This is a genomic window from Streptomyces sp. NPDC038213 (genome assembly GCF_055600495.1).
Map to the genome: position 1 here is coordinate 1 of NZ_JBVJYM010000013.1, position 178,619 is coordinate 178,619.

A 178,619-nucleotide genomic window follows, 5' to 3' on the forward strand; every position below is an offset into this window, starting at 1 on the left:
GGGCGGAAAGACAACCGACACAAGCGACAAGCCGCGGCGGATCGCTACACAGCCGAGGCAGGCCAAGCGGCAGCCGCACCGGCCGGGGCCGGGCATAGGCCGCCGCCGATCGCTACGCGCCTCGGCCGTCCCGGCGGGTGCGGGGCCGCCTGGGGCCGGGACGCGGCAGACCGCCTTCACGGCAAGGGGGAGGCCAAGCGGCCCGTAGGCCGTCGTGGGCCGGGCGCGCGGCGGACCGGGCCCCGGCGGAGGCCATCCCGGCGAAAGTCGGGCCATCCCGTGCCCCGCGACCCGCCCAGCGGTACCCAGAGCACGGCATCCCGCACCCACCCGCCGCGCCGCAGGTCCCAAGTCCGCCTCCCGTGCTCTGCGATCCGCTGGGCGGTACTCAGAGCACGCCAGGGCGGCCCCTGCCGCGCAGCGGCAGGGGCGCAGGCTGCTGCCGCGCTCTGCGATCCGCCCAGCGGATCGCAGAGCACGGCAGATCAGGCGCGGCCGGTGGTGAGGTGGAGGAGTAGCGGGCGGGGGGAGTTGAGCAGAGGTGGCGGTGGCAGCGAGGGGAGCGCTGACGGGGCCTCTGGGCTCTTGGATGATGGGGGGATGAACACGGAAACATGCGATCCGGCCGAACTGGCTGCCCTCCGGGAGGTTTTCGGTTCGCGGCCCGGAGCGGCTGCGGCTGCCGGGTGGGAAGCGGTGCGGGAGTTCGAGGCGGAGCACGGGGTCACGCTCCCGGAGCCTTACCGCACGTTCGTGGCGGAGGTCTGCGACGGCCTGCCGGACGGACCACCTCACTACGGGCTGCTCCCCCTGGCCGAAACCCCCGTGGACTGGGGCTCGGACCGTCCCGAGCGCAGGCTCGCCGAGCCGTTTCCGCTCACGGCTGCCTGGCTGTGGGAGGAGGATGAGGAAGACCTGTCGGTGGAGGAGTTCGAGCAGCGGACGAACCCCGTATTCGACCACGGGTCGCTGCTGCTGGGAACCGACGGCTGCGGCATGTACTGGCACCTGGTCGTCACCGGCCCGCACCGCGGGCACGTCTGGCAGATCGCGGGCGAAGGCGCCATGCCGTTCGGCCCCCAATCCCCCGACGCCGTGATGCCCGGCGTCCCCGGCTTCGCCGGCTGGGCAACCCACTGGGCCGAGGGCCGCTCCTGGTTCCCCGACGCGTAGCCCTGCCTGCTCCCACCCGTCCGCGCAGGCTGGAGGAGGGGGTGGGCCGGCCCGGTCTCCTGAAGGCCACCGGCCGGATCGCAGGGCACGGCAACCGGCCTCGGCAGGAGCAGCCGCGCCAGAGCGCGACCCGCTGGGCGGGACTCAGGACACGGCAAGCCAGCCGCGACCGCGAGGCGGCAGAGCCGCAGACCGCCTCCCGTGCCCTGAGGACCGCCAGGCGGATCGCAGGGCACGGGAACCAGCCCCGGCCCCCGCCCCAGCAGCCGCGGGACGGTCCGCGGGCCGCCGTACAGACACCTGCCGCTGGGCGGGGCGAGGCACGGTCAGTCACCTACTGCCGCGAGGCGGCAGGGCCGCGGGTGGCTTCCTGTGTCCTGAAGATCGTCAGGCGGATCAGAGGGCACGGCGACGACCGGCGCGCTCGTCGTCAGCCGGAGCAGCCGCGCCCGGTCCGGCGGCCCGCAGGCCGCTGGACCGCCTGCGCCGCGTAGCGATCCGCGCGGCACCAGCTCCAGGCCGTCCGGCTGCCGCCGGGACGGCCGGAGCACGTTGTGAAGTGCCGCGGGCAGTCGGCCCAGGCCGCCGTCTGCAACCGCCAGGCAGCCCCCGCCACGTAGCGATTCGCTGCGCCACCGGCCCCGGCCGGTCCGGCTGCCGCCGAGACTGCCGAGGCGCGTAGCGAACTCCCGCGCCATCAGCCCCACACCTCCCGGCTGCCGCCGAGACGGCCGAAGCGCGTAGCGAACTGCCGCGTCACCAGCCCCATCCCTCCCGCAGGCCGCCGGGACGGCCGGAGCGCGTAGCGATCGGTGGCGGCCTATGCCCGGCCCCAGGCGGCCCGCAGGCCGCTCAGATGGCCGCGGCTGTGTAGCGATCCGCCGCGGCTTGTGGCTTGTGGTCGTTGGTCTTTCCGCCCGGAGGGCGGGGGTGCAGGGGGACGGGATTGGCTTGGCCGACGGTGACCGGCGGAGGCTCGGGTCCCCCTGGGCGTTTCCTTTCGGGGGGCGTCCCGACAGGCAGTCATGCCGTCCGGGGCGGGGTGGTCTGTCCAGGGTGGAGCGGAGCGGAATCGCGCAGCGACGCGACCGCAGGGAGCGCCCTTGACAGGGCGCCCCGCCCCGGAAACACCGTCACGCATGGCGGGATGCCCCCAACCGGCCACCTCCACGACACCGCCCGCAGCAACGGCTCAGCCCCGGCCCGCCACCGGCTCACGTCACCCCGCCCCCCACCACGTCCGGCGGTCGCGGGCCGTGGTGTGGAGGGAGTCGGTGTCGGTGGGTTTGAGGATGCCGGCCAGGGTGGAGAGGTGGGCCGTGGCGCCCTCGCGGAGGACGTGGACGTCGCGGAGGGTCGGGGCCACCGTCAGGCGGGCGGCGTCGACGACGGCCAGGGCCGGGGTGACGGGGAAGCCGAGGGCGTGGGTGGCGAGGTCGGCCGCGCGCCGGCACCAGCGGACCGCCGGGACCGGTTCCGCGCGCCCGACCTTCAGGAGGAGGTCCCCGACGGAGGCCCGCTGCCGCCGCCCCGCCGCGGTGTGTACGGCGTACAGCCCGCCGGGTCCGATGAGCAGGTGGTCGATGGCCGCGGCGGCCGGCAGGGGTACGTCGTGCAGTACCCGCCACCCGGCCCCTTCGAGGGTGTCCAGCTCGGTGCCGAACCTCTGCCGGGCCAGGAGTGCGGCGCGGCTGCGCAGCCGCGAGCGGGTGCCCGCGCCGCCGTGTTCGAGTTCGCCGAGGAGCCGTTCGCCGGGGCGGTTGGGGGCGAGGTCGTCGTCGGGGTGGAGGGCCAGCCGGCGGAGTTCGGCGCGGCCGGGCACGGGCGGCGGCCCGATCGTCCAGCTGCCGCTGAGGAACGGCCGCAGGGCGCTGAGCACGGCCTCCTCGTCCGCCGCGGAGAGCAGGCTGATGTGTCCGCTGCCGCGGTCGTACCAGGCCCTGGCGCGCCCGTCGGGCCCGCTCACGTACAACGTCCCCGGGCCGGTCCGGCCCGCCGGTACCACTCGCAGTCCGCCGCGCATCCGCAGTCCCCCGCCTCCCCGGTGCCCCCGACCATGGGAGCAGGAGCGGGCCGCGGCGGCAAGGGACCCGGCACGGCAGGACGCTGTGTAACGACTTCGCGGCCTCGGCTATGGCCGGCTGTTACACGGCAGCGGGGTGGCCGCAACGGCGCGGCCCTAGCGTGTTGCCCCCGCCAGCCGACCGCCGCCGCGAGCACCCGCCGACGCGGGACGCCCGACGCCCGCTGCCCGCACTCCGAGCCCGAGGAGTTCCCGTGAACCCGCTCAGCCGCCGCGCCACCACCCGTACCGCCGCAGTCTGCGCGGTCGCGGCCGCCGCCGTGCTGGCCCTGCCCGCCGCCTCCGCCCTCGCGGACGGAGGGCCCGCTTCCGCCCCCGGGCGGGCGCACGCGCTGCCCGAGGGCGCGGGCGGGTACAAGACCGCCCAGCGCACCGGTACGGGCCTCCCCACGGGTACGGCCGATGCGGCGTACGCGGCCGCCGCGGCCGGCACCGCCGGGGCGGACGCCACGGGCGGTACCGACGCCTCCGCGGCCCTGCGCCTCGACGCGCTCACGGAGCGGGCGGGCAGCGGGGTGGTGCTGCTCGGCGCGGGCGGCGGGATGGCGGCCGTGGGGGCGGCGGGGCTGGGCTTCGCGATGATGCGGCGCGGACGCACGGCCTGTTGAGGGCGGTACGGCGGCCGTACGCGTCCGGGGGCGGAGCCCCCACCCGTTCCGCCCTCACCGATTCCGAATAGGGTGAACCATCACAAGAGCCCCCAAATACGGAGTCGAGGAGGACGGACCCGCCCGTGAAGCCGCGCCGCACGGCCCGAGCCGCCGCCGCACCCCTGCCGCCCTCCGCCGCACCGGCCGCACCCGCCACACGCGCCACTCCCCCCGCACCCGCCGCGCTGGCCCTGTCCGCGCTGGCGGCCGTCTCGGTGCTGCTGCTCTCGGGGTGCAGCGACACCGGCGGGCCGGAGAGCGCGGGGCCGACCCCGGTCGCGAGCGGGCCGGTGCACCTGTGGCCGGGCCGCCAGGGCGCCTCCCCGCTGCCCTCGGAGCCGGGCGGCAGCCCGCCCGAGTACGTCAGGGGCATCCCACCGGTGACCGGGCAGAACGTACGGCAGGTCAACCCGCTCGCCCTCGTGAAGGCCGAGCAGCAGGCCAACCAGGGGGTGCAGACCGGGCCCGACTGGCTGCCCGACCAGGTGGTGCGGCAGATCGACGCGTGCGGGACGGCCGGGGAGCCGGGCTGCCCGGTGCTCGCCCCGTACTACCGCGACCTGACGGGCAACGGGCACGCCGAGCTGATCCTCGGCATCGAGCTCCCCGACCACCAGCTGGCCGTACGGGCCTACACGGCCGACGGGGACGGCCGGCTCAACCGGATCATGGGCACGATCGAGTCGGTGATCAGCGTCGAGCTGGCGGGCCGGGACGTGATCCTGCGCGTACCGGGCGGGAACCCCGGCTACGAGTGGAACATCGCCTGGTCCTGGGACCCCAAGCAGCGCACGATGATCGTGACCCGGGACCAGATCGTCCGGATGCCGCAGAACGGCGCGGAAAGCGGCGGACAGGGCGGCCGGGGCGGACGGAGCAGCAGTCAGGGCTCCGGGACGGGTACGGGCCCCGGCCCCGGCCCCGCCCCCGGTACGGACTCCGGCCCCGGCCCCGCCCCCGTACCCGGGGAGCCCGCGGAGCCGTCCGCCGCCGGGTCCCTCGTGGATCCGGCCGCACCCGGCGCGTCCGCCGACCCCGGCGCCCCCGCCGATCCGGACGATCCCGTGCCCGCCCGCCCGGCCTCCCCCGCGGGGTCCCCGTGAGGCCCCGCCTGCCCGCCTGGACGGCCACCCTCACCTGGAAGTCGGCCTGCTTCATCGTCGTGATGTGCTGCACGCTCGCGGCGGTGCTGGGGGCCCTGGTGCACGTGGAGGTGACCCGGCAGACCGTGCACACGGCCCGGGAGAAGGCGCTCACCCGGCTCACCGACGCCGCGCGCGCGTACGAGGCGGGCGATCCGCTCCCCCACGGCGCCTCGGTCGACCCGGCGCAGCTGCCGGACTCGCTGCGCCGGCTGGCGCTGGCCGGGGAGCGCGGTACGGCCGTCGCCGAGGCGGACGGCGGCCCGGTGATGTGGGCCGCGGGCCCGGCGGACGGCCGGGCCCTGGCCACGGCGCTCGACTACACGCAGAGCGCGCGCACGATCAGCGGGCTGGACAACGCGATCATCGGCTCCGCCGGGCTCGCCATCGGGCTCACGCTGCTGGTGGGGGCCTTCGCGGTCACCCGGATCACCCGGCGGCTGCACCTGACGGCCTCGGTGGCCCGCCGGATCAGCCAGGGCGACCTGGACGCCCGGGTGGACGACCCTCGGACCGCGGACCCGGACCGGCGGCACCGGCTGGACGAGGTGGCCACGGTCTCCGCGGCCCTGGACCGGATGGCCTCGACGCTCCAGGCCAAGCTGCTGAGCGAGCAGCGGTTCACCGCCGACGTGGCGCACGAGCTCCGCACCCCGCTGACCGGCCTGTCGGCGGCTGCGGAGCTGCTCCCGGAGGGCCGCCCCACCGAGATGGTGCGCGAACGCGTCCGCACGATGCGGCAGCTGACGGAGGACCTGCTGGAGATCTCGCGGCTGGACGCGGGCAGCGAGGGCCTGGAGACGGACCTGCACCGGCTGGCCCCGCTCGCGCAGCGGGTGGTGCGCGCCTCGGGGACGCCCACCGAGGTCGTCATCGTCCGGGACCACTACGTGGAGACGGACCGGCGGCGCCTGGAGCGCGTACTCGGCAACCTGGTCTCGAACGCGCACACGCACGGCCGCGCCCCGGTGGTGCTGACCGTGGACGGCCTGGTGGTCTCGGTCCGCGACCACGGCGACGGCTATCCGGACTACCTGGTGGCGCACGGCCCGCAGCGCTTCCGCACGGAGGCGGGCGCCGGGGGCAAGGGCCACGGGCTGGGGCTGACGATCGCGCGCGGCCAGGCCGGGGCGATCGGCGCGGAGCTGGTGTTCCGCAACGCGCCCGGGGGCGGCGCGCTCGCGGTGCTGACCCTGCCGGCCCCGCCCCCGGAACACCTCCCGCCGCTCCCGGCAGAGCCGGAGCCGGGGACCGGTCCGGAGCCGGGGACCGGGCCGGGTACGGGGACCGGGCCGGAGCCGGGTACGGACTCCCGCGACCGCGCCTGACGCCTCGTCACAGCCTGACATGACCGGTCATCACCAGACATGAGCAGACATAAAGGCACATAAGCTGCTACCGCTTGCTACGTTGCCGATATGACCGCACTGACGGCAACGGCGGCGGACGCCCCGCCGCTCGCCACCGGCCGCGCCAAGCGCAGGGGCGTGGAGCTGGCCCTGCTCGCGGGCGCCGTGCTGACCGTCCTCCTCGGCTACCTCTGCGCCGGGCTCGCGACCGGCGGCCGCATCCCCCCGGACACCTCCCGGTACGCCGCGGGCCTCGCCGCCGGGGCCCTGGCCGCGCATCTGGCGGTACGTTTCACCGCCCCGTACGCCGACCCCCTCCTGCTGCCCATCGCCGTGCTCCTCAACGGGCTCGGCCTGGTGCTGATCGCACGGCTGGACCTGGAGACCCCCGGGCAGGCCACGGCCCCCGCGCAGCTGGTCTGGTCGGCCCTGGGGCTCGGGCTGTTCGTCCTGGTCACCGCGGTGCTGCGGGATCACCGGGTGCTCCAGCGGTACGCGTACCTGTCGGCGGCCGCGGCGCTCTTCCTGATGCTGGCACCGGTGTTCTTCCCCGCGGTCAACGGGGCCCACATCTGGGTGCGGGTCGGCGGACTGTCCTTCCAGCCGGGCGAGTTCGCGAAGGTCCTCCTCGCCCTCTTCTTCGCGGCCTACCTCGCCGCGAACCGCACCGCCCTCGCCCTCACCGGCCGCCGGGTCGTCGGCCGCCTGCGGCTGCTCCCGGGCCGGGTCCTGGGGCCGATCCTGGGCATCTGGCTGCTCAGCGTGGGGGTGCTGGTCCTGGAGCGGGACCTCGGCACCTCCCTCCTCTTCTTCGGCCTGTTCGTGATCATGCTGTTCGTGGCCACCGGCCGGATCGGCTGGATCGCGGTCGGGCTGCTCCTCGCGGCCCTCGGCGCGTACGCCGTCGGCACCCTGGAGCCGCACGTCAACAGCCGGGTGCAGGACTGGCTGGACCCCTACGCCTCCATCGAGCGCGGGCAGGGCCCCGGCCAGCTGGCCCAGTCGCTCTTCGCCTTCGGCGCGGGCGAGGTGCTCGGCACCGGGCTGGGCCTCGGCAACTCGATCCTGATCGGCTTCGCCGCGAAGTCCGACTTCATCCTCGCCACCGCGGGCGAGGAGCTGGGCCTGGCGGGCCTGACCGCGATCCTCCTCCTGTACGGGCTGCTGGTCGCCCGCGGCTTCGGCGCGGGCCTCGCCCTGCGGGACCCGTTCGGACGGCTGCTGGCCACCGGGCTGGCCTCGATCGTGGCCCTCCAGGTGTTCGTGATCACGGGCGGGGTCACCGGGCTGATCCCGCTGACGGGCATGGCCATGCCCTTCCTCGCCCAGGGCGGCTCCTCCGTCGTCACCAACTGGATCATCGTCGCCCTGCTGGTCCGGCTCAGCCACTGCGCCCGCAGCCCGCAGCCGGACGGCCCCCACGCCCACGGGCCCGACGGGGGCGCCGGGGACGCCGAACCCCCCGGGGCCAGCGGAACCGACGCGACCACCCGACCACCCGGGACCGCCGGAGCCCCCGGGACCGCCCGGTGATCCGCCACATCCGCTGGTCGGCCGGGTTCTGTGCGCTGCTGCTCGCCGCGCTGCTGGCCAACGCCGTCCGCGTCCAGGTCGCCGAGGCGGGGGCGGCGGCCGCGAACCCCGCCAACAAGCGGGAGGGCATCGCGCGCTACGCCAAGCCGCGCGGGGACATCCTGGTCGACGGCCGGCCCGTGACCGGCTCCAAGGACAGCGGCCAGCTGCTGCGCTTCGAGCGCTCGTACGTCCACGGCCCGCTGTACGCCCCGGTCACCGGCTTCGCCTCGCAGACGTACGGCACGAGCTTCGTGGAGCGCGCCGAGGACGGCGTCCTGTCCGGCACCGACCCGGGGCTGTCCCTGATCCCGCTGTGGAACGACATCCTGCGCCGCCGCCCGCCCGGCGGGGACGCGGCCACCACGGTCAAGGCCCGGATGCAGCGGGCCGCGTACGCCGGACTGGCCGGGCGGCGCGGGGCCGTGGCCGCGCTGGAGCCCGCCACCGGCCGGATCCTCGCCCTGGTCAGCAGCCCCTCGTACGATCCGGAGGTGCTGTCCGGCACGGGTTCGGCGGTGGCCGGGGCCTGGCGGCGGCTGAACGCCGACCCGACGCGGCCGATGCTCAACCGGGCGCTGCGCGAGACCTATCCGCCGGGCTCGACCTTCAAGATCGTGACGGCCGCGGCGGCCCTGGACGCCGGGGTGGTCGCGGATCCGGACGCGCCCACGGACACCCCCGACCCGTACGTCCTGCCCGGCACCCGCACCCTGCTGCCGAACGCCGGCTCGGGCTGCCGGGACGCCTCGATGGCGGAGGCCGTCCGCTGGTCCTGCAACACGGTGATGGCGAAGATCGGCGTGGGCGTGGGCCTGCGCGGGATGGTCGAGGCGGCGGAACGATTCGGCTTCAACGACGGCGGGCTGCGGGTGCCCTCCTGGGTGTCCCGGTCGAACTTCGACACCGACATGAGCCGCGACCAGCTTGCCCTGTCCGCCATCGGGCAGTTCAACACCAAGGCCACCCCGCTCCAGATGGCGATGGTCGCGGCCGCCGTGGCCAACGGCGGCGAGCTGATGTACCCGTACCTGGTGGAGAAGACCACCGAGGACGACGGGGGCACCGTGCGCCACGCCGGCCGGCGCAGCCTGGGCCGGGCCATGAGCCCCGGCACCGCCCTGCGGCTCCAGGAGCTGATGGTGCAGGTGGTCGAGGACGGTACGGGGCGCAACGCGGCCGTGCCGGGGGCCGTGGTCGGCGGCAAGACGGGCACCGCGCAGCACGGGCTGGGCAACGCGGGCACCCCGTACGCCTGGTTCATCGCCTGGGCCAGGCCGGAGGGGGCGCCGCTGCCGACCGCGGCGGTGGCCGTGGTGGTCGAGGACGCGGAGGCCGACCGGGGGGACATCAGCGGCAACAGCAGCGCCGCCCCGATCGCCCGGGCGGTCCTCGAAGCGGCCCTGGCGGACAGCCCGGCGGCGGGCGCGTCGGCTCCACGGCGCCCCGCACCGCGCTGAACCGCCGGGGAGGGAGCCCCTATGCCCCCTCCTCCCCGTCCACCCGTCCCGTCTCCTCCGTCTCCCCCGCGCCCTCCGCCACCGCCCGGGCGACCTCCTCGACGCGCGCCGCCTCCTCCGCCGCGAAGCGTTCGCGGTCGAGGGCCTCGGCGACCTCCTCGTCCCGGGTCATCAGCAGGTCGAGGCTGGCGTCGCCGAGTTCGAGGACGCCCATGTCGACGTAGGCGCGCTGGAGGCGTTCGCCCCACAGCCCGATGTCCTTCACGCAGGGCACGATCCGGCTGAACAGCAGCTTGCGGAAGAGCCCCAGGAACTCCGAGCGCTCGGAGAGCTCCTCGGCCTCCTTCCTCGGCACGCCGAAGTTCTCCAGCACCTCCACCCCGCGCAGCCGGTCCCGCATCAGGTAGCAGCCCTCGATGACGAACTCCTCGCGCTCGCGCAGTTCGGCGTCGGTGAGCTGCCGGTAGTAGTCGCGCAGGGCCATCCGGCCGAAGGCCACGTGCCGGGCCTCGTCCTGCATGACGTACGCGAGGATCTGGCGGGGCAGCGGCTTGGGGGTGGTGTCGCGGATCATCCCGAAGGCGGCGAGGGCCAGGCCCTCGATGAGCACCTGCATCCCGAGGTACGGCATGTCCCAGCGGGAGTCGCGCAGGGTGTCGCCGAGCAGCCCCTGGAGGTTGTCGTCGACGGGGTAGAGCATCCCGATCTTCTCGTGGAGGAAGCGGGAGTAGATCTCGGCGTGCCGGGCCTCGTCCATGGTCTGGGTGGCGGAGTAGTACTTGGCGTCGAGGTCCGGTACGGACTCCACGATGCGGGCGGCGCAGACCATGGCGCCCTGCTCGCCGTGGAGGAACTGGCTGAACTGCCAGGAGGTGTAGTGCCGGCGCAGGTCGCCCCGGTCCTTCGCGGTGAGCTTGGGCCAGTACCGGGTGCCGTACAGGGTCATCATCTCGTCGGGGGTGCCGAGCGGGTCGTACGGGTCGACGTCGAGGTCCCAGTCGATGCGCCGGGCCCCGTCCCACTGCTTGTCCTTGCCCTTCTGGTAGAGGGCGAGGAGCCGCTCGCGGCCCTCGTCGTACTCCCAGGTGAACCGGGCCGCGCCGGTCGCCGGCACCTGCCACACCGGCGCTGCCGGCCGCTGGGTGTAGAGCTCGTGCGTCGCCACCGGTGCCTCCTTCGTCCGGCGGGTGCCGGAGGTGACGTGGGGTGAAGTGCCGTACGGGTCCGGCCCGTACGCGCCTGGCCTTCGGCAGCGTCACACGTTGTCAGACACCGGGTCAACAAGTCGTGCGCGAGGGATTGACGGCCTTGCTGACAAGCAGTCTCATAAGCAGTGACCGCCGGTAACCCCTTCTCCCGACGAGGTGCCCCCGCCATGACCACCGTGACGCCAGGGACCGAGCCCACCGCCCTGCGGGACGCCCTCGGCCTGCTCAAGGACCGCGAGCAGGTCGCCGAGCGGCTGCTCGACTCCTCAGCCAGGCACTCCTTCGACCCCGACAAGGAGCTCGACTGGGAGGCCCCGCCGGTCGAGGGCAAGTGGTTCTGGCCCCCGGAGCTCGTCTCGCTCTACGACACCCCGCTGTGGAAGCGGATGTCCGAGGAGCAGCGGATGGAGCTGGCCCGCCACGAGGCCGCCGCCCTGGCCTCCCTCGGCATCTGGTTCGAGGTGATCCTCATGCAGCTGCTGGTCCGGCACATCTACGACAAGCCGCTGACCAGCATGCACGTCCGGTACGCCCTCACGGAGATCGCCGACGAGTGCCGGCACTCGATGATGTTCGCCCGGATGATCCAGCGGCACGGCGCCCCCGCCTACCCGGTCACGCGGGCCAACCACAACCTCGGCCGGGTGCTGAAGACGATCTCCACCACCCCCGGCTCCTTCGCCTGCACCCTCCTCGGCGAGGAGGTGCTCGACTGGATGCAGCGGCTCACCTTCCCGGACGAGCGGGTGCAGCCCCTGGTCCGCGGGGTCACCAAGATCCACGTGATCGAGGAGGCCCGGCACGTCCGCTACGCCCGCGAGGAGCTGCGCCGCCAGATGGTCACCGCCCCCCGCTGGGAGCAGGAGCTGACCCGGATCAGCTGCGGCGAGGCCGCCCGCGTCTTCTCGGTGGCCTTCGTGAACCCGGCGGTCTACGACAACGTGGGCCTGGACCGGCGCGAGGCCCTGGCCCAGGCGAAGGCCAGCGGGCACCGGCGCGAGGTGATGCAGACGGGGGCCAAGCGGCTGACGGACTTCCTCGACGACATCGGCGTACTGCGCGGAGTGGGGCGCACGCTCTGGAAGAGGTCCGGACTCCTGGCCTGAGCGGGGCCGGGCGGGGTTACGCTGCGGGGCATGACCCGGACCCCCCAGCCCCGGCCCGTCCGGACCGCGGGCGCCCCCTCGTACCGCCGCCTGAGCGTCGAGGAGCGGCGGGTCCAGCTCCTGGAGTCGGCCCTGCAGCTGTTCGCGCACCGCGCGCCCGAGGACGTGTCGCTGGACGACGTGGCCGGGGCGGCGGGGGTCTCGCGCCCGCTCGTGTACCGGTACTTCCCCGGCGGGAAGCAGCAGTTGTACGAGGCGGCGCTGCGCTCGGCCGCCGAGGAGCTGACGGAGTGCTTCGCCGTACCGCAGACCGGTCCGCTGACGGGGCGGCTGTCCCGGGCCCTGGACCGGTACCTGGCCTTCGTGGACGGGCACGACGCCGGCTTCAGCGCGCTGCTCCAGGGCGGCAGCGTGGTGGAGACCTCGCGGACCACGGCGACGGTGGACGGGATCCGGCGGGCGGCCGCCGAGCAGATCCTCGTCCACCTGGCGGTGGCCGAACCGGGTCCGCGGCTGCGGATGACGGTGCGGACCTGGATCACGGCGGTGGAGGCCGCCTCGCTGATCTGGCTGGACGAGGGCAAGCAGCCGCCGCTGCCGGAGCTGCGGGACTGGCTGGTGGACCAGTTCGTCGCCCATCTGGCGGCCGCGGCGGCCACCGACCCGCAGACGGCCGCGGCGGCGCGGGCCGCCCTGGCCCTGGAGTCCGCCGACGGGCCGGTCGGGGTGCTGGCCCGCCGGGTGGTCCCGGTGGTCTCGGAGGCGGCGCACCTACTCTAGGGGGGTGAAGAGCCAGCACATCCACTTCCACGGCGGGCCGATGGACGGCCGTTCGCTGCCCGTCCTGCTCGGGCCGACGGGGCATCCGCCGAAGCAGTACACGATCCCCGTACCGGACGCGGCCGGCGGCCCCCCGACGGTCCTGGTCTACCGGCGGGTCCCCTCGGGCTACTCGAAGCGGCTGGGCCTGCTGAAGGGCTGGGCGTACGAGTTCGACCCGACGGGACGCGTGGACCGGCTGCGCTGGCCCTGGTCGAAGCCGGACCCCGCCGCTGCGGGGGGCGCGGGCGAGTCCGGCGGCGCAGGCGGCCCCGGGGACGCGGGCAGCCGGGACAGCCGGGGCGAGGGGCCGGGGCGCGGAACCGCTTAGGCCGGCTCCCCGCGCCCCGCGGGCGGCTGGTGCGCCGGACGGGTGGCCGCGCGGGGCCCCGGGGACCGGGTGGGCGATTCGTACTATTTCATGGTGATCTGCATGGCACGATCCCTCCTCGGAGGTGATCCCATGTCACGAGGACTGCTGCGGACGGCCTGTGTGGCCGCCGCGACCGCCGCCGCCCTGGTCACGGCGGCTCCCCCGGCCGCACTCGCCGATCCGGCCGGCCCGGCCCGGGAGCAGAGCGTCACCGAGCTGCTGACCCGGCTCCAGACCCTCTACCAGCGCGCCGAGGAGGCCTCGGAGGCCCACAACGCCACCGGCGCGGCCCTCGCCGCCCGCCGCGCCGAGGAGCGCCGGCTCAGCGCGGAGCTCGGCCGGGCCCGCACGGACCTCGGTACCCAGCTCTCCCTCGCCGGGGCCCTCGCCCGCCGCCAGTACCAGGGGGCCGACGGGCTGTCCCCGTACGCGCGGATGCTGCTGTCCGGCGATCCGCAGCAGGCCCTCGACCAGCGCCGGCTGGGCGCCCGCGAGGCCGCCGGGCGGGCCGCCCTGATCGCCCGGCTCACCGGCGCCGAACAGCGCGCGGGCTCCCTCGCCGCCGGGGCCCGCAGGGCCCTCGACGCCCAGCAGGAGCTGGCCGCCCGGCAGGAGGAGCAGCGCGCGGAGGTGGACCGGCAGCTCGACGAGGTGCAGCGGCTGCTGGCCGGGCTGACCGCCGAGCAGCTCGCCCGGCTGGCGGAGCGGGAGCAGGCGGACGAGGCCCGGGCCCAGCAGGAGCTGGTGGACTCGGGCGCCCTCGGCTCCCCCGGCGCCCCGGGCTCGCCGGGCAGCCCGCGGACCCCGACCGCCGCGGGTGGCGAGGCGGTCGCCTACGCGGCCCGGCAGATCGGCAAGCCGTACGTGTGGGGCGCCGAGGGCCCGCAGTCCTTCGACTGCTCGGGGCTGACCTCGCAGGCCTGGGCGCACGCCGGCCGGCCCATCCCGCGGACCAGCCAGGAGCAGTGGGCGCAGCTGCCGCGGGTCCCGCTGGACCAGCTGCGGCCGGGCGACCTGGTCGTCTACTTCCCGAAGGCCACGCACGTGGCCATCTACCTGGGCGACGGCAAGGTGGTGCAGGCCCCGCGGCCGGGGGCGAAGGTGAAGGTCTCGCCGCTGGCGGCGAACCCGCTGCTGGGGGCCGTGCGCCCGGACCCGGGCGGGGAGCCGCTGGCCGAGGGCGCGTACGCCCCGCCGCCGCTGCCCGGGGACGCGGCGGCGGGGGACGACACGGGCTACTCCGCGGCGGAGGCGCCCCCGTCGGCGGGCACTGCGGCGGGCTCTGCCGGGGACTCCGGCGCCGGTTCGGCGGCGGGGGCCGGGACCACCGGGGCGCCGGCCACGGCAGCGTCCGGCTCCGGCTCGGCGGAGACCGCGGCCGCGACCTCCGCGAGGTAGTCCGCCGCGTCCTGCGGGTCGTAGAAGAACCCGTCGAAGTCGGCCGGGTTGTCGAAGCCGTTGGCGAAGCGGTCCGCCACCGGCTGGAGCTGCCCGGCCGCCCCGATCAGGTTCAGCACGTGCTCCGGGGGGACCCCCAGCATGGCGTTGGTCCACTGCGTGACGGGCTTGCCGTTGGTGAACCAGTACGTGTCGAAGGTGGCCTTCATCCAGGCCTCGTCGAACGGCCGGTCGCCGTGCATGAGGATCGAGGAGAGGTACGAGGCCGCGCACTTGGACGCCGAGTTGGAGCCCTGCCCGGTGATCGGGTCGTTGGCGACCACCACGTCGGCCACGCCGAGGACCAGTCCGCCCCCGGGCAGCCGCCCGACGGGGTTGCGGACCACGGGCGCGTACCGGCCGGCCAGGGTGCCCCCCGCGTCGGTCAGTTCGACGTTGGTGGCCCGGGCGTACTCCCAGGGCGTGAACTTCTCCATCAGCTGGAGGGTGGTCGACAGGTGCTCGGCGGGGTCCTTGATCCCGCGGAACACGTCGAGCGGGCCGCCGGGCAGCCCCTCCCAGAACAGGATGTCGGCCCGCCCGGAGGTGGTGAGCGTCGGCATGACGAAGAGCTCGCCGACCCCGGGGACCAGGTTGCAGCGGACCGCCTCGGTCCCGGGGTGCTCGGGGCGCGGGCCGAGCCCGTGCACGTACGAGACGGCCAGGGCGCGCTGCGGGGTGTCGTACGGGGAGCGGGCGGCGTCCCGGGCGAAGAGGGAGACCAGTTCGCCCTTGCCGGCGGCGACCAGCACCAGGTCGTAGGTCTTCGAGAAGAAGTCCAGGTCGGAGACGGTGGCCCCGTGGATGACGAGCTGCCCTCCGCGCTGCGCGAAGGTGTCCAGCCAGCCGGCCATCTTCACCCGCTGGTCCACGGACTGCGCGAAGCCGCGCAGGCGGCCCAGCCAGTCCACGGCGCGGGAGGAGTCGGGGGCGGCGACGGAGACCCCGAGGCCCTCGATCTTCGGGGCCTGGCCCTCCCAGAAGGCGAGGCCGAGGTCGCGCTCGTGCCGGAGCGCGGTGTCGAACATGCACTGCGTGGACATCACTCGGCCGGTGCGGATCTCGTCGGCCGTGCGGTTGGACATGAGGGTGACCTCGTACCCGCGGGACTGGAGACCGAGGGCGAGCTGGAGTCCGGACTGGCCGGCTCCGACGACGAGTATCTTCCGCATGCGCTATCTCTCCGGCTGTTCGGGGGTGTTGTCGAGGGCGTGGCCCACGAGGGTGAGCAGCGAGTCGAGGACCGTGACCCGGCGGCGGGCGTCCATGATCACGACGGGGACGTGCGGGGGAACGCTGAGCGCCTCGCGGACGTCCTCGGGCTCGTAGGACCGGGTGCCCTCGAAGTGGTTGACGGCCACGACGTACGGCAGTCCGCAGCTCTCGAAGTAGTCGAGGGCGGGGAAGCTGTCGGGCAGCCGGCGGGTGTCGGCGAGCACGATCCCGCCGATGGCCCCGCGGACCAGGTCGTCCCACATGAACCAGAAGCGCTCCTGGCCGGGGGTGCCGTACACGTACAGGACGAGGTCCTCGTCGAGCGTGATGCGGCCGAAGTCCATCGCGACGGTGGTGGTGTTCTTCTCCGGGGTGGCGGAGAGGTCGTCGGTGGGGGTGCTGGCCTCGGTCATCAGCGCTTCGGTGCGCAGCGGGGTGATCTCGGAGACGGCGCCGACGAAGGTGGTCTTGCCGACTCCGAAGCCCCCCGCGACGACGACCTTGACGGCGATCGGGGCGCGGGAGCGGTCGTACTGCCAGGGCTGCACGCCCTCTTCGGCCTCTAGGGGGAGGCCGGCCGGGGGGTCAAAGACGGCGGAGCCCACTGAGCACCCTTTCGAGCAGTGCGCGGTCGGGCCGGGAGCTGCCGTGCCCCGTGCCGTAGACGCGGATCCTTCCCTGGTCGGCGAGGTCGCTGACGAGCACGCGGACCACGCCGAGCGGCAGCTTGAGCAGGGCCGATATCTCGGCCACCGTGCGCATCCGGCGGCAGACCTCGACGATGGCCCGCATCTCGGGCATCTTGACGGGCGCCTCGGCGAGCGCCCTGCCGTCGAGGGTGGCCACGAAGGTCTCGACGAGCAGGACGTGTCCGAAGCGGGTGCGCCCGCCCGTCAGGGAGTAGGGGCGGACGCGGGCGGGGCGGCGGTCGGCTCCGCGTATCGGAAGCCGGTCGCTCACGGCGTTCTCTCCATGGACTGCCGCAGCTCGCTGCGGACTTCGGGGGTCAGGACGTGGCCGGCGCGGCCGACGAACAGGGCCATGTGGTAGGCGACGACGCTCATGTCGCAGTCGGGGGTGGCGTGCACGCCGAGCAGCGAGCCGTCGCTGATCGCCATGACGAACACGCTGCCGTTCTCCATCGACACCATGGTCTGCTTGACGCCCCCGGCGTCCATGAGCTGGGCGGCCCCGTACGTGAGGCTGCCGAGCCCGGAGACGATGGTCGCGAGGTCGGCGGAGGCTCCGCGCGGCCCCTTCGTCTCCTTGCGGGGGGACTCGGCGAGCCCGGGGTCGGAGGACAGGAGCAGGAGCCCGTCCGAGGAGACCACGGCGACGGAGATCAGCCCTGGCACCTCCTCGACCAGGTCGGTCAGCAGCCACTGCAGATTGCGGGCCTGCGTGCTCAGTCCGTACGTACTGGGCGCGGTCACGTGCGTGCCTCCTCGACGGTGTCCCCCTCGTCCTTCGCCCGCTCGGCGAGCTCGGCGTCAACCACCCGCCGGCCGTCGCGGGCCCCCTGATAGAACCCCCCGAGACGGCGCCGCAGTTCCTCGGCGTCAATCCGTGGGGCGGTCTTTCGCTCGCTGGTGGGAGCGGACTCGACGATGCGGGGGGTGCGCTTGGGCAGCCCCTTGTCGGTGAGCCGGTACGGTTCCCCGTCCGCGTCGGCCGGTGCGGGGGCCTGCGGCTGGTCCTGCGGGATCCCCTGCGGGTGCTCGGCCGGGTGCTCCTGCGGGACCTCGGCGGGGCCGGCCTGGCGGGGCAGCGGGGCGGCGATGACCCAGCCGTCCGCGTCGGCGCCGGTGTCCGCGCCGGCAGCCGTGTCCGCGCCGGCTTCGGCGGCGGGCTCCGCGCCGGGCTCGGGCGCGGGGACGTGGAACACCTGCACGGACGGGGGGAGTTCTGCCTCTGCGGGCGGGTCCACCTCGAAGACCTGCCGGCGCGAGACCACGGGCTCGGGACCGGCGGGCGGGTGCTCCTGCGGGGCGGCGGGGTCGGCCGCCTCCGCGTCCGCGGGCGCCGCGGCGACGGGGTCGGCCGGGGCGGCGTAGCCGTGGGCGTGGCCGTGGCCGTACGCGTCGGTCTCCCCGGCGGCGTCCGTACCGGCGGCCGGGGCCTCCGCACGGAACACCTGGTCGGCCGGGGGCAGGGCGCCCCCGGACTCGGCGTACCCGTGGCCGTACGGCCCTTCGGGGGCCCCGGCGGCGGGGGCGGCCTGGGTGGCCTCGTCTGCCTCGATGGCTTCGATGTCGTGGAATGCCGGTCCGGCGGGCTCCTGCGGCCCCGCGGGGGCGTGGTCCGCAGCAGGGAGCGGTCCGGCGGCGAAGGCCTCGCCACCACCGGCCTGCGCCGGGACGCCGTACTCCGCACCGGCCTGCGCGGGGACCGTGTGCCCTGCACCGGACCCGTCCGCGGCGGTCTGCACCGGACCGGCCTCGTCCGCAGCGGGCGCATCCGGCTCGGAGGCGTCCGGCTCGGAGGCAGCCGCCTCGAACACATCCGCCTCGACGGCGTCCCCCGCGAACCCGTCCGCCGCGAAGCCGTCCGCCTCGAACCCGTCCGCAGCGGGCCCGTCCTTCGGGGCGGCGTCCGCCGCCTCCGGGGGGGCGGCTGCGAAGGCCTGTTCGGCCAGGGTGATGGCCGGGTCCGGGTGGCGGTGGCGGGACGGGAGCTCGTGGGAGTTGGCCTCCGCGACCGCGCCCGGCAGGTGCAGGGCGGGCGCGCCCGGTACGTCGGGCGTGTGCTCCGGGGCGACGGGCGCCTCGGGCAGCAGGGCGGAGGGGACGACGACCAGCGCCTCCGTGCCGCCGCCGCGGCGGGCCCGCAGCTCGGCGGTGACCCCGTGCCGGGCGGCGAGCCGGCCGGCCACGTACAGGCCGAGGCCCAGGCCGTGCTCGGACTCCTCGTCGTGCTCGTACGCGTCGGGGTCGGCCAGCCGCTCGTTCAGTGCGGTGAGCCGGTCCCCGGTGACGCCGATGCCCTCGTCCTGGACGGAGACGACGACCTCGCCGCCGTCCGTCAGCCACGCGGAGACCTTCACCTTGGCGTCGGGCGGGGAGAAGGTGGTGGCGTTCTCCAGCAGTTCGGCGACCACGTGCGAGACGTCGTCGGCGGCGTGCCCGGCGACCTGCGCGTACGGGGGCAGGCTCTGGAGCTCGACGCGCTCGTAGCGCTCGATCTCGCTGACGGCGGCGCGCATGACGTCGACGAGCGGGACCGGCCCGGCGTGCCCGTGGGCGTGCTCCTGTCCGGCGAGGACGAGCAGGTTCTCGTTGTGGCGGCGCATGACGGTCGCCAGGTGGTCGACCTTGAAGAGGGTGGCGAGCCGGTCGGGGTCCTGCTCCTTGGCCTCCATCTGCTCGATCACCGCGAGCTGCCGCTCGACGAGTCCGAGGGTGCGCAGCGAGAGGGAGACGGAGGTGGTGGACATGACCCGGCGGTACTCGGCCAGGTTGGCGCGGAGCTCGCCGAGCTCCTTGTCGAGGGCGGTCTTCGCGGCGCTCAGGGTGTCGTTGCGGTCGATGAGGCGGCGGCGGTCCGCGTCGAGGCCGGCGATCCGGGTGTGCAGGGAGGTCGACAGGGCCTCGTTGCGGGCCTGCATGGCGTTCAGGGAGCGCACCACGGCGGCGAACTCGTCGTTGCGGCCGATGAAGCGGACCGGGTCGGCGGTGCCCTCGGGGTCGGCCAGCCGCTCCGCGCCGCGCTTGAGCACGGACAGCGGGCGGGTCAGGGTGCGGGCCACGCCGGTGGAGACGCCGATGGCGGTGAGGAACAGCAGGCCGACGAGGGCGAGCAGCACCTCCAGCTCGGTGACGTCGTCGTCGCGCAGGGCGGCGAGGGCGGTGGCGCGCTCGGCGGCGAGGGTGGCCTCGACCGAGCGCATCCGGTCGATGCGGGCGGTGAGCGCGGCGGCGACGGCGGCGGGGTCGACCTTGCGGTCCTCGCCGGTACGGGCGGTCAGGCCGGCGCCGTCGGAGAGCTTGGCGAGGTAGCCGTCGGCGGCCTTGACCTCGGGGCCGGTGACGGTGGCGGCGAGGGTCTCGCGGACGTCGGAGCCGGCGGCGCGGGCGAAGTCGTCGAGGGCGGCCTGCTCGCGCACGCGGGCGCGGCGGGCCGCGGAGTCCAGTTCCTCGCGGGCCTTGTCCTCGGGGGTGGGCCCGGCTTCCTCGTACCGGCCGGTGTCCGGGTTGTAGACGCTCTCCGGCTCTTCGCCCGCGGGGACGGCCAGCGCGGCGAGGAGGAGTCCGCGGGTGGCGGAGGCCTGCTCGACGGCCTGGCCGAGGGGGTCGAGGGCGCGGGCGGTGGCCAGTGCCCCGGCGGCGCGGCGCGGGGTGCGCTCGGCGAGTTCGGCGGAGGGGGCGAGGAGTTCGCCGATGACCTCGGAGTAGGCCTGGTGGGCGGCGAGGGCGGTGCCCTTGCCCTCGAGGGCGGCGCTGCGGACGGCGGTGACGCGCACGAGGGCGCGGCGGAGGTCCTCGTCGGCCTCGGGGCGGGCCTCGGTGATGGCCTGCTCGACGCGGGCGACGCGGTCCTGCACGGTCTTCCTGCCGGCGTTCTCCCGGCCGTCTGCGACGAACTCCACGGCCGCGTCGCGCTCGTCGGAGAGCGCGTGGACGAGGCTGAGGGCCTGCCGGGTGTGCTCGGCGAGGTTGACCAGCCGCTGGGACTCGTTCAGCTCTGCCGAGGCGGAGACGGCGGCCGGGGCCCCCGCGCCGAGCACGGTGAGGCCGACCACGGCGACGCCGAGGACGAGGCGGGTGCGTACGCGGACGGCGCGGCCGTCGGCTCCGCCGCCCGCGGCACCTGCGGTGCGCTCGGGCCCTGCCGTGCCGCTGCCGTTCCTCCGAGACCGCTTGTTCTGCACCGGTGCTCGCAATCCTGTTTACGTGTTACTCGTCTGCTCTCCCCGCGGACCGCGTCCGGAGGCTACCTGGCCGAGGTGACGGCCGGTCAACAAGTAAACGCCCCTGCCCCCTCGTACCGCTTCAGACCATTCCAAGTGTGTTTGGGAGACAGGCGTGCATTGCCGGCCCGGCCACTCGAACGAGTGAACATCAGGTGCGAGTTGGCGATCAACTCGGGCCCGCTCCCGCGGGGGCCGCCCCGTGGACGGGTGGTTGAAACATCGATGCGGCCTTTGGCAGGATGCCCGCCCACAGGTGTGCGGACCCTCCGCTTCCGTACCGGCCGGTCGGCCGCACCGCCCGGAAGCCCGCCCTGACCTGCGGGAACGCCGAGCGCTCCACGGAGTTCACCCAGCCACCCGCCAGAACGGGACAACTCGGGCAGACTGTGGCCATGCGCATCGAGCTCGCCTCCGCCCCCGGCGATCCGCAACGCCCCAACGAGGACTGGGTGTCCGGGGTCGTCCCGGCCCCCGGCGGCGGTGGAGTGCTGGTCGCACTGGACGGGGTGACTCCGCCTCCGGACGGGGACGGCTGCCGGCACGGGGTCCCGTGGTTCACGGCCCGGCTCGGCGGCCGGCTGACCGAACTGTCCGGTTCGCGGCGGGACATGACGCTTGCGCAGGTCCTGGCCGCGTCCATCCTCGCGACCGCGGACGACCACCGCGGGAGCTGTGACCTTTCTCACGTCCGCACCCCGCAGGCGACGGTGGTCCTGGTGCGCTGGGACGGGGTCCGCGTGGAGCACCTGGTGCTGTCCGATGCGGTCCTGCTGCTGCGCTCCCCCGCGGGCGCGGTGCGGGCGGTGCTCGACGGGCGGCTGGACCGGGTGCCGCGGGAGGTCCTGCGCTCGCGGGCGGCGACGGACGCCCTGCGCAACTCCGGGGACCGGGCCGGGGCCTTCTTCACCGCGGCGGCGGATCCGGCGGTGGCGGCGCGCGCGGTGACGGGGACCAGCCCGCGCGGGGAGGTGGCGGCGGTGGCCGCCCTGACGGACGGGGCGAGCCGCTGGACGGACACGTTCCGCGCGGGTGGCTGGGCCGAGTGCATGGCCGTCCTGGCCGCGGAGGGCCCGCAGGGGCTGATCGACCGCGTACGGGCGCTGGAGTCCGGACCGGACGCCGTACGCGTACCCGGGCCCGTACCAGGCTCCGTACCGGGGCCCTGTCCGGCCCCGCGGCCGCGCGGCAAGCGGCACGACGACGCCTCCGCGGTCTACGCCGAACTCTGACGATGCCGCTGTGCGGCAGTTCCGGCCCGCTGCGGGGGCCGGGGTCGGGTCAGGACTCCCCGCCCTGGTTCAGCTGGTGCAGCAGCCTCGCCAGCTCGGCGACCTCCCCCCGGTCCCACCCGGCCAGCTTGCGCATGTACTTCTCGCGGCGCGCGGAGCGCACCTTCAGGAAGCGCTCGCGGCCCTCGGGGGTGAGGCCGACCAGGAAGGCCCGCCCGTCGGCGGGGTCCGGTTCGCGGGCGACGAGCCCGAGGTCCTCCAGGGCGTGCAGCTGCCGGCTCATGGTGGCCTTGCCGACGCCGAAGTACGCGGCGAGCTCGGTGGCCCGCTGCCGGCCCGCGTCCTCCAGGCGCACCAGCAGCCCGTAGGCGGCCGGTTCCAGTTCGGGGTGGAGCTCGCGCGCCATCTCGCCGGACGACGCCCGCGCGCGCCGGAGGAAGACGGACAGCTCCCGCTCCAGCGCGAGGAACTCCTGCTCTCCGCTGTCCTGCACGTCGGCTCCCCTCGTGGCCCCTCAGGGCGGCTCCGGCCACCCGGCCGGCACGGACAGTATTTCGCAGCGTGCCGCCCGCCTCCCCCGCAGCCGGGGGGAGGCGGGCGGCGCGCTGCCGTCGGGGGCGGCGGTACGGGCGGTCAGGCGGCGGCCGGCACCGCCGCCGGGGCCGCGGCCAGCGCGATCTCCAGCACCTGGCGCACGTCCGTCACCGGGTGCACCTCCAGCTTCTCCAGCACCTCGGCGGGTACGTCGTCCAGGTCGGCCTCGTTCCGCTTCGGGATCACCACGGTCCGGATCCCGGCCCGGTGCGCCGCCAGCAGCTTCTGCTTGACCCCGCCGATGGGCAGGACGCGCCCGGTCAGCGAGACCTCGCCGGTCATGGCCACGTCGGTGCGGACCTGCCGCCCGGACAGCAGCGAGGCGAGCGCGGTGGTCATGGTGATGCCCGCGCTGGGCCCGTCCTTGGGGACGGCGCCCGCCGGGAAGTGGATGTGCACGCCCCGGTCCTTGAGGTCGGCCACGGGCAGCTCCAGCTCCGCGCCGTGCGAGCGCAGGAAGCTGAGGGCGATCCGGGCGGACTCCTGCATCACGTCGCCCAGCTGCCCGGTGAGGGTCAGCCCGGTTCCCCCGGTCTCCGGGTCGGCGAGGGACGCCTCGACGAAGAGCACGTCGCCGCCCGCCCCGGTGACGGCCAGCCCGGTGGCCACGCCGGGTACGGCGGTCCGGCGCTCGGCGGGGTCCTGGGCGGACTCGGGCACGTGGTGCGGCCGCCCGATCAGGGCGCGCAGGCCGTCCGCGGCCACGGTCAGCGGCAGCTCCCGCTCGCCCAGCTCGTGCTGGGCGGCGACCTTGCGCAGCAGCCGGGCGAGGGACCGCTCCAGGGTGCGCACCCCCGCCTCGCGGGTGTACTCGCCGGCCAGGCTGCGCAGGGCGTCCTCGGTCAGGGCCACCTCCTCGGCCGCGAGCCCGGCCCGCTCCAGCTGGCGGGGCAGCAGGTGGTCGCGGGCGATGACCACCTTCTCGTCCTCGGTGTAGCCGTCCAGGCGGACCAGGTCCATCCGGTCGAGCAGGGGCTCGGGGATGGCCTCCAGGACGTTGGCGGTGGCGAGGAAGACCACGTCGCTGAGGTCGAGCTCCACCTCCAGGTAGTGGTCGCGGAAGGTGTGGTTCTGCGCCGGGTCCAGGACCTCCAGCAGGGCGGCGGCCGGGTCCCCGCGGAAGTCCGAGCCGACCTTGTCGATCTCGTCGAGGAGGACCACCGGGTTCATGGTCCCGGCCTCCTTGATCGCCCGGACGATGCGGCCGGGCAGCGCGCCGACGTACGTGCGCCGGTGGCCGCGGATCTCGGCCTCGTCCCGTACGCCGCCCAGGGATACCCGGACGAACGACCGGCCCATCGCGTGCGCCACGGACTCGCCCAGGGAGGTCTTGCCCACGCCGGGCGGGCCGACCAGGGCCAGCACGGCCCCGCCGCGCCGCCCGCCGACCAGGCCGAGCCCGCGCCCGGCCCGCCGCTTGCGGACGGCGAGGTACTCGGTGATGCGGTCCTTCACGTCGTCGAGGCCCGCGTGCTCGGCGTCGAGGACGGCGCGGGCGCCGCGGATGTCGTAGGCGTCCTCCGTCCGCTCGCTCCAGGGCAGTTCGAGGACGGTGTCCAGCCAGGTCCGGATCCAGGCGCCCTCGGGGTTCTGGTCGCTGGAGCGCTCCAGCTTGTCGACCTCCTTGAGGGCGGCCTCCCGCACCTTCTCCGGCAGGTCTGCGGCCTCGACGCGGGCCCGGTAGTCGTCGGAGTCCTCGCCCTCGGCCTCGCCGTTGAGCTCGCGCAGCTCCTTGCGTACGGCGTCCAGCTGGCGGCGCAGCAGGAACTCGCGCTGCTGCTTGTCCACCCCCTCCTGCACGTCCTTGGCGATGGACTCGGCCACGTCCTGCTCGGCCAGGTGCTCGCCGAGCTGCCGCACGGCCAGCCGGAGCCGGGCGACGGGGTCGGGGGTCTCCAGCAGCTCCACCTTCTGGGCGGTGGTCAGGAAGGGCGAGTAGCCGGAGTTGTCCGCGAGGGCGGAGACCCCCTCGATCTGCTGGACCCGGTCCACGACCTGCCAGGCGCCGCGCTTCTTGAGCCAGCTGGTGGCGAGCGCCTTGTACTCCTTGACCAGCTCGGTGACGGAGCCGGGCAGCGGATCGGGCACGTGCTCCGGGACCGTCTCGCCCTCCACCCACAGCGCGGCCCCCGGCCCGGTGGTCCCGGCACCGATGCGGACCCGGGAGCGGCCGCGGACCAGGGCCCCGGGGTCCCCGTCGGAGAGCCGCCCGACCTGTTCGACGGTGCCGAGGACGCCGGTCGCGGCGTACGTGCCGTCGATGCGCGGGACGAGCAGGACGCGGGGCTTGCCGGACCCGGCCGCGGCGTGGGCGGCCTGCGCGGCTTCAATGGCGGCCCGCACTTCCGCGTCGGAGAGGTCCAGCGGCACCACCATCCCGGGCAGCACGACCTCCTCGTCGAGCGGCAGCACGGGCAGGGTGAGCGGTGCGGGCATCGAAGCCATGATCTTCCCTCCGGCAGTCAACTTGAGCTATGCCGACTCAATGCTTCTGCGCGGCCTGGTGTTCCCCCACTCCCGTTCGCTGTGGGCGAACAGCTCCTGCCGACCGCCCGGCCGGCCCTCGGGGCCGCCCCTCCGGGCACCCGCCGGGGCGGGCGTACAGGGAGACCCGGGCGCCGTGCAGGACGGCCGCCGAGCAGAGCTCGAAGCGGCTCGCGAGGGCCTGCCGCTTGGCGGCCTCCCGCGGGTACGGGTCCTGCGGCTGGTCCGGCGGGTCGGAGAGGACCAGCACCCGCGGGGCCGCGAGCAGCGCCGCCCGGATCCCGGCCGGGGGCAGCTCGGTGCCCTGGAGGGTGCGCGAGGCGGCCGGGGACCGGGCGAGGGCGAGGTCGTCCAGCCCGGCGTACACCCCGGGGGCGGACAGCAGCCACTCGCGGCGGCGGGCGGGCAGGAAGAGCACCGGGTCCCCGGGCCGGGCCAGCTGGCGCACCGTCCGCGCCACCGCCGCCGCGTCGTCCTTGCGGCTGTCGGGCGTGCGCAGCCACCAGGACCAGGGCAGCAGGACGGCCAGCAGGGCGAGTGCGGCGGCGGCCCGCAGCGCCCGCCGGGGCGGGTACGGGGGCGCAGCCGCCCGGACGGACCCCGCCCGCGGCCTCACCCGCGCCCCGGCGAGCAGGGCGAGCCCGGCCAGGGAGTAGAGCACGTACCGGTCGACGTACCAGGGCCTGACCAGCGCGGACGCGGTGAGCAGCAGCCCGGGCGGGAGCAGGAGCAGCGGCAGGGCGAACCGTACGAGCGGCCGGTCCGCGCCCCGCGCCAGCAGCAGCCCGGCCGCGGCGGCCGCGGCGTACGCCGACCAGGCCGCCCAGGACGGCGGGCCGAGCCAGCCGAGCTGGGCGGCCGCCTGCCGGGAGCCGAGCGCGGCGAGCGGCGCGGCCAGGGCCAGGACGGCCGCCGCGGCCCGCCGCCAGCCGGGACGGCGCCAGGCGGTGCACGCGTGCGCGCACAGGAGCAGCGCCGCGAAGACGTGCAGCCAGCAGGCCAGGGCGAGCACGAGGGCGTACGCCGTCCAGCGGGCCCGCAGCAGCAGCGGGCCGGACCAGGCCGCGGCGGCGGCGACCAGGGCGTAGGAGCGGCCCTCCTGGGCGTAGGCCTGGACGGGCGGCAGGGCCGCGTACACCAGTCCGGCGGCGAGTCCGGCCCGGTCGCCGCTCAGGAGCCGCCCGGTGGCGGCCACCCCGGCGGCGGCGAGGGCGGTGGCGGCGGCGGAGGGCAGCCGCAGGGCGGTGAGGCCGCCGTCCCAGAGGCCGAAGACCCCGTGCATGAGCAGGTAGTACAGGCCGTGGACGGCGTCCACCTCGGACAGCAGCCCGGCCAGCGGCCCCAGGGGCCGGTGCGCGACCTGCACGGTGACGGACTCGTCCCGCCACAGCGAGCCGCCGCGGCGGATGCCCCAGAGGGCCAGCGCGAGGGCGGCCAGGGCGGGGACGAGGAGGACGGCGGCGGGGCGGAGGCGGCCCGGGCCGCCGTCCCCGGCCGGGGGGTGTTCGCTGCGGCGCATGGCTGCCTCCGGGGGACGGCTGGGCGGACGGGACGGGTGCCGGGGGGGCCGGCGGGGGCCTGCGGGGGCCGCACCGGCCCCGGCGGTGCGGCCGGATTCCGGCGGACGCGGGCCCGTACGGACCCGGCCCGCCGCGGCCGTGCGCGGCCGGCCCCGCCGGCCCCCGGATCCGCCGCGCCGGACCGGCTGACGGACCGGGGGCGCAGACCCATACTCAGAACTTCCGGACGGTCTCGGGGTTGCGGCGCGGAGGTGGGGGCGTGGACACACGGTCGGGAGCGCAGCCGGACGGGCGTGCGGGCAGGGGTACGGGCGCGGGCCGGGCCGTCCGGGCGGGCCGGGCCGCAGGGGCCGCGGCGGCGGCGTGCGCGCTGCTGGCGGCCTGCACCTTCTCGGCCGGGCCGGACGCCGGGCCCGGCACGGCCTCCCTGACCGTCGGCCCGGTGCCGACCGTCGCCTTCTCGACCCCCGCGCCGGGTTCCCCGTCCCCCGCGGACCCGGCGGACCCGTCCCCGGCGGCCCCGCCCGCCCGCGCCGGCCAGCGCCTGGTGGCGGTCACCCGCAGCGGCGGGCTCACGGGCGCCGAGCACAGGAGCGTGCTGGTCGCGGGCGACGGCTCGTACCGGCTGCTCGACCGCGGGAAGGAGACCGGCAGGGGCCGGATGGCGGCCGCCGCCCTGGCCCGGCTGCGCGCGGCGCTGGCGGCGGCGCGGTTCCCGGAGCTGCCCCGGGTGGCCTTCGACGAGCAGGTCCCGGACGCGTTCACGTACGCGTTCGTGCACGGCGGGTACGAGGTGGCCGCCCAGGACGGCTCGATGCCGCCGGAACTGTCCGCCGTCCTCGCCGCCCTCCCCCGCTTCTAGGCCGTCCCTTCCCGCCGAAGGGATGCGGAATGCCTGATTCAGCTGGGTACGGGCCCATGAGCGACCGCTTGCCCGGGCCGTCCTGACCTGGCACCACCCGCATGGCCCAGCCTGGGGGACTCCTTTACGCTGCTCACCATCACGCGGGATCTTTGGACGCGTAAGCGCAGTGGAGTACGGCGGAACAGGGGCGGGGCCATGGACCAGACGAACACCCACAACGCGGCGGCGGCGACCCCCGGCGCCCAGCGCCGGGTCCTGGTGGTCGAGGACGACCAGACCATCGCCGAGGCCATCGCCGCCCGACTGCGCGCCGAGGGCTTCCAGGTGCAGACCGCCGCGGACGGCCCGGCGGCCGTCGCGGCCACCGAGACCTGGCAGCCCGACCTGCTCGTGCTGGACGTGATGCTGCCCGGGTTCGACGGGCTGGAGGTCTGCCGCCGGGTCCAGGCCAGGCGGCCCGTACCCGTGCTGATGCTGACCGCCCGCGACGACGAGACGGACATGCTGGTCGGGCTCGGGGTCGGGGCGGACGACTACATGACGAAGCCGTTCTCCATGCGGGAGCTGGCCGCCCGGGTGCACGTGCTGCTGCGCCGGGTGGAGCGGGCCGCCATCGCGGCCACCGCCCCGCGGGCCGGCACCCTGCGCCTGGGGGACCTGGAGATCGACCACGCGCAGCGCCGGGTCCGGGTGCAGGCCGAGGACGTGCACCTGACCCCGACCGAGTTCGACCTGCTGGCCTGTCTGGCCGGCACCCCGCGCGCGGTGCTCTCCCGCGAGCAGCTGCTCGCGGAGGTCTGGGACTGGGCCGACGCCTCCGGGACCCGGACCGTCGACAGCCACATCAAGGCCCTGCGCCGGAAGATCGGCGCCGAGCGGATCCGCACCGTGCACGGCGTGGGGTACGCGCTGGAGACCCCGGCGCCGTGACGCACGGGCCCGGGGCGGGGCCGCGCCGGACCACGCTGCGGCCGTTCTCGATCAAGACGAAGCTCGGCACGCTGGTCGTGGTGTCGGTCTTCATCACCACGGGGCTGCTGATGGTGGCCCTGCGCACCGACACCGAGCTGCGGTTCATCACGGTGTTCTCGGTGATCGCCTCGATGCTGATCACCCAGTTCGTGGCGCACAGCATGACGGCGCCGCTGGACGAGATGACCATCGTGGCCCGCTCGATCTCCCGCGGGGACTTCACCCGGCGGGTGGTGGGCGCCGACCGTCGCGACGAGCTCGGCGAGCTCGCCGCGACCATCAATGTCATGGCGGACGACCTGGAGGCCGTGGACCGGCACCGCAAGGAGCTGGTCGCCAACGTCTCCCACGAGCTGCGCACGCCGATCGCGGCCCTGCGGGCGGTCCTGGAGAACGTGGTCGACGGGGTATCGGAACCCGACGGCGAGACCATGCGGACCATGCTCAAGCAGACCGAGCGGCTCGGCGGGCTGGTGGAGACCCTGCTGGACCTGTCGCGGGTGGACAACGGGGTCGTACCGCTGAAGGCCCGCCGCTTCGAGGTCTGGCCGTACCTGTCCGGGATCCTGAAGGAGGCCGGGCTCGCGGCCGCGGGCCGGCCGGGGCTGACCACCGGTTCGGGCAGCCACACCCGCAAGGACGTCCACCTGCACCTGGACGTCTTCCCGCCCGAGCTGACCGCCCACGCCGATGCGGAGCGCCTCCACCAGGTCGTGGCCAACCTGATCGACAACGCCGTCAAGCACAGCCCCCAGCACGGCCGCGTCACCGTCCGCGCCCGCCGCGGCCAGGACGCGGAGGCGCTGGTGCTGGAGGTGCAGGACGAGGGCCCCGGCATCCCGGAGGCCGAGCGGCACCGGGTCTTCGAGCGGTTCAACCGGGGCAGCTCCACCGGGGACGGCGGTACGGGGCTGGGGCTGGCCATCGCCCGCTGGGCCGTCGGCCTGCACGGCGGGGACATCGGCGTGGCCGAATCCCCCCGCGGGTGCCGGATCAGGGTCACTCTTCCGGGAGCACGGAAACCGGCGGGTTGACGTAGGGTTCGAGTCAGGAAGCTGAGATCTCGGCCACACGTGCAGGGGATCCGTCGCGGGGTGCGCGCCAGGTGGCCGCAACCTCGATGACGCGTACGCGAACCACGCTTGTTTCCCGCCATTTCGAACGGCGAAACCCGCCGTTCGATGTGACTTGCACGACGGATGTCCCGCCCGGTCTGCATCTGACGGCCGGGGAGGCGTAGCCTTTATTCCCGCTGTCCATCACCTTGTGAAGCGGAAGAGGGCGGTTGCCGCCGTGTCGCCACAGTCCCCCAGTAACCCGAGCACCACGACCGAACCAGGGGGCGGGAACAACCCCGCCTCAGGCTTCGGCGCCAACGAGTGGCTCGTCGACGAGATCTACCAGCAGTACCTCCAGGACCCGAATTCGGTCGACCGCGCCTGGTGGGACTTCTTCGCCGACTACAAGCCGGGCGGCCAGGCCGCTGCGGCCAAGGCGGAGGATCCCGTGACGGCCGCAGCGCCGGCGGCACCGGAGGGCGGGCCCGCACAGTCCGCTCCCGCGCCCACGGCCGTGCAGCCCCCCCGCACCGCAGAAACCGCCGCGCCCTCTCCGGCCACTGCTGCTGCTTCAGCTCCTGCCTCTGCTCCTGCTAAGCCCTCTGGTGCCCCTGCTGTGACTGTCACCTCCCAGACCCCGGCGGCCGCACCCGCCGCGCCGGTCACCCCTGCCCAGGCCACCGCCCCGGCCGCCGCACCCGCTGCCAAGGCTCCTGCCGCGCCCACCACTGGGGCCCCCGCGGGCCCCGAGCTGGTGACGCTCCGCGGCCCCGCCGCCGCCGTGGCGAAGAACATGAACGCCTCCCTGGAGGTGCCGACGGCCACGTCCGTCCGCGCCGTCCCGGTGAAGCTGCTGTTCGACAACCGCATCGTCATCAACAACCACCTCAAGCGGGCCCGGGGCGGGAAGATCTCCTTCACGCACCTCATCGGCTTCGCGATGGTGCAGGCCATCAAGGCCATGCCGGGCATGAACTACTCCTTCGCGGAGAAGGACGGCAAGCCCACGCTGGTCAAGCCGGAGCACGTGAACTTCGGCCTCGCCATCGACCTGGTCAAGCCGAACGGCGACCGCCAGCTCGTCGTCGCCGGCATCAAGAAGGCCGAGACCCTCGACTTCTTCGAGTTCTGGCAGGCGTACGAGGACATCGTCCGCCGCGCCCGCATCGGCAAGCTGACGATGGACGACTTCACCGGCGTCACCGTCTCGCTGACCAACCCCGGCGGCCTGGGCACCGTCCACTCCGTGCCCCGCCTGATGCCCGGACAGTCGGTCATCATGGGCGTCGGCTCCATGGACTACCCCGCCGAGTTCCAGGGCACCTCGCAGGACACCCTGAACAAGCTGGGCATCTCCAAGGTCATGACCCTGACCTCGACCTACGACCACCGGGTCATCCAGGGCGCGGCCTCCGGCGAGTTCCTGCGGATCGTCGCGAACCTGCTCCTCGGCGAGGACGGCTTCTACGACCGCGTCTTCGAGTCGCTGCGCATCCCGTACGAGCCGGTCCGCTGGCTGCGGGACATCGACGCCTCGCACGACGACGACGTCACGAAGGCCGCCCGCGTCTTCGAGCTGATCCACTCCTACCGGGTCCGCGGCCACGTCATGGCCGACACCGACCCGCTGGAGTACAAGCAGCGCAAGCACCCCGACCTCGACATCACCGAGCACGGGCTCACCCTGTGGGACCTGGAGCGCGAGTTCGCGGTCGGCGGGTTCTCCGGCAAGTCGATGATGAAGCTGCGCGACATCCTCGGCGTGCTGCGCGACTCGTACTGCCGCACCACCGGCGTCGAGTTCATGCACATCCAGGACCCGAAGCAGCGCAAGTGGATCCAGGACCGCATCGAGCGCCCGCACACCAAGCCGGAGCGCGAGGAGCAGCTGCGCATCCTGCGCCGCCTGAACGCCGCCGAGGCCTTCGAGACCTTCCTGCAGACGAAGTACGTCGGCCAGAAGCGCTTCTCCCTGGAGGGCGGCGAGTCCGTCATCCCGCTGCTCGACGCCGTCATCGACTCGGCCGCCGAGGCCCGCCTCGACGAGGTCGCCATCGGCATGGCCCACCGCGGCCGCCTGAACGTCCTGGCGAACATCGTCGGCAAGTCGTACGCGCAGATCTTCCGCGAGTTCGAGGGCAACCTCGACCCGAAGTCCATGCACGGCTCCGGCGACGTCAAGTACCACCTGGGCGCCGAGGGCACCTTCACGGGCCTCGACGGGGAGCAGATCAAGGTCTCGCTCGTCGCGAACCCCTCGCACCTGGAGGCGGTGGACCCGGTCCTGGAGGGCGTGGTCCGCGCCAAGCAGGACCTGATCAACAAGGGCGGCACGGACTTCACCGTCCTGCCGGTGGCCCTGCACGGCGACGCGGCCTTCGCGGGCCAGGGCGTGGTGGCAGAGACCCTGAACATGTCGCAGCTGCGGGGCTACCGCACCGGCGGCACGGTCCACATCGTCATCAACAACCAGGTCGGTTTCACCGCCGCCCCGACGTCCTCGCGCTCCTCGATGTACGCCACCGACGTGGCCCGCATGATCGAGGCGCCGATCTTCCACGTGAACGGCGACGACCCGGAGGCCGTGGTCCGCGTGGCGCGGCTGGCCTTCGAGTTCCGCCAGGCGTTCAACAAGGACGTCGTCATCGACCTCATCTGCTACCGCCGCCGCGGTCACAACGAGGCCGACAACCCGTCCTTCACGCAGCCGCTGATGTACGACCTGATCGACAAGAAGCGCTCGGTGCGCAAGCTGTACACCGAGTCCCTGATCGGCCGCGGCGACATCACGCTGGAAGAGGCCGAGCAGGCGCTGCAGGACTTCCAGGGGCAGCTGGAGAAGGTGTTCGCGGAGGTCCGCGAGGCCGCCGGCCAGCCGGCCGCCGCGGTCGTGGTCCCCGAGGCGACCCCGCAGTTCCCGGTGGCCGTGAACACGGCGATCTCCCAGGAGGTCGTCAAGCGGATCGCCGAGTCCCAGGTCAACATCCCCGAGCGGATCACCGTCCACCCGCGCCTGCTGCCGCAGATCCAGCGCCGTGCGGCGATGATCGACGACGGCACGATCGACTGGGCGATGGGCGAGACCCTGGCCTTCGGCTCGCTGCTGCTGGAGGGCACCCCGGTCCGGCTGTCCGGCCAGGACTCCCGCCGCGGCACCTTCGGCCAGCGGCACGCGGTCCTGGTGGACCGGGAGACCGGCGAGGACTACACCCCGCTGCTCTACCTGTCCGAGGACCAGGCGCGCTACAACGTCTACGACTCGCTGCTCTCCGAGTACGCGGCCATGGGCTTCGAGTACGGCTACTCGCTCGCCCGCCCGGACGCGCTCGTCCTGTGGGAGGCGCAGTTCGGCGACTTCGTCAACGGCGCGCAGACCGTCGTCGACGAGTTCATCTCCTCCGCCGAGCAGAAGTGGGGCCAGACCTCCGGCGTCACGCTGCTGCTGCCGCACGGCTACGAGGGCCAGGGCCCGGACCACTCGTCCGCCCGCCCGGAGCGCTTCCTCCAGATGTGCGCGCAGGACAACATGACGGTCGCGATGCCGACGCTGCCGTCGAACTACTTCCACCTGCTGCGCTGGCAGGTCCACAACCCGCACCACAAGCCGCTCGTCGTCTTCACCCCGAAGTCGATGCTGCGCCTGAAGGCGGCGGCGTCGAAGGCCGAGGAGTTCACCGCCGGCGCGTTCCGCCCGGTGATCGGCGACACGACGGTGGACCCGAACGCGGTCCGCAAGGTCGTGTTCTGCGCGGGCAAGGTCTACTACGACCTGGAGGCCGAGCGCGAGAAGCGCGGCATCACGGACACCGCGATCATCCGCATCGAGCGCCTGTACCCGCTGCCGGGTGCCGAGCTCCAGGCGGAGATCGCCAAGTTCCCGAACGCCGCGAAGTACATCTGGGCGCAGGAGGAGCCGGCGAACCAGGGTGCGTGGCCGTTCATCGCGCTGAACCTGATCGACCACCTGGACCTGGCCGTCGGTGCCGACATCCCCGCGGGCGAGCGCCTGCGCCGGATCTCGCGTCCGCACGGCTCGTCCCCGGCGGTCGGCAGCGCGAAGCGCCACCAGGCCGAGCAGGCGCAGCTGATCAACGAGGTCTTCGAGGCCTGATCCGCTGCGGCCCGCGGGCCGCTCCCGGTGTGCGGAAGGCCGGCTCCCCGTCCGGGGGGCCGGCCTTCCGGCGTGTCCGGGACCGGTCGGGGGATCGCCCGGGCCCGGGGCGGGGGCGCTTCAGGGACCGGCGAGGCCCGGGTGCTCCTCGCGCCAGGCGCGGTGCTCGCGGGCGAGGGTGCGGCGGGCGGCCTCGTAGTGCCCGCCGGGGGGCGGGAGTTCGTCCATGGCCCGTTCGGCGGCGGCCATGGCGGAGGTGAACTCCCTTCCGGCCGGGGTGAGTTCCGGGGAGGCCGCGAGGCCGGGCAGGACGGCGGCGACCCGGGTGCGGCAGCGGGCGTGGTGGGTCCAGGCGCCGCGGGCCCCGTAGAGCGCGGCGCGCTGCCAGTACCCGGCGAGGGCGAGGTGGGCGTACGTGCCGTGCAGGAGGGCGCCCAGGGGGCGGGGCTCCTCCTCCCAGGGGGCCCAGTGGCGCGGGGTGCGGTCGCCGGTGTGCAGGGCGAGGAGGGTGCCCAGGTCGGCGATCTTGGCGTACTGGACCTCGTGGACGAGGGTCGCGGCGAGGGCGGGCGGGGCCTGGCCGCGGGCGAGCACGGCGCCGGGGGCCCCGGGCAGGACGGCGCCGGCGGCGGGGGCGGCCCCGGAGAGCGGGACCACGCTGCGCAGCAGCCGGCCGGCCTCGTCCGCGCGCTCGGTGTCGTAGCGGCCCAGGAGGGTCAGGGCGCCGGTCCACTGGGTGTCCCAGCGCTTGTGGCCGCGGGGGGTGAGCCGGCGGGCGGCGCGGGACTCGGAGCTGCGGCCCCCGGCCGCGGCCCGGTAGGGGTCGAGGTCGTCGAGGGAGGTCCGGCCGCCGGGCAGGGCGTGCAGGGGCAGGGCGGCCGGGTCGTCGGGGTCCCAGGAGCCCTGGGTGAGGGTGTGGGGGCCCGGGCGGGGCGGACGGAGCGCCCCGAGGGTGGGCAGGGGGATGCGGCCCTGTACGGGCTTCACGACGGCGCTGAAGGCCAGGCCCGCGCGGAGGGCGGCGGCCGCCGCGAGGCAGCCGAGGTGGCCGAGGTCGGGCGGGGGCCCGCCGGGGGTGCGCAGCCTGCGCAGGGTCTCGGCGGCCCAGAGCCCGGTGGCGGGGTAGTGCAGGACGTCCCGGACGGGTTCGGGGGCGTACCGCTCGGCCTCTTCGAGGAGGGCCCGGTGCTCGGCGGAGGGGCCGGGCGGGGCGGCGTCGAGTACGGCGTCCAGCAGGCGCAGGCGCCTCGTGCGGCGGGCGTCCTGGATGAGCCGGGTGCCCTCGGGGGTGGGCTCGGTGCCGGCGAGGGCCCGCAGGACGGCGGTGGGCACGGTGCGGGGCGGGTCGCCCGTGGTGCCGGCGTGCCTCATGGTGCCCCTCCCGCTGCGGATCCCCCATCCCTGCCCGGCCCCGGGCACCCGCTAACGCCGGAATGCAGTCAACGGGCCTCGGCCACCGGGCCCGCCGCGGCGGCGCACTATCCTGGCGTGGGCGCGCCCCGGTGCGCCCCGTACGACCGACCACCCCTCTCATCCGGCACGGAGCCTGTTGTGTACTTCACCGATCGCGGCATCGAGGAACTGGAGAAGCGGCGCGGCGAGGAGGAGGTCACCTTCGAGTGGCTCGCCGAACAGCTCCGCACCTTCGTCGACCTGAACCCGGACTTCGAGGTCCCGGTGGAGCGCCTGGCCACCTGGCTGGCCCGCCTGGACGACGAGGACGAGGACGAGGAGTAGGCCGGAAACCCGGCGGTGCACCCCGGCCGCGGGGGAAAGCTGCCCCGGTAGGCGGAGCCGGCCGACCGGGGCGGTCTCAGTCCTCGCCGGGCACGGGAACGACGAACCCGCGCACGGGCTCCGTCTCCTCGGATTCCCGCATCGCCGCGACGAGGTCGGCGTACCTGGGGTCGATCCACTCGGTCATGGCCGCAGCCTAGTACCGCCGTTGGCCTTCGGCTTCGGGATGATGACGATCGGCCCGCCGTCGTCCGAGTGCTGGCATGACGCCGCCACCGGCACGGTCGGGTCCTGGGGCCCCTGCCACAGCTCGTGGTCGACCCGGTACCCGGCCGCCGCCATGGCCGCGGTCGTCCGCTCCAGGACGTCGGGATTGTAGCGGGCCGGGTCGGGGCGCTCGGGCACGTGGTGCAGGAACCCGCCACCGAGGCGGCCGCACAGGTCGTGGTAGAGGCCCGTGTGCAGGATGAGCGCGTGCCAGCCCTCGTCCACGACCCGGGAGGGGACCAGCGGGGCCGGGCTCGCGGCGGCCGCAGCCAGGAACGCCAACGCCTCCCGCAGGATCCTCGTCGCGTGCTCCTGGTCCATGCCCGGGTTGTTGCCCATCACGGTGTACAGCACGTCGGAGAAGGCCGCGTCGGACAGCAGCGCGCGCGGGTCGCGGACGGCGACGGCGGTGACTCCGCCGGCGGGCTTCACCGCGCACGGCGGCGGGGGCGGGGCGGGCTGGTGCCGGCAGGACGACATGGTTCCTCCTGTGGGTGGTGCGGGGTTCTCAGGCACTGGTGGCTCTTCTGTGCGGCAGGGGCAGTCGCAGCGGCGGGCCGGGATCGCGACCTCCCCGAAGCAGGTGCGGACCTCGCCGGGCCGGCAGTACTCGTGGCCGTCGGCCCGGCACTCGGGCTGGAGCAACCCGGCCGCGGGTCGGGCCGTCACCGGGTGATGCCCGTGACGAGCGCGGCGAGGACGCCGAGGGTGGCCAGGACGTACAGGAGCTGCCGCAGCCACTCGGGCGGCGGGCCGCTCACGCCGTCCGGTACCCGGCCGTGCACGGCCCCGGGGACGGCAGCGCCGCGTAGACCCGGCGCAGCGCTCGCCCCTCCTCTGCGTCTTCGAAGGCGCGGACCGCCCGGGCGAGGGCCCGGGCGTGGTTCCAGTTCCCGAGGGGCCCGTCCTGCGGCCCGTCCCCGGTGAGCCGGTGCCAGTCCCGCAGCGCGGCGGCAACGCGCGGGTCCGCGCCGCGGGCCGTCTCGGCGGCGGCGAGGAGCGTCGGCCCGTAGGAGAGCAGCCCGTCCGTGATGCGGGCGATCTCCACGGGGTCGGGCATCCGCTCGTAGGGGCCGAGGGCCCGGTTGATGAGAGCGTGTACCGGGGGCGTGTCCGGTTCGGTCATGGCGCTGCTCCTGCCGTCGTCAGTCGGTGTGCCCCCAGACTGACAACGCGGGAGGGCCGGAACACTCACAGATCTGTGAGTGCTACATGCCGATCCAGCGCGCCATGCTGCCCAGCCCGTCGGGTGCCCGGCGCGACATGTGCACGAGCCCCCGGATGGTGGCGCGCGTGCCGGGAAGATGCCGTGTCTGCTCCGGTGCGACCTGACGGGCCTGGGCGAGGTAGCGCAACGACGTCTGCGGGGAACCCGCCTCCATCTCGACGAGGGCCCGGTCGACCAGGTAGCGCGCACGCCGGGACGTCAGCGTGGTGGGCGGGAGCCGGATCTCACGCGCCCTGCCGAGGGCCCCGTCGAAGTCGCCCAGGGAAATCGACGTGCCCAGCTCGTGCAGCCGGACGTTCACCCGACCGAACGACAACCAGTGCACTTCGCCGGCCTCGCCGCCCACACGGTCCGCGAACTCGCGGGCCGCCGCCAGGTGGACCGCGACCGCGGTCGCGTCGTTGTGCTTCGCGGCCACGGTGGCCAGGCCCAGGTGCAGTTGGCCGGAGACGGCCAGCGCCTCGCGGGTCGACCGCCCCGCCAGGAGGCCCTGCCCCGAGGTGATCAGGTGCGCGCTGGCGGCGCCGCGCCAGAGCGTGGCCCGCTTGTACCGTTGAACCGCTTCCGTGCACGGGTCCGACGCCCGGCCTGCGGCCCAGCCCATCCGGTCCAGTGCCACGCGTGCGAGATCCGGGTGGTCCAGCTTCAACGCCACGTCGTGGGCCGTCCGGTACGCGGATGCGAGTGCCGTCCACGCGGGGGTCGACGGCACGGTCCAGACCGTGTGCGTCAACTCCAGGATCAGTGCGGGCAAGGATTTCGCCGCCGCGCGCAAGTGCGTGGCCCGTACCTGCCGGCAGACCGCATCGGCCTGCTCGACCAGGGCGGGTAGCGGCCGGACGGCTGGAAGGTCGGGGTGGGGTCCGAGGTCGTACCGGTCGAGTGCCTCCCGGATCGGGGCGACCAAGGCGAGCAGGCGGTCAGGGGGCAGGGCGGTCACGGCAGGGGGACCGGTCAGCTTGGCCGGGTCCACCCGCAGCGCCTCGGCCACGGCCGCCACGAACCCGGCCGTTGCCGGGCGCGCGCCGCACTCGACCTGCGTCAGGAGGCTGTGGCTGTACGGGATCCGGCCGGCCAGCTCGCGCTGCGTCAGGCGGGCCAGGCGGCGGTGCTCGCGGATCCGGGAGCCGGTGTGGTCGTCGTCGGGATTCGGCATGCCGGCCTCCGTCCGGGACTCGTCACCAGGGACCGTACCCGCTTCCCGGCGGGCGGGTGGGCCTTCTTCCCGACTCGACTCCGAGCGGGGGCGGTTGCATAGTCTGGCGTCCCATGACGACGAGGACGCTGTACCTGCTCTGCTCCGCCGCCCCGCCCGTGTTCGACGTGGCCCGGGTGATCGAGGAGGCGCAGGCGCGCGGGTGGGACGTGTGCCTCGGGCTCACCCCCACGGCAGCCGACTGGCTGGCAGACGGTCTCGACGGGCTCGCCGCCCTGACCGGACACCCGGTGCGCTACCGGTACCGGAGGCCCGGTCAGCCGGACGTGTGGCCGCCGGCGGACGCCGTGCTCGTGGCGCCGGCGACGATGAACACGGTGAACTCCTGGGCTCAGGGCATCACCGGCTCGTGGCTGGTCGGGTTCGTCTCCGAGGCCATCGGCAAGGGCATCCCGCTGACCACGATGCCGTGCGTCAACAGCGCCTATGCGCAGCACCCGCAGTTCCCGAGGTCGCTGGAGACGCTGCGCGAGGCGGGCGTCCGGGTGCTCTTCGGGCCCGGGGGGTTCGAGCCGAACGCGCCCGGTGAGCGGCGGCCCTATCCGTGGGCGGCGGCCTTGCAGGCGGTCGGCGAAGCCGCCCCGTAGGGCCGGTGGCGGCTCCGCGGACCGATCGGTCCGCGTCCTCCCGAACGGGCTCCCGAACGGGCTCCCCAGCGGGCTCCGGGCAGCCCAACGGCCCGGTCGCACGAAGCGGCCGGGCCGTTGACGTTCAGGCGCTGAGCCGGGGCGCGGGTGCGCGCCCGTAGGGGCGGGCCTCAGGCGGCCTTGGTCTCCCAGAAGATGCGGTCGATCTCGGCGATGAGGTCGAGGGCCTTCTGGCCGGTCGCGGGGTCGTTGGACGCCTTGGCGGCCGAGAGGGCCTTCAGGGTGTCGTTGACCAGCGTGTGCAGCTGGGGGTACTTCTCGAAGTGCGGGGGCTTGAAGTAGTCGCTCCACAGCACGGAGACGTGGTGCTTGGCCAGCTCGGCGCGCTGCTCCTTGATGGTGAGCGCACGGGCGCGGAAGTCCGCGTCCTCGTTGGCCTGGTACTTCTCCTGCACGGCCTTGACCGACTCGGCCTCGATACGGGCCTGGGCGGGGTCGTACACGCCGCAGGGCAGGTCGCAGTGGGCGCTGACCTTGACCTTGGGGGCGAACAGGCGGGAAAGCATGGGGGTTGTCCTCCTCGTGATCGTCTTCTCAGGGGCGAGATTACTCCGTGAGAAAGCGGATTTCGCGGGCGCCCCCAGGGGCTTGGGACAAAACTCCAGGGTCATTCTTGGATTGGTGAACGAACGTACGGACCTGATCGGAGGTGCACGGGTGGTGAAGGGCCTGTCTTCCAGGCTGCCGTTCGGGCTGGTGGGGGTGTACGGGCCCTCGATGGCGCCGACCCTGCTGAACGGCGATGCGCTGCTGGTGCAGTACGGGGCCGCGGTGCGGCCGGGGCACGTGGTGGTGCTGCGGCACCCGTTCCAGCAGGACCTGCTGGTGGTCAAGCGGGCCGTGGAGCGGCGGGCGGCGGGCTGGTGGGTGCTCGGGGACAGCCCGTACGCGGGCGGGGACAGCACCGACTACGGCGCCGTCCCCGACGAACTGGTGCTGGCGGTGGTGCGGCTGCGGCTGCGGCCGCGGGATCCGCACGCCCCCGCCGGTCAGCGGCCGGCGCCGCTCTCCTGGGCGGACCGGCTGTCGCGGCTCTGGTCGGCGGTGCGGCCCGTGCCCTGCGACGCCTCGGCCTCCAGGCGCTTGCGGGCGCGGTAGGCGGCCACGTTGGCGCGGGTGGCGCAGCGGTCGGAGCAGTAGCGCCGGGAGCGGTTGGTGGAGGTGTCGAGGTAGGCGTTGCGGCAGGGCGGGGCCTGGCACAGGCCGAGCCGGTCGGCGCCGAACTCGGTGAGGTGGAAGGCCAGGCCCATGGAGGCGATGGCGGCGTACCCGGCGGTGGCGTTGGACGGGTGGTCGGCGAGGTGCATGTGCCAGCGGGGCCGGCCCTCCTCGTCGAGGTAGTCGTGCCCGGAGATCTGCGGGCTGACGGGGAACTCCATGAGCAGGGAGTTCAGCAGGTCGACCGCGAGGGTCTGGTCCCCGCCGTCGGCCGCCTCGAAGACCGCGCGCAGCCGGGCGCGCACCCCGCGGAAGCGGGTGACGTCCGCGTCGGTGACCCGGCGGGCCATCTGGCTGGCGGTGCCGAAGAGGGCGCGGACCACCTCGACGGAGGTGAGCGCGTCCTTGTTGCGGGCCGGCTCCTCGGTGTTGACCAGGCGCACGGCATAGTCCGAGTAATAGGCCAGTTCCACTTGTAGTCCTTACGGCAGCGGTCTAGGGTCTGGGTAACGGCTGATACAGCTTCGAGGGTATTACGTACGGAGGCTTCGCGATGGCGGAAACGAAGACGGGTACGGCGGGCACGGGTACGGGCACGGCGGGCGGTACGGACTGGCGGGCCTGGCAGGACAGCTGGGACCGCCAGCAGGAGTGGTACATGCCGGACCGCGAGGAGCGGTTCCGGGTGATGCTCGACATGGTCGAGGCGACCGTCGGCACCGCCCCCCGGGTCCTGGACCTGGCGTGCGGTACGGGAAGTATCACGGACAGGGTCCTCAAGAGGTTCCCGGAAGCGGTCAGCACCGGCGTGGACCTGGACCCGGCGCTGCTGGCCATCGCCCGCGGCACCTTCGGGGGCGACCCGCGCGCCGCCTTCGTCACCGCCGACCTGAAGGACCCGCACTGGGCGGCGGCGCTCCCCCACGCCACGTACGACGCGGTCCTGACGGCCACCGCCCTGCACTGGCTGCACAGCCCCGCGCTGGAGGTGCTGTACGGGCAGCTCGCCCCGCTGGTGCGCCCCGGCGGGGTGTTCATGAACGCCGACCACATGCCCGAGCCCTCGACCCCGCGCCTGAACGCCGCCGAGCGCGCCCACCGGCACGCCGGCATGGACCGGGCCCGCGCCGCGGGCGCCCTGGACTGGGCCGACTGGTGGGCGCTGTGCGCGAAGGACCCGGTGCTGGCCGAGCCCACCCGGCAGCGGTTCGAGATCTACGGGGAGCACGCCGACGGGGACACGCCCTCGGAGTCCTGGCACGCGCAGGCCCTGCGCGCGGCCGGCTTCGCCGAGGCCCGCACGGTGTGGCGCTCCCCCTCGGACGCCCTGGTCCTGGCGCTGAAGTAGCCGGACCGGGCCCCGCGGGGGCCCGTCCTTACGCCGAAAGGGGCGGTACGGGGTTTCCGTACCGCCCCTTTCGGGCGTGAGCGCCGCTGCCGCGGCTACAGCACCTTGGACAGGAAGGCCTTGGTGCGGTCGTGCTGCGGGTTGCCGAGCACGTCGCGCGGGTTGCCGGACTCGACGACCACGCCGCCGTCCATGAAGACGAGGTTGTCGCCGACCTCGCGGGCGAAGCCCATCTCGTGCGTGACCACGATCATGGTCATGCCCGATTCGGCCAGGTCCCGCATGACGTCGAGGACATCGCCGACGAGCTCCGGGTCGAGCGCCGAGGTGGGCTCGTCGAAGAGCATCAGCTTCGGCTCCATGGCCAGCGCGCGGGCGATCGCCACGCGCTGCTGCTGGCCGCCGGAGAGCATCGAGGGGTAGTTGTTCCCCTTCTCGCCCAGGCCGACCCGGTCGAGCAGCTTGACGGCGCGCTCGCGCGCGACCGCCTTGCTCTCGCCCTTCACCATGACCGGGGCCTCCATGACGTTCTCTATGGCCGTCATGTGCGGGAAGAGGTTGAAGCGCTGGAAGACCATGCCGATGTCCCGGCGCTGGGCCGCGACCTCGCTGTCCTTCAGCTCGTAGAGCTTGTCGCCCTTCTGCTTGTAGCCGACGAGCTCGCCGTCGACCGACAGGCGGCCGCCGTCGATCCGCTCCAGGTGGTTGATGCACCGCAGGAACGTGGACTTGCCGGAGCCGGACGGGCCGACCAGGCAGAAGACCTCGCGGGGGGCTACTTCGAGGTCGATGCCGCGCAGGATGTGGGCGGCGCCGTAGGACTTGTGGACGCCCTCGGCCTTGACCATCGGCTGGCCGGTCATCCCGACACCTCCGAACGCTTGAACATGTTCAGGTTGGCACGGACGCGCTGCCACGGGGTGGGCGGCAGGCTGCGGACGGAGCCGCGGGCGAAGTGCCGCTCCAGGTAGTACTGGCCGACGCTGAACACGCTGGTGAGGGCCAGGTACCAGATGGAGGCCACGAACAGCATCTCCATGACGGCGCCGGCCGTGTTGCCGATGTTCGTCGAGGCCCGCAGCAGTTCGGTGTACTGCACCGCGGAGACCAGTGACGAGGTCTTGAGCATGTTGATGAACTCGTTGCCCGTCGGCGGCACGATCACGCGCATCGCCTGGGGCAGGACCACGCGGCGCATGGTCTTCGTCTGCGACATGCCGAGGGCGTGCGCGGCCTCGGTCTGGCCCTCGTCGACGGACTGGATGCCCGCGCGGACGATCTCCGCCATGTACGCGCCCTCGTTGAGGCCGAGGCCCAGGAGCGCGACCATGAACGGCGTCATGACGTCGACGGTCTCGTTCTTGTAGATCGGTCCGAGGTTGATGTACTCGAAGATCAGCGAGAGGTTGAACCAGACGAGCAGCTGCACGTAGACCGGGGTGCCGCGGAAGAACCAGATGTACAGCCAGGCGACCGCGCCGGTGACCGGGTTCTTCGAGAGCCGCATCACGGCGAACAGCACGCCGAGGGCGAGGCCCAGGGCCATGGCCGCGACGCTGATGACCACGGTGTTCCACAGGCCGCTGAGCACCGAGGTGTCGAAGACCTTGTCCCAGACCGTGTCCCAGATGACGTTGCCCTGGGAGAAGGCGTAGACCAGCCAGCCGAGGAGCGCGACGACGACCACCGCGCTGATCCAGCGGCCGTAGTGCCGGACCGGGATCGCCCTGATCGCCTCGTACGGGGAGGTGCCCGAGGCGCCGGGTCCGGCCGGAGCGGCGGCCGGACCCTTGTCGTTCTTGTCAGTCACAATGACTGCCCTTCAGTGGAGCGCGGAGGTCACTTGCCGGCGTTGACGGTCGCCGAGGTGACGGCGCTGTCCTTGACGTTCCACTTCTCCAGGACCTTGGCGTAGGAGCCGTCCTTGATGATCGCGTCGAGGGCGTCCTTGACGGCGTCGCGGAGCTGGGTGTTCTCCTTCGAGACGCCGATGCCGAAGAGGCCGACGTCGCTCTGGCTGCCGGCGACCTCGAAGTCGTTGCCGCCGCCCGAGGTCTTCGCGATGTACGCGGCGACCGGGTAGTCGTTCAGGTCGGCGACGGCGCCGCCGGCCTTCACGCGGGTCTGGGCCTCGGCGTCGGTGTCGAAGGCCTGGATGGTGAGCTTCTTGGCCCCGCACTTCGTGGCCTGGGCCTTGAAGGTGTCCTCGTAGATCGTGCCGCGCTGGACGGCGACGGTCTTGCCGCAGAGGTCGTCGAGGGACTTGATGCCCTGCGGGTTGCCCTTCTTGACCAGCAGCGAGACGCCGGAGGAGAAGTAGTCGACGAAGTCGATGCCCTTGCCGATCTTCTTGCCGGCGTCGTCCAGGCCCTCCTGGCGCTTCTTGTTGTCCGTCATCGAGGACATGATCAGGTCCTGGCGGCCGGTGTAGATCGAGGTGATCAGGCCGTCGAAGGTGCCGGAGACGAACTCCATCTTGACGCCGAGCTGCTTGCCCAGGGCCTCCGCGATGTCGGGGTCGACACCGACGATCTTGCCGCCCTCGGTGAACTCCATCGGGGCGTACGCGGCGTCCGTACCGATCTTGATGACGCCGGAGTCCTGGTACTTCTTCGGCAGCTTCGAGAAGAGCGGGGCGCTGTTCGCCTTGCCGCTGCCCGAGGCCTCGGGGGTCGAGCTGCCGCCTTCGGTCTGGTCACCGCAGCCGGTGAGGATCAGAGCGCCGGCCACCGCGATCGCGCTGACCGCGGCGATGCGGGACCGGGCGGCGGTCGTACGGCGAGTGGTGCTTGCGGTCATGAGCGGGTCCTCCGGCAGGGGTGTGCAGAAGCTGGCCGAATGCGGTCGGGCACGCATCTTCGAGTGTCGCGACCTCGTGTGATTACGGCATCTTGCCATTCGGACTGCACGAATCCGACGGTCAGCCAGGTCAAAATCGGATAACGGGTAACCCGTCTTGTCCAACAGGCCTGCGGACAAGGGTGATCGGCGCCGGATTTTCTATGGGGAAGGGCGCCTCAGGCACCAGTTTTTACGGTCCGTCTCGATGCCCGGACAGAGTTCGCCGGACTTTTCGGTGAAACCGGACAAGCACCTTAAAGTCAAGCACGAATCGACTCGTCTGGGCGAGTGTTCTTCGGGTAGAACAGATCCTTACACCCCTCATCCGGGGCTCAGGGCGCGTGTGCGGCGCGCCCGCGCGTACGAACCTCCCACTCCGAGGGAGGCGGGCCTACCGCCAGCTGAAGCCGGAGCTCATACGCGGTGCCCGCCCACCCCAACCAGGAGTGGCAACCCTCAACTGATAAAGACTTAAGGGGTCAAACAAGTGGCAGCGGAGATCGTCAATCCTCGCAGCGACAGCGTCACGGACAACAATCCCGATGCGGCCTTCGCGCTGCACCGGGGCGGCAAGATGGCCGTTCAGGCCACCGTGCCCGTCCGCGACAAGGACGACCTGTCCCTCGCTTACACGCCCGGCGTGGCAAAGGTGTGCAGTGCCATCGCCGAGCAGCCGGACCTGGTCCACGACTACACGTGGAAGTCCAACGTGGTCGCGGTCGTCACCGACGGCACCGCGGTGCTCGGTCTGGGTGACATCGGTCCGGAAGCCTCCCTCCCCGTGATGGAGGGCAAGGCCATCCTCTTCAAGCAGTTCGGCGGCGTGGACGCGGTTCCGATCGCGCTCGCGACCAAGGACACGGACGAGATCATCGACACGATCGTCCGGCTCGCCCCGTCCTTCGGCGGCGTCAACCTGGAGGACATCTCGGCGCCCCGGTGCTTCGAGATCGAGCGCCGCCTCCAGGAGCGCGTCGACATCCCGATCTTCCACGACGACCAGCACGGCACGGCCATCGTCAGCCTGGCCGCGCTGCGCAACGCCGCGAAGCTCACCGGGCGCACGCTCGGCGACCTCCGCGCGGTGATCTCGGGTGCGGGTGCGGCCGGCATCGCGATCGCCAAGATCCTCGTGGACGCGGGCATCGGCGACGTGTGCGTCACCGACCGCAAGGGCGTGGTCTCCTCCGACCGGACCGACCTGACGGACGTCAAGGCCGAGATCGCGGGCCTGACGAACAAGACCGGCCTGTCCGGCACCCTGGAGCAGGCCCTGGCCGGTGCGGACGTCTTCATCGGCGTCTCCGGCGGCACGGTGCCCGAGGCCGCGGTGGCCTCCATGGCGAAGGACTCCTTCGTCTTCGCCATGGCCAACCCGAACCCGGAGGTCCACCCGGACGTCGCCCACAAGTACGCGGCCGTCGTGGCCACGGGCCGCAGCGACTTCCCGAACCAGATCAACAACGTCCTGGCGTTCCCCGGCATCTTCGCCGGCGCGCTGAAGGTCCGGGCCTCCCGGATCACCGAGGGCATGAAGATCGCCGCCGCCGACGCCATCGCCGGCGTCATCGCGGACGACGAGCTCTCGGCGGACTACGTGATCCCGTCGCCGTTCGACGAGCGCGTCGCGACCGCGGTCACCGCCGCCGTGGCCGCCGCCGCCCGCAGGGACGGCGTGGCCCGCCGCCCGTAGCGGTGCCCGCCGCCAGGCAGGTGACACAGCGGCCCGCCCCCTCGGGGGCGGGCCGCTTCCGTTCCCAGGGCCCCGGACGCCGGGCCCGAACACCGCCCGGGGTGGCCTTGCACGGGCCCAGGACAGCCTGGACGGCCCCTGGGGCGCCAGGGCCCGCGCCCCGCCGGTCAGGCCAGTGCGGCGAGGAATACGGCCGCCACGGAGGGCCTGACGGCGTATGTGGCCCCCAACGAGCCCTGGGGGGCCTTCCACCACTCGAAGGGCAGCCGCCGGTTGTTCCCGTCGTTGGCGTCCGTCACATCGCGGAAGGTCCTCGCGATCCGCTTCGCGGGATTCCTGCCGTTCGCCCCTCCCAGTACCTCCGCCTCCAGCTCCGTGCAGTGCACCATCCGGCCGGGGCGGCGCACCAGGTACGCGAGAAGCTCTCTCCCGCTCGGCGGCATCCGCTCCCAGTACGCAGCGGCGAGCGCGACATCAGCCGGCCCCCACTCGGGTTCGCCCGCCAGGGTGTGGCCCCCCGAGGCCTGTTCCCACCGCGGATCCGCCTCCGTCAGATACGTCACGTTCGCCATGGCCGTCCCCTCCCATTCCTGCTGCTCTGCCGGGAACATTCTCACGACTGTGACGAAGAACAGCCCCGATCCCCGGACCGGGGTCCAGGAAGGCTGGATGCAGCCCCTACCGGGGGGTAGCGTCGCGGCATGTTCGCTGCCTATGCCGCCCGTATCGACCGTGACCAGCCGCTCAGCGGCCTCGAGCTGGGCGAGCGCCCGGCGCCCGAGGCCCGGCCCGGCTGGGTGACCGTGAACGTCAAGGCCGCCTCCCTGAACCACCACGACCTGTGGTCGCTGCGCGGGGTGGGCCTCGGCCAGGACAAGCTGCCCATGATCCTCGGCTGCGACGCGGCCGGCACCGACCAGGACGGCAACGAGGTCGTCCTGCACTCCGTGATCGGCCAGAGCGGCCACGGGGTCGGCCCCGACGAGCCCCGCTCGATCCTCACCGAGCGCTACCAGGGCACTTTCGCCGAGCAGGTCTCCGTCCCCGCCTGGAACGTGCTGCGCAAGCCCGCCGCGCTCTCCTTCGAGGAGGCCGCCTGCCTGCCGACCGCCTGGCTCACCGCGTACCGGATGCTCTTCACCAACGCCGGGGTCCGGCCCGGTGACTCCGTGCTGGTGCAGGGGGCCGGCGGCGGGGTGGCCACCGCGGCGATCGTCCTCGGGAAGGCCGCCGGCCTGCGGGTCTTCGCGACCAGCCGGGACGAGGCCAAGCGCAAGCGGGCCGTGGAGCTCGGCGCCGAGGACGCCTTCGAGCCGGGCGCGCGCCTGCCGTACCGGGTGGACGCGGTGATCGAGACGGTCGGCGCGGCCACCTGGTCGCACTCGGTGAAGTCCCTGCGGCCCGGCGGCACCCTGGTCATCTCCGGCGCGACCAGCGGGGACCGCCCCGCCCACGCCGAGCTCACCCGGATCTTCTTCCTGGAGCTGAAGGTGGTCGGCTCCACCATGGGCTCGAAGGACGAGCTGGAGGACCTGCTGTCCTTCTGCGCGGCCACGGGCGTACGGCCGGTCATCGACGAGGTGCTGCCGCTGGACCGGGCCAGGGAGGGCTTCGCGAAGCTGGAGGCGGGCGACCTCTTCGGCAAGGTGGTCCTCACGGTCTGAGCGGGGGAGGCTGCGGGCGACTCGGTCCCGCTCCCGCTCCCGCTCCCGGCCATGTTGTCAATGAAGGTTGACAGGATGCAAGGCGTCAACCACCATTGACAGCATGACCGAGGCAACCGACCTCGCGGCCGCCGCCGGCGACCGCGACCCGCGGGTGGGACTCCGCGCGGTCGCGGCCCTGCGGCGGCTGCTGGAGCAACTCGAAGCGGTGCAGGTGCGCAGCGCCCGCAACCACGGCTGGTCCTGGCAGGAGATCGCCGCAGAACTGGGCGTCAGCCGGCAGGCCGTGCACAAGAAGCACGGGAGGACCTGATGTTCGAGAAGTTCACGAGCACCGCCCGGAGCGCCGTCGCGGGCGCCGTGGAGCAGGCGGAGCGCACCGGCTCCGACCGCGTCGAGGAGCAGCACCTCCTGCTCTCCCTGCTGGACCTGGGAGCGCTGGCCCCCCTCGGGGTGGACCCGGCGCGCCTCGCCGCCGACATGGCGGCGGCCCGCCGCCGCGGCGGCCTGTCCAAGGCCGACGAGCAGGCCCTGGCCGGGATCGGCATCGACCTCGGGGAGATCGTCTCCCGGGTCGAGGAGACCCACGGCGAGGGCGCCCTCGCGCCGGTACGCGGGCCCCGCCGGCGCCGCTGGAGCGGCCACCGCCCCTTCACCCCGGGCGCGAAGAAGACCCTGGAGCAGTCGCTCCGCATCGCCCTGGGCCGCGGCGACCGGCACATCGGCGCCGGGCACCTGATCCTGGCCCTGCTCTCCCGCCCGGGCCCGGCCGCGGAGGCCCTGACCGACCACGGGATCACGTACGCGGCCGCCGAGTCCACCCTCCCGCCCGCCCGCCGGGCCGCTTAGGCCGTACGGGCAGCCGGGACGGGGATCCCGCACGGTGGTCCGTACGGTCCGGCCCGCGTGTCAGTGCCCCAGGACCGCGTCGAGGTCGGCGAGGGTTTCGGCGAGGCGGGTGCGGGCCGTGCGGACCTGCTCGGCGGTGACGCCCCGGTCCCGGGCCGCGTCGCGGACCTCGTCGCGGAAGCGGTCGAGGAGCCGGTCGAGGTCCCGCGCCGGGTCCCCGCTCGCCGGTACGTCGGCGGCCCAGTCGGGCCGGCCCTGCCGGCGGCCTTCCGCACGGTCCCCGCGGCCGTCCTCCGCGCCGCCCTGCGCCTTGCCGGCGGCCGCCTCGTACTCCTGGCCCAGCCAGGTCCCGGCCTCCCGCGCCAGCCCGCCCAGCTGCGAGGCGAACTCCGAGAAGCCCCCGCGGGCCGCGGACTTCACGAACTGCTCCTGCATCTGGCGGGCGATGCGCTGCACGTCCTCGCGCGCCTTCTCCCGCGCCTCCTGCGCCTGGCGGCGGGCCTGCTGCGCCTCCTCGCGGGCCCGGCGGCTCTCGTCCTTGGCCCGCCGGGTCTGCTCCTTCCACTCCTGCTTCGCCTTGCGCAGCTCCTCCTTGGCCGAGCGCCAGGCCTCGCCGTCCCGGAAGGAGTCGGCGGGCTGCTGGGCGGCCCCGGAGGCGGCGGCCGCGGCAAGCATCTCCCGGCGCAGGTCCCCGGCGGCCCCGCGGACGTCCTCGCGGATCTCCGCGGCCAGTTCGGCCACCGAATCGCGGATCTCCAGCTCCAGGTCGGCGAGTTCGCCGGCCCGGGCGGCCAGTTCGGCGCGGCCCGCGTCCGTGATCGAGTACACCTTGCGGCCGCCTTCGGTCGCATGGGTCACGAGGCCCTCGGCCTCCAGCTTGGCGAGCCGCGGGTAGACCGTTCCGGCCGAGGGCGCGTACAGGCCCTGGAAGCGCTCCTCCAGCATCCGGATGACCTCGTACCCGTGCCGCGGGGCCTCGTCCAGCAGCTTGAGCAGGTACAGGCGCAGGCGGCCGTGGGCGAAGACGGGCGGCATGTCAGAGCACCTTCTTGTCGGAGGAGTTGTGGGGGGCGTCGGGCGCGTCGGGCGCGTCGGGAGCGTCGGCGGTGTCCGCGGGGCCGAGCGCCAGGGGGTCCTGCCCGCCCGCGTCCCCGGCCGGGTCGGCGTCCGGGCGGCGCAGCAGGGCGATCGAGCCCGACACCGTGGCGGCCTTCAGCTTGCCGGTGCCGGCGCCCAGCGTGCCGGTGATCCGCTTGGCGCCGAACTGGCCGGAGACCCGCAGGTCCTCGAAGGCGCTGGCGACCGAACCGCCCGCCGTGTTCGCGTCGACCCGGGCGTCCACCGGGTGCGGCAGCCGGATGGCGACCTTCCCGGAGACGGATACGGCGCTGATGTCCGCGCTGCGGTCGACGGGGTCGAGGTCCAGCACCATGTCCCCGCTGACCGACTCGGCGCGCACGGCGGCCCCGGAGCCGTCGACGACGGTGATCCCGCCGGAGACGGACCGCACGCGCAGGGCGCCCGTGACGGCCTGGGCCTCGATGGAGCCGGTGACCGTGTCGGCGGCGACCTCGCCGGAGAGCCCGACGAGCGTCACGTCCCCGCTCACCGCCCTGACCTCGGCCCGGCCGCCGACCCCGGAGACCACGGTGCCCGCGCCGACGGCGCCGACCTGCACGCGGGTGCCGGCCGGGACCGCCAGGGAGACCACGGCGGTCCGCTTCCAGCTCTGCCGGTCGAGGGCGCTCTTGAAGTCCGACCAGGGCAGGTCCTCGTACCCCACCGACAGGACCCCGTCCCGCAGGGTGACCAGTACGGGCGGGCCGTCGACCTCGGACACCTGCAGCCGGGCCGGGCCCTCGTCCACTCCGACCACGTTCACGGCGCCGTTCACCACGCGCACGGAGAGCTCCGCCACCGGCTCCTCGAACGAGAGCTCCTGCGGCTCGCTGACCGACCACGTCGACTGGCTCATGGGACTGATCCTCCTGGGTCGACTCCGACACAACATATCGCGTCTCTTGTCAAACACGATATATCGCGGCCTGCCGAAGTCAACCCCGCCCGACCCGGACCGGACCCCTACGGACGACCCCGAGTGCCCCGGCAGCCCGGCAGCCCCGGCAGTCGTCACCGCCCCCCAATTGCTCCGAATGCCCCGAATACCCACCTTGCCTTAGCCTGTTCGCCATGCCGATCTCCATGACGACCGCGGGCGGCCTCCTCCTCTGCCGCACCGAACCCCGCGCCGTACGCCCCTCCGCGCACCTCCTGCGCGAGCGCCTCCTCCTCGCCCCCGCCGGGGCCGACTGGAGCCTGCTCACCCCGTACGGCAAGCCCTGGCGCGAGGACGGCCACAGCGCGCACGAGGTCCTGGAGGGCTGGACCACCGCCCTGGCGGTCGGCGCCAACTGGCCCGTGCTGGGCCTGTGGTGGGAGGACGGGCGGACCGGCTTCGCCCTGGCCTCCGGCTTCCGCCGCACCCTCGCGTACGCCTGGGAGGCCGACGGCACCCCCGCGGGCGACCCCGAGGTCATGCGCTCCGTCGCCGCCCGCCTCGGCCTGGACCCCGTACTGGACCTGGAGGACCTGGACCGGCTCACCCGGCCCGACCCCGGGGCGGACGGCCGCGCCCGGCTGCTCGGGCTCGCCGCCCTGCTCACCCGCACCGGCCTCCTCCTGCCCGCCGGCGTCTCCCCCGGCGAGTCCGCCGACCGGCTGCGCGAGGCGGCCCGGGTGGCGCCCGGCGCCGAGACCGTCGAGTGGTCGGGCTGGCGCGACGCAGTGCGGGCCGAACTCGACGTCGTGGACAGCGGCCCGCTCGGCCCCTGGGTCCGCGGCCCCCGCGCCCGGCTGCTCGGCGGGGCCCAACTCGCCCTCGGCGCACCCCTCCTGGCCTGGGGGGTCAGCCGCCGCAGCGGCGGCTGGGCCACGGCCGGCGCGGTCCTCGCCGCACACGGAGCGCTCTCCCTCGTGTACGACCGGGCACGCGAGGTCTCACATCCCGGAACCACCACGGGTTCCCGTACGTCACCTCAGTCATAACCTGACGCACGAGTGGGGGAACGGATGAGGGTCACGCTGGCCGAGGAAGTCATGCTGCTGTCGCTGGACGACGAGTCCGGCACGGCGAAGGAGCGCACGGCCGCGGCCTGGGCCGTGGCGGGCGGCATCCTCCTCGAACTGACCCTGGCGGGACGGCTGTCGGCGGGACCCGACCGGCTCCGCGTCCTCGACACGGCCCCCACCGGCACGCACCTGCTCGACGGCCGGCTGCGCATGGTCCACGACTGGGCCGAGCGCACCCGCCGCCCGAAGACGGCCGACTGGCTGACCCGCGACCAGAACCGCGCCCCGGGGGCCACGGTCGACAGCCTGTGCGCCCGCGGGCTGGTGGTGGAGGAGCGCCACCGGGTGCTCGGGCTCTTCCCGGTCCGCCGGTACCCGGAACGCGACGGCTCGGTCGAGCGCGAGCTGCGCGCCCGCCTCGCGGAGGCCGTACTGGGCGGCGCCGCCCCCGACGAGCGCACGGGTGCGCTGATCGCCCTCCTCCACGGCGCGTCCCTGCATCGGCTGGCCTTCCCGGACCATCCGCGCGCCGCCGTCGAGGAGCGGACGGCCGCACTCTCCGAGGGCCAGTGGGCCGCCCCGGCCCTGCGGACCGCCCTCGCGACCCTGCGAAGCACCGGCATCGCCGCCACCCTCCTGGCGGCGGCGTCCGTCTGAGGGTCAGCCGGTGACCAGCGGACTGCCCGTCCGCTGGAGCCAGTTGCGGTACGCCGCCACGCACAGGGCCGCCTCGCGGTAGGACGCGCGCAGGTCCTCGTACACCTCCCCGTACGCGGACCCCGGCCGCACCGCGAGCAGCAGCCGGACGCCCAGCGGGTCCCCGCGCAGCGGCCTGATGGCCATGTCCTCGCGCGGGCCCGAGGTCGGCTGGCAGGGGGCGACGGCCTCGCCCGTGGCCACCAGGGAGGCGGCCGTGTGGTAGTCGCCGTGCAGGAACACCGGGTCGAAGCCCGCCTCGCCCAGCACCCGCCGCAGCCCGTCCCACTCCCCGTCCACCGAGGGGTCGACCATCCACCGGTCCCCGGCCAGGTCCGCCAGGTCCACCACCGGCCGCGCGGCCGCCGGATGGTCCCGGGCCATCGACACGAACTGCGGCTCGCGGTCCACGAGCACCCACTGCTCCAGGGCCGCGGGGATCCGCAGCGGACAGCCCTCCACCTCGTGGACGAAGGCCACGTCCAGCTGGCCGGAAGCCACCATCCGCAGCAGGGCGTTGGCCGAGACGTCCACCATCAGGGAGGTCTCGGCGGCCGGGTGCCGGCGGCGGAGCCTGCGCAGCCAGCCCGGCAGGGCCCGGCTGGCCGTGGAGCCGATCCGCAGCCGCGGCCCGCCGTCCGCGGCGGCCCGCGCCTCCGCGACCAGCCCCGCCATCCCGTCGAGCAGCGGCCGGGCCCGGCCCAGCACGGTCCGGCCGAAGGGCGTCGGGCGGCAGCCGGTGGGCTCGCGCAGGAACACCTGCCCGCCCAGGGTCCGTTCGATCCGGCGCAGCTGCGTGGTGAGCGCGGGCTGACTCACCCCGAGCTGCCGGGCCGCCTTGTGCAGACTGCCCTCGTCCGCGATGGCGCACAGCGCACGGAGGTGCCTCACCTCTAGCTCCATGCCCCGAGGGTAGGGCGGCCCCCTGAACCGCACCAGCCACTGATGAACCACCGATTTCCGCCATTTTTCGCGGTGTTGACTCATGGCGGACGGCTGCCGATAACCCGGTGTTATCGGCAGCTGACATCATCCGCAGCCGCCTCCGGCTCCCCCACACTCCGGTACCGAACGGTCCGCCCCGTTCATCCCCACACCGAACACCTGGAGCCCCCCATGCGCCGTACCCGTATGTCCGCGCTCGCCTCCATACTCGGCCTCGGCCTCGCCGCGACCCTCGGCGCCGCCCCGGCCCAGGCGGCCTCCGCCGACGCGGCCGCCCCGGCCGGCTCGCCCGCCACCTACGCGGCGTACGAGAAGTCGAAGGAGAACGACGCCGCCACCCGCGCCTTCTTCGAGGCCGTCAAGAAGTCGGTGGCACAGCAGCGGGCCGCGAACCCGGGCGCGCTGGTCGTGACCGTGTACTACAACACCCGCAACGCGCCGAGCTTCCGGACGCAGATCGCCCGGTCCACGCAGATCTGGAACGGGTCGGTGGCGAACGTGAAGCTCCAGGAGGTCAGCTCGGGCGGGAACTTCTCGTACCGGGAGGGCAACGACGCGCGGGGCTCGTACGCGAGCACCGACGGGCGCGGCAACGGCTTCATCTTCCTGGACTACCGCCAGAACCAGCAGTACAACTCGACCCGGGTCACCTCGCACGAGACCGGGCACGTCCTCGGCCTGCGGGACAACTACTCCGGGCCGTGCAGCGAGCTGATGTCCGGCGGCGGCCCGGGTACGTCCTGCACGAACGCCGTCCCGAACTCGGCCGAGCGCCAGCGCGTCGACTACCTCTGGCGCTGACCGCCCACGGGCCGGCCCCGGACCCCGCGCCTCACGCGCCGACGGGGGTCCGGGGCCGGGCCCCCGGCGGGTCAGGGGGCCGGCGGGCGCCACATGGGCCACATCAGCGGCCCGCCGGGCAACCGCACGGCCTCGCCCCGCACCGCGAACCCCAGCCTCTCGTACAGCCCCCGGCTCCGCTCGCTGCTCGCCTCCAGATACGCCGCGACCCCCTCCCGGTCGCACCGCTCCAGCACCGGCCGCATCAGCTCCGTCCCCAGCCCCCGCCCCTGCTGCCCCGGGGCCACGGCGATCATCAGCAGGTACTCGTGCTCCTCGTCCACGGGGTGCACCGCCCCGGTGAGCCGACCCACCAGCTCGCACCGCTCGTTGTCGGGGTCCGCGACGGCCCGCATCAGCGCCGGGACGTCCTCCTCGGGCTCCTCGCCGCCGCCCTTCGGCACCCGCAGCCACAGCGCCGCCGCCGAGCCGTCGGCCGCGTAGTCGATACGGCCCTGGGCGAGCGCCGTGTCGACGAAGACCCCGAGGAAGCGGCCGTGGACCGTACGCCGGTGCTCCGGGTCGGGGAAGACCCAGCTGCTCACGGGGTCGTCGTGGAACGCCTCGTCCAGGAGGGCCGCGACCGCGTCCCGGTCGCCCTGCTGCGCCTGCCGTATCTCCAGCCCCACTGCCCGCCACCCGTCACATGAGTTCCCGTCAACAACTTGACAGGATCTTAGAGTTACGGGATTCCGGCCGGACCGGGCAGCCCGGCCCGTGACCGGAAACGATCCTGCCGGGGTCCGCGCGCCACCGCACGCGCACCCCGGCAGGAGCCCTGATCAGCGGACACCCGGCCGCCGCCCGGCGGCTACCGCGTCCGCCGCGTCACGAACTCCGCCAGCGCCAGCAGCCCGCCCGCCGCCGCCAGGTCCGGCACCGCCCGCGACAGCTGCTGCACGGCCCGGCCCATCCGGTCCGCCGCATGGGCCTGCGCCCAGTCCCGCCCGCCGGCCCGCTCCACCGCGTCCGCGGCGAGGCGTACGTCGTCACCGGTCATCGGGCCCGCGTACAGCCGGGCCAGCTCCGCCCCGGCGGGGGTGCCGGAGGTCAGGGCGGCCACGACCGGCAGTGACTTCTTGCGGGCGATCAGGTCGGCGCCCGCGGGCTTCCCGGTGTGCTCGGGGTCCCCCCAGATGCCGATCAGGTCGTCGATCAGCTGGAAGGCCAGCCCGGCCTCCCGCCCGAAGGCGTCCAGCGCGTCGGCCTCCTCCTCGCCCGCGCCCGCGTACAGCGCGCCGAGCGCGCACGCGCAGCCCAGCAGGGCGCCGGTCTTCGCCGTAGCCATGGCCGTGCACTCGTCGAGCGAGACCTCCGCGCGCTGCTCGAAGGCGCAGTCGGCCTGCTGTCCCGCGCACAGCTCGATGACGCAGGCGGCGAGCCGGGCCGAGGCCCGGCCGGCGGCCGGGTGCGGGTCCTCCGCCATCAGCTTCAGCGCGAGCGAGAACATGGCGTCGCCGGTGATGACCGCGTCCGGTATCCCGAAGACCGTCCAGGCCGTCGGCCGGCCCCGCCGCCGCGCGTCCTCGTCGATGACGTCGTCGTGGAGCAGGGTGAAGTTGTGCGCCAGCTCCACCGCGGCGGCGGCCCGTACGGCGTCCGCCCCCCGGCCGCCCAGGGCCTGCGCGGCGGCGAGCACCAGGGCCGGGCGGATCGCCTTGCCCGCGTTCCCCGCGGCCGGGGTGCCGTCCGCGTGCTCCCAGCCGAAGTGGTACATCGCCACCCGGCGCATCGATCCGGGCAGCCCCTCGACCGCCCTGCGCAGCTCGGGATTGACCGTCTCCCGGGTGGCCTCCAGCAGGTCGGCGGCCTCCTGCCCCTCGGCGGGCGACGCGGCCGGTTCGGTGACCGTCACGGTTGCTCCTCCCCCTCCGGTGTTCAGCTCCAGCGGCCGATCTCGACGTTCTCCAGTACGCCCAGCGCGTCGGGGACGAGCACGGCGGCGGAGAAGTAGGCGGTGACGAGGTACGAGATGATCGCCTGCTCGCTGATGCCCATGAACCGCACCGAGAGGCTGGGCTCCAGCTCGTCGGGGATCCCGGGCTGGTGCAGTCCGATGACGCCCTGCTCGGCCTCGCCGGTGCGCATGCACAGGATCGACGTGGTCAGGGAGTCGGAGACCGGGATCTTGTTGCACGGCAGGATGGGGACCCCGCGCCAGGCCATCACCTGCTGGTCCCCGATCTGGACCGGGTCCGGGTAGATCCCGCGCTTGTTGCACTCGCGGCCGAAGGCGGCGATGGCCTGCGGGTGGGCCAGGAACAGGTCCGAGTTGCGCCGCATGCTGAGCAGCGCGTCGAAGTCGTCGGGGGTGGGCGCGCCGTCGCGCGGCTGGATGCGCTGGTCGTAGTCGGCGTTGTGGAGCAGGCCGAATGCGCGGTTGTTGACCATCTCGAACTCCTGGCGCTCGCGGAGCGCCTCGACGGTCAGCCGCATCTGCTGTTCGGTCTGGTCCATCGGGTGGTTGTAGAGGTCCGCGACGCGGGTGTGCACCCGCAGCACGGTCTGGGCGATGCTCAGCTCGTACTCGCGCGGGGCGGCGTCGTAGTCCACGAAGGTGCCGGGCAGGACCGCTTCGCCGACGTGCCCGGCGGACAGGTCGATCTCGGCCTCGCCGTAGGGGTTGGTGCGCTGCGCGGGCAGGGCGCGGACCTGCTCGACGTGCCGCCCGAGGGACTCGCTGCGGCCGGCGATCTGCTCGAAGTCCTCGCGGGAGAGGACGAGCGCGGTGCCGGCGGTGGCGGCGCGGGCCGTGAACTCCCAGATGGCTCCCGTGCCGGAGAGGGCGTCCTCGCCGAAGTAGGCCCCGTCCGCGAGGGTGCCGAGCACGGCGTCGTCCCCGTAGGGGCCGGGGCCGACCTGCTCGATGCGGCCGTGGGCCAGGAGGTAGACGGCGTCGGCGCGGCTGCCGAAGGAGGTGAGCTCCTGGCCGGCGGCGAAGTCGACCTGGCGGCAGCGCCGGGCGAGCTCGGTGAGGACGTCCAGGTCCTCGTAGTCCCGCAGCAGGGGCAGTTCGCCGAGCTCGGCGGGGATGACCTGGACCTGGTCGCCGGTCTTGACGAAGGTCACGCGGCCGTCCCCGACGGCGTAGCTGAGCCGGCGGTTGACGCGGTACGCACCGCCCTGCACCGAGACCCACGGCAGCTGCCGCAGGAGCCACCTGTCGGTGATCTCCTGCATCTGCGGTACGGACTTGGTGGTGCTCGCCAAGTTCCGTGCGGCCGCGGTGCCGAGGCTGCGCTGCGGTGCCGCGGCCGCGTCCTCGCGGGTTTCGGAACCTGCCTGGACCGACATCTCATTCCCTTTCGATCACACGTATGACCCGAGGGACAGCAGCCTTTCAGCACCGAACGTGTCCGGGACATTACACAAAAGGGTGGGACTACTCGGCGGCGCAGTGGGCATCTTCCTGGGCCGCGTTCCTCCCGCACGGCCGCTTCCGACCGCGCGTTTCCGGCCACTCCTGGTCATCTTTTAATTTGATTCTTGGATGCAAGTTTTCTACGGTCGAGCCATGCGGCTGACGCGGTTCACGGACCTCGCCCTGCGCGTGCTGATGCGCCTGGCGGTCGAGGAGCAGGACCTCCCCACGACCCGGGAGGTGGCAGCGACCATGGAGGTCCCGTACACGCACACGGCCAAGGTCGTCGCGCGCCTCCAGCGGCTCGGGCTGGTCGAGGCCCGGCGCGGCCGCGGCGGCGGCCTGGCCCTGACGCCCGCCGGCCGCACCGCCTCCGTCGGCGGGCTGGTCCGCGAGCTGGAGGGCGCGGACGACGTGGTCGACTGCGAGGGCGCCGCGCCCTGCCCGCTGCGCTCCGCCTGCCTGCTGCGCGGTGCGCTGCGCCGCGCCCAGGAGGCCTTCTTCGCCGCGCTGGACCCGCTGACCCTCGAGGAGCTGGTGGCGGCGCCCACGGGCCCCCTGCTGCTGGGGATCACGGGCCGGAGCGGCCCAGGCCGGGCCCGAAGCCCCTCCCCCTAGGGCCGTTTGGCCGATATCCGGCGGGCAGGGGGCCCGCCTGGGCTGCCGACGGGGCCGGGTCGAACAAGAATCCGACACCCCTGGGGCTTGCCCTCGCTCCGGCATCTCCACGCACCGCCACCCCGCCCGCACCTCAAAATACGACTGTCAGACCGCTTCAGCCGCGGCAACCAGTCCGCCGGGCTCCAGAAGCAGGATCTCGCCGGCTCCATCGCCGCCCTCGCCGGACACCTGCTGGAGCACCCCGGCACCCGCCCCGACGTGATGCTGGGCCGCATCGTCCCCGCCGACGGCTCCCCCGCCCCCGCCCACCTGCCCGGCCCGTACGTCTCCGTACAGGTCGAACTCCCCGACGGCGCCCGCCAGATACGCCAGTACAGCCTGACCACCGGCCCCGGCGCGGGCATCGGCTGCACGCCGGTGGTGTCGATGCTGGAGCACCTCGTGGACACCGGCCACCAGGGCCCCGTCACCGTCGTGCACGCCGACCGCTCCCCGGCCGCCCACTGGCTGCGCGGGGAGCACCGTTCTCCGCCGTCCCGCTCGCCCCCGGCGCGCAGGCCTACCTGTGCGGCCCGCTGCCCTTCATGCGCGCCGTCCGCGGGCAGCTGCTCGACCGCGGGGTGCCCGCCTCGGACATCCACTACGAGGTGTCCGGCCCCGACCTCTGGCTCGCCTCGGCCTGAGGCCGGCCTGCGCCCCGGGCCCGGTTTCCCGGGCGGACACGCCGGGTGACCGGATCGGCTCGCACACCGTACGAAGGGAGTAGCCCCGGAAGGGGCTCCTCCGGTACACCCCGGGTACGGGCGGTCGCGACCGGCGGCCGTCACGTCCGCAAAGGAGGCCCGCGGTGGCCCGACCCATGTCAGCGGGAGAGTTCAAACGAGCCCTGGTCAACGAAGGGCTCACGGTCGTCGAGGTCGGCGACTGGCGCAGCCACAACCGCAACCACAAGGGCCCCTGGGGGCCGGTCCACGGGGTGATGGTCCACCACACCGTCACCCGCGGCGCCGCCGCCACGGTCCGCATCTGCCGCGACGGCCACGACCGGCTGCCCGGCCCGCTGTGCCACGCGGTCATCACCAAGGACGGCCGCGTCCACCTGGTCGGCTACGGCCGGACGAACCACGCCGGACCGGGGGACGCGGACGTCCTCGCCGCCGTGGTCGCCGAGAAGGCCCTGCCGACCGACGACCAGCGCAACCGCGACGGCAACACCCACTTCTACGGCTTCGAGTGCGAGAACATGGGCGACGGCGAGGACCCCTGGCCGGCCGTCCAGCTCGACGCCATCGCCCGGGCCGCGGCGGCGGTCTGCCGCCACCACGGCTGGACCGCCCGCTCGGTCATCGGCCACCTGGAGTGGCAGCCGGGCAAGGTCGACCCGAAGGGCTTCACGATGCGCTCGATGCGCGACCGCGTCCACGAGCGCCTGAAGTAGCCCGCCCGCCCCACCGACCGGCCCGCCCCCGACCCCACCGCCGGGCCGCCTCCCGGCCCGGCACCCCCGGCTCCCCGCCCCGACAATGGTCGGGTGACCCGCCCGCACCCCGCACCCGGCCCCTCCCCCGCGCCCGGCACCGACCCGCTCGCCGCCCTCGGCCCCCGGCTGCCCTCCCCCCTCCAGGAGGTCCGCGAGCCCGCCTTCGAGCGCCGCGGCCTGCGCCTCCTCCTCAAGCGGGACGACCTCGTCCATCCCGAGCTGCCCGGCAACAAGTGGCGCAAGCTCGCGCCGAACCTGCGGGCCGCCGTGGCGGGCGGGCGCCGGGGGCTGGTCACGTTCGGGGGCGCGTACTCCAACCACCTGCGGGCCACCGCCGCGGCCGGGCGGCTGCTCGGGCTGGGGACCACCGGCATCGTGCGCGGCGAGGAGCTGGCGCACCGGCCGCTCAACGACTCCCTGACCCGGTGCGCGGCCGACGGGATGCGGCTGCACTTCACCACCCGCGCGGCCTACCGCACCAAGGGCTCCGCGGCGGGGCTGGCGGCCCTGCTGCGGGAGGCCGGGGCGGAGGGGGCGTACGCGGTCCCGGAGGGCGGCAGCAATGCGGCGGCCGTGCGCGGCTGCGCGGAGCTGGGCCGGGAGCTGGCGGGCTCGGGGGCCGAGGTGGTGGCCCTGGCCTGCGGTACCGGCGGCACGCTGGCGGGGCTCGCGGCGGGGCTGGGGCCGGGGCAGCGGGCGCTGGGGGTGCCGGTGCTGAAGGGCTCGTTCCTGGGGGCGGAGATACGTTCCCTCCAGTCCGCCGCGTTCGGGGGCCCGGCGGGCGACTGGAGCCTGGACGAGCGCTTCCACTTCGGCGGATTCGCGCGGACGCCCCCCGAACTGACCGCTTTCGCGGAGGAGTTCGAGGGGCGCCACGGGGTGCCGGTGGAGCGGGTGTACGTGGCCAAGCTGCTGTACGCGCTGGACGCGCTGGCCGGTGAGGGGGCCTTCCCCGCGGGCACGACGGTGGTGGCGGTGGTCACCGGCCCGCCGCTGGAGCAGGGGCTCGCGTAGGGCCGGCCGCCGTCAGGCCTTCTTGACCAGGAGGGCGGCCCGGTCGTTCGTCGGGTTCGCGTCGAGGACCGGCTTCGTGCCCGGGAAGTCCGGGTCGATCGCCACCTTGGTGCGGCTGATCACGACCGCGCCCTTCGCGCCCGCCGGGAAACTGTCGATCCGCAGCTCGAAGACGAAGCGGATCCTGGCGCCCGGCATGAGGTCGCCCTCGGGCGCCGCGCAGGAGTAGGCCGTGCCGCGGCGCTCCTTGTAGCAGCGCTTCGGGACCCTGGTGACGGTGGTGCCGGCGGGGAAGGCGACCCGGGTGGTCAGCTCGTACTCGTCGTGGGTCTCGCTGCGGCCCGGCCCGAGGGCGTCGAAGCCGACGGCCGCCTCGACCTTCTGTCCGGCGCGGCCCTTGACGGTGCCGCCGACGGCCGCGAACTCCGCGGGGTTGTCGGCGGCGAACTGGTTGTACGCGTGGTTGTCGTCCCCGCTGAGGTCCCAGTAGGGGCTCGGGGGCGTCGGGCGGTGCTTGGGGAGCCCGGGGTCGGGGCGGGCGGCCACCGGCTCCAGCTTCAGCGCGGGGCCGGTGCCGGGCGTCCAGCGGACGCCCTTCGTGAGGAACGCGCGGTTGCCCGGGGTGTCCTCGTACGCCGCGTAGCCGACGCTCTCGCGGGCGGCGTGCGGGAGGACCTGGAACACGGGCGCGTCGGCGATCCGGAGGGAGGTGCCGCGCGCGAAGGTGCCCTTGACGCTGCACAGGGAGGCCCGGGCGCCGTTGGTGGAGGAGGCGTAGGTGCAGTTGGAGTAAGAGCGCGTGTGCTTCACGCCCTCGCTGCCGGAGACCAGGACCAGGAGGTTGCGGGCCGCTTCGGTGCCGTGGTTGGAGAAGACGGCGGGTACGGACAGCTTCTGCCCGGTCCTGACCCGCTCGGGCAGCTTCAGCCTGTGCGCGACCAGGTCCGCCGCGCCCACCTGGACCGGGAAGCTCCACGGGGCGACCGTGCCGCCCTCGACCACTCCGGTGATCCTGACCTCCCCGCGCATCCCGGACACGGCGCCCGCGGCGGGGCGCATGTAGACGCCCGCAACGGCTTCCTTGCCGGCGATGGCCGAGGTCAGGGTGCAGACGGCGGTGTCGCCCGCCCGCTTGCAGCCGGTGTAGGAGACCTTCCACTCGACGGCGCCCCGGAGGCTGCTGAAGTCGAAGGTGACGGTCCGCTCGACGGGGGTGGTGTCGCCCGCGGTCTTGGGGCGGATGTTCGCCGTGAAGCCGTTGAAGTCCTCGCGCCGGCCGTCGGAGCGGAAGGGCAGGGGCAGGACCAGCTGGGGGATGCTGCTCAGCCGGTACTCCTTGGGCGCGGGGGCCGCGGCCGGCGGCGCGGCCTGGACCGCGGGCGCCGCCAGGCCCAGGGCGGCCAGGCCCGCGGCGGCCGGGAGCCAGGCCCGGTGGAGAGTGTGTCGGATCATGCCCGGTGGGATCGCCGGGGGCCGCCCCGGGTTGTACGTTCCAAGATCACGAATGGGTCAAGTCCGCGGAACTCACTCCTCCGATTCCCGGTAGGCCGCCGCCTCCTCCAGGTCCAGCCGCCGCAGCAGGGCCCGCAGCATCTCGTCGTCGATGCGGCGGGCGTCGCGCAGGGCGACGAAGACCTCCCGCTCGGCGGAGATCATCTCCCGGGAGAGCCGCCGGTAGGTGTCGTCCGCGGACTCCCCGGTCTGCGGGTTGACGCCGCCCAGCCGCTCCCACACGGCGTTGCGCCGCCGCTCCAGCACCGTGCGCAGCCGGTCGGCCAGGGGCTGCGGCAGTGCGTTGGCGGGGTCGGCCAGCAGCTCCTCGAGCCGCTCCTCGGCCGCCCGCGAGGCCTCGCTCTGCGCCTGGGCCTCGGCCAGGGTCTCGGCCCGCAGGTCGCGCGGGGGCAGCTTCAGGGCCCGGATCAGCGGGGGCAGGGAGAGCCCCTGGACGACGAGGGTGGCGATGACGGTGGTGAAGGTCAGGAAGAGGATCAGGTTGCGGTACGGGAACTCCCCGCCGCCCGCCGCCCCGTCCACGGTCAGCGGGATCGAGAAGGCGATCGCCAGGGACACCACCCCCCGCATCCCGGCCCAGCCGACGACCACCGGCCCCTTCCAGCTGGTGTCGGGCTCCCGCTCCCGGATCTTCGCGGAGAGCATCCGCGGCAGGAAGGTGGCGGGGAACACCCAGACGAACCGGGCGGCGACCACCGCGAGGAACACCGCGAGCGCGTACCAGGCCGCGTGCAGGCCCTCGTACTCCCCGAGGCCCTCCAGGACCACCGGCAGCTGGAGGCCGATCAGCGCGAAGACCACCGATTCGAGGATGAAGGAGACCATCTTCCAGACGGCCGCCTCCTGGAGCCGGGTCGCGAAGTCCACCTGCCAGGCCCGGTGGCCGATGTAGAGGGCGACGACGACCACGGCGAGCACCCCCGAGGCGTGCACCCGCTCGGCCGCCGCGTAGGCGACGAAGGGGATGAGCAGGGAGAGGGTGTTCTGGAGCAGGGGTTCGCGCAGCCGGGTGCGCAGGTGGTGGATCGGCACCATGAGCAGCAGGCCCACGCCGACCCCGCCGACCGAGGCGAGCAGGAACTCCGCGATGCCGCCCGCCCAGCCCGCGCCCTCGCCGACGACCGCCGCTACCGCCACCTTGTAGGCGGTGATCGCGGTGGCGTCGTTGACGAGGGATTCGCCCTGGAGGATGGTCGTGATCCGCGGGGGCAGGCCGAGGCGGCGGGCGATGGCGGTGGCGGCGACCGCGTCCGGCGGGGCGATCACGGCGCCGAGCACCAGGGCCGCGGTCAGCGGCAGCCCCGGCACGACGAGGTACGCCGCGTAGCCGACGGCGAGGGTCGCGAAGAGCACGTACCCGACGGACAGCAGGGCCACCGGCCGGGCGTTGGCCCGCAGGTCGAGGTACGAGCTGTCCACCGCGGCCGTGTGGAGCAGCGGCGGCAGCAGCAGGGGCAGCACGATGTGCGGGTCGAGCCCGTACTGCGGCACCCCGGGCAGGTACGAGGCGGCCAGTCCGACGGCCACGAGCAGCAGCGGCGCCGGCACGGGTGTCCGGCGGGCCAGGCCCGCCACGGCGGCGCTGCCCGCCACCAGTGCCACCAGCGGCAATACCTCCATCGGTCGGACCCGCCCTCCCTCGTCAGCCGTCGTAACCTGGCCATCATGAGCGAGTGCACGCACGTTCCCGAACTGCCGCGCCCCGAGCCCGCCCCGCGCGGGCTGACCTGTCCGGAGTGCACGGCGCTCGGCAGCCATCCGGTGCAGCTGCGGATGTGTCTGTGGTGCGGGCACGTGGCCTGCTGCGACTCCTCGCCGCACCGGCACGCTACCGCGCACTACCTGGAGACGGGGCACCCCGTCATGCGCAGCCACGAGCCCGGGGAGACCTGGCGGTGGTGCTTCGTGGACGCGTCGCTCGTCTGAGTCTCGGCCCGGACCCGCCCCGCCCCTGTTCCGGGTCCCCTCCGGCACCCCTCAGGGCCCCCTGCGGCCCTCCTCCGCCGCCGCTCCGCCACGGGTGGGGCGGATCGCGATTCGATCGCCCGGGAGGGGGTAGGTCAACCCTCCGCCGGTTCCCGCGAATTGGACCCGCAGACCCCTAGCCACTGTGCGTACCCGTTGGCTTACCATCAGTCACTGTCGCCGGAGGAGGGGTGCCGCGACACGATCCCCCGTATCGCGGTAGCGTCACCGGCGAACAGAGCTCGTACCACCTTGGAGGTGAGGGTGTCCCAGATCTCAGGCGAGCCCGGGACCCAGGACTTCGTCGAAGTCCGGCTGCCGGCCGCGGGTGCCTATCTGTCGGTGCTGCGCACGGCCACGGCCGGGCTGGCGGCGCGCTTGGACTTCACCCTCGACGAGATCGAGGACCTGCGCATCGCGGTGGACGAGGCGTGCGCGATCCTGCTGCAGCAGGCCGTGCCCGGCTCGGTCCTCAGCTGCGTCTTCCGGCTGGTGGACGATTCGCTGGAGGTGACCGTGTCGGCGCCGACCACCGACGGCCGGGCGCCCGAGCGCGATACGTTCGCCTGGACGGTGCTGTCGGCGCTGGCCGGCAAGGTCGAGTCGACGGTGGCCGAGGACAAGACGGTGAGCATCAGCCTCTACAAACAGCGCGGCGCAGGACCAGGCCCGGCGTGAGCGGCGGGGACGCCCCGGTCCGGGACGGGGAACGGCCCCGGGACGCACACGGTTCCGGCAGGGGCATTCCGGAGCAGCAGCAGGCTCGGCCGCACCCTGCGGACGACGGCTTTTTGGACTCGGCGGAGCGACGGGCGGGCCCTATGAGCGAGAACCGGCAAGAACACCACGCGCAGCACGACCCACGCGACCGCAGCGCCGCGCGGGCCCTGTTCCTGGAGCTGCGGGAGCTGCCCGACGGCTCCCCGGAGCGGGCGGAGCTGCGCAACCGGCTCGTGCGGATGCACCTGCCGCTGGTGGAGCACCTGGCGCGGCGGTTCCGCAACCGCGGGGAGCCGCTGGACGACCTGACGCAGGTGGCGACGATCGGCCTGATCAAGTCGGTGGACCGGTTCGACCCGGACCGCGGGGTGGAGTTCTCCACGTACGCGACCCCGACGGTCGTCGGCGAGATCAAGCGGCACTTCCGGGACAAGGGCTGGGCGGTACGGGTGCCCCGCCGCCTCCAGGAGCTGCGGCTCTCCCTGACCACGGCCACGGCCGAGCTGTCCCAGCAGCACGGCCGCTCCCCCACGGTCCACGAGCTCGCGGAGCGGCTCGGGATCTCCGAGGAGGAGGTGCTGGAGGGGCTCGAATCGGCCAACGCCTACAGCACGCTCTCGCTGGACGTGCCGGACACGGACGACGAGTCCCCCGCGGTGGCCGACACCCTCGGCGCGGAGGACGAGGCGCTGGAGGGGGTCGAGTACCGGGAGTCCCTCAAGCCGCTGCTGGAGGGGCTGCCGCCGCGCGAGAAGCGGATCCTGCTGCTGCGGTTCTTCGGGAACATGACCCAGTCGCAGATCGCGCAGGAGGTCGGCATCTCGCAGATGCACGTCTCCCGGCTGCTGGCGCGCACCCTGGCGCAGCTGCGGGAGAAGCTCCTCGTCGAGGAGTAGGGGGAGCAGCCCCCGGGGGCCCGGGGGCGCTACGGACGGGCGCCCTGGCCGCCCCCGGACTCCTGTCCGATGCCCAGGGCCTCGGTGGCGGCCGGGTGCAGCAGGAGGACGAAGACGGCCAGGGCCGCCAGGGCCAGGGCCGCGGCGGCTGCGATCATGGCGCCGCCCGCGTTGTAGAGGGTCCAGGCCACCGGCAGGGCCATCAGCTGGGTGATCAGGGCCGGCCCGCGGCTCCAGCGGCGGCGCAGCCGCAGTCCGCGGGCGGCGATCAGCGGCAGGGCCGCCAGGCCCAGCATGGTCAGACCGCCGGTCTCGGCCTGCTGCGGGGAGTCCGGGTCGCCGAGCAGCCCCATCACCAGCATCGAGATGCCCAGGCCCGCGAGGGCCAGTCCCTCCAGCGCGGTCAGCGCGGCGGCGGCGGTCAGCCGGGCGGGTACCGGCCCGGCGGGCTCGGCGGGGGCGGCGGGAGGCGGGGAGGGCTGCTTCTTGCTCACTCCAGCAGGGTAGTACCGCCCGGGGGGCGGGCAGTATGGGTGACGTAATGACGGGTGGGTAGGCTGCTGCTCATGCGTGCACTCCTCGTGGCTAACCCGGCGGCAACGACCACCAGTGCGCGCACGCGCGACGTCCTGATCCACGCGCTGGCCAGCGAGATGAAGCTGGAGGCCGTCACCACGGAGTACCGCGGGCACGCCCGCGACCTGGGACGGCGGGCGGCGGAGAGCGGCGAGATCGACCTGGTGGTCGCCCTCGGCGGCGACGGCACGGTCAACGAGGTCGTCAACGGCCTGCTGCACGGGGGGCCGGACCCGGACCGGCTGCCCGGTCTCGCGGTGGTCCCCGGCGGCTCCACGAACGTCTTCGCGCGGGCCCTCGGCCTGCCCAACGACGCGGTCGAGGCCACGGGCGCACTGCTGGACGCGCTGCGGGAGCGGCGGGAGCGGACGGTCGGGCTGGGCCTGGCCGCGGGCACCCCCGGGACCGGGGACGAATCGGTGCCGGCGCGGTGGTTCACCTTCTGCGCGGGATTCGGATTCGACGCCGGAGTGGTGGGCCGGGTGGAGCAGCAGCGGGAGCGCGGAAAGCGGTCCACTCACGCTCTGTATGTGCGCCAGTTGCTCTGGCAGTTCCTGGAGGAGCCGAACCGCCGGCACGGGACGGTCACGCTGGAGCGTCCCGGGGCGGATCCCGTACAGGATCTCGTCCTGTCGATAGTGTGCAACACGTCACCGTGGACTTATCTGGGAAACCGGCCGCTGTACGCCTCTCCCGAGGCCTCTTTCGATACGGCGCTTGACGTACTCGGCCTCAGCCGTTTGTCAACTCCGGCCATCGCCCGGTACGCCACACAGCTCCTGACCTCGACTCCTGAGCGCGGTCCGCGGGGCAAGCACGCGGTCAGTCTGCACGATCTGACCGACTTCACCTTGCATTCGAAGGTGCCGCTTCCTTTTCAGATGGACGGCGACCACCTCGGGCTGCGTACGAGCGTGCGGTTCACAGGCGTACGCCGTGCACTGCGTGTGATTGTGTGAGTAGAAGGGCCTATAGTCCTTTCAGTCGAACGTTTTGACGCCGGTCCACCCCATAGAAGTACGGCTGTGACCTAGTCGACACCGACGAATCAAAAAAAACTTTCCGGAAGGGGTTGTATCCCCGTCCGAGGTTTGCGAATCTCTACATGGCGATCGGGACAGCCCGCAGAACCGGCACCCGCGAAGACCGCCAGAACCCCACCACGAATCACGGACCGCTACCGGGCAACTGGGCGTCGGCCCTTCCCTCGCGTAGGGATTCGTGAAAGCGTTCACATTCACAAGCAACCTGCCCGCAATACAAGGAGATGGAGCAGCCATGGACTGGCGTCACAACGCCGTTTGCCGCGAGGAAGACCCCGAGCTCTTCTTCCCCATCGGCAACACCGGTCCTGCGCTGCTGCAGATCGAGGAAGCCAAGGCCGTCTGCCGCCGCTGCCCCGTCATGGAGCAGTGCCTGCAGTGGGCGCTCGAGTCCGGCCAGGACTCCGGCGTCTGGGGCGGTCTCAGCGAGGACGAGCGCCGCGCGATGAAGCGCCGCGCCGCTCGCAACCGGGCGCGCAACGCCAGCGCCTGACATCGACTTTCGAGCCTCGAGCCGCAGCGCGTAGAACCTGAAACAGCGCTCAGCAACGTGCTCTTGAGCCCCGGTCCGGATGTTCGGACCGGGGCTCAGTGCTGTCCCGGGGCCGTCGCCCGCCGTGGTGGCGGACCGGTCCGGTCCCGCGCTGCTACTTCTGGGGGCTGGCCGGTACGTCGAGGAGCACCCGGGTGCCGCGTCCGGCCCCCGGCTGCATGTCGAACGTGCCGCCGAGTTCGCCCTCGACCAGGGTGCGGACGATCTGGAGTCCGAGGTTCCCCGCCCGCTGCGGGTCGAAGCCCTCGGGCAGTCCGCGGCCGTCGTCGGCCACCGTGATCAGCAGTCGCGCATCGTGGATCCGGGTGCCGCTGCGGACCGCGGTCACCTCGACCGTGCCGTGCTCACCGGGGGCGAAGGCGTGCTCCAGGGCGTTCTGGAGCACCTCGGTCAGCACCATCGACAGCGGAGTGGCCACTTCCGCGTCCAGGATCCCGAACCGCCCGGTGCGCCGACAGGCCACCTTGCCCGGGGAGATCTCCGAGACCATCGCGATCACGCGGTCGGCGATCTCGTCGAACTCCACGCGCTCGTCCAGGTTTTGGGACAGCGTCTCATGGACGATGGCGATCGAACCCACCCGGCGGACCGCCTCGTTCAGGGCCTCGCGCCCCTGGTCGGAGTCCATCCGGCGGGACTGGAGCCGCAACAGGGCGGCCACGGTCTGGAGGTTGTTCTTGACCCGGTGGTGGATCTCCCGGATCGTCGCGTCCTTGGTGATCAGTTCGCGTTCGCGACGGCGCAGTTCGGTGACGTCGCGGCAGAGCACGAGCGAACCGATGCGGGTGCCCTTCGGCTTGAGCGGGATCGCGCGCAGCTGGATGACCCCGCCGTTGCCCTCGACCTCGGTCTCGCGGGGAGCCCAGCCGCTGGCCAGTTTGACCAGGGCCTCGTCCACCGGGCCTCGGGAGGGGGCGAGTTCGGCGGTGATGGTGCCCAGGTGCTGCCCGACCAGGTCGGAGGCGAGGCCCAGGCGGTGGTACGCGGACAGGGCGTTCGGGCTCGCGTAGGTGACCACCCCGTCGGCGTCCAGCCGGATCAGGCCGTCCCCGACCCGCGGCGAGGCGTCCATGTCCACCTGCTGGCCGGGGAACGGGAACGTTCCGGCGGCGATCATCTGGGCCAGGTCCGAGGCGGACTGGAGGTACGTGAGCTCCAGCCGGCTCGGGGTGCGGACCGTGAGCAGGTTCGTGTTGCGGGCGATCACGCCGAGGACGCGGCCCTCGCGGCGGACCGGGATGGACTCGACGCGGACGGGTACCTCCTCGCGCCACTCGGGGTCGCCCTCGCGCACGATCCGGCCCTCGTCCAGGGCGGCGTCGAGCAGGGGGCGGCGGCCGCGGGGCACCAGGTGGCCGACCATGTCGTCCTGGTAGGAGGTCGGACCGGTGTTCGGGCGCATCTGGGCGACCGAGACGTAGCGGGTGCCGTCCAGCGTGGGCACCCACAGGACCAGGTCCGCGAAGGACAGGTCGGAGAGCAGCTGCCACTCCGAGACCAGCATGTGGAGCCACTCCAGCTCGGTCTCGCTGAGGGCTGTGTGCTGGCGTACGAGGTCGTTCATGGAGGGCACGGTGCGAGGGTACCCCGGGTACGGACCTTCTCTTTCGCCGTGGGGAATACCCAGGAGGGAGGGGTACCGCGTATGTTGGAGGAAGCGACGGGAAAACCCGTCCCGCCATTGGATGGACAGATCAGATTGGTCTAGTCCACAATGCAGTGGTACAGAGAGCCTCCGCCCTCCCCGCACAGGATGGCGGACGAGGTGGCATCGCGTTCTGCCCTGACCGCGCCTGCCCCTCCCCCGGCCGCCGGGACCGCACACCCGCCGGCCGAAGCACTCCGGGCTGCGGTGCCGGACGGGTTGAGGGTCCCGTCCCGGCACCGTGGCCCAGGGGGTGACCCGCCCGCCGCCGTCAGTGGGGCCAGCCCCGCAGGGCCTGCTCCCCCAGCGCCGCCAGCTCCTCGCGCGTGGCCCCGTCCCGCGCCTGCTGCGACATCCCCTGCACCACCGCGCCCATGCAGCGCGCCAGCGCCGCCGCATCCGTACCGGCCGGCAGCAGCCCCGCGGCGAGGTCCGCCCGGATCCGGCTCTCGAAGAGCGCGATGTACCCGTTGCGCCGCTCCCGCATGGCCCGGGCCACCTCGGGGACGGTGCAGTTCAGGGCCGAGCTGACCACCAGGCAGCCCGCCGGGTGGGCCGGGTCCGTGTAGATCGCCGCCGCCTCGCGCAGCACCCGCTCCATGCCCGCCCGTACGGTCGGCTCCTCGTCCAGAGCCGTCAGGGCGAAGCCCCCGTACGCGGCCGCGTAGGCCTCCACCACCTCGTCGAAGAGGGCCCGCTTGTCGCCGAAGGCGGCGTAGAGGCTGGGGGCGCCGATGCCCATCGCGCGGGTGAGGTCGGCGATCGAGGTCGCCTCGTAGCCGCGTTCCCAGAAGGCCAGCATGGCCTGCCTCAGGGCCGCGTCGCGGTCGAAGGAGCGGGGCCTGCCGCGCTGTCCGGTTGCCATGACCGAATTCTATAGCGACCGCTACGGAATCTGTTACGGTCCTTTCTGTAGCGACCACTAGAGAAATGGGGGGCGCCTCATGGGCGTGCTCAGCGGGAAGACGGCCGTGGTGACGGGCGGCAGCCGGGGCATCGGAGCCGCCGTGGTGCGGCGGCTGGCCCGGGACGGGGCCCTGGTGGCCGTCCACTACGGGGGGAACGGGGCCGCGGCGCAGGAGACGGTCGCCGCCGTCCGGGACGCGGGCGGGCGGGCCTTCGCGATCGGCGCCGAGTTCGGCGCCCCGGGGGACGGGGCCGCGCTCTGGGCGGCGTACGGGGCCCATCCGGAGCACACGGAACAGGTGGACATCCTGGTGAACAACGCCGGCGCGGCCCTCTTCGCGGGGATCGCGGACACCGACGAGGAGGCGTACGACCGGGCGCTCGCGGTCAACGCCCGGGCCCCCTTCTTCGTGATCAAGCACGGGCTGCCGCGGCTGCGCGACGGCGGCCGGATCGTCAACGTGACCGGGACCCCGGACATCGCCCTGCCCGCCATCCTCGCCACGGTGATGGCCAAGGGCGCGGTCAACGCCCTCACCCGCTCGCTGGCGGCGGAGCTCGCGCCGCGCGGGATCACGGTGAACTCGGTCGGCCCGGGCATCACCGAGACCGACCTGAACCGGGCCCTGCTCGCCGACCCGGGGATGCGGGCGCACGCCGCCTCCCGCTCGGTCTTCGGGCGGGTCGGCACCGCGGAGGAGGTCGCGGACGTGGTGGCCTTCCTGGCCTCGGAGGACTCCCGGTGGGTCACCGGACAGCACCTCAACGCCACGGGCGGGCTCCAGATGGCCCTGCTGTAGGGCGCCGGTCCGGCGGGCCCCCGGCAGCCGGCCGGGGGCCCGCCGGGAGGCCGCGGGGAGGCCGTCGGGAGGCCGTCGGGGGCGAATCGGCCGACCATGGGAGGGGGCCGGGCGCGGAAGGCGGTGAAGGCGCCCGCGGAAGGCCTGTGGGCGGGCCGCCGCTCTGCTAGATTGGACCCCAGATTGGTCTATACCACAGATGCCCACCACCTTCTCAGATCGGCAGGCCCAGCGTGGAAGTTGTCATCGTTCCGGACGCCAAGGCGGGCGGCGAGCTCATCGCGGAGGCCATGGCCGCCCTGGTCCGGCGCAAGCCCGACGCCCTGCTCGGCGTGGCCACCGGCTCGACCCCGCTGCCCATCTACGAGGCCCTGGCGGCCAAGGTCCGCGCGGGCGCGGTGGACGTCTCCCGCGCCCGCATCTGCCAGCTCGACGAGTACGTCGGCCTGCCCGCCGGCCACCCGGAGTCCTACCGGTCCGTGGTCCTGCGCGAGGTCGTCGAGCCGCTCGGCCTGTCCGAGGCCTCCTTCATGGGCCCCGACGGCACCGCCGAGGACATCGTCGGCGCCTGCACGGCGTACGACCTGGCGCTCGCCGAGGCGGGCGGGGTGGACCTCCAGCTGCTCGGCATCGGCACGGACGGCCACATCGGCTTCAACGAGCCCTGCTCCTCGCTGGCCTCCCGCACCCGCATCAAGACGCTCACCGAGCAGACCCGGGTCGACAACGCCCGCTTCTTCGACGACGACATCGACCAGGTGCCGCACCACGTCATCACCCAGGGCATCGGCACCATCCTCGACGCCCGCCACCTGGTCCTGCTGGCCACCGGCGAGGGCAAGGCCGAGGCCGTGGCCCAGACCGTCGAGGGCCCCGTCTCCTCGCTGGTCCCGGCCTCCGCCCTGCAGCTGCACCCCCACGCCACCGTGGTCGTGGACGAGGCCGCCGCCTCGAAGCTGAAGCTGGCCGACTACTTCCGCCACACCTTCGCCAACAAGCCGGAGTGGCAGGGCCTGTAGGCCCTGCCTCCCCGGTCCCTGCGGGCCCGCGGCGCCCGCACCCGCGTACGGCAGGCAAGAGGGCCGGGCCCCCCGAGGAAGGGGGGCCCGGCCCTCGTCCGTGCCCGGCCGCGCGGGGCCGCCTGGCGGCCGGCACGGAGCGGGTGCGGCCGGGCACTCCCCCACAGGGGCGCCCGGCCGCACGCTCTCGGGGTCAGAGCCCGGCGACGACCTCCGCCGCGGCCCGGCCGCAGACGCGCGCGGCGCCGTGCGTGGCGATGTGCAGCGCGCCCCGCGGCTCGGCCCGCGGCAGGCCCATCTCGATGACGACCGTGTCCGGGCGGGCCGCGACCAGCGCGTCCAGGGCCGCGGTCATCCACGGGTGGCGGTGGGCGTCCCGTACGACCGCCACGATCCGGCGGTCGCCGGCCGCGGCCAGTACGGCGGCCGGGTCGCTGCCCTCGCCGTAGGTGCCGGACTCGGTGCCCGGGAGCAGGGCGGCGAGTTCGGCGGCGGGGCCCCACGGGGTCTCGTCGCCGACGGCGATGTTCGCCACCGGGGTCAGCACGGCCACGTACGGGGCCTTGACCGGGACCTCCAGGGAGCCGGTCACCCGCAGGGCGCGGCGGGCCGCGACCAGTCCGACGGGGGCCAGCGGCGCGTCCTGGGTGCCGGGTGCGCTCCCCTCCCCCGGCGCACCCGGCCCCGGGTGGATCCGGCTCTGCCGGGTCCAGGCGGCGAGGGACCGGACCCGGGCAGCGGCGTCGGCGAGCCGCTCCTCGGGCAGGCTGCCCTCGCGTACGGCGGCGACCAGCGCATCGCGCAGCCGCAGCACCGTGTCCTCGTCGGCGAGACCGCCGCCGACGCAGATCGCGTCGGCGCCCGCGGCGATGGCGAGGACGGAGCCGCGCTCGATGCCGTAGGTGCCGGCGATGGCGTTCATCTCCATGCCGTCGGTGACGATCAGACCGTCGTAGCCGAGCTCCCCGCGCAGCAGGCCGGTGAGGATCTGCGGGCTGAGGGTGGCCGGGCGGGTCGGGTCGAGCGACGGGAGGAGGATGTGGGCGCTCATGATCGCCTTGGTGCCCGCGGCCATGGCGGCCTTGAAGGGCACGAGCTCGCGCCCGTAGAGCGTGGCGAGGTCGGCGTCGATCCGCGGCAGGGCGTGGTGCGAGTCGACGTTGGTGTCGCCGTGGCCCGGGAAGTGCTTGGTGCAGGCGGCGACGCCGACGGACTGGAGGCCCTCGACGTACGCGGCGGTGTGCCGGGCGGTCAGGTGGGTGTCCGCGCCGAAGGACCGTACTCCGATGACCGGGTTGTCCGGGTTGGAGTTGACGTCGGCGGACGGGGCCCAGTTGAGGTTGACCCCGCACTCGGCGAGGCGGCGGCCGAGCTCGCGGGCGACGGAGCGGGTCAGCTCGGTGTCGTCCACGGCGCCGAGGGCGAGGTTGCCCGGGAAGGAGGACCCGTCGCGGACCTCCAGGCGGGTGACGTCGCCGCCCTCCTCGTCGATGGCGACGAGTACGTCGTCCCGTACCGCGCGCAGCTGGGCGGTGAGGGCGGCGAGCTGGTCCGGGGAGGTGATGTTGCGGCCGAAGAGCCCGACGGCGGTGAGGCCCTCGCCGACCTGGCGCAGCAGCCAGTCGGGGGCGGTGGTGCCGAGGAAGCCGGGCTGGAGGACGGCCAGCGCATCGCGGGTCAGGGTGTCCGTGCGGTGGGCGAGGATCGTCATCGGGAGCGGGTCATCCCTTCACTGCGCCGGCGGTCATACCGCCAACGGCCTTGCGCTGGAGGAAGAGGAACACGATGAGCACCGGCACCGCGAAGAGCGAGGAGGCGGCCATGGTGGCGCCCCAGTCGCTGCCGAACGCGGTCTGGAACTTGGTGAGCCACAGGGGAAGGGTCTGGAACTCCGCTTCCTTGTTGAGGATCAGGACCATCGCGAACTCGTTCCAGGCGGTGATGAAGCCGAACAGCGAGGTCGACATCAGGCCGGGGGCGAGCAGCGGGAAGATCACCTTGCGGAAGGCCTGGCCGCGGGTGCAGCCGTCGATGGCCGCGGCCTCCTCCAGCGTGACCGGGACGGCGGCGATGAAGCCGCGGAGGGTCCACACGGTGAAGGGGAGGACCATCACGAAGTAGATGAGCGTCAGCAGCGGGAGGCTGTTCAGCCAGTCGCCGTCGCGGGCGATCATGTACATCACGATGACCATGACCTCCCAGGGGGCCATCTGCGCCATCATCACGCCGAGGACGAGGCCCTTGCGGCCCTTGAACTTCATGCGGGCGATCGCGAAGCTCGCGCCGAGGGCGACGACCAGGGCGAGGCCGACCGCGGAGACGGTGACGAGGAAGCTGTTCTGGACGAAGGTCCAGAACATGTCGACGCCGGTGGCGGTCTTGAAGTTCTCGAAGGTCGGGGTGAAGACGAAGACCGGGTCCTTGGAGAGGATCTCGCTCTGCGGCTTGAGCGCGGAGGAGAACATCCAGTACACGGGGAAGACGAAGACCACGGCGAGCACGAGGGCCCCGAGGTTCTTGGCGACGGTCCCGGGCCGCAGCGGCTTGCGGGTGCGGATGCGGGGGGCCTTGGTGCTGCTGCTCACTGCTCCTCCTCCTGCTTCAGGATCAGGCGGAAGTAGAAGGACATGACGATCACCAGCATGAGGATCGTCAGTACGGAAATCGCGGCCGCGAGACCGTAGTGGCCCTGGCCGGAGCCCTCGACGAACGCGTAGACCGGGAGGATCTCGGAGGACCGGTCGGGGCCGCCGGCGTTCATGGCGTACACCTGGACGAAGGCCTTGAAGACCCAGATCACCTCGAGGAAGGTGGTGATCAGGAAGAAGGGCTTCAGGTTCGGGAAGACGACCTTCCAGAAGGTCTGCCAGCCGTTCGCGCCGTCCATGCGGGCGGCCTCGTACAGCTCGGCGGGGACCGTGGTCAGGCCGGCGTACATGTTGAGGGCGACGAAGGGGATCGAGCCCCAGACCACGAGGATGGTGACGATCACCATCGTGGAGAAGCCGGTCTCGAACCAGTTGTGCTGCTCGTAGCCCTCGAAGCCGCAGACCCGCATGATCCAGTTGATCACGCCGAACTGCTCGTCGAAGAGCCAGCGGAAGACGGTCACCGAGGCGACCACGGGCATGGCCCAGGCCATCACCAGGGCCAGGGAGAGCACGAGGCGCATCCAGGTGCCGAGGCGGTTGAGCAGGATGCCGATGAGGCTGCCGATCGCCATGATCAGCGCCACGTTGGCGGTGGTGAAGAGGAAGCTGCGGACGACCACGGTCCAGAAGTCCGGGTCGCCGAGGAGCTCGGTGTAGTTCTCGAAACCGATGAACGGGGCTTCGCGCCGGATCAGCTCGGCCCGGTTGACCTGCTGGAACGACAGGATGACGTTGCGGGCCAGCGGGTAGAGCAGGAAGGCGAGCAGGCTCAGGACCGCGGGGGCGACCAGCAGGTACGGGACCCAGCCGGACGGCAGCCGGGGCTTTCTGCCGCGAGGAGGCCGAAGGGTTTCCTTGGCGCCGGTATCCGGCGGCGTCTGCCGGCCGCCGACGGACTTCCGGGGTGCTTCCACCGGGGCGGCCGTCCCCGCCCCCTGGGAGTGCACGGTCATGTCTCTTCCTCGCGGTTGACACCGGGGGCACGACCTGCGGCGTGCGCGGGTCGTACCCCCGGGGTGCGATGACTGCGGATCTACTGCGGTACTACTGCTGTGCTGCGGTAGTGCTGCGGAGTCCGGCGGCGGGCCGCCGGTGGCCGCCGGTTACTGCTTGTTGATGCGCTCGGTGATGTCCTTGTCGGCGGCCTCGCCGGCCTTCTTGGCGTCCTCGCCCTTCAGGACCTTGGTCATGTACTCCTTGACCGGGTTCGGCAGGGTCTCGACGTTGGCCCAGCCCGGGGTGACCGGGGTGATCTTGCCGACGGAGGCGGCGGCGGCCATGGCCTCCGCGAAGGAGCCGGCGGCCGGCTTGAACTGCGCGGCGTCCGTGTTCGGGAGCAGCGCACCCTCGGTGGCGGCGGCGTACTTCGTCATGAAGTCCTTGCCGGCGGCCAGGGCCAGCCACTCCTTGGCGAGGTCCTTGTTCTTGGAGCGCTCGGCGATGGCGAGGTTCGAGCCGCCGAAGAAGGTGGCGCCCGGCTTGTCGGCCGTCTTGCCCGGGACCGGGAAGTAGCCGAAGTCGGCCTCCTTGCCGGCCTTCTTGATCGCGTCGATCGCGCCGCCGGCCTCCCAGCCGAGGCCGATCCAGGACGCCACGCCGCCCTTGGGGACCACGTCGGTGGACTGCTGCGGGGTCGCCTCGTCCTTGTCCTTCGGAGCGGTGGAGTAGCTCTGGAGCTTCTTGTAGAAGTTCATCGCCGCGGCGGCCTGGTCGGTGCCGAGCGCGCCCTTCCACTTGTCGCCGTCCTTGACCGCGAGGTCGCCGCCCTCGTCCCAGATGAGACCGGCGAGGACGTACCAGCTCTGGCCCGGAAGGTAGATCGGCTGGGTCTTGCTGTCGGAGGCCTTCAGCTTCTCCAGGCCGGCGATCCACTCGTCGCGGGTCTTCGGCGGGGTGACACCGGCCTTCGCGAAGGCCTTCTTGTCGTAGATCACGGCGCGGTTGGCCGCGTACCACGGGGCGGAGTACAGCTTGCCGTCGTACTCGGCCGAGGCCAGCATGCCCTTGTTCCAGGCGTCGGCGCCGAGCTTGGCCTTGTCCTCAGTGAGGTCGGCGAGGCCGCCGGTGACCGCGTAGCCCGCGGTCTGGGTGTTGCCGAGCTCCAGGACGTCCGGCGGCGTGGACTCGGAGAGGGCCGTGGTGACCTTCTCCTGGATGCCGTTCCACTGCTGCTTCTCGACCTTGACCTTGACGCCCTTGTGCTTGGCCTCGAACGCCGCGTTGACCTCGGCCATCCAGGCGTCCGGCGCAGAGCCGTCCATGACCCAGACGGTCAGGGTCTGGTTGCCGCCCGCCGCGGGCTTGCCGGTGCCCTTGTCGTCGTTCGAGTCACCACACGCCGCCAGGCCGATAACCATGCCCGCGACACCAACCGCCGCGATGAGCTTGCGCTTCACGCCACCCTCCTCAGGGATGCCTGAACTCCCCCTGCCCGCCGACGGTGACATACGCCAAGTACTGCCCGTGGGGCCGGGATCTGATCCATATTGGTTTAGACCAGTAGCTTGGAGCTTGGCCTAGACCTTTGGGGGTGTCAAGGGTCTAATAAACGAGGTGTCAGTCCGTTATCGGACCGACACCTCAGGGAGGGGCGAGGTCCGTGCTCCGGCCCGTGTCACGATGTGACCGCACACAACGGAGGAGCCGGTGACGGCAACGAGACTGGAGTCGGGAAGGCGGGCGGCGATGGCCAGCGAAGGGGTGCTCACGGAGCCGGAGGGCGGGGCAGCCACTCGTACCGCACGCGTGCCCAAGTACTACCGGCTCAAGCGCCATTTGCTCGATATGACGGAGACGCTCCCGCCCGGCACCCCGGTGCCGCCGGAGCGGACCCTCGCGGCCGAGTTCGACACCTCCCGGACCACCGTCCGGCAGGCGCTGCAGGAGCTCGTGGTCGAGGGGCGGCTGGAGCGGATCCAGGGCAAGGGCACCTTCGTGGCCAAGCCCAAGGTCTCCCAGGCCCTCCAACTGACCTCGTACACCGAGGACATGCGGGCCCAGGGGCTGGAGCCGACCTCGCAGCTGCTCGACATCGGGTACGTGACGGCCGACGACACCCTCGCCGGCCTCCTGAAGATCACCACCGGCGGGCGGGTGCTGCGCATCGAGCGGCTCCGGCTGGCCAGCGGCGAGCCCATGGCCATCGAGACCACGCACCTGTCGGCCAAGCGCTTCCCGGCCCTGCGGCGCTCGCTCGTCAAGTACACCTCGCTGTACACCGCCCTCGCCGAGGTGTACGACGTGCACCTCGCCGAGGCCGAGGAGACCATCGAGACCTCCCTCGCGACCCCCCGCGAGGCCGGGCTGCTCGGCACCGACGTCGGCCTGCCGATGCTGATGCTCTCCCGGCACTCCCTGGACGCGGACGGCGAGCCGGTGGAGTGGGTGCGCTCGGTCTACCGCGGCGACCGGTACAAGTTCGTCGCCCGGCTCAAGCGCCCGGCGGTCTGACCTTCACGGAACCCTCACCGGACCTCCCGTACCGGATTGCGGACGCGGTCTTACGCACAGCGCTCGTCCCCCCGTAGATTCCTGCGCCCGTACAGGTGATCAACGAGGGGACGAGGGTCATGCTGGAACCAGGATCAAACGGGACGGAACAGGACCCCGGGCCCACGCGGTCCCCGAGGCGTATCTCCCCCAGGTCGATCGCCGTCTGGTCCCTCGTGGCCCTGGTCGGGGCGGCCGGCTGGAGCGTACTCGCGCTCTCCCGGGGCGAGGAGGTCTCCGCGGCGTGGATGCTGGCCGCGGCGCTCGGCTCGTACGCCATCGGCTACCGCTTCTACTCCCGCTTCATCGCCCACCGGGTGCTCCGGGTGGACAAGACCCGGGCCACCCCGGCCGAGCGCCTCGACAACGGTGTCGACTTCCACCCGACCGACCGGCGCGTGCTCTTCGGCCACCACTTCGCGGCGGTCGCCGGGGCGGGCCCGCTGGTCGGCCCGGTGCTCGCCGCGCAGATGGGCTACCTGCCGGGGACCATCTGGATCGTGGTCGGCGTGATCTTCGCCGGTGCGGTGCAGGACATGGTCACGCTGTTCTTCTCCACCCGCCGCGACGGCCGCTCCCTGGGGCAGATGGCCCGCGAGGAGATCGGCCCCTTCGGCGGCGCGGCCGCGCTGATCGCCGTATTCGCGATCATGATCATCCTGCTGGCGGTGCTGGCGCTCATCATCGTCAACGCCCTCGCGCACTCGCCCTGGGGCGTCTTCTCCATCGGCATGACCATCCCGATCGCCCTGTTCATGGGCGTCTACCTGCGCATCCTGCGCCCGGGCCGGGTCACCGAGGTCTCCCTCATCGGCGTCGCCCTGCTGCTCCTCGCGATCGTCGCGGGCGGCTGGGTCGCGGAGTCCTCGCTCGCGGACTTCTTCACGCTGGAGAAGGAGACCCTGGTCGTCTGGATGGTCGCGTACGGCTTCCTGGCCTCCGTCCTGCCCGTCTGGCTGCTGCTGGCCCCGCGCGACTACCTGTCCACCTTCATGAAGGTCGGCACCATCGCCCTGCTGGCCCTCGGCGTGGTCATCGCCATGCCCGTGCTGAAGATGCCGGCCGTCACGGAGTTCGCGAGCCGCGGCGACGGGCCGGTCTTCGCCGGCTCGATGTTCCCGTTCGTGTTCATCACCATCGCGTGCGGCGCCCTGTCCGGCTTCCACTCCCTGGTCTCCTCGGGCACCACCCCGAAGATGATCCAGAAGGAGACCCAGGTCCGGATGATCGGGTACGGGGCCATGCTCACGGAGTCCTTCGTGGCCGTCATGGCGATGATCGCGGCCTGCATCATCGAGCCCGGCCTCTTCTTCGCCCTCAACTCCCCGCCCGGGGTGATCGGGGCCACGGTCGAGAGCGCCTCGCAGGCCGTCGGGAACTTCGGGTTCACCCTCTCGCCCGCCGATCTGGCGAAGGCCGCCTCCGACGTGGAGGAGGCCACCCTGCTCTCCCGCACCGGCGGGGCGCCGACCTTCGCACTCGGAATGTCGGAGATCTTCTCGGCGGTGGTCGGCGGGGCCTCGATGAAGGCCTTCTGGTACCACTTCGCGATCATGTTCGAGGCCCTGTTCATCCTCACCACCCTGGACGCGGGCACCCGCGTGGGCCGCTTCATGCTCCAGGACACCCTGGGCAACGTGGCCAAGCCCTTCAAGCAGGTCAGCTGGAAGCCGGGCGTCTGGATCACCAGCGCCCTGGTCGTGGGCGGCTGGGGCTACTTCCTGTGGGTGGGCGTCAAGGACCCGCTGGGCGGGATCAACCAGCTCTTCCCGCTGTTCGGCATCGCGAACCAGCTGCTCGCCGCCGTGGCCCTGGCCGTGTGCACCACCCTGCTGGTCAAGTCCGGCCGCCTGAAGTGGGCCTGGGTGACCGCCGTACCGCTGGCCTGGGACGCGACCGTCACCCTGACCGCCAGCTGGCAGAAGATCTTCTCCGAGGACCCGCGGGTGGGCTTCTTCGCCCAGCGCGACAAGTTCCAGGCCGGCATCGACGCCGACAAGGTCCTGCCGCCCGCCAAGTCCATGGACGAGATGCACACGGTGGTCACCAACGCCACCGTCGACGGGGTCCTCTCCGCCCTCTTCGCCCTGCTCATCGTCGTGGTGCTCGTGGACGCCGCCCGGGTCTGCGTCAAGGCGGTCAGGCGCCCCGGGACCGTGGAGCTCCACGAGGCGCCCTACCAGCGCTCCCGGATCACCGCCCCGGCCGGGCTGATCGCCACCCCGGAGGAGAAGGCGGAACTGGCCGCGGCCGCAGCCGCCGCGGCGGCCGGCTCCGGCGACCCCGACGACGGCCGCGCCAAGGTGCCGGTCGCCTGATGTCCGCGCGCGAGCTCTGGGGCCGGATCCGCTTCTACGTCCGCGAGTTCTCGGGCGAGGCGGCGTACGACCGGTACGTCGCCCACGCCCGCGGCCACGACCCGGACGCCGCGGTCCTCAGCCGGCGCGCCTTCGAGCGCGCCCGCACGGACGCCCGGGAGGCGGACCCCCGCGAGGGCTTCCGCTGCTGCTGAGCGCCCGCACACTGCGGCGTACGGGGCCCCGCCGGCCACCCCCGGCGGGGCCCCTGCCGTACTCCCCGTACGCCCCCGCCCGCGCCCGCACTCCCCCGCCCGCCCTCCGGCGCCCCCGCCCCCGTCCGGCACACTCGACGGCATGGACATCGTCATCAGGGAGGCGCGGCCCGGGGAGTACGCGGACCTCGGGGAGATCACCGCGCAGGCCTACCTCGCCGACGGGCTGCTCGACGCCAACGCCGGCGGGGACTACGCCTCCGTGCTCCGCGACGTGGCCGCCCGCGCCCGGGACTCCGAGGTGCTGGTCGCCGTGCGCGGGGACGGTCCGCTGCTCGGCGGGGTCGCCTTCGCGCCGCCCGGCAGCAGCTACGCCGATATCGCGGGCCCCGGCGAGGCCGAGTTCCGGATGCTCGCCGTGGCCCGGGAGGCCCGCGGCCAGGGCGCCGGAGAGGCCCTCGTACGCGCCTGCATCGACCGGGCCAGGGCCCTGGAAGGGGTCCGCGCGGTGGTGCTCTCCACCCAGCCCGCCATGCGCGGCGCCCACCGGATCTACCACCGGCTGGGCTTCGTCCGGACCCCGGAGCGGGACTGGTCGCCCGTACCGTCCGTACCCCTGATCACCTACGCGCTGGAGCTGAACGCGCTCGATCAGTAGTCGACTCGACACAACATCTAGGGGGTCCCACAGGAAGGGGCCCCCACATGTATGCTCATCCCTGCTGTCGCCGCAGGGGAATCCGGTGCGAATCCGGAACTGTCCCGCAACGGTATGAAGTGCACCCTTCGTGCGCTGCGAGTCCGAGGACCTGCCGACCGCCTGATCCGGCCGACCGGCCGGACGCAGACCACGTCCGGGCCTCGCGATTTGGGCTGGTGGACGCCGTGCGGTGAGTTCGTGTGACCTGCCACGCCCGCACGCGCCCGCCCGCGCCCTCCCGCCAGGCCCCGGAGCCGAGCGAGGGAGAGCCCCCCACCGTGACCATCGCGCCTGCCGCATCGCGCGCCGAGTCCGACCAGCCCGCCGACCCGGCCGAGACCGGGGGGCCCGGGGCCGCGCTGCTGCGCACCCTCACCGAGCTCACCGCCGACCTGCCGGACACCGACCCCGGCCGGGTCGCCGCCGCCGCCCTGCGCGGCCGCAGCGCCGCCGCCGACGAGGCCGAGCTGCGGGGGCTGGCCACCGAGGCGGCCGCGGGGCTCATCTCCGAGGACCCCGCGTACTCGAAGCTCGCCGCGCGCCTGCTGACCCTCGCCATCGCCGACGAGGCCGCCGGCCAGGGCGCGACCTCCTTCTCCGCCTCCGTGGCGACCGGCCACCGCGAGGGCCTGATCGCCGACCGCACCGCCGAGTTCGTCCGTACGCACGCCGCGCGCCTGGACTCCCTGGTCGAGCACTCGCTCGGCGAGGGCGCCGACGACCGCTTCGGCTTCTTCGGCCTGCGCACCCTGCACAGCCGCTACCTGCTGCGCCACCCGATCACCCGGCAGGTCGTCGAGACCCCGCAGCACTTCATGCTGCGCGTGGCCTGCGGACTGGCCGAGGACGACAGCGTCCGCGCGGTCGAGGAGGTGGCCTCCCTGTACCGGCTGATGAGCCGCCTGGACTACCTGCCCTCCTCCCCCACGCTCTTCAACTCGGGCACCCGGCACCCGCAGATGTCCTCCTGCTACCTGCTGGACTCCCCGCTGGACGAGCTGGACTCGATCTACGGCCGCTACCACCAGGTCGCCCGCCTCTCGAAGCACGCCGGCGGCATCGGCCTGTCGTACTCCCGCATCCGCGCCCGCGGTTCGCTGATCCGCGGCACCAACGGGCACTCCAACGGCATCGTGCCGTTCCTGAAGACCCTCGACGCCTCCGTCGCCGCCGTGAACCAGGGCGGCCGCCGCAAGGGCGCCGCCGCCGTCTACCTGGAGACCTGGCACGCGGACATCGAGGAGTTCCTCGAACTGCGCGACAACACCGGCGAGGACGCCCGGCGCACCCACAACCTCAACCTGGCGCACTGGATCCCGGACGAGTTCATGCGCCGCGTGAACGCCGACGCCCCGTGGTCGCTGTTCTCCCCCTCCGACGTGCCCGAGCTCGTCGACCTGTACGGCGAGGAGTTCGACGCGGCGTACCTGAAGGCCGAGGCGGCGGGGCTGGCCCGCAAGACCATGCCCGCCCGCGACCTGTACGGCCGGATGATGCGCACCCTCGCGCAGACCGGCAACGGCTGGATGACCTTCAAGGACGCCTCCAACCGGACCGCGAACCAGACCGCCCTCCCGGGCCGCGTCGTGCACTCCTCGAACCTCTGCACCGAGATCATCGAGGTCACGAACGACGACGAGACCGCGGTGTGCAACCTCGGCTCCGTCAACCTGGGCGCCTTCGTCACCGAGGCGGGAGAGCTGGACTGGGAGCGGCTGGACGAGACCGTCCGCACCGCCGTGACCTTCCTCGACCGCGTCGTGGACATCAACTTCTACCCGACCGAGCAGGCCGGGCGCTCCAACTCGAAGTGGCGTCCCGTGGGCCTGGGCGCCATGGGCCTGCAGGACGTGTTCTTCAAGCTGCGGCTGCCCTTCGACTCCGCCGAGGCGAAGGCGCTGTCCACCCGGATCGCCGAGCGGATCATGCTGGCCGCGTACGAGGCCTCCTGCGACCTCGCCGAGCGCAGCGGCCCGCTGCCGGCCTGGGCCGAGACCCGCACCGCCCAGGGCGTGCTGCACCCCGACCACTACGACGTGGAGCTGAACTGGCCGGAGCGCTGGGCCGCCCTGCGCGCCCGGGTCGCGGCGACCGGCATGCGCAACTCCCTGCTGCTGGCCATCGCCCCGACCGCGACGATCGCCTCGATCGCCGGCGTGTACGAGTGCATCGAGCCGCAGGTCTCCAACCTCTTCAAGCGCGAGACCCTGTCGGGCGAGTTCCTCCAGGTCAACGGCTACCTCGTGGAGGAGCTGAAGAACCTGGGCGTCTGGGACGCGCAGACCCGCGAGGCGCTGCGCGAGTCCTCGGGCTCCGTCCAGGACTTCGGCTGGATCCCGCAGGAGGTGCGGGACCTGTACCGCACGGCCTGGGAGATCCCGCAGCGCGGCCTGATCGACATGGCGGCGGCCCGTACGCCGTTCCTCGACCAGAGCCAGTCGCTGAACCTGTTCCTGGAGACGCCCACCATCGGCAAGCTCAGCTCGATGTACGCGTACGCCTGGAAGCAGGGCCTGAAGACCACGTACTACCTGCGCTCGCGCCCGGCGACGAAGATCGCCCGCGCCGCCTCCGCCGCAGCCGCCGTCCCGGCCCCGGCCGCGCCCCTCCCGCAGGCCGTCGACGCCGACGCGCTGGCCTGCTCCCTTGAGAACCCCGAGTCCTGCGAGGCCTGCCAGTAATGAGCACCACCGAACGGAAGAACCTGCTCGACCCCGGCTTCGAGCTCACCCTCCGCCCGATGCGCTACCCGGACTTCTACGAGCGCTACCGGGACGCCATCAAGAACACGTGGACGGTGGAGGAGGTCGACCTCCACTCCGACGTGGCGGACCTGGCCAAGCTCAGCCCGGCCGAGCAGCACATGATCGGCCGCCTGGTCGCGTTCTTCGCGACGGGCGACTCGATCGTCTCGAACAACCTGGTCCTGACGCTGTACAAGCACATCAACTCCCCGGAGGCGCGCCTGTACCTGTCGCGCCAGCTGTTCGAGGAGGCCGTGCACGTCCAGTTCTACCTGACGCTGCTGGACACCTACCTGCCCGACCCGGAGGACCGCGCGGCGGCCTTCGCGGCGGTCGAGAACATCCCCTCGATCCGCGAGAAGGCGCAGTTCTGCTTCCGGTGGATGGACTCGGTCGAGAAGATCGACCGGCTGGAGACGGCCGCCGACCGCCGCCGCTTCCTGCTGAACCTGATCTGCTTCGCGGCCTGCATCGAGGGCCTGTTCTTCTACGGTGCCTTCGCGTACGTGTACTGGTTCCGCAGCCGCGGCCTGCTGCACGGCCTGGCCACCGGCACGAACTGGGTCTTCCGCGACGAGACCATGCACATGAACTTCGCCTTCGAGGTCGTGGACACGGTCCGCAAGGAGGAGCCCGAGCTCTTCGACGAGGCGCTCCAGCAGCAGGTCACCGACATGCTGAAGGAGGCCGTGGAGGCCGAGCTGCAGTTCGGCCGCGACCTGTGCGGCGACGGCCTGCCGGGCATGAACACGGAGTCCATGCGCGAGTACCTCCAGTGCGTGGCCGACCAGCGCCTGGTCCGCCTGGGCTTCGCCCCGGTGTTCGGCTCGGAGAACCCGTTCTCCTTCATGGAGCTCCAGGGCGTCCAGGAGCTGACGAACTTCTTCGAGCGCCGGCCGTCCGCCTACCAGGTGGCCGTCGAGGGCACCGTGGACCTGGACGAGGACTTCTAGGCCCCGCAGCCCCCGGAAGCCGAGAGGACCGGCCCGCCACTGCACGGAGCAGTGGCGGGCCGGTCCTTGGCGTCGGGGGCCGGTTCGTCCCTCCCGGCCCCCGGGCCGTCAGGCGTTCGGGACGGTCTCGTAGCGCGGGGTGCCCTCGTCCATCTGGCGCAGGGCGTCCTTGCGCTCGCGCTTGGAGAGGCGGTCGATGTACAGCCGCCCGTAGAGGTGGTCCGTCTCGTGCTGGAGGCAGCGGGCGAAGTAGCCGGTGCCGCGCACCTTGATCGGGTTGCCCTCGGTGTCCTGGCCGGTCACCTCGGCGTAGTCCGGGCGGGCCAGCGAGGCGTAGGCGGTCGGGACGGACAGGCAGCCCTCGTTGGAGTCGTCGAGCACGCGGCGGTCGGCCGGCAGGTCCACGATCTTCGGGTTGACGACCACGCCGACGTGCCGGACGCCCTCGTCGTCCGGGCAGTCGTAGACGAAGACCTTGCGGTCCACGCCGATCTGGTTGGCGGCCAGGCCCACGCCCTCCGCGGCCTTCTGGCTGGCGAACATGTCGTCCACGAGCTGCGCCAGCTCCGCGCCGAACTCCGTGACGTCCTGGCACTCGCGGTGCAGTACCGGGTTGCCGAACACGGTGATCGGGCGGGCCTTGCCGCGCTCCCGGTGGGCGAGCTCGCGCGCCTCGCAGTCCTCGGTGTCCACGACGTACCCGTCGTTGGCCTCGCCGATCTGCTGCTCCGTCTCCTGCTGGGCCATGTCCGCCGTACGCCTTCCTGAAGTCACCGTGTGTACCCGTACAGCCTACGGGCAGCGGTCAGCAGACCTCTTCGAGGTCGCGCCATTCGCGGCTGTCCGGGCTGTCGGCCACCCAGCCGTCCAGCAGCCCCCGCACCAGCCCGGCCGGGGCCGCGATCCCGCACTCGCGCTCGGGCACCCACAGGGACCCGGAGCCGGCGGTGCGGTGGCCCAGGGGGCCGGGGTGGCCCGGTTCGCTGTGGTCGTGGGGGTCGAGGTGGTCGCCCTCCCCCTCGCCGCTGGGCATCTCGCTCTCCGAGCAGGTCCGGCACAGCAGCCGTACCGAGGAGGACCAGTCCTCCGCGGCGAACCCGGCGTCCGAGGCCAGCTGCTCCAGGGCGTTGCGGTCCTCCTCGGTGGCCGCCTCCAGGAGGACCACCCAGGTCGGCACGGGCGAGGGCGCCCACAGCTCGATCTCGTCGAAGACGGGGTACGAGGGCCCGGCCGCGGTCACCCGCTCCCCGTGCGGCACCCCGTCGTGCAGGACCACCTCGCCCCAGCGGCGCCCGGACGACGGCAGCGGGATCGAGAGCACCTCCAGCCGGGCCGGGTCCAGCCTGCGGCCCCAGACGACCTCGGCCTCGCCCTCCGGCGACAGCCGGACCGCGGCGCTGCCCAGCTCCATGCCCACCGGCTCCCCGGAGGAGGCCCCGCCGCGGCCCTCGCCGGGCACCTTCAGGCCGTACGCCTGCCAGGCCCGGCGGGCCAGGGGCCAGTCCTGGAGGGCCGTGGCCGCGATGCCCACGTTCCACCAGTCGGGTGCACCCGCCTCCTTGTCGAGGAGGGCGACGGCGCGCAGACCGGCGGCCCGGGCCTGCTCCCAGTCGTGCCGGAACTTGTGCAGCAGCGCCAGGTTGAACCAGGACTCGGACAGCCAGGGCTCCATGTCCGCGGCGCGCGTCAGCAGCGCCCCCGCGTCCTCGTACCGGCCGTCGCCGATCAGCGTGAACGCGCGGTCGGTGGCCTGCCGCCACGAGGCGGAGGGCCGATGCCGTACCTTCCCGAAGATCCTCACGATTCCCGCCTGCCTGGGGGCACCTCCCAGCGGGGGGCCGGGGAGCGGTGCAGCCTTGCGGACACTCTTCTTCGCATCCAACCATGCCCGGTTGGGGACCCGCTCATTACCGGTGGGTTACCCAGGGCCGGACGCGGTCACTCCGGCACGTTCCGCGGGGTCCCCGCCGCCCCTGCGGAGCACCCGCGCCAGGGCCTCCACGACCTCCGGCTGGTAGTCGTGCCCGGTGCCGAGCCGCAGCTGCTCCAGCGCCGCCAGCGAGCCCCCGGGGCGCCGGTCCCCGGCCGCCAGGTCGTCGTACGCGTTCACGGTGCGGACGATCCGGGCGGGCAGCGGCTGCTCGCGGTACGGGTCCGCCTGCCGCTCCACGGCCTCCGCCACCTCCGGGGGCACCCCGGTCCGGCGGGCCACCTCCCCGCCCAGCCCGGCGATCCGGCGGCGCTCGGCGGCGGGCAGGGGGGCGGTGGCCCCGGCGGGCACCGGGTCGACGAGGGACAGCTGCCCGGTGTCGTGCAGGAGCGCCGCGTACTCCAGCACCGTGAGCTCCCGCCCGGACAGCCCCAGGTCGCGGCCGACCGCGCAGCTCAGGGCGGCGACGCGGCGGGCGTGGCCCGGGCGGGTGTACCCGGCGACCTCGGTGGCCCGGGCCAGGGAGGTGATCGTCTGGCGGTACGCGGTGCGGGTGGCGCGGACCCGGCGGAAGGACAGCTGGACCAGTAGCAGGGGGACGCTGACCACGGGCAGCGCCCACAGCCCGGCCCCGGCCACGCCCAGGGCCATGACCACCCCGGTGGCGCAGACGGCCGGGCCGATCCCGGCCAGGGCGCGCAGCTCGTCGCGCAGCAGGGGCCCGTACGGCCATCCGGTGCGGCCCGCGGCCGCCGCGGCGGCGAGCACGGCGTCGCACAGGGCGGTCAGGCCCAGCAGGACGAGGAGGAACAGCACGAGGTACGGGCCCTCGGCGCCCCCGGAGGCGAGCCGGCCGGAGTGGTACAGCGGCTGGAAGCAGACCGCGGCGAAGGCGACGGTCAGTATCCGGCGGGCCGCGGGGTCGAGGGCCGGTCCGCGGCCCGCGGCCAGGTGCGGGACGCTCCCGGCGAGGGCCCCCGCGAAAACCACGGCGACGGTCTGGAGCACTCCGTGGTGGGCCGGGGCGCCGGCGTTCTGCCCGAGGAGGGCGTAGGCGAGGGCGGCGGCGGAGCCGAGGGGCGCGGGGTGCCGGTCCTCCGCGGAGGGCCGGGCGGCGCCGTCGCGCGGCTCGCGGGAGTCGCGGCGGACCAGTGCACCGAGGGCGACGAGGAGGCCGAAGGCGAGGGCGGCTCCCGGCTCGGCGACCCCCTGCCAGAGGGTGTGCCCGAGGGCGGCGGCGGTCAGCAGCCCCGCGGCGCCGCGCACGGCCCAGACGGAGACGGGGGTCAACGGCCGCCCCCCGCACCGGAGACGGCCCCGGGGGACCCGCCGGACGGCCGCCCGCGCCCGCCCCGGCCGCCCGCGGCCTCGCCGCCCTGGGCCGGCAGCCCGGGAAGCCCGGCACCCGGCCCGCCGGACGGACCGGACCGGACGGGCGCGTGGGACCCGGCAGGCCCGGCAGGCCCCTGGGGCCCGGCAGCCCTGTCGGGTACGGCGGGTACGGGAGGCCCGTCGGATACGGGCGGGCTGTCGGGTACGGGAGGCCCGTCGGATGCGGGCGGTGCGGGAGCCCCCTCGGCCCCGGCAGGTACGGGCGCGTCCCCGCCGGCCGCGGCGGCCGGGTGCCAGCCCTCGCGGTCGAGAGCCCGCGTCAGCGCCCCCACCACCGCCGGGTCGAACTGCGCGCCCGCGCACCGCGACAGCTCCGCCACGGCCGCCGCCACCGGGCGGGCCCGGCTGTACGAGCGGGTGGAGGTCATCGCGTCGAAGGCGTCGGCCACGGCCACCACCCGGGCCAGCTCCGGGATCTGGTCGCCCCTCAGCCCGTAGGGGTAGCCGGTGCCGTCGACCCGCTCGTGGTGGTGGAGGATCGCGGCCCGGGCCTCGCCGAGGGAGCCGATGCCGCGGACCACCTCGTGCCCGTACTCGGGGTGCAGTTCGACGGTGCGGCGCTCCTGCGGCGTCAGCGGGCCGTCCTTGCGCAGCAGCCGGGTCGGCACCCCGAGCTTGCCCACGTCGTGCAGGAGCCCGGCGGTCCGGACCACCTCCTGGCGCTCCTGCGGCATCCCGAGCTCGCGGGCGATCATCGCGGAGGCCCGCCCGACCCGCTCGCCGTGCCCGCGGGTGTACGGGTCCTTGATGTCGACGGCCTGCACGAGGGCGCGGACGGCGGCCCGGTGGGCGGCGTCCTCGCGCCGGTACTGGGCGAACGCCCAGCAGGAGGTGTACATCGGCAGCAGCACCAGCAGGGCGGCGGGCACCCCGAAGGGGCTGCGCCACATGACGGCCATCATCAGCCCGGCCAGGCCGTACACGGTGTACGGGGCGAGCGCGCCCGGCAGCGCCCCGCGCCAGGCGGTCCGCAGCGGCACCCGCCCGGCGGCCGCCGCCGCCCCGCCGTCGAGCAGGGCCGCCACCAGCCCGAAGACCCCGGCCGCGGCGGCCGCCGGCAGCAGGGCGTACGGGAGGTCGGGCACCCAGCCGGGCCCCCCGCCCGCGAGTGCGGCCGGTCCGCCCAGCAGGCCGAAGACCTGCCCGGCGGCCCAGGCGGCGAGGGCCTGCTGGGCGGCGTGCCAGATCCGGCGCACCCCGGCGGGCGGCTGCGCGACCCGGCCGGCCGCCGCGCCGGGGGCCGCGGCGAGCGCGGCGGCGGCGGGCGGCAGCAGGAAGACGGCGGCGAGGACGACCGGGAGGAGCGGGCCGACGCCCTCGGGCGGCCGGCCGCCGCCCGCCCGGCGCGCCGCGAGGAGTTCCGGCGCCAGGTACAGCCCGGCGAGGAGGGCGGCGGTCGCCCAGGGGGTGCCGCGGCCGGCCAGGGCGGGGGCGGCGCAGAGGAGCGCGCCCAGTACGGCGCAGAGGATGGAGACGCGCGCCCCCGGCGGAAGCACCCGCATGGCGCCCTCCTCCCCTGTGCCCGGTCAACTCCGGTACCGAACCGGAGCAGTACCGACAGGGGAGAATAGGTGCGGTCCCGGCGCGGGCGGGCGGCAATGTCGCATTGCACCGTCCGGGCGGCCCCGGATTAGCACCTTCGGGTGAACGGAGTTCGTTCGTTCCGGGGGCCGTTCGGAAATGCGCGTCAGGTGGTGGCGGGCCCGGCGGAGATGTCCGTGACCCCGGCGGCTCCGGTGATCTCCGCGATCTCGGTGTGCTCACCGATCACGGTGATCTCCTGGTCCGGGACGAGCTGCCCCGAGCGGATCAGCTCGATCCGCCCCATGACCTTCGAGCGCAGGTCGCTCGGCACGTCGTCGGATCCGCAGCACCGCTTGACCAGCTTCTTCACCGCCTGCTCCAGCCCGTACTTCTCCAGGCAGGGGTTGCATTCGCCGAAGTGCACCTCGAATTTGGTGCAGTCGGTGTCGGGCATCTCGTGGTCGAGGAACTCGTACAGGTGGTCCAGGACCTCAGAGCAGTCCGTCTCGTGCGGCTCTCCGCAGCTCATGAGCCCGAGCCTTTCAGATCGTTCGACTCTCCCGCGCCGGCGGGGACGAGCCCGCGGTCACGGGCGTAGTCCTCCAGCATTCCGCGCAGTTGACGGCGGCCACGGTGCAGTCGCGACATGACCGTACCGATGGGTGTACCCATGATGTCCGCGATCTCCTTGTACGCAAAGCCCTCGACATCGGCCAGGTAGACCGCGATGCGGAACTCTTCCGGAATGGCCTGGAGGGCTTCCTTCACGTCCGAATCGGGCAGGTGGTCGAGCGCCTGGGATTCGGCGGAGCGCAATCCGGTCGACATGTGCGACTCGGCGCGCGCCAGCTGCCAGTCCTCGATCTCCTCGGCCGCGCTGCGCTGCGGCTCGCGCTGCTTCTTGCGGTAGGAGTTGATGAAGGTGTTGGTCAGGATGCGGTACAGCCACGCCTTGAGGTTGGTCCCCTCGCGGAACTGGTGGAAGGACGCGTACGCCTTCGCGTACGTCTCCTGTACCAGGTCCTCCGCGTCGGCCGGATTGCGCGTCATGCGCAGGGCCGCCGAGTACATCTGGTCGAGGTAGCCGAGGGCGTCCCGCTCGAAGCGCCGGTTGCGCTCCTCGGGCGTCTCCTCCGCGCGGACGTCGTCGGTCCCGGAAACAGGACCCACCTCCTCCAACACCGTGGCGGGACCGAAGGCGGACCCGCTCGAATCGGAGAATACGCGACCATCCCGCCCATCCGCCGCCCGAACGGGGGCGGTCCTGGGCGCCGCGAGCACCGTCCACTCCAGGTCAGCGGCCTGCGGACGGTTGGGGCAGATGGTCGAGCCCATGCGGTGCCTCTTCTCCTCTGGCTGTGCTGTACGTACCGACGTCTGGCACAACCACGAACCCCTCCGGCACATTCCCGTGGCGTGCGCCACTTCCACCGCGGCTCAAGGGCGGCGGGTGCCGGGGAGGTCCAGGCGCGCGCCCTACGGCGTGCCCGCCAGGACGCCGTCCAGCCAGTCCGCGACGGCCGCGGTGAGGAGTTCCAGCGCGGCCTCCTGGCCGAGCCCGCCCGGCGGGGTCCGCTTCGGCACGGCGAAGCCGTGGTCCGCACCGGGCACCTCCACGAGCCCGTGGGCGCCCGCGGGGAACTCCTCGGGCCGCCCGAAGGGGTCCCGGCCGCCCTGGACGACCAGCGCGGGCAGGCCCGCCTCCGCGAGCTCCGCGGCCCGCGAGCGCTCGGGGCGGCCCGGCGGGTGCAGCGGGAAGGCCAGGGCGAGCACCGCGGCCGCCCCCAGTTCGCGGCCGGTCCGGCAGGCCACGCGCGCGCCCGCGCTGCGCCCGCCGGCGACCACGGGCAGTCCGGGCTCCGCGAGCGCGGGCCACAGGCCCCGCCAGCCCTCGTCGAGGGTCTTCGGCGCGGGCGCCACCTTCTTGCCGGCCACCCGCCAGGGCTGCTCCACGAGGGCCACGGCGATGCCCCGGGCGGGCAGGGCGGCGGCCAGGGCCTGGAGGTCGCGGGCCTCGATGCCGCCGCCGGCGCCGTGGCCGAGGGCGAGTACGGCCCGCGGCCGCGCCGGGCCGTCCGCGGTCCAGGTGATCCTGGCCCCTCCTGCCGGGGTGTCCACTGTCCGGATACGCGTCATGGCCCCATCCTGCCTGGTCAGAACAGGGTTTCCACTTCCGGCGCGGCCAGCTCGGCGAGCAGTTCGGGGCCGTTGTTGCGCACGTTGCTGACGGCCGTGGAGACCGAGTAGGCGCGCATGAGCCCGCCCGGCGGGGGCTCCAGCAGGGCCCGCAGCTCGTGCGTGGCGGTCCGCGCCGGGTCCAGCCAGGCGTCCCAGCGGTCCGGGGTGAGCACCAGCGGCATCCGCGGGTGGATGTCGGCGAGGCTGCGCGGCCCCTCCGCGGGGGCCACGGCGAGCGGGGCCGTCTCGGCCTCGGCGGTGATCACCGAGCAGGTGGCCCACCAGGCCGCGGGGTGGCCGTCGGGCAGGGCGGGGTCGCGCCAGAACTCGTATATCCCGGCCATGGCGAGGACCGAGCCGTCGGCGGGGAGCACGAAGTACGGCTGCTTGCGCGGCCGCTTGCGGCGGCCCTCGACCTCCAGTGCGCGCTCGTCGGCGCCGGTGACCCACTCGTAGTACCCGTCGGCGGGGACGATGCAGCGGCGCTGCGCGAAGGGGCCGCGGAAGGACGGCTTCTCGTGGAGGGTCTCCGAGCGGGCGTTGATCATCCGGGCGGCGCCCTGGGAGTCCTTGGCCCAGGACGGTACGAGCCCCCAGGTGAGGGAGCGCAGCTGGCGAACCGGACGGCCGTCCCCCGCGTCTTTCAGGGGGCGGTCGAGGACCACGTGGACCTTCTTCGTGGGGGCCACGTTCCAGTCGGGGGCCAGCACCTCCTCCGGCTCCCACCTCTCGATCCCGAAGGCCTCCGCCAGGTCCTCCGGTCCACGACTCGCTGCATACCGTCCGCACATGGCTGCCACACTGCCATGGCATCCGACCCCCACCGCAAGGAGCAGGCCACCTGATGGACAGCACCTCCGTGGCCGGCCTCTGGGACCGGCTCACCGGCATACAGCCCGCCCCCGAGCAGTGGCTCGTGGCCGTGACGGCCCTCGCCGCCCTGGCCGTGGTCGTCCCGCGCCCCCTGTGGCTGGTCTCGCGCAACGCCGTCACCATCGCGCACGAGGGGGGCCACGCGCTGGCCGCCGTACTGACCCGGCGGCGGCTGACCGCGATCCGGCTGCACTCCGACACCAGCGGGCTGACCGTCAGCCGCGGGCGGCCCACCGGGCCCGGGATGATCCTGACGGCCGCGGCCGGGTACACCGCCCCCTCGCTGCTGGGCCTGGGCGGGGCCTGGCTGCTGTCGGCGCACCGGGTCACGCTGCTGCTGTGGCTGGCGACGGCCCTGCTGCTGGCGGTCCTGGTGATGGTCCGCAACGCCTACGGGGTCCTGACCGTGCTCCTGACCGGCGGGACCTTCGTCCTGGTGTCCTGGCTCGCGCCGGCGGGGATCCAGTCGGCGTTCGCGTACGCCGTGGTGTGGTTCCTGCTCCTGGGCGGGGTCCGGCCGCCCTTCGAGCTCCAGGCCAAGCGGCGCGGCGGCGGGGCCCCCGACTCCGACGCCGACCAGCTGGGCCGGCTCACGCACACGCCCCCCGGGGTGTGGCTCGCCTTCTTCCACGTGGTCACGCTGACCTCCCTGACCGGCGGCGGGCGCTGGCTGCTGGGGCTGTGACCCCGGGCGCCCGGAGTCCGGGCCGCCCAGACTCCGAGACGGGCGGACGATCAAGATCCGGGCCCGGCGCAGGGCACTAAAATGAGGGTCATGACCGACACCCCGGCGCCCACCGCGCCCCACGACCTCTGGCCCGCCCCCCTCGCGGAGGCGCCGGTACGCGCCACCGTCACCGTCCCGGGCTCCAAGTCGGTCACCAACCGCGCCCTGGTCCTCGCCGCCCTCGCGGCCGAGCCGGGCTGGGTGCGCCGCCCGCTGCGCTCGCGGGACTCCCAGCTGATGTCGGACGCGCTGCGCGCCCTGGGCGTGGGCATCGAGGAGACGGTGTCCTCCAGCTCCGCGGGCGAGGGTGCGACGGGCGAGGCCTGGCGGGTCATCCCGGCGGCCCTGCGCGGCCCGGCGACCGTGGACGTCGGCAATGCGGGCACGGTCATGCGCTTCCTGCCGCCGGTGGCCGCCCTCGCCGACGGCCCGGTCCGCTTCGACGGGGACCCCCGGTCGTACGAGCGCCCCCTCGGCCAGGTCATCTCCGCGCTGCGCGCCCTCGGCGCCCGGATCGACGACGACGGCCGCGGCGCCCTGCCGATGACCGTGCACGGCGGCGGGGCCCTGGACGGCGGGGTGGTCGAGATCGACGCCTCGAACTCCTCGCAGTTCGTCTCCGCGCTGCTGCTGTCGGCCCCGCGGTTCAACCAGGGCGTGGAGGTCCGGCACACCGGCCGCACCCTGCCCTCGATGCCCCACATCCGGATGACGGTGGAGATGCTGCGCGCGGCGGGCGCACAGGTCGACACCCCCGAGTCCGGCGGCGGGCCGAACGTGTGGCGGGTGGCCCCCGGCGCCCTGCGGGGCCGCGACCTGGTCGTGGAGCCGGACCTGTCGAACGCCCAGCCGTTCCTGGCCGCCGCGATGATCACGGGCGGCACGGTCACCGTCCCGGACTGGCCGCACCGCACCACGCAGCCCGGCGACGCGCTGCGGACGATCTTCACCGAGATGGGCGGCTCCTGCGAGCTGACCGACGAGGGCCTGGTCTTCTCCGGCACCGGCAAGATCCACGGCATCGACGTGGACCTGAGCGAGGTCGGCGAGCTGACCCCGGGCATCGCGGCCGTGGCCGCGCTCGCCGATTCGGAGTCGGTGCTGCGCGGGGTCGCGCACCTGCGCCTGCACGAGACCGACCGGCTGGCGGCCCTGACCCGGGAGATCAACGGCCTCGGCGGCGACGTGACCGAGACCGCGGACGGCCTGCGGATCCGCCCCCGCCCCCTGCACGGCGGGGTCTTCCACACCTACGACGACCACCGGATGGCGACCGCGGGTGCAGTGATCGGCCTGGCCGTGGACGGGGTGCGGGTGGAGAACGTGGCCACGACCGCGAAGACCCTCCCCGACTTCCCGCGCATGTGGTCGGACATGCTCGCGGGAGCGGGAGCGTAGTCCGATGCGCCGGTACGGGAAGCACACCGACGAGGACGACATCCGGGCCCGCCCCAACCGCAAGGGCAACCGGCCCCGGACGAGCATCCGGCCCAAGCACGAGGACGCCTCCGAGGGCTTCGTCCTCACCGTCGACCGGGGCAGGCTGACCTGCCTGGTCGAGGACCGCACGGTCACCGCGATGAAGGCCCGCGAGCTGGGCCGCAAGGCGGCGGTGGTCGGCGACCGGGTCTGGATCGTCGGCGACCTGTCCGGGAAGAAGGACACCCTGGCGCGGATCGTGCGCATCGAGGAGCGCAGGTCGGTGCTGCGGCGCACCGCCGACGACGACGACCCGTACGAGCGCGTGGTGGTGGCCAATGCCGACCAGCTCGCGATCGTGACGGCGCTGGCCGACCCGGAGCCGCGGCCCCGGATGATCGACCGCTGCCTGGTGGCCGCGTACGACGCGGGCCTCGAACCGCTGCTGGTACTCACCAAGTCCGACCTGGCCTCGGCGGACAAGCTGCTGGAGACGTACGCGACGCTCGGCGTGGACTACGTGGTCACCAACCGCGAGGAGCTCGCGGCCGGGGAGGCGGCGGACCGGGTGCGCGAGCGCCTGGCCGGCCGGATCACCGCCTTCGTGGGCCACTCGGGCGTCGGCAAGACCACCCTGGTGAACTCCCTGGTCGCGGCCGACCGGCAGCGGGCCACGGGCCACGTCAACGCCGTCACCGGCCGGGGCCGGCACACCACCACCTCGGCGCTGGCGCTGCCGCTGCCCGGGGTGGAGGGCTGGGTCATCGACACCCCCGGCGTGCGCTCGTTCGGCCTGCACCACATCGAGCCCTCCCGGGTCATCCTCGCCTTCCCGGACCTGGAGCCGGGTACGGAGGGCTGTCCGCGGGCGTGCAGCCACGACGAGCCGGACTGCGCACTGGACCAGTGGGTGGCCGACGGGCACGCCGATCCGGCGCGGCTGTACTCGCTGCGGCGGCTGCTGGCGACCCGTGAGCGGCGCGAGGGCGACTGATCCTGGTTTGCCGGGCGGCATGTCTGGTCAATGCATAATCGCACCACGTGGCGCGCTGCCGTGTCACCGGGGAGTCACCGGAAAGCTGTCACCGGACGCGGGAGGCGTGGCCCATGGCATGGCTGCTGGTTGTCGTCGCAGGGCTGCTGGAGACGGGTTTCGCGGTCTGCCTCAAGCTGTCGCACGGGTTCACCCGGCTGTGGCCGACGATCGCCTTCGCCGCCTTCGCCCTGGGCAGCTTCGGACTGCTCACCCTGGCCCTGAAGAAGCTCGACGTGGGGCCGGCGTACGCGGTCTGGACGGGCATCGGCGCCGCGGGCACGGCGATCTACGGGATGATCTTCCTGGGGGACGTGGTGTCCGTGCTGAAGATCGTCTCGATCTCGCTGGTCATCGCCGGGGTGATCGGCCTCCAGCTGTCCGGCTCCGCCCACTGACCGGCCCCCGGCCGTCCGGCCCGTACCGCGGACCGGCCGGTCCGCGGTACGGCAGCCACCGCCCCCGGGCGGCCGGCCGGTCCGGCGGCGCTCATCCCCGTACGGGGTCCGCCAGCGCCAGCAGGGCCCGGATCGGCGCCCCCGCCGCCTCCTCGCCCGGTGCGATCACGTACGACAGGGCCAGCCGCACGGCCAGCTCGCAGCGGCGCGCGGTCTCCTCGCCGCCGTCCAGCGCGGCCGCCGCCCGCTCCCGCACGGCCCGCGCCAGCTCCGCGGGGCCCGGCACCGCGCCCGGCCCGCGCCGCTGGGCGGGCAGCCCGCCGGGCTGCCCCGGCGGTCCGGGCGCCGGCAGGGCACCGTCCCAGGACCCGGTCAGCAGGGCCCGTAAGAGCGGCCGGACCCGCGCGGCGGACACCGTCCACTCGGCCACGGCCGCCAGCCGCTCCCCCGGCCCGGCGGGTGCGCCGAGGGCGCGGTCCACCCCGGCGAGGTACCAGTCGGCCTCGCGCCGCACGAGCGCCCGCGCGAGGCCGTCCTTCCCCCCGAACTCGTTGTAGAGGGTCTGCCGGGACACCCCGGCGGCCGCGGCCACGTCGACCATGCGCACGGCGGGCCAGGGCCTGCCTGCCAGCGCCGTCTGCGCCGCTTCGAGCAAGGAATCCCGCGCTGTCGGCATCATCGCCTCCCTCCCCCGGGGCCGCCCGGGGGAACTGCCATACCGGCCAGCGTTGACGGGCCGCGACACGGTGTCAAGGGCGCCTGCCCGGCGGAGCGCCGGGCCGTGTGGTCGGCCCGGACGGGTGCCGATACTGTTCGGCCATGCCCGAGTATGACGATGATCTGCGCCTCGCCCACGCCCTCGCCGACGCCGCCGACGCGGTCACGACGGCCCGCTTCCGGGCCCTCGACCTGAAGGTGGAGACGAAGCCGGACATGACCCCGGTGAGCGAGGCGGACACGGCCACGGAGGCCGTCGTGCGCCGGCTGATCGAGGAGGCCCGGCCCGCGGACGCCATCCTGGGCGAGGAGTACGGGCTGGTCGGATCGGGCCCGCGGCGCTGGGTCGTGGACCCCATCGACGGGACGAAGAACTACGTGCGCGGGGTGCCGGTCTGGGCCACCCTGATCTCGCTCATGGAGGCGGACGCGGACGGCCGGTTCCGGCCGGTGGTCGGGGTGGTCTCGGCCCCCGCCCTGGGCCGCCGCTGGTGGGCCGCCGAGGGCTCCGGCGCCTTCACGGGCGGCAGCCTGGCCGAGGAGGCCCGCATCGGGGTCTCGAAGGTGGGCTCGCTCTCCGACGCCTCGTTCGCCTACTCCTCGCTGAGCGGCTGGGAGGAGCAGGGCCGGCTGCCGGGCTTCCTGGACCTGACCCGCGCCTGCTGGCGGACCCGCGGGTACGGGGACTTCTGGCCGTACATGATGGTCGCCGAGGGCTCCCTCGACCTGTGCGCGGAGCCGGAGCTGAACCTGTGGGACATGGCGGCCATCGCCGTCGTGGTGCAGGAGGCGGGCGGCCGGTTCACCAGCGTCGACGGCGTGGACGGGGTGGACGGCGGCAACGCGGCCGCCTCGAACGGCCTGCTGCACGACGAGATGCTCGGGTTCCTGCGCGCCCGCGGCTGAGCCCCCGCGCCCCCGCTCGCCGAGCGTGCCCCCTTGATGACGCAGAGGGGTCGTGGGAATCTGAGAATCCTCCGCTTGTGCGCTTGTGAATCCGTTCTCGAAGCCGGTGTCCGCATCCGGCGGCGCGGTACGGGCGATCCGGCGCTCCGCCGAAGCGGGGGTCTCTCCTAGGAGGTGGCTCTCTTCATGCTCGTCCGCGACGCCATGAGCACACTGATCCTGACCCTCGGCCCCGCCCACACCCTCCGGCAGGCCGCCTGCCTGATGTCCGGCCGCAGGGTCGGGGCGGCGGTCGTCCTCGACCCCGACACCAGCGGCATCGGCATCCTGACCGAGCGCGACATCCTCAACTCCCTGGGCGCGGGGCACGACCCCGACCGCGAGACCGTCGCCGCCCACACCACCAACAACGTGGTGTTCTGCACCCCGGACGCCACCCTCCAGGAGGCCGCCGAGGCCATGGTCCACGGCGGCTTCCGGCACCTGATCGTGCTGGAGGGCGGCGGCGCGGTGGGCATCGTGTCCGTCCGCGACGTGATCCGCTGCTGGGTGCCCGCCCGGCGCACGGTGGCCGCGTAGGAGCCCCCGCCGGGGCCGGACGCGGCGGCGGGCCGCACCCCCTCGGGGGTGCGGCCCGCCGTTTCGCTGCGGCAGGCGCCCGTCAGCCGCGCAGGGCCTGGACGGCGGCGTCGAGCCGCTTGCCGAAGTCCTCGTCCGCCGCCCGGAAGTTGCCGACGGCGCGCTCGACGATGTCCTCGCGGGACACCTTGGCGAGGAACCCGGCCAGGTTCGCCACCAGGCGGCCCTGCTCGTCCTCGGACATCAGCCGGTACAGGTTGCCCGCCTGCACGAAGTCGTCGTCCTCCGCGTGCACCGGGGCGGCGTGGTTGCCGGTGGCGCCGGCCAGCGGGACCGGCTCCCACAGCGGGCGGCCGGTCTGCTGCGGACCGCCGAAGGAGTTCGGCTCGTAGTTCTTCGCGCCCTTGTGGCGGCCGTCGTACAGGAACCCGTCGCGGGAGTGGGTGCGCGCCTCGGTGGCGTGCGGGCGGTTCACCGGCAGGTGGTCGGCGTTGATGCCGACGCGGTAGCGGTGCGCGTCGCCGTACGCGAAGAGGCGGCCCTGGAGCATCTTGTCCGGGGACGGGCCGATGCCGGGCACGAAGTGCGCCGGGCTGAAGACCGACTGCTCGACCTCGGCGAAGATGTTCTCCGGGTTCCGGTTGAGCTCCAGGCGGCCGATCTCGACCGGCGGGTAGTCCTCGTGCGGCCACACCTTGGTGAGGTCGAACGGGTTGAAGCGGTACTCCGCCGCGTCGGCCGCCGGCATGATCTGCACCTGCACGGTCCAGCTCGGGAACTCCCCGCGCTCGATGGACTCGCGCAGGTCGCGCTGGTGGCTGTCCGGGTCGGCGCCGGCCAGCGCGTCGGCCTCGGCCTGCGTGAGGTTCGCGATGCCCTGGTCGGTCTTGAAGTGGTACTTGACCCAGAAGACCTCGCCGGCCTCGTTGTTCCACTGGAAGGTGTGCGAGCCGTAGCCGTTCATGTGGCGGTACGAGGCGGGGATGCCGCGGTCGCCGAAGAGCCAGGTCACCTGGTGCGTGGACTCGGGCGACAGGCTCCAGAAGTCCCAGACGTTGTCCGCCTCGGTGGAGCCGGTGTACGGGTCGCGCTTCTGGGTGTGGATGAAGTCCGGGAACTTGATCGCGTCCCTGATGAAGAACACGGGGGTGTTGTTGCCGACGAGGTCGTAGTTGCCCTCCTCGGTGTAGAACTTCAGCGCCCAGCCGCGGGGGTCGCGCACGGCGTCGGCCGCGCCCAGGTTGCCCGCCACGGTGGAGAACCGCAGGAAGGTCTCGGTCTGCTTGCCGACCTCGGAGAGGAACGCGGCGCGGGTGTACGCGGTGACGTCGGCGGTGACGGTGAAGGTGCCGTACGCGCCGGCGCCGCGGGCGTGCACCACGCGCTCCGGGATCCGCTCGCGGTTGAAGTGGGCGAGCTTCTCCAGCAGGAGCTGGTCCTGGACCAGCACGGGGCCGCCGACTCCGGCCGTCTCGCTGTTCTGGTTGTCGGCGACCGGGGCTCCGGCCTCGGTGGTGAGCGGTCCCTGCGTCACGTGCGCCTCCTGGGTCATCTCGGGCACGTCCTGTCCCTCGGCTGTTTCCGGATCCGACCCTACAATAGACATTGTCTAAGTCAAGTAAGCATCCAATCCCATGGTCCATCCAAGTCCACACCCGTTCGGGATCTACACCGGATCCCCTCACTGTTAGGCTGGCGTCCATGAGTGACCTGCTGGATCGACTTCGCGGACGCGGCTGGCGCATGACCGCACAGCGGCGCGTCGTGGCCGAGGTGCTCGACGGCGACCACGTGCACCTGACGGCCGACGAGGTCCACGCGCGCGCCGTGGCGAAACTGCCCGAGATCTCGCGGGCGACGGTCTACAACACCCTGGGCGAGCTGGTGACCCTCGGCGAGGTCCTGGAGGTCTCCACGGACCGCCGCGCCAAGCGGTACGACCCCAACGCCCACCGCCCCCACCAGCACCTGGTGTGCGCGCAGTGCGGGGCGATCCGGGACGTGCACCCGGCCGGAGACCCGCTGGTGGACCTGCCCGACTCGGAGCGCTTCGGCTTCACCGTGTCGGCCGTCGAGGTCACGTACCGCGGCATCTGCCCGAACTGCGCGAAGGCCTGAACGGCACGGACGGGACGTGACGGAGCCCCCCGGTCCGCCGGGGGGCTCCTCCGTACCCGGCTCCCGTACTGGCCTTCCGGCCTTCCGGATACGACGAAGGCCCGGATCCAGTTCCCTGGATCCGGGCCTCGCCTTCAGTAGCGGGGACAGGATTTGAACCTGCGACCTCTGGGTTATGAGCCCAGCGAGCTACCGAGCTGCTCCACCCCGCGTCGGTGAACCTCACGTTACGCGAAGCCCCCGACCAGCGCAAATCGGTGGTGCGCCGGCCGGCGCGGCCCTGGTGCCGGGCCGCGCCCTCAGGCCGTGAGTTCCTCGTCCAGGGCCTCGCGCAGCCGCGCCGCCCGCCCGGCCACCTCGGCCGGTCCCAGCTCCACGGCCCGCGCGCACCACTTGCGGGCCTCGTTCAGGTCCCCGTGCCGGGCGGCGAGCAGCCCGAGGCGCAGGGCCGCGCGGCCGTGCCCGGCCACCGCGGCGCGGGTCCACCACAGGGCGGCCTCCGGCTCGGCGCCCTCGCGGGCCAGCAGCAGGCCGAGGTTGAAGGCGCCGTTGCGGCTGCCCGCCTGGGCCGCCTCCCGGTACCAGCGGGCGGCGGCGCCCAGCTCGCCCCGGCCTGCGGCGAGCATCCCGACGCGGACCTGGGCCCGGCGGTGGCCCTGCTCGGCGGCGCGCTCGTACCACTCCTCGCTCTCGGTCTTCGCGGCCGCGGGCTCGCCCAGGGCCGGGGCCTCGGGCGGCGGGGACAGCGATTCCAGCAGGGCGGCCAGCCGGAAGGCGGCCTCGGCGCTGCCGCCGCCCGCGGCGCACCGCAGGTGCCGCTCCGCGGCGCGCTCCTCGCCGTCGCGGACCAGGGCGATGCCGACCTGGAGGGCGGCGTCGGTGTGTCCGGCGGAGGCGGCGCGCTCGTACCACTTGAGGGCGGTGCGGTCGTCGTCGCGGCCGGCGAAGAGGATGCCCAGGTTGAAGGCGGCGTCCACGCTGCCCGCTTCGGCGGCCTTGGAGAACCAGGGCTCGGCCCCCGTCGGGTCCCCCGCCTGGAGGAGGAGGATCGCGAGGGCGTTGGCGGCCTCGCGGTGCCCGGCGTAGGCGGCGCGCCGGTACCACTGCTCGGCCTGCGGGATCCGGTCCTGCGCGGCGCACAGCAGGCCGAGGTTGTAGGCGCCGTTGTGGTCCCCGGCGTCCATGGCGGCGCGGTACCACTTCTCGGCGGTCTGGGTCTCGCCGCGGGCGGCGTGCAGGGCGCCGAGGGCGTTGGCGGCGTTGCCGTTGCCGTCCTCGGCGGCGCGCAGCCACCAGGAGGCGGCCCCGTCCTCGTCGCCCCGGTCGCGCAGCAGGAAGCCGAGGGCGCAGGCGGCGCGGGCCTCGCCCTGCTTGGCGGAGGTCAGGTACCAGCGGCCGGCCTCGTCGAGCTCGCCGCGGGCCTCCAGGAGGGTGCCCAGGTGCAGGGCGGCGCGGCGGTGCCCGCGGGCGGCGGCCTGCCGGTACCACTGCTCGGCCTCGGCGGGGCGGCCGCCGCGCAGCAGCCGGGCGAGGCGGTACGCGGCCTCGCGGTGGCCCTGCTCGGCGGCGGCGCGCAGCCAGCGCTCGGTGCCGGCCGGGTCGTCGCCGCGGTGCTCCAGGAGGTCGGCGAGGGCGTAGGCGCCCAGCATGTGGCCGGATTCGGCGGACTGGCGCAGCCAGTACTCGGCGGCGGGCTCGTCGCCGCGCTCGCGGTAGTGCCGGCCCAGGGCGTGGCCCGCGGCGGCGGAGCCGGCGACGGCGGCGATCCGCCACCAGCCCGCGGCTTCCTCGGGGTAGCCGCGCTGGTGGAGGAGGACGCCGAGGTTGTTGGCGGCGGCCCGGTCGCCGGTGGCGGTGGCGCCGCGCAGGTACGGCTCGGCGGCGTCCAGGTCCCCGCGGCGCAGCAGGGAGGCGCCGAGCACGCTCATGGAGGCGGTGTCGCCCGCGTCGGCGGCCGCACGGTGCCGGGCCTCCAGCTCGACGTCGGCCACCGCTTCGGTCAGCGCGGTGTCAACGGCCTCGGCGAGCAGTGCCTCGGCACCCGTGGTCGTGTTCTCGTCGGATTCCGCCCGCACAAACCGCCCTGTCTCCAGCAGAGTTGACCTGTCCCCCATAAATCCCATCGTCGCATCACCTGCAACCCGCGTACACCTGGTATGTCGCAGCCAGTGAGGTCACTACAGCGTTTTGTCGACATGCCCACAGAGAGACAAGTCAAACACGCTCCCGGGTCAAAGCCCCCTCCCGGGTGACGCTGGGGAAAACCGGCATATGACGAAGGCCCGGATCCAGTGGATCCGGGCCTCGTCTTCAGTAGCGGGGACAGGATTTGAACCTGCGACCTCTGGGTTATGAGCCCAGCGAGCTACCGAGCTGCTCCACCCCGCGTCGGTGAAACCACCGTACCACGCTGCGGGGTGAAGCCTTCAATCGTTAAGATCCGCCTCCGGCCGAGGGGGTCGCCTTCGGTGTCGGCGTGGACTGCGGCGCGGGCTTGGCCGGGGGCGTCGCGCCCGCGCCCGGCTTGGGCTGTGCGGCCTTCGCCTCGGCGTCCTGGGCCCGCTGGAGCGCGGCCTCCAGGGCGTCCTGGGCCCGGCCGTAGGCGGCCCAGTCCCCGGCCTTCATGGCCTTGTCGGCCTCCGCGAGGGCCTTCGCCGCATCGGCGAGGGCCTGCTTGACCGTCGGGTCGCCCGGGGTCGTGACGGGCGGCTGGGTGCCGTCGCCCGGCGGGGTCGTGCTCGGCGCCTCGGCCCCGAAGACCACGTTGAGCGCCTTCTCCAGGGTGTCCTCGAAGGCGGTGTTGCCCCCGTAGGTCACCAGGACCTTGCGCAGCAGCGGGTACTTCAGGCCGCCGCCGCGGACGTACACGGGCTCCACGTACAGCATTCCGCCGTCGAGGGGCACCGAGAGCAGGTTGCCGTACTCGACCTCGGAGTCGCCGCCGCGCAGCAGCCTGATCGACTCGGCGATCTTCTGCTCCGAGTTGAACTGGCTCTGTACCTGCTTGGGCCCGTCGACCGTCCTGCTGGTCGGCAGCTTCAGGATCCTGATCTTGCCGTAGTCGCTCGTGGCGGGGTCGGCGTTGACCGCCATGAAGGCGCTCAGGTTGTCGCGGCCGTTCGGCGTGAACGTCGTCGTCAGCGAGAAGACCTGGCCCGGCTGGGGCTGGCCCGGCATCTTCATGGACAGGTAGTACGGCGGGACGGCGTTGTCGGCCTTGGTGGTCGGGTCGTTGGGGACCGCCCAGACCTCCGAGCCGCTGAGGAAGGTCTGCGGGTCGGTGACGTGGTAGCGGGTCAGCAGCTCGCGCTGGACCTTGAAGAGGTCCTGCGGGTAGCGCATGTGCTCCATGAGCGGCTTGGAGATCTCGCTCTTGGCCTTGACCGTGCCGGGGAAGGCCTTCATCCAGGTCTTGAGGACCGGGTCCTTGGTGTCCCACTGGTACAGCCGGACCGTGCCGTCGTACGCGTCGACGGTGGCCTTGACGGAGTTGCGGATGTAGTTGACCCGGTTCTCCTGGGCGACGACCGCGCGCTGCTGGTTGGTCAGCGAGTCGGCCGTGGTGTCGCCGAGCGTGGTGCGCGAGGCGTACGGGTAGCCGTTGGTCGTCGTGTAGGCGTCGACGATCCACTGCACGCGGCCCTCGATGACGGCCGGGTAGGCGGCGCCGTCGATGGTCAGCCAGGGGGCGACGGACTCGACGCGCTCCTTCGGCGTGCGGTTGTACAGGATGCGCGAGCCCTCGCCGATGGCCCCGGAGTAGAGGATCTGCGGCTCGCTGAACGCCAGGGCGTACGCGGCGCGGTTGACCGGGTTGTCGAGGCTGACGCCGCTCTTGCCCCGGTAGCTCGTCTCCTTCTCGCCGCTGTCGTCGGAGTAGTCGAGCTCCTTCTGCGGGCCGCCGACGATCGAGTACTGCTTCGTCATCTCGCCGTAGTAGATGCGCTGCTCGAAGTCGGTGCCGAACTCGCCCTTGGAGGGCAGGTCGGACTGGGTGAAGACGGGGCGGCCCTCGCGGTCCGCCTCGGTGCCCTTGGCCGCGACCACGCCGTAACCGTGCGTGTACTTGAAGTGGTCGTTGATCCAGTTGTTCTTCGGGATGCCGGCCAGGTTCAGCTCGCGCAGGCCGATGACCGTGTCCTGGCCCTTGTACCGGTCCACGGCCAGCGTGGACGGGAAGCCGTAGTAGCCCTTGATCTGCTGGAGCTGCTGGAAGGTCGGGGAGACGATGTTCGGGTCGAGGAGGCGGATGCTCGCCGTGGTGTCGGCGTCCTTGCGGAGCTTCGTCTTGTCCTCGGTCGTGCTGACGCCGGGGTACTCCTTGACCTCGGAGTCCACGATCCCGTAGGCCTCGCGGGTCGCCTTGATGTTCTTCTCGACGTACGCCGCTTCCTTGGCCTGCTCGTTCGGCTGGACCTGGAACTTCTGGACGATGGCCGGGTACAGGCCGCCGATCAGGATCGCCGAGAGCACCATCAGGCCGAAGCCGATCACCGGGAGCTGCCAGGTGCGCCGCCACAGGGTGGCGAAGAACAGCACGGCGCAGATCGCGGCGATGCAGAAGAGGATGGTCTTGGCGGGCAGGTAGGCGTTGGCGTCGACGTACCGCAGGCCGGTCCAGTTGTCGGCGGCCTTGAAGTCGCTGGACTTGACGGCCAGGCCGTACCGGTCGAGCCAGTACGCGACGGCCTTGAGCGCGACGAAGAGGCCGAGCAGCACCGACAGGTGCCCGGTGGCGGCGGAGGTCGCGCGGGCGCCCGGGCTCGTGATCCGCAGTCCGCCGTACAGGTAGTGCACGACGGCGGCGGCGATCAGCGACAGGACGACGGCGGCGAAGCCGAAGCCGAGCAGGAAGCGGTACCAGGGCAGCTCGAAGGCGTAGAAGGACACGTCCAGCTGGAACTGGGGGTCCTTCGTGCCGAACGGCACGCCGTTCACGTACATCAGCCAGGTGCGCCACTGGCCGGCGGCCGAGGCTCCGGCGATCAGGCCGACCAGCGCCGCGATCGCGATGAGCAGCCACTTCTTGAAGGGGGCGATGCCCATCCGGTAGCGGTCGAGGCTCTGCTGCTCCAGCGACATCGCGCTGAGCGGCGGCCGCAGCCGGTGGGCCAGCCAGATGTTGAACCCGACGGCCCCGGCCATGAGCAGTCCGAAGACCGCGAACAGCCCGACCTTGGTCCACAGGGTGGTGGTGAAGACGGACGAATACTGTACGGACCGGTACCAGAGCCAGTCGGTCCAGAATCCCGCGAACATGATGAACGCCATGGCCAGTACGGCCAGGACGCCCAGGGTCATGAGCAGGGTCCGGGCACGCCGGGACGGGCGGCCGACTCTGATCCGTGGCCCGGAGGGGCCTCCGCCGCGGTCCGGCATCTGGAAAGCCAAGGTGCGCACCTCGAAAGTCGCAGTGTCTTTGTTGAGCGGGCCCCCGATCGTAGAGCCCACTCCTGCAACTTACTGAGGCTTTAGTCAGTTCCCGGTATCGCACCGAAAGGAGGCAGGATGTTGTCCATGTCCAACGTTTCCCCCTCCGGTACGCCGATGGCCGCGAGCCCGCTCACCCGTGCCGTCCTCGAAATCGACGATTACGCCTCCGGTCTCGGCTGGGACCAGCCGGCCCGGGTCTTCGCTCTCGTCGACACCGAGCGGCTGCGGGCCCAGGCCCAGGGCCCGCGGCTCTCCCGCAAGCTCGCCCCCGCCGATCCGCTGTCCGGCGCCCCGGCGGCCTCCCTGACCCCCGTGGAGCTCCAGGAGGTGCCCGCCGGGGCCGAGCTCGACAAGTTCCTCGGCACGATCGTGTGGCCCGAGATGGCCGCGGGCTGCGCCGTGACCGTCGAGCGGCTGATGCTGCCGCCGTCGGCGGAGGCGTCCGTGCCCAACGACGTCAGCGAGAAGGAGCTGGCGCAGTGGGTGGCGACGCACCCGGACCGCGAGGAGGTGCGGCTGACGGTGGCCGTGCTGCGCGACGGCGCCCGCGAGTCGGCCGTACGGCTGCGCGGCAAGGACTCGGCGGGCGAGGTGCTGACCGGGGCGGACCTGGTGCCCGGGCTGGCCGACGCGCTGGCGGCGACCTTCGACGCGTAGCCCGCGCGGCCTGCTGAGGCCTGCTGCGGGGGCCGGCGGGGGCGTCAGGCCGCCTTGCACTGCGGCAGGCCGGCCGCGTCCCCCTTCGCGATCTTCTCCAGGGAGTCCACGGCGTCGGCGATGGTGTCCACCTTCACCAGGGTCAGGCCGTCGGGCACGTCCTTGGCCGCGGACCCGCAGTTGTCCGCCGGGGTGAGGAAGTAGCGGGCGCCCGCGTTGCGCGCCCCGATGGTCTTCATCTGGATGCCGCCGATCGGGCCCACCCTGCCCTGCTCGTCGATGGTGCCGGTACCCGCGACGAACTTCCCGCCGGTCAGGTCGCCGGGCGTGAGCTTGTCGACGATGCCGAGCGCGAACATCAGGCCGGCGCTGGGGCCGCCGACGTCGGCGAGCTTGATGTCGATGGTGAACGGGAAGGTGTGGTCGGTGCTGGCCCGGATGCCGACGATGGCGTGCCCGTCCTCGCCGGCCGCCTTCGTCGTGACGGTGACCTTCTCGGTGGTGGTGGGCGCGCGGTGGGCCTTCTCGGCAGCCGCGGCCTCCTTGGCCGGGACGATCGTGAAGACGACCTTCTCACCGGGCTTGTGCTTCGTGACGAGCTCGGCCACGTCCTCGGGGGCCTTGACCGCGACCCCGTCCACGGCCCTGATCACGTCGCCCGCGTGGAGCCTGCCCTCGGAGGGGCTGTCCTTGACGACCGAGCCGACGACGACGCGGGTGGCGACCGGGATGCCCAGTTCGCGCAGTGCGGCGACCTTGGCGGTCTCCTGGGACTGGGAGAACTCCTCGGCGTTCTCCTGCGTGGACTGCTCCTCCGTCTTGCCGTCCGGATAGAGGTTCTCGTGCGGCACGACGGTGTTGTCGTGGGCGAGCCAGCCGAAGACGGCTTCGAGGAGGTTCATGTTGTAGTCGGCGCCCGTGACGCGGACCGTGGTCATGTTCAGGTGCCCGCCCGCCGGGTACGTCTTGCGCCCGGTGATCTGCAGGACCGCCTCGCCGTCGGCCTCGCCGAGCGTGTTCACCGTGGGCCCGGGGCTCATCTCGGAGTACGGGACCTTGATCATGACCCCGGCGATGAGCAAGCCGAAGAGCATCAGGACGGAGGCGAGCATCGTCGCGGTGCGGCGTGGCATGGAACGACAGTACGGGAAGCTTCAGAGGGCGTCGGACCCGGAGTGTTCCCGGCCCATGGCTTCCCGGAACCTCGCGTATCCGGCCAGTTCCGATATGTCGCCGGAGGTGCGGTCGCGGGCGGCCCAGCCGGCCCATATCGCGGCTCCGACAGCGGCGAACAGCGGAATCAACAGCCACGCGAGAGATGCCACGGGCCTGCCTCCCTACCCCGGGTACGACCGCAGAACGACCACTGCGGAGCGATGTTGCTCCTAACGCTCGTGCCCGGAGCGGGGTTACGCAAATCGGGTTGCCTCGGCCGGGTGGCCGGGGGCTCAGCAGGCGCCGACCCACTCCTCCGTACCGTCGGAGAACCGCTGGTGCTTCCAGATCGGCACCTCGTGCTTGAGGTCGTCGATCAGCATCCGGGAGGCCTCGAAGGCCTCGCCGCGGTGCGGGCAGGAGACCGCCACGATGACGGCGATGTCGCCGACCGCCAGGTCGCCCACACGGTGGACGGCGGCCAGGGCGCGGACGGGGTACTTCGCGGCCACCCGCTCGGCCACGCGGCGCATCTCCGCCTCGGCCGTCGGGTGGCAGGAGTAGCCGAGGGAGTCCACGTCGGCGCCGCCGTCGTGGTTGCGGACCGTGCCCACGAAGAGGGTGGTGCCGCCCGTCTCGTCGTCGCCGACGGCCCGGAAGACCTCGTCGAGCGAGAGCGGGGCCTCCCGGATCTCCAGCAGCCGGATGGGGTCCGCTGCCGCCTGCTCGCCGGGGTGGTCGAAGGTCGCTGCTTCCATGCCGTCCATCGTGCCCTACGGCCCTGACGACGGGGAATAGCCGATTCGACCGGCGGTGGCCGGTCGCGGTATGGAGCCTTCTACAGGACCCTCAGGCCGGACCGCGCCCCGGGCGCGCCGCCGGACCGTCCGGCGGGCGCGCGCGGCGCGTGCCGCGGCGGGGCCGGGCGGGCCGGTGCGGGGTCCCCGCCGGTCAGATCCCGCGGCGCCGGCGGGCCCGGCGCACCACGGCCGCCGCGCCGAGCAGGGCCACGGTCGCACCGGCGGCGCCCGCGGCGGTGGCGTCCTTGCGGCCGAGCCGGCGGCCGGCGACGGTGTGCCGTCCGGACACCTCCTGGAGCAGTTCCGCGAGGACCTCCTCGTTGGTCCACCGGGGGCGCCAGCCCGCCGCGTGCAGCCGGCTGACGCTGACCACCCACGGGTGCATCGTGAAGGCGAGGTCCCCGGCCGGGGAGGGGGTCAGGCCGATGCGGTGCAGCCGGGCGGCGGCGCCCAGGGCCACCGCGGAGGGCAGCTCCATCCGGCGGATCCCGCTGAGCTCCTCGACCTCCTCCTGCTCCAGCCAGCCCTCGCAGCCCACGGCCAGCTCGCCCTCGACCTTCTCCAGCGCCGCGTACTCCAGGGCGCTGACCAGGTCCTCCACGTGGCAGAACTGCCAGGTGGGCCGGGAGCCGGCCACGACCAGCAGCCGCGGGGACTCGAAGTAGCGGGTCAGGGCGGTGTCCGTACCGCCGACCAGCACGGCGGGGCGGACGACGGTCACGTTCAGGCCCGGGTGCGCGCGGGGGGCGCGGCGGCCGAGGCGCTCGATCTCCAGCAGGTCGCCGACGCCGGTGGCCTCGGCGGTGGCCCGCAGCTCGGCGTCCTCCGAGAGGGGGATGTCGTTGTCGGGGAGCGCGCCGTAGACCATCGCGGAGGTGCAGAGCACGACGCGGCGCACCCCGGCGGCGGCCGCGGCGGTGAGCACGGTCTGCGTGCCGCGCACGTTGTACGCCGTACGGGCCGCGGGGTCGGACTCCAGGTCGAGGTCGAGGGCCAGGTGGACGACCACGTCGGCGCCGCGGAGCTTCTCGGCGATGGCGGGGTCGCGGACGTCGAGGACGTGCCACTGGGCCGCTGCGCACTCCCCGCGCCGCTCGTCGATGGCGACGACCTGTCTGACCTCGTCGGACTCGGCCAGACGCTGGACGAGGGCGGCTCCGACACCCGAGGCGGCACCGGTCACGGCGATCACGGGGCCGCGCACTCCGCCGTTTCGCCCAGCGCGAATTTCGGGGTCGTGCACTGCTCGAACCTGAGGATCAGGGGAACTCACCGGGCGTCTCCAGCGGTTGTCTTCAGTAGGTGCACGTCCTGACGCGTACCTACCAGGTGTTGTCCATCCTGCCGCAGCCCAGCAGTCGGCGGAGCACCGAGCCCGGAACCGGGCGCGGTGTCTACGCTGGGTGTGTAGTCGGACCTTCGCCGCCGGTACCGTGCCGGCGGCCCTACGAGCCGAGGAAACCCGTGAGTGACACCCCATTCGGATTCGGCCTTCCGCCGGAGGAGCCGGAGAGCGGCGACGAGGGCAGGAAGAAGGGCAGCCAGGGCGGCCAGGGCGGCCCCGCGAATCCGTTCGGGTTCGGCGGGCCGGGCCTGCCCGGCGGGGCGGACAACCCGTTCGCCGCGATGTTCGGTGCGATGAACCCGGGCGACCTGGGCGCCGCCTTCCAGCAGCTCGGCCAGATGCTGAGCTACGAGGGCGGTCCCGTGAACTGGGACATGGCCAAGGACATCGCCCGCCAGACCGTGGCGCAGGGCACGGCGGACGGGGTCAAGGACGCCAGTGTCGGGATCGCCGAGCGCTCCGCGGTCGAGGAGGCCGTGCGCCTGGCCGACCTGTGGCTCGACGGGGTGACCTCGCTGCCCTCCGGGGCGGGCATCGCCGTGGCCTGGAGCCGCGCCGAGTGGGTCGAGGCGACGCTCCCGGTGTGGAAGGAGCTCGTCGACCCGGTCGCCGAGCGGGTGGGCGCGGCGATGGGCAGCGTGCTGCCCGAGGAGATGCAGGCCATGGCGGGCCCGCTGCTCGGCATGATGCGCTCCATGGGCGGCGCCATGTTCGGCCAGCAGATCGGGCAGGCCGTGGGCGCCCTCGCGGGCGAGGTCGTGGGCTCCACGGACGTGGGCCTGCCGCTGGGCCCGGCGGGCAGGGCCGCCCTGCTGCCGCTGAACATCGAGGCCTTCGGCAAGGACCTCGGCGTGCCGTCGGACGAGGTGCGCCTGTACCTCGCCCTGCGCGAGGCCGCCCACCAGCGCCTCTTCGCGCACGTGCCGTGGCTGCGCTCGCACCTGTTCGGCGCGGTCGAGGGCTACGCCCGGGGCATCAAGGTGGACACCTCCAAGCTGGAGGACGTGGTCGGCCAGCTCGACCCGTCGAATCCGGAGCAGCTGCAGGAGGCCCTGCAGGGCGGCATGTTCCAGCCGCAGGACACCCCGGAGCAGAAGGCGGCCCTGGCCCGGCTGGAGACGGCGCTCGCGCTGGTCGAGGGCTGGGTGGACGCGGTGGTGCACGAGGCCGCCAAGCCCCGGCTGACCTCGGCCGACGCCCTGCGCGAGACCCTGCGCCGGCGGCGCGCCTCGGGCGGCCCGGCGGAGCAGACGTTCGCGACGCTGATCGGCCTGGAGCTGCGGCCCCGGCGGCTGCGGGACGCCTCGCGCCTGTGGGCCTCGCTCACGGACGCGCGCGGCGTGGACGGCCGCGACGGCCTGTGGGAGCACCCGGACATGCTGCCGACGGCCTCGGACCTCGACGACCCGGACGGTTTCGTCCACCGCGAGCACCTGGACTTCTCCGAGATCGACAAGATGCTCGGCGAGGCCGCCGAGCGCCGCGACGAGGGCGGCGCCGAGGGTTCCGGAGAGCAGAAGTGAGCGGGTACGACCTGTACGACGACGCGGTCCGCGTACTGAAGGAGTACGCGGACCAGGCCGAACTGCGCGAGGTCTACCTGGAGCACCTGGCCGCGCACCCGGACGGGATGTACAAGCCGTGCACGGCGGGGCACCTGACGGGCAGCGCCCTGGTGGTGGACCCGGAGCAGGAGCGGGTGCTGCTGACGCTGCACAAGAAGCTCGGCATGTGGCTCCAGATGGGCGGGCACTGCGAGCCGGGCGACGCGACGCTGGAGGACGCGGCGATGCGCGAGGCCGTGGAGGAGTCGGGGATCGCGTCGGGCCTGCGGCTGCTGCCGGGCGGCCCGGTGCGCCTGGACCGGCATGCGATCCCGGGCCCCTGCTCCTGGCACCTCGACGTGCAGTACGCGGTGCTGGCCCCGCCGGAGGCCGTCGCGGAGATCAGCGACGAGTCGCTGGACCTGCGCTGGTTCGGGTACGGCGAGGTGGCGCAGGTCGCGGACGCGTCCGTGGTGCGGCTGCTGGAGGCGACGCGCGCGCGGCTGTGACCGGCGGCCGGGGACGCCGTACGCACGGCATCCGGCCATGACGCCCGTACGGCATGACGCCTGCACGGCGTGAGGTGCACGGCAGGGGGGCGGTACCGCAGTCGCGGTGCCGCCCCCTGCCGTGGGGGTCAGGCCCGGCTGCCGCCGAGCGAGTTGCCGCGCATGTTGAGGCCAAGGACCCCGCCGCGCAGGTGCGTGGGCGGCAGCAGCTCGCTGGGCTGGACCAGGACGTGGCCCTCGCCCTGGAACTGCATCTCCCAGCCCTCGCCCGTGTTGCCGCGGCGGCGCCAGACGGCGGAGGTGGAGGTGGGGGCCTGGAGCTGCGTGCGCAGCGAGGTCGACCAGGCGATGACCGCGTCGGCGTCCACGCAGATGTTGCGGCCGGGTCCGACCTCCAGGACGAGCGGCTCGCCGGAGGTCAGCAGGGCCACCTGGCCGGTGCCGGTGAGCTCCAGGTTGTACGCGCCCGCCGAGGCGATCTCGACGGCGCTGTCCACGGCGACGATGCCGACACCGAGGGTGCTGTCGAAGGCGAGGACGTACTTGCTGTCGACCGTGATGCCCCGGCCGGCGTCCATGACGTGGATGTGCTGGGCGAAGTTGGCGAGGTAGACCTGGCCGCTGCCCTTGCACTTCATCAGTTCGAGGCTTTCGCCGGCCATCCGCTGGACGCCGCGCCAGCTGTTGTTGCGGTACTGGCTCTGGAACTCGACGTGGCCCTCGAAGGCGACCATCGCACCCTGGCGGGCGAGGACGGATCCGGACCCCTGGGTGAGGTCGGCCTTGAGCAGCTGGGGGTTCTGGAGGGTGTAGCGGCCGGTGGTGGGTACCGGGACGTGCGCGAAGAGTGTGCTGTGCATGGTGGCTCGGTGCTCCTCTCAGCCCCGGATCTTGAATCGGTCGCCGGTGTCCTCGCTGGGCTGGACGACGACGAACCCCCGGCCCTTGAAGCCGATCTGGAGGGCTTCGCCGCTGCCGCGGCCGATCAGGGCGCTCGCCTTGACCGTGCGGCGCGCCTTGAGGTCGAGGCCGGTGGTCCAGCCGATCAGCGCGTCGGGGTCGACGTACGTCTCGCGCTCGGAGCAGTCGAGGACGGTGGGGATGCCGCGGCTGACCAGGGCGACCCAGCCGGTGCCGCGGACGACGAGGTTCGTCAGGCCGGAGCCGGAGAGCTTGGCGAGGCCCTTGACCGGCTCGATGGCGAGCTGGAGGCTCGCGTCGCAGGCCAGGAGGGTGGCGCCGTTGACGGACAGGGCCTCGTCGGCGAGGTGCAGGACGAGGACGTCCGCGCCGTAGTCCGCGAGGTAGAGGTCGCCGTCGCCGCGGCAGAGCATGAGCCTGCCGCCCTCGCCGGTGACCATCTCCTCGGCGGTGCGCCGCAGGTTCGCGGGGGCGCCGTCGAACTGCACGTACCCGTCGTACGCGATCATCGACCCGGCCTTGGCGATCAGGTCGTGGCCGCTGACCATCTTGACCTTGAGGGTCTTGGAGCTGTGCACGGCCATCCGGGCGCCGGTGTCGGCGGCGCGGTGCGCGCTGAGTGTCTGCGTGTCCATGCCTGCCTCACGCCTCGAAGGGCTGTACGACGACGAAGTTGCCGGGGGCGCCGCGGAACTGGAGGTTCACGGCCTCGCCGGAGCGGCTGGCGTAGCCGGAGCGGCGCAGCCTCAGCGCGGTGGTCGTGACGGCCTGGGCGCCGGCCGACCAGGCGATGACGGCGTTGCCGTCCACGTAGGTCGCCGGTCCGACGGGCAGGACCACGGGGGTGCCGCGGGTTTTGACGACCACGGCCCCGGTGCCGGAGAACAGCATCGAGAAGAGGCCTCCGCCCGGCAGTCCGGCGCCCTCGATACGGCGCACCTCCGTGGTGAGGCCTTCGTCGAAGGCGAGGACGGCGGCGGCGCTGGTGTAGAGCTGGTCGGCGCCCTCGAGGCGGATCACGAACAGGCGGCTGGCCTCGTCGGCGAGGAAGACCTCGCCGTCGCCGGCGCAGCGCATCAGGGACATGCCCTGGCCGGTGAGCTGGCCGGTCAGCTTGCCGAGCAGCCCGGAGCCCTTGTGGGCGAAGTCGATGTCGCCCTGGTAGGCGACCATGCTGCCCTGCTTGGCCAGGATGGCCTGGTTCTTGGACAGCGTGACCCGGACCTGCTGGGCGTTCTGCTCGGTCCACCGGTCGCCGACGGGCGCCTCGGCGTACTTGGTGAGGACGGCGCGCAGTCCGGCCTCGGGGGGCGCGGGCGGCAGGGCCTGCACGGCGCCGAACGGCGGGGCGCCGGGCGCACCGGGCGGGCCCGGGGCGAAGGGCGCGGGTACGGCTCCGGGCGGGGCCACCGCGCCGGGCGGGGGGACGGCACCCGGCGGCGGCACGGCGCCGAACGGCGGGGCCGCGGGGGCGGGCACGGGGGCCGGGGCGAAGGGCTGCGGGGCCGGGGCGGCCGGGGCGGGTGCCGGGGCCGCGGGGGCGGCGAAGGGGGCCGCCGGGCCGCCGAAGGCCGCGGTCTGCGGCGCCGGCGCCGAGAAGCCGGGGGCGGCCGCGGGGGCCGGGACAGGGGCGGCGGGCGCCTGCGGGGCCGCGGGGGCGGGCGGCGGGGCGAAGCCCGGGACCGGCTGCGGGGGCGGGGCGGCGGCCGGTGCGGCCGGGGCCGGTGCGGCGGGCTGCTCCTCGGCGACCTCGCCGCCGAAGTTCTTCAGGAGGGCGTCGAGCCCGCCGTCGAAGCCCTGGCCGACCGCGGCGAACCGCCAGACGTCCTTGAGGTAGAAGTCGCCGAGCATCACGGCCCGCTCGGTGCTGAACTCCGCGCCCGTGAACGCGTACCGGGCGACCTCCTCGCCGCCGGCGACGATCCGGATGTACCCGGGACCGGCCTGCGACATCTGGCCGGCGCCGTCGATGGTGGCGGTGAAGGCCAGCTTGTGGATGGCGGCCGGGATGCGGTCGAGCGTGACCCTGAAGGACTCGGTGTCCCCGGACTGCGCGCCCAGCTGCTGGACGGACTCCTCCGGCGACTTCGGCTGGTTGTAGAAGATGAAGTACCGGTCGTCCGAAAGCCGTTCGTCGGCGTCGAGGCCGAAGCAGCTGATGTCGAACGACATCCCCGGCCCGGAAATCTGCACCCCTACGTACAGGTCCGTACCCGGCGTGAGATCACTGATCTTGGCCTTGTGGCCGCGTTGGAATTCCCTGGCCATGCGCTACGACCGTCCCCCATCCCGAATGTGAAATGCGTTCCGCCAGGCTAACGGCAATCCGCGAGTTCCGGCCAAGCCGGTACGGACCCGCTACATTTCGCGGTCGGCGGCCGCGCGGGAGGTCATTGCGCGGGTGCGGCGGGCTGCTTCGGGAGGCGGTCGGCGGCGACCACGCCCTCCAGGTAGCCGCGGGCCCGCTCGGTGCGCGGGTAGGCCTCCAGCAGCTGCCAGAAGTCGGGGCCGTGCCCGGGGACGAGCAGGTGGGCCAGCTCGTGCAGCAGGACGTAGTCGAGGACGTACTCGGGCATCCCCTGGAGCCGGTGCGACAGGCGGATGCTGCCCTCGGCGGGGGTGCAGGAGCCCCAGCGGGTGTTCTGGTTCGTGACCCAGCGCACGGAGGCGGGGCGCGCGCGGCCCCCGAAGTACTGGCCGGACAGGTGTGCTGCCCGCTCGGCGAGCGCGGAGTCCCCGATGATCCGCTTGCTCTCCTGGGCCGCGAGCTTGTCCAGCATCACCCCCACCCAGCGCTGCTCCTCCGCCTCGGACATGCGGGCGGGGATGAGGACGACGGTGCGGTCGCCCTCCCGGTAGGCGGACACGGTCCTGCGGCGGCGCGCGCTCCGGCGGACTTCGACGGCGCGGGGCAGTGGTTCGGCGGACACGCCACGACGGTACCCGGTGCATTCGGCGAAGTCGTGTCCCCGCCGCCCTCCCTTCATGATCAATCCGGCGGGGGGCCGTATGTGATCGGTTGATAGGCCGATACACCGCGCCTGTGGACAACGCTCCGCAGAGATCCCCGGAGCCGGGCATTGTGGCGTCGTGGACGCGGATTCGGACGGAACCGGCCGCGGCGGACGACGGGGGAAGACGTGTATCCGAAGGTGAAGCCCGCATTGGCGCGGGCCTGGCGCGATCTCCAGACGGTGCAATTCGGGGTGACGCCCGCCCATGCGGTGGTGCTGGGTCCGGTGGACCCGTCGACGGGGAGCTTCCTCGGGCTGCTCGACGGGACGCGCGGGATGCCCCTGCTGCGGCAGGAGGCGCGGGCGCTGGGGCTGCGCGAGGGCCAGGCGGACCGGCTGGTGGCCCGGCTGGCGGAGGTGGGGCTGATCGACGACAGCACGGCGGGCGGGCCGGCGGCCCAGGCGATGCGGGAGCGGACGCAGACCGTGGAGCGGCTGGCGCCGGACCTGGGCTCGCTGTCCCTGGTCCGGCCCGAGCCGGGCGGGGCGATGCGGGGGCTGGCGGCGCGGCGGGCCATGCGGGTCCAGGTGCGCGGGGGCGGGAGGGTGGGGGCGGCGGTCGCCGCGGTGCTGTCGGGTGCGGGGGTGGGCCGGGTCGACGTGATGGAGGGCGGTGTGACCGAGCCGGGGGACGTGTCCCCGGGCGGGCTGGCGCCGCACTCCGTGGGCCGGCGCCGGGCGGCGGCTGCCCAGGAGGCGGTGGCGGCGGCCGCTCCCGGGCCCGTGCCACGCGGCGGCGGTGGGGGTACGGGGCCGCCCGGCCGGGAGCCGGGGCTGTCGCTGGTGGTGGTCGCGCCGCGGGACGGGCTGGCGGCGTACGCGCCGGACCCGGCCGTCGCCCAGGACTGGGTGGCGACGGGGACCCCGCACCTGTACGCGGGGGTCCTGGAGGCGACGGGGGTGGTGGGTCCGCTGGTGCTGCCCGGGGAGACGGCGTGCGCGGGGTGCATGGAGCGGGAGCGGGTGGACCGGGACCGGGCCTGGCCGCGGATGCTGACCCAGTGGCGGGCCCTGCACCGGCGCGGTGCGCAGTCCTGCGATCTGGGGCTGGCCTCGGCGGTGGCGGGCCTGGCCGCGGCCCATGCGCTGGCGTTCCTCGACGGTCAGGTGCCCGGCTCGGCGGGCGCCCGCTGGGAGGCCGCACTGCCGGGGCTCAGCTGGCAGCCGGTACCGGTCGCCCCGCATCCGGACTGCCCGTGCGGAGCCGCCGCACCCAGGGAGGAGCGGGACGGAGAAGGGGAGGCGGGGGCGGGAGGGGAGGGCCCCGAGGGGGCCGGGCTGCGGCAGGACACAATGGCCGGGTAACCGCCGTCCGCGGTACGGCTGTCTGGGAACTGGAGGGGCACGCATGTCTGATCTTCCCCGGAAAGCGGTGACCCGCACCGCCAAGCTGGCCGCGCTGCCGCTGGGCATGGCGGGCCGGGCCACGTGGGGGCTGGGAAAGCGGATCGGGGGCCGGTCGGCGGAGATCGTGGCCCGCGAACTGCAGCAGCGCACCGCCGAGCAGCTGTTCCGCGTCCTCGGTGAGCTGAAGGGCGGGGCCATGAAGCTGGGCCAGGCCCTGTCCGTATTCGAATCGGCGCTCCCGGAGGACGTGGCCGGACCGTACCGGGCGGCGCTGACGAAGCTCCAGGAGGCGGCTCCCCCGCTGCCGGCGGAGCGGGTGCACGCGGTGCTGGCGGAGCGGATCGGCGCGCACTGGCGGGAGCTGTTCCGGGAGTTCGACGACATACCCGCGGCGGCAGCCTCGATCGGGCAGGTGCACCGCGCGGTGTGGCACGACGGCCGGGAGGTCGCCGTGAAGGTGCAGTACCCGGGCGCGGGGGAGGCCCTGCTCTCGGACCTGCGGCAGCTGGGCCGGTTCGCGGGGCTGCTGGGCCCGCTGGTGCCGGGCATGGACGTCAAGCCGCTGATCAAGGAGCTGCGCGAGCGCGTGGCGGAGGAGCTCGACTACGCGCTGGAGGCGGAGTCCCAGCGGGCGCACGCGGAGGTGTTCGCGCAGGACCCCGACGTGGTGGTGCCCGGGGTGGTCCACCAGGGCGACCAGGTGCTGGTCACGGAGTGGCTGGAGGGGGTGCCCCTGTCACAGGTGATATCCGACGGCACCCAGGAGCAGCGGGACGCCGCCGGGCAGCTGCTGGCCCGGTTCCTGTTCTCCGGCCCGGCCCGTACGGGCCTGCTGCACGCGGACCCGCACCCGGGCAACTTCCGGCTGGTGACCGGCCCCGGCGGACGGCCGCAGCTGGGGGTGCTCGACTTCGGGACGGTCGACCGGCTGCCCGGCGGACTCCCCCGCACCATCGGGACCTCCCTGCGCCGGACCCTGGAAGGGGACGCGGAGGCCGTCTACCGGCACCTGTGCGAGGAGGGCTTCGTCAAGGAGTCCGTCGCACTCGACCCGGTCGAGGTGCTGGAGTACCTGCGGCCCATCATCGAGCCGGCGGCCGTGGACGAGTTCACCTTCACCCGGGCCTGGCTGCGGGGGCAGGCGGCCCGGATAGCCGATCCGCGCTCCCCCGCCCACCAGTTGGGCAAGCAGCTCAACCTGCCGCCCTCGTACCTGCTGATCCACCGGGTCACCCTGAGCACCATCGGGGTCCTGTGCCAGCTGGGCGCGCGGGTCCGCCTCCGCGACGAACTGTCCTCCTGGCTCCCAGGGTTCGACGGGAAGGCCTGACCGCACAACCGTGCCGGCGCACGCGTGGTTGACGCGCACCGCCACGCGGGGCGGGCGCGGGGCACCGGAGGGCAGCGACGCGCGCACAGAAAACGGGGGGCGGGGAGGGGCAGGGGGAGGGGGCGGGGGGGAGGCCCCCTCCCGGGGTCACCACCAGGAGGAGTCGAGTCTGCCCTCGATGGCGCGGATGTTGGCCCGGGCGCAGTCGTGGCAGAAGTACTGTCTCCTGCCGTTCTCCACGGAGCAGGTCCAGGTGACGGGGGCTCCCTCGGGGCTGGTCGTACCGCAGCGCGCGCACACGACCGTCCCGCCTTCGGGGCCCGCGGGTGCGGGGTGGGGGGTCGGCTGGTCCACCTCCAGACGATATCGCCGTACGGGGTGGACGGGGGGCTGCAACGCACCGAGGGGACCGGTCCGTTCGGACCGGTCCCCTCGGCGGGTGCTTCGGCGTCAGTGCATGACGGCCATGGCCAGGGCGCGGCGGGCGCGCATCGAGACGCGCTCGGCCCTCCGCTGCATCCGGCGGGCGGCGACCAGGCGGACGGCCCGGCGCTCCGAGTCGATTTCGTGCATGCGCTCGTGCATATGGACACGGGCCATGGCTTCTGGAATGAGTTGCATTTCGCGGGTCCTGTTCTGACGCGCCGTGATGGCGCCGGCGGTGGTGAAGTCTGCGGTGGCGGAGGCGGCCTCGGCTGCTGCCTGCTCGCTCGTCGGGTGGATGGTCATCGGGGCCTGCTTCAGGGGGTCGTGCGTGAGGGGGCGGTCGATCGTTCCGGTGGCGTTCATGCCGCGACCGGGTTCTTGCGCGGACGGCCACGCGGCCGCTTGCGGGCTACGACCACACCCTGGACGAACAGCTCGCCGCCCCAGACGCCCCAGGGCTCGCGCCGCTCCTGGGCACCGGCGAGGCAGGCCTCGACGAGCGGGCAGGTGCGGCACAGGGACTTGGCGTACTCGACGTCGGCCGGGGACTCGGCGAAGAAGACCTCGGGGTCGAAGGTGCGGCACGGGACGGGTACGCCGAGGTTCTCGATGGCGTCGTCGAGCGCGGTGAGGGCGGTGAGCGGAGTCAAGGTGGAGTCCTCCGGGACTGCGGGCGGGGAGATCGTCTGGGTCTGCGGTACGGACGGGGCGTGCGCTTCGAGTTGCACGGTGTCTTCTTCCTCGTCTGGTGCGTAGTCGTTCCGGCCTGGTCGGCCGGGGGCGGCTGGTACCTGGTCTTGCCAGTCCCGAGGCCCCTTCGCTCCGTCGTCCCCGGTCGGGGACAAACAGAAGGGCCGCGGATCCCGGGTGGGGTTCCGCGGCCCTGAAGGCGCCGGCCTGATCATGAGATCAGGCTGGATCACTCCAGGGTTCGAGCCCGCGGAAGGCCCACATCGTCTGGTGCTGCGTCGTCTGCTTCGGGAATCCGGCACCGGCTGCCGCAAAGGCATAGGCATGTGCCTGCGCCGCTGCTACTGCCGCCGGTGCCTGGGTCGGTCGCTCGCTGCCAACGGTGCCGTTGGCCTCGGTACCGGCGCCCTCGATGCCGTTGCCCTCGACGCGCTCCCGGAAGGAGAGGGTCGGAAGGATGGCGGGGTTGCCCAGGGAGATGGCGGACAGACCGGTGCCCATGACCGAGGGCAGCTGGGGGGCGACGGCGGAGAAGCCGAGCAGGCAGGAAGCGGCGACCGGGCGATCGGTCATTTTGGTGGTGGTCATCATGCTGGTCACTGGTCTCGCCTCCTCTCGGCGTCTCGGGGACGGGGCCCGGGGGCCTGTCCCATGCGTATGGGGTTAAGTACAGCACGGAGGCAGGGCTTCAGCGAAGCTCCTGTTTCCGTGGTTAAGAACCTATGGGGCCGTGCGGGGCATGTGCAAACTATTTTTCCGACGAGTTTCTACACGTCACCCTCCGCTTCCCCTCCAAGCTCCTGACCTGCACAAATAGCGAGTACCTCGGCGCCGAACCGCTCAAGTTTCCGTCCACCCACGCCGGAGATCATCGCCAGCTCGCCCGGCTCGGACGGGGCGGCCTCGGCGATCGCCATGAGGGTCTTGTCCGTGAAGACGCAGAAGGCGGGCTGTCCCAGGTCCTTCGCCTGCACCGCGCGCCACTCGCGCAGCCGCTCGTAGAGGCCCTCGTCCATGTCGGAGGGGCAGTCCTCGCAGCGGAGCAGCTTCATCTCGCCGGCGTCCGTGAGGGTCCGGCCGCAGACGCGGCAGCGGGCGGGGCCGCGGCGGCCGCGCCTGCGGGCCGCGGGGTCGGCTGCGGGGCCTGCTGCGGCGCCGGATCCGGCGGCGCGGGCGGCGCCCGGGGAGCCGGGGCGCAGGCCGTTGAGGAAGCGGCTGGGGCGGCGGGCGGCGCGGCCGCCCGGGGAGCGTGCCAGGGCCCAGGAGAGGGTCAGGTGGAGCCGGGCGCGGGTGACGCCCACGTAGAGGAGGCGGCGCTCCTCCTCGACCTGGTCGTCGGTCTTGGCGTATGTGATCGGCACCATGCCGTCCGTGAGGCCGACCAGGAAGACGGCGTCCCATTCAAGGCCCTTCGCCGCGTGCAGCGAGGCGAGGGTGACGCCCTGGACGGTGGGGGCGTGCTGGGCGGCGGCGCGCTCGTCCAGTTCGACCGCGAGGTCGGCGAGGGTGGCGCCGCGGCGGCTGCGGGCGAAGTCCTCGGCGAGGCGGACGAGGGCGGCGAGGGACTCCCACTGGTCGCGGACGGCGCCCGAGCCGGCGGGGGGCTCGGGGGTCCAGCCGTGGGAGCTGAGGACGGCGCGGACCTGGGCGGGGAGCTCGACCACGTCGTCGAGGAGGGGGTCGTTGGCCCCGAAGCGGGCGGCACTGCGGAGGTTCGCGACGGCCTGGCGGACCTCGGTGCGCTCGAAGAAGCGCTCGGCTCCGCGGAGCTGGTAGGGCACGCCGGCGTCGGCGAGGGCCTGCTCGTAGACCTCCGACTGGGCGTTGATCCGGTAGAGGACGGCGATCTCGCCGGCGGGGACCCCGGCGGCGATGAGGTCGCGGATGCGGCGGGCGACGCCTTCGGCTTCGGCGGGCTCGTCGGCGTATTCGGCGTAGACGGGGTCGGGGCCCGGTTCGCGCTGGGAGACCAGTTCGAGGCGGTGCTCGGCGGCCTTGCCGCGGGCCTGGGTGAGCAGCCCGTTGGCCAGGTGGACGACCTGGGGGGTGGAGCGGTAGTCGCGGACGAGCTTGACGACCTTGGCCTGGGGGAAGCGGTTGCGGAACTGGAGCAGGTGGTCGGGGGTGGCGCCGGTGAAGGAGTAGATGGTCTGGCTGGCGTCGCCGACCACGCAGAGGCTGTCGCGGTCGCCGAGCCACAGCTCCAGGAGGCGCTGCTGGAGGGGGCTGACGTCCTGGTACTCGTCGACGACGAAGTGCTGGTACTGGGCGCGGATCTGCTCGGCGATATCGCGGCGGTCGTGGAGGATGCCGACGGTGAGGAGCAGGACGTCCTCGAAGTCGATCATCATGCGGTCGCGCTTGAGCTGCTCGTACGTGCCGTAGATCTGGGCGATCTCGGCGGCGTCCCGGGGGACCTCGCGGCCGGCTTTGGCCGCGGCGGCGGCGTAGTCGGCGGGGACGGTCTGGGTGACCTTGGACCATTCGATCTCGCCGGTCACGTCGCGCAGCTCGTTGCGGTCGAGGCGGACGCGGCAGCGGGCGGCGGCCTCGGCGACGAGCTGGATCTTGCGCTCGAGGAGGCGGGGCATGTCGCCGCCGACGGCGCGGGGCCAGAAGTACTGGAGCTGGCGCAGGGCGGCTGAGTGGAACGTGCGCGCCTGGACTCCGCCGGCGCCGAGTCCGCGCAGGCGGCCGCGCATCTCGCCCGCGGCGCGGTTCGTGAACGTGACGGCGAGGACGCTGGCGGGCTGGAGGATGCCGGCGCGGACCCCGTAGGCGATGCGGTGGGTGATGGCGCGGGTCTTGCCCGTGCCGGCTCCGGCCAGTACGCACACCGGTCCGCGCAGGGTCGTCGCGACCTCGCGCTGCTCCGGGTCGAGGCCCAGGAGCACCGCGTCGGCCGATTCTGCGACGGGCGGGAAGGATGGGGGGTGCGTTGCTGCTGTCACCCCGCCATGCTGCCAGGTCCGCGGCGGGGGGCGGGAAAGTTGTCCACAGGGTGGGGCGGAGGTCATACGAATCACGTCCGGTGCCGTACGGGGCGTGGTGGGGAATGACCGCGGCCCGTCGTACGTTCGACTTGCTGGAAAGACCCCGTCCCCAGAGGAGCGCACCCACCATGCAGGGTTCCGTGACGATGTACAGCACGACCTGGTGCGGCTACTGCCGTCGGCTGAAGTCGCAGATGGACCGGGAAGGCATCGCCTACACCGAGATCAACATCGAGCTGGACCCGGAGTCGGCCGCGTACGTGGAGAAGGCGAACGGCGGCAACCAGACGGTTCCGACGGTGCGCATCGTGTCGGCGGGCGGTTCCGAGTCGGTCATGACGAACCCGAGCCTGGCGCAGGTGCAGCAGGCCCTGGCGGTCTGAGGCCGCGCCCTGCGGGGCGGGCGGCGTGTGTACGGGGCCGGCGGCCCGCTCCCTTGTCGGGGGCGGGCCGCCGGCCTCTGCCGTGCGGGGCCGGGGCCGTGGTGGGGCTCAGGCGGTGGCGGGGCGGGGCTTCGGGAGGGGCTTGCCGTACCAGAGCTCGACGAGGCGGGCGGCGATGGAGATGCCCGCGGGGGGCAGGACGGTGCCGGTCTCGATGGCCTCGCGGAGGTCCTCGCGGGAGAACCAGCGGGCCTCCTGGATCTCCTCGCCGTCCACGGAGATCGCGGCGGAGGTGGCGCGGGCCATGAAGCCGAGCATGAGGCTGGAGGGGAAGGGCCAGGGCTGGCTGGCGACGTACTCGACCTCGCCGACGGTGACCCCGGCCTCCTCCCAGACCTCGCGGATCACCGACTGCTCGATGGACTCGCCGGGCTCGACGAAGCCGGCGAGGGTCGAGAAGCGGCCTTCGGGCCAGTGGACCTGGCGGCCGAGGAGGGCGCGGTCCTGGTCGTCCGTGACGAGCATGATCACGGCGGGGTCGGTGCGGGGGTAGTGCTCGGCTCCGCAGGCGGGGCAGCGGCGGACGTGTCCGGCGGCGGCGACGGCGGTGCGCTCGCCGCAGCGGGAGCAGAAGCGGTGGAGCCGCTGCCAGTTCTCCAGGGCCACGGCGTGGGCCATGAGGCCGGCGTCGCGCGGGGAGAGCAGGAGGCCGGCCTCGCGCAGGCCGGCGGCGCGCGCGGACTGGTCGAGGCGGCCGGGCAGGCTGTCCTTCTGGAGGGCGAAGTAGCGGACGCCGTCCTCGTCGGTGCCGAGGAAGTAGCGGTGGGTCTCGGTCGGCGGGGCGTCGAAGGCCGGGGTCATGACCAGTTCGGTGCCGCCGTCGGGGGTGTCGTCGATCAGGGCCTGGCCGCCGGAGACCACGAAGACCCGTGTGGTGGGGTGGCTCCAGGCCGCCGCCAGCCAGGCCTCGTCGAGGCGGTGGTGGGCGGCGCGGTCGATGCCGCTCGGGGCGGTGAGCGACAGGGGGCCGTCCGCGGGGCCCCCGCGGTCGCCGCGGTTCCCGGTCCGGCCGAGGTGCTCGGTCGAGGTGCTCACTGGTGCTTCCAACTCCCCCTGTGGTGGTGGCGGTGGTGGGTGGTGCGGGTGGTGCGGGTGGTGGTGGCGGGCGGGGTTTCCCGGGAGCTCCTCGGCGGCCCGCCCGCCGGGGGCGGCGTCAGCGCGTCCAGTGGGCGGACAGGTCGCCCCACAGGTACGCCGTGGCCTCCACGCCCTTGAGGAGGAGGTCGATCTCCACCTTCTCGTTGGGGGCGTGCCAGCCGTCGGAGGGGACGGAGATGCCGAGGAACAGTACGGGCGCGCCGAGGACGTCCTGGAGGTCGGCGGCGGGGCCGGAGCCGCCCTCGCGGGTGTAGCGGACCTTCTCTCCGAAGGCGCGGCCCATGGAGCGGACCACGGACTGGAGGGCGGGGTGGTCCAGCGGGGTCAGGCAGGGGCGGGTGGGGGCGCCGAAGGTGATCTCGTGCCGGATCCCGGCGGGGATGCGGGCGGCCACCCAGTCCTTGACGGCGGCCTCGATGACGTACGGGTCCTGTCCGGAGACCAGCCGGAAGGAGATCTTCAGCTGGGCGCCGCGCGGGATGATCGTCTTGCCGCCGGGGCCCTGGTAGCCGCCGCCGATGCCGTTGAGTTCGGCGGTGGGGCGGGCCCAGACGCGCTCGAGGGTGGAGTACCCGGCCTCGCCGAGGGTGCCGTACGACTTGGCGGTGCGCAGCCACTCGGCCTCGTCGAAGGGGAGCTCGGCGATGAGCTCGCGCTCGGCGGGGGTCAGCTCGGCGATGCCGTCGTAGAAGCCGGGGATGGTGACGCGCTCGTCCTCGTCGTGGAGGGCGGCGACGAGGCGGGCGGCGACGGTGGCGGGGTTGGGCACGGCGCCGCCGAAGGAGCCGGAGTGGATGTCCTGGTCGGGGCCGTACAGCTCGATCTCGCAGTCGGCGACGCCGCGCATGCCGGTGCAGACGGTGGGGGTGGTCTCGGACCACATGCCGGTGTCGGAGACGATCACGACGTCGGCGGCGAGGCGGTCGGCGCGGGACTCGACGAGGGCGCGGAAGTTCGGGGAGCCGGACTCCTCCTCGCCCTCGATGAGGAGCTTCAGGTTCACGGCGGGGGCGGTGCGGCCGGTGGCGGCGAGGTGGGCGCGGACGCCGAGGGTGTGGAAGAACACCTGGCCCTTGTCGTCGGCGGCGCCGCGCGCGTACATGCGGCGGCCGTCGTCGGTGACGGTGGGCTCGAAGGGGTCGGTGTGCCAGCCGTCCTCGCGGGCGGCGGGCTGCACGTCGTGGTGCCCGTAGACGAGGACGGTGGGGGCGGCGGGGTCGCCGCTGGGCCATTCGGCGAACACGGCCGGAGCGCCGGGGGTGTCCCAGACCTCGGCGACGGGGAACCCGGTCCCGGCCAGCTTGTCGCGCAGCCAGTCGGCGCTGCGCCGCACGTCGGGGGCGTGCTCGGGCTGCGCGGAGACGGACGGGATGCGGAGCCACTCGGCGAGGTCGGCGAGGAAGGCGGTGCGGTGGTCGTCGATGTACGTGCGGACGGCGCTGTCCGGGGTGTCGCTCATGACGGTGAGCCTAGTCCTCGTCTCGGGGGTGGTTTCGCGTGCCCGATGTGCCTTGGAGGATCCGCTCAAGATCGGCTCTGCCGGGCAGGTGGCGGGGGCGGACGACGCGGCCGCTGCGGACGTGCAGGAAGGCTGCGCCGACGCGGTCGGGGTCGATGCCGTGGGATTCGGCCCAGGCCAGGCGGTAGACGGCGAGCTGGAGGGGGTCTGCCTGGGCGCTGTGGCCGGTCTTCCAGTCGACGATCTCGTACGTGTAGTCGTCGCGGCCGGGGTCGGCTGGGGCGGCGGGGTTGCGGTAGACGGCGTCGATGCGGCCGCGGACCACGCGGCCGGCCAGGGTGATCTGTACGGGCACCTCCATGCGGTACGGGGTGCGGGCCGCGTAGGGGGTGCGCTCGAAGGCGGCCTTGAGGAGTTCGAGGTCGCGCTCGTCGGCGATCTCGGCCCCGGCGGCGCCGGGGAGGTCATCGGGGTCGGTGAACGGCAGCTCCAGCTCCTCGAACCGGGACTCCACCCAGGCGTGGAAGCGGGTGCCCCGGCGGGCGGCGGGCTGCGGGGGTTTGGGCATGGGGCGGGCCAGCTCGCGGACGAACGCCTGCTCGTCGGCGGCGAGGCGCAGGAGCGCGCTCGCGGAGAGGGAGGCGGGCAGGGGTACGTCGCGCACGGCGGTCCGGGAGCGGCGCAGCTCTCCGGCGAGCGCGTCGAGGTCCCGGTCCCAGGACTCGGCGAGTCGGGCCTCTTCGGGGGTCAGACCGGAGGCCGATGCGGCCGGCCGGGGGGCGGCGGGGGGACGGCGGTCCGGCCGACGGGGTCCACGGGGGGTGCCGGGGGCACGGCCGGCGTCGGGCGCACGGCTGTGGCCGGGTGCGGTAGTGAACCCGTCCGCGCGGCTGTGCTCGGGCGCGGGGCCGGACCCGTCCGCACGGCTGTGGTCGGGGCCGGACCCGTCCGCGGCGGGCGCGGGCGGGCGCGGGACGGGGCCGGTCCGCGGTACGGAACCGCCCCGCGGGGCGGGGGCCGGGCCCTCTCCCCCGGCCCCCACGTCGAACGGGTCCCCGGCCCACGGGTCGGTGTCGAACGGGTCGGTGTCCCACGGGTCCGTACCCCAGGGGTCGGTACCGAAGAGGTCGGAGCCGAGGGGGTCGGAGCCGGAGGGGTCGCTCTCCCACGGGTGCGCGGCCGGGCCGCCCGCAGCGGGCGGCCCCCCGGCCGGTCCCGCCGGGGCGGACGACGGTCCGGCCGCGCCGCGCGGGGTATCGGAGGTGGCGGCGGAACCGTCCACCCCGGGGCCGGGGCGGGCCTCGTCCCGGACGTGGCCGTGCTCAGGGGCAACAGCGTCAGACCCGGGAGCCGGACGGGCACCGTCCCAGGCAGGGTCGTGCCCCGAGTCGACGGCGTCGGACCAGGGGCCCGGACGGGACTCGCCCCAGACGTCGCCGTACTCGGGGCCGACGGCCGCGGACCCGGCAGCCGGACGGGCCTCGTCCCAGGCGACTTCGGGGATCGAGCCGACTGCATCCGCCCCGGCGCCGGAGCGGGCCGCGTCCCAGACGTCGCCGTACTCGGGGTCGGCAGCCTCGGACCCGGGAGCCGGACGGGCACCGTCCCGGGCAGGGTCGTGCCCCGGGCCGACGGTGTCGGGCCGGGGGCCCGGGCGGGCCGTGTCCCACAGGGTGTCGGGGGTGGTGGGCCAGGGGGCGGCGGGGGGTGGTTCCTCGGGGTAGGCAGGGTCTTCGCAGTCCGGGGGCCACAGGTACGGGTCCGCGGGGGGTGCGGGCGGGGTGTCGAGGAGGGCCAGGACGCGGTCGGCGGCCTGGCGGCGGCGGGTGAAGGAGGCCGGGTCCAAGGGGAGGGGCCAGGCGGCGTCCGCGGTGGCGGTGGCGGCGAGGGCCGGGTTCTCGTCGCCCGGTGCGGGGGCGTCGGCCCAGGCCTCGATCTCCCCGTACCCGGCCGCGCAGTGCGCGTACAAGGCTTCGAGGAAGGCGGAGGGGCCGCGCGGCTTCTTCTGGCTGGGGCCCCACCAGTGGCCGGAGGCCAGGAGGAGGGAGCGCGGGCGGGTGAAGGTCACGTATCCGAGGCGGAGCTCCTCGGTGGCCTGGTGGTCCTTCTGCTCGGTCTTGAAGGCCTTGAGGGCGGCCGCGGTCCAGCCGGAGACCTCGGGGAGGGTGGCCGCGTCCCCGCGCAGGGGGTGCGGGAGGACCTGCGGCTGCGCGGTCCAGGCCTCGCGGGGCTGGGTGCTGGGGAAGGAGCCCGCGACCAGCCCGGGGACGGCGACGACGTCCCATTCGAGGCCCTTGGACTTGTGGGCCGTGAGGACCTTGACGGTGTTCCCGCCGCCGGGGAGGGAGTTGTCGAGGCCCTTCTCGTACTGGGCGGCCGTCCGCAGGAAGGCGAGGAAGGCGAGGAGGGAGGCCTCGCCGTCGAGGGCGGCGAACCCGGCGGCGACGTCGAGGAAGTTCGACAGGGTCTCGCGGCGGCGGGCGGCCAGCGCGTGCGGGGACGCCGACAGCTCCACGTCGAGGCCGGTGGCGCCGAGGACGCGGTGGAGTACGTCCATGAGCGGGTCGGCGAGGCCGCGGCGCAGGTCGCGGAGCTCGGCGGCGAGGCGGGAGAAGCGGACGCGGGCGTCGGCGGAGAACGGCAGCCCGTCCTGCGCGGAGCCCTCGTCGAGGAAGGTGTCGAGGGCGTCGGCGAGGGAGACCACCTCGGCGGGGTCCACCCCCTCGACGGCCGCGGCGAGCCGGGCCTGCGGGTCCTCGGAGCCTTCGTCCCCTTCGCCGCGGGTGACCAGGAGACGGGCGCGGCGGCCGAGGAGGGCGAGGTCGCGGGCGCCGATGCGCCAGCGCGGGCCGATGAGCAGGCGGACCAGGGCCGCGTTGGCCCCCGGGTCCTGGAGGACCTCGCAGACCGCGACCAGGTCGGCGACCTCCGGCAGGTGCAGCAGCCCGGACAGGCCGACCACCTCGACGGGCACGTCGCGGGCGACCAGGGCGGCCTGGATGGCGGCGAAGTCGGTGGCCGAGCGGCACAGGACGGCCATCTCGGACGGCTCCCTACCCGTGCGCACCAGGTGGGCGAGGGAGTCGGCGAGCCAGTCCAGCTCCTCGGCGTGGGTGGGCAGCAGGGCGCAGCGGACGGATCCGTCGCGCTCGGCGCCGGGGGCGGGGCGCAGGGCTTCGACGCCCTCGTGGAGGGCGCGCAGGGGCTCGGCGAGGCCGTTGGCGAGGTCGAGGAGGCGGCCGCCGCTGCGGCGGTTCTCGCTGAGGGAGTAGCGGGTGGCGGGGGTGCCGTCGGCGTGGGGGAAGTGCTCGGGGAAGTCGTCGAGGTTGGCCACGGAGGCGCCGCGCCAGCCGTAGATGGCCTGGCAGGGGTCGCCGACGGCGGTGACGGCGTGTCCCGTGCCGGTGCCGAAGAGGCCCGACAGGAGGAGCCGCTGGGCCACGGAGGTGTCCTGGTACTCGTCGAGCAGGACGATGCGGAACTCCTCGCGCAGGAGGGCGCCGACCTCGGGGCGGGTGGTGGCGAGCTGGGCGGAGAGGGCTATCTGGTCGCTGAAGTCGAGGAGGTCGCGGGAGCGCTTCGCCGTGCGGTAGCGGGTGGTCAGCTCGAGGAGTTCGAGGCGGGCCCGGGCGGCTTCGGGGACCTTGCGGAGCTCGTCGTTGGTGAGCCTGGTCCCGGCGAGGGTGTCGAGGAGGGCCGTGTCGTGGGCGCGGAGGGCGGCCGGGTCCACGAGGTGCTCGGAGAGCTCGGCGTCGAGGGCGAGGAGGTCGCCGACCAGGTCGGGGACGGAGCGGGTGAGCGCCGGGTACGGGCCGGGGGCCTCGCGCAGGACGCGGGCGGCGAGCTGGAAGCGGGTGGCGTCGGCGAGGAGGCGGGAGCTGGGCTCGAGGCCGATGCGCAGGCCGTGGTCGGTGAGGAGCTGTCCGGCGAAGGCGTGGTACGTGGAGATGCGGGGCTCGCCGGCGGGCTCGTCGGCGGGGGACGGGTCGGGGTCCGTGACCCCGGCGCGGACGAGGGCCGTGCGGACGCGCTCCGCGAGCTCGCCCGCGGCCTTGTTCGTGAACGTGAGCCCGAGGACCTGCTCGGGGGCGACCTGTCCGGTGCCGACGAGCCAGACGACGCGGGCGGCCATCACCGTGGTCTTCCCGGAGCCGGCTCCGGCCACGATGACCTGCGGGGCGGGCGGTGCCGTGATGCAGGCCGTCTGCTCCGGGGTGAAGGGGATGCCGAGGAGCTCCTTGAGCTGCTCGGGGTCGCTGATGCGCGGTGTCACACCAAAAGGCTAGCGGGCTGCGCCGACAGGGTCGGCTGCCTGTGGACGGCGGGCCGGGGGTGCGGCGGCCGGCTTCGGGGCTCCGCCCCGGACCCCGCGCCTCAAGCGCCGGCGGGGCTGGATTCCGCCCGGCCGTCGGCACGCACACGCAGGCGCGCAGGCGCGCAGGCAGTCGGCACGCAGGCGGACAGGCGGACCGACGGACCGAGGGACCGGAGGGCAGGCAGACCGGCGGGAAGGCGGGCCGCTGGGCAGACGGACCGGTGGGCAGACGGACCGGCGGACCGGCGGACAGGCAGACCCGTGGCCAGGCGGACCTGTGGACAGGCAGACCCGTGGCCAGGCGGACCTGTGGGCAGGCGGGCCGGTGGGCGGCCTCAGTCGATGATGTGGCGGCCCTCCGGGCGGGCGCTGCACGCGCTGCGGAAGGAGCAGTGGGTGCAGTGGCGGCCCGTGGACGGGGTGAAGCGCTCGTCGAGGATGCGCCCGGCGGCGGTCGCGAGCAGGTCGGCGACCCACTCCCCCGCCGGGCCGTCCGCGAGGGCCTCCTGCGCCTGGACCTTCGGGAGGGCGTCGCCGCCCTCCTTCTTCGCCGCGCCCTGCCGGAGCTGGACGAGTTCGGCGCCGCCCGCGGCCGGGCGGACGCCCGCGAAGGCCTCGTCCACGGCGCCCTCGCGCACGGCGAGCTGGTAGACGGCGAGCTGCGGGTGGCGGGCGACCTCGTCCCTGGTCGGGGCGGCCTTGCCGGTCTTGAAGTCGACGACGTACGCGCGCCCCTGCGGGTCGGATTCGACGCGGTCCATGGATCCGCGGATCCGGACCTCGTACGGGTCGTCCGGCGTACCGGCTTCGAGGGTGACGTCGAACTCGTGCTCCGTGGCGACGGTGGTGCGCCCGGCGCGGTCGGAGACGTGCCAGTGCAGGAAGCGCTCCAGGGCGGCGCGGGCGTTCTCCTTCTCCTGCCGGGACTTCCAGGGGGCGTCGAAGGCGAGGGAGCCCCAGACGGAGTCGAGGCGTTCCATGAGCACGGCCAGGTCGGCGGGGGTGCGGCCGGAGGCGACCTCGTCGGCGAGTACGTGGACGACGTTGCCGAAGCCCTGGGCGGCGGTGGCGGGGGTGTCGGCCTTGACCTCGCGGCCCAGGAACCACTGGAGGGAGCAGGTGTTCGCCAGCTGGTCGAGGGCGCTGCCGGAGAGGGCGACGGGCCGGTCGCGGTCGCGCAGCGGGGCGCTGCTGCGGGTGGGCTCGTACAGGCCCCACCAGCGCTGCGGGTGTGCGGCGGGTACGAGCTGCTGGCCGTCGTCGTCGGTGAGCGAGGCCAGCTTGGCCAGGCGTACGGCGGCGGCCTCGCGCAGGGCGGGCGAGGCCTCCGGGTCGACGGTGGTGGCGCGGAGCTCTGCGACCAGGGCGGCGACGGCCAGGGGGCGGCGGGGGCGGCCGGTGACGCCCTTGGGGGTGACGCCGAGTTCGGTGAGGAAGCGGGAGGGCTGGTCGCCGTCGTCGGCGGGGGCCTTGACGGCGGTGGCGACCAGGCGGTCGCGGGCGCGGGTGGCGGCGACGTAGAAGAGGCGGCGCTCCTCGGCGAGGAGGGCGCCGGGGGTGAGGGGTTCGGCGAGGCCGTCGCGGCCGATGCGGTCGGCTTCGAGGAGGGAGCCGCGGCGGCGCAGGTCGGGCCAGACGCCCTCCTGGACCCCGGCGACGACCACGAGGCTCCATTCGAGGCCCTTGGAGCGGTGCGCGGTCATCAGCCGGACCGCTTCGGGCGCGGCGACGCGCTTGCTGAGGGTGTCGGCGGCGATGTCCTCGGCGTCGAGCTGTTCGAGGAAGTTGAGAGCGCCGCGGCCGCCGGTGCGCTCCTCGGCGCGGGCGGCGGTGTCGAAGAGGGCGCAGACGGCGTCGAGGTCGCGGTCGGCGTTGCGGCCGGCGGGGCCGCCGCGGCGGGCGGAGCGTTCGAGGCGGCGGGGCCAGTCGGTGCCGTCCCACAGGGACCAGAGGGCCTCTTCGGCGGTGCCGCCGCCTTCGAGGAGCTCGCGGGTCTTGCGCAGCAGCAGGCCGAGGTTCTGGGCGCCGCGGGCGTAGGCGGGGTCGTGGGCGACGAGCCGTTCGGGCTCGGCGAGGGCGCGGGCGATGAGGACGTCGGAGGGAGCGGGCAGCCGATTGCCGGCGGCGCGCTCCTCGTCGCGCAGGGCGCGCCCGAGCCGCCGCAGGTCGGCGGCGTCCATCCCGCCGAGCGGCGAGGTGAGCAGCGCGATGGCGGTCTCGGTACCGATCCACCCGGCGGCGGGGTCGGCCACCGGCTCCGGCCCGGCGACCGGACCCGGCCGGTCCGGGCCGGGTGCGTCCGCGGGTACGGATGCGCCGGCCGCGGGGTCGGCGAGGCGGGCCGTGTCGCCTTCGGTGCCCGCGGGCACGCGGGAGGCATGCAGGGGGGCGGGGGCCGCCTGTGGGGTCGGGGGCGCGACGGTCTCCGGGTGCGCGGAGGGAGACGGCGAACCCGCCGGGTGCGAGGCGCTTCCAGCGCCAGGGCCGGTGCCTGCCGCCAACCGGACCTCGTGCTCGGAGGAACGCCCAGCCACCGGGGCCCCGGAGCCCACGGTTCCGGCCTCGGTCTCGCGCCCGGGCGCGGCGCCCGTCCGCGCAGCCGGACCGGGTACCGCACCCGCAGGCGCGGACGGCGCTGCGGCCGGCTCCGCAGCCGGGTCCGCCTCCAAGGCAGCGCTCGGGAGCGGCTCCGGAACGCAACCCGGGTCCGGAGCCGTGTCCGGGACGGTGTCCCCGGCCGGGATCCTGCCCGCGCCCGAGCCCGCTCGGGCATCCGGATCCGGGACCGCGGCCACGCCCGGGTTCGGACCCGCCTCGGCGTCCGGGGCCGTGCTCGTACCCGCAGCGGTCCCCAGGTCCGGGCCCGTCTCCGCATCGGCATCCGCGCCCGTACGCGCATCCGCACCCGCGTCGGCATTCAGGCCCGTGCCCTCGTCAGCGCCCTCGCCCGCCTCCGCATCGGCATCCACGCCCGTACGCGCATCCGCACCCGCGTCGGCGCCCGGCCCCCCGCCCCCCTCCGGGGCCGGCAGCGGGTGGCCGGTGGCGGCGTGGGCGGTGGTGCGGAGGGCGGTGAGGAGGGGGGAGACGGCCGGTTCGTGGCGCAGGGGGATGTCGGCGCCGTCCGTGGCGACGGGGACGCCCGCGGAGATCAGGGCGCGGCGGACCGCGGGCAGGGTGCGGCCGCCGGCGCGGACCAGGACGGCCATCTCCTGCCAGGGCACGCCCTCCTCCAGGTGGGCGCGGCGCAGGAGGTCGGCGATGTTGTCGAGTTCGGCCCCGGCCGTCGGGTAGGTGTACGCCTCGACGCGGCCGCCGGGGCGGGTGGGGGTGAGTTCGCGGTGGGCGCGGACGGCGGCGGCGGGCAGCCGCGGGACCGGCATGCGGGTGGTGAGGAGGCGGGTGGCGGCGAGGACGGCGGCGGCGGAGCGGCGGGAGGTGCCGAGGACGCGGACGGCTGCGCCGGGGAAGGCGTCGGGGAAGCCCAGGATGCCGCCCACGTCGGCGCCGCGGAAGGCGTAGATCGACTGGTCGGGGTCGCCGAAGGCGATGGTGTCGCGGCAGCCGAGGGCCTTGAGGAGCCGGACCTGTGCGGCGTCGGTGTCCTGGTACTCGTCGACGAAGACGGCGTCGTAGCGGGACCACAGGCGGGTCCCGGGCCGTTCGGCGAGCAGGACGGCCCGGTGGACCAGCTCGGCGTAGTCGAGCGTGCCGGAGAGGTCGAGCACGTCGAGGTACTCGGCGAGGAAGGCGGCGGCGGCCCCCCAGTCGGGCCGCCCGGTGCGCGCCGCGAACTCGCCGAGGGCCTGCGGGGACAGGCCGAGCTCCCGGCTGCGGGCGAGTACGGCCCGCACCTCGTCGGCGAATCCGCGGGTGGTCAGGCAGGCGCGCAGGTCGTCGGGCCAGCGGATGCCGCCGAGCTCGCGCTGCCCGTCGAGGAGCTCGCGGACGGTGACGTCCTGCTCGGGTCCGGACAGCAGCCGCAGCGGTTCGGTGAACAGGTCGGCGTCCTGGTGGGCGCGGACGAGGGCGTAGCAGAAGGAGTGGAAGGTGGTGGCCTGCGGGGCGCGGGCGCCGCCGAGCCGCAGGGCGGTGCGGTCGCGCAGTTCCACGGCGGCCTTGCGGCCGAAGGTGAGGACGAGGATCCGGTCGGGGTCGGTGCCGGCCTCGACGCGGGCGGCGACGGCCTCGACGAGCGTGGTGGTCTTGCCGGTGCCGGGTCCGGCGAGGACGAGCATCGGTGCGCCGGTGTGGTCAACCACCGCCTGCTGGGCTGCGTCCAGTACAGGAGGATCCACCTGCCCCGGCCCGGTACGCACCAGTCGGTACGCGTCACGGGTCCGCGTTCGACGGCCGGAAGGGGAGGAGCTCACGTGGATCGCCGGTCCCTGCTGGTGGATGTGCTGGCTGCGCTGGCGGTGCCGCTCGCGGGAGCGGCGCCGGGGGGAAGTGAAGACGCTACGCCAAAACGGCGGCGCCGCGCAGCGCTCCCCGGCTTCTGCGCGCGTCCCCCGTACGGGCGTACGAGCCCCCGTACCGCTCCGGCATGGCCGAAGCTGTCAGGTGTGAGGTCAGGTGTGAGGTTCGTCAAACCCGGGGCGCGGGTCCGGCCGCCCCTGCTGCGCGTACGGGTCCCGGCCGGGCGCGCCCTCTGCGCCGGATCCGCCGGACCGGCCGTCCCAGCGCGCCCGCCCCATGTCGAGTTTCGGCAGGGTCCGGGTGGAGCCGGGGGTCCGCGGTGCCTCGCGCAGCGGGGTGGCCTCGGCGCGGTAGTGCTCCAGGGCCCGCGGCTCGCTGCCGGGCAGCAGCACCCCGTCGGACCGCACCACCCGCCACCAGGGCACCGCGCCGCCGTAGAGGGCCATGACCCGTCCGACCTGGCGGGGGCCGCCCTCGCCGAGCCATTCGGCGACGTCCCCGTACGTCATCACCCGGCCGGGCGGAATCCGCTCGGCCACCTCCAGTACCCGCTCCGCGTACGCGGGGAGCTCGGGCAGCGGCTGCTCGCTCATCCGGCCCATGCTGCCCTACGGCACCGACACCGCACCCTGATGGCAGCCCGCGGGGCCGGTCCGTGCCACCATCTTCCGGGCGGTGACTGGTGATACGAGATCAAGAAGCGAAGGCTACGGAGAAGGAGCAGGGTGTGAGCCCTCCGGACAGCGCGGACGGCGCCGGGGCGCCTGACGCGCAGGCCGGTCCGGGCGGACCCGGCGACGGGCCCGGGCCCGCCGTGCCCGCGGCCACACCCGCGCGCGCGCCCGCGCCCGTACCCGTACCCGCCGAAGCCTCCGGGGACGGCCTCGCCGAGCCCGTCGAGGTCGACGAACCGCTGCTCGCCGCCCGCGTGCACCGCCCCTCCGACCTGGTCCGCGTCCTCGCCGGCATCCTCGGCATCGCGGTGCTCCTCGGGATCGCCGCCTTCGCCCACAGCACCACCGCGGGCCTGGAGAAGGACATCACGGAGGGCACCGGGCAGGCCCCCGACCTGCTGGTCCGCATCGCGGGCCTGGTCTCCAGCATCGCCGTGCTGCTGGTCCCGGTCGCCTTCGCGATCGAACGGCTGATCAAGCGCGACGGGCTGCGGATCGCGGACGGCGTGCTCGCCGCGGTCCTCGCCCACGGGGTGACCCTCGCCACCGACCTGTGGGTGGCGCGCGGCGCCCCGGACACCATCGCGGACGCCCTGACCCGCCCGCAGGGCATCGGCGAGGCCCTGACGGACCCCGTCCACGGCTACCTCGCGCCGGTCATCGCGTACATGACCGCGGTGGGGATGACGAGACGGCCGCGCTGGCGGGTCGCCCTGTGGGTGGTGCTGCTGCTCGACGCGCTGGCGATGCTGGTGGGCGGCTACACGACCCCGTTCTCGATCATCCTGACCGTGCTGATCGGCTGGACCGTCGCGTACGCGACCCTGTACGCCGTCGGCTCCCCGAACGTCCGGCCCACCGGCCAGAACCTCCTCGCCGGACTGCGCCGCGTCGGCTTCCAGCCGGTGTCCGCGATGCGCGCCGAGGAGGGCCCGGAGTACTCCGAGCACAGCGACCGCGGCCGCCGCTACCTCGTCACCCTGGAGGAGGGCCCGCCGCTCGACGTGACGGTCGTCGACCGCGAGCAGCAGGCCCAGGGCTTCTTCTACCGGGTGTGGCGGCGGCTGACCCTGCGCGGGATCACCACCCGCCGCAGCCTCCAGTCGCTGCGCCAGGCCCTGGAGCAGGAGGCCCTCCTCGCGTACGCGGCCATCGCGGCCGGGGCCAACGCCCCCAAGCTGATCGCGACCTCCGAGCTCGGCCCGGACGCCGTCATGCTCGTGTACGAGCACCTGGGCGGCCGGACCCTGGACGCGCTGCCGGACGAGGAGATCACCGACGAGCTGGCCCGGGGCGCGTGGCGGCAGGTCAAGGCCCTGCAGTCGCGGCGGATCGCGCACCGCAGGCTCACCGGGGACGCGTTGGTGGTGGATCGTTCCGGCAAGGTGATCCTGACCGACCTGCGCGGCGGTGAGATCGCCGCGGGCGACCTCGTCCTGCGGATGGACATCGCGCAGCTGCTGACCACCCTCGGGCTGCGGGTGGGCGCCGAGCGCTCCGTGGCCGCGGCGGTGGCGGTGCTCGGCGGGGACGCGGTCGCGGACTGCCTGCCGATGCTCCAGCCGATCGCGCTGAGCCGCTCGACCCGGGCCACCCTGCGCCGGCTGGCGCGGGAGCGCTCGCAGCGGGAGCGGGACGCCGTGCTCGCGGCCTCGGCCGCGGCCAAGGAGGCCCGCGAGGCCGCCGAGGCCGCGGGGGCGGGGGCCGGGGCGGCGGCCGGGGCCCAGCCGGCCGTGGCGGGCAAGGCCTCCGGGAAGACGGAGAAGGCCGAGCGCAAGGCGGAGAAGCGGGCCCTCGACGTGGCCCTGGACGAGGCCCGCGAGGAGGACCTGCTCAGCCAGATCCGCAAGCAGGTGCTGCTGATCCGCCCGCAGGCGCCGGTGGAGCCGGCCCGCCTGGAGCGGATCCGGCCGCGGACCCTCGTCAGCATCATCGCCGGGGCCTTCGCCGCGTACTTCCTGCTCTCGCAGTTCACCCACATCGACTTCGCCAAGGTCATCGGCGAGGCGCAGTGGGGCTGGGTGGCGGCCGCGATGGCGTTCTCGGCGCTCAGCTACTTCGCCGCGGCGATGAGCCTGCTGGGCTTCGTACCGGAGCGGGTGCCGTTCCTGCGGACGGTGGTGGCGCAGGTCGCCGGGTCGTTCGTGAAGCTGGTGGCGCCGGCGGCGATCGGCGGCGTGGCGCTGAACACGCGCTTCCTGCAGAAGGCGGGGGTGCGGCCGGGGCTGGCGGTGGCCAGCGTGGGCGCCTCGCAGCTGTTCGGGCTGGCCAGCCACGTGCTGCTGCTGCTGGCCTTCGGCTATCTGACGGGGACGGAGAAGACCGCCGAGATGACCCCGTCCCGGACGGTCATCGCCGGTCTGCTCACGGTGGCCGTGCTGGTGCTGGTGGTCACGGCGGTGCCGTTCCTGCGGAAGTTCGTCTCCACGCGCGTACGGGCGCTGTTCGCGGGCGTGGTGCCGCGCATGCTGGACGTGCTCCAGCGGCCCCGCAAGCTGCTCACCGGCATCGGCGGGATGCTGCTGCTGACGGGCTGCTTCGTGATGTGCCTGGACGCCTCGATCCGGGCCTTCGGCGGCGGCAGCGACATCAGCTACGCGAGCATCGCGGTGGTCTTCCTCGCGGGCAACGCCCTGGGTTCGGCCGCGCCGACCCCCGGCGGCATCGGCGCCGTGGAGACCACGCTGACGGCCGGTCTGGTGCTGGTCGGGCTGGACAAGGAGATCGCGCTGTCGGCGGTCCTGCTGTTCCGGCTGATGACCTTCTGGCTGCCGGTGCTGCCCGGCTGGCTGTCCTTCAACCACCTGACCCGCAAGGAAGCCCTGTAGGGGTACGGGGCCGCCGGGCCGCGGGGAGGGCACCCCGCGGTCCGGTCCCGCCCGCTCAGAACACCGCGAGCAGCGTGGCGAGCAGGGCCGCCGAGCCCGCGAGCTCCACGGCGCCGACCACGGCGACCTTCACCCCCCGGCCCGGCAGCAGCACCGCCCGCGCGAGGTAGCCGGCGAAGGGCAGGGCGAGCCACGGGTTCAGCGAGGCGGCCGCGGCCAGGGCGAGGGCGTGGTAGCCGGCGGAGGCGCGGCGGTACGCGTGCGAGTTCCGCTCCCGGATCATCGTCTTCACGTACGGGACCGTGCCCGCGAAGTACAGCAGGCAGGCCAGTGCCGGGCGCCAGGACCCGGCTGCGGTGCCGCCGCCGAGCAGGCAGGCCACCACGAGCATCCCGCAGGCGGGCACCACCGCGACGAGCCCGTTGACGAGGTCCCGCTCCCGGTTGAGCCGGGCGTGGTACGTGTTCACGGCGACGAAGGGGGCCGCGGCCAGCGCGGCGGCCGGGAGCAGCGGCTCCGCCAGGGCGAGCGGCAGCGCGAGGGCGGTGAAGGCGGCGCCGGAGGCGAGCCCGGGGCGCACGTGCCGGCCGGCGGCGCGGGGGTTGCGCGAGGCCCGGCGCAGCCGCAGCCACTGCTGGCCGTGGTAGACGGCGACGTACCCGCAGATCCAGGCCGCGAACAGGGGGACGTCGAGCCACCGCGGGGTGGCGAGGAGGACGCCCGCGAGGAAGGGCACCGCGAGCATCGCCCACGCGCCGTGCTGGTCGGGCAGCCACCCGGTCTTCCTGCCCATGTACGGGCTCCTTCCCGGATCCGGAATTCCCCGGACCGCCGTACAGGATTTCCCGGGCCGCGCATTCCCGGGACCGCGGGACCAGTGAATTCCCCGGACCGCCAAATAGGCATTCAGGCGCGGTATTTGCCGACCGCGGCCGGTTGCGGCCGCCTTCCAGGGTGTCATCCGCAGGGCCCCCGAAACTCCGGCAGTTGGTCACCCCGCATCGGGACCTTTGTCACCGGACCGGCGAATTCCGGCGGCGTACGGTCGATGTGGGTTTCTTTTCTGGAGGATGCTGTGCAGGAGAACCAGGCCGTCGCGGGAGCCGCGGATTCCCTTCTGAGGGCGGGGAGTTTCTTCACCCGCGCCGAGGTGTCCGGCGATCTGCGCGAGGTGCACCGCACCGGGGGGCGGGCCGCGGAGGCCTTCTACCGGGACCGCTGGAGCCACGACAAGGTCGTCCACTCGACGCACGGGGTCAACTGCACCGGCTCCTGCCGCTGGAAGGTCTTCGTCAAGGACGGGGTGATCACCTGGGAGACCCAGGCGACCGACTACCCTTCCGTGGGACCCGACCGCCCCGAGTACGAGCCCCGCGGCTGCCCGCGGGGCGCCTCCTTCTCCTGGTACAGCTACTCCCCCACGCGTGTGCGCTACCCGTACGTGCGCGGCGCGCTGCTGGAGGTGTACCGGGAGGCGAAGGCGCGGCTCGGGGACCCGGTGGCGGCCTGGGCGGACATCCAGCAGGACCCGGAGCGCCGCCGCCGCTACCAGCGGGCCCGCGGCAAGGGCGGGCTGGTGCGGGCGGACTGGGCGGAGGCCGTGGAGATCGTCGCCGCGGCGCACGTGCACACGATCCGCGAGCACGGCCCCGACCGGGTGGCGGGCTTCTCCCCGATCCCCGCGATGTCGATGGCCTCGCACGCGGCGGGGGCCCGCTTCCACTCCCTCATCGGCGCGCCGATGCTGAGCTTCTACGACTGGTACGCGGACCTGCCGGTGGCCTCGCCGCAGGTGTTCGGCGACCAGACCGACGTACCCGAGTCCGGGGACTGGTGGGATGCGGCGTACCTGGTGATGTGGGGCTCCAACGTCCCCGTCACCCGCACCCCGGACGCCCACTGGATGGCCGAGGCCCGCTACCGCGGCCAGAAGGTCGTCGCCGTCTCCCCCGACTACGCCGACAACACCAAGTTCGCCGACGAGTGGATGCACCCGCACCCCGGTACGGACGGGGCGCTGGCCCTGGCGATGGGGCACGTGATCCTGCGGGAGTTCTTCGTGGAGCGGGAGACCCCCTTCTTCGCGGACTACGTGCGCAAGTACACCGACCTGCCGTTCCTGGTGTCGCTGACGGAGACCGGACAGGGCCTGGTCCCGGGCAAGTTCGTGACCGCCGCCGATCTCGGGCAGGACACCGAGAACGCGCAGTGGAAGACGGTCCTCGTGGACGACGCCACGGGGGAGCCCGTGGTCCCGAACGGCACCCTCGGGCACCGCTGGGGCAGCTCCGGGACCCCCGACTGGAACCTCGACCTGGGCTCCACGGTCCCCCGCCTGACGCTGCTCGGCGAGGAGGGCGGCGAGAGCGCGGAGATCGTGCTGCCGCGCTTCGAAGAAGCCGGAGCGGGCGGAGCGGGCGAAGGCGCCGGCCGGGACACGGTCCGCCGCGGGGTGCCGGTGCGGCGGCTCGGCGGCCGGCTGGTCACCACGGTGTTCGACCTGATGCTGGCCCAGTACGGGGTGGGCCGGCCGGGCCTGCCGGGCGAGTGGCCCTCCTCGTACGAGGACGCGGACTGTCCCGGCACCCCGGCCTGGCAGGAGTCCCTGACCTCGGTGCCCGCGGCCCAGGCGGCGCGGGTGGCACGGGAGTTCGCGGACACCGCGGAGAAGTCGCAGGGCCGCTGCATGATCCTGATGGGCGCCGGTACGAACCACTGGTTCCACTCGGAGACCATCTACCGGTCCTTCCTGGCCCTGCTGACCCTGACCGGCTGCCAGGGCCGCAACGGCGGCGGCTGGGGCCACTACGTCGGCCAGGAGAAGTGCCGCCCGGTCACCGGCTGGGCCACCCTGGCCGCGGCCTCCGACTGGTCGCGCCCGCCCCGGCAGATGATCGGCGCGGCCTGGTTCTACCTGCACACCGACCAGTGGCGCTACGACACGCTGCCCGCGCAGGCGCTGGCCTCCCCGCTGGGCGCGGGCGCGTTCGACGGGATGTCCGGCGCGGACTGCCTGGCGGCCTCGGCGCGGATGGGCTGGATGCCCTCGTACCCGACCTTCGACCGCAACCCGCTGGAGCTGGGGGAGGCCGGGGACCCGGTGGCGGAGGCCGTGCGGCAGCTCAAGAGCGGGGAGCTGGGCTTCGCGGGCGAGGACCCGGACGCGCCGGGGAACTGGCCGCGGGTGCTGAACGTGTGGCGCGCGAACCTGCTCGGCTCCAGCTCCAAGGGCAACGAGTACTTCCTCAAGCACCTCCTGGGCACGCACTCCAGCCTCCCGGAGGACGGGCCGCGCTGCTCCCCGAGGGACGTGGCCTGGCGGGAGGAGGACGTGGAGGGCAAGCTCGACCTGCTGATGAGCATGGACTTCCGGATGACGTCCACGACCCTGCTGTCGGACGTGGTCCTGCCGGCGGCCACCTGGTACGAGAAGCACGACCTGTCGTCCACGGACATGCACCCCTTCCTGCACGCCTTCACCCCGGCGGTGGACCCGCCCTGGCAGGCCCGCTCCGACTACGACGCCTTCCTCGCCATCGCCCGCCGCTTCGGCGAGCTGGCGCAGGAGCACCTGGGCGTCCGCAGGGACCTGGTGGCGACCGCGCTCCAGCACGACACCGCGGGCGGGGAGATGGCGCAGCCCGGCGGGGTGGCGCTGGACTGGTCGAAGGGCGAGTGCGAGCCCGTGCCGGGCCGGACCATGTACAACCTGACCGTGGTCGAGCGGGACTACGGGGCGGTGGGCGAGAAGTTCGCCGCGCTGGGCCCGCTGGTGGACCGGCTCGGCGTGACGACCAAGGCGGTCACGTACGACGTGGCCGAGGAGGTCGCGTACCTGGCGGCGAAGAACGGCACGGTGCGCGGCGGGCCCGCCGACGGGCGGCCGCGCCTGGACACCGCGCAGCGGGCCTGCGAGGCGATCCTGTCGCTGTCGGGCACCAGCAACGGCCGGCTGGCCGTGCAGGGGTTCGAGACCCTGGAGAAGCAGGTGGGCACGCACATGGCCCATCTGGCGGCCGAGGCCGAGGGCAAGCGGATCACGTTCGCGGACACGCAGGCCCGCCCGGTGCCGGTGATCACCTCGCCGGAGTGGTCGGGTTCGGAGGCGGGCGGCCGCCGGTACACGGCCTTCACGGTCAACACCGAGCACCTGAAGCCCTGGCACACCCTCACCGGCCGCCAGCACTTCTTCCTCGACCACGACTGGCTGCACGAGGTGGGCGAGTCCCTGCCGGTGTACAAGCCGCCGCTGGACATGCACCGGCTGTACGGGGAGCCGGAGTTGGGCCGCGTCGACGAGAAGACGGTGGCGGTGCGGTACCTGACCCCGCACAACAAGTGGGCCATCCACAGCCAGTACCAGGACAACCTGTACATGATGACGCTCGGCCGGGGCGGCCAGACGGTGTGGATGTCCCCGCAGGACGCCGCGGCGATCGGCGTCGCGGACAACGACTGGATCGAGGCGGTCAACCGCAACGGCGTGGTCACCGCCCGCGCGATCGTCTCCCACAAGATGCCGCCCGGCACGGTCTACATGAACCACGCGCAGGAGCGCACGGTCGGCGTCCCGAAGACGGAGAAGACGGGCCGCCGCGGCGGCATCCACAACTCCCTGACCCGCGTGATGCTCAAGCCCACGCACCTCGTGGGCGGTTACGCCCAGCTGACCTGGGCCTTCAACTACCTCGGCCCGACCGGCAACCAGCGCGACGAGGTGACGGTCATCCGCCGCCGCTCGCAGAAGGTGGAGTTCTGATCCGATGCGCGTCATGGCACAGATCGCGATGGTCATGAACCTCGACAAGTGCATCGGCTGCCACACCTGTTCGGTCACCTGCAAGCAGGCGTGGACCAACCGGCGGGGCACCGAGTACGTCTGGTTCAACAACGTGGAGACCCTCCCGGGCCAGGGCTACCCCCGCCGCTGGGAGGACCAGGAGAGGTGGAGGGGCGGCTGGGAGCGGACCCGCTCCGGGCGGCTGCGCCTGAAGGCGGGCGGCCGGCTCGCCAGGCTCGGGAAGATCTTCGCCAATCCGGACCTGCCGGAGATCGCGGACTACTACCAGCCCTGGACGTACGAGTACAAGAACCTGACCGAGGCCCCGGCGGGCGAGGACCTGCCCACGGCCCGGCCGGTCTCCCAGGTCACCGGCGAGCCGGTCGACAGGATCGAGTGGGGCCCGAACTGGGACGACAACCTCGGCGGGGCCCCCGAGCACGCGGTCAAGGACCCGGTGGTCGAGAAGATCCGCGACGAGGTGGGCGAGCGGATCCGCTTCGAGTTCGAGCAGAGCTTCATGTTCTACCTGCCGCGGATCTGCGAGCACTGCCTCAACCCGGCGTGCGTCTCCTCCTGCCCCTCCGGGGCCATGTACAAGCGGGAGGAGGACGGGATCGTCCTGGTCGACCAGGACGCCTGCCGCGGCTGGCGGATGTGCGTGACGGGCTGCCCGTACAAGAAGGTCTACTTCAACCACGCCACCGGCAAGGCCGAGAAGTGCACGTTCTGCTTCCCGCGGATCGAGGTCGGGATGCCGACGGTCTGCTCGGAGACCTGCGTGGGCCGGATGCGGTACCTGGGCGTGATGCTCTACGACGCCGACCGGGTCGCCGGGGCGGCGGCCGTGGCGGACGAGCACGACCTGTACCCCGCCCAGCTGGAGTGCTTCCTCGACCCGCAGGACCCGGCGGTGGCCGCCGCGGCCCGCGCCTCGGGGATCAGCGAGGAGTGGCTGGAGGCGGCCCGGCGCTCCCCGGTGTACGACCTGATCGCCACGTACCAGGTGGCGCTGCCCCTGCACCCGGAGTACCGGACCATGCCGATGGTCTGGTACGTGCCCCCGCTCTCCCCGGTGGTCGAGGCGGTCGCCGCCACGGGCAGCGACGGGGAGGACGCCGGGAACCTCTTCGGGGCGGTGGAGGCCCTGCGGATCCCGGTCGAGTACCTCGCGCAGGTGCTGACCGCGGGCGACACCTACCCGGTGGAGGCCGTGCTGCGGCGGATGGCGGCGATGCGCGCCTACATGCGGCGGGTGAACCTCGGCGAGGAGCGCGAGGAGGGCATCGCGCGGGCGGTGGGGCTGACGGGCGCCGAACTGGAGGACATGTTCCGGCTGCTGGCCGTCGCCAAGCTCGAGGACCGGTTCGTGGTGCCGAGCGCGGCCCGCGCCGACGCGGACGCCCTCGCGCAGTCCCATCCGCTGGAAGCGGCAGGCGGCGGCCCGGACACGGCCTGCCCGGTCGCGGGGCCCGCGACGGCCGGGGAACCGGGGTCGCGCGTACTGCTCAACCTGAGCCCGACGAGGAGGAGCGCGTGAGCGCCGGAGAACAGATGAGCCCCGATGCCCTGGTCCGCCTGGTCGCCGGCTGCGTGCTCCAGTACCCGGGCGAGCGCTTCCACGACGAGCTCCCCCGGCTCCGTGCGGCCCTCGCCGGGGCGCCCGCCGAACCGGCCGCACTGCTCGGCCCCTTCCTCGACGGGGCCGAGGGCGAGAGCCCGCTGGCGCTGTGCGAGCGGTACACCGAGACCTTCGACACCCGCAACCGCCGCTGCCTGTACCTGACCTGGTGGACCGACGGGGACACCCGCCGGCGCGGCCTGTCGCTGGTGCGCATCAAGCGGATCTACCGGGACTTCGGGCTGGAGTACGCGGGCGAGGAGCTGCCCGACTTCCTGCCCGCGGCCCTGGAGTTCGCCGCCCTGCGCGAGGAGGCCGGCACCGAGCTGCTCCAGGAGCACCGGGCCGGGCTGGAGCTGCTGCGCCTCGCGCTGGCCGAGGCGGGCAGCCCGTACGCCGGCGTGCTGCGGGCGGTGTGCACCACCCTGCCCGGGGCCTCGCCCGGGACGAAGGCGGAGGCGAGGGCGCTGGCCCGCAGCGGGCCCCCGCAGGAGCTGGTGGGCGCGGGCTCGCCGCTGGAGCCCTTCGGGCCGGGCATCGAGCCGCCGGCCGACTTCCCGGGCGCGGGCGGCCCGCCGGCCGCCCGGCCGCCGCTGACCGCCGACCTGCCCTGGCCGGCCGTTCCCGAAAGGGCGTCTGCCTGATGGACCTCCTCCTGTGGGGCGTGCTGCCGTACGTCTCCGTCGTGCTGCTGGTCGCCGGGACCTGCTGGCGGGCCCGCTACGACCGGTTCGGCTGGACCACGCACTCGTCGCAGGTGCACGAGTCGCGGCTGCTGCGGATCGGCTCGCCGCTCTTCCACTTCGGGATGCTCTTCGTGGTCCTGGGGCACGTGGTGGGCCTGCTGGTGCCGAGGGGGTGGACGGACGCGGTGGGGCTCAGCGACCACGCGTACCACCTGATGGCGGTCTCGACGGGCGCGGTGGCCGGGGTGGCGGCGGCCGCGGGCATCGGGGTGCTGGTGTACCGGCGCTTCTCCGTGCCCGCCGTGCGCCGGGCGACCCTGCGCAGCGACCACCTGATGTACACCTTCCTGCTCGGCGCACTCGTGCTCGGGCTGACGGCCACCGTCCTCAACTCCACCGGGGCGACGGGCGGGTACAACTACCGCGAGGGCATCTCCCCGTGGTTCCGGAGCCTGTTCACGCTCCAGCCCGACTACCACCTGATGGCCGGGGCGCCCCTCGCCTTCAAGCTGCACGTCCTCTTCGGGTTCACGCTCTTCGCACTGGTCCCGTACTCGCGGCTGGTGCACGCGTTCTCGGCCCCGCTCGGCTACCTGTTCCGCCCGTACGTGGTCTACCGGCGGCGCGACCCCTCCCAGCAGGCCGCCCGGCCGCAGCGCCGGGGCTGGGAGAAGGCCTCGTGAGCCGGGTGCGGCCCGCGGCAGTGGTGCGGCGGCCGCGGCACGACACCGCGGAGCGGCCGTTCCTGGTGATCTGGGAGGCCACCCGGGCCTGTCCGCTGGCCTGCCTGCACTGCCGGGCCGAGGCGCAGACCGCCCGGCACCCCGGGGAGCTGGACGGGGCGGCGGCCCGGCGGGTGATGGACCAGGTGGCGGCCTTCGGGCGGCCGGGCCCGCTGTTCGTGATCACCGGCGGCGACCCCTTCCAGCGGCCCGACCTGGCCGAACTGATCGCGTACGGGACGGGGCTGGGCCTGCGGATCGCGGTGTCCCCCTCGGGTACGCCGACCCTGACCCGTACGCACCTCGCGGCCGTGCGCGAGGCGGGCGCGGTGGCCCTGTCGCTGTCCCTGGACGGTTCGACGGCCGGGCTCCACGACGCCTTCCGCGGGGTGCCCGGGGTCTTCGAGTGGACCCTGGACGCCTGGCGGACGGCCCGGGAGCTGGGGCTGAAGGTGCAGGTCAACACGACCGTGACCCGGTCCACGATGGCCGACCTCGCGGATATCGCGGCCCTCGTGCGCCGCGAGGGGGCGATGCTGTGGTCGGGCTTCCTGCTGGTGCCGACCGGGCGGGGCAGCCGGCTGGCCGCACCGACGGCCGCGGAGACCGAGGACGTCCTGCACTTCCTGTACGACTGCGGGGCCGTGATGGCCGCCAAGACCACGGAGGGGCACCACTTCCGGCGGGTGGCCCTCCAGCGGACCGTCCTCGACGCGAGGGGCGAGCGGCCGGCGCTCGGCCCGCTGTACGCGCGGCTGTCGGAGCGGGCCGCGGAGCTGGGCCTGGACGCCGGGGCGCGGCGGGCGGTGCGGCGGCCGCCGATGGACGTGTCCTCGGGCCGCGGGTTCGTCTTCGTCTCGCACACCGGGGAGGTGCACCCCAGCGGCTTCCTGCCGGTGTCGGCGGGCAACGTGCAGGGCCACCCGCTGACGGAGGTCTACCGGGGCTCGGCGCTGTTCACGCAGCTGCGCCGGCCGGAACTGCTGCGGGGGAAGTGCGGGGAGTGCGAGTACAAGGCGGTGTGCGGGGGCTCGCGCTCGCGGGCGTACGGGGCCACCGGCGACCTGCTGGCCGCGGACCCGGCCTGCGCGTACCGGCCGGGCAGCTTCCCGTACCCGGAAGAGGTCCGGGCTCTGACCGAAAGCACGAGGACATAGCGGACCCCCACCCCATATGTTCATTTCGGGAACTTATCCCTCCAGGGAGAGCAGAGACATGCGTGCAGTGGTGGTCGTCGGAGGCGGAATCAGCGGGCTGGCCGCGGCCTGGCAGCTGCGGGGCGCCGCGGACGTCACCGTGCTGGAGAGCGGGGCCCGCGTCGGCGGCAAGCTCCGCACCGGCACGGTCGCCGGGGCCGCCGTGGACGAGGGCGCCGAATCGCTGATGGCCCTGCGGCCCGAGGCCGTGGAACTCGCCACCGCCGTCGGCCTCGGCGGCGCCCTGTGCGATCCGGCCGAGGCCCCCACCACCGTCTGGACCGGCGGCGCCCTGCGCCCGCTGCCCGCCGGGCACGTCATGGGCATCCCGGCCGAACCGGCCGCCCTCACCGGCACCGGGCTGCTCTCCCCCGCGGGCGCCGCCCGGCTCTGCGCCGAGGAGGGCGTCGAGGCCCCGCCCGTCACGGAGGACTGCTCCGTCGCCGAGTACCTCGGCGGCCGCTTCGGGCAGGAGGCCGTGGACCGGCTGGTCGAACCGCTCCTCGGCGGGATCTACGCCGGCCGCGCCGACCGGCTCTCCCTCCAGGCCGCCCTGCCCCGGATCGCCGCCCTCGCCGCCCGCGGCGGACCGCTCCTCCCGGCCCTGCGCCGGATGCGCACCACCGGCGCCCCCCGCCCGGCCGCCGCGGCCGTCCAGGGCCTGCGCGGGGGCACCGAGCGGCTGCCCCGGGCCGTCGCCGCCGCCTCCGGGGCCCGCTTCCTCACCGGCACCACGGCCCGCTCCCTGCACCTCACCCCCGGCGGCCGCTGGCGGATCTGCGCCCTCACCGCCGACGGCCCGCTGACCCTGGAGGCCGACGGGGTGGTCCTGGCCGTACCCGCCTTCGCCGCGGCCGAACTGCTGCGCCCGCACTCCCCCGCCGCCCAGGAGGAGCTGGCCGCGATCCCGCACGCCTCCACGGCCGTGGTCACCATGGCCTTCTCCCGGGACCGGGCCCACTTCCTGCCCTCGGGCAACGGCTTCCTCGTCCCGCCCGCCGACGGGCACACCCTCAAGGCCGCCTCCTTCCTCTCCAACAAGTGGGGCTGGCTCGACGAGGCCGCCCCCGGCCTGTTCGTCCTGCGCGCCTCCGTCGGGCGGATCGGCGAGGAGGAGCTCCTCGACCGCCCCGACCGGCAGCTCGTCCGGACCGTGACCGCCGAACTGCACCGCGCCGTCGGCCCCCTCGGCGAACCCGTCGCCACCCGCGTCACCCGCTGGGACCGCGCCCTGCCCCAGTACGGCGTGGGCCACCGGGAGCGGGTCGGGCGGATCCGCGAGGCGGTCGCCGAGCTGCCGGGGATCGCCGTCTGCGGGGCGGCGTACGAGGGCGTGGGCGTGGCCGCCTGCATCGCCACCGGGCGCGCCGCCGCCGACGGGCTGCTGCCCGCCGCCTGACCGCGGGCCGCCCGCCGCTTCCCCACCCCCTGCCGCAGGGCCGGGACCCGCGGGCCACCCGCATGGGGCACCGGGCGGGCGCGCCCCGGCGCGCCGCCCCAGGATGGAGCGCATGACGATCTCCGCCGGGCTGCGCGCCGCCGCCGTCACCACCGGGGCCGCGGTCCTGCTGGGCCTCGCCGGGTGCTCCGGCTCCGGTTCCGGATCATCGCCGTCCGCGGCGCCGGAACTGAAGTGGGACTCCTGCCCCGCGCCCTCGGCGGCCGAGGGCAGCGGCCCCCCGCCGGGCCCCGAGTGGGAGTGCGCGGGGCTCGACGTGCCCCTCGACTACGACGACCCCGGCTCCGGGACCATCGAACTGGCCCTGATCCGCGCCCGCGCCCTCGACCAGGGGAAGCGGATCGGCTCCCTCGTCTTCAACTTCGGCGGTCCCGGCGGCTCCGGGGTCGCCACCCTCCCCGGCGCCGCGAAGGACTACCAGCGGCTGCGCCAGCGCTACGACCTGGTCAGCTTCGACCCCCGCGGGGTGGGCCGCAGCGCCACCGTCCGCTGCGAGGACGACCGCCAGCTCGACGTGTACTACCAGGGCGACGGCTCCCCGGAGACCCCGCTGGAGGAGAAGGAGTACGTCGACGCGATCAAGCGGTACGCGGCGGCCTGCGAGAAGAACTCCGGCGCGGTCCTGCCGTACGTCGGCACCACCAGCGCGGCCCGCGACCTGGACCGGATCCGCGCCTCCCTGCGCGACGAGCAGCTTCACTACTTCGGGATCTCCTACGGCACCGAGCTCGGCGGGGTCTACGCCCACCTCTTCCCCGGCTCGGTGGGCCGGGCCGTGTTCGACGCGGTCGTGGACCCCACCAAGACCGCCGAGGAGAGCTCCCTCGGGCAGGCCAAGGGCTTCCAGCTGGCCCTCGGCAACTTCGCGCAGGACTGCGTGGACCGCGGGGACGAGTGCCTGCTGCCGGGATCCACGGCCGAGGAGGTGGAGGCGGGCATCGTCGCCCTCCAGAAGCGGCTGCGGGTCAAGGCCATCCCCGGCAGCGGCGACCGCGAGCTCACCGAGACCGCCGCCACCAACGGCATCGCGCAGGCCCTGTACTCGAAGGAGTTCTGGCCCCTGCTGGAACAGGGCCTCGACGAGGCCGACGGCGGCCAGGGCGCCCTGCTGCTGGCCCTCTCGGACGCCATGAACGGCCGCAACCAGGACGGTACGTACAGCAATATCGGCGCCGCCAACACCGCCATCAACTGCGCCGACTCCAAGGAGCGCTACGACCTCGCGCAGACCCGGCAGAAGCTGCCGCGCTTCCGGGCCGCCTCGGCGGTCTTCGGGGAGTTCCTCGGCTGGGGGCTGATGGGCTGCACCGCCTGGCCGGTGGCCGGGGCCTGGGCGACCCCCGACGTCAGCGCCCCCGGGGCGGCCCCGATCCTGGTGATCGGCAACACCGGCGACCCGGCCACCCCGTACGAGGGGGCCCGCAAGATGGCGGAGCGGCTCGGCCCCGGGGTCGGGGTGGAGCTCACGTACAAGGGCGAGGGCCACGGGGCGTACAACAGCGGGAACGCCTGCGTGCAGCAGGCCGTGGACGGCTACCTGCTCGACGGCCGGGTCCCGGCCACGGGCACGGTCTGCGGCTGAGCCCTTCCCGGCTCCCGCATCCGGATGCGGGAGGGGCCCTCCCGCATCCGGATGCGGGAGGGGCCCGTACCGCGTGCTGCGGTACGGGCCCCTCCGGCCGTACGGTGCGGGTCCGGCCCGGCAGAGCGGGCCGGCCCGGCTCAGTAGACGGGCTTCTCCGGCTCGATCTGGTGGACCCAGCCGATGACGCCGCCGCCGACGTGCACCGCGTCCGCGAAGCCCGCGGACTTCAGCACGGCGAGCACCTCGGCGCTGCGGACGCCCGTCTTGCAGTGCAGGACGATCCGGCGGTCCTGCGGCAGGTCCTGGAGGGCCGTGCCCATCAGGAACTCGCCCTTGGGGATCAGCTTGGCGCCGGGGATCGAGACGATCTCGTACTCGTTCTTCTCGCGGACGTCGATGATCTCGATCTTCTCGTCGGCGTCGATCCACTCCTTGAGCTGGGCCGGAGTGATCGTGGAGCCGGCGGCGGCCTCCTGGGCCTCCTCCGAGACGACTCCGCAGAAGGCCTCGTAGTCGATGAGCTCGGTGACCGTGGCGTTCTCGCTGCACACGGCGCAGTTCGGGTCCTTGCGGACCTTGACCTGGCGGTACTGCATCTCCAGGGCGTCGTAGATCATCAGGCGGCCGACCAGCGGCTCGCCGATGCCCGCGAGGAGCTTGATGGCCTCGTTGACCTGGATGGAGCCGATGGAGGCGCAGAGCACGCCCAGCACGCCGCCCTCGGCGCAGGAGGGGACCATGCCCGGCGGCGGGGGCTCCGGGTAGAGGCAGCGGTAGCAGGGGCCGTGCTCGGACCAGAAGACCGAGGCCTGGCCGTCGAAGCGGTAGATCGAGCCCCAGACGTACGGCTTGTTGAGCAGCACGCAGGCGTCGTTGACCAGGTAGCGGGTCGCGAAGTTGTCCGTGCCGTCGACGATCAGGTCGTACTGGCTGAAGATGTCCATCACGTTCTCGGCTTCGAGCCGCTCTTCGTGCAGGACCACGTTCACGTACGGGTTGATGCCGAGCACGCTGTCGCGCGCCGACGCGGCCTTGGAGCGGCCGATGTCCGCCTGGCTGTGGATGATCTGGCGCTGCAGGTTCGACTCGTCGACCTCGTCGAACTCGACGATGCCCAGCGTGCCGACGCCGGCGGCGGCCAGGTACATGAGGGCGGGCGAGCCGAGACCGCCGGCACCCACGCAGAGCACCTTGGCGTTCTTCAGGCGCTTCTGGCCCTCCATCCCGACGTCCGGGATGATCAGGTGGCGCGAGTACCGGCGGACCTCGTCGACGGTGAGCTCGGCAGCCGGCTCGACCAGGGGTGGCAGCGACACGGGGACTCCAGCGGGTCATCCCCGCGGACGCGGGGAGCACTTAAGGGGTTGTTCTGTCCCGTAACACTGCCACGCCCTTCTTCATTCCGAGACACCTGGTCCGATCCGCGAGACGATTTCGTCCCAGTACCCGGGCATCGCGGCCCACGGGTCGGCGATTCCGTGCCGGTCGGAGCGGTCCGTGAACCAGATGGTCCCGGCCCCCTGCCAGCGGGCGATCCGCACGGCCTCCTCCAGGTGGGTGCGGGGCACCCCGTGGACGAAGTGGCAGAACTTCTCCGGGGGGTGGTCGGCGGTCCACTCCGCCACCTGCGACCAGCGGTAGTCCGCCCAGGAGCCCGCGAACGTGACCAGCTGGTCGGCGAGTTCGGCGTAGCCGGGGTACGGGTGCGTGCCGTGCCCGAGCACGATGCGGACCGGGCGGCCGGGGGCGCCGAGGGTCCGCAGGGTCTCCACGGCCCGGCGGACCGCCGGCAGCCCCTGGCGTCCGGACGGGACCCCGGCCAGGTAGAAACCTCCCACCTTGTACCAGTCGCAGAACCGGTGCGCATCGGAGACCAGCTCCCCGAAGGACCGCCCGCCGTCCCGCATGGCGAGACGGCCGAGGACGGTGCCGCCGGCCTCGCGGAGCCGGGCCGCGGCCTCCGTGCAGTGCGGGTCGGGCCGCTGCCCCGGGCCGTCGGAGACGTTGAGCACGGCCCAGTGCAGGGGGGTGCCGGGGCGGGCCAGTTCGGCCCATTCCACCGGGGCGACCAGCGGGTGCGCGTAGCCGGGGACCCCGAATCCCGTGCGCCCGGCCCCGGTGGCGGCGGGGCGGGCGCCCTGGGTGGTCAGATGCGACACGCGGCCTCCATCCAGATGTCGGCCAGGGACTCCTCCAGGTTGATCCGGGGGCGCCAGCCGAGCCGGTCGCGGGCGGTGCGCACGTCGGCCTGCTGCCAGGCCCCGCAGCCGTCCGGGTAGGGGAAGGACGGCGGGACGGCGGCGGCAAGCTGGTCGGAGTTCGACTCGGTGCGCTGGGCACCGATCCCGCCCAGGCCGGGGGCGCGGCCCCCGTAGCCGTGCTGCGGGGGCGCGTCGAGCTCGTGGAGGGAGCCGCCGTACCCGGCGACCCGGGCGAGGACGGCGGCCGCGTCGCGCAGCCGCACGGCCCGGCCGGTGCCGATGTTGACCACGCCCTGGGCGGCGGACAGCGAGGCGGCGTGCACGGCCCGGGCCACGTCGCGGACGTCCACGAAGTCCCGCTGCACCCCGAGCCCGCCGAGCTTGAGCTCGCCGTCCCCGGACTGCATGGCGCGGCGCATGGCCTCGGCGAGCCGGCCGAGGGGGGAGCCGGCGGGGGTGCCGGGGCCGACGGGTGAGAACACCCGCAGGACGACGGCGTCGAGCCCGGAGCCGAGGACCAGCTCGGTGGCGGCGAGCTTGCTGACGCCGTACGGCCCTCCGGGCCTGGGGACGGCGTCCTCGGCCGTGGAGGACCCGGGCTGGCTGGGCCCGTACTCGGCGGCGCAGCCGAGCTGGACGAGCCGGGCCCCGCAGCCGCTGCGGCGCAGGGACTCGCAGATGGTGGCGACGGCGACGGTGTTGTGGCGGGTCAGCTCGCGGGCCCCGCCGCGGGTGGTGCCCGCGCAGTTGATCACGACCCCGGGGTGGACGGCGTCGAGGAAGCGGGTGAGCGCCCCCGGGCTGCCGGTGGCGAGGTCGAAGCGGACGTCGGCGTCGTCCCCGCGGCCGAGCGCGGTGAGCTGGACGGCGGGGTCGGCGAGGAGCCGGTCGGCCACGTAGCGGCCGAGGTATCCGTTGGCTCCGATCAGCAGCACCCTCATCGCGGGCTCCCTTCCTGCCGACGGGGGGTGGCGGTGGGTTGGGCGGTCATGTGTCGGTTCTCCTTCTCGGGGTCCGCTGCGGGCGCAGCGCTCTCGTTCTCGTGCTCCGTGGTGCCGGCGGCGGCCTGGCGGCCGGCCGGCCGGCCCGTGGCGTCGGCTCCACGGGCCGGGCGCGGGGGGTGGGGCAGGGGGTCGGGCGGGCGGATCGGTACGGGCGGGTACGGATCGGTACGGGTCGGGGTACGGGTCCGGCGGGGGTCAGGCCCTGCTGCGGGCCGGGGTACGGGCGGGTGTGCGGGCGGGCGCCGGGGCGGGGGCCCGGGTACGGGTGTGGGCGGAGGCCCGGGACAGGGCGGCGCAGGCGTGGACGAGCAGGGCGAGCGCGGCGGCGGCGAGCCCGGCCCCTTCGAGTCCGGCCGCCCAGGCGGCGGCCTCGGCGGCGCAGCCGGCGCCGAGGCCCGCGGCGGCCGTGAGCCCGTGGACGGCGAGCAGCCGGGCCGTGAAGAGCAGCGCGCCGAGGCACAGGCCGAGGACCGGGTCCCCGCCGGCGAGCAGCAGCAGGGCCGCGAGGGCGGCCGCGTACAGGGCGAAGACCCCGAGGAGGACCGGGCGGATGCCGGCGGCGAACTCGTCCAGGGCCCGGCTGGCGGCGAGCCGGCGGCGGGCGGCCGCCGTGAACAGCGCCGCGCAGCCGCTCGCGGGGGCCAGGGACAGGGCGAGGGCCACACCGGTCGCGGGCCCGGTGCCCGGTCCGGACACCGGCCCGGCGGCGGCCCCCTCGGTCCAGCCGTACCCGAGGAGCAGCAGGGCCGCCGCGGCCGCCAGCGGGCCGAGCAGGGGGCCGGGGGCGCTCAGCGGGCCGCGGCGCAGGCACAGCCAGAGGGCGCCGAGGCCGGCGGCGGCCCAGCCCGCGGCGGCCGCGGGGCCGCCGCCGGGCAGGTGCACGGCGGCCACGGCGAGGATGCCGGGCAGCAGCGCGAGGACGTGCGCGAGGTTCTGCTCGCGGCGCCGGCCGGGGGGCGCCGCGGGTACGGGCGGCCCGGCGGGGCCGGGGCTCCGGTCGGCGCGGGGCGCGCGGGCGTAGAGCTCCTCGGCGAGGGAGAAGACGTCGCGGTGCCGGAAGCGGGCGGCGGTGCGGTCGGTGACGCCGTGGGCCTCCAGACCGGCGGCGATCTCCAGCGGGTCCACGGCGCGTTCGCACAGCTCCCGGTGCCGGTGCAGCAGGACCTTGACGGGATCGACGGTGGCCCCCCGGCGCCGCGGCGCCCCGTTGACCCCCGCATTGACGCCCGGGTCAACCCGCACGCCCTCCCTTTCACCCCGCCCGGAGCCGTCCGCCGCACCCGCGCCGATGCCGCGCCCGGCGTACGCGTCCCCCGCGTACCCGCCCGCGCTCACAGCGCACCTCCGCCGGCCCCGGGCCCCCCGGCGGTCCGCCCGGCGAACCCTCCGTCAACCACTCCGGCAGGCTCTCCGGACACCAGCCCGGCCTGCGGCGGAACCACGGGGTCCACCGCTGCGGCGAAAGCCGCCGCGACGGGGACCGCGATGGCGGGGACCTCGGTGGCGGGGGCCGCCGTGTCGGGAGCCGCCGTGTCGGGAGCCGCGGTGGCCGGCTCGGCAGCAGCGGGGACCGCCGCCGCAGGATCCACCGCGGCAGGGTTCGTCCAGGCCGCGGGGTCCGCGTACGCGGACGGACCCGCCCAGGACTCCTGCGCGACGGGGGGCGTCCAACTCCCCTGGTCCGCCGGGACCGCGGGGTCCGCCCAGCCCTCCGGGTCCGCCGGGGCCGCCTGCGCGGCGGGGTTCGTCCAGGCCGCCGGGTCCGTGGCGGACGCGTCGGCGGGCGGGTCTGCGGGCACGGCCGCGAAGGTGGGGGTGTCCGCGGGGGCGGAAGGTGGCGCCGGTACGGGCACAGGCGCCGGTACGGGCACGGGCGCCTGTGCCGGGGCCTGTGCGGGTACGGCGGCCGTCGGGGCAGTCGGGAACGGGTCCGCCTCCGCCCCGGCCTGCGCCGCAGCGAACGGGTCGGCTGGTCCCGCGGGCCCTGCCGGCTCCGTCCCGGCGGCGGCGGACGGGAACTCCTGCCGGGCGGGCGCGGCCCCGGCGGGCTGCCCCGCCGGACCGGTCCGGTCCGCGGCGCCGGCCCCCGCCCCGGCCGGTGCCCAGGTGCCCGGGAGCCGGGCCTCGGCCGGCAGGGCGAAGGGGACCGGGGTGCCCGGGTCGGCGGGGCTGCGGGCGATCAGTTCGAGGTAGAGGTCGCGGAAGGCGGCCACGTTCTGCTCCACCGTGAAGAGTTCGAGCGCCCGCGCCCGGCCCGCGGCGCCCAGCCGTTGGGCCCGCTCGGGGTCGCGCAGCAGCGCCGTGCACGCCTCCGCGAGGGCCCGCGGATTGCGCGGCGGGACGACGAGCCCGGTGCCGCCGATCACCTCGACGACCGCTCCGGCGTCCGTAGAGACGGTGGCCCGCCCGCAGAACATCGCCTCGACCAGGCTGATCGGGAAGCCCTCGACCACGGAGGACAGCACCACCACCCGCCCCGACGCGTACGCGTCCGCCGGCTCCGGCACCTCCGGTCCGCCGATCTCCTCGAAGGAGACCGGGTTGTCCCCGGCCGTGACGGCGTTGACCGCCTCGTCGGGGAAGAGCTGGGCGGCCAGCGCCCGGCAGTGCGCCAGGTAGCCCGCCGCCTCCTCGGTGCGGGCCGGGGCGGCGAAGATCCGCAGCCGGGCGGCCGGCTCCTCGCGGCGGACCTCGGCGAAGGCGTGCAGCAGCCCGATCAGGTCCTTCGCGGGCTCGGTGCGGCCGACCCAGACCAGGGTGAGCGGATCGCCCGCCGCCGGGTCCTCCCCGACGGTGGCGAATCGGTCCGCCTCCATGCCGGGGTAGACCGTCCGCAGCCGGGCCCGGTCCGCCCCGCAGCGCTCCTGCCAGCGGCGGGCGTGGGTGTTGCCGGGGGTGATCAGGTCGGCCTGCCGGTAGATCTCGGCCGCGAGCCGGCCGTGGAAGGCGGCCTGCAGGGCCCGGAGGGGTGCGGAGGGCCCGCCCGCGTACGGGTCTCCGGCCGGGCCCGCGGCCTCCGCGAGCCGGGCGTGGGCCGCCGACTCCAGGTAGTGGGCGCGGAGTTGGACCCCGTACTCGGTGAGCAGCAGGGGGACCCCGAAGAAGCGTTTGGCCAGCAGGCCGGGCAGGGCCGCGATCCCGCCGGCGGCCGCGTGGCAGAGGTCGACGCGGCCGAGGTCTCCGTACCAGTCGAGGGACAACGGGCGCAGGGCGCGCTCCAGTTCGTCCACGAAGGCGAGCAGGTCGGGCACCTGTACCTGGTGGAGGGTGCGGCCCGCACCGGGGGCCCTGCAGGCGGCTTCCAGGCCGCGCACGGCGGTCTCGGAGCGGAGGGCCGCGTACAAGCCGCCCTCGTCTCGGGCGAGTTCGGCGAGTTCGTACAGCCCGGCGGCGAACCGGTCAGCGGCGGAGCCCGCGGCAGAGGCGGCGGCGGCCGGGGCGCCGGATCGCGAAGCGCTGCCCGTATCAGCGGAGTTGGCGTTTTCGGTCCCGCCGGGGGCGCAGACCCCGGCGACGAGCTCCGCGAAGGCGGCGGCGAACCGGCGGCGCTCCCGGCGCCCGTAGGAGCGCCCGTCGTCGGCGGGGGCCCACAGGGCGGCCGTGCGCACCCGGGTCACGTGCGGGGGGAGCGGCACCCGGCCGCGCTCCTCCTGCTCGGCGCTGCGGCTCAGTGCGTACAGCTCGAACTCGTGCTGGGCGAGGCCGCGGACGAGCCGGTCGCACCAGAGCCTGGCCTCACCCGCCGCATACGGGTATCCGCCTTCCGTGAGCAGTCCGATCCGCACGAGTGCACCCCCGATCTCCCGTGAGAGGGCGGTCGCCTTCGGTCCGGCGACCCGCCGCGGGAGAACTCAAGCGGATGTGCCGGTGGCGCGGCGGACGGTTGTCCGTCGCGCCACCGGAAGGGGTGAAGACTCGTAACTTTCCCGTACTCTCGGCGTTCCGCCGCGCTAAACCCCGCTTCGCCCCACGAACTCCCGTGCGGGCTCCGCCGCCGGACCGCCCTGCGGTCCGCCGGAAGGCCCCCCTTCCGGTCCGGACGGCGCATCCGCCCCCGCCCCCGTGTGCGCCCCGGCAGCCGCCCCCGCATCCGGGTGCTGGTCCCGGCGGGCGCGGCGGCGGGCGGCGGCGTGCTCCGGCTCCAGGGCGGGTACGGCTGCCAGCAGCTGGCGCGTGTACGGGTGCCGGGGGCTGCCGTAGACCTCGGCGACCGGCCCCTCCTCGACCACCCGCCCGCCGCGCATGACCGCCACCCGGTCGCTGACCTGCCGTACCACGGCGAGGTCGTGCGCGATGAACACCAGGGCCAGCCCCAGCTCCCGCTGGAGCTCGGCGAGCAGCCCGGTGACCTGGGCCTGGGTGGTGACGTCGAGGGCGGAGACCGGCTCGTCGCAGACGATCAGCCGGGGCCGCGGGGCCAGGGCCCGGGCGATGCCGACGCGCTGGCGCTGCCCGCCGCTGAACTCGTGCGGGTAGCGGTCGTAGTGGGCCGGGTCGAGCCCGACCCGCTCCAGCAGTCCGCCGACGCGTTTGCGGATCGCCGCCTCGTCCCGCTCCCCGGCGGCGCGCAGCGGGTCGGCGACGGACTCGCCGATGCTGCGCCGCGGGTTGAGGGAGGAGACGGGGTCCTGGAAGACCATCTGGACCCCGGGCACGGGCCCGCCGCGGGCCGCGGCGCCCTGGTGGACGACCACCCCGGCGGAGGGCTCCAGCAGTCCGACGAGCATCCGCCCGAGGGTGCTCTTGCCGCTGCCGGACTCCCCGACGATCCCCAGGGTCTCCCCCGCGCGCACGCTGAGGCCCACCCCGGCCACGGCGTCCACCCGGTCCCTGCCGCGCCCGAAGGTCTTGTGCAGCCCGAAGGCCTCGACGACGGGCCCGCCCGCCTCGGCGGAGGCGGCGGAGGAGGCGGCCCCGGGGGCTGCGGGGCCCCCGCCCGGTTCCCGCTCCGCGAGCGGCGCGTCCAGCCGCGGTACGGCGGCCAGCAGCGCCCGCGTGTACGGGTCGCCGGGCGCGCCCAGGACGGCCGCCGCGCTGCCCCGCTCGACGGTCCTCCCGCCGCGCATGACGAGCAGGTCGTCCACGCTCTCGGCGGCGACGCCCACGTCGTGGGTGACGAGCAGCAGTCCGAGTCCGCGCTCCTCGCGCAGCCCGTGCAGCAGGTCGAGGATCTGGGCCTGGACGGTGACGTCGAGGGCGGTGGTCGGCTCGTCGGCGACGAGGAGCGCCGGTTCGCAGGCCAGGGCCATGGCGATGAGGACCCGCTGCCGCATCCCGCCGCTGAACTCGTGCGGGCGCGAGCGGGCCCGGCGGGCCGGGTCGGGGATGCCGACCCGGTCGAGCACCTCGACGGCGCGGGCCCGGGCGGCGCGGCGGCGGGCGCCCGTGTGGGTGCGGTACACCTCGGCGATCTGGTCGCCGACGGCGTAGTAGGGGTCGAGGGCGCTGAGCGGGTCCTGGAAGACCATGGCGGCGGTGCCCCCGCGCAGCCGGCGCAGGGCGGCCGGGGAGGCGGTGGCGGGGTCGAGCCCGTCGACGCGGACGGTGCCCGAGGTGCGGGTCCCGGTGCCGCGGTGCAGTCCGAGCAGGGCGGCGGCCGCGGTGGACTTGCCGCTGCCGGACTCCCCGACGATGCCGAGGGCCCGGCCGGGCGCGAGGGTGAAGGACAGCCCGTCGACGGCGCGGGTGTACGTGCCGTCCCCGGCCGGGAAGTCGACGGTCAGGCCCTCGACCTCGACGAGCGGACCGGTACGGCCGGTGTGCGGGCCGTCCGGCGGGGCGGGCGGTCCGGTGTGCGGCCCGGTGGCGGTCATCGGAGGGTCACCCTTCGGTCGGCGGCGGCGGACAGCAGGTCGGCGAGGGCGCCCGCGAGGACCACGGCGGCGCCGATGACGAGGACCACGCCCACGACCACGGGCAGGTCGGCCACCCGCACCCCGTCGATGAGGGTCTTGCCGAGCCCGGGGATCCCGAAGAGGGATTCGGTGAGCACGGCGCCGCCCATCATGGTCCCGAAGTCGACGGCGCTGAGCGCGATCACGGGCGGTACGGCCCCGCGCAGCGCGTGCCGCGCGACCACGGCGCGCTCCGGGACCCCGTAGGCGCGGAAGGTGCGGATATGGTCCTCGGCCAGCGTCTCCAGGGTGGAACTGCGCGTCAGGCGGGCGTACTTGGCGCTCTCGAAGAAGCCGAGGGCGAGCCAGGGCAGCAGCAGGTTCCAGGCCCACTGCTCGGGGTCCTCGCCGAAGGGCACGTAGGTGGGGAAGGGCAGCCACTGGAGGTGGGCGCAGACCGCCATGAGGAGCAGCAGCCCGAGGATGAAGACGGGGGTGCCGGTGCCGGCCAGGGTGAGGACGGTCAGGACCCGCTCGGTGGCGCCGCCGCGGCGCAGCGCGGACAGCAGTCCGGTGCCGACGCCGAGGACGAGCCAGATGACGAGGGCGCCGAGGGCCAGCGAGAGGGTGGCGGGCAGGCGTTCCAGGATCAGGGCGGTGACCTGCTGGTCGCTCTGGTACGAGAAGCCGAGGCAGGGGGCGCTGCAGTGCAGGGTGCCGGTGCCGGAGGAGTAGTCCCGCCCGGCCAGGATCCCCTGGAGGAAGTGCAGGTACTGGGCCGGTACGGAGGCGTTCAGCCCGAGCCGTTCGCGGACCTGGGCGATCTGTTCGGGGCTGCACCGCTCCCCGCAGGCGAGCCGGGCGGGGTCGCCGGGTGCGAGGTAGAAGAGGGCGTAGACGAGGACGGACAGCAGGAGCAGCACGAGGAGGGCGCCGCCGGTCCGCTTGAGGGCGAAGCGGATCATGCCGCGCCCTCCTTCCGGGTGCCGACCCGCAGCCGGGCGGCCTCGCGCGGGTCGAGGGCGGTGCGCACGGCGTCGCCGAGGACGGTGAAGGCGAGGACGGTGGCGAAGAGCAGTCCGGCGGGCAGCAGGACGTATGCGGGGTCGGCGCGGAACCAGGTCTGCGCGGAGGACAGCATCTGCCCCCAGGAGGGGGTGGGCGGGGTGACGCCCACGCCGAGGAAGGACAGCGAGGCCTCGACCACGATGTTCACGGGCAGCAGCACGGCGGCGTACGTGATCACGGGGGCGGCCAGGGCGGGCAGGAGTTCGCGGCGGGCGGTCCGCAGGGGCCCGCTGCCGCCGAGCCGGGCGGCTTCGACGTAGTCGAGTCCGCGCAGGGCCAGCGCCTGGGCGCGGACGATGCGGGCGATGGAGCCCCAGCCGAGCAGGCCGATGACGAGGACCAGCAGGAGCGGGCGGGGGAATCCGGCGGGGACGACGGCGGTGAGGGCGATGGCGAGGATGAGCATGGGCAGGGCGATGAGGACGTCGGTGGTCCGGCCGACGACCGCGTCGACGAGCCGGTTGCCGAGGGCGGCGGCCAGTCCGGCGGCCACGCCGGTGAGGAGCTGGACGGCGGTGGCGCCGAGGGCGACGAGCAGGGAGGTCTGGGCCCCGTAGAGGAGCCGGGTGAGGAGGTCGCGGCCGGTGCCGGGTTCGACGCCGAGCCAGTGGTCGGCGGAGACCCCGCCGAGGGGGCCGAGGGGGACGCCGCCGCGGGCCGAGTCGACGAGTTCGTCGTGGTAGGCGTACGGGTCCTGGCCGGTGAGCTGGGCGACGAGGGGGGCTGCGGCGGCGAGGAGGACGAGGAGGGCGAGGACGGAGCCCGCGGCGAGGGCCGAGGGCCGGCGGCGCAGGCGCCGCCAGACCTGGCGGGCGGCGCCCGTGCCGGGGGCGGCCGCCCCCGGCACGGGCGCCTGCGCCCCGTGGATCACGGTCACTTGACGGCGACCTGGGAGATGTCGAGGACGCCGGTCCAGTCGCTGATCACGATGTTCTTGACGTCCTTGCCGTAGAGGCGCTTGTAGACGGGGTGGAACAGCGGGACGTCCAGGGCGAGTTCGCCGATCTTCCGGTCGAGGGCGCCCCAGCGCTTGCCGGCGGCGGCCAGGTCGGTCAGCTTGGCGATCTCGTCGATCTCCTTGTTGACGGCCGGGTCGTTGAGCTGCGCGTGGTTGTAGTTGGTGCCGTTGGTGACGATCTGGCGGCCGTCGAAGATGGGCTGGAGGAAGGGGCCGCCGGAGGGCCAGTCGGCGCCCCAGCGGGAGAGGAAGAAGCCGGGGGTGTTCTTGACGTCCCAGCGGCGCTCGTTGAACGCGTTGTTCTCCAGGCCCTCCAGCTTGACGGTGATGCCGGCGGCGGCGAGGGCCTGCTGGACGGCGGTGGCGACCTCGGGGCTGGTCTGGCGGTTCTGCTGGGTGGAGTGGGTGAGGGTGACGGTCAGCCCGTTCGGGTGGCCGGCCTCCTTGAGGAGCTCCCTGGCCTTGGCGGGGTTGCCGGAGGGGCCGGCCGGGAAGTGGTCGTACTTCTCGAAGCCGAAGGCCTCCTTCTCGGGCAGGAAGGTGGTGGCGGGCTCGGCGAGGGCGGAGCCGCCGGCGGCGTTGACCACGCTGGTGCGGTTGATGGCGTACGCGACGGCCTGGCGGACCTTCGGGTTGTCGAAGGGCTTCACCTTCGGGTTGAAGGCCAGGTAGTTGACGTAGCCGAAGCGGCCGGTGCCGACCCGGGCGGCGAGCTCCTTGTTGCCGCCGATCTGGGCGAGTTCGGCGGGGCCGAGGTTGGTGTCGGTGGTGACGGCGGCGGAGTCGGGGCCGGAGCTGGTGGACAGGCGCTGGTTGATGACGGCGGAGTCGAGCCCGGAGCGGACGTCGATCCGGTCGGGGTAGGCCTTGCGCTCGGCGTCGGTCTTCGGGTCCCAGTGCGGGTTGCGCTCCAGGACCAGGCGCTCGCCGTCGTTCTCGTTGGAGGCCACCTTGTACGGGCCGGAGGAGACGGGGTGCTCCTCGTACTTCACCCCGGTGTCCTTGGCCCTGGGTACGGGCGCGAACTGGGTCTGGGTGGCGACGTAGGCGAACTCGCCCTGGGGCTTGCGGAGTTTGAAGACGATGGTCTTCGCGTCCGGGGTGACGATGGAGTCGAGCCCCTTCTTGTCCTTGTACGGGCCCTGGTACTTCTCGCCGCCGATGAGCCAGTCGCGCAGGTAGGGGGCGCCGCCGGAGAGTTCGGCGGCGAAGGAGCGCTCGATGCCGTACTTGACGTCGGCGCTGGTGATGGGCGTGCCGTCCTCGTACTTCAGCCCGTCCTTGAGGGTGTACGTCCACTCGGTGGCGTCGGCGTTGGGGCGGCCGGTGTCGGTGGCCAGGTCGGGGACGACCTCGGTGCCGGCGGCGCCGTCCTCGCGGTTGCGGGTGGTCAGCGTGCGGAAGACGAGGGAGGGGACGTTGCCGCCGCCGGAGGTGTAGAGCCGGGCGGGGTCGAAGTCGCTCTGCGGGTCGGAGTTGAGGACGGTCAGCGTGCCGCCCTTGCGGGGGGCGCCGTCCGCGGCGCCGGACCCGCCCCCGCTCTTCGTACCGTCCTGGGGACCCGCGCACGCGGCGGCGCCCCCGGCCAGTACGAGGCTGACGGCGGCCGCGGCGGCGCGGCGCGATATGGGGGAATGGGGGCGCATGGGAACAAACCTCTCGGCGTAAGGAGACGGGAAAGGCCGCAGGGGGCCGGGGTGACGCCGCGCGAGGTACTGCCGGTTCCCACAGCAACGGCTCTATGCGGAAAGGGAGTTCCGCAGCACCGGACTGTCGTGTCAGAAAAGGGAGGGCCGCATCCGCGGGCGGGAGTGCCCGGGCGCGGCCGCGAGCCGGGGTCCCGTACGCCGCGTACCGGAAAAGGCGGTACGCCCGTGTACGGGGGAAGGCTGCCGACGCGCGCTCGGGCGGGCGTCAGCTACAGAAGATGTCGGCCACGCTGTGCGCGGTCACGCCGAGCAGCGCCAGCTCGATGGCGGCGCTCGCGGTGACGGCGTGGTGGCGGGACATGCGAGAACGATTGCCGATGGCCGGACCGGTTGTCAACGCGGCCCGGGCGAGGACCGCTCGATTCCGCGGCCCCGCCCCTGCGCACTCCTGGCGGAGCGTCCGTCAACTCCCGGGGTACACCCAGGGGTTGGGCTTGCAGGAGATACCGCCGAGGGTGAGGGACTTGGTCTGCTGCTGCATGATCGGGGCGAGCGCTCCGGGGGTGCTGCAGTTCACATGCCCGTGGCCGAGCCGGTGTCCGACCTCGTGGTTGATGAGCATCTGCCGGTACGCGAACATCTTGTCCGGCCCGAAGGTGTCCGAGCCGCGCGCCCAGCGGAAGGCGTTGATCATGACCCGCTCGGTGGAGGCGGAGTCGCAGGAGACGTTCTCGACGGTGGTGTCCAGGTCGGACTTGCGGCACCAGACCCCAGTGGTGCCGGGGCTCGCGAGGGTGACGACGAAGTCCGCCTCGCCGCCGGGCACCCGCTCGAAGGCCAGCCCGTCGCGGGCCCAGCTGCGCTTGTCGTTGAGGGTGCGCTGCACGGCCTCCGCGAAGAGCGCGCCGTCGAGCGACAGGCCCTTCTCCACGTCGACCCGGTAGCGGACGGTCTTGCCCCGGCCGGGGGCCCTGGCCACGCCCGGCACGGTGTCGAAGGTCCCCGGGCCCTGGAGCTTCGGGTCGATGGGGTACTGCGCCGCCATCTTCTGGTCGTACGTCGGCTCGGGCGCGTCGGCCGCGGCCGGCTCGGGCCGGGCGGGGGCGGGCCGCTCCTGGGAGCGGGAGGCCTCGCTCGGCTCCTGGGCCCGGGGCAGCCCGCCGTCGGCGGCCCGGGTGCGGGAGTCCCCGCCGTCGCCCGTGACCTGCCCGGCGACGACCACGGCGAGCACGGTGGTGACGACCGCGGCGGCGATGCCGGTGTAGGTGCGGGCCCTCGCCGGCCGGCCGGGGCGGCGCTCCGGCCGGGCGGCGGGCGCGTCGGGGCGCGGGGCGCGGACCCGGCGGTGCGATCCGGTGCCGGTGAGGGCGGGGTCCTCGGCGGGGGCCGCAGGGTCGGCCGCACCGCCGGGGCAGCCGTCGAGCAGGGCGACGGAGCCCGCGGGACCCGCCTCGTGTTCCGCTTCGGCGGCAGTCCCGTGGCGGGGCGCGGGCAGGTCTATGCGGACCTGCGGCACCCCGTAGGCCGGGGTGCCGGTGTAGCGGGGCACCCCGCGCCAGTCCCCGTACACCTGGGGCTCGGGGTGGCCGCCGCGCACCTCGGGCCCGCCGGTCCCGCCGGGTCCGGCGCCGTGGCCCTGGTGGGTCACGGTGGGCTCGGCCGGGGCGAAGACCTCGGCGCCCGCCGCCCCGGACAGGGCGGTGAAGGCGGGGAAGGCCAGGTGGGCCCCGGTCTCGGTGAACCCGGGGTACTGGGCCTGCGCGGAGTACTCGGAGTGCTCCGGGTAGCCGGTGAACCCGGCTGCGGACTGCGCCCGGTCTTCGCCGCGGGACCCGAAGGGGTCGAAGGGTTCGAAAGGACCGGCGGGATCCGGCTCCCCGTACAGGTCCCCGTACCCGTCCGCACCGCCCGCCGGATACGCCGGGTACGGCCCGCCCTGCCCGCCGTACTCCTGCCCCGCCGGGGCGGCGTACGCCTCGTGCCCGGCCTCAGCGGCCGGCGCCTGTTTCGCGGCCGGCTCGGGAGCCGGGCCCTTTCTGCTGTGTCGTCCCACCGGTGCCCTCAGCTCCCGCTCGCGTCGTGGAGCAGGTCGCGGAAGGCGTCCGCGACGATCTCCGGGTACTCCATCATCGCCACGTGCCCCGCCTCGGGCAGGGTCAGCAGCCGCGACCCTCGGAAGGCCGCCGCGGCCTTGCGCGCCATCCGGTACGAGACCATCCGGTCCCGGCCGCCGTACACGAGCAGCGTGGGTGCGAGCACCCGCTCGGCCTGCCGCCACAGCCCGTACTGGCCGGGCAGGGTGTACGCGTCCACGATCGCCCGCGTGGAGCGGACCATGGCGTCCCAGAAGTACGGCAGCTCCAGCCGCCGCTCCATCTCCTCGACGGCGTACCGGAAGTTCTCGGGGGTGACCCGCGAGGGGTCGCCGTAGCAGAGTCCGAGGACACCGCGGGTGCGCTGCTCGGCGGTCCAGTCCCGGCTGAGCCGGCCGAAGAGCCCGCAGACGCCGGGCACGGCGAGCAGCACGGTCGGCAGGACCGTGGACTGCACCCGCAGCTCGGGCAGGGCGGGCGAGACGAGGGTGAGGGTGCGCACCAGGTCGGGGCGGGCGGCGGCGACCCGGGTGGCGACGGCGCCGCCGAGCGAGTTGCCGACGAGGTGCACCGGGCCGCGGCCGCGCGCCTCGATGAGGCGGATGACGGCGCGGGCCTGGCGGGTGACGGAGTAGTCGCCGTCCTGCGGCGGCGGGGAGTCCCCGAATCCGGGCAGGTCCACGGCCTCGCAGTCGACCTGGCCGGCCAGCAGCCGCATCAGCGCGGACCAGTTCTGGGAGGAGCCGCCGAGCCCGTGCACGAACAGGGCGGGCGGCAGTCCGGGGGCGGCCGGCGGGCGCGAGCGCACGCTCAGCGTCAGACCGGGCAGCTCCGTGCGGCGCAGCTGCTCGCCCTCGGCCACGCGGACGGGGCGGGCCCTGGGGGTCGCCGGGGCGGTGGCCCGGACGTCCGGCAGCTCGGTCGAAGACATGCGGGCAATGTTACGAGACGATCACGTGCGGACCCGTGTGTTCGCGCTCACAGACCCGCCGGGGATCCGCGTAGCGGCGTACCCGTACTCCTCCTAGGCTCGTAGATGAGAGGGGCAGAGAGAGGAAGGAGGGGAGCCGCATGACGGTCGACCCGACGGAGCCGGACACCTTCCGGGACCAGCTCGACCCCCGCGACGCCGAGGCCCCCGAGGCGGACTCCGCGGAGCAGCGCGCGGAGCTCACCCCCCGCGGGGACGACCCGCTCTCCGAGCGCGACCGCGACGGCTCCGCGGAGGCGGACGCCGCGGAGCAGGCGCGGGTGGTCGCCCTCGACGAGGAGGACTACCGCTGACCCGGCGCTGACCGGCCCGGAGCGGTGGCAGGACCGCGGAGCGCGGTGTCCGGTGGCCGAGAAAACTCGGTCTCGACCCCCCAGATCCTGTTACCGAAAAGTACGATGGCGGGCGCGGCGCAGAGCGCACTGTGTTCATGAAGAAAGTGGGAGGCGGCGTGACAGCCATCGAGCAGACCGAGGCGGCGCGCCCGCGGGGCACGCGACTGCCGCGCCGAGCCCGACGCAACCAGCTCCTGGGCGCCGCCCAGGAGGTGTTCGTCGCGCAGGGGTACCACGCGGCGGCGATGGACGACATCGCCGAGCGCGCCGGTGTGAGCAAGCCCGTGCTGTACCAGCACTTCCCCGGGAAGCTGGACCTGTACCTGGCGCTGCTGGACCAGCACTGCGAGGCGCTGCTGCTGGCGGTGCGCGGGGCGCTGGCCTCCACGACGGACAACAAGCTGCGCGTGGCCGCGACGATGGACGCGTACTTCGCGTACGTGGAGGACGAGGGCGGCGCCTTCCGCCTGGTCTTCGAGTCGGACCTGACGAACGAGCCCGCGGTGCGCGAGCGCGTGGACCGGGTCTCGCTCCAGTGCGCGGAGGCGATCTCCGAGGTCATCGCGGAGGACACGGGCCTGTCGCAGGACGAGTCGATGCTGCTGGCCGTGGGCCTGGGCGGGGTCTCGCAGGTGGTGGCCCGCTACTGGCTGTCGAGCGAGAGCCCGGTGCCGCGGGACAAGGCGGTCGGGCTGCTGACCTCGCTGGCCTGGCGCGGTATCGCCGGCTTCCCGCTGCACGGCGCGGAGGGCGAGCGGGCCTGAAGCCGGCCCCTCCCGGGCCGGGCCCGGCCGTCTGCGGCGGGCTCCGGCGGGCGGTGTTCGCTCGCAGCGTTCGGCGGCACCCCGGTGGCGGTCCCCTCTCCGGGCTAATGTGGTGCGCGTACGGCGCGGACACCGCGCGACCAGGACCGTCGGAGGGACATAGCCGTGGAGGTCAAGATCGGCGTGCAGCACGCACCCCGTGAGATCGTGCTGGAGAGCGAGCTCAGCGTCGAGCAGATCGAGGGGCTCGTGTCGGACGCGCTGACGGGCAAGACCCAGCTGCTCACGCTGACGGACGCCAAGGGCCGCACGGTCCTGGTGCCGGCCGCCCGACTCTCGTACGTGGACATCGGCGAGCCCGCCGTCCGCAAGGTCGGTTTCGGCGCCTGAGCACAGGCTGCGCATCACGCACGGGAAACGGCCCGGCGGTCCTCGACCGCCGGGCCGTTTTCTCTTTCCTTGCGCTGTTTCCGCACAAGCGGAGCAAGGCATCTCACAAGAGGATTGTCCTCCGCACCCTCCGGGTAGGACCGGCTACGACCGATTTGCCCTGACCGTGCGGGAGGGAACCATGCTCGTGGAAGTACTCGGCTCGGCGCTGCTCGGTCTGGCCTTGTCCTGGCTGGCGCTGCGGAGGCTGCCGGGCAGACTGCCCGCCGCCCGGGCCGTCACGGCCGCGGGCTCCCTGGGCGGTGCCTTCGGCGGGTACCTGACGCACTACGCGCTCGGCCCCGGCCATTCGACGGTGCCCGCCGCCCTGCTGGGCGGGGTGCTGGTGGCCGCGGTCGTGCTGTCGCTGCTGCTGCGCCCCTCGGCCCCGCCGCCCGCGCGGGGCCGGCGGCCCTTCTCGGTGCCGTCCGGCGGCTGAGGACCCGCGGCGGGGGCCCGCGGCCGGGCACCCGCCGCCGACGCACTCCGGCCCCGGCGGAGGAGGACCTCCCGCCGGGGCCGGGCGCTGCAGGGCTGCCGGGCCGGCCTCAGGCGGCCAGGCCCAGGGCCGCCATCCGCTTGGTGTGCGCCTTGGTGATCCGGGTGAACATCTCGCCGACGGCGGCGAGGTCGAATCCGGCGGCCATCCCGTCGACCCCGCCGACCAGCATGGTCGACAGCGCGTCGCGCTCGGCGACCACCCGCTGCGCCTGCGAGAGGGCCTCGCCCATCAGGCGTCGGGCCCACAGCGCGAGCCGGCCGCCGACCCGCGGGTCGGCCTCGATCGCGGCGCGGACCTTCTCGACCGCGAAGTTGCCGTGGCCCGTGTCGTCCAGCACGCCGAGGACCAGGGCGCGGGTGTCGGCGTCGAGGTGGGTGGCGACCTCGCGGTAGAAGTCGCTGGCGATGGAGTCGCCGACGTACGCCTTGACCAGGCCCTCCAGCCAGTCGGAGGGGGCGGTCTGGCGGTGGAAGTCGTCCACGCCCTTCGCGAAGGGCTCCATGGCGGCGGTCGGCTCCGCCTCGATGGCGGCGAGCCGGTCGCGCAGCCGCTCGAAGTGGTGGAATTCGGCGGAGGCCATCTTCGCCAGCTCGGCCTTGTCGGCGAGGGTGGGGGCCAGCTTCGCGTCCTCGGCGAGCCGCTCGAAGGCCGCGAGCTCGCCGTAGGCGAGGGCGCCGAGCAGGTCCACCACGGCGGCGCGGTACTGCGGGGTGGCGGAGGCCGTCGCCCAGTCCTGGGCGGCGATACCGGTCGGGGCGGTGTCGGCAGCGGTGCTGTCGGGGGTACGGTCCGCGGAGTTCTGAGGGTCTTCAACGCTCGGCATGCCGGAAACATTAGCCCGCCCGGAGGGCTTCGGAAGTGCCTGGTCAATGACCGGAATCCGGACTCCTCGGTGAATTCGCCCAACACACCTGCGCGATTCCGGGGTACAGTGGTAATGCGCCTGCCGAATACTCGGCGGGCCATCCGAATGAGGATGCCCGGTCGGTGGCCCGATCGGCTCCAACCGACCGCCCTCGATGCGGTGCGTGCGTTCGTGTACGACGCCGCCCATGAGGGGCCCCCTCAGCGGTATGAGCGCTTGAGCGAAGGCCGTGGTCCCGCGCCGCCGTGTGTGAAAGCCAGGCAGCACGGTAAGACCCCCTCTCGCCGCCCCATGCCGCGTCTCACAGAAGAGGCAGCACCCTGACTACGTTCCGAGAGCTCGGGATCTACCCCGAGACCGCCGAGGCCCTCGAAGCCGTCGGCATCGTGTCCCCCTTCCCGATCCAGGAGATGACCCTTCCCGTCGCCCTTTCGGGCACGGACGTCATCGGCCAGGCGAAGACCGGCACCGGCAAGACGCTCGGTTTCGGCCTCCCCCTGCTGGAGCGGGTCGTCGTCCCCGCGGACGTCGAGGCCGGCCGGGCCCGCCCCGAGCAGCTCACCGACCTCCCGCAGGCCCTGATCGTCGTACCGACCCGCGAGCTGTGCACCCAGGTCACCAACGACCTGCTCACGGCCGGCAAGGTGCGCAACGTCCGCGTCCTCGCCATATACGGCGGCCGCGCGTACGAGCCCCAGGTCGAGGCGCTCAAGAAGGGCGTCGACGTGATCGTCGGCACCCCGGGCCGCCTGCTCGACCTCGCGGGCCAGAAGAAGCTCGACCTCTCGAAGGTCAAGGCCCTCGTCCTGGACGAGGCCGACGAGATGCTCGACCTGGGCTTCCTGCCCGACGTCGAGAAGATCATCAACCTGCTTCCGGCCACGCGCCAGACCATGCTGTTCTCGGCGACCATGCCGGGCGCGGTCATCGGCCTGGCCCGCCGCTACATGTCGCAGCCCACGCACATCCGCGCCACCTCGCCGGACGACGAGGGCGCGACCGTCGCGAACATCACGCAGCACGTCTTCCGCGCCCACTCGATGGACAAGCCGGAGCTGGTCTCGCGGATCCTGCAGGCCGAGGGCCGCGGGCTGGCGATGATCTTCTGCCGCACCAAGCGCACCGCCGCGGACATCGCGGAGCAGCTGGAGCGCCGCGGCTTCGCCTCCGGCGCGGTCCACGGCGACCTCGGCCAGGGAGCCCGCGAGCAGGCCCTGCGGGCCTTCCGCAACGGCAAGGTGGACGTGCTGGTCTGCACCGACGTCGCCGCCCGCGGCATCGACGTCGAGGGCGTGACCCACGTCATCAACTACCAGTCCCCCGAGGACGAGAAGACCTTCCTGCACCGGGTCGGCCGCACCGGCCGCGCCGGGGCGAAGGGCACGGCCGTCACCCTGGTCGACTGGGACGACATCCCGCGCTGGCAGCTGATCAACAAGGCGCTGGAGCTCGACTTCCACGAGCCGGAGGAGACCTACTCCACCTCGCCGCACCTGTACGAGCTGCTGCACATCCCCGCAGGCACCAAGGGCATCCTGCCCCGGGCCGAGCGCACCCGCGCCGGTCTGAAGGCCGAGGAGATCGAGGACCTGGGCGAGCCCGGCGGCCGCGGCGGCCGCCGCGGTGCGAAGCCGGCCCAGGCCGAGCGCACCGAGGAGCGCCCCGAGCGCACCCGCACCCCGCGCCAGCGCCGCCGCACCCGCGGCGGGGCCGAGCTCGCCGAGGGCGCTGCCGCGGCCCCGGCCGCCGCGGCCCCCGTGGCCGACCCGGCCGCCGAGGCCGTGGCCGAGCCCCGCAAGCCGCGCCGCCGCCGGACCCGGTCGGCTGCGCCCGCCGCCGCTGCCGCGGTGACCCCGGTCGCCGAGGCCCCCGCCGAGGCCGCGCCCGCGGCCGAGGAGGCCCCCGCGGCCCCGCGCCGCCGGACCCGCAAGGCCGCGGTGTCCGCCGAGGCCGCCGAGGCCGCCGAGGCCGCGGCGGTGACCCCGGTCGCCGGGGCCCCCGCGGCCGAGGAGGCCCCGCGCCGCCGGACCCGTACCCGCAAGGCCGTCGCCGAGACCGCCACCGTCCCGGAGCAGGCCGCCCCGGCCGAGGCCGCGGCGGAGGCCCCGGCCAAGCCGCGCCGGACCCGCAAGGCCGCCCAGCCGAAGGCCGCCGCGGCGGCCGGGGCTGCGGCGCCCGCCGCCGGTGCGGAGGAGGCCCCGGCCGCCCCGCGCCGCCGGACCCGCACCCGCAAGGCCGCGGCTCCCGCCGAGGCAGCGGAGGCCTGAGCACCGGTCCGCCGGAGCCGGGCACGGCCCGAGCAGCAGCCCGAGGGCCCGGTTCCCCCGTCGTGGGGGAACCGGGCCCTCGGCGTGCGTGGTTACGGGCGGGTAGGTTGAGGCCATGAGCAAGCCGCCCCGCCTCACCCTGCCCCCGGGCGCCCGCGCCCGCAGCCTCCGCACCGCGCGGGGCGCGTTCGCCGTGCACGAGGCCGGCGCGCCCGGGCGGGGCACCGCCCTGCTGGTCCCCGGCTACACGGGCAGCAAGGAGGACTTCATCGGCCTCCTGGAGCCGCTGGCCGCGGCCGGGTACCGGGTGGTGGCGGTGGACGGCCGCGGGCAGCACGAGAGCGCGGGACCCCGCGACGAGTCCGCGTACGCCCTGCCGGAGCTGGCCGCCGACGTGCTCGCGCAGGCGGCGGCGCTGGGCGCGGACGCCCCGGTGCACCTGGTCGGGCACTCCTTCGGCGGGCTGGTCGCGCGGGCCGCGGTGCTCCGCGACGCGGCGCCCTTCGCGGACCTGACCCTGATGAGCAGCGGCCCCGGCGCCCTCGACGAGGGCCAGCGGGAGCGGACGAAGATGCTGGTCGCGGGGCTGGAGCTGATGTCCGGCGATATGCCGGCCCTGTGGGAGGCCATGCGGGCGCACGACGCCCCGGACACCGTGCCGGACTCCCCCGAGCTGGCGGCGTTCCTGCGGGGCCGCTGGCTGGCCACGGTCCCGGAGCAGCTGATGGCCGCGGGCCGGATCCTGGTGTCGGAGCCCGACCGGGTGGCCGAGCTCGCCGCCGTGGACCTCCCGAAGCTGGTGCTCTCGGGCGAGGTGGACTACGCCTGGCCGGTCCCGCTGATGGACGCCATGGCCGGGCGCCTGGGCGCACGGCGCGTGGTGGTCCCGGGGACGGAGCACTCCCCCAACGCCGAGGCCCCGGAGGCCACCGCGGCGGCCCTGGCGGCCTTCTGGAACGGTACGGCGGCCTCGCGCCCCGGCACCGCCTGACCGCCCGCGCCGCCCGGACGCCCCGCCCTGCCCGGCCGCCCGGTCTCAGAACCGGGACTGGAGGTGGGTCCAGAAGCCGTCGCGCAGGGCGCGGCGCAGGTCGGCCTGGCCGCGCAGGGAGTAGTGCAGGAGGGCCTCGGCCTCGACGAGCAGCTCCTGGTCCACGCCGCCGGGCAGGTAGGGCCGGCCGGGCAGCAGTTCGGCGAGGGCCGTGGTGCCGCGGGCGGCGAGCCATCCGGCGGCGATGCGGGCCCCGGTGGCGCGGACCTCCTCGCGGCCGGGGCGGGGTGCGGACTCGTCCTCGGGCTCGTAGGCGGCGGGGGCGGCCTTGCGGGTGACGTAGGGCTTGCAGAACTCCAGGTCGAAGACGCGCCGGCTGTCGACCTCCCACAGCAGCGGCTCGGCCTGGTTGCGGCCCTGGTCGGCGGACTCGATGCCCCACAGGTGCACACGGGCCCCGTAGCCCTGGGCCGCCTCCACGGCGGGGACGAGGTCCTCGTCGCCGCCGACCAGGGCCGCGTCGCTGACGGCGCGGTGGCGGGCGAGGGACTCCAGGTCGGTGCGGATCAGGGAGTCGACGCCCTTCTGCTGGTTGCTGGCGTTGAGGTTGCCGAGGCGGACCTTCACGTCCGGCAGTTCGGCGATGGACTGCTGTTCGGGGGTGTGGATGCGGCGCCGGGCGCCGTCGTACCAGTAGACGCGCAGCAGCCGGCTGTCCGCGAAGATCGTGCGCGCCTTGTCGATGAGGGCCTCGATCAGGCCCCCGGCGTCCAGGTCGAAGCTGCGGCGGTCCTCGGTCCCGGCGACGAGACGTCCGGCGGCCGCGTAGACGTACCCCGCGTCCACGAAGATCGCGTGCGTGGCGGGGGTCCTGGCGACTTCGGAGAGGACGCGCTCCAGGAGCTCGTTGGTCCGGTCGAGGCGCGCGCCGAGGTGTTCTTCCATAACATTCTCATTGTGACGGAGGCCACATGGGCCGTCGCCCTACGGGTCGGTACTTAGGTAATCGAAAAATTTCCTTAGCGTAGGGAATGTTTGCCGATTACACTTCGTTAAGACCTTTGCAAGGAGCACACCGACGAAGGGAGAAGCCGATGCGCTTCGAGATTCTGCGCCTGGACGACGTCGACGGCACGGCCGTGGACAGCACCGTCGTGGACGCCGCCTCCGTCAACCGGATCGTGCAGCAGGCCGCCGCAGTCGGCCAGCGCATCCTCATCCGGCCGGCAGAGTCCACCGCCGCCTGACGGCACACTCGCGAAACGCCCCCGCGCCTGGTCGGTACGGGGGCGTTCGCGCGTTCCGGGCCGGTACGGGACCCCCGGGGGCGCCGGGTCAGGCGCTCTCGACCACCTGGAGCACGCCGTTGATGATCTGCTGCACGGCGATGGCGGAGAGCATCATGCCCGCGAGCCGGGTCACCAGCACCACGCCGCCGTCCTTGATGATCCGGATGATCACCAGCGAGTAGCGCATGACCAGCCACAGCACCACGTGCATGGCGACGATCGCCGACCAGACCGAGACCTGCCCGCCGACCCCGTCGGCCTTCTGCACCGCGAGGATCACGGAGACGATCGCGCCGGGCCCCGCGAGCAGCGGCATGCCCAGCGGCACCAGTGCCACGTTCACGTCCTTGGTCTGCTTGGGCTCGTCCGTCTTGCCGGTGAGCAGGTCGAGGGCGATCAGGAGCAGCAGCAGACCACCGGCGATCATCAGCGCCGGCACCGAGACGTGCAGGTAGTCGAGGATCTGCTGGCCGCAGATCCCGAAGACGGCGATCACGCCGAAGGCCACGCAGACGGCCTGCCAGGCCATGCGGCGCTGCACCTTGACGGGACGGCCGGAGGTCAGCGCCAGGAAGATCGGCGTGATCCCCGGGGGGTCCATAATCACAAAAAGGGTGAGAAAGAGGGATCCGAAGACGGCAAAGTCGAACACAGTGATGGCCTTGCATGAAGAGTTCGTACGAAGAAGGGGGCGCGCGGAAGCGCCTGCGGGGTACCGGGGAGGGGCGCGGACCGGCGCGGGAGCGCCGCGGTGCGCGCACCGGCACCGGGCCGCGCGCACGGGGCGCGGCGGCCGGGGCCGGCGGAGGGGTTCCGGGAGCCGTCAGGCGCCGGCGGGTCCGCCGGTGCCCATCACCGGGAAGGCGCCCGTGGCCCGGCGCGTGATCTCGCCGTAGATCTCCGGGTCGGTGGTGTACTCACCGAGCCGGCAGGTCTTGCGGCTGCCGTGGTAGTCGCTGGAGCCGGTGGCCAGCAGGCCGAGCTCGGCCGCGAGGCCGCCCAGCCGGGCGCGGGTGGCGGCGTCGTGGTCCATGTGGTCGACCTCGATGCCGTCGAGGCCGGCCGCGGCCAGCTCGGCTATCGCGTCCTCCGTCACCACACGGCCGCGCTTGGCGGCCCCGGGGTGGGCGAAGACGGCGACCCCTCCGGCCGCCTTGACCAGGCGCAGGGCCTCGAAGGGGTTCAGCTCGTGCTTCTCGGCGTAGGCCCGGCCGCCGTCGGCCAGCCACTGGGGGGTGAAGGCGTCGGAGACGCTCGCCACCACCCCGAGCTCGACGAGCGCGGTCGCGATGTGCGGGCGCCCGACGGAGCCGTCGCCCGCGATGCGCGCCACCTGCTCCCAGGTGACGGGCACGCCGAGCTCCTGGAGCCTGGCGGTCATCGCCTGCGCGCGCGGGACGCGGTCGTCGCGGACGAGCTCCCGCTCCCGGGCGAACTGCGGCTCGTCCGGGTCGAAGAGGTACGCGAGCATGTGCAGCCCGACGCCGTCGAGGCGGCAGGACAGTTCGGCGCCGGTGACCAGGGTCAGGCCCTGCGGTACGGCGGCCAGGGCCTCGGCGTACCCGCCCACGGTGTCGTGGTCGGTCAGTGCGACCACGTCGAGCCCGGCTGCGGCCGCGTTGCGGACCAGCTCGGCGGGGGTGTCCGTACCGTCGGAGGCCGTGGAGTGGGCGTGCAGGTCGATGCGCACTGCTCGGCTCTCCAGGGGCGGGGACGGACGGGGGACACCTCAGGATAGCGGGGACCGCGGCCGGCCCCGTCCGGCGGACGCCGCCGTGCTCGGGCACGGGTCGGGGACGGCTCGGGTACGGGCCGACGGCGGTCGGGCCGGCAGGCGGGGCGGCGGTCGGGCCGGGCGGGCGGTCAGCCGGAGGACAGGATGCGGGGGCTCAGCGCCCCGCAGGGCAGCAGCTCCACCTCGGCGCCCGCGTCGCGCAGGTCGGTCAGGACCAGCTCGTCGTACATCAGCAGTCCCGACTGCTCCGGCCAGACGATCGCCCACAGCCACAGCCCGCGCGCCTCGCCCGCGAAGACGGCCCGGTCGTCCGGGGCGCCCGTGACGTGCCACAGCGGGGTGGGGCGGCCGGCGGCGACGACCTTGGCGTGCGGGGTGCCGGAGACGTCCATGTGGGCGCCCGGGTCCGGGCCGTCGATGCCCGCGTACCGCGCCCCGAGTCCCACACCGAGCTCCTCGGCCACGAGGATCAGCTCCCCGAGGCCGCCGAGCGGTCCCGGTCCGGAGCAGGCGACGGCGGTGGCGCGGCCGCCGCTGCGGTCGTCCCCGGCGCAGGCCACTCCCGTGAAGAGCCAGCCGACCGGCAGGGGCCACGGCATCCACACCGGCACCCGGGCGCGGTGGACCACGACGCCGAGGCCTTCGACGCTGGGCGGGATCACCGGTTGCAGGGGCTGGACCGCGCCGTGGACGGCACAGTGCCAAGAGTCGGCGAAAAGGCCGGGCGCCCTGACCCGGCCACCGCACTTAGGGCAACTCGGTTCACCCCTCATAGGCTCCCAGGCTCCTCCCCGGCCGCCGCCGCGTCAAGGGACGATCACCCGTCCGGATGCCGTGCGTACCCCCGGTGGCGGCCGTCAGTCCAGGGGGACGGAGCGGCGGGCGGGGTCGCGCAGGTCGGTTCCGGCGGCCAGCCAGCGCTCCTGGAGGGCGGCGGCGCCGTGCACGCGCTTCCACGCGGCCTCGTTCGGGGTCATCGGCAGCAGCGGCAGGAAGCGCACCGCCTCGGCCCCCTCCAGTACGCCGTCCAGCTCCAGGTCCCCGACGAGCCCGCCCGGCTCGGCGACCAGGACGGAGCTGAACGGCGCGCCCGGCCACAGCGGGTCCCCCACGTCGAGGGAGGCCCCGGGGGCCACGACGAGCCCCTCGACCTGCGGGGAGGCGGCGAGCACCGCGAGGGGGCGCAGCAGCTTGTCGGTGTCGGCGCCCGCGGGCCGTACGGACAGCACCAGTTCGGCGCGCGGACCGCGCACCGGGTCGGCGAGGACGGCGGTGGGGTCGGTCATGGGCTGCGCCGACATGCCGAGGGTGGCGTAGCGGACCACGTCCCCGTCGCGGAAGCGCAGCACTTCGATGCGGTCGGTGCCGAGGAAGGTGACCGCGGCGCGCGCGTCGGGCTCGCCGAGCGCGGTGCGGAGGCGGGCCTCCACGAGAGCGAGAACTTCTGCCATGCCGTGAGCATAGAACTCCTATCGGGCGGGTAAAGGAGCGGTCTTGACCATCCGTCGGCTGATAGTGTTGACCGCTGGTCGGGTCAGCGCGCCGGGGCATCGCCGCCGCGGCTGGGCGCACCGACCGACAGGACTCCCCCACGGGGGACCGGCCGGAGGAGGTGGGGCTGCGGTGGACCGAAGTCGATCGTGCAGTACCAATCGCTCTTCCGCGGGGTCCTGCCTCCCGGCCTGAGCCGGTCCCTTCCGACCGCTTGACGCCGGTTCTCCACTGTTCACCGGTCACGCAGGGCGCGCGTACTGCGCCTCCCGACCGGTCCCGGTCCCCCGCCGTTCCCCTGGACGCCTCCTTCCGTACCGGCGTCCCGTGCCACGGCACCCGCAGACGAAGAGCGACGGCAGCACCCTCCCTCCCGTCCTGTTCCTCCCGCCGGCCCGCAGCGGCGGAAGGACCTCCGTCCGCGCGGCGGCCCGCCGCGCCCAAGGAGCCTGCCATGTCGATGATCCGTGACCTGCGCGCGGCCGTCCGCCCCTCGCTGCGCAAGACCAGCACCCCGCACAGCCCGTACGACACCACCCGCGACCCCTCGGCGAGCAGCGCCGTCGTCGACTGCGCGGTCTACCGCGGCGGGCGCCGGATGCCCGGCGGCTGCCTGTCCCCGCGCGAGGCGATGCACCGGGTGCGCGCGGACGGCGGTTTCGCCTGGATCGGGCTGCACGAGCCCACGGAGGACGAATTCGCGGGCATCGCCGCGGAGTTCGGGCTGCACCCGCTGGCCGTGGAGGACGCGGTGCACGCGCACCAGCGGCCCAAGCTGGAGCGCTACGACGACACGCTGTTCACGGTGTTCAAGACCATCCACTACGTGGATCACGCCCAACTGACCGCCACCAGCGAGGTGGTGGAGACCGGCGAGGTGATGTGCTTCACCGGCCGGGACTTCGTCATCACGGTCCGGCACGGCGGGCAGGGCTCCCTCAAGGGGCTGCGCTGCCGCCTCCAGGACGACCCGGAGCTGCTGGCCCGGGGGCCCTCGGCGGTGCTGCACTCGATCGCGGACCACGTGGTGGACGGGTACATCGCGGTGGCGGCGGCCGTGCAGGACGATATCGACGAGGTGGAGAGCGAGGTGTTCGCCGCTCCCGCCAAGGGCAGTCCGCGCGGGGTGGACGCCGGGCGGATCTACCAGCTCAAGCGCGAGGTCATGGAGTTCAAGCGGGCCGTGGCCCCGCTCCAGCGGCCGATGGAGCTGCTGAGCGAGCGTCCGATGCGGCTGGTGGACCCGGACATCCAGAAGTACTTCCGCGATGTGGCCGACCACCTGGCGCGGGTGCACGAGCAGGTCGTCGGCTTCGACGAGCTGCTGAACTCCATCCTCCAGGCCAACCTGGCGCAGGCGACCGTCGCCCAGAACGAGGACATGCGCAAGATCACCTCCTGGGCCGCCATCATCGCCGTCCCCACGATGATCTGCGGGGTGTACGGGATGAACTTCGACCACATGCCGGAACTCCAGTGGGAGTACGGCTACCCGATGGTGATGGCGACCATCGCCGGCGCCTGCTTCACCATCCACCGGGCCCTGCGGCGCAACGGCTGGCTGTAGCCGCCTACCCTGTGCGCATGACTCTGAGCACGCTCGACCTGGCCCTCGTCGAGGAGGCCGTGAAGAAGTCCGGCCTGATCTGGGTCCGGGGCGCCGGGCCCGACCGGGCGCTGTGGCACGCCTGGGTCGCGGGGGCCGCGCACGTACTCGGCGACGGACCCGGCGAGCAGCCGCTGCCCGGGCTGGAATCCGGCGGTACGGCCGAGGTGACGGTCCGCAGCAAGGACAAGGGCGGCCGGCTGGTCGCCTTCACCGCCTCCGTCACGGAGCTCGCCCCCTCCTCGGAGGAGTGGGAGGCGGCCGTGGCCGAGCTGAAGGGCAAGCGGCTGAACGCGCCCGACTCGGAGGAGATGACCGCCCGCTGGGCGCGCGAGTGCCGGGTGCTGCGGCTGGAGCCCGCGGCCCTCGCGGACGGGGCCCCCGAGGGCTCCCTGGCCGCGGCCCCGCTGCCCTCCCCGGCGACCACCCGCGAGCCGGTCCCGGCGGCCCTGCCGAAGCTGCTGCTCAAGCGCAAGCGCCGCCGCTGAGCCGGCGCCGGACCGTTCCCCGTCCGCCGGGGTCCCCCGTTATGTTTTTCGCGGTCCTGCAAGAGGGCCGCTGGCCTCCGGGCCCGGCATGACTGTTGCCCCCTGTCGAACGGATGACCTGGGGGGTGG

Annotated in this window: 154 protein-coding genes, 2 tRNA genes, 3 pseudogenes and 1 riboswitch; of the genes and pseudogenes, 73 read left to right on the forward strand and 86 right to left on the reverse strand. The window is 74.0% G+C overall.

Annotated elements, in window-relative coordinates; all coding sequences use genetic code 11:
* Window positions 1-600: 600 nt before the first annotated feature.
* Window positions 601-1,173, forward strand: coding sequence for an SMI1/KNR4 family protein (locus tag ACZ7JZ_RS19340; RefSeq protein WP_470940690.1), 573 nt, complete (start codon window positions 601-603; stop codon window positions 1,171-1,173).
* Between the two features lie 1,219 nt (window positions 1,174-2,392).
* Here the strand turns inward: ACZ7JZ_RS19340 and ACZ7JZ_RS19345 are convergent.
* Window positions 2,393-3,139 (reverse strand): nuclease-related domain-containing protein, encoded by a 747-nt coding sequence (locus ACZ7JZ_RS19345; RefSeq protein ID WP_470940693.1) that lies wholly within the window; start codon window positions 3,137-3,139, stop codon window positions 2,393-2,395.
* Between the two features lie 311 nt (window positions 3,140-3,450).
* Between ACZ7JZ_RS19345 and ACZ7JZ_RS19350 the strand changes: the two genes are divergently transcribed.
* The 5 genes from ACZ7JZ_RS19350 (at window position 3,451) to ACZ7JZ_RS19370 (ending at window position 9,429) form a co-directional block, all read left to right on the forward strand.
* Window positions 3,451-3,864, forward strand: coding sequence for a hypothetical protein (locus ACZ7JZ_RS19350; protein WP_470940696.1), 414 nt, complete (start codon window positions 3,451-3,453; stop codon window positions 3,862-3,864).
* Between the two features lie 125 nt (window positions 3,865-3,989).
* The gene (locus ACZ7JZ_RS19355; protein WP_470940699.1) at window positions 3,990-5,009 is read left to right on the forward strand and encodes a hypothetical protein; all 1,020 of its coding nucleotides are present in this window, start codon (window positions 3,990-3,992) and stop codon (window positions 5,007-5,009) included.
* A 62-nt stretch (window positions 5,010-5,071) separates the two neighbouring features.
* Complete coding sequence (locus ACZ7JZ_RS19360) at window positions 5,072-6,376, forward strand: ATP-binding protein (RefSeq protein WP_470940964.1); 1,305 nt, start codon at window positions 5,072-5,074, stop codon at window positions 6,374-6,376.
* A gap of 99 nt (window positions 6,377-6,475) precedes the next feature.
* The gene (locus ACZ7JZ_RS19365; protein ID WP_470940965.1) at window positions 6,476-7,930 is read left to right on the forward strand and encodes an FtsW/RodA/SpoVE family cell cycle protein; all 1,455 of its coding nucleotides are present in this window, start codon (window positions 6,476-6,478) and stop codon (window positions 7,928-7,930) included.
* The gene (locus tag ACZ7JZ_RS19370; RefSeq protein ID WP_470940702.1) at window positions 7,927-9,429 is read left to right on the forward strand and encodes a penicillin-binding transpeptidase domain-containing protein; all 1,503 of its coding nucleotides are present in this window, start codon (window positions 7,927-7,929) and stop codon (window positions 9,427-9,429) included. The genes ACZ7JZ_RS19365 and ACZ7JZ_RS19370 overlap by 4 nt, the downstream gene beginning before the upstream one ends.
* 19 nt (window positions 9,430-9,448) lie before the next feature.
* Here ACZ7JZ_RS19370 and ACZ7JZ_RS19375 read toward each other — a convergent pair whose 3' ends face one another.
* The gene (locus ACZ7JZ_RS19375) at window positions 9,449-10,594 is read right to left on the reverse strand and encodes a ferritin-like domain-containing protein (protein WP_470940705.1); all 1,146 of its coding nucleotides are present in this window, start codon (window positions 10,592-10,594) and stop codon (window positions 9,449-9,451) included.
* Window positions 10,595-10,804: 210 nt separating this feature from the next.
* Here ACZ7JZ_RS19375 and ACZ7JZ_RS19380 point away from each other — a divergent pair, with 210 nt between their 5' ends.
* The 4 genes and pseudogenes from ACZ7JZ_RS19380 to ACZ7JZ_RS19395 form a co-directional block, all read left to right on the forward strand.
* Window positions 10,805-11,743, forward strand: coding sequence for an AurF N-oxygenase family protein (locus ACZ7JZ_RS19380; protein ID WP_470940708.1), 939 nt, complete (start codon window positions 10,805-10,807; stop codon window positions 11,741-11,743).
* 30 nt (window positions 11,744-11,773) lie between these two features.
* Complete coding sequence (locus ACZ7JZ_RS19385; protein ID WP_470940711.1) at window positions 11,774-12,523, forward strand: TetR/AcrR family transcriptional regulator; 750 nt, start codon at window positions 11,774-11,776, stop codon at window positions 12,521-12,523.
* A 4-nt stretch (window positions 12,524-12,527) separates the two neighbouring features.
* Window positions 12,528-12,893, forward strand: a complete 366-nt coding sequence (locus tag ACZ7JZ_RS19390; protein WP_470940714.1) for a hypothetical protein — start codon at window positions 12,528-12,530, stop codon at window positions 12,891-12,893.
* 132 nt (window positions 12,894-13,025) lie between these two features.
* Window positions 13,026-14,192, forward strand: a pseudogene (locus ACZ7JZ_RS19395) (C40 family peptidase); the annotation flags it as partial.
* Here the strand turns inward: ACZ7JZ_RS19395 and ACZ7JZ_RS19400 are convergent.
* The 5 genes from ACZ7JZ_RS19400 to ACZ7JZ_RS19420 are packed head-to-tail and all read right to left on the reverse strand — an operon-like array spanning window position 14,171 to window position 20,454.
* Complete coding sequence (locus ACZ7JZ_RS19400; RefSeq protein ID WP_470940715.1) at window positions 14,171-15,544, reverse strand: styrene monooxygenase/indole monooxygenase family protein; 1,374 nt, start codon at window positions 15,542-15,544, stop codon at window positions 14,171-14,173. The pseudogene ACZ7JZ_RS19395 and the gene ACZ7JZ_RS19400 sit on opposite strands and share 22 nt — an antisense overlap.
* 3 nt (window positions 15,545-15,547) lie before the next feature.
* Complete coding sequence (locus ACZ7JZ_RS19405; RefSeq protein WP_470940717.1) at window positions 15,548-16,192, reverse strand: GTP-binding protein; 645 nt, start codon at window positions 16,190-16,192, stop codon at window positions 15,548-15,550.
* On the reverse strand, window positions 16,173-16,547 hold the full coding sequence (locus ACZ7JZ_RS19410; protein WP_470940719.1) for a DUF742 domain-containing protein: 375 nt from the start codon (window positions 16,545-16,547) through the stop codon (window positions 16,173-16,175). Before ACZ7JZ_RS19410 ends, ACZ7JZ_RS19405 begins: the two co-directional genes overlap by 20 nt.
* A complete protein-coding gene (locus ACZ7JZ_RS19415) occupies window positions 16,544-17,020 on the reverse strand; it encodes a roadblock/LC7 domain-containing protein (RefSeq protein WP_470940721.1) in 477 nt (158 codons plus the stop codon). Before ACZ7JZ_RS19415 ends, ACZ7JZ_RS19410 begins: the two co-directional genes overlap by 4 nt.
* Window positions 17,017-20,454 (reverse strand): nitrate- and nitrite sensing domain-containing protein, encoded by a 3,438-nt coding sequence (locus tag ACZ7JZ_RS19420; protein ID WP_470940723.1) that lies wholly within the window; start codon window positions 20,452-20,454, stop codon window positions 17,017-17,019. The genes ACZ7JZ_RS19415 and ACZ7JZ_RS19420 overlap by 4 nt, the downstream gene beginning before the upstream one ends.
* A gap of 434 nt (window positions 20,455-20,888) precedes the next feature.
* Between ACZ7JZ_RS19420 and ACZ7JZ_RS19425 the strand changes: the two genes are divergently transcribed.
* Window positions 20,889-21,725, forward strand: coding sequence for a hypothetical protein (locus ACZ7JZ_RS19425; RefSeq protein ID WP_470940725.1), 837 nt, complete (start codon window positions 20,889-20,891; stop codon window positions 21,723-21,725).
* Between the two features lie 49 nt (window positions 21,726-21,774).
* On the opposite strand, the gene ACZ7JZ_RS19430 is transcribed toward ACZ7JZ_RS19425, so the two are convergent.
* The 3 genes from ACZ7JZ_RS19430 to ACZ7JZ_RS19440 all read right to left on the reverse strand — a co-directional run bounded on the left by ACZ7JZ_RS19430 (window position 21,775) and on the right by ACZ7JZ_RS19440 (window position 26,322).
* Entirely contained in the window at window positions 21,775-22,218 is a 444-nt protein-coding gene (locus tag ACZ7JZ_RS19430) for a MarR family winged helix-turn-helix transcriptional regulator (RefSeq protein ID WP_470940727.1), read from the reverse strand.
* A 140-nt stretch (window positions 22,219-22,358) separates the two neighbouring features.
* Window positions 22,359-24,764 carry an endopeptidase La gene (lon, locus tag ACZ7JZ_RS19435; protein WP_470940729.1) on the reverse strand — a complete coding sequence of 802 codons (2,406 nt, stop codon included), beginning with the start codon at window positions 24,762-24,764 and terminating at the stop codon, window positions 22,359-22,361.
* A 37-nt stretch (window positions 24,765-24,801) separates the two neighbouring features.
* The gene (locus ACZ7JZ_RS19440; protein WP_470940731.1) at window positions 24,802-26,322 is read right to left on the reverse strand and encodes a glycosyltransferase family 39 protein; all 1,521 of its coding nucleotides are present in this window, start codon (window positions 26,320-26,322) and stop codon (window positions 24,802-24,804) included.
* Window positions 26,323-26,582: 260 nt separating this feature from the next.
* Here ACZ7JZ_RS19440 and ACZ7JZ_RS19445 point away from each other — a divergent pair, with 260 nt between their 5' ends.
* The 4 genes from ACZ7JZ_RS19445 (at window position 26,583) to ACZ7JZ_RS19460 (ending at window position 33,329) form a co-directional block, all read left to right on the forward strand.
* Entirely contained in the window at window positions 26,583-27,185 is a 603-nt protein-coding gene (locus tag ACZ7JZ_RS19445; protein WP_470940733.1) for a hypothetical protein, read from the forward strand.
* 198 nt (window positions 27,186-27,383) lie between these two features.
* Entirely contained in the window at window positions 27,384-28,118 is a 735-nt protein-coding gene (locus ACZ7JZ_RS19450) for a response regulator transcription factor (RefSeq protein ID WP_470940734.1), read from the forward strand.
* Complete coding sequence (locus tag ACZ7JZ_RS19455; protein WP_470940736.1) at window positions 28,115-29,194, forward strand: HAMP domain-containing sensor histidine kinase; 1,080 nt, start codon at window positions 28,115-28,117, stop codon at window positions 29,192-29,194. The genes ACZ7JZ_RS19450 and ACZ7JZ_RS19455 overlap by 4 nt, the downstream gene beginning before the upstream one ends.
* Window positions 29,195-29,453: 259 nt before the next feature.
* Window positions 29,454-33,329: a multifunctional oxoglutarate decarboxylase/oxoglutarate dehydrogenase thiamine pyrophosphate-binding subunit/dihydrolipoyllysine-residue succinyltransferase subunit gene (locus ACZ7JZ_RS19460; RefSeq protein ID WP_470940738.1), complete on the forward strand. Its 3,876-nt coding sequence runs from the start codon at window positions 29,454-29,456 to the stop codon at window positions 33,327-33,329.
* 120 nt (window positions 33,330-33,449) lie between these two features.
* On the opposite strand, the gene ACZ7JZ_RS19465 is transcribed toward ACZ7JZ_RS19460, so the two are convergent.
* The gene (locus tag ACZ7JZ_RS19465) at window positions 33,450-34,700 is read right to left on the reverse strand and encodes an aKG-HExxH-type peptide beta-hydroxylase (protein ID WP_470940740.1); all 1,251 of its coding nucleotides are present in this window, start codon (window positions 34,698-34,700) and stop codon (window positions 33,450-33,452) included.
* A gap of 180 nt (window positions 34,701-34,880) precedes the next feature.
* Between ACZ7JZ_RS19465 and ACZ7JZ_RS19470 the strand changes: the two genes are divergently transcribed.
* Window positions 34,881-35,066, forward strand: coding sequence for a DUF6104 family protein (locus ACZ7JZ_RS19470; RefSeq protein WP_030190019.1), 186 nt, complete (start codon window positions 34,881-34,883; stop codon window positions 35,064-35,066).
* Between the two features lie 183 nt (window positions 35,067-35,249).
* Here ACZ7JZ_RS19470 and ACZ7JZ_RS19475 read toward each other — a convergent pair whose 3' ends face one another.
* The 3 genes from ACZ7JZ_RS19475 to ACZ7JZ_RS19485 all read right to left on the reverse strand — a co-directional run bounded on the left by ACZ7JZ_RS19475 (window position 35,250) and on the right by ACZ7JZ_RS19485 (window position 37,717).
* Window positions 35,250-35,813, reverse strand: a complete 564-nt coding sequence (locus ACZ7JZ_RS19475; RefSeq protein ID WP_470940742.1) for a glycine-rich domain-containing protein — start codon at window positions 35,811-35,813, stop codon at window positions 35,250-35,252.
* A gap of 277 nt (window positions 35,814-36,090) precedes the next feature.
* Window positions 36,091-36,459 (reverse strand): DUF6415 family natural product biosynthesis protein, encoded by a 369-nt coding sequence (locus ACZ7JZ_RS19480; protein ID WP_470940744.1) that lies wholly within the window; start codon window positions 36,457-36,459, stop codon window positions 36,091-36,093.
* 82 nt (window positions 36,460-36,541) lie between these two features.
* Window positions 36,542-37,717 (reverse strand): helix-turn-helix domain-containing protein, encoded by a 1,176-nt coding sequence (locus ACZ7JZ_RS19485; protein WP_470940746.1) that lies wholly within the window; start codon window positions 37,715-37,717, stop codon window positions 36,542-36,544.
* Between the two features lie 113 nt (window positions 37,718-37,830).
* Between ACZ7JZ_RS19485 and ACZ7JZ_RS19490 the strand changes: the two genes are divergently transcribed.
* Complete coding sequence (locus tag ACZ7JZ_RS19490; RefSeq protein ID WP_470940748.1) at window positions 37,831-38,364, forward strand: flavoprotein; 534 nt, start codon at window positions 37,831-37,833, stop codon at window positions 38,362-38,364.
* 170 nt (window positions 38,365-38,534) lie between these two features.
* Here ACZ7JZ_RS19490 and sodN read toward each other — a convergent pair whose 3' ends face one another.
* Window positions 38,535-38,930, reverse strand: a complete 396-nt coding sequence (gene sodN, locus ACZ7JZ_RS19495) for a superoxide dismutase, Ni (protein WP_470940749.1) — start codon at window positions 38,928-38,930, stop codon at window positions 38,535-38,537.
* A gap of 115 nt (window positions 38,931-39,045) precedes the next feature.
* On the opposite strand from sodN, the gene sodX reads away from it, so the two are divergent.
* Complete coding sequence (sodX, locus tag ACZ7JZ_RS19500) at window positions 39,046-39,522, forward strand: nickel-type superoxide dismutase maturation protease (protein WP_470940751.1); 477 nt, start codon at window positions 39,046-39,048, stop codon at window positions 39,520-39,522.
* Here sodX and ACZ7JZ_RS19505 read toward each other — a convergent pair.
* Complete coding sequence (locus ACZ7JZ_RS19505; protein ID WP_470940753.1) at window positions 39,414-40,055, reverse strand: CGNR zinc finger domain-containing protein; 642 nt, start codon at window positions 40,053-40,055, stop codon at window positions 39,414-39,416. The genes sodX and ACZ7JZ_RS19505 overlap by 109 nt on opposite strands.
* Window positions 40,056-40,135: 80 nt before the next feature.
* Here ACZ7JZ_RS19505 and ACZ7JZ_RS19510 point away from each other — a divergent pair, with 80 nt between their 5' ends.
* Window positions 40,136-40,930: a class I SAM-dependent methyltransferase gene (locus ACZ7JZ_RS19510; RefSeq protein WP_470940754.1), complete on the forward strand. Its 795-nt coding sequence runs from the start codon at window positions 40,136-40,138 to the stop codon at window positions 40,928-40,930.
* 95 nt (window positions 40,931-41,025) lie between these two features.
* On the opposite strand, the gene ACZ7JZ_RS19515 is transcribed toward ACZ7JZ_RS19510, so the two are convergent.
* From ACZ7JZ_RS19515 to ACZ7JZ_RS19525, 3 genes are read right to left on the reverse strand one after another with little or no spacing between them, the layout of a single operon-like run.
* Window positions 41,026-41,793 (reverse strand): amino acid ABC transporter ATP-binding protein, encoded by a 768-nt coding sequence (locus tag ACZ7JZ_RS19515; protein WP_470940756.1) that lies wholly within the window; start codon window positions 41,791-41,793, stop codon window positions 41,026-41,028.
* The gene (locus tag ACZ7JZ_RS19520) at window positions 41,790-42,740 is read right to left on the reverse strand and encodes an amino acid ABC transporter permease (RefSeq protein ID WP_470940758.1); all 951 of its coding nucleotides are present in this window, start codon (window positions 42,738-42,740) and stop codon (window positions 41,790-41,792) included. Before ACZ7JZ_RS19520 ends, ACZ7JZ_RS19515 begins: the two co-directional genes overlap by 4 nt.
* 29 nt (window positions 42,741-42,769) lie before the next feature.
* Window positions 42,770-43,729 (reverse strand): ABC transporter substrate-binding protein, encoded by a 960-nt coding sequence (locus ACZ7JZ_RS19525; RefSeq protein WP_470940760.1) that lies wholly within the window; start codon window positions 43,727-43,729, stop codon window positions 42,770-42,772.
* Window positions 43,730-44,258: 529 nt separating this feature from the next.
* On the opposite strand from ACZ7JZ_RS19525, the gene ACZ7JZ_RS19530 reads away from it, so the two are divergent.
* Window positions 44,259-45,464 carry an NAD(P)-dependent malic enzyme gene (locus ACZ7JZ_RS19530; RefSeq protein ID WP_470940762.1) on the forward strand — a complete coding sequence of 402 codons (1,206 nt, stop codon included), beginning with the start codon at window positions 44,259-44,261 and terminating at the stop codon, window positions 45,462-45,464.
* A gap of 167 nt (window positions 45,465-45,631) precedes the next feature.
* Here the strand turns inward: ACZ7JZ_RS19530 and ACZ7JZ_RS19535 are convergent, their stop codons facing one another.
* Window positions 45,632-46,075, reverse strand: coding sequence for a DUF6416 domain-containing protein (locus ACZ7JZ_RS19535; protein WP_470940764.1), 444 nt, complete (start codon window positions 46,073-46,075; stop codon window positions 45,632-45,634).
* A gap of 90 nt (window positions 46,076-46,165) precedes the next feature.
* Here ACZ7JZ_RS19535 and ACZ7JZ_RS19540 point away from each other — a divergent pair, with 90 nt between their 5' ends.
* From ACZ7JZ_RS19540 to ACZ7JZ_RS19550, 3 genes are all read left to right on the forward strand, one after another.
* The gene (locus ACZ7JZ_RS19540; RefSeq protein WP_470940766.1) at window positions 46,166-47,128 is read left to right on the forward strand and encodes a zinc-binding dehydrogenase; all 963 of its coding nucleotides are present in this window, start codon (window positions 46,166-46,168) and stop codon (window positions 47,126-47,128) included.
* A gap of 103 nt (window positions 47,129-47,231) precedes the next feature.
* Entirely contained in the window at window positions 47,232-47,441 is a 210-nt protein-coding gene (locus ACZ7JZ_RS19545) for a helix-turn-helix domain-containing protein (RefSeq protein WP_470940768.1), read from the forward strand.
* Window positions 47,441-47,977: a Clp protease N-terminal domain-containing protein gene (locus tag ACZ7JZ_RS19550; protein ID WP_470940770.1), complete on the forward strand. Its 537-nt coding sequence runs from the start codon at window positions 47,441-47,443 to the stop codon at window positions 47,975-47,977. The genes ACZ7JZ_RS19545 and ACZ7JZ_RS19550 overlap by 1 nt, the downstream gene beginning before the upstream one ends.
* Before the next feature lie 60 nt (window positions 47,978-48,037).
* On the opposite strand, the gene ACZ7JZ_RS19555 is transcribed toward ACZ7JZ_RS19550, so the two are convergent.
* Both ACZ7JZ_RS19555 and ACZ7JZ_RS19560 read right to left on the reverse strand, forming a co-directional pair.
* On the reverse strand, window positions 48,038-49,012 hold the full coding sequence (locus ACZ7JZ_RS19555; RefSeq protein WP_470940772.1) for a PadR family transcriptional regulator: 975 nt from the start codon (window positions 49,010-49,012) through the stop codon (window positions 48,038-48,040).
* 1 nt (window position 49,013) lies between these two features.
* Window positions 49,014-49,952: a DUF4097 family beta strand repeat-containing protein gene (locus ACZ7JZ_RS19560; RefSeq protein ID WP_470940774.1), complete on the reverse strand. Its 939-nt coding sequence runs from the start codon at window positions 49,950-49,952 to the stop codon at window positions 49,014-49,016.
* Window positions 49,953-50,173: 221 nt separating this feature from the next.
* Between ACZ7JZ_RS19560 and ACZ7JZ_RS19565 the strand changes: the two genes are divergently transcribed.
* Window positions 50,174-51,022 (forward strand): hypothetical protein, encoded by an 849-nt coding sequence (locus tag ACZ7JZ_RS19565; RefSeq protein ID WP_470940967.1) that lies wholly within the window; start codon window positions 50,174-50,176, stop codon window positions 51,020-51,022.
* A gap of 24 nt (window positions 51,023-51,046) precedes the next feature.
* The gene (locus tag ACZ7JZ_RS19570; RefSeq protein ID WP_470940776.1) at window positions 51,047-51,703 is read left to right on the forward strand and encodes a GOLPH3/VPS74 family protein; all 657 of its coding nucleotides are present in this window, start codon (window positions 51,047-51,049) and stop codon (window positions 51,701-51,703) included.
* Window positions 51,704-51,706: 3 nt separating this feature from the next.
* Here the strand turns inward: ACZ7JZ_RS19570 and ACZ7JZ_RS19575 are convergent, their stop codons facing one another.
* A complete protein-coding gene (locus ACZ7JZ_RS19575) occupies window positions 51,707-52,645 on the reverse strand; it encodes a LysR family transcriptional regulator (protein WP_470940778.1) in 939 nt (312 codons plus the stop codon).
* Between the two features lie 213 nt (window positions 52,646-52,858).
* On the opposite strand from ACZ7JZ_RS19575, the gene snpA reads away from it, so the two are divergent.
* Window positions 52,859-53,488, forward strand: coding sequence for a snapalysin (gene snpA / locus ACZ7JZ_RS19580; RefSeq protein ID WP_470940780.1), 630 nt, complete (start codon window positions 52,859-52,861; stop codon window positions 53,486-53,488).
* A gap of 71 nt (window positions 53,489-53,559) precedes the next feature.
* Here the strand turns inward: snpA and ACZ7JZ_RS19585 are convergent, their stop codons facing one another.
* The 3 genes from ACZ7JZ_RS19585 to ACZ7JZ_RS19595 all read right to left on the reverse strand — a co-directional run bounded on the left by ACZ7JZ_RS19585 (window position 53,560) and on the right by ACZ7JZ_RS19595 (window position 56,821).
* A complete protein-coding gene (locus ACZ7JZ_RS19585) occupies window positions 53,560-54,156 on the reverse strand; it encodes a GNAT family N-acetyltransferase (protein ID WP_470940782.1) in 597 nt (198 codons plus the stop codon).
* Window positions 54,157-54,338: 182 nt separating this feature from the next.
* Window positions 54,339-55,382, reverse strand: coding sequence for a family 2 encapsulin nanocompartment cargo protein polyprenyl transferase (locus ACZ7JZ_RS19590; protein ID WP_470940784.1), 1,044 nt, complete (start codon window positions 55,380-55,382; stop codon window positions 54,339-54,341).
* A gap of 23 nt (window positions 55,383-55,405) precedes the next feature.
* The gene (locus tag ACZ7JZ_RS19595) at window positions 55,406-56,821 is read right to left on the reverse strand and encodes a family 2B encapsulin nanocompartment shell protein (protein ID WP_470940786.1); all 1,416 of its coding nucleotides are present in this window, start codon (window positions 56,819-56,821) and stop codon (window positions 55,406-55,408) included.
* 220 nt (window positions 56,822-57,041) lie between these two features.
* Between ACZ7JZ_RS19595 and ACZ7JZ_RS19600 the strand changes: the two genes are divergently transcribed.
* The 4 genes and pseudogenes from ACZ7JZ_RS19600 (at window position 57,042) to ACZ7JZ_RS19615 (ending at window position 60,003) form a co-directional block, all read left to right on the forward strand.
* Entirely contained in the window at window positions 57,042-57,506 is a 465-nt protein-coding gene (locus ACZ7JZ_RS19600; RefSeq protein WP_470940788.1) for an RrF2 family transcriptional regulator, read from the forward strand.
* A gap of 144 nt (window positions 57,507-57,650) precedes the next feature.
* Window positions 57,651-58,192: pseudogene (locus ACZ7JZ_RS19605) on the forward strand (ferredoxin reductase domain-containing protein); the annotation flags it as partial.
* Window positions 58,193-58,356: 164 nt separating this feature from the next.
* Window positions 58,357-58,947, forward strand: coding sequence for an N-acetylmuramoyl-L-alanine amidase (locus ACZ7JZ_RS19610; RefSeq protein WP_470940790.1), 591 nt, complete (start codon window positions 58,357-58,359; stop codon window positions 58,945-58,947).
* A 93-nt stretch (window positions 58,948-59,040) separates the two neighbouring features.
* Complete coding sequence (locus ACZ7JZ_RS19615; RefSeq protein WP_470940792.1) at window positions 59,041-60,003, forward strand: 1-aminocyclopropane-1-carboxylate deaminase/D-cysteine desulfhydrase; 963 nt, start codon at window positions 59,041-59,043, stop codon at window positions 60,001-60,003.
* 12 nt (window positions 60,004-60,015) lie between these two features.
* Here ACZ7JZ_RS19615 and ACZ7JZ_RS19620 read toward each other — a convergent pair whose 3' ends face one another.
* Both ACZ7JZ_RS19620 and ACZ7JZ_RS19625 read right to left on the reverse strand, forming a co-directional pair.
* Window positions 60,016-61,455, reverse strand: coding sequence for a hypothetical protein (locus tag ACZ7JZ_RS19620; RefSeq protein ID WP_470940794.1), 1,440 nt, complete (start codon window positions 61,453-61,455; stop codon window positions 60,016-60,018).
* A 72-nt stretch (window positions 61,456-61,527) separates the two neighbouring features.
* Window positions 61,528-63,135 (reverse strand): Na+/H+ antiporter, encoded by a 1,608-nt coding sequence (locus ACZ7JZ_RS19625; RefSeq protein WP_470940796.1) that lies wholly within the window; start codon window positions 63,133-63,135, stop codon window positions 61,528-61,530.
* A gap of 45 nt (window positions 63,136-63,180) precedes the next feature.
* On the opposite strand from ACZ7JZ_RS19625, the gene ACZ7JZ_RS19630 reads away from it, so the two are divergent.
* The 3 genes from ACZ7JZ_RS19630 (at window position 63,181) to ACZ7JZ_RS19640 (ending at window position 65,096) form a co-directional block, all read left to right on the forward strand.
* Window positions 63,181-63,441, forward strand: coding sequence for a UBP-type zinc finger domain-containing protein (locus ACZ7JZ_RS19630; protein WP_470940797.1), 261 nt, complete (start codon window positions 63,181-63,183; stop codon window positions 63,439-63,441).
* A 303-nt stretch (window positions 63,442-63,744) separates the two neighbouring features.
* Entirely contained in the window at window positions 63,745-64,158 is a 414-nt protein-coding gene (locus ACZ7JZ_RS19635; protein ID WP_470940799.1) for an ATP-binding protein, read from the forward strand.
* Window positions 64,155-65,096, forward strand: coding sequence for an RNA polymerase sigma factor SigF (locus ACZ7JZ_RS19640; RefSeq protein WP_470940801.1), 942 nt, complete (start codon window positions 64,155-64,157; stop codon window positions 65,094-65,096). The genes ACZ7JZ_RS19635 and ACZ7JZ_RS19640 overlap by 4 nt, the downstream gene beginning before the upstream one ends.
* A gap of 29 nt (window positions 65,097-65,125) precedes the next feature.
* On the opposite strand, the gene ACZ7JZ_RS19645 is transcribed toward ACZ7JZ_RS19640, so the two are convergent.
* Window positions 65,126-65,590, reverse strand: a complete 465-nt coding sequence (locus ACZ7JZ_RS19645; protein WP_470940803.1) for a hypothetical protein — start codon at window positions 65,588-65,590, stop codon at window positions 65,126-65,128.
* Window positions 65,591-65,662: 72 nt separating this feature from the next.
* Here ACZ7JZ_RS19645 and ACZ7JZ_RS19650 point away from each other — a divergent pair, with 72 nt between their 5' ends.
* Both ACZ7JZ_RS19650 and ACZ7JZ_RS19655 read left to right on the forward strand, forming a co-directional pair.
* Window positions 65,663-66,631: a diacylglycerol/lipid kinase family protein gene (locus ACZ7JZ_RS19650; protein ID WP_470940805.1), complete on the forward strand. Its 969-nt coding sequence runs from the start codon at window positions 65,663-65,665 to the stop codon at window positions 66,629-66,631.
* Between the two features lie 319 nt (window positions 66,632-66,950).
* Complete coding sequence (locus ACZ7JZ_RS19655; RefSeq protein WP_003953983.1) at window positions 66,951-67,208, forward strand: WhiB family transcriptional regulator; 258 nt, start codon at window positions 66,951-66,953, stop codon at window positions 67,206-67,208.
* 154 nt (window positions 67,209-67,362) lie between these two features.
* Here the strand turns inward: ACZ7JZ_RS19655 and ACZ7JZ_RS19660 are convergent, their stop codons facing one another.
* Together ACZ7JZ_RS19660 and ACZ7JZ_RS19665 are read right to left on the reverse strand one after the other, a co-directional pair.
* Complete coding sequence (locus tag ACZ7JZ_RS19660; protein WP_470940969.1) at window positions 67,363-68,832, reverse strand: sensor histidine kinase; 1,470 nt, start codon at window positions 68,830-68,832, stop codon at window positions 67,363-67,365.
* 352 nt (window positions 68,833-69,184) lie between these two features.
* Window positions 69,185-69,778 (reverse strand): TetR/AcrR family transcriptional regulator, encoded by a 594-nt coding sequence (locus tag ACZ7JZ_RS19665; RefSeq protein ID WP_470940807.1) that lies wholly within the window; start codon window positions 69,776-69,778, stop codon window positions 69,185-69,187.
* Window positions 69,779-69,857: 79 nt separating this feature from the next.
* On the opposite strand from ACZ7JZ_RS19665, the gene ACZ7JZ_RS19670 reads away from it, so the two are divergent.
* Window positions 69,858-70,619 (forward strand): SDR family oxidoreductase, encoded by a 762-nt coding sequence (locus ACZ7JZ_RS19670; RefSeq protein ID WP_470940809.1) that lies wholly within the window; start codon window positions 69,858-69,860, stop codon window positions 70,617-70,619.
* 233 nt (window positions 70,620-70,852) lie between these two features.
* A complete protein-coding gene (nagB, locus tag ACZ7JZ_RS19675; RefSeq protein ID WP_470940811.1) occupies window positions 70,853-71,638 on the forward strand; it encodes a glucosamine-6-phosphate deaminase in 786 nt (261 codons plus the stop codon).
* Window positions 71,639-71,831: 193 nt separating this feature from the next.
* Here nagB and ACZ7JZ_RS19680 read toward each other — a convergent pair whose 3' ends face one another.
* The 4 genes from ACZ7JZ_RS19680 to ACZ7JZ_RS19695 form a co-directional block, all read right to left on the reverse strand.
* Window positions 71,832-73,349 (reverse strand): glycoside hydrolase family 3 protein, encoded by a 1,518-nt coding sequence (locus tag ACZ7JZ_RS19680; protein WP_470940813.1) that lies wholly within the window; start codon window positions 73,347-73,349, stop codon window positions 71,832-71,834.
* 10 nt (window positions 73,350-73,359) lie between these two features.
* A complete protein-coding gene (locus ACZ7JZ_RS19685; protein WP_470940971.1) occupies window positions 73,360-74,196 on the reverse strand; it encodes a carbohydrate ABC transporter permease in 837 nt (278 codons plus the stop codon).
* Window positions 74,197-74,219: 23 nt separating this feature from the next.
* Window positions 74,220-75,242, reverse strand: coding sequence for a carbohydrate ABC transporter permease (locus ACZ7JZ_RS19690; protein ID WP_470940815.1), 1,023 nt, complete (start codon window positions 75,240-75,242; stop codon window positions 74,220-74,222).
* A 150-nt stretch (window positions 75,243-75,392) separates the two neighbouring features.
* On the reverse strand, window positions 75,393-76,685 hold the full coding sequence (locus tag ACZ7JZ_RS19695) for an extracellular solute-binding protein (protein WP_470940817.1): 1,293 nt from the start codon (window positions 76,683-76,685) through the stop codon (window positions 75,393-75,395).
* Window positions 76,686-76,974: 289 nt separating this feature from the next.
* Here ACZ7JZ_RS19695 and ACZ7JZ_RS19700 point away from each other — a divergent pair, with 289 nt between their 5' ends.
* The 6 genes from ACZ7JZ_RS19700 to ACZ7JZ_RS19725 all read left to right on the forward strand — a co-directional run bounded on the left by ACZ7JZ_RS19700 (window position 76,975) and on the right by ACZ7JZ_RS19725 (window position 84,687).
* Complete coding sequence (locus ACZ7JZ_RS19700; RefSeq protein WP_470940973.1) at window positions 76,975-77,739, forward strand: GntR family transcriptional regulator; 765 nt, start codon at window positions 76,975-76,977, stop codon at window positions 77,737-77,739.
* A 119-nt stretch (window positions 77,740-77,858) separates the two neighbouring features.
* Window positions 77,859-80,096 (forward strand): carbon starvation CstA family protein, encoded by a 2,238-nt coding sequence (locus ACZ7JZ_RS19705; protein WP_470940819.1) that lies wholly within the window; start codon window positions 77,859-77,861, stop codon window positions 80,094-80,096.
* Window positions 80,096-80,290 (forward strand): YbdD/YjiX family protein, encoded by a 195-nt coding sequence (locus ACZ7JZ_RS19710; RefSeq protein ID WP_470940820.1) that lies wholly within the window; start codon window positions 80,096-80,098, stop codon window positions 80,288-80,290. The genes ACZ7JZ_RS19705 and ACZ7JZ_RS19710 overlap by 1 nt, the downstream gene beginning before the upstream one ends.
* Window positions 80,291-80,432: 142 nt before the next feature.
* Window positions 80,433-80,948, forward strand: a complete 516-nt coding sequence (locus ACZ7JZ_RS19715) for a GNAT family N-acetyltransferase (RefSeq protein ID WP_470940822.1) — start codon at window positions 80,433-80,435, stop codon at window positions 80,946-80,948.
* Window positions 80,949-80,999: 51 nt separating this feature from the next.
* Window positions 81,000-81,121, forward strand: a riboswitch (cobalamin riboswitch).
* 147 nt (window positions 81,122-81,268) lie between these two features.
* On the forward strand, window positions 81,269-83,671 hold the full coding sequence (locus ACZ7JZ_RS19720; protein ID WP_470940824.1) for a ribonucleoside-diphosphate reductase subunit alpha: 2,403 nt from the start codon (window positions 81,269-81,271) through the stop codon (window positions 83,669-83,671).
* Window positions 83,671-84,687, forward strand: a complete 1,017-nt coding sequence (locus ACZ7JZ_RS19725; RefSeq protein WP_470940826.1) for a ribonucleotide-diphosphate reductase subunit beta — start codon at window positions 83,671-83,673, stop codon at window positions 84,685-84,687. The genes ACZ7JZ_RS19720 and ACZ7JZ_RS19725 overlap by 1 nt, the downstream gene beginning before the upstream one ends.
* 108 nt (window positions 84,688-84,795) lie before the next feature.
* On the opposite strand, the gene def is transcribed toward ACZ7JZ_RS19725, so the two are convergent.
* The 8 genes from def to ACZ7JZ_RS19765 form a co-directional block, all read right to left on the reverse strand.
* A complete protein-coding gene (gene def / locus ACZ7JZ_RS19730; RefSeq protein WP_470940828.1) occupies window positions 84,796-85,434 on the reverse strand; it encodes a peptide deformylase in 639 nt (212 codons plus the stop codon).
* 58 nt (window positions 85,435-85,492) lie between these two features.
* Window positions 85,493-86,488, reverse strand: a complete 996-nt coding sequence (locus ACZ7JZ_RS19735) for a tetratricopeptide repeat protein (protein ID WP_470940830.1) — start codon at window positions 86,486-86,488, stop codon at window positions 85,493-85,495.
* Between the two features lie 117 nt (window positions 86,489-86,605).
* Window positions 86,606-87,907, reverse strand: a complete 1,302-nt coding sequence (locus tag ACZ7JZ_RS19740; protein WP_470940832.1) for an HD-GYP domain-containing protein — start codon at window positions 87,905-87,907, stop codon at window positions 86,606-86,608.
* A complete protein-coding gene (locus ACZ7JZ_RS19745; RefSeq protein WP_470940834.1) occupies window positions 87,904-89,511 on the reverse strand; it encodes an HD-GYP domain-containing protein in 1,608 nt (535 codons plus the stop codon). The genes ACZ7JZ_RS19740 and ACZ7JZ_RS19745 overlap by 4 nt, the downstream gene beginning before the upstream one ends.
* Before the next feature lie 185 nt (window positions 89,512-89,696).
* Window positions 89,697-90,062, reverse strand: coding sequence for a mycothiol system anti-sigma-R factor (gene rsrA, locus ACZ7JZ_RS19750; RefSeq protein WP_470940836.1), 366 nt, complete (start codon window positions 90,060-90,062; stop codon window positions 89,697-89,699).
* On the reverse strand, window positions 90,059-90,868 hold the full coding sequence (locus ACZ7JZ_RS19755) for a sigma-70 family RNA polymerase sigma factor (RefSeq protein WP_470940838.1): 810 nt from the start codon (window positions 90,866-90,868) through the stop codon (window positions 90,059-90,061). Before ACZ7JZ_RS19755 ends, rsrA begins: the two co-directional genes overlap by 4 nt.
* Before the next feature lie 141 nt (window positions 90,869-91,009).
* Window positions 91,010-91,669 (reverse strand): alpha/beta hydrolase family protein, encoded by a 660-nt coding sequence (locus ACZ7JZ_RS19760; RefSeq protein WP_470940840.1) that lies wholly within the window; start codon window positions 91,667-91,669, stop codon window positions 91,010-91,012.
* A gap of 17 nt (window positions 91,670-91,686) precedes the next feature.
* Entirely contained in the window at window positions 91,687-92,502 is an 816-nt protein-coding gene (locus ACZ7JZ_RS19765) for an SOS response-associated peptidase (RefSeq protein ID WP_470940842.1), read from the reverse strand.
* A 53-nt stretch (window positions 92,503-92,555) separates the two neighbouring features.
* Between ACZ7JZ_RS19765 and ACZ7JZ_RS19770 the strand changes: the two genes are divergently transcribed.
* The 4 genes from ACZ7JZ_RS19770 to ACZ7JZ_RS19785 all read left to right on the forward strand — a co-directional run bounded on the left by ACZ7JZ_RS19770 (window position 92,556) and on the right by ACZ7JZ_RS19785 (window position 96,161).
* The gene (locus ACZ7JZ_RS19770) at window positions 92,556-93,269 is read left to right on the forward strand and encodes a M50 family metallopeptidase (RefSeq protein ID WP_470940844.1); all 714 of its coding nucleotides are present in this window, start codon (window positions 92,556-92,558) and stop codon (window positions 93,267-93,269) included.
* Window positions 93,270-93,359: 90 nt separating this feature from the next.
* The gene (aroA, locus tag ACZ7JZ_RS19775; protein WP_470940846.1) at window positions 93,360-94,709 is read left to right on the forward strand and encodes a 3-phosphoshikimate 1-carboxyvinyltransferase; all 1,350 of its coding nucleotides are present in this window, start codon (window positions 93,360-93,362) and stop codon (window positions 94,707-94,709) included.
* 4 nt (window positions 94,710-94,713) lie between these two features.
* On the forward strand, window positions 94,714-95,724 hold the full coding sequence (gene rsgA / locus ACZ7JZ_RS19780; protein ID WP_470940848.1) for a ribosome small subunit-dependent GTPase A: 1,011 nt from the start codon (window positions 94,714-94,716) through the stop codon (window positions 95,722-95,724).
* A 113-nt stretch (window positions 95,725-95,837) separates the two neighbouring features.
* Complete coding sequence (locus ACZ7JZ_RS19785; RefSeq protein ID WP_470940850.1) at window positions 95,838-96,161, forward strand: DMT family transporter; 324 nt, start codon at window positions 95,838-95,840, stop codon at window positions 96,159-96,161.
* A gap of 91 nt (window positions 96,162-96,252) precedes the next feature.
* Here the strand turns inward: ACZ7JZ_RS19785 and ACZ7JZ_RS19790 are convergent, their stop codons facing one another.
* Window positions 96,253-96,837, reverse strand: coding sequence for a TetR/AcrR family transcriptional regulator (locus ACZ7JZ_RS19790; protein ID WP_470940975.1), 585 nt, complete (start codon window positions 96,835-96,837; stop codon window positions 96,253-96,255).
* A 143-nt stretch (window positions 96,838-96,980) separates the two neighbouring features.
* On the opposite strand from ACZ7JZ_RS19790, the gene hisN reads away from it, so the two are divergent.
* Window positions 96,981-97,784 carry a histidinol-phosphatase gene (gene hisN / locus ACZ7JZ_RS19795; RefSeq protein ID WP_470940852.1) on the forward strand — a complete coding sequence of 268 codons (804 nt, stop codon included), beginning with the start codon at window positions 96,981-96,983 and terminating at the stop codon, window positions 97,782-97,784.
* Between the two features lie 186 nt (window positions 97,785-97,970).
* Window positions 97,971-98,363 (forward strand): CBS domain-containing protein, encoded by a 393-nt coding sequence (locus ACZ7JZ_RS19800; protein ID WP_470940977.1) that lies wholly within the window; start codon window positions 97,971-97,973, stop codon window positions 98,361-98,363.
* 82 nt (window positions 98,364-98,445) lie between these two features.
* Here the strand turns inward: ACZ7JZ_RS19800 and ACZ7JZ_RS19805 are convergent, their stop codons facing one another.
* Entirely contained in the window at window positions 98,446-99,915 is a 1,470-nt protein-coding gene (locus ACZ7JZ_RS19805) for a catalase (protein WP_470940979.1), read from the reverse strand.
* A gap of 149 nt (window positions 99,916-100,064) precedes the next feature.
* Between ACZ7JZ_RS19805 and ACZ7JZ_RS19810 the strand changes: the two genes are divergently transcribed.
* Complete coding sequence (locus tag ACZ7JZ_RS19810; protein WP_470940854.1) at window positions 100,065-100,481, forward strand: Fur family transcriptional regulator; 417 nt, start codon at window positions 100,065-100,067, stop codon at window positions 100,479-100,481.
* A 138-nt stretch (window positions 100,482-100,619) separates the two neighbouring features.
* Here the strand turns inward: ACZ7JZ_RS19810 and ACZ7JZ_RS19815 are convergent.
* The 4 genes from ACZ7JZ_RS19815 to ACZ7JZ_RS19830 all read right to left on the reverse strand — a co-directional run bounded on the left by ACZ7JZ_RS19815 (window position 100,620) and on the right by ACZ7JZ_RS19830 (window position 105,860).
* Window positions 100,620-100,693, reverse strand: a tRNA-Met gene (locus ACZ7JZ_RS19815).
* A gap of 87 nt (window positions 100,694-100,780) precedes the next feature.
* Window positions 100,781-102,604, reverse strand: coding sequence for a tetratricopeptide repeat protein (locus ACZ7JZ_RS19820; RefSeq protein ID WP_470940856.1), 1,824 nt, complete (start codon window positions 102,602-102,604; stop codon window positions 100,781-100,783).
* A gap of 191 nt (window positions 102,605-102,795) precedes the next feature.
* Window positions 102,796-102,869 (reverse strand) — tRNA-Met (locus ACZ7JZ_RS19825).
* A gap of 45 nt (window positions 102,870-102,914) precedes the next feature.
* Window positions 102,915-105,860 carry a UPF0182 family membrane protein gene (locus ACZ7JZ_RS19830; RefSeq protein ID WP_470940981.1) on the reverse strand — a complete coding sequence of 982 codons (2,946 nt, stop codon included), beginning with the start codon at window positions 105,858-105,860 and terminating at the stop codon, window positions 102,915-102,917.
* Window positions 105,861-105,989: 129 nt separating this feature from the next.
* Between ACZ7JZ_RS19830 and ACZ7JZ_RS19835 the strand changes: the two genes are divergently transcribed.
* Complete coding sequence (locus tag ACZ7JZ_RS19835) at window positions 105,990-106,571, forward strand: PPA1309 family protein (protein ID WP_470940858.1); 582 nt, start codon at window positions 105,990-105,992, stop codon at window positions 106,569-106,571.
* A gap of 44 nt (window positions 106,572-106,615) precedes the next feature.
* Here ACZ7JZ_RS19835 and ACZ7JZ_RS19840 read toward each other — a convergent pair whose 3' ends face one another.
* The 4 genes from ACZ7JZ_RS19840 to ACZ7JZ_RS19855 all read right to left on the reverse strand — a co-directional run bounded on the left by ACZ7JZ_RS19840 (window position 106,616) and on the right by ACZ7JZ_RS19855 (window position 109,799).
* Entirely contained in the window at window positions 106,616-107,704 is a 1,089-nt protein-coding gene (locus tag ACZ7JZ_RS19840) for a YlbL family protein (RefSeq protein WP_470940859.1), read from the reverse strand.
* A gap of 21 nt (window positions 107,705-107,725) precedes the next feature.
* Window positions 107,726-107,896: a hypothetical protein gene (locus ACZ7JZ_RS19845; RefSeq protein WP_470940860.1), complete on the reverse strand. Its 171-nt coding sequence runs from the start codon at window positions 107,894-107,896 to the stop codon at window positions 107,726-107,728.
* Between the two features lie 123 nt (window positions 107,897-108,019).
* Window positions 108,020-108,484 carry a molybdenum cofactor biosynthesis protein MoaE gene (locus tag ACZ7JZ_RS19850; RefSeq protein WP_470940862.1) on the reverse strand — a complete coding sequence of 155 codons (465 nt, stop codon included), beginning with the start codon at window positions 108,482-108,484 and terminating at the stop codon, window positions 108,020-108,022.
* Between the two features lie 193 nt (window positions 108,485-108,677).
* Window positions 108,678-109,799, reverse strand: a complete 1,122-nt coding sequence (locus ACZ7JZ_RS19855; protein ID WP_470940864.1) for an SDR family oxidoreductase — start codon at window positions 109,797-109,799, stop codon at window positions 108,678-108,680.
* A gap of 191 nt (window positions 109,800-109,990) precedes the next feature.
* Here ACZ7JZ_RS19855 and ACZ7JZ_RS19860 point away from each other — a divergent pair, with 191 nt between their 5' ends.
* Together ACZ7JZ_RS19860 and ACZ7JZ_RS19865 are read left to right on the forward strand one after the other, a co-directional pair.
* The gene (locus tag ACZ7JZ_RS19860) at window positions 109,991-111,394 is read left to right on the forward strand and encodes a zinc-dependent metalloprotease (RefSeq protein ID WP_470940865.1); all 1,404 of its coding nucleotides are present in this window, start codon (window positions 109,991-109,993) and stop codon (window positions 111,392-111,394) included.
* Window positions 111,391-111,924 (forward strand): NUDIX hydrolase, encoded by a 534-nt coding sequence (locus ACZ7JZ_RS19865; RefSeq protein ID WP_470940867.1) that lies wholly within the window; start codon window positions 111,391-111,393, stop codon window positions 111,922-111,924. The genes ACZ7JZ_RS19860 and ACZ7JZ_RS19865 overlap by 4 nt, the downstream gene beginning before the upstream one ends.
* 128 nt (window positions 111,925-112,052) lie before the next feature.
* Here the strand turns inward: ACZ7JZ_RS19865 and ACZ7JZ_RS19870 are convergent, their stop codons facing one another.
* The 4 genes from ACZ7JZ_RS19870 to ACZ7JZ_RS19885 form a co-directional block, all read right to left on the reverse strand.
* Window positions 112,053-112,784 (reverse strand): AIM24 family protein, encoded by a 732-nt coding sequence (locus ACZ7JZ_RS19870; RefSeq protein WP_470940869.1) that lies wholly within the window; start codon window positions 112,782-112,784, stop codon window positions 112,053-112,055.
* A gap of 18 nt (window positions 112,785-112,802) precedes the next feature.
* Window positions 112,803-113,480: an AIM24 family protein gene (locus tag ACZ7JZ_RS19875; protein WP_470940871.1), complete on the reverse strand. Its 678-nt coding sequence runs from the start codon at window positions 113,478-113,480 to the stop codon at window positions 112,803-112,805.
* 7 nt (window positions 113,481-113,487) lie between these two features.
* Window positions 113,488-115,113 carry a TerD family protein gene (locus ACZ7JZ_RS19880; protein WP_470940873.1) on the reverse strand — a complete coding sequence of 542 codons (1,626 nt, stop codon included), beginning with the start codon at window positions 115,111-115,113 and terminating at the stop codon, window positions 113,488-113,490.
* Between the two features lie 122 nt (window positions 115,114-115,235).
* Window positions 115,236-115,832 (reverse strand): M48 metallopeptidase family protein, encoded by a 597-nt coding sequence (locus ACZ7JZ_RS19885; protein WP_470940875.1) that lies wholly within the window; start codon window positions 115,830-115,832, stop codon window positions 115,236-115,238.
* 153 nt (window positions 115,833-115,985) lie between these two features.
* Between ACZ7JZ_RS19885 and ACZ7JZ_RS19890 the strand changes: the two genes are divergently transcribed.
* Together ACZ7JZ_RS19890 and ACZ7JZ_RS19895 are read left to right on the forward strand one after the other, a co-directional pair.
* Complete coding sequence (locus ACZ7JZ_RS19890) at window positions 115,986-117,164, forward strand: TOMM precursor leader peptide-binding protein (RefSeq protein ID WP_470940877.1); 1,179 nt, start codon at window positions 115,986-115,988, stop codon at window positions 117,162-117,164.
* 43 nt (window positions 117,165-117,207) lie between these two features.
* Entirely contained in the window at window positions 117,208-118,536 is a 1,329-nt protein-coding gene (locus tag ACZ7JZ_RS19895) for an ABC1 kinase family protein (protein ID WP_470940879.1), read from the forward strand.
* Between the two features lie 147 nt (window positions 118,537-118,683).
* Here ACZ7JZ_RS19895 and ACZ7JZ_RS19900 read toward each other — a convergent pair whose 3' ends face one another.
* From ACZ7JZ_RS19900 to ACZ7JZ_RS19920, 5 genes are all read right to left on the reverse strand, one after another.
* Window positions 118,684-118,890 carry a hypothetical protein gene (locus ACZ7JZ_RS19900; RefSeq protein WP_470940881.1) on the reverse strand — a complete coding sequence of 69 codons (207 nt, stop codon included), beginning with the start codon at window positions 118,888-118,890 and terminating at the stop codon, window positions 118,684-118,686.
* Between the two features lie 96 nt (window positions 118,891-118,986).
* Window positions 118,987-119,325, reverse strand: coding sequence for a hypothetical protein (locus ACZ7JZ_RS19905; RefSeq protein WP_470940883.1), 339 nt, complete (start codon window positions 119,323-119,325; stop codon window positions 118,987-118,989).
* On the reverse strand, window positions 119,322-119,690 hold the full coding sequence (locus ACZ7JZ_RS19910) for a WhiB family transcriptional regulator (RefSeq protein ID WP_470940885.1): 369 nt from the start codon (window positions 119,688-119,690) through the stop codon (window positions 119,322-119,324). The genes ACZ7JZ_RS19905 and ACZ7JZ_RS19910 overlap by 4 nt, the downstream gene beginning before the upstream one ends.
* A 181-nt stretch (window positions 119,691-119,871) precedes the next feature.
* A complete protein-coding gene (locus ACZ7JZ_RS19915) occupies window positions 119,872-120,243 on the reverse strand; it encodes a hypothetical protein (RefSeq protein ID WP_470940983.1) in 372 nt (123 codons plus the stop codon).
* A 176-nt stretch (window positions 120,244-120,419) separates the two neighbouring features.
* Window positions 120,420-122,669 (reverse strand): ATP-dependent DNA helicase UvrD2, encoded by a 2,250-nt coding sequence (locus tag ACZ7JZ_RS19920; RefSeq protein ID WP_470940887.1) that lies wholly within the window; start codon window positions 122,667-122,669, stop codon window positions 120,420-120,422.
* A gap of 104 nt (window positions 122,670-122,773) precedes the next feature.
* Between ACZ7JZ_RS19920 and ACZ7JZ_RS19925 the strand changes: the two genes are divergently transcribed.
* Complete coding sequence (locus ACZ7JZ_RS19925) at window positions 122,774-123,028, forward strand: mycoredoxin (RefSeq protein WP_470940889.1); 255 nt, start codon at window positions 122,774-122,776, stop codon at window positions 123,026-123,028.
* A 108-nt stretch (window positions 123,029-123,136) separates the two neighbouring features.
* Here ACZ7JZ_RS19925 and nudC read toward each other — a convergent pair whose 3' ends face one another.
* From nudC to ACZ7JZ_RS19950, 5 genes are all read right to left on the reverse strand, one after another.
* Window positions 123,137-124,123: an NAD(+) diphosphatase gene (gene nudC / locus ACZ7JZ_RS19930; protein ID WP_470940891.1), complete on the reverse strand. Its 987-nt coding sequence runs from the start codon at window positions 124,121-124,123 to the stop codon at window positions 123,137-123,139.
* Window positions 124,124-124,241: 118 nt separating this feature from the next.
* Window positions 124,242-125,645: a dipeptidase gene (locus ACZ7JZ_RS19935; protein WP_470940893.1), complete on the reverse strand. Its 1,404-nt coding sequence runs from the start codon at window positions 125,643-125,645 to the stop codon at window positions 124,242-124,244.
* A 10-nt stretch (window positions 125,646-125,655) separates the two neighbouring features.
* A complete protein-coding gene (locus tag ACZ7JZ_RS19940) occupies window positions 125,656-129,918 on the reverse strand; it encodes an ATP-dependent DNA helicase (RefSeq protein WP_470940895.1) in 4,263 nt (1,420 codons plus the stop codon).
* A gap of 377 nt (window positions 129,919-130,295) precedes the next feature.
* The gene (locus ACZ7JZ_RS19945) at window positions 130,296-134,198 is read right to left on the reverse strand and encodes a UvrD-helicase domain-containing protein (RefSeq protein ID WP_470940985.1); all 3,903 of its coding nucleotides are present in this window, start codon (window positions 134,196-134,198) and stop codon (window positions 130,296-130,298) included.
* 333 nt (window positions 134,199-134,531) lie between these two features.
* Window positions 134,532-134,981: an MGMT family protein gene (locus tag ACZ7JZ_RS19950; protein ID WP_470940897.1), complete on the reverse strand. Its 450-nt coding sequence runs from the start codon at window positions 134,979-134,981 to the stop codon at window positions 134,532-134,534.
* Window positions 134,982-135,106: 125 nt separating this feature from the next.
* On the opposite strand from ACZ7JZ_RS19950, the gene ACZ7JZ_RS19955 reads away from it, so the two are divergent.
* A complete protein-coding gene (locus ACZ7JZ_RS19955; protein WP_470940899.1) occupies window positions 135,107-137,881 on the forward strand; it encodes a lysylphosphatidylglycerol synthase transmembrane domain-containing protein in 2,775 nt (924 codons plus the stop codon).
* A 55-nt stretch (window positions 137,882-137,936) separates the two neighbouring features.
* Here the strand turns inward: ACZ7JZ_RS19955 and ACZ7JZ_RS19960 are convergent, their stop codons facing one another.
* Entirely contained in the window at window positions 137,937-138,674 is a 738-nt protein-coding gene (locus ACZ7JZ_RS19960; RefSeq protein ID WP_470940901.1) for a YwiC-like family protein, read from the reverse strand.
* Window positions 138,675-138,929: 255 nt separating this feature from the next.
* Here ACZ7JZ_RS19960 and ACZ7JZ_RS19965 point away from each other — a divergent pair, with 255 nt between their 5' ends.
* The 7 genes from ACZ7JZ_RS19965 (at window position 138,930) to ACZ7JZ_RS19995 (ending at window position 149,927) form a co-directional block, all read left to right on the forward strand.
* The gene (locus ACZ7JZ_RS19965) at window positions 138,930-142,640 is read left to right on the forward strand and encodes a nitrate reductase subunit alpha (RefSeq protein WP_470940903.1); all 3,711 of its coding nucleotides are present in this window, start codon (window positions 138,930-138,932) and stop codon (window positions 142,638-142,640) included.
* Between the two features lie 4 nt (window positions 142,641-142,644).
* Window positions 142,645-144,201: a nitrate reductase subunit beta gene (narH, locus tag ACZ7JZ_RS19970; RefSeq protein WP_470940905.1), complete on the forward strand. Its 1,557-nt coding sequence runs from the start codon at window positions 142,645-142,647 to the stop codon at window positions 144,199-144,201.
* A gap of 14 nt (window positions 144,202-144,215) precedes the next feature.
* Entirely contained in the window at window positions 144,216-144,926 is a 711-nt protein-coding gene (gene narJ, locus ACZ7JZ_RS19975) for a nitrate reductase molybdenum cofactor assembly chaperone (RefSeq protein WP_470940987.1), read from the forward strand.
* Complete coding sequence (gene narI, locus ACZ7JZ_RS19980) at window positions 144,926-145,651, forward strand: respiratory nitrate reductase subunit gamma (RefSeq protein WP_470940907.1); 726 nt, start codon at window positions 144,926-144,928, stop codon at window positions 145,649-145,651. The genes narJ and narI overlap by 1 nt, the downstream gene beginning before the upstream one ends.
* Window positions 145,648-146,847, forward strand: coding sequence for a TIGR04053 family radical SAM/SPASM domain-containing protein (locus tag ACZ7JZ_RS19985; protein ID WP_470940909.1), 1,200 nt, complete (start codon window positions 145,648-145,650; stop codon window positions 146,845-146,847). The genes narI and ACZ7JZ_RS19985 overlap by 4 nt, the downstream gene beginning before the upstream one ends.
* 58 nt (window positions 146,848-146,905) lie before the next feature.
* Window positions 146,906-148,285: a protoporphyrinogen oxidase gene (gene hemG, locus ACZ7JZ_RS19990; protein ID WP_470940911.1), complete on the forward strand. Its 1,380-nt coding sequence runs from the start codon at window positions 146,906-146,908 to the stop codon at window positions 148,283-148,285.
* A 112-nt stretch (window positions 148,286-148,397) separates the two neighbouring features.
* Window positions 148,398-149,927, forward strand: a complete 1,530-nt coding sequence (locus ACZ7JZ_RS19995) for an alpha/beta hydrolase (protein WP_470940913.1) — start codon at window positions 148,398-148,400, stop codon at window positions 149,925-149,927.
* A gap of 140 nt (window positions 149,928-150,067) precedes the next feature.
* Here ACZ7JZ_RS19995 and moeZ read toward each other — a convergent pair whose 3' ends face one another.
* The 12 genes and pseudogenes from moeZ to ACZ7JZ_RS20055 form a co-directional block, all read right to left on the reverse strand.
* Window positions 150,068-151,246, reverse strand: coding sequence for an adenylyltransferase/sulfurtransferase MoeZ (gene moeZ / locus ACZ7JZ_RS20000; protein WP_470940915.1), 1,179 nt, complete (start codon window positions 151,244-151,246; stop codon window positions 150,068-150,070).
* A gap of 81 nt (window positions 151,247-151,327) precedes the next feature.
* Window positions 151,328-152,089, reverse strand: coding sequence for a spherulation-specific family 4 protein (locus ACZ7JZ_RS20005; RefSeq protein ID WP_470940917.1), 762 nt, complete (start codon window positions 152,087-152,089; stop codon window positions 151,328-151,330).
* Complete coding sequence (locus tag ACZ7JZ_RS20010) at window positions 152,077-153,072, reverse strand: NAD-dependent epimerase/dehydratase (RefSeq protein ID WP_470940919.1); 996 nt, start codon at window positions 153,070-153,072, stop codon at window positions 152,077-152,079. The genes ACZ7JZ_RS20005 and ACZ7JZ_RS20010 overlap by 13 nt, the downstream gene beginning before the upstream one ends.
* A gap of 258 nt (window positions 153,073-153,330) precedes the next feature.
* Window positions 153,331-154,470 carry a hypothetical protein gene (locus ACZ7JZ_RS20015; RefSeq protein ID WP_470940921.1) on the reverse strand — a complete coding sequence of 380 codons (1,140 nt, stop codon included), beginning with the start codon at window positions 154,468-154,470 and terminating at the stop codon, window positions 153,331-153,333.
* Window positions 154,471-155,105: 635 nt separating this feature from the next.
* A pseudogene (locus tag ACZ7JZ_RS20020) lies at window positions 155,106-156,920 on the reverse strand (DUF3492 domain-containing protein); the annotation flags it as partial.
* A gap of 165 nt (window positions 156,921-157,085) precedes the next feature.
* Window positions 157,086-158,948, reverse strand: a complete 1,863-nt coding sequence (locus ACZ7JZ_RS20025; RefSeq protein WP_470940923.1) for a dipeptide ABC transporter ATP-binding protein — start codon at window positions 158,946-158,948, stop codon at window positions 157,086-157,088.
* Window positions 158,945-159,934: an ABC transporter permease gene (locus ACZ7JZ_RS20030; RefSeq protein ID WP_470940925.1), complete on the reverse strand. Its 990-nt coding sequence runs from the start codon at window positions 159,932-159,934 to the stop codon at window positions 158,945-158,947. The genes ACZ7JZ_RS20025 and ACZ7JZ_RS20030 overlap by 4 nt, the downstream gene beginning before the upstream one ends.
* Window positions 159,931-160,908, reverse strand: coding sequence for an ABC transporter permease (locus ACZ7JZ_RS20035; protein WP_470940989.1), 978 nt, complete (start codon window positions 160,906-160,908; stop codon window positions 159,931-159,933). Before ACZ7JZ_RS20035 ends, ACZ7JZ_RS20030 begins: the two co-directional genes overlap by 4 nt.
* 2 nt (window positions 160,909-160,910) lie before the next feature.
* A complete protein-coding gene (locus ACZ7JZ_RS20040) occupies window positions 160,911-162,641 on the reverse strand; it encodes an ABC transporter substrate-binding protein (protein ID WP_470940927.1) in 1,731 nt (576 codons plus the stop codon).
* 268 nt (window positions 162,642-162,909) lie between these two features.
* On the reverse strand, window positions 162,910-163,005 hold the full coding sequence (locus ACZ7JZ_RS20045; protein WP_470940929.1) for an Ms4533A family Cys-rich leader peptide: 96 nt from the start codon (window positions 163,003-163,005) through the stop codon (window positions 162,910-162,912).
* 102 nt (window positions 163,006-163,107) lie between these two features.
* Window positions 163,108-164,697, reverse strand: coding sequence for a DUF3152 domain-containing protein (locus ACZ7JZ_RS20050; RefSeq protein WP_470940931.1), 1,590 nt, complete (start codon window positions 164,695-164,697; stop codon window positions 163,108-163,110).
* Between the two features lie 8 nt (window positions 164,698-164,705).
* On the reverse strand, window positions 164,706-165,668 hold the full coding sequence (locus ACZ7JZ_RS20055; RefSeq protein WP_470940933.1) for an alpha/beta fold hydrolase: 963 nt from the start codon (window positions 165,666-165,668) through the stop codon (window positions 164,706-164,708).
* A 140-nt stretch (window positions 165,669-165,808) separates the two neighbouring features.
* Here ACZ7JZ_RS20055 and ACZ7JZ_RS20060 point away from each other — a divergent pair, with 140 nt between their 5' ends.
* From ACZ7JZ_RS20060 to ACZ7JZ_RS20075, 4 genes are all read left to right on the forward strand, one after another.
* On the forward strand, window positions 165,809-166,021 hold the full coding sequence (locus tag ACZ7JZ_RS20060; RefSeq protein ID WP_470940935.1) for a hypothetical protein: 213 nt from the start codon (window positions 165,809-165,811) through the stop codon (window positions 166,019-166,021).
* Between the two features lie 158 nt (window positions 166,022-166,179).
* A complete protein-coding gene (locus ACZ7JZ_RS20065) occupies window positions 166,180-166,827 on the forward strand; it encodes a TetR/AcrR family transcriptional regulator (protein WP_470940936.1) in 648 nt (215 codons plus the stop codon).
* 165 nt (window positions 166,828-166,992) lie between these two features.
* Window positions 166,993-167,217, forward strand: coding sequence for a DUF3107 domain-containing protein (locus ACZ7JZ_RS20070; RefSeq protein WP_470940938.1), 225 nt, complete (start codon window positions 166,993-166,995; stop codon window positions 167,215-167,217).
* Between the two features lie 181 nt (window positions 167,218-167,398).
* Window positions 167,399-167,695 carry a hypothetical protein gene (locus tag ACZ7JZ_RS20075; protein WP_470940940.1) on the forward strand — a complete coding sequence of 99 codons (297 nt, stop codon included), beginning with the start codon at window positions 167,399-167,401 and terminating at the stop codon, window positions 167,693-167,695.
* Between the two features lie 109 nt (window positions 167,696-167,804).
* Here ACZ7JZ_RS20075 and ACZ7JZ_RS20080 read toward each other — a convergent pair whose 3' ends face one another.
* Window positions 167,805-168,581, reverse strand: a complete 777-nt coding sequence (locus ACZ7JZ_RS20080) for a ferritin-like fold-containing protein (RefSeq protein WP_470940942.1) — start codon at window positions 168,579-168,581, stop codon at window positions 167,805-167,807.
* 452 nt (window positions 168,582-169,033) lie between these two features.
* Here ACZ7JZ_RS20080 and ACZ7JZ_RS20085 point away from each other — a divergent pair, with 452 nt between their 5' ends.
* A complete protein-coding gene (locus tag ACZ7JZ_RS20085; RefSeq protein ID WP_470940944.1) occupies window positions 169,034-170,890 on the forward strand; it encodes a DEAD/DEAH box helicase in 1,857 nt (618 codons plus the stop codon).
* A gap of 115 nt (window positions 170,891-171,005) precedes the next feature.
* On the forward strand, window positions 171,006-171,881 hold the full coding sequence (locus ACZ7JZ_RS20090; RefSeq protein WP_470940946.1) for an alpha/beta fold hydrolase: 876 nt from the start codon (window positions 171,006-171,008) through the stop codon (window positions 171,879-171,881).
* Between the two features lie 45 nt (window positions 171,882-171,926).
* On the opposite strand, the gene ACZ7JZ_RS20095 is transcribed toward ACZ7JZ_RS20090, so the two are convergent.
* Window positions 171,927-172,826, reverse strand: coding sequence for an NYN domain-containing protein (locus ACZ7JZ_RS20095; protein ID WP_470940948.1), 900 nt, complete (start codon window positions 172,824-172,826; stop codon window positions 171,927-171,929).
* A 149-nt stretch (window positions 172,827-172,975) separates the two neighbouring features.
* Here ACZ7JZ_RS20095 and ACZ7JZ_RS20100 point away from each other — a divergent pair, with 149 nt between their 5' ends.
* Entirely contained in the window at window positions 172,976-173,128 is a 153-nt protein-coding gene (locus tag ACZ7JZ_RS20100; protein ID WP_470940950.1) for a hypothetical protein, read from the forward strand.
* 88 nt (window positions 173,129-173,216) lie between these two features.
* On the opposite strand, the gene ACZ7JZ_RS20105 is transcribed toward ACZ7JZ_RS20100, so the two are convergent.
* The 4 genes from ACZ7JZ_RS20105 to ACZ7JZ_RS20120 form a co-directional block, all read right to left on the reverse strand.
* Window positions 173,217-173,822, reverse strand: coding sequence for a MarC family protein (locus ACZ7JZ_RS20105; RefSeq protein ID WP_470940952.1), 606 nt, complete (start codon window positions 173,820-173,822; stop codon window positions 173,217-173,219).
* A gap of 171 nt (window positions 173,823-173,993) precedes the next feature.
* Window positions 173,994-174,860, reverse strand: coding sequence for a PHP domain-containing protein (locus ACZ7JZ_RS20110; RefSeq protein ID WP_470940954.1), 867 nt, complete (start codon window positions 174,858-174,860; stop codon window positions 173,994-173,996).
* Window positions 174,861-175,033: 173 nt separating this feature from the next.
* The gene (locus ACZ7JZ_RS20115; protein WP_470940956.1) at window positions 175,034-175,678 is read right to left on the reverse strand and encodes a DUF6758 family protein; all 645 of its coding nucleotides are present in this window, start codon (window positions 175,676-175,678) and stop codon (window positions 175,034-175,036) included.
* Window positions 175,679-175,762: 84 nt separating this feature from the next.
* Window positions 175,763-176,356 (reverse strand): suppressor of fused domain protein, encoded by a 594-nt coding sequence (locus ACZ7JZ_RS20120; RefSeq protein ID WP_470940958.1) that lies wholly within the window; start codon window positions 176,354-176,356, stop codon window positions 175,763-175,765.
* A gap of 494 nt (window positions 176,357-176,850) precedes the next feature.
* On the opposite strand from ACZ7JZ_RS20120, the gene ACZ7JZ_RS20125 reads away from it, so the two are divergent.
* Entirely contained in the window at window positions 176,851-177,963 is a 1,113-nt protein-coding gene (locus ACZ7JZ_RS20125) for a magnesium and cobalt transport protein CorA (protein ID WP_470940960.1), read from the forward strand.
* 17 nt (window positions 177,964-177,980) lie between these two features.
* Complete coding sequence (locus ACZ7JZ_RS20130) at window positions 177,981-178,490, forward strand: hypothetical protein (protein WP_470940962.1); 510 nt, start codon at window positions 177,981-177,983, stop codon at window positions 178,488-178,490.
* The last annotated feature ends 129 nt before the right edge of the window (window positions 178,491-178,619 follow it).

What these genes read in the sequence shown, in the direction of transcription:
- ACZ7JZ_RS19340 (WP_470940690.1), top strand. Translation starts at nt 601, where the DNA reads ATGAACACGGAAACATGCGATCCGGCCGAACTGGCTGCCCTCCGGGAG.
- ACZ7JZ_RS19360 (WP_470940964.1), top strand. Translation starts at nt 5,072, where the DNA reads ATGTGCTGCACGCTCGCGGCGGTGCTGGGGGCCCTGGTGCACGTGGAG.
- ACZ7JZ_RS19380 (WP_470940708.1), top strand. Translation starts at nt 10,805, where the DNA reads ATGACCACCGTGACGCCAGGGACCGAGCCCACCGCCCTGCGGGACGCC.
- ACZ7JZ_RS19385 (WP_470940711.1), top strand. Translation starts at nt 11,774, where the DNA reads ATGACCCGGACCCCCCAGCCCCGGCCCGTCCGGACCGCGGGCGCCCCC.
- ACZ7JZ_RS19400 (WP_470940715.1), bottom strand. Translation starts at nt 15,544, where the DNA reads ATGCGGAAGATACTCGTCGTCGGAGCCGGCCAGTCCGGACTCCAGCTC.
- ACZ7JZ_RS19425 (WP_470940725.1), top strand. Translation starts at nt 20,889, where the DNA reads ATGCGCATCGAGCTCGCCTCCGCCCCCGGCGATCCGCAACGCCCCAAC.
- lon (WP_470940729.1), bottom strand. Translation starts at nt 24,764, where the DNA reads ATGGCTTCGATGCCCGCACCGCTCACCCTGCCCGTGCTGCCGCTCGAC.
- ACZ7JZ_RS19440 (WP_470940731.1), bottom strand. Translation starts at nt 26,322, where the DNA reads ATGCGCCGCAGCGAACACCCCCCGGCCGGGGACGGCGGCCCGGGCCGC.
- ACZ7JZ_RS19450 (WP_470940734.1), top strand. Translation starts at nt 27,384, where the DNA reads ATGGACCAGACGAACACCCACAACGCGGCGGCGGCGACCCCCGGCGCC.
- ACZ7JZ_RS19465 (WP_470940740.1), bottom strand. Translation starts at nt 34,700, where the DNA reads ATGAGGCACGCCGGCACCACGGGCGACCCGCCCCGCACCGTGCCCACC.
- ACZ7JZ_RS19475 (WP_470940742.1), bottom strand. Translation starts at nt 35,813, where the DNA reads ATGTCGTCCTGCCGGCACCAGCCCGCCCCGCCCCCGCCGCCGTGCGCG.
- ACZ7JZ_RS19480 (WP_470940744.1), bottom strand. Translation starts at nt 36,459, where the DNA reads ATGACCGAACCGGACACGCCCCCGGTACACGCTCTCATCAACCGGGCC.
- ACZ7JZ_RS19485 (WP_470940746.1), bottom strand. Translation starts at nt 37,717, where the DNA reads ATGCCGAATCCCGACGACGACCACACCGGCTCCCGGATCCGCGAGCAC.
- ACZ7JZ_RS19490 (WP_470940748.1), top strand. Translation starts at nt 37,831, where the DNA reads ATGACGACGAGGACGCTGTACCTGCTCTGCTCCGCCGCCCCGCCCGTG.
- sodN (WP_470940749.1), bottom strand. Translation starts at nt 38,930, where the DNA reads ATGCTTTCCCGCCTGTTCGCCCCCAAGGTCAAGGTCAGCGCCCACTGC.
- ACZ7JZ_RS19510 (WP_470940754.1), top strand. Translation starts at nt 40,136, where the DNA reads ATGGCGGAAACGAAGACGGGTACGGCGGGCACGGGTACGGGCACGGCG.
- ACZ7JZ_RS19515 (WP_470940756.1), bottom strand. Translation starts at nt 41,793, where the DNA reads ATGACCGGCCAGCCGATGGTCAAGGCCGAGGGCGTCCACAAGTCCTAC.
- ACZ7JZ_RS19525 (WP_470940760.1), bottom strand. Translation starts at nt 43,729, where the DNA reads ATGACCGCAAGCACCACTCGCCGTACGACCGCCGCCCGGTCCCGCATC.
- ACZ7JZ_RS19535 (WP_470940764.1), bottom strand. Translation starts at nt 46,075, where the DNA reads ATGTTCCCGGCAGAGCAGCAGGAATGGGAGGGGACGGCCATGGCGAAC.
- ACZ7JZ_RS19540 (WP_470940766.1), top strand. Translation starts at nt 46,166, where the DNA reads ATGTTCGCTGCCTATGCCGCCCGTATCGACCGTGACCAGCCGCTCAGC.
- ACZ7JZ_RS19545 (WP_470940768.1), top strand. Translation starts at nt 47,232, where the DNA reads ATGACCGAGGCAACCGACCTCGCGGCCGCCGCCGGCGACCGCGACCCG.
- ACZ7JZ_RS19550 (WP_470940770.1), top strand. Translation starts at nt 47,441, where the DNA reads ATGTTCGAGAAGTTCACGAGCACCGCCCGGAGCGCCGTCGCGGGCGCC.
- ACZ7JZ_RS19555 (WP_470940772.1), bottom strand. Translation starts at nt 49,012, where the DNA reads ATGCCGCCCGTCTTCGCCCACGGCCGCCTGCGCCTGTACCTGCTCAAG.
- ACZ7JZ_RS19560 (WP_470940774.1), bottom strand. Translation starts at nt 49,952, where the DNA reads ATGAGCCAGTCGACGTGGTCGGTCAGCGAGCCGCAGGAGCTCTCGTTC.
- ACZ7JZ_RS19570 (WP_470940776.1), top strand. Translation starts at nt 51,047, where the DNA reads ATGAGGGTCACGCTGGCCGAGGAAGTCATGCTGCTGTCGCTGGACGAC.
- ACZ7JZ_RS19575 (WP_470940778.1), bottom strand. Translation starts at nt 52,645, where the DNA reads ATGGAGCTAGAGGTGAGGCACCTCCGTGCGCTGTGCGCCATCGCGGAC.
- snpA (WP_470940780.1), top strand. Translation starts at nt 52,859, where the DNA reads ATGCGCCGTACCCGTATGTCCGCGCTCGCCTCCATACTCGGCCTCGGC.
- ACZ7JZ_RS19595 (WP_470940786.1), bottom strand. Translation starts at nt 56,821, where the DNA reads ATGTCGGTCCAGGCAGGTTCCGAAACCCGCGAGGACGCGGCCGCGGCA.
- ACZ7JZ_RS19600 (WP_470940788.1), top strand. Translation starts at nt 57,042, where the DNA reads ATGCGGCTGACGCGGTTCACGGACCTCGCCCTGCGCGTGCTGATGCGC.
- ACZ7JZ_RS19620 (WP_470940794.1), bottom strand. Translation starts at nt 61,455, where the DNA reads ATGATCCGACACACTCTCCACCGGGCCTGGCTCCCGGCCGCCGCGGGC.
- ACZ7JZ_RS19625 (WP_470940796.1), bottom strand. Translation starts at nt 63,135, where the DNA reads ATGGAGGTATTGCCGCTGGTGGCACTGGTGGCGGGCAGCGCCGCCGTG.
- ACZ7JZ_RS19630 (WP_470940797.1), top strand. Translation starts at nt 63,181, where the DNA reads ATGAGCGAGTGCACGCACGTTCCCGAACTGCCGCGCCCCGAGCCCGCC.
- ACZ7JZ_RS19650 (WP_470940805.1), top strand. Translation starts at nt 65,663, where the DNA reads ATGCGTGCACTCCTCGTGGCTAACCCGGCGGCAACGACCACCAGTGCG.
- ACZ7JZ_RS19655 (WP_003953983.1), top strand. Translation starts at nt 66,951, where the DNA reads ATGGACTGGCGTCACAACGCCGTTTGCCGCGAGGAAGACCCCGAGCTC.
- ACZ7JZ_RS19660 (WP_470940969.1), bottom strand. Translation starts at nt 68,832, where the DNA reads ATGAACGACCTCGTACGCCAGCACACAGCCCTCAGCGAGACCGAGCTG.
- ACZ7JZ_RS19665 (WP_470940807.1), bottom strand. Translation starts at nt 69,778, where the DNA reads ATGGCAACCGGACAGCGCGGCAGGCCCCGCTCCTTCGACCGCGACGCG.
- ACZ7JZ_RS19670 (WP_470940809.1), top strand. Translation starts at nt 69,858, where the DNA reads ATGGGCGTGCTCAGCGGGAAGACGGCCGTGGTGACGGGCGGCAGCCGG.
- ACZ7JZ_RS19680 (WP_470940813.1), bottom strand. Translation starts at nt 73,349, where the DNA reads ATGACGATCCTCGCCCACCGCACGGACACCCTGACCCGCGATGCGCTG.
- ACZ7JZ_RS19690 (WP_470940815.1), bottom strand. Translation starts at nt 75,242, where the DNA reads ATGACCGTGCACTCCCAGGGGGCGGGGACGGCCGCCCCGGTGGAAGCA.
- ACZ7JZ_RS19700 (WP_470940973.1), top strand. Translation starts at nt 76,975, where the DNA reads ATGGCCAGCGAAGGGGTGCTCACGGAGCCGGAGGGCGGGGCAGCCACT.
- ACZ7JZ_RS19705 (WP_470940819.1), top strand. Translation starts at nt 77,859, where the DNA reads ATGCTGGAACCAGGATCAAACGGGACGGAACAGGACCCCGGGCCCACG.
- ACZ7JZ_RS19710 (WP_470940820.1), top strand. Translation starts at nt 80,096, where the DNA reads ATGTCCGCGCGCGAGCTCTGGGGCCGGATCCGCTTCTACGTCCGCGAG.
- ACZ7JZ_RS19715 (WP_470940822.1), top strand. Translation starts at nt 80,433, where the DNA reads ATGGACATCGTCATCAGGGAGGCGCGGCCCGGGGAGTACGCGGACCTC.
- ACZ7JZ_RS19725 (WP_470940826.1), top strand. Translation starts at nt 83,671, where the DNA reads ATGAGCACCACCGAACGGAAGAACCTGCTCGACCCCGGCTTCGAGCTC.
- def (WP_470940828.1), bottom strand. Translation starts at nt 85,434, where the DNA reads ATGGCCCAGCAGGAGACGGAGCAGCAGATCGGCGAGGCCAACGACGGG.
- ACZ7JZ_RS19745 (WP_470940834.1), bottom strand. Translation starts at nt 89,511, where the DNA reads ATGCGGGTGCTTCCGCCGGGGGCGCGCGTCTCCATCCTCTGCGCCGTA.
- rsrA (WP_470940836.1), bottom strand. Translation starts at nt 90,062, where the DNA reads ATGAGCTGCGGAGAGCCGCACGAGACGGACTGCTCTGAGGTCCTGGAC.
- ACZ7JZ_RS19755 (WP_470940838.1), bottom strand. Translation starts at nt 90,868, where the DNA reads ATGGGCTCGACCATCTGCCCCAACCGTCCGCAGGCCGCTGACCTGGAG.
- ACZ7JZ_RS19760 (WP_470940840.1), bottom strand. Translation starts at nt 91,669, where the DNA reads ATGACGCGTATCCGGACAGTGGACACCCCGGCAGGAGGGGCCAGGATC.
- ACZ7JZ_RS19765 (WP_470940842.1), bottom strand. Translation starts at nt 92,502, where the DNA reads ATGTGCGGACGGTATGCAGCGAGTCGTGGACCGGAGGACCTGGCGGAG.
- ACZ7JZ_RS19770 (WP_470940844.1), top strand. Translation starts at nt 92,556, where the DNA reads ATGGACAGCACCTCCGTGGCCGGCCTCTGGGACCGGCTCACCGGCATA.
- aroA (WP_470940846.1), top strand. Translation starts at nt 93,360, where the DNA reads ATGACCGACACCCCGGCGCCCACCGCGCCCCACGACCTCTGGCCCGCC.
- rsgA (WP_470940848.1), top strand. Translation starts at nt 94,714, where the DNA reads ATGCGCCGGTACGGGAAGCACACCGACGAGGACGACATCCGGGCCCGC.
- ACZ7JZ_RS19785 (WP_470940850.1), top strand. Translation starts at nt 95,838, where the DNA reads ATGGCATGGCTGCTGGTTGTCGTCGCAGGGCTGCTGGAGACGGGTTTC.
- ACZ7JZ_RS19790 (WP_470940975.1), bottom strand. Translation starts at nt 96,837, where the DNA reads ATGCCGACAGCGCGGGATTCCTTGCTCGAAGCGGCGCAGACGGCGCTG.
- hisN (WP_470940852.1), top strand. Translation starts at nt 96,981, where the DNA reads ATGCCCGAGTATGACGATGATCTGCGCCTCGCCCACGCCCTCGCCGAC.
- ACZ7JZ_RS19800 (WP_470940977.1), top strand. Translation starts at nt 97,971, where the DNA reads ATGCTCGTCCGCGACGCCATGAGCACACTGATCCTGACCCTCGGCCCC.
- ACZ7JZ_RS19805 (WP_470940979.1), bottom strand. Translation starts at nt 99,915, where the DNA reads ATGACCCAGGAGGCGCACGTGACGCAGGGACCGCTCACCACCGAGGCC.
- ACZ7JZ_RS19810 (WP_470940854.1), top strand. Translation starts at nt 100,065, where the DNA reads ATGAGTGACCTGCTGGATCGACTTCGCGGACGCGGCTGGCGCATGACC.
- ACZ7JZ_RS19820 (WP_470940856.1), bottom strand. Translation starts at nt 102,604, where the DNA reads ATGGGATTTATGGGGGACAGGTCAACTCTGCTGGAGACAGGGCGGTTT.
- ACZ7JZ_RS19830 (WP_470940981.1), bottom strand. Translation starts at nt 105,860, where the DNA reads ATGCCGGACCGCGGCGGAGGCCCCTCCGGGCCACGGATCAGAGTCGGC.
- ACZ7JZ_RS19835 (WP_470940858.1), top strand. Translation starts at nt 105,990, where the DNA reads ATGTTGTCCATGTCCAACGTTTCCCCCTCCGGTACGCCGATGGCCGCG.
- ACZ7JZ_RS19840 (WP_470940859.1), bottom strand. Translation starts at nt 107,704, where the DNA reads ATGCCACGCCGCACCGCGACGATGCTCGCCTCCGTCCTGATGCTCTTC.
- ACZ7JZ_RS19850 (WP_470940862.1), bottom strand. Translation starts at nt 108,484, where the DNA reads ATGGAAGCAGCGACCTTCGACCACCCCGGCGAGCAGGCGGCAGCGGAC.
- ACZ7JZ_RS19870 (WP_470940869.1), bottom strand. Translation starts at nt 112,784, where the DNA reads ATGCACAGCACACTCTTCGCGCACGTCCCGGTACCCACCACCGGCCGC.
- ACZ7JZ_RS19875 (WP_470940871.1), bottom strand. Translation starts at nt 113,480, where the DNA reads ATGGACACGCAGACACTCAGCGCGCACCGCGCCGCCGACACCGGCGCC.
- ACZ7JZ_RS19880 (WP_470940873.1), bottom strand. Translation starts at nt 115,113, where the DNA reads ATGGCCAGGGAATTCCAACGCGGCCACAAGGCCAAGATCAGTGATCTC.
- ACZ7JZ_RS19885 (WP_470940875.1), bottom strand. Translation starts at nt 115,832, where the DNA reads ATGAAGGGAGGGCGGCGGGGACACGACTTCGCCGAATGCACCGGGTAC.
- ACZ7JZ_RS19895 (WP_470940879.1), top strand. Translation starts at nt 117,208, where the DNA reads ATGTCTGATCTTCCCCGGAAAGCGGTGACCCGCACCGCCAAGCTGGCC.
- ACZ7JZ_RS19905 (WP_470940883.1), bottom strand. Translation starts at nt 119,325, where the DNA reads ATGAACGCCACCGGAACGATCGACCGCCCCCTCACGCACGACCCCCTG.
- ACZ7JZ_RS19915 (WP_470940983.1), bottom strand. Translation starts at nt 120,243, where the DNA reads ATGATGACCACCACCAAAATGACCGATCGCCCGGTCGCCGCTTCCTGC.
- ACZ7JZ_RS19920 (WP_470940887.1), bottom strand. Translation starts at nt 122,669, where the DNA reads ATGACCTCCGCCCCACCCTGTGGACAACTTTCCCGCCCCCCGCCGCGG.
- ACZ7JZ_RS19925 (WP_470940889.1), top strand. Translation starts at nt 122,774, where the DNA reads ATGCAGGGTTCCGTGACGATGTACAGCACGACCTGGTGCGGCTACTGC.
- ACZ7JZ_RS19935 (WP_470940893.1), bottom strand. Translation starts at nt 125,645, where the DNA reads ATGAGCGACACCCCGGACAGCGCCGTCCGCACGTACATCGACGACCAC.
- ACZ7JZ_RS19945 (WP_470940985.1), bottom strand. Translation starts at nt 134,198, where the DNA reads ATGCTCGTCCTCGCCGGACCCGGCACCGGCAAGACCACCACGCTCGTC.
- ACZ7JZ_RS19950 (WP_470940897.1), bottom strand. Translation starts at nt 134,981, where the DNA reads ATGGGCCGGATGAGCGAGCAGCCGCTGCCCGAGCTCCCCGCGTACGCG.
- ACZ7JZ_RS19960 (WP_470940901.1), bottom strand. Translation starts at nt 138,674, where the DNA reads ATGGGCAGGAAGACCGGGTGGCTGCCCGACCAGCACGGCGCGTGGGCG.
- ACZ7JZ_RS19965 (WP_470940903.1), top strand. Translation starts at nt 138,930, where the DNA reads ATGTGGGTTTCTTTTCTGGAGGATGCTGTGCAGGAGAACCAGGCCGTC.
- narH (WP_470940905.1), top strand. Translation starts at nt 142,645, where the DNA reads ATGCGCGTCATGGCACAGATCGCGATGGTCATGAACCTCGACAAGTGC.
- narJ (WP_470940987.1), top strand. Translation starts at nt 144,216, where the DNA reads ATGAGCCCCGATGCCCTGGTCCGCCTGGTCGCCGGCTGCGTGCTCCAG.
- narI (WP_470940907.1), top strand. Translation starts at nt 144,926, where the DNA reads ATGGACCTCCTCCTGTGGGGCGTGCTGCCGTACGTCTCCGTCGTGCTG.
- hemG (WP_470940911.1), top strand. Translation starts at nt 146,906, where the DNA reads ATGCGTGCAGTGGTGGTCGTCGGAGGCGGAATCAGCGGGCTGGCCGCG.
- ACZ7JZ_RS19995 (WP_470940913.1), top strand. Translation starts at nt 148,398, where the DNA reads ATGACGATCTCCGCCGGGCTGCGCGCCGCCGCCGTCACCACCGGGGCC.
- ACZ7JZ_RS20010 (WP_470940919.1), bottom strand. Translation starts at nt 153,072, where the DNA reads ATGAGGGTGCTGCTGATCGGAGCCAACGGATACCTCGGCCGCTACGTG.
- ACZ7JZ_RS20025 (WP_470940923.1), bottom strand. Translation starts at nt 158,948, where the DNA reads ATGACCGCCACCGGGCCGCACACCGGACCGCCCGCCCCGCCGGACGGC.
- ACZ7JZ_RS20030 (WP_470940925.1), bottom strand. Translation starts at nt 159,934, where the DNA reads ATGATCCGCTTCGCCCTCAAGCGGACCGGCGGCGCCCTCCTCGTGCTG.
- ACZ7JZ_RS20040 (WP_470940927.1), bottom strand. Translation starts at nt 162,641, where the DNA reads ATGCGCCCCCATTCCCCCATATCGCGCCGCGCCGCCGCGGCCGCCGTC.
- ACZ7JZ_RS20045 (WP_470940929.1), bottom strand. Translation starts at nt 163,005, where the DNA reads ATGTCCCGCCACCACGCCGTCACCGCGAGCGCCGCCATCGAGCTGGCG.
- ACZ7JZ_RS20055 (WP_470940933.1), bottom strand. Translation starts at nt 165,668, where the DNA reads ATGTCTTCGACCGAGCTGCCGGACGTCCGGGCCACCGCCCCGGCGACC.
- ACZ7JZ_RS20060 (WP_470940935.1), top strand. Translation starts at nt 165,809, where the DNA reads ATGACGGTCGACCCGACGGAGCCGGACACCTTCCGGGACCAGCTCGAC.
- ACZ7JZ_RS20075 (WP_470940940.1), top strand. Translation starts at nt 167,399, where the DNA reads ATGCTCGTGGAAGTACTCGGCTCGGCGCTGCTCGGTCTGGCCTTGTCC.
- ACZ7JZ_RS20080 (WP_470940942.1), bottom strand. Translation starts at nt 168,581, where the DNA reads ATGCCGAGCGTTGAAGACCCTCAGAACTCCGCGGACCGTACCCCCGAC.
- ACZ7JZ_RS20085 (WP_470940944.1), top strand. Translation starts at nt 169,034, where the DNA reads ATGACCCTTCCCGTCGCCCTTTCGGGCACGGACGTCATCGGCCAGGCG.
- ACZ7JZ_RS20090 (WP_470940946.1), top strand. Translation starts at nt 171,006, where the DNA reads ATGAGCAAGCCGCCCCGCCTCACCCTGCCCCCGGGCGCCCGCGCCCGC.
- ACZ7JZ_RS20095 (WP_470940948.1), bottom strand. Translation starts at nt 172,826, where the DNA reads ATGGAAGAACACCTCGGCGCGCGCCTCGACCGGACCAACGAGCTCCTG.
- ACZ7JZ_RS20100 (WP_470940950.1), top strand. Translation starts at nt 172,976, where the DNA reads ATGCGCTTCGAGATTCTGCGCCTGGACGACGTCGACGGCACGGCCGTG.
- ACZ7JZ_RS20115 (WP_470940956.1), bottom strand. Translation starts at nt 175,678, where the DNA reads ATGAGGGGTGAACCGAGTTGCCCTAAGTGCGGTGGCCGGGTCAGGGCG.
- ACZ7JZ_RS20120 (WP_470940958.1), bottom strand. Translation starts at nt 176,356, where the DNA reads ATGGCAGAAGTTCTCGCTCTCGTGGAGGCCCGCCTCCGCACCGCGCTC.
- ACZ7JZ_RS20125 (WP_470940960.1), top strand. Translation starts at nt 176,851, where the DNA reads ATGTCGATGATCCGTGACCTGCGCGCGGCCGTCCGCCCCTCGCTGCGC.
- ACZ7JZ_RS20130 (WP_470940962.1), top strand. Translation starts at nt 177,981, where the DNA reads ATGACTCTGAGCACGCTCGACCTGGCCCTCGTCGAGGAGGCCGTGAAG.